Below are 230,686 nucleotides of genomic sequence, written 5' to 3' on the forward strand. Positions count from 1 at the left end.
TACAAAAAAATAGCTTTCAAATAGTCGGTTCGCCATCTACAGTTTTTTATGATGAAGAGTATATTCCAAATCACAGTGATATTGAATTAAGAATTCCGATTATGGATGAGGACAATACAGGCGTATTACAAGAATGCGAAATAAAAAAGCTAAATCAGCATCAAATCGTTACTACTATGCATTATGGTAGCTATGACTATATAGGTTATGCTTATATGGCGTTAGAAGAGTGGGTTGAAAGAAATGGTTATATAATAGATAGTCACCCATATGAAGTCTATATAAAGGGACCTGAATGTGATTGTTTAGTAGAGGAGTATGTGACACAAATTTGTTTTTTAGTTAAGAAAATAGGATGAGAATAAGGATTGACATTAACATTATGTCAATCCTTATTCTATGTACGAAAGCAATTTATCATAATAAAAAGGAGAGAGAATATGAGAAGAACAATCATGATTATTTGTCTGATTCTAAGTATGGTATGGATTTCGGCATGTACTTCTGGAGTAGGAGAAGGTGAGAGTGGTAGCGCTGTTCTACCTAATCAGTTGCCGAAGAATGTAGTGTTTAAAAATGGTACAATCTATACTTCTAATGAAAAGCAAGACATCGTAGAGGCTGTAGCCGTTAAAGAAGGGAAAATTACATTTGTTGGTTCAAACAAGGATGTAGAAGGATTTATAAATGAAGATACGAAAGTGGTGGATTTACAAGGACGTTTTATCCTCCCTGGTTTTGTGGACAATCATAATCATATATTTGAAGCGAAATCACCAGCAGCAGGGAATTGTAGTGTCTCACCAGATGCTTCTCTGCAAGAACAACGCTCGTATTTAAAGGTTTGTAAAAAAGATGTTAAAGATGGGGAATGGATAAGCGGAACTGGATTTAGTTTAGAAGAGCTGTTAAAAGATATGGACGAAAAATCAGAACAACAAACTCCATTACAAGTTCTTGATGAGTTATTTCCTAATAATCCAGTGTTAATTATGGAAAGAACCTCTCATTCTGTATGGGTTAATTCAAAGGCACTCAAGTTAGCTGGAATAAATAAAGATACGAAAGATCCGCAAGGCGGAAGAATCATTCGAGATCCTGAATCAGGAGAACCATTTGGTATTCTTTATGATACAGCTGGGGATATTGTGATGGAAAAAGCATGGAATTCTCAATCAAATCTGTTTGAAAAAAATTATGAAGGTTTGTTAGACGGTTTAGGTGAGGTTGCAAAGAATGGTATTACTACAGTCGGTGATGGACGTCTCTATTGGAAACGAGGCTGGTTAGATGTTTGGAATAAAGTATATGATGAGAAAAAGCTAACAACGCGAGTAGTACTTCGTCCATGGGTATATCCGAATTTAAATGAAGCAGAACAAATGGAGTATTTCAAAAAAATTAAACGTGATGATTTGTCATCCCGAATGCTTATAAATCAAGTGAAAATGTATAGTGATGGAATTAGTATTAATAGTACAGCTAAAATATTAGAAAAATATAAGTTTGAGTGGTTTAAAGGAACTCCATATGGTTTGAACTATATTCCAGAAGAAAAGATGAAGTGGTGGTTGACTGAACTCAATAAAATTGGTTACGGTGCACTCATTCACGCGATTGGAGACGGCGGGGTAAGAGAGAGTTTAAATGCAATTGAAGCTGCGAAAAAAGAAGGGGCAAACCAGCCTTATACGCTCACGCACGTGGAAATGGTAGAAGATAGTGATATAAATCGTTTTGCTAATTTAGGTATTAGCGCTGATTTTCAAGTAGGTCATGATTTTGCAGAAGATCCAAAACAAAGCTGGGCAAGTACGTATTTTTCAAATCAGCAAATGAAACGAATTATGCCGCTAGGACGAATTTGGAAAACAGGAGCAAATGTATCACTTAGTAGTGATTGGGATGTAAATGAACTGAACCCACTTGTGACGATTTCGAATGCATTAAGTATTGATGAAAAGGGTTTGTCTGATGTATACGCAGCTATTGATGCCTATACAATTAAGCCAGCTAAAGCGCTAGGTCTTGATAACACTACAGGTTCGATTGAAGTAGGGAAATCAGCTGATATGGTATTACTAAATGAAGATATTACTAAAATGAGTGCCGATAAGATTCCGAATGCGAAAGTTTTAGTGACGGTTTTACAAGGAGAAGTAGTGTATCACAAGGAGAAATAAAGAGTCACCTTATAAAGTTGCTACAAGTAAATGAATATATTCCTGTTGACCTTAACACGATGTCAAAGTATAGACTGGACGTACATTCAGAAAAGGGGTGAACATGTATGAGAAATATAGAAAATAGTTTGTTTTATATGCCTGCAGAATGGGAGAAACATGAGGGAACATGGCTCCAATGGCCTCATGACAGAACTCATAGAGGTGAAGGTTACAGAGCTAAGTTAGATGATATTTGGGTAACGATGGCAAAGGAGCTTCATTACGGAGAAAATGTGCATATTGTTGTATATGATGAAGAAGAAAAAGCACATGTCCAATCGAAGTTAATTGAAGCGAAAGTGAATATGGTTAAAATTGATTTCTTAATTCAAGAAACTAATGATATTTGGATCAGAGATAATGGACCGATATTTGTAAAAGATAAAGGGGGGAATCTCCGCCTAACACACTGGGTATTTAATGGTTGGGGGGATAAATATCCGTATGAAAACGATGCTGTTATACCAACTAAAATAAGTGAAATGTATAGCATTCCAAAAGTTGAATCTAGTGTCTGTCTAGAAGGTGGAGGAATTGAGATAAACGGAAACGGGACCTTAATGGCAGCGAAAACTTCTATTATAAATGAGAATCGAAATCCTACACTAAGTCAAGAAGAGATTGAAATGGAGTTAACGAAGTATTTTGGGGTAACGAATTTTATATGGATAACTGGTATTCGCGGTGAGGATAATTATGATGAAGATACGGATTACCATATTGATGGGGCAGCACGTTTTGTAAATGAAAATACGATTCTTTATGAATATGATCCTTTTGGGGAAGGAGAGTCGTACCTTTTGGAGGCGCAAGAAAAACATTATCAAGAATTGCGACAAGCAAGAAATATAGATGGAAATCCATTTCAGCTCATCCCAGTACCTGTAACAAGACAAGTGGTAAAAGAGGCAGACTGTAAAGGTTCGTATTTGAATTTTTATATTGGCAATGAAGTTGTATTGGTTCCTATATACGGTGATGAACATGATAAGTTAGGGCTTCAAATTATTGAAGGGCAATTTCCAGGTAGAAAAGTTGTTGGTGTTTATGTAAATGAATTGTATGCGTATGGTGGTATGATTCATTGTGTGACGCAGCAGCATTTAGAGTAAAGTGATTCAAATGAAAAAAGCATGCAGAGCATATACTCTGCATGCTTTTTTCTACAATGCTGAAAACTCTTCAATAAGTGCATTAAAACGATTTAGTGCACTTTCAATCGGTTCTGGCGTAGTTAAATCAACGCCAGCTTTTTTCAGTAGGTTTAATGGATAGTCAGAACTTCCACCTTTAAGGAATTCAATATAATTTTTCTGAGCATTTGGATCGCCGCTTAATAATTTATCGGCGATTTGGATTGCAGAGGCGAAGCCCGTTGCGTATTTGTACACGTAAAATGGACGGTAGAAATGAGGGATTCTAGACCAGCCATATTTTACTTCTTCGTCAAATACGAGGGAGTCGCCATTATATTCTCTAAATAACTTTTCATAAATTTCACTAAAGACTTGGGCATTTAATGGTTTACCTTGCTGAGCCATTTCATGTGTGATTTTTTCAAACTCAGCAAACATGATTTGTGTAAAGAAAGTACCTTTAAAGCTCTCGATAAAATGGTTAATTAAATGATTACGCACGTTCGTTTCTTTTGCTTCTTTTAATAAATAGTGAATTAATAATACTTCATTTACTGTAGAAGCGACTTCTGCAACAAAGATAGTATAGTGTGCAGAAATTCTTGGTTGGTATCCGTGTGAGTAATGCGTATGCATACCGTGGCCACATTCATGAGTTAGAGTGAAAAGGCTATTTAAATCATCGTGATGATTTAAAAGAATGAAAGGATGAACACCGTATACACCAAAGTTATAAGCGCCAGAACGTTTTCCAGGTGTTTCTCTCACGTCTATATAGCGTTTATCTTTAAAGCTTTTTAATGTTTCGATATATTCTTCACCTAAAGGAGCTAGTGACGCGATCATTATGTCAAACGCTTCGTCGTATGGAATGTCTTGCTTTACACCTTTTACTAAATCAACACTCAAGTCGTATTGTCTTAGTTCATCTACATTTAATTTTTCTTTTCTAAGTTCATTATATGTATGTAATGATTGAATGTTTTTTTTCGTCGTATCGATTAAATTTTCATATACTTCTTTCGGAACCATATCGCCAAATAATGATTTTTCTAAAGCTGATGGATATTTTCTTAGCTTTGAAACAGTAACATTATTTTTAATAGCAGCAGATAGAGTAGAAGCGATAGAGTTTTTTAACTGAACATATGGTTTGTAATAAGCTTTATAAGCTTCTTTACGTTTCTCACGATTCTCATCTTCTATTAACTTTGCATACATTCCACGCGTTAAATTTACTTTTTTTCCATCATCAGTAGTCACGTCGCCAAATAGTATATCTGCATTATTTAACATGCCAAATGTATGCTGCGGGGAGGAAAGTGCTTCACCCATTTGTGATAAAATCTCTTCTTGGTCCTTATTCAATACGTGTTTTTTATAACGGTATAGTTCAAATAAGTCTTCTTTATAATATTGTAAGCCTTCTGCTTCTTCTATGTAAGCATGTAATGTGTTTTCATCTACGCTAAGTAAGAATGGGGAAAAGAAAGATTTAGCTGCACTTACTTTCACGTGTAATTGTGATACTTTATCGACAAGGGATTGAGCGTCAGTATCGCGTGTATCAAGATCAGATTGTAATCGTGCATAAGCGAACATTAAAGATATTATGCTAGAAATTTCTTCACTCTTTGTTAAATAAGCTAATAAACTATTGCCATCGTGAATATTTCCATTAAACTTGTGTAATTCATTCGTTAATACTTCAATTTTATGAAAATCGCTTTCCCAATCTTCAATTGTATGGTAAATATCCGTTAAATCCCATTTTTCTTTATCAGCTACTTGTAGTCGATCTTTAAGTTCAGTCATAATCATTTCCTTTCTAAATATGTAGTTATATTCCTATATAACTATGAAATACAACAAATTGCAAAAAATCCCTGCTGAAAATTGAAAAGCCTTGCTGTAAATAGCAAGGCTTAAACAGTTATAGTGTAATTCCGAACTTCGAATGTAAAAGATTTGTATATTGCTCGTCTGTAACTTCTTCTTTAGATTTTTTACCGTCTTTTGTTATTGTAAGACTATCTTTTGTTAAAGAAGCGTGTCCGTCATGTGTAAGTTTTACAATAAGAGGTACTTTGTTAAATGGTGAGCCCTCATGTTCAACGATGATTTTTTGTGCTGCATTCACTTTCGTTTCATCCACTTCTTCTATATAAAATGCATAGCCTAACGTCCAATCATCAGCAGAAGATTGATCCAGAAACTCATTGTTTTTACGCATTTCTAAAATGTAATTTCCTTTTTCAGTTGTTTCTTTGCGAATACGATAATCTCCTGTTACTGAGTGAATGACTGCACCTGAGAAAGGAACAGGTGCAAGAGGTAAGTATGATCCGAATCCCACTTCAATTAAATACAGTTCATGATGATGTTTTAAAACAGTTGCGATATGTCCGGAATCGACAGCCCATATAGAGTTTGCAGCATTATAAACTGTCCCTGAAATTAAATAAACATCCAATCCAAAGTCTTTAAGAAAGTAATACATAGTAGGATTTAGTTCATAACAAAGACCGCCACGGTTGTTTACTAAAATTTTTTCTTTTAAATTCTCTTTTAATATTTCTTTAAAGTTATTTTCGAGAATATTTAAGTTTTCAAATGGAACAGTTTGGGCCATTCCATACATAATTTGAGATAAATCTTCAAATGATATGGTTTCTTTTTCTTCTATATGTAAACGTGCGAAAAATTGTTTTTGAAAGTCTGTCATAGAAATCCCTCCGTCATACTTTTATAGATAAATTGTATACAATTTTGAATCCGATGTGAATTTTAAACTATGTGGGGTACTTGTGGAATAGTTGAATTCATATTTTGAAAAATAATGTGAGAGATTAAAAGATTGTTACTTTACTAACTGTAGAACGAATATTATAATAACTTTAATGAATTATGCAAACGTTTTCTTGAAGGGGATGGTGTAAATATGTTGAAAAGGATTACGGTAGTCTGTTTATTGTTTATTTTGCTTTTTCCTAATATATATGAGGGAAATAAGGCAGAAGCAGCAACAGTGAACAATGGAACATTAATGCAGTATTTTGAGTGGTACGCTCCAAATGATGGGGATCATTGGAATCGTTTGCGTTCTGATGCTGAAAGTTTAGCTCATAAAGGAATCACATCTGTATGGATACCACCTGCATATAAAGGGACTTCGCAAAATGATGTAGGGTATGGGGCCTATGATTTATATGATTTGGGGGAGTTCAATCAAAAAGGAACGGTGCGGACGAAATATGGGACAAAAGCACAGTTGAAATCTGCAATTGACGCTTTACATAAGCAAAACATCGACGTATACGGTGATGTAGTTATGAATCATAAAGGTGGGGCTGATTATACTGAAACCGTAACTGCTGTTGAGGTAGACCGTAACAATCGAAATATTGAAGTATCAGGTGATTATCAAATTAGTGCATGGACGGGGTTTAATTTTCCAGGGCGCGGAGATGCTTATTCTAATTTCAAATGGAAATGGTATCATTTTGACGGAACGGATTGGGATGAAGGAAGGAAATTAAATCGAATTTATAAATTTAGGGGTATAGGTAAAGCGTGGGATTGGGAAGTGTCTAGCGAAAATGGAAATTATGATTATTTGATGTATGCAGATCTTGATTTTGATCATCCAGATGTTGCGAATGAGATGAAAAATTGGGGAACATGGTATGCGAATGAATTAAATTTAGATGGCTTTCGTTTGGACGCTGTTAAACATATTGATCATGAATATTTACGCGATTGGGTAAAGCATGCCAGACAGCAAACAGGGAAAGAAATGTTTACAGTAGCTGAATATTGGCAAAATGATGTTCAGGCTTTAAACAATTATTTAGCGAAAGTCAATTATAATCAATCTGTGTTTGATGCACCGCTTCATTACAATTTTCATTATGCTTCAACAGGAAATGGGAATTATGATATGAGAAATATTTTAAATGGAACAGTAATGAAAAATCACCCTGCACTCGCAGTTACTCTCGTTGAGAATCATGATTCTCAGCCTGGGCAGTCATTGGAATCTGTAGTAAGTCCGTGGTTTAAGCCGCTGGCATATGCATTTATTTTAACTCGTGCAGAGGGCTATCCTTCAGTTTTCTATGGTGATTACTATGGGACAAGCGGAAATAGTAGTTATGAAATTCCAGCGTTAAAAGATAAAATTGATCCAATTTTGACGGCACGAAAAAACTTTGCATATGGTACGCAGCGTGATTATTTAGACCATCCAGATGTGATTGGCTGGACAAGAGAAGGCGATGGTGTACATGCTAATTCTGGTTTAGCGACATTACTCTCGGACGGACCAGGAGGATCAAAGTGGATGGATGTTGGAAAGAATAACGCTGGGGAAGTATGGTACGATATGACGGGTAATCAAACAAATACTGTAACAATTAATAAGGATGGATGGGGGCAGTTCCATGTAAGTGGAGGCTCAGTTTCCATATATGTTCAACATTAAATTGGTGATGAAAAAGAAGAGGTAGACTGAAATATAAGTTTCCTCTTCTTTTTACATTGTTATCATGCTTGAATCTTTATTTTGATAAACGAATTAGTTGACCTTTAAAACAACAAGAGATGCGTTGGAATAAATAATGTCACCTATGGCTTCTCTTATTCGTACTCGAAGGACATCTCCTTGGTTTAAAGGTAATAGATCAGTTCTAGCGGATGTAGTTCTTACCCCAGAACCACCACCAACTCGTGTTTCAATGGCGAATTGAATGGAATCATTTATTGTAAGGTTTAATATACTAGACGAAATAGCTTGTATCACAAATACAATTGAAAAGGATACAGAGTACACACCAGTGGTATCAATTGTAATGGAGTTGTCTACTGGGGTTAGAGTAGTTCCACTAACAGGTCCTGGAATTGTCAAATTAACATTTGTATTAACTACTGCTGAAAAACCGATACCTACTTCAGAAGTTATTGTTCCAAATACCGGGAGAATTCCTAAACCGGTTGCTCCAGTGGGACCGGTTATTCCGATTCCTGTAGCGCCGGTAGGTCCAGTTATTCCGATTCCAGTAAGTCCTGTAACACCAGTAGGTCCGGTAGGGAATGTAAATGGTGGAATGGGTGGTAGTGTGGGGCCAATTAAATTTGGTTCAAGAGCAGGTCCATGTAAAATAATATTTTCTTTGCTCATATAGTAACCTCCTATGATTGCTTGTCATAATTATTAAATGTATTAGGATAAGTAAATGACATTCGCAATAGCGGAGGCGCGTATTTAATTTTTATACAACGAAATTAAAGTTGCTACTTTAAAATTGAATACAATCAATGTACATGTCGCAATATTGAGGTGTATAGTTACGTATTACTTAAGTATGACACCTTTACTTCTAAAACAACATGTAGTATGATGATTTCAATAAATTAGATTTCAATGAACATAAAATATAAATTAATGAGAGGTGCTTTTTGTGAGTGCGGTAGGTACTAAATAGGAAAAATTTAATGAAATAAATCGGATAAGACCAGGGGATTTTTATGTATATCATACCCCTAATTTTGTCATGCATTTATTTCGAAACCTATGAAGATACCTACAATACTTTATAAAGCGTGTAATAAGGGGATTGCCATCTGTTTTTATGGCTTATTTTCTCATATGTTATTACACATGCCTTGTAAATGTAAAAGCTGCGGTATCCCCGCAGCTTTTTTGTATATGTTTATAATGTGTAAACATGATAATTGAATAATGTAGAACTCATTGGAATCTAATGAGTAGGTATCTTCATTGATGATAAAAACCAATCATAGTGAGGAGAAACAAAATGAATACGATGACTTTTGAAAAGTTACAATATAACGAATTAATGGAAATAGTGAAATCTTATTGTGTAAGTGGATTAGGTAAGGAATTATTAAATAAATTAGAGCCGAGTACGAGTATAAAAGTAGTGAGAAATCGCTTAAATGAAACGACAGAAGCACGAGCTATAGTAGATGCAGAAGGGCATGTGCCTTTCTTCGGAATTTCTAATATCGCTAGTACAATTCAAAAATTAGAAAAAGGGATGATTTTAGATCCAGCAGAGTTAGTGAGTGTTTCAGACTTTTTACGTGGATGTAGAAAGATTAAAAAATTTATGTTAGATAAAGAATTTTTTGCGCCAATATTAGCTTCCTATGCAAATTCAATGACTGAATTTAAAAGTATTGAAGAGGAAATTAACTTTTCAATTAAAGGAAATAGCATTGATGCAGCGGCTAGTAAAGAGTTAAAACGAATTCGAAATAACATTGATTCTGTAGATGGAAAAATAAAAGAACGTTTAACGAAGTTTTTAAATAGTAGTGCAAATAAGAAGTATATTCAGGAATTCTTTATTAGTAAAAAGGATGATCGCTATACGATTCCGATTAAATCTACCTACAAAAATCAAGTTGCGGGAAGTATTGTTGAAGCATCTGCAAAAGGTTCTACTGTATTTATAGAACCGCATACGGTTACAAAGCTAAATGCGGAACTCGCGAGTTTGAAAGCAGAAGAAGCGATGGAAGAGTATCAAATTTTAGCGACGTTATCAGGCATGGTGCTAGAAAATATTTATCATATAAAAATAAATATGGAACTGATTAGTCAATATGACATGGTATTTGCGAAAGCGAAGTTTAGTAAAAGTATCGATGGAATAGAACCGAAGTTAAACGATCATGGTCACATTCATTTAGTGAATTGTAAGCATCCGCTTTTAACAGGGCAAGTTGTACCGTTAAATTTTGAAATCGGTCAAGAGTACCGTAGTTTAATTATTACAGGACCGAATGCGGGCGGGAAAACGATTGTGTTAAAAACAATTGGATTACTAACATTAGCGACAATGTCTGGCTTGCATATCGCTGGAGATAAAGAAACGGAAATTGCTATTTTCGAAAATGTGTTTGTAGATATAGGTGATAATCAAAGTATTGAAAATGCATTAAGTACATTTTCATCTCATATGAAAAATCTGTCTGAAATTATGAGGATATCAAATAATAATACGTTACTACTATTTGACGAAATAGGAAGCGGCACAGAACCAAATGAAGGTGCGGCGCTTGCGATATCTATTTTAGAAGAATTTTATCTAACGGGATGTATTACAATTGCGAGTACGCATTACGGAGAAATTAAACGATTTTCAGAAATGCACGGTGATTTTATGAACGCAGCAATGCAATTTAATAGTGAGACATTGGAGCCTCTTTATAAATTAGTGATCGGTAAATCTGGTGAAAGTAATGCACTTTGGATTGCAAATAAAATGAATGTAAAAGAACATGTACTGCAAAGAGCGAAAGAGTATATGGGAAATAAAGAATACGCTCTAGAAAAAGTGAATGAAAGTAAAATTAGAAAACCGAAATTCGTACAAGAAAAAAGAGAAAATGACTATGAATATAAAATCGGTGACCGTGTGAATTTATTGGATCATGATGATTTTGGTATCATCTATAAGGAAAAAGATAATTTCTATAATGTTGTTGTATATTATAACGGTGAATTTATTGAAGTGAATATAAAACGTATGAACTTAGAAGTAGCAGCGAAGGAATTATACCCAGAAGGATACGATTTAAACACACTATTTGTCGATTATAAAGAAAGAAAAATGCAACATGATATAGAGCGCGGATCGAAAAAAGCACTTCGTAAAATTGAAAAAGAAATAAGAAAGAATAGAGGATAATATAGAATGGTAACGATTAGAGAAGAACAACAAAATGATTATAGTAAGACTGAAGAAGTTGTAAAACAAGCATTTTTAAATGAAGAATTTAGTGATAAAAAAGAACATGAACTTGTAAAACGTATTAGAGAATGTGACGCATTTGTTCCAGCGTTATCAATCGTTGCGGTAGATGAGGAAATAGTTGGTCATATTATGTTATCAAAAATTACAATAGAACAAGACGGAACTTCTGTAGAATCATTAGCACTTGCACCAGTATCAGTTGCTAGGGGTCATCAGAAAAAAGGAATCGGCGGAAAACTAATCGCTTCTGCTTTAGAAAAGGCGGAAGAACTTGGATACGGATCAGTTGTTGTGTTAGGGCATCCAGAGTACTATCCGAAATTTGGTTTTAAGAAAGCAAGTGAGTGGAATATAAAAGCACCATTTGAAGTGCCAGATGAAGTATTTATGGTGATGGAGCTAAGAGAGAACACTCTTCAAGGTGTAGAAGGAATTGTACAATATTCGAGTGCTTTTACTGAGTAGGGGTATCGGTTAAGAAATATAATCATAAAAGATGCTATCTTTTTGTAGGAATATACAGAAAGGTAGCGTTTTTTATTAAGCGAATCTATTTACATATATTTTGCTCAATGAATAATTGAGATGATAAAATTGATATAGAAATGTAAAGGGAGAGAATAGAATGAAGAATCGAGAAACAAATAGCAATGAGAATGTAGTTACGTTATATGTTACAAGACATGGTAAAACAATATTAAATACGAACCATCGTGCGCAAGGTTGGGCAGACTCTCCGTTAGTAGAAAGAGGTGTTGAAGTTGCCTCAAATTTAGGGACAGGATTAAAAGATGTTCATTTTATGAATGTGTATAGTAGTGATAGCGGCCGAGCGATTGAAACTGCTAATTTAGTATTAAAATATAGTGAGCAATCAAAGTTAAAACTTGAGCAAAGGAAAGATTTACGAGAATTAAATTTCGGTATTTTTGAAGGTGAAAAACTTGAGAATATGTGGGATGTGGTTGGAAAAGCTGCAGGCGTTGCATCACCAGAAGAACTCATGAAGTTTTCTATTCAAGAAGTGATTAATCTTATTAGAGCAGCAGACCCTACGAAACAGGCGGAAGATTGGGAATTATTTTCTACTCGTATAAAAGCAGAGATTGATAAAATTAGTGAAGAAGCTGTTAGAAATGGTGGCGGTAACGTTTTAGTTGTCGTTCATGGGCTTTTGATTACTGCCTTAATAGAAATGTTAGACAGTAGCAAAACAAAACTTGGAGTGGAAAATGCAAGTGTAACGAAAGTTTTATATAAAGATGGGGAATACATCGTCGAGTCGGTTGGAGATATGAGTTATGTTGAAAAAGGAAGAGAAAGTGTGGAAATATAATCCTATCTCAAATAGATATAAGAAAAGGAAGTTAGTAAAATCTAGCTTCCTTTTTAAATTGGAACGATTATGGGATTAATAAAATCTTCCCTGTGCTTTTACGGCTCTCTAATAATTCATGTGCACGTGCACCATCTTGTAAAGAGAATGTAGTGGGACTCGCAATGTTTAATTTTCCAGTAGCGATCCAATCAAATAATTGAGTAGAGCGATTTTTACGTTCTTCATACGTAGTAAGCACGTTCCAAAGGTCTCCGCCAGTTAAAGTTTTTGAAGTATCCATAAGCATACGTGGATCTACAGGCGCAGGATTACCACCAGCCATTCCGTAAAATACGACAGTACCACCAATTTTAGTAGCGCTAAAGCTTTCATCTAATGTAGAACCTACTGATTCATACACAACATTTACTCCAGTACCATTAGTCACTTCAAGTACTTTCGTATACCATGCTTCAGTATATAAAAATACGTGATCAGCACCAGTTAATGTGGCTACTTTTGCTTTTTCGTTTGACGACGTGAGGCCGATTACTTTTCCGCCTTGTAGTTTAATCATTTGAGTAAGAAGTTGACCGACGCCACCAGCTGCAGCGTGTACTAGAGCTATATCATCGTGTTTTAGTTGATAGCTATCTTGCGTTAAATAATGTGCAGTTAATCCTTGTAATAAGACAGAAGCGGCTGTTTCAAAAGAAATAGAATCTGGTAGTGGGATTACTTTTTCTGATGGGACGGCAACTAGTTCTGCATTTGAGAATGGAACGTCAGCAAATGCAATGCGGTCTCCAGGGGTGATAGTGGTAACGTTAGTTCCTACTTCTTCAACAATTCCAGCTCCTTCATAACCTAATATGTAAGGCGGATTGCCAGCGAGATGATAATCGCCGCGGCGTCTATAAATATCAGCGAAGTTTAATCCGATTGCTTTCGTACGGACAAGAATTTCATTTGGATTTATGATTGGATCATGTATTTCTTTATATTGTAGTACATCTGGATTTCCAAACTGTTCGAAACAAAGTGCTTTCATATGGAATACCTCCATTTTATTGTTTGTCGATGCTCTTTATCATACAATATAAATATCAATAGACAAAGAGGATTATTTCGATGGAATCAATCGGAAATACCGATTGAAAAGAGGGATGATAAATGGAGATAAAACAATTAATTACATTTAAAGTAGCGGCAGATACTTTGAACTTTACACAAACTGCGAAGAAATTAAACTTTGCTCAATCGAGCGTGACAGCGCAAATTAAAACGTTAGAGGATGAGCTCGGTACACCACTATTTGAGAGATTAGGGAAACGTCTTTTCTTAACTGAAGCAGGAAGAAAGTTTCAACTATATGCGGACAAGATAATCGCACTTAGTAACGAAGCGAAGACGGCTGTGAAAGATGATGAGGAAATAGCAGGTACGTTAATAATAGGTGCACAAGAAAGTCAATGTACATACAGACTGCCTTCTATATTAAAGCGGTTTAAAGCGCAATTTCCCCAAATAAAACTTATATTTAAACCCGCACATTCCAATAAAGATGCGAAGGAACAATTGATGGAGGGAAAAGTAGATCTTGCATTTATTTTGGACGAATGTAAAACAGAAAATGTTCTGCATGTGGAGCCACTTATGAAAGAAGAATTAAAAGTAGTAGCTCCTCCTACGCATCGTTTACTTGAACAGGCTTCTGTTTCTATAAAAGATTTAGAGATTGAAACACTTTTACTAACAGAATTAGGCTGCTCATATAGGACTTTATTTGAAGAGCTATTTCGTGCTGAAGATGTATATCCAGCAAATAAAATTGAGTTTGTTAGTGTTGAAGCAATTAAACAATGTGTTATTGCAGATTTAGGTATAGCCGTTTTACCAGCGATAGTAGTAGAAAAAGATATACGGGAAGGGATGTTAAAGGAGTTAATGTTAAAAGAAACAATACCTCCGATTTATACACAAATTGCTTGGCATAAAGATAAATGGATGACAGCACCACTGCAACAATTTATTGATGTAACGAGGGAGTTTTTTGCAAGGGATTAAGTGGAGAAATATTTGTTTTAAATGAGAGGGAAAATGGCACCTTTGTATAGAGAGAACCGATGCTTGAATGAAACAAGTGTCGGTTCTTTTATGTTTTAAATAAAGAATGCTATAAAATGTGTATTTCTCAACTTTTTTCTTACAAGGATAAGTAAAATTCTTCATATATTCCAATAATCATAAGGGAATTTACAACGTGTATTCGTTTCTGTAAGATGCCTCTAGGAAGCATGAAAGGAGGGCTTACATAGCAGTATAGGTTGTCTTTAGTATACGTACTTATTTTGAGGGGGAATTTAAAATGTTTAAAAAGTTAATGAAAGTATGCGTGTTAAGTGCGGCAAGTATAGGTGTATTATTTAGTTTCCAAGGAAGTACATTTGCAGCTACTGATTTAAGTAGTTATTATGACGGGAAAAATCCAGCAACAACGAAAGTATACGGGGGAAGTACGACGTGTGATGCAGATGGATTTAATGCAAAGTCTACAGCGGTGTACGAAGGTAGTAAAAAAGTAGGGACAGTGTATTTACGTTACAGTAATAAATGTCACGCAGCATGGGCTAAGTTTGTGTTAGATCAACCAGCACCAGCTGTTTCGGGAGGAGTGTACGCGTACGCTGTTGTAAATAAATACAAAAATGGTGTATTCCAAAAATCAGTTACTTCTAATCAGGGGAACGGCACAATAAAAACAGGTCAAACGAGCACTTATACAGGAATGGTATTTGATTTAACTGCTGATTTCGGATACACAGCAGATGCTGAAGCAGTTACGTTTAATAACGGTTACGGGAAAACAGCACGTTATTAATAAAGGAGTGAAATTATATGAAACTTTTAAAAAAGACGAGTGCATGTTTATTGCTATCTTTACTCGTTGTAACTAGTATGTTTAGCACGACTAATAGCGATAAAGCATATGCAGAAGACCATTCATATGATGGGAAAAGCCCTTATTATAATAGCTGTGATCAATCTGCAGTAACGAAAGAGAAGAAATGGATAGATTCAAATTCTTATGTAGAATTAAAATTTAGCACCACTTGTAAGACGGCTTGGGCAAAAGTTACTGTAACTCGTCCAGCAGTTTATAATAATGAAGCTGATGCAAGGATTGTTAGAAAAACAGATGGAAAGGCATACACTTGCGGAAGTGCTGGAGGAAATGGTGTTGTAAATAAAGGGCAAACATCATGCTATACGCCAATGGTATATGATTTAGATCCAAGAAAGGCGCAAGCGCAAGGGAAACATGCAATTCCGAATAGTGATGCTTATAATTATGCGGAGACTATTTGGTATTGATGAGGATATGGAGATTGTAAGGTAGAATATTTTAAGAGCATGTTTTGGAAAATAAATAAAACATGCTCGATCTTTTTTGTAGTTTAGAACAATCGAATTAACTAAGGTCTGTATCAGGGGGAGTGTACCCAAGGTGACGAGCCATTGATACAATTTGTCCTTTATGATGAAACTCATGTGTTTCCGTATGAGTTAAAAGCCATAGCGGAGTTGTGCTCCAAGGTTCTTTTTGCCATTTCACTTCATTTGCTATATTTTCGAGCCAACGGTCATTGTATTCATCTAAAAAACGTATTACAACCGCATCTGCTAACTTAAACCTAGCACGAACTTTCTCGATATCTGCACGCTCAATTTCATAATCACTAGCAAATGAAAAATCTGCTCGTTTTTGCTTGAATGCGAATGATCCAAGCCAGTATCGATAGCAATCGGCTACATGAATATGTGTCTTTATAATGCTACCGCTCCCGAAATTCGGAACAGTGCTATGTAATTTTTCTAGTGGGATTTCTTCCAAAAACGAAAATAGAGTTTCTCTTGTAGAGCTAATAAGATTATATTGTTGTTTTAAAATATGTAACATGCAAGTACACTCCTCTTTTATTTACTAAACTATTTGTGTAGTAAGTAATTCTATATTTACGAGGAGTGAACCTTTTTATTATTTTTACTAAGCATATTAGATGTATTTCTTATTTGTTTCTGATAGATTAAACAAGGTGAAACTTTAATAAGTTGAACATTCTTAGTTCATAACAAATTGTACATCAAGAAGGGGAACGATAAAATGAATAGACTAGTGGGTTTAAAACAATTTGAAATAACGCGTGGGGCATTACTTAAATTTATGGAAACGTTAGATGATAAAACTGCAGATACGCAGCCAGAGGGCTTTAACAATACAATTCGTTGGCACATCGGTCACGTGTTAACAGCAGCAGAAACATTCATGTTTGGAAGAGAGTTTAAACAATTACCAACGGAATATCCAGGTATGTTTGGATATGGATCAAGACCATCTAAATGGAAAACAGAAGGGCCATCGTTAGAAGTGTTAATGGCTCAATTAAAAGAACAAGCAAAACGTATTAACGAAATGCCAGCAGAAGCATTTGAAAATAAACTGCCAGAGCCATTCCTAGGATTGGAAACAGTAGGGGAGCTTTACGGTATGATGCTTTATCATGAAGCGGATCATATTGGGCAAATGAAGGCGATGGAACGTATTATTAAAGCTCTTTAGTTTTGAGTAAAGTTCACTTGCATATAAAAAACAAAATTACAGATGTATTGTTAAATAATATAAAGACAAAAAAAGATAGATAATTTATTATCTATCTTTTTTTGTTGTTGAACTTCTTGAAGGACTATGAACGCTTACCATCGTGATGCTGATGAAGGGGGAATAATTATTATTTCTTTGTTTTACATAATAGAAAAATATTGAAGATGATACAGAAGAAAGTATAAAGTTACAAAATCTGTATGAAATAGAGTGTTCCTAAATATGGAATATACGTATAATAATAGAGAAGAACTAGAAATAGGGGTGAATACTATGATTACATTAGAACAAAAGTTGGAGCAATATAAACATACATATGTACAGTTAAAGGGAGAACTAAAATGGAAAACGAGTGATTCTCGAACAGGAATAATGATTGCTGCTATGTATGCAGGTAGTGATAAATTGTTTGATCTCGGACGTTTTTTAGAAATTAGTAGTTATATTAAGAATCAGGTAGGGATGTTTTCATACTTAAAGTCTTATCATCGTTTTGTAGTGGCCGCAACATTAGATATTCACTTTACAGATTACAAGAAAGCTTTTCGGAAGTTTTTAGATTTATATGAACAATTGGTCACTGGTGGCTTTAGCCGGAGTATATTTACTTATCTCGCAGCAGCTGTGCTTTTAACAGAAGAAAATGAACAGTATGGCACACACATTCAGCGTTCGATGCAAGTATATAAACGCATGAAAAAGGATCACCTCTTTCTTACAAGTACAAATGATTATCCGCTCGCGGTTTTATTAGCAGGACAATCAGAGAATGTAGAAACACTTATGGACCGAGTGGAACGTCTTTATCAGAAACTAGCGACAGCTGGCTTGCGTAAAGGGAATGATCTTCAATTTTTGAGTCATATTCTCTCACTAAAGAAGGATGTCAGGGAAGAAATATTAGTTGCAGAATGCACAAATATATGGAATTTGTTAAAGCAAGAAAAGGTAAAAGTAAAACAGATGCATTACCCAGCTATCGGGCTACTAGCGTTACTAGAGGACGGAGAAAAAGAGATTCATTCTATTCGAGCATTTATTGAAAAATTGCAGGGGGATAAATTATTCCGTTGGCATACAGATACAAATATTCTTATTGCTATTCAACTGTTCGTAAGTCAGAAAGGTGAGGAAAGTAAAGCTACCAACACAGGTTTACAAACAATGATAGAAGTCCTCATACAAGCACAACAGGCAGCCATGATGGCAACGATTGCCGCTTCATCTGCAGCAACATCTTCTGTTAGTAGTAGTTCATGATGTGCAACTGCTTATACTCTTGTAAATTATAACTCCTTTGATAAGGACGGTTTAAAAAATATTACTAAAAAAAGCCCATCACTCTCTAATGATTGATGGGCTAATTGTTTTTACATAATCAGCATTATCTTTTCGATTCCTTCAAATGTTTGAGTTGCGTAACAATCATAATGCTAATAACAACGAGTAAAAACCATGAGCTAATTTTGCTTAAGTGAACGAGATTCCAAGCTTCCCGTTGATTTGGATATTGCCATGCTCCGAAAAATGTTGCGATGTTCTCTGCAATCCAAATAAAGAAACCGATAAGGAAAAAGGAGAGAACGAGTGGCATTTTATATGTAATGCCTCGTAAGGAAAATTCCACAAATGTGCGAAAGAAAACAATGAATAAAATTAAAGTTAATACCCATCTAAAGTCATATAGAAAATGATGTGTAAAAAAATTAAAGTAAATCATTGCTCCTAGAGGTATTGCAAAAATAGCTTTCGGCCAATGATGCATTTGTAAATGCAATCTTCTCCACGCTTGGCATATGTAACTTGCAACACTTGCATACATAAAACCACTGTAAAGCGGAACTCCCAAAATCTTCGAATACGCCTCTTCGGGGTAACTCCATGAACCGAAATGTACTTTATATATTTCTAGCAAAAGGCCGATGAGGTGGAAGAAAGTAATTACTTTTAGTTCGTCTTTCGTTTCAAGACCCGTCTTATACATCACCCACTGCATAAGAAGACATACGATGAGTATGAAATCATAGCGATATAACCCTGGGATAGAAATGATTTTTGATAGGGCTAGTGTTAAAAAAATAAAGACTGGGAACAAACAGGATAACGCTTGTTCATAAGTAAAATGTAGTAGTTGTTTTACATAAAACATTGTTTCACCTTCAATATATTTATTTAAAAAATCAAAATAATAATTCAGTATACTATAAATTTTAAAATATAACATCGCAATACTTTGCATGTATTTGTAAGTTTTAGAAGGGAATTGTAATAAGTATTTTAATGTTGTAACAAAGTAAAAAAATAGTTTGCTATTTAAAAAAGGTGGGGATATAATATCTAAATGAAAATGATAATTATTATCAATAATTATTATAAATAAAAAATAATTATAAAAAACAACTGAATATAAAGGATGAAATGAAACATGTTACATAAGTCTACTGTACATGCTGGCAATAATCGCTGGATACATATTAAGTTCATTTCTTTCATGAGCTTAACAATTTTATGCTTAATGGGGTCTATATTTTTAGCTGTTGCATTCGGTGCAAAGGATATTCATTTGCAAACGGTGTGGGCAGCGGTTTTTGATTACAATCCGAAATTAACGCAGCATCAAATTATTTATGAGCTAAGACTTCCAAGGGTGATTGGAGCGGCAGTTGTAGGTGCTGCTTTTGCAGTCGCTGGGGCTGTGATGCAAGGGGTAACACGAAATCCTTTAGCTGATGCAGGTGTGCTCGGAATAAATGCGGGTGCGATGTTTGTAGTAGCACTTAGTTTTGCTTTTTTCCCGCATATGCCGTATTCCTACTTAATGATTGTTTCCTTTATTGGAGCAGTTTTAAGTACCGTACTCATTTTTATTATCGGATCGGCAACATCAGGAGGGTTAACACCGATGAGGTTAACGATTGCTGGAGCAGTTATGGCAGCGCTTTTACACTCATTAAGTTCAGGTATTGCAATTTATTATGATTTAAGCCAAGATTTAGCGTTTTGGTTTGCCGGTGGTGTTGCGGGGGTTAAGTGGGAACACTTGAAACTTTTAGTGCCTATTATTCTCATAACGGTTGTTTTTGCGACAGTGCTAGGGCGATCTATTTCACTCATATCAATGGGGGATGATGTTGCTACGAATTTAGGTGTGAAAACGAACCGAACGAGAATACTTGGGATGATTATAGTAGTTATTCTTGCGGGTGTCTCTGTTTCAGCTGTTGGTTCTATTGGATTTTTAGGACTAGTCATCCCACATATTGCTAGAAAATTAGTTGGTGTTAATTATCGCCTTATTATTCCTATGTCAGCATTATTAGGAGCTATGTTATTGGTGTTAGCTGATTTAGGAGCAAGAACAGTAAATCCTCCTAAAGAACTTGCGATAGGGATTATGGTAGCTCTTGTTGGAGTTCCGTTCTTCCTCTATATAGCACGTAAAGTTGGGAGGGAGTTATAAGTGAAGGGTCTTTTTAACACGGATAAAAAGAGAGCTATTACTGTAACTACAATTTTCGGTTGTATGGGTATCGCTGTAATTTTAATTAGTTTAAATACAGGTACGCTGAGTATCGCACCGCTCAAAGTAATTCAAACGCTTTTTGGTTATGGTGATTTTGAGAGTGCGACAGTGCTGTACGATTATCGTATGCCAAGAATAATTATTACAATGTTAGCAGGAATTGGCCTTGGGGTTTCCGGTGCGATTTTGCAAGGGCTATCTCGTAATGCACTCGCAGATCCCGGTATTCTCGGATTACATTCGGGTGCATCTTTCGGGCTTATTGTATTCGTTACGCTCTTTCATTCTATTAATGAGAGTGCATCGATTTTAATACCGTTATTTACATTTGGCGGAGGAGTGTTAGCTGCATTTCTTATTGTTTTGCTTGCGAGTGATCGGTCAAAAGGTTTACTTCCCATTAGACTTATTCTGGTTGGTATTGCAGTTTCAGCTGGTTTTAGTGCACTTTCATTATTTTTCTCGCTCAAGTTAAATGATGAGACGTATACATTCGCTTCTAGATGGTTAGTTGGTAACGTGTGGGGAAGAGATTGGATTCATGTCCTAGCATTATTACCTTGGATTTTGATACTAACTCCGTACGCATGGCTGAAATCTAAAACGTTAAATGCACTGTCCCTAGGTGATAGTGTAGCAGCAGGACTTGGTGTTTCTGTTCAAAAAGAACGATTACTACTTTTAGCTACGGCGGTCGGATTATCTTGTGCAAGTGTATCGATGGCAGGAGGGATTGGTTTTATCGGTCTAGTTTCTCCGCATATCGCAAGAAAGTTAGTAGGTACTACATATCAACATTTCCTTCCGTTAGCTGGCATTATTGGAATGATTATTTTAGTACTCGCAGATACGATAGGTCGTTCTGTATTCGAGCCAAACTCTATTCCAGCTGGTGTAGTAGTAGCGGCTTTAGGAGCGCCGTATTTTCTTTATTTACTTACAAAAACAAAATAAATACTTCAAAGAGGAGAACATATGAAAAAGAAACTTTCCATTTTATTTAGCATTATGTGTATTTTAGTATTAGCAGCATGTGGTCAATCGAAACCTAATGAAGAGGCAACTAAAAAAACGGAAAAAAGTAATGACCCAAAAATTGCTTCAATGTCTATTCACTTAACAAATGATTTACTTGCATTAGGAATTACACCAGTAGGTTCTGTTATTGGTGGAGATTTAAAAGATTTCTTACCACACGCAAAAGAGCAGTTGAAAGATACGAAGAAACTTGGCGTTGCAACAGATCCAAACATGGAAGCGTTACTTCAATTAAAGCCAACTGAAATTTATGTTGATGAAAAATATGCTGGCAAAGATTTAGCGAAATACGAAAAAATTGCAACAACACATTCTTTCAATTTAGATGAAGGTACGTGGAGAGATCATTTAAAAGAAGTAGGTAAACTTGTAAACCGTGAGAAAGAAGCGGAAAAGTATATTCAAGATTACGAAGAGCAGACAAAACGAGTGAAAAGTTTAATAGATAAAGAGTTAGGTAATAATGAAAAAGTAATGGCAATTCGCGTTACTGCAAAAGAATTACGTGTATTTAGTACGAAAAGACCGATGGGACCAATTTTATTCCAAGACTTAGGATTACAACCTGCAAATGGTGTGGAAAAAATTGATGGAAACCGTCCTTTCGAAGTCATTTCACAAGAAGTATTACCTGACTTTGATGCAGATGCGATTTTCGTTGTTGTAAACAGAGACGATAAAGCAAAAGCAGCATTTAAACAACTTCAAGAAACACCAATTTGGAAAGACTTAAAAGCTGTAAAAGATAAGCACGTATACATTATTAATGACCAACCATGGCTTGACTATTCTGCTTTAGGAAATAAAATGGCGATGGATGAAGCGGAGAAAATGTTTACGAAATAATACAGTTTTGCTATTAGGAAAGGCCCTCTAAATTTGGAGGGTCTTTTTATTGTTAGAATAAATAAAAAATTATACAATGAAGTTAATTTAATGAAGAGGAGATGTGCCGATGTCAGCGCTTATTGTAAGTATCCCGTTTATACAACAGTTCAAAGGACAAGGGGATAAATAGGCTAGAATAATTGTCCCCGCTATTTAATAAAGGGGGAGTTTGAAATGACGATGAATCTTTTTCAAAATAAAACTATTAAATTATCAGCTATTAGAGAAGCAGATGCTGAAGTAATGGCTATGTGGCAAGAGGATAGTGAATATTTAAGAAATGTAGATACAGACTTAGCATTCCCGCAATCGTTACATGAAATAGCGAGTGATGGGCTATTAAAGGGACGGAGATCCAATAGTGTTTCTTTCATGTTAAGAACAGTTCAAGATGATCGTTTAATTGGTTTTGTTGCAATTCACGGCATAGAGTGGAATAACAGAACAGGTTTATTAGCAATTGGTATAGGAGATGCAAATGATAGAGGAAAAGGATACGGGAGAGAAGCATTGCATCTTATATTAAAGTATGCTTTCTATGAAATGAATTTACACCGCATTGGCCTCGATGTTATTTCTTATAATAAAGCTGCCATTGCATTGTATAAAAAGATGGGTTTTCAGATGGAAGGGTGTATGAGAGAAGCAGTACAGCGAGATGGAAAGTGTTTTGATCGTATGATTATGGGGATATTGCGGGATGAATGGATAGAGCTGCAGAACTAGCAAAAACATACAGAATAATTGTGTAGTGCAGGAAGAAAAGTTGTAATATTCAAGTAATAACGAGCGAAGGAGTGTACTAATGGAAGGTTTATCTTCATTAAGAGAGTGTTTATACCAGCTAGAGGAACGATTACTTAAACCAGAGGTTCGCACATCTCAAAAGGAGCTTAAAAAGATACTTGCCGCTGATTTTTTTGAGTTTGGAAGTTCTGGTAAAGTTTTATATAAAAATGAGGATATCGATAAAAATGGAATTGGTGTGGTAAAAATGACTTTGAGTGATTTTGAAGTACATCCATTATCCAAAGATGTAGCATTAACTACTTATCGAATATTCAATGAAATAAATAATCAACACTCGTTACGTAGTTCGATATGGAAATTTAGAGAAGGAAGATGGCAAATGTATTTTCATCAAGGTACACCTGCTAAATTTTAGTGAAGCTTTTTGTATGAAAAAGAAACTATAAAGAATAGAATTGTTGAATACATTAGTCTTATAAATAAAGGACTAATGAAAGTTGTCTTTCTAAAATATCTAAATTTGTTCTTAAAAGGGTCTTGTTAATAAAAGTACATTCCATATTATATATGTAGTATGCAGGAGATATAATGGTAATTGGCGAAATTTTACAGTGAACTGATTGAATTTATCCCGCATTAACGGGCAGTAAAATTCCCACCTCAAAATTCAGGTGGAGCAAAGAAGTTAGGTGGGAGTCGGACTGCCCGTAAACGCCCGATTGGTTCAACTAATAATCAGTGGGGGATGAACAAAACCCCCACTGATTAAAGTTTCACTTTATAAGGAGTTATGCAAAATGAACTTAGAAAAAAGTAAGCCAGTAAACGAAGAGGTCGCTGAATTAAAAGAACTAATTAAAGAACTACACGGAAGTGTACATCAACTTCAAAGTGAAGTGCAGCAACTAAGGCACGAAAGACCAGTTGTTGAAGTGAGAAAAGGTGTTCAATTATCACCAACAATCATCGGACAAATTGGTGGTATGATTTTAGGTGGATTAGCAATTATAGGTATATTTTGGTGATGAAAAAAGGTTTGCAGCATAGTGCTGCAAACCTTTTGTATTTGACGATATAATTTCATGTAATACACCTTTTACATTAAATAACGTAAATAAATGTAAGCATGTGATAACAATAGCGCAATGATTGTTAATGGGAAACCGATTTTTAAGAAGTCCATATAAGAGAATCCGTGTCCTTCACGTTTTGCAATACCAGCAACGACTACGTTTGCTGATGCTCCAATTAATGTTCCGTTTCCTCCTAAGCAAGCTCCAAGAGATAACGCCCACCATAGTACTTCGATTTGCGGGGAATCGACAGATAGTCCGAGTCCTGTAGCTAAATCTTGAATAAGCGGGATCATCGTTGCGACAAATGGAATGTTGTCGATTGTCGCAGATGCGATGCCGGATACCCATAAGATAAGTATAGCAGCGAAACCGATGTCGCCATTTGTTACGTTAAGTACTTGTTGTGCAAGGGAAGAAATGAGTCCGATGTCAATTAACCCGCCAACGAGAACGAATAGTCCGGCGAAGAAGAAAATGGTTACCCATTCAACGTGAGCAAATATATCTTCTATCTCATGTTCTTTCACGCCGATTAACATAAGAAGTGTAGCACCTGTCATCGCAATTACTGCAGCATCTACATGAATAATAGAATGAAGTACGAAGCCTAAAATAGTTAGTCCTAAAATCGTAATCGATTTTAAAAGGAGAATTTGATCTTTAATATAATCTTTTTCATTTAATTCCATTAATATTTTAATTTGCTCAGTTGTTGTTTTTAGTTTGTTACGATACATGAAGTAAATAATGCCAAGTGTCACGATAGAAATAATAATTACGATTGGAGCTAAGTTAAGTAAAAAGGCATTAAAGTCTAAATGCTTATTTGCTGATCCAATCATAATGTTAGGTGGATCACCAATTAGTGTTGCTGTTCCACCTATATTTGAAAATAATACTTCTGAAATCAAATAAGGAACAGGGTTTACTTTTAAAATACGTGTAATGGATAGTGTAACAGGAACGATTAATAAAACGGTTGTTACGTTGTCCAAAAATGCAGAACCGACAGCGGTTAATAGGGATAGTAATAATAAAATGCGGATTGGTTTTCCGCCAGCTGCTTTTGCTGCTTTAATGGCTACAAATTCAAATACACCTGATTGACTCGTAATATGTACGAGAATCATCATACCAATTAAAAGGGTGATCGTTTCCCATTGAATATGTGATGTGAAAACAGTATGTAAATCTACAATTCCAAAAATAATCATAATAGCAGCGCCGAATAGTGCAATTACAGCACGATTCAATTTCTCAGAAATAATAAAACCGTATGTGACTAAAAATACGGCAATTGCAAAATAATATTGCCAATTTGCTACTTCATGTACTGATTGTTCCAATCGTGTCACCTTCTTTAAAGTATGTATTCAATTGTAAATATGCATCCCTCTGCATAATTTATATTGTAGCAAATTCAAAAAAGAAAGAAAACTATTTCACAAAGTGAAGGAAAAAATGTGTTTTTTACATATCATATAAAAAATATAAAAAACACAGTGCAAATTATTAGGAAAAGTGAGCGTTGTCCTCTAATATAGAGATAGCAATTTACATTATTTTTGCGTAAAATGGTTTAAAGAGGTGAATTCCGATGGAAATAGTAAAAGATAGTTCTCTTATTCAAAATGAAATTGAACGTTTTGTAAATAAAGATGTATATATTCATTTAGAAACGACGAACGGAGCGTATGCGTCACACTTTAATGAAAAGATGATGACAGTTGGAGCATTCATTCGAAATGCAATCATTCGATTTGAACGCGGGAAGATTACGGGAACAAACCCATACCGAGTTGGTCTAAAGATGGATCATGGCTGGGTATATGCAGAAGGTATTACGCACTGGGAAGTAGACGATAAAGAGCGTTTATTACTTGCAGGGCATGATAATCAGGGCCGCTTAGCGGTTGCACTTGAGTTAAGCTTAACGCCATTTAAGTAAGAAGGAGGGAAACTTATGGAGAGACATGTACTTGTTGTATTTCCGCATCCAGATGATGAAGCATTTGCTGCGGGAGGAACAATTCGCTTATTAACAGATCAAGGAGTACCTGTAACGTATGCGTGCGGTACTCTAGGACAAATGGGACGTAATATGGGGAAAAATGTATTCGCTAACCGTGAAACGATTCCAAATATCCGCGAAAAAGAATTGAAAGATGCATGTGAAGCAATGGGAATTCAAGATTTAAGAATGCTTGGTTTCCATGATAAAACGTTAGAATTTGAAGATGTTGATTTCGTTGCAGATAAAATTGAAGCGATCATTCAAGAAGTAAATCCATCTCGAATTATTACATTTTATCCAGAGCACGGCGTACATCCAGATCATGATGCATTTGGTCGCGCTGTAGTTCGCGCCGTATCACGTATGTCAAAAGAAGAACGTCCAGTCATTCATGCGGTTGCAATTACGAGAAATCGCGAAGCAGTACTCGGTGAACCGGATGTTGTAAATAATATTAGTGAAGTATTTGAACATAAATTAGCTGCGCTAGGCGCGCACCGTTCACAAACAGAAGCGATGCTTGAAGAAACGCATGCAAAAATAAAAAATAAAGATGCAGCAACATTAAAATGGCTACAACTTGAACAATTTTGGACTTATAAATGGGAGTAGGCTAGAAGGATATCTTCTAGTATCTCTTACATATAAAAAGCGCCGTCACTTGTGATGGCGCTTTTTTGTGCTATTGTTTCGTACTAGCCAAATACATGAGCATGTGGAATTTTTCGTCTCTTACATGATAATCGAAATAAGGTCCTGGATCTGTACAGTAACCGATATTTTCACTTTGCGTGATTTGAAATTCGTGGCCTGATAAATTTTCTTCTAAGTATTTTGGATATAAAATATGTTCGTGAGAATTTGGATATAAGGCTGAAATATTTTTCAAGGATTTGGCCGAACTATCATAATATGAGTATCCGCCGACAATTGTTGAACTGTTATGTAAATAGTTTTTTAGAACGTGAATTGGGAACTGCGGATTGAGCAGTGAAAAATCAGTTACTGAAAAACTATCCACAAAAACATCGATGCTAAGCGGTTTCAATGGCAGATTTAAATCGGAATTCAAAATATAAAGGACGCGCGGCTTCGGATTCATACGTTCAATTCTGTTTCTAACCTTCTTGAGCATCGCAAGCGAATAGCCACTGAATACATAGGACGCGCTTGTTTCAAGAACATCGATATATTTGGGTAGTGACACAAAAGCGTCAACGTTTGTTTCCACAATTAATTTGTTTTTCAAATCTATATTTTGTAGAACTTTTTGAAACTGAAAATTAATTTTTTCAAATAAGTTAATCATTTTGGGATTGATCTCTTTAATCGTTTCTTTATCGTAAAAATAAGATGGATAAGGAGACGTCTCGTACAAATTCGCGGTAATGATAATACCCTCTTCGATAGCTGCCTCGTATCCACAGGTACAAGTTAAACGCCCCGTGTGAATGTAAACTTTTTTAATCGTTACATCTTCCATTTCAAGTGGAATGCGGCACTTCGGACAATAGAGCAAATTTACAAAGTCAAGCGGGATTCCTGTAATATTCTCTTCTTTGGATGAAGGTGAGCTAGTTTGAGCTGCTTTTTCAATCAATTGGATAGCTTTTGATATGTCTTCTTTTTTCTTGGTTAGCTCGTCCTTTTTATCAATGAGCAAGTTGTTGTAGTAGTCGATATCCTCATGGTCTGAGAAGTTTGTGACACGCCGATATGATAAAATTCGTTGGATTTCTATCAATGAAAAATGAAATTTTTTCAGCTCAGTAATAAAAGCCATGTCGTCGAAACACAATTGGTTCATTTGATACTGGGTGTTTTTTTTGTCTGGTATTAATAATCCTAGTTCAATGTAATAACGAACGGTATCAGTCGTAACATGAAAAAGCTTCGCAAATGTACCAATTTTCATAGATGTCCCCCCAATGAAAAAAGTGGAGTTACTCCATTTTTTTCGCAAAATGACTTCAAAAAACTCTCAAATGGCTATTGACTTGGAGGAAACTCCAAGTCATATTATTAATTCAATAAGTGTGAATATTGTGAATATTTTTGACTGTATTGTAACATACATGTCACGAAAGGAGAAGGATTAGCTATGGATAAGATGGATCATATGGATACTCTCTCACTATGGACAGCGACTGCAAACAGCTATGACAAAGGAAAACCTCTTGAAGGAAATGAAGAGGCGGATGTTGTCATTATTGGCGCAGGTTTCACAGGTCTTTCTTCTGCATATCATTTGCAAAAGTTAGGGAAGAGTGTCATTGTCCTTGAGCAGGAAACAATCGGATATGGCGCAAGCGGTCGCAACGGTGGGATGGTATTGCCGGGCTATAAGTCAACGATGCAGGAGCTTGCCAAGAAGTATGGTGCCGAAGAGGCGAGGCAGCTTAACGATCTTTCTCTGCTTAGTGTTGAATTAGTTAAAAACATTATCGACGAGCATCAAATCAACTGTAATTTTAGAAAGACAGGTCACATTGTGGCAGCTTACAAAGCCAAGCATTTTGAAGGATTGAAACTTGAAAGTGAATACTTAAACAAAAATTTTGGATATGAATGTAGCGTGCTTAATCGAAGTCAGTTGCATCAAGAAATTGATTCCCCGCAATATTATGGTTGCTTAGTCGACGACTCGAGCTACTCGTTCCAACCACTGAACTATGCAATTGGTTTGGGAGAAGCAGCTAAATCGATCGGCGCAAAAATCTTTGAGCATTCGAAAGCACTATCTATTGAGTACGGCCGAAATAGTGTGAAAGTTGTAACAGAAAAAGGTGCTGTTACTGCGAAAGACATTATTGTGGCTACAGATGGTTACTCTGGAAAAATCATGACGGAACTGAATAAAGGCGTACTGCCAATTTCAGCACGTATTATTGCTACTGAACAGCTTCCAGAATCACTGGTGAATGCCATCATTCCTAAAAATCGCATGGTTTTTGATACAAGCAGTTTCCTTTACTATTTCAGGCGCACACCAGATAGTCGGATCATATTTGGCGGTGGCGATATTCGTCCAAACTTAGGTGATGCTGTTTATCAAAATGTTTACGATGCTATGGTTAAAATAATGCCAAAACTAGAAGGAAGCAAGATTGATTACAGGTGGGGTGGATTTATCGGGGTTACAATTGATACGTTCCCGGTTATCGGTAGATCCAAAGAAGGCGCATATTTCGCAACGGGTTATACGGGCCATGGTGCGTCTCTCTCGACATTGTTTGGTAAGTTATTGGCACAATGGATCGTTACGGGGAGTGCAGGTGGATACCGATTTGAAAAGGAACGCCTCAAATCATTTCCATTCTATAATCAGAAAACGATGCTGGTCAATATAGCACATATTGGTTTCAAACTGGTAGATATTATCGCGTAAAGGAGAGGTGTTTATGGAAATTAACATGTTCATTGACGGGAAATGGGTAGAAGCATTATCAGGTGCTAGAAGAAACATTATCAATCCTGCAACCGGAGAGGTTATCGCAACGTCTGCTCATGGATCAGCAGATGATGCGAAGATAGCAATTAAGGCGGCTCGTAACGCGTTTGACAGCGGAATCTGGTCGGATTTATCGGCTGATGAAAGAGCTGACTATCTATATAAGATTGCAGACCGTCTTGAAGAGAAGACAGCTGAAATTGCCCGTTTGGAAACTGCAAATAACGGTAAGGTTATTCGTGCAACAACCTATGTAGATATTCCTGTATCGATTCAATGTTTCCGCTATTATGCTGACTTGATCAAAGGTATGAAGAAGGAATCTTACACTCGTGCTGATTCTTCGGAAACAATTATTATCCATGAACCGATTGGTGTTTGTGGACTTATTGTACCTTGGAACTTCCCACTTATGCTAGCTGTTTGGCAAATTGCTCCTGCACTTGCCGCAGGAAATACAATTGTAATTAAGCCTGCCGACGTCACTCCTGTAAGCTTATTCAAATTATTTGAAATCATCGAAGAGGTTGGACTTCCCGACGGAGTAGCAAACCTAGTATTAGGACCTGGCTCAAAGGTTGGAAATGAGCTTGCAGAGAGTCACGATGTTGACAAAGTTGCCTTTACCGGTGGAACAAAAACAGGTCAAAGTATTATGCGCGCAGCTGCGGGCAATATGAAAAAAGTCACACTTGAATTAGGCGGGAAATCTCCACTTATGGTGTTTGACGATGTGGATTTTGAAACGGCAGTCGATAATGCGATGTTTGGTATTTTCCACAACGCTGGGCAAGTTTGTTCAGCTGCATCCCGTTTGCTTGTACAAGAGACCATTTACGATAAGTTTGTTGAAAGATTGGCCGAGCGTGCGAATAAAATTGTAGTTGGAAACGGAGAAAGCGAGAATATCGAAATGGGAGCTCTCACAACCGAGTCTCATATGAATGACGTTTTACATTATATAAAGAGCGGAATTGAAGAAGGTGCAAAATTAGTTTGTGGTGGTAAACGTTTAACAGAAAATGGGCTTGATCGAGGGTTTTTCATCGCACCAACAATCTTTGCTGATGTAAATGCGGATATGTGTATTGTTAAGGAAGAGATTTTTGGGCCAGTCCTTGTTGTACAGAAATTTAAAGATGAGGAAGATGCCATCAAAAAAGCGAATGATTCCATTTATGGATTAGCTGGTGCTGTATTTACTGAAGATATGGACCGAGCAAAACGTGTTATTAGTAAATTGCGTGCGGGAATTACTTGGATTAATAGTTATCATCTTGCTTATGTTGAAGGTCCTTGGGGCGGATATAAGCAAAGTGGAATCGGTAGGGCTTTAGGTGTTGCCGGACTGGAGCATTTTATGGAAACAAAGCAAATCAATATCCACCAGCATGCCAAGCCTGTAGGTTGGTATGTGAATTAATTGAGCTTAACTTGCTATATAAATTATTTGTAAGGGGATATGCTCATGAAAATAGTGGACAACCGTCCGTCATCGAACATAGAGAAGCCAGAAGGAATGAATAAGTCGGTGGATGATTCAGTGCTCGGAACCAAAAGTATTCCGTTACTATATTTACGGTTTGCTTTGGCAGGAATTATGGCTAATGTAATTCTAGGAGTTGTATCGGTTATCGATGGCTATTTCGTTAGTGGCTTTCAGGAGCTGGAAATCGAAGGGATAGGAATTGGATTTACCGTTATGGTTATTACCCGTATGATCGGTGTTCTTTTGGGGGTGGGAGCCGGAGCGGTCATTTCACTTCGACTGGGAAAAGGAAAGCTAGAAGAAGCTAGAAGTATTATGGGACAAACTTTATGGTTTACTCTTTTCCTTTCCTCTTTGTTAGCTATACTTGGATTGGCCTTTGAAACTGATATTATGATTCTATTCGGAGCAAGTGATGAAGCGCTTCCGTATGCGGTGCAATATAGCCGACTACTATGGATTTCGTTGCCATTAACGATATTGGCCGTTGTATTAAGTATTTTAGCCAATATCGATGAAAAACCTATATTATCAATGAACAGTTGGTTAGTCGCAGCGGTTGTTGCTGGGACTATGGAATGGATTATGGTAGTGAAGTATGACATGGGGATGATGGGTTCTTCATGGGCTAATACGATTTCGCAATCGATTCCTGTTCTCTTAATCTTTTATTTCTGGTTTGGTAAAACGAAACTTAAGCCAAAAATGAAAGATGTGATGATTAATCTCAAGAAGATTGGTGAAGTAGTTTGGACGGGTTTTGCATCTTTCTCTAGTCAGTTCATGATGTTTATTGCAATTATTTTCACCAACAATTTACTGCAAAGCTATGGAGGTGGTCTGCACGTTGCAGCTTTCACGATTCAAAATGGTTACATTACAAATCTCCTCGCTTTAGCGGCGCTCGGTGGGATGACAGGGCTTCAACCGATTATTAGTTATAATTACGGTGCAGGCAACCTTGATCGTGTGAAACAAGCAATTAAGATGGGACTCATTTTTACAGTTTCCTTCTTTGTGATCGTGACAGCCATACTAGTCATTTTTGCAGATCCAATTGTGTCATTTTTTTCCGGCGGTAATCCTGAATTACAAAAACTGGGCATTTGGACGACGGTTGTATTCAATAGTTTGTTTACACTTAGTGCAGTTAGCTTGCTTGTCTCTGGTTATTTTGAATCACAGGAGAGAAACTGGTCCGCAACGTTTATTAGTGTAAGCAAAATATTATTGTTCATGTTACCATTTTTATTTATTTTCCCGAAATTCTGGGGTGTAGAAGGTGTATGGTACGCTGCTCCTGCTGCAGAAATTCCAGGTGTTCTCATTGCCATATACTTTATGAGAAAAGAGTTCAAACGTTTAAAGGTTACCAATGTTAAAATAGTAGATTTATAGGAACGTATTCCGTCAAAATTACAAATAAGAGAGAGGGTTATCATCATGTTTTTTGCGAAAAAAATTACAGCAGAAGAAGCAGAGCAACTAGGTGCCAACACATGGGAACCATGGGTAGGCGAACCGAATAAAGGAACGTGGCATGTAGAAGAACAGGAAGTTTTCTATGTGACAGACGGTGAAGTATTTATTACTGTTGATGGAAAAAAATATCATATTACAAAGGACTGGATCGTTTCCTTGGATAAGGACCTTGTTTGTGAATGGGATTGTCCAGTGTTTTTGAAAAAGAATTATAAGATGAACCATGAGATTCATTTGAAATAATGTGAACTGAGGAATGGGAAAATGCTAATCAGATGACGGCTTTTGCATATGCAACGGATAAGAAATTCAGATTAGTAATGTTGAAGAAATGTAGTGGAGTTTATGCAAATACGTTTACATACCGTCTTGTGAATGCGCTTTCTTTTTGAGTGTCACAAATACATAGGACGGTTATCTTAAATTAGGAGGTTTCACCATGGCAGTAACGAAAGATGTACAAACGTTGAAAAATTACATTGGTGGACAATGGATAGAATCTACAAGTAAACAAGTGGAAGATGTACCAAATCCAGCAACAGGAGAGATTATTGCTCGTGTGCCGCTTTCTACTAAAGAAGATTTGGATAGAGCTGTAGCAACTGCGAAAGAAGCATTCCAAATATGGAAAAGGGTTGCTGTACCTCGGCGTGCTCGTATTCTATTTCGCTATCAACAGCTTTTGATTGAAAACTGGGAAGAGTTAGCTAAACTCGTTATCTTGGAAAATGGAAAAAGTTATAAAGAAGCTTACGGTGAAGTACAGCGAGGGATTGAATGTGTTGAATTTGCCGCAGGTGCACCTACTTTAATGATGGGAGAGCAACTTCCTGATATTGCGACTGGTGTTGAATCAGGGATGTATCGTTACCCGATCGGAGTAATCGCAGGAATAACGCCATTTAACTTTCCGATGATGGTGCCATGCTGGATGTTCCCACTCGCGATTGCATGCGGAAATACGTTTGTATTAAAACCATCTGAAAGAACACCATTGCTGGCGAATCGCATAGCTGAACTGTTTAAAGAAGCAGGTCTTCCAGATGGAGTACTAAATGTTGTACATGGTGCACATGACGTCGTGAATGGCATTCTTGACAATGAGGATGTGAAGGCTGTATCTTTCGTTGGTTCTCAACCTGTCGCTGAGTATATATATAAAACAGCAGCAGCTAACGGCAAACGTGTACAAGCTCTTGCAGGTGCAAAAAATCATTCGATCGTATTAAAAGATGCGGATCTTAGTTCTGCAGTGAAAGAAATTACAAGTGCTGCCTTCGGTTCAGCTGGTGAAAGATGCATGGCGGCGGCTGTTGTTGTTGTGGAAGAAGACGTTGCAGATGAACTTGTTAATAGACTGCTTCAAGAGGCGAATGCTATTACGATTGGTAATGGGCTGGAAGAAGGTGTGTTCCTTGGTCCCGTTATTCGTGACGGACATAAAGAGCGTACACTCGGATACATTCAATCTGGTATAGAGCAGGGAGCGACACTTATTCGTGACGGACGTGAAGATGATGCAGCAAACGGTAACGGTTATTTTGTTGGCCCAACAATTTTTGACAATGTGACACAGGAAATGAAAATCTGGCAAGATGAAATCTTCGCACCGGTTCTTTCTGTTGTACGTGTAAAAGACTTGGTGGAAGCGATTCATGTTGCTAATGCATCACCGTTCGCAAATGGTGCATGCCTATACACCGATAGCGCGAAAGCAATTCGTGAATTCCGTGAAGAAATTGATGCAGGTATGCTTGGGGTCAATCTTGGGGTTCCTGCTCCAATGGCATTCTTCCCATTCTCAGGTTATAAGAAATCCTTCTATGGTGATCTCCATGCAAATGGAAAAGATGGCGTAGAATTCTATACTCGCAAGAAAATGCTTACGGCTCGTTATTGAAAGATTGATGTGAAACCATAAAAGAATAGAATGGAGTTGGTGATTGTGCAAGCGACAGAACAAACACAAAGTTTGAAACAAGCAGATGAGAAGTACCTTTGGCATGCAATGAAAGGAGCATCCCCTAATCCAACGAATTTAATTATTACAAAAGCAGAAGGAGCATGGGTGACGGATATTGATGGAAACCGTTATTTAGACGGCATGTCCGGTCTTTGGTGCGTGAATGTTGGCTATGGCCGAAAAGAGCTTGCAAGAGCGGCTTTTGAACAACTGGAAGAAATGCCATATTTCCCTCTGACACAAAGTCATGTTCCTGCTATTAAATTAGCAGAGAAATTGAATGAATGGCTTGATGATGAATATGTCATTTTCTTTTCTAACAGTGGATCGGAAGCAAATGAAACGGCGTTTAAAATTGCTCGTCAATACCATCAACAAAAAGGTGATCATGCACGTTATAAGTTTATTTCACGCTATCGTGCTTATCACGGTAACTCAATGGGGGCTCTTGCAGCAACAGGTCAAGCTCAGCGAAAGTATAAATATGAACCGCTTGGGCAAGGGTTCTTGCATGTAGCACCGCCTGATACGTATCGCAATCCAGATGATGTTCGTACACTGGCAAGTGCTGATGAAATCGATCGTGTCATGACATGGGAGTTAAGTCAAACAGTAGCCGGCGTGATTATGGAGCCGATTATTACCGGGGGCGGAATTTTAATGCCTCCTGATGGATATATGGAAAAAGTAAAAGAAATTTGCGAGAAGCACGATGCGTTGCTCATTTGTGATGAAGTTATATGTGGATTTGGCCGGACAGGGAAACCGTTTGGATTTATGAATTATGGTGTTAAACCAGATATTATTACAATGGCAAAAGGTATTACAAGTGCATATCTTCCTTTGTCAGCAACAGCAGTTAGACGAGAAGTTTATGAGGCATTCGTAGGCAGTGATGATTATGATCGCTTCCGCCATGTAAATACGTTCGGAGGAAATCCTACAGCTTGCGCCTTAGCTTTGAAGAATTTAGAAATTATGGAGAATGAGAAACTCATTGAACGTTCCAAAGAATTGGGTGAACGACTGTTATATGAATTAGAAGACGTAAAAGAACATCCAAACGTAGGAGATGTTCGCGGAAAAGGTCTTCTTTTAGGTATTGAACTAGTGGAAGATAAGCAAACGAAAGAACCGGCTTCCATTGAAAAGATGAACAAAGTCATCAATGCTTGTAAAGAAAAAGGTCTAATTATTGGTAAAAATGGTGACACTGTTGCAGGTTACAATAATATTTTGCAACTTGCACCTCCATTAAGCATTACAGAGGAAGACTTTACTTTTATCGTTAAAACAATAAAAGAATGTTTATCCCGCATTAACGGGCAGTAAGACTCCCACCTCAAAATGCGGCTGGAGCAAAGAAGTTAGGTGGGAGATTAACTGCCCGTAAAAGCCCGATTGGTTCAACTAATAATCAGTGGGGGATGAACAAAAACCCCCCACTGATTAAAGTTTCACTTTAGCTCAACTTTAATTAATTATTGATAAATCTTGTTAAAAAGCGGAAGAGCCTATTGAGAGATACAACTTTAAATACTGAATGAATTATTCGAAAAGAGTAATTCCGAAAGGGTTGAGTTTATGAAAGCTGATGTTGTCTTGATAAATGGAGAAGTTATTACAGTAGACCAAAAGAATACAGTGGCCGAGGCTGTAGCAATAAAAGATAATCGTATCGTAGTTGTTGGTTCGAATCAGGAGGTTAAGAGTTTTATAGGAGAAAAAACGGATGTAATTGACCTGCAAGGAAAAACGCTTCTTCCTGGATTCATTGATTCCCATCTTCATCTCATTTCTTATGGGCAAAATCAGTTGGCTATCAGTTGTAAAGCTGAACATATTGATTCTATCGAGGCTTTGTTAGATGATCTGAAAAAGAAGGCATTAGAAACGCCAAAAGGTGAATGGATACGTGCTTGGGGATTTAATGAAACCGCTGTGAAGGAAAAGCGTTATCCAACAATTACTGAGCTGGATGAAGTTTCAGTTGAACATCCTATTATGATAACCCGTACTTGTCACCATATAAGCGTAGTGAACAGCAAAGCATTAGAAATTGCGCGAATTAACGAGAACACACCGAACACGAGTGGGGGAGTTATTGAAAAGGATCAGGCAGGAAAGCTTACAGGAAGGTTAATTGAAGCAGCAAATATGAGGATGAGTGAGGTTGCAAGTTATAAAGAAAGTGAAATGATGAAGGCAGTAAAAATTGCATCAGATCATTTCGTTGCAGCAGGCATAACAAGTATACATGACGCAGGTGGAGATGGACCTGAGAGTTTTCGTTTACTACAACAAGCTGTGAAGAGTAGGGATATTTGTGTCAGAATATATGCAATGATATGTCAAATAAATAACTCCCATGAATTTGTTAATAAAATGGTCGAAGCTGGTGTGGTAACTGGTACCGGAGATGAGAGATTTAAAGTTGGACCAGCTAAATTGTTTACAGATGGAAGCAGCACTGGGCCTACAATTGCAACCCGTGAACCGTACTCTAGTGACTCTAACAATAATGGCATTCTTTATTATAGTGAGGAAGAAATCTATCAAGTTTTAGGTGAAGCACATAAAAAAGGCTATCAAATCACTGTACATGCACAAGGTGATAAAGCTATTGAAATGTATTTAAATTGTGTAGAAAGGGCGCTAGAGGAATCACCAAGAAAAAATCATCGTCATCGGATTGAGCACGCGGGAATTTCTTCACCAGATTTACAAGAGAGAATGAAAAACCTCGAGATAGTTCCAATTCCGAATCCTCCATTTCCATATGAATTTGGAGAGATATATGCACGGCACTATGGTGAGCGTGTTAACCACATGTACGCTGCTCGTGATTTTATTGATCGTGGCATCATTGCAGCAGGTAGTTCGGACGCGCCAGTTACTGACTATAATCCTTTATTAGGAATTCATGTTGCTGTTAATAGAAAAAGTAAGTCTGGGATGGAGATTGGTGCGAATCAATCTATAAGCGTAATGGAAGCTATTAAACTATACACATGGAATGGCGCTTATGCGAGTTTTGAAGAAGAGATAAAAGGAAGTATAGAGGTCGGTAAGTTAGCGGATTTAGTTATATTAAATGACAGCATTTTAAATGTCAATCCAGACCAAATTAAAGATTTAAAAGTAGAAACAACTATTATTGATGGAGAAATTATCTATCAAGAAAAACAATCAGTGAAAATTTAGCAATAAAAAAACGCCCCTTCAATTGTTTAGTTGCGCTTTTTAAATCGCATTAATTTTCCGAGAGAATTGAAAGGACATTCGTGTACTAACAAAGATTCAGATCATGAACACTAGAAAACAAACACAACTTATCATATAATTGTAAGACTGTAATTTAAAATCAATGTTAATATTACCCTCCTATATGTATTAACATGCGTAATTGAGGTGTTTTCTTTGTTGTTTTATGATCGAATTTCTATAATGGCCCCTCCTGTTCCGTAGCTAAGGAAAGTCTATTCATTTCTGAGATTTTCAAAGTTATAGGAGGGTGTTAAAAATGAAAAAAGTCTCAGTACCATCCCTTTTGTTAATGATAATTCTTGTGGCATTTCCGCAAATTAGTGAAACGATTTACACACCGTCTTTACCTGACATTTCAAAGGCGTTGCACGTAAGTAATAATGAGGTGCAGTTAACACTTAGTGTTTATTTTGCTGGATTTGCTTTAGGTGTATTTTTTATTGGATGGTTATCAGATATAATTGGTCGTCGCCCAGCAATGTTATTTGGAATTGTAGTATATGGCGCTGGAAGTTTCTTATGCTATATTGCCAATTCTATTGAATTTTTATTGTTTAGTCGTTTTATTCAAGCATTTGGAGCAAGTGCTGGTTCAGTTGTGACACAAACGATTCTTCGTGAAAGTGTAGAGGGGCATAAACGTCATGTTATGTTCGCTCAAATTTCGGCAGTCATTGCTTTTACACCAGCGATAGGTCCGCTAATTGGAGGCTTTCTGGATCAAATGTTTGGATTTAAAATGGTATTTTTAAGTTTAGTAGTTATGAGTGTCGGGATTTTTCTGTATACTTTTGTTTCTCTTCCGGAAACAAAAACGGACTCAGTAACGAATAAAATAAATGTCTTTTCAGTGTTAAAAAGATTAATTACAAATCCGAAAGTAGTAACATACGGTCTATTAATTGGAGGAGCGAATGGTGTTTTATTTAGCTACTACGCAGAAGCGCCGTTTATCTTTATTGAATACTTTCAGCTATCACCTAGTATGTACGGATTTCTAGGAATTGTAGTTGCGTCTGCTTCTATTATTGGAGCGAAAGTTTCAAAACGGTTACTGCCTATTTATAAACCGGAGAAAATCATATATATAGGTTGTATTGTAATGACAGTGGGAGCAGTCATTTTATCTGTTATTACGTTTGTTGGATCAAATCCAAACGTAATATATATGATTGGATTTTTAGTAGCGATGTTTATATTGCTATTAGGAATTGGGGTAGCGTTACCGAATTGTCTTAGCTTAGCGTTAGTAAATTTTCAAGATGTCATTGGTACTGCGGGAGCATTGTTTAGCTTAGGGTACTATGTAGTAGTAACGATGACAATTTGGGGAATGAGTCAGCTTCATACAGGTTCGTTAATAGTGATGCCACTTTATTTTCTCATTATTGTAGTCATAATGACAGTGTTCACCAAGTTGTTTATTTTTAATAAGCAGGTTAAAAAAATAGTTTAATTATGTAGTAGAAAAAGAGTCTCATTAAAAAATGAGGCTCTTTTGTATTTGTTAAAATATAACAATAATGTATAGTATGTAAATGCGGGAAGGGAATTTTCTGAAATGAGAATGAAATAATTAAGTCCGAAAGAATGTATCGGGAATACTAGGTTAGGGAATTTTACTAATATATTAAATATCTCGATCGATATGTAAACAGATGGTTCGAAAAACGTGGAAATAAGATTGTTAAATAATAGTAGAAACAGAAATGGAATTTATTTAAATGGTGGACGAATGTATTACAAACAATAAAAATTAAAAGTGAATGTGATGTGAAGTCGTGGAGAATAATTTTTCGTCGGTTATTTATACTGTAATAATATTCATACTAGAATCATATTGAATAGATGTATTTTATTGTTAATTTAGTAAAAATTTAATCAGATTATGTATAATGATTTATTGAAAAAATAATTGAATTTTTCAGATAAATGAATTAATATGAAGGAAGCAATTTTAAGTTTTATAGAAAATAGGAAGATGAGAGGTTTTGAGGATATTATAAGAGGCAAGAAACGATTTTAGGATAGCTTTAAAGCTAGTGTAAAATGACGTTTGCTTCATCATTTTCAAGCCAAACAGGAATTAGGGGAAAGCATCTTGTTTTAAATGTGGCTATGAATCATCTAAGAGGGGGAAATGAAGTGGCAAACAAAGAATTGAAACGAGGTTTAGAAGCACGTCATATTCAAATGATTGCTTTAGGTGGAACAATTGGTGTTGGTTTGTTTATGGGGTCAGCCAGCACGATTAAATGGACAGGTCCGTCAGTAATGCTTGCATATGCAATCGCAGGTGTTTTCATCTTCTTCATTATGCGTGCCATGGGAGAAATGTTGTATATGGAGCCAAGCACAGGTTCATTTGCGACATTTGGTCACAAGTATATTCATCCGTTAGCTGGTTATATGACAGCGTGGAGTAACTGGTTCCAGTGGGTTATCGTTGGGATGTCAGAGATTATCGCAGTTGGAGCGTATATGAAATATTGGTTCCCGGATTTACCAGCTTGGATACCAGGTATTATCGCGATGGTTATTCTTGGTGCGGCTAACTTAATTTCGGTTAAGTCGTTTGGTGAATTTGAATTTTGGTTTGCAATGATTAAAATCGTTACGATTTTATTAATGATTATTGCCGGATTCGGTCTCATTTTCTTCGGAATTGGGAACGGAGGAGAAGCAATCGGTATATCTAATCTTTGGGCAAACGGCGGTTTCTTCACAGGTGGTTTTTCAGGATTCTTCTTTGCGCTATCACTTGTAGTTGGGGCATATCAAGGTGTGGAATTAATCGGGATTACTGCTGGTGAAGCGAAAGATCCGAAGAAGACACTTACTAGAGCAATTCAAAGTACAATTTGGCGTATTCTAATTTTCTATATTGGTGCTATTTTCGTTATTGTAACTGTTTATCCTTGGGATCAATTAAGTTCAATTGGTAGTCCGTTCGTAGCAACTTTTGCGAAGGTTGGTATTACGGCAGCTGCAGGACTTATTAACTTCGTTGTTATTACAGCGGCGATGTCTGGTTGTAACAGTGGTATTTATAGTGCTGGACGTATGCTTTATACACTAGGTGTAAATGGACAAGCACCGAAATACTTTACGAAGATTTCTAATAATGGTGTACCTTTATTCGGTACAGTTGGTGTAATTATCGGTTTAGCGGTTGGTGTTGTTTTAAGTTATATCGCGCCAAAAAACTTATTCGTATATGTATATAGTGCGAGTGTACTTCCTGGTATGGTGCCATGGTTTGTCATTTTAATTAGTCAAATTCGTTTTAGAAAAGAAAAGGGAGCAGAGATGAAAGATCATCCATTCAAAATGCCATTTGCTCCTGTAACAAACTATTTAACAATTGCCTTTTTAATGATGGTATTAATCGGAATGTGGTTTAACGATGATACTCGTATTTCACTAATTGTAGGTATTGTTTTCTTAGCTATCGTAACAATTAGTTTCTATGCTTTCGGAATAGGAAAGCGAGCTCCGTTAGACGTTCAAAATGATCAAGAGATTTCAAGTAAATAAAGATAGTAAAAAAGTCCGATTTCTTATTTAGAAATCGGACTTTTGTTATTAAAATTTCTCTAATACAATCTTCCCAATTGTACGTCCACTTTCAAGCAATGCATGTGCTTTTTTAAGGTTTTCTGCATTGATTGGTGTTAACGTATCGTTTAAAGTTGTTTGAAGAATACCTTCATCTAATAGCTCGCTTACTTTATTTAATAGTTCGTGCTGCGTACTCATATCACCAGTTTCATACATCGCTTTTGTAAACATAAATTCCCAAACGAATGTAGCACTTTTACTTTTTAAAATCCCCATCTCAAGAGGGTGTTCATTTTCTACGATAGAGCAAATTTTCCCTTGTGGTTTAATGATGTCACCCATCGCGTGCCAATGTTGATCAGTATTGTTTAAGCAGAAGATATAATCTACATCTTTTAGCCCAAATTCTAATATTTGATCTTTTAAAGGTTGGTGATGATTAACTATATAATCGGCACCGAATTTTTCAACCCAGTGTATGGTTTCGTTGCGGGATGCGGTTGCGATTACGTTTAGTCCAGCCCATTTAGCTAACTGAATAGCAATCGAGCCAACACCACCAGCTCCGCCGATAATTAAAATGTTTTTAAATGAATTTTCATCTTTCTTATTATAATCAATCCCTAAACGTTCAAACAAACCTTCCCATGCTGTGATGGCTGTTAAAGGAAGTGCTGCAGATTCAGCATCACTTAGCGTTTTTGGTTTCTTACCAACAATTCTTTCATCAACTAGATGGTATTCACTATATGTACCTTGCCTTGTAATGCTTCCAGCGTAAAACACTTCATCGCCTTCTTTAAATAACGTACAACCTTCGCCAGTTTGTAAAACTACACCACTAGCATCCCAGCCAAGTATTTTCGCTACATCTTCTTTTTTATCTTTCGGAGATCGAACTTTTGTATCAACTGGATTAACGGAAATTGCGTTAATTTTAACAAGTATATCCCTTCCTGTGGCAACAGGTCTTTCAACTTCAATATCAATTAAACTGTTTTCTTCTTCAATAGGTAAGTATTCATGTAAACCAATTGCTTTCATTTTTATTCCCTCCATTAAAGTAAGAGTCTTTTCTCTTTTATTATAGGGGGGAAAGATTGGTATGTAAAAAAGTATACTTTAATTATTTTTGTGAACTTGGGGATTATTTTAAATATTAAGTATATATGGTATATTTTTGATAGAAAACATTGCGAGGTGAATAGCTAATGACAATGCAGTTAAGAAGAAATGACTATTTTATAGTAACGGCAATTATTATCATGTACCTTTTCATCGGTCACTTATTGAATATTGATATTTTAAAACTTATGACTATTCATAAAGATGGTTTCAGCGTTAGTTTCTTAGGGATTGCTATATGTTACATCTCGATAGTTTTAGCACGTTTTACTATTCGGAAATTGAAAAAATAGGAAGTAAAGATGGAATGACAGTCTAGAAGGAGTTTGTTTCTAAAAAGCAGAACTTTTTACTGTGTTACTTTATCTCAAACTAAATGTAAAGGTGGATACATAATGACAGTAAAAAAGCTTTATTTCGTCCCAGCTGGTCGTTGTATGTTAGATCATTCTTCTGTTAATAGTACGCTCACACCGGGGAATTTATTAAACTTACCAGTATGGTGTTATTTATTGGAGACAGAAGAAGGGCCAATTATAGTAGATACAGGTATGCCAGAAAGTGCGGTTAATAATGAAAATTTATTTGACGGTACATTTGTTGAAGGGCAGATTTTACCGAAAATGACTGAAGAAGATAGAATCGTAAATATTTTAAAGCGTGCAGGGTATGAGCCAGAAGACCTTCTGTATATTATTAGTTCTCACTTACATTTTGATCATGCAGGAGGAAATGGTGCTTTTACAAATACACCGATTATTGTGCAGCGTGCTGAATATGAGGCGGCACAACATAGTGAAGAATATATGAAAGAATGTATATTGCCGTATTTAAACTACAAAATCATTGAAGGGGATTATGAAGTCGTACCAGGAGTTCAATTATTGTATACACCAGGACATACTCCGGGGCATCAGTCACTATTAATTGAGACAGAAAAATCCGGTCCTGTGTTATTAACAATTGATGCATCTTATACGAAAGAAAATTTTGAAGATGAAGTGCCGTTCGCTGGATTTGATTCGGAATTAGCTTTATCTTCAATTAAACGTTTAAAAGAAATTGTGATGAAAGAGAACCCGATTGTTTTCTTTGGACATGATATAGAACAGGAAAAGAGCTGTAAAGTGTTCCCTGAATATATATAAATAGAAAAAGTCATGGGCCTATTAGCTCATGACTTTTTCCATTAAATAACCTTTTTAAATAAGTTATATACTTTTTTCGAATTACCTTCATTTAATTGATAATAAGTAAGATCTACGTCATCAGGAGTGTTTTGATGGGCAATCATAATTTCACTACTGTTGTTATCTACTATCCAAATTAAATATTGTTTATAAGTCCCATCTTGGAAAGTAATCCACATGTTACAATCTACTAAATCAGAACCTTCTTCATCTAGCGTTAAATCGCCTTTTTTTGCTGTCTCCATACTGTTAATGAATGTTTTTAATTCATCTGTTTTTGTAAGGAAGATAGATTTTTTTGTCTTAAGCGACTCTACATGTATATCTTTTATTTCCTGTTTTCCTAAAAAAACAGGAGGTGCATTTGGGTCTCTTTGAGTTGAAATAATAGTAGCTTTCTTCTTTGGTTTACTTGCTGTATAGAAATCTTGAATAGATTTTCCAGAGTTTAAAAACCATACGATTCCAAAAATAATGAATGCGCTACCTAGCAGTAAAATGATTTTTTTAATAGAATATTCTCCTCTCTATTATTTCGTGTGAAGAGCTTTTCTATTAATATATGATAGGTAAGTGTAAAGTATTATAGCTGAACGTGGTTATTTTGCACAGTTTTAAAAGGGCGATCAATGAGTAAATTGTAAGTAAGCCCAATTAATACGAAAATCCCACCGACAATTTTGCCAATTGAGAGTTCGTTTGACAGGAAGAAATCAATGACAGTCCCGGTAAACAATTGTCCGATAAAGATGAGTAACGTTAAATAAAATGCTGGTATTTTAGGAGTAATATAGTTTGATAATGAGATGACGATAACGCCTACTAACCCGCCTAAGTATACAGCGACAGGAATGGACTGCAACGTATGACTAGAAATATACAATGAATCTGAACTGAAAATTAAAAATAACATAGAGAAAAATAATCCAGTAATATAATTGAAAAATGTACCTTCCCAATTTCCAATTTCCTTTGCTAAATTCGCGTTAATAATTCTAGCAATAACGATAGAAACACCAGCTAAAATAGCGATACAAATATATAACATTTTCTTACCCCCATTAATAAATTGTCATGATTATAATTCCAGAAGAGATGAATAATAATCCAATTAGTTTTTTCTGTTCAAACTTTGAAACCTTCATTCCTAATAAACCGAAATGGTCAATAACAATTGAAGCAATGGATTGACCGAGTAAGCTTAATGCGATCGTAATAGAGGCACCAAGGACAGAGAAACTTATATTATTAAAAAGAACAGTGAATACTCCGATCGCTCCAGCGCTATATAAAAAAAGTGGAATACTTTTATCGAAACGAATTTTATTTTTGTTTATGATTAAAACGAAAATAACTGCAATTAAACCGACAAGGTGAATGACAACGCTTGCTGTATACTTGCCAATTAACTCAGATAAAATCCCGTTCAATGGAAGCATAACGGCAATGAGCACACCAATAAAGACAGAAAGAAAGTTATACAATGTAATAGCCCCTTTATATTTCATATTTGTAATGACTGTATCATGCTGAAATTGTGTATTACTATGACATATGTCATAGTGGAAGAAGAAAATTTAAATTACAATGGGGATAGTTGTAAAGGCGGGGGAACTATGAAGAAAGTATGTAATTCTATTAAATTAGCAGAGTATATGAAACAAAATAATATTGACTCATTTTTTAGTAATGATATGAAGCCATATATGGAACTTTTATTTTTTAAAAAGAATGAGTTTATTTGTAGAGAAAATGAAGAGATAGATTATTTATATTTTTTTGTTGAAGGAAAAGCGAAAGCGTTTAACACATTAAGTAACGGGAAATCGGTATTATTATGTTTTTATGATAGTTTGCAGTTACTAGGAGATGTGGAGTTAATTCATTCTCAAAAGACTGCTTCAAACGTACAAGTAATGGCTGATTCGTATTGTATTGGTTTACCTTTAGGGAAAGTGAGAAACCAATTATTTCATGATGCGAAATTTTTACGATGTATTTGCGGATCGTTAGCGCATAAATTAAATCGTCTTTCAAAAAATAGTACAATTAATTTACTATATCCACTTGAAAATAGACTTGCGAGTTACATGTTAGCAGCAGGGGAACGAGCGGTTCAGCACGGAAATCGAATTGTGTTTAGTGGGAATTTAACAGAGACAGCTGAATTGTTAGGAACGAGTTATCGGCATCTATTACGCACATTAAATGTTTTTTGTGATAAAGAGATTATAAAGAAAAATAATGGATGCTTTGAAGTGATGAATGTGGATGTTTTGAGGGAATTGGCGGCGGATGTATATAAATAGGAGGGAATTATAAATGATCACACCTATATTTAGAGTTTTTGATGTTGAAAAGGCTCATTTGTTTTACATTAACTTTTTAGGGTTTAAGCTGGATTGGGAACATCGGTATGAGGACAATATGCCATTGTATATGCAAATTTCGTTACATAATGCTGTAATACATTTATCTGAACATCATGGGGATGCTTCACCAGGTGGTGCGATTCGGGTCAAAATAGATGATGTAAAGGGTTATCATTCTGTATTATTAAGTAAAGAGTATGCCTATTCAAAACCTAGTATAGAGAAAACACCATGGGATACAATCGAATTAACAGTAATAGATCCATTTTCAAATAGAATTACATTATATGAGGAAAAAGCGTAGAAATTGAAGTGTTTAATAAAAAAGTTTTCATAGATTGAATAGTGTAGTTAAGGATTAAATGATTGGAAAGAAGAGTAGTTCGTAAAGTAGTGAACTGCTCTTTTTAATTCTGTTAAACAGTTTGAATTATTGAGAAATAAATCATATATTTAAGGAGGAGGACAAAAGATGCTAGATGCAATTATCGTTGGAGCTGGTCAAGCTGGATTAACAATGGGATACTACTTGAAGCAGGCTGGGTATAGTTTCTTACTACTTGAGGCAGGAAAGCGAATTGGTGATTCATGGAGAAACCGATATGATTCTTTGCAGCTCTTCACACCAAGGGAATTTAGTAGTTTACCAGGTATGATATTAAAAGGAGAAGGGAATGGATTTCCATATAAAGATGAAATTGCAACATATTTAGAAGAATATACAAGGTTTTTTCAATTACCAGTACAAGTGCAAACTGAAGTTTTAAAGATAAGAAAAAAGAAAGAAATATATGAAATACACACTCCTAAAGAAATTTTACAATCGAAAAAAGTTATTATTGCAACAGGTGGTTTTCAGCAACCATACATTCCCTCATTTTCAAAACATCTTTCCTCACATATTTTTCAAATACATTCATCACAATATAAATCACCATCGCAAGTTCCAAAGGGAACAGTACTAGTAGTAGGCGGCGGGAATTCAGGAATGCAAATAGCAGTAGAGCTTGCAAAAACTCATGAAGTTACGATGTCTATCAGTCATTCTTTAACGTTTTTACCGTTACATCTATTTAGAAAAAGCATTTTTAATTGGCTAGAAAAAATAGGTTTATTGTATGCCGAGACAAATACAAAGAGAGGAAAGTGGTTTCAGAAGCGAAAGGATCCTATTTTTGGTTTTGAAGGTAAGGAACTCATTCATAATGGAGCAATAAAACTACAGGAAAAAGTGGTAAGTGCATCAGAAAATAACATTATGTTTCAGAATGGTAATACATATAGTGCAGAAAGTGTTATATGGTCAACGGGTTTTGTCCAAGGTTATAAATGGATTGAAATAGAAAAGGCAGTAAATGAGAATGGATTTCCTAATCATATAAAGGGGATTAGTCCGGTAAGAGGATTGTATTATATCGGATTGCCGTGGCAATCTCAAAGGGGTTCTGCGCTTATTTGTGGCGTAGGAAGAGACGCAGCTTATTTGCTTTCTGAAATCAAAAAAATAGATCAGTAGCAACAGCTACTGATCATCCATATGTACATGAATTAGGAGAGGTCAAACACTTATTAGCTTTATTATAATAGATTTTCATAGAATAAAAAACTGAAAATTCGTATTTTTATGTTGAGAAAGTTTTTTGTATCGAAATATATAAAAGAATGGGGATTTTTATTAACAGGAAATATGATATTTATATTTTCATAAATTATGATATAGTTTATAAAGAATAGATTTCCTAAAACTGTTATTTTTTACATAACGATCGCGTTTTGGATTAAGGAAGGAGGAAGTGGTTGTGAAGTTTGATGATCAACGCCTATTAGGAGTAAGATTAGGGTCGGTGCTCGTAACAGAAGAAAATCAATATTTAGTAATTAAGAAGAAAGATCATTATGCACTATTAAACATACATAATTTAGAATGCACACATGTTGAAGTGCAGTTAGAACATATTGAAGAACTGCTGCATGAAGATTTCCAAGAAAGTATAACGGAAATTATCGCACCAGAACATATAAAAATTGTTGCGAAAAATGTTATATAAAGAAAGAGGCTGGGAGAATCAGCTTCTTTCTTTATATCTGTTTCGTTCATTATATGGATAACATTTTTAAAACCTCACCAATAATCCCTTCTTTTTGATGAACACCTAAATCCGAGTTCGTCATAATAACAGCGCCATTACTTCGGTATGGATTACATACCATCATACATTGAAATCCAACACCCCATCCAAGTGAGTGAATTTGTAAGTCTTCATTAGAATACTCTAGAAAAATACCTAACCCAGTCCATTTTGAGCAGCCTTGAGGAGAAATCATATCTTGTACTGTTTTTTGAGAAAGTTCTAGTTTGCCATTTCCCTGTAAGGAATGAATGATTTCAATAATTAAAGTTGATAAGTCAGTTGGTGTTGTCCAAATGCCTGAAGCAGCTGCGAATGGATAAAATGGATATTTCTCATTTGTTACAGTTCCATCTTTATTATGTCCGCAAGCAAAAGCGTCGGTTTTATCTATGCACTTGGGAGGGAATAGTATACTATTTTTCATTTGTAATGGCTGAAAAATAAATTCTTCTAGTAAAAGGTTGAACGATTTTTCAGTAATATCTTCAAGTAGTTGTTCGATAATGCAAAAGTTTGCGTCAGAGTAGTGAAATTCACTTTCTGGTTCATAATTCATTTCTATAGGTACTGGGCAATATAATGTTTTACCAGCAAGGAGTTCAGAAATTTTAGGTATGCCTTTCTCTAGCTTATAATGTTCAAAACTATTAGGAGGATCAATGATTCCAGATTGATGACTTAATAAGTTTCGCAACGTGATTTTTTTCTGTGAAGTAAATAGATTGGTAGGGATGTTCCAAGATGTGAGTCTATCATTTACGTCTTCGTCTAAATGTACGATTTCTTGGTCTGATAATGTTAGTACGAGCATTGAGGTGATGAATTTGCTAATAGAACAAGAATTGAATATGGAATTCGTATTGACAGTTCTAGTTGTTCCAGATTCAAGTGTTCCGAAGGCAGTAGTTTCATCAAGTCTACCGTCACGTATAACGGCAAGGCTTAATCCTGCAACGGAATATTGGTTCATTTTCTCATATATATTGTTACTTTTTAAGTTCATAGTGACTTCCTTTCCTTCGAAAAAACAGAATATTAATTTTATTATACAGTAGCAAATAGAGAGAAGGAGAGAAAAAGAAAACACTTCATCGATTATCGATGAAGTGTTTTCTTATTTTAAGTTAATTCGAAGTAAATGCTTTAAAAAATTTATCTCGGTACATGTACATAAGCCATGAGGTTGTTATTAAGGAAATAATGATTTCTTTATTTTTAATTTGTGCATTGAAAACAAGCCAACCAACTATATCAAATGATAAATGTAGCACGATTGAAAGAACTATAAATTGCAATAACGTATTCAAAAATCTTTTCATAAAGTGTCCCCCTAAAATAATAGGTTTTATCAATAATGTTGTATATTACTATTATACATTAAATGTTTTTAATGGTAAAATTTACATAAGTCACTTAAATAAAACAATGCTAGTGAGGAGGAACAGTCTTGGAATTTTGGATTGTCATACCGATAGCGGCCTTTGGATTTATGTATCTCGCTGAAAAATTAAATAAAATCGAAAAGAAAACGGATGCGCGTTTAAAGAGGATGGAAGATAGATTACAATTAATTTCGAAAGAAATGGGAATTGTAGATAGAGAACCTGAAATTAATAAAGAATTACGCCAGCTTGTGGAAGAAGGAAAAACAGTTACAGCAATTAAGAGAGTAAGAGAGGCTTTTGGATTTTCATTGTTAGAAGCGAAGCAATATGTTGATAAGTTATAAAAAAGATCATCCAATTGGATGGTCTTTTTTTACTGAACCATACGTGTATTTACATAAGCAGCGATTATAACGTGGCCAATAATAATGATGGGAAATATAATTTTAACATTAGGAGTAATGAAGACACTACCAATTGTGGCAATAACACCAGCAGTTAAATTATAAAGACCAACTATTTTTGATAACTTCACTTTATCTGACACACGGCGTTCATTGAATCCTGATAAGAGCCAAGTGTACTGTTTTACCCCGATGAAATAAGCTAGTGCAAATGAAATGATTGCTAGTATGAATAATGATGGGGAAGCGAAGAGAGTCATTGAAAACACCTCCGTTAATGGGCTATAAATAAATTATAGTATGAATGTTATAATTTAACAAAATACAATTTTGATTTTAATTGTAATAGAAAAACGGAGTATTTGTGATGAAGGGAGATTAAGTATGAATATTGTGGAATTCCAGAGATATGTATCAAATTTCAGTAAAGAAAAAGGATTTCAAGATACAACAATTGAAGAGCGTACGATGTATGCGATGGCGGAATTAGGTGAATTAGCGGAAGTTATATTAAAGCGTGATAAAATACAGGATTCGAAAAGAGAGATTGGTTTAGAAATGTTTGATGTAATTTGGAATGTATGTGATTTAGCAAACAAGTTAGAAATTGATTTAGAGAAGGCGTTTGAAGAAAAAATGATGATTAATAAAAAACGTGAATGGTAAAAGGAAAGTTAAGTTAAAAAGCGCACAAAATTTTGTGCGCTTTTTATTAATGGTATGAAAAATATGTAAGAAAAGATGGAACAAACTGTTAAGGCGAATTGTCTAATATAGGTAATAACTATTTAGTTTGAAAGAAAGGATTGATAAAAATGAAAAAGAATACATTATTAAAAGTAGGATTATGTGTTAGTTTACTAGGAGTAATTCAATTTGTTAGTACAATTTCTTCTGTACAAGCAGAACAAAAGATAGAGCAAAAAGTAATTAAGAATGAGACAGGAACGATTTCACTTTCTCAGTTAAACAAAAATGTATGGGTTCATACGGAGTTAGGTTATTTTAACGGAGAAGCAGTTCCTTCGAGTGGTCTAGTTCTTACTACTTCTAAAGGGTTAGTACTTGTCGATTCTTCTTGGGATGATAAGTTAACGAAGGAACTAATAGAGATGGTAGAAAAGAAATTTCAGAAGCGCGTAACGGATGTCATTATTACACATGCGCACGCTGATCGAATTGGCGGAATTAAAACGTTGAAAGAAAGAGGCATTAAAGCGCATAGTACAGCATTAACTGCGGAACTAGCAAAGAAAAATGGATATGAGGAGCCGCTTGGAGACTTACAAACGATTACGAATATGAAGTTTGGAAATATGAAAGTAGAAACGTTCTATCCAGGTAAAGGACATACAGAAGATAATATTGTCGTATGGTTACCGCAATACAAAATTTTAGCTGGAGGCTGTTTAGTGAAATCTACGGAAGCAAAAGGTTTAGGGAATGTTGCTGATGCGTACGTAAATGAATGGTCCATATCAATTGAGAATGTGTTGAACCGATATGGCAATATGAACTTAGTAGTGCCTGGTCATGGAGAAGTAGGGGACAGAGAATTACTTTTACATACATTGGATTTGTTGAAATAAGAAACTGTGGGAAGAAAAAAGAGAGGAGAAACAATTTTCTCCTCTCTTTTTTCTAACTATATTTAAATGCGAAGCTATCGATTACGCCTGAATACGTTACTGAGATTTTAATTCCAAGTATACAAATACCAGTACCGTCATAATTGCTATAATAACGTAAGTAACATCAAGCATTATAAGTGTCTTTAAAGTTTCAGTCATCCTAATTCACCCCTGTTATAAAAATATAACATGATCTCTTATCAATTAAATAAGAGATCATAAAGATAAAAATGCATATGAAATTTCTTAAATAGTTTCTATATTAATATATCATAAATTAATGTAAACAATGTTAAAGTAGTGTAAATGTATTGTAAATAAAGAGATTTCCATAAGATCTTTAATCAAAAAATTGCTAGTTCTACAAAATGAAAAAACGCTCTTCTTTCTGTTGAATGATAGAAAAAATAGCGTTTTTGTATGCCTATTAGTTGCTAATAGTTCTCTAAATCAATTATTTAGCTATTTGAAAGCATCAACAAAGGTGGCCATTTTTTAGCGTCAATAAAATATTATGTCGACAATATGAACTGTCACAAATTTTCATATATTATTGTGATTGACATCACATCCCTTTTTCTCAATGGGTATTATGCTTAGTTTGTAAGGAATAATTGGGAGAGGGTGGGATGATAATGTTTTGTTATCAATGTGAACAAACACCAACAGGCGGATGTAAAGTGATGGGTGTTTGCGGTAAAAATGAAACAATTGCAAGTTTACAAGATACGATTGTGTTTGGGTTAAAAGGAATTGCGGCTTATCGTACGCATGCTGCTCAGCTAGGGTATACTGATGCATTTGTAGATGCTACAACGCAAGAAGCGTTATATATGACATTAACAAATTCTAACTTTAATGAACAAGAACATATTGATATGGCTATGAAAGTAGGGAAATCAGCTTTACGAGTAATGGAGTTGTTGGATGAGGCACATACGAATCATTTTGGTGTTCCAGAGCCTGTTCAAATTACACAAAATCATGTAGAAGGTAAGGCAATTGTAGTTACTGGTCATAATTTATTTGCATTAGAGGAATTATTAAAACAAACTGAAGGAAAAGAAATTAATATTTATACGCATTCTGAAATGCTACCAGCACACGGATATCCGCAGCTGAAAAAATATAAACATTTAAAAGGAAACATTGGTAAGGCGTGGTATGATCAAAGACGCCTTTTCGAAAAATTTACAGGTGCCATTTTAGCTACGACGAACTGTGTTATGCCAATTAAAGGATCATACTCTGATCGCTTCTTTTCATATGATATTGCAGGTCTAGAAGGTGTACGGAAAATTGAAAATGATGATTTTGCACCATTGATTCAAAAAGCGCTAGAACTTCCAGAAGTACATATGGAGTCGGATGAACAGTTAGTAACAGGGTTTCATCATAATACAGTATTATCATTAGCCCCAGAAATTATTGAGGCAGTAAAGGAAGGGAAAATAAAGCGTTTCTTTGTCATTGCAGGTTGTGATGCCCCAGGAAAAGGCGGGGAATATTATCGTGAATTAGCAACGTCACTTCCGCCAGAAACGGTTATTTTAACAACTTCTTGTGGGAAATTCCGCTTTAATGATGTAAGTTATGGTGTTGTTCCCGGTACGGAGATCCCGCGCTACATTGACTTAGGACAATGTAATAATTCAATTTCTACAGTGAAAATAGCCGCCGCTTTAGCAGATGCTTTTCAATGTGAAGTGAATGAATTGCCAGTGAGTATTGTCCTATCTTGGTTTGAACAAAAAGCGGTTGCCATTTTACTTGGGCTATTTAGTCTTGGTATTCAAGATATCCGCATTGGTCCAAAGGCACCTGAATTTATTTCGCCTGGTGTGCTTGATGTATTACAAGAGACATTCGGTTTAAAACTAATTACAACCGCAGCAGAAGACATAAATATGATGTTATCGTAACAAAAAGGATGTCCTATATGTAGAGTTGACTTTATAAAGAATTTGTATGTATTCGCAAGCTCATGTATTAGATGCACAGGTGCATTAGTAGAAGAACAAAAAAATGATCCGTCTTTTTAATAAGGAGAGCTAGCCACATTCATTAACTTCGGAATATTATAACGCCCCAAAACAAAAATGTGGAATTTTTGTTTTGGGATATTTCCTTTTCTTAGCTGGATAGGTATGTGGTGAGATTTCTTAAGAAGAAAATAGGCAGTATCCAATAGATAATAGCGGATTTAAGAAAAAATTTAAAAATCGAATTGACATTCTATCTACACAGTCATACAATGTAGTGGTAATGAGTAATACTTAATAGTATAGTTTTTAAAAATATATTCAGTATCCAATAGGCAAAAGCGGATTTAAGAAAAAATTTAAAAATCGAGTTGACATTCCATCTACTTAGTCATACAATGTACTTGTAATAAGTAATACTGAATAGTTTGGTTTTTCAAAAGCTATTCAGTAAAAATTAGCCTTAGTACTCTGTGATACTGAATATAAGTCAGACAGAATAGGGGGTAAAGGAGGATCAGAACATGGAAAATTTAACTGAAATGCTGAAGGGTTCGCTGGAAGGTTGTGTGCTGGAAATCATTAGCCGCCGTGAAACCTATGGCTATGAGATTACCCGCCACCTGAATGATCTTGGGTTTACTGAAGTCGTGGAAGGAACGGTCTATACCATCCTTGTGCGATTAGAGAAGAAAAAACTTGTGAATATTGAAAAGAAACCGTCAGACATGGGGCCGCCTCGCAAGTTTTATTCACTAAATGAGGATGGCCGTCAGGAGCTTGAATTGTTTTGGAGAAAATGGGATTTTGTATCATCAAAAATTAACGTCTTGAAGTCAAACTAGCCTCATAAGATAAACTGTTCGGCCGATATTTTGGGAGTTTCTTGTTCTGCTTTATAAAAAAGGAGGAAAAATAATATGATGGAAATGTTCAAAAAATTAATTGGTGATAAAAGAGAGTACAAAATGATGATGGCACGAGTTGGGGCTCTGCCAGAGGACTACCAGTTTGTGTTTAAGAAAATCCAAAACTACATGTGGAATTTCTCGGCGGGCAATGGGATGGATATGCTACACATACAGTATGAATTAATCGATTTGTTTGAAGCCGGTGCGGCGGAAGGCAGACAAGTGCTTGAAATCACTGGGGAGGACGTGGCATCCTTTGCTGACGAACTAGTGGCAAACGCTAAAACTTATGTTTCCAAGTATCGTGAAGATTTGAATGAAAGTATCATGAAGCAATTGAGAAAAAAATAAGTGCAACAGGTAATACCGACTGATTAGCTGGTTACAAATGTGAATTGCCGCCATCGCTATTCAGTTATATTTTTAAATCAGTACTAAGTAATACAGATTATCAGTAATACTAAATAGAGGAGTGTAGGCAGTCTAGCTTTACAAAACATCTTTAAGGAGGAAAAAAGTATGACCAATACAGCGATTTCTGTAAAAGGATTAAAAAAATCCTTTAAAGATAAGGAAGTGTTAAAAGGGGTAGATTTTGAAGTGCAGCGTGGCGAAATTTTCGCACTGCTGGGCTCAAATGGAGCAGGCAAGACGACGACGGTCAATATCCTCTCGACGCTGATGAAGCAAGATGGTGGTGAAGTAGGTATTTGCGGTTTTGACGTTCAGCGTCAATCGGATCATGTTCGTCAAAGTATCAGTTTGACAGGGCAGTTCGCAGCTTTAGACGGTATGCTCACGGGAAGAGAAAACTTGATAATGATTGCCAAGTTGCGTGGAGTTTCTAGTCCCGCTCAAGTCGCTGACAATTTGCTTGCAAGATTCAGCCTGACTGATGCAGCCAACCAGAGGGCAGACCAGTATTCGGGAGGGATGAAGCGCCGGCTTGATATCGCCATGAGCTTGCTCGGGACGCCAGCAGTCATTTTTCTCGACGAACCGACGACAGGGCTTGACCCTGAAGCACGGATTGAAGTATGGGATACTATCAAGGAACTTGCTGGCGGTGGCACGACTATCTTGCTCACGACTCAGTACTTGGAGGAAGCAGAACAATTGGCGGACCGTATCGCTATCTTGCATGGCGGAAAAATTATTACGACTGGTACTCTTACTGAACTTAAAGAAATGTTCCCACCAGCAAAAGTGGAGTATATCGAGAAACAGCCGACATTGGAAGAAATTTTCCTTGCGATCATCGGCAAAAAGGAGGAGATGTAAATGAAGAGCAAAACAGGGGTATTATTAGGGCGTTTAATGCGTAACATCATGCGCAGTCCAGATACGATTATTACGGTAGCAATTACACCGATTATGATGATGCTGTTGTTTGTCTACGTATTTGGCGGCGCCATAAAGACAGGAACGGACAACTACGTCAATTATTTATTGCCGGGGATCTTGTTGATGGCTATCGCATCCGGTGTCGCTTACACATCCGTGCGGTTGTTTACGGATGTAAAGAGTGGGCTAATGGCACGGTTCATTACTATGCCTATCAAGCGTTCGTCGGTATTATGGGCTCACGTATTAACCTCACTTGTTGCTAATGTGCTTACTATCGTGGTGGTTATCCTTGTTGCGCTCTTAATGGGCTTCCGTTCCAGCGCTAATATTCTGGATTGGCTTGCGGTAGCTGGAATACTCGGGATGTTTACACTGGCGCTGACATGGCTCGCTATCATTCCCGGGTTGACAGCGAAGTCTATGGAAGGGGCGACAGCCTACTCGTACCCGCTAATTTTTCTGCCCTTTATTAGTTCGGCCTTTGTTCCTACCGAAACTATGCCAAAAATTGTTCGTGCGTTCGCTGAGAACCAGCCTGTGACTTCAATTGTGAATGCGATTCGTGCCCTCTTATATGAAGGGACTGTTGGTAACGATATTTGGATTGCACTTGCTTGGTGCGTTGGCATTATGGTTATCGCTTACTTCTTCGCCGGTAAAGCATTTAAACGTCAGTTAGGGTAACACCACCAGTTCGGTGCACTATGGCAACTAAATCTTCTGGAATAACATATATGGGAAAATGGATTTAAATCACATTAATCATAGTTATTGCTATAATTGTTAGTATTCTTACTGGTTACGCAGTTGGTACGTAAGTAGGTTCAGACGTTGAGAAAAATCAGCCTGAGAGAGTTAAAGGGGAAGAGATAATATTTTGACCTCAATTCTAATTACCATATAATAAATGCAATTTTTATACATGAAAAGCCCACCTATTTTCGTAGGTGGGCCATATCTTTATTACACAATACGAAAGTAGACTCTCTTTTTCTAAATATGAAATTATGCATATTTAGAAAAAACTACACTTAATAAATATTACATATAGTAAATGGAAACTTATGGTGTTATTCTTTTAAAAGGTGTAACATGTCAAACGTTATAGAAGGTGCGCTGGTACTAAGTTAGAGAAGTTCTTTTTTTCTGAAAAATGAATATTAATTCGATATTAGTTATAATTATTCGATTAGATGATTTTATGTTTTCTTAATTTATTCCTTTATATCTACAGTGATTATTTATTATAACAGTTTTTACGTCTAAAATAAGATGTTTCAGCAAAGGGGAATATAACTATCTTTATAATGAGTTCCCAATATAATTAACGTGTTAACAAAAATGATATCTGTATTATTTTCCCCTTTTTGCTAACTAATACAGCTTCAAACAATGGACACAATTGCTACATAGCAATTGTAATTTATTATCTATTCATAATTCTGTTTATTCTGTCTTTCTAAAAATAAAAAAATATTAGACTCGTAAATATAAACGTTATAATGAGGGCGTCGAGAGGTAACCGATTACCTACGGAGAAAATATCAAACATTTTTAAATTGGACAGACTGAAACGATTAATTGCAGAAAGGTGTGTGACCAGAAGGGGAATTTCTTCAAAATAGTTTAGTAGTAGCGGACATCGTATTAGCTGGTGTAAACAATATCATCAATGCTGACGAAGTATAGGGTTGGAGGATAAATGCCTCGCACATTAAGAGAGACAGCTTTAGGTGGAATCGTTTACAATATGGTGCATCAAGTAAGCGGTTCATTTTTTAAGAATGATCTATATTCTTAAGCCTAAAAAGAGACGTAAGAATAGGATACAAGGGGGATTTATTATATGAATGGGAATACTGCAAAAAAAATAGAATTTCAAGCTGAAAATACTGCAGTGAAAAATGAGAAATATCTAGATCCTAAAAAGTGGCATAAACAAGATACTACCTGGGCATTGAGCCTTTTTGGAACAGCAATTGGAGCAGGGGTGCTCTTTTTACCTATTAATGCAGGTTCAGGTGGTTTATTATCATTACTACTAATTACATTGCTTGCATATCCAGTTATGTATTACTCACATAGGGCACTTGCTAAAATGATTTACACTTCTAATTCTGCTGATGAGGGGATTACAGGCACAATAAGAGAGTATTTCGGAAATAAGGCAAGTATCATTTTTAACATCGTATATTTCGGCTCAATTTATACAATCGTATTGATGTATTCGGTTGCGCTTACAAATACCGCAAGTAGTTTTATCGTGCATCAATTACACATGCCGGAGCCTCCAAGGGCCATTTTATCTCTTGTATTAGTGCTCGGCCTTATTGCTATACTAAATTTTGGTCAAGATATTACTGTGAAAATCATGAGTATGCTCGTATATCCTTTCATAGCTTCTCTACTTTTCATCGCAATATCTTTAATTCCACAGTGGAATACGTCAATGCTTAGCTTTTCAAGTGTTTCTACTGCTTCAACAGGAACAGGATATTTTGGAACGATATTAATGATTCTACCAATCATCGTATTCTCATTTAATCATTCACCTATGATTTCATCATTTGTTGTGAAACAGAAGGCTACGTATGGAATAGAAGCTACTGATGCTAAATGTGCACAAATACAAAAAGTTTGTTATATCATGACATTCGTTGTAGTTATGTTCTTCGTTTGGAGTAGTGCACTGAGTTTGACTCCAGAGGATTTAAAAATGGCAAAAGAGCAAAACTTATCAATCCTTTCATATCTTGCTAATGAGCTTAATTCGCCTGTAATCACGATTGCAGCTCCTATCATTGCTTTTGTGGCTATTACAAAGTCTTTCCTTGGCCATTATATAGGAGCATATGAAGTAATGCGTGACATGATTATTAAGTCCGGTAAAACACGTGGAAAAGTTATTGAAGAAAAGACAATTAAGACAATGATCCTTACTTTTGTTGTATTAACATGCTGGTTTGTCGCTTATACAAATCCAAGTATTCTTGGAATTATTGATTCTCTGAGCGGTCCATTAGTTGCTGCTATCTTATGTCTATTACCGATGTATGCGATTAGTAAAGTACCAGTACTAGCTAAATACAAAGGGAAAATGAGCAATGTATTTGTTATTATTGTAGGTGTACTTACTGTTTTAGCAAGTATTAAGTCATTATTCTAATTCGCTATTGTTAGTTCAAGTGCTAAAATAGTGGGATTTGAAAAAAAGAATGAAAGAGATTATGGATAAGATAAATCCACATTAGAATATTAAACAAGTAATTTAATGAGGGTTAAAATCTAATATAAAAAGACATGAACAAAGACTAGTTCATGTCTTTTTTTGTGTTGGCGTTATTTCTAGAAGAGCGTTTAAGGCAGCGGTAGTAAATAAAATGTTTTCTCTATTTGTTTGAAAATAGGGGTAACTGGCATCTAGTCAAACTCAATATTATTTTGGGTTTAACCGTTCACTGCTTATGGATAGTATAAACATAATCTCTCTTTTAAACCTTCTAAAAATTCTTCAGGCACTTCCCTAATTTTGATATCCTTACCTAGGAAAAGTAGCCAATTTGTTATTTCTGTTAATTCATCGAGATTGTTAACATTGATAAAAGTCTTTAGAATGGCTGTGGATTGGTAAGGATTTGTATAGGAAATAGAAATTTTTAAAGGATGATATTTTTTGAACTGGGCAATCGCTTTTGGACCGAGTTCAAGTACAAGGTTGATTGCTTCGTCTTTCTTACTGAGTTTTTCTAAAATCTTTTTCTTACTTAATCTCTTTTTTGTTGTATAGGGTTCGACATTGATGAGATGATCGACAGGAAACATCTTTTTCTTTTCTTCTTTTACGTCAAAGCCTTCAATTATCCAATGGCTTTTTTCTTGATAAAGGTGTAGTAGATAAATTGGATAAGACTTGATTTCCTCCTCTTCTTTTACAGTAATCAATAAATGGCTATCCAAAAGAAGGATTTGGATGAGTTTTTCTAACATAGGGTGTGGGAGGTCAGAAAGCTCAAGTAAGTCGGGATTGTGGGGATTAGTCCCTTCAAAAAGTAAGAGTTGATTTAAAAGAACAAGGTCATCTTGCTGGATTTCTGAGATGAGTCCTAGTAGTTTTTCGGCTAAAGACTGACGACTCTTTAGATAGGGAAGTTGTTGATTTCTTGTGGCCATAAAGGCAATAAAAAGAGCTTTGACCTCATTATCAGTAAAGCGAACAACGGGCAGGATAGAGTTATGCATGACAAAATAGCCACCATCCCTTCCAACTTCAGCGACGAGCGGCATCCCCATGGCTTCAATCTCTCTAATGTCTCTAATAGCTGTCGATCGTGAGATGTTAAATTCTCGTATGATTTCAGAAATTGTAAAGTGGGAGCGGTTGTTGATGTACCGCATGATGGTATTAATCCGTTCAACTTTTTTCATGTTGGTCTCCTAAACAGTATCATTTTTTGACATGATTTAAGGTTATTATAAACTCATCAAGAGAAAAGATAAATTACTTGATTAATTTAAAAGTGAGGAAGGTTTTGAATATGAAAAATTATACTTTAGAAGAAAAAGATAGCTTTATCGTGTTAGGTATTGGAACTGAAATTAAGAGTGAATACACAGATTTTGCTGGAATAAATAAAGAAAAGGAAGACTTTTGGTCAGCTGTTAAAGAAGATGGAAGGCTGGACACTTTAAAAGCTTTAGCCACAAATGATTACATTTTTTCTGTGAGTGAAGCGGTGAATAACAAGATGATGTATTATGCTGGTGTCATGACAGAGGCAACGATACAAGAAGAATCTAGAGTTATCCAGTTTCCTAAGGGAGAATATTTAGTAGTTAAAGGGGAAGGAAAGACCGCTGAGGAGCTAAGTAATAAGCTTACTGGCATTGCCTTTGGTCAAGTCTTACCAGAAGTAAATGATTTTGCCTATGTTGGTGGACCAAATACAACGGTTGAGATGGGACAGCGAAACGGTTTAGTATTTGGTGAAATGTGGATTCCAGTTGTTAGGAAGTAAAGAGATTAAAGGAGGGGTGGAATGGTCCTGTATTGTTGATTTTAAAAATGTAACTATAGCTGGCTTTGAGTCTTCGCCTGTAGCAGAAGCGCTTGCTGGTTTGCATGCCCATGAAGCCCGTTACTTTATGAACAAATACAAGCATGAATTTACGGTTGTACCAGCTAGTGAAAGCGAGGAGACTCTTGATTATGTGAACCGCATTTTGAAAGAAGAGCGCAATATTGAGTTTGCGGCCAAACCTTTAGAAACAGCGTGTTTTCAAGTGGAAAATATTAAATTTTCCTATGTCTTTTATGAGAATGGTCTTGCAGTCAACGTCATGTATACGTTGGATAACCCGAAGAAGCGGGCTGTAGGATTTAAGCTTTCTGAGGAAATGGAGATACCAAAGGAGTTAGAAGAGAAGTTTAAATTTGCTAGGCAAAAGTCTAAACTTGCTGGAACAATTCGAGGTTCGTTTTTTGTAATAAAAGGAGAATATAGTGTAAGTTGAAGAATCAGTCATTTGTTATATTGAGTTATTTTTTTAAAAGGCGCTATTAAGGCTAACAATCTTGAATTGGTAGCCTTTTTTTACATAAGTAAATAATATTTACAGTCTGCTACACACTACGTTCTTATAAAATGAAACAAAGGGAAATTACTGTAAGGGGGTGGTGAGGTGAGAAAAAAAAGGCTACTTGAGTTATTCTTAGTAACTTTTGCTTTACTATTTCTTCATGTAAGCACATTTACCAATGAAAAATTGAACGATAAATTTGGTAACTTTACCTTCTTTGTTGTATTTTTCATGTTTTATATCAACGTTGCATTTGTAGAACGGTATTTTGATGATATACAAAAGTGGATTCGAAATATTACATTTCTTTTTGCCTTGTTAGTAGTAATTTTATTATCACTATGGATAGGTTATTTTTAAAGCCTTGTGATCACGAAAGTCCCCCAGTGATTAAAGTTTCACTTTATCTCATTTCCCGTTCCATTACGCAGGGACGTATGGCTGGAGTCATTTCTCTTTTGGGTATCATGCTTGCAGTAGAAGCAATAAAAAAAGATAACAACAATTAAAGGTGTACATGATTAAACTTAGTTATAAAAAAATAATAAATATTACAAGAAAACCATCAATTTGATTAATCTTTTTTCAAATTGATGGTTTTTATTTTATAAATAAATTGTTTATCTATTTATAAAAAATATTTTTTTGACCCCCATAAAATTTTTTATTCCTTCGAATATATATAAGTAGAAGAAAGAAAATGGAAGAAAAAGAAGCAATGAAAGTAAAAGTACATAGTGGAAACAACATTGAAGTATTAGTAAATTTACTAGATTAAGTGGGGAAATCGAAAGAAAAGGCTGAAATTACCAACAATATATAGAAGAGTTATTCAAAGATTGTAGCTAAAATAGACAAAGAGCAAGAAAAATAAGCGGACGATATTGCGAAAGAAAATAAGAGAGTAGATTAAAATGCAGACTTAACTCTAGCACGAACAGAAAAGAACAATTATCAAGAAAACGCTAAAAAAAGTCGGCCTCGAAAAATATGAGCAACAGCAAGAAGACAAGTCCAAATAAAAGTACTAAGAAAATGTGCTTGAATGGTCACTTATTTAGTGACCATTTTGCTATTTAAAACAGAAGGAGGCAGGGAGATTACTAGTGTTGAGTTTAGTAATGAAGATCTTAAAAAAAACGAAAATAGAAGATATCGTATTTAACATACAAAACAACGCAGAAGATAAGGAAGCTTTTATCGTACAGTATCAACCTTTTATTAGAAAATCAATATCGTCTGTCTGCCGCCGATATATTACGGAACAGGATGATGAATATAGTATTGGATTGTTTGCGTTTAACGAAGCAATTGAACAGTATTCATATAAAAAAGGAAAATCTTTTCTAGCGTTTGCTGATCTTCTTATAAAAAGAGATGTAATTGACTATATACGCAAGGAGTCTAAACATAACCTTGTCTTTTTAAAAGAAGATAAGCAAGAGGAAATGTTAGAAATGCAAGTGTCGCTTACGGAGTATATGAAAGAGATGGAAAATAGTAACCGTAAGGAGGAAATTCTTCATTTTCAAAGTGTACTAGCTGAGTTTAAAATCACATTTTCAGAGCTTGCTAAAGAATCTCCTAAGCATCGTGATACGCGTGAGCACTTAATAGAAATTGTAAAGATTATTATAAAAGACGAGAAAATGATGGAAGAGCTGTTCCGAAAGAAAAAGTTACCCCTTAAACATATTGAACCACGTGTTAGGGTAAGTCGTAAAACGTTGGAGCGACATAGAAAATACATTATTGCGATGTGTATTATCTTTGCAAACAACTATACATATATTCTTGATTATATAAGAGGGGAGAAGCATGATGAATAAGGGAATTGTGATGGATATAAAAAAACATAGCGTAGTTGTTTTAACTCCAAATGGAGAGTTTATTACGTTTAAAAGAAAAGTAGACTCTTACATGATTGGAGAGGAAATCTCGTTTAACGAACAAGAGCAAAGAGCACCGCGTTTTTCAATCCCTTCTTTCTTAAAGCCTGCATCATTACTTGTTACTTGTTTTCTATGTGTGTTGCTGTTTTTCTACAACCAACCGGAAGAAAAAGTATTTGCTTATGTCTCGGTGGATATAAATCCAAGTTTAGAGGTGAGCGTAACAAAGGATCTTCGTGTTATAGATTTGCGAGCTTGTAATGATGATGGAAGGCGTATTTTAAAAGAAATGAAACGATGGGAAAATAAACACTTGCAAGACGTAATACGTACTATTATAAAGCAGAGTCAAGAGGATAAGTACTTAACGAATGATAAGCAAGTTATGCTAACGGCTGTTACAAAGGAAAAGTCGCTAGAACCACAGTTGGAAAAGGCTATGCAAGAATTAAAGAAAGAGTATGAGACAAAACATGTTTCAGTCGTATATCAAAGCAGTACGATACAAATGCGTGAGAATGCCATGAAAGCAGGAGTTGGCACAGGTGTTTATATAAAGCAAGAGAATGATAAGCAGAAATCGCTTACTCCACCTGCACTGCCGTCTAATCAAGAGGAGCGCGATGAGGAGATACATTCACAACCAAAGTCATCTCCTGATGTATCATCGGATTCGTCTCCTGTAAAAGAAGAAAGATACGAGAAGCAAGAGTATATAGAACAAAAGCAATCCAAGGAACAGCAACCGAAGCAAATAAAAGAAAATAATGGACACGAAAATAACGGTAGAGGGTCTCAGCAAGAAAACAATGGACATCAGCAAGAGAATAAAGGTAGAGGACCTCAGCAAGGAAAAAATGGACATCAGCAAGAGAATAACGGTAGGGGATCTCAGCAAGGAAAAAATGGACACCAGCAAGAGAATAACGGTAGAGGATCTCAGCAAGGAAGTAATGGACATCAGCAAGAGAACAACGGTAGAGGGCCTCAGCAAGGAAAAAATGGACATCAACAAGAGAACAATGGTAGAGGGCCTCAGCAAGGAAGTAATGGACATCAGCAAGAGAACAACGGTAGAGGGCCTCAGCAAGGAAAAAATGGGCATCAGCAAGAGAACAATGGTAGAGAGTCTCAAGGGAATAATGGACACCAGCAAGGAAATATAAACGAAAATAACGGGCTGAAAAATGAGGACAAAAACATTTCTGCTACACAACATCAAGGGAATGGAAAGAAGAATCTATAGAATATGGGAATTCGTTTTATGTTAATAAATCCCTCTAGTTTCAAACTGAAGGGATTTTTAATATTTAAATTTTTTAAATGACGGACATAAAATCATATATATTGTCGAATTATATATATGGATATCATTAATATTTATATAAAAGGGGAGAAAGAAATATGAAAGAAAACAAAGAAATGTATGAAGAGGTTACTGAAGTATTAAAGGTATTGGCGCATCCTGTCCGTTTATCCTTAGTAGAAATAATGATTACAAAAGGCCCTACTAATGTAACGACAATGTATGAAAAATTACAAATGCCTCAAAGTACAATTAGTCAACATTTATCTAAACTAAGAGCGGTTAAAATCATTACAGGTACTCGGAAAGGATTAGAAATTTATTATGAAGTAACGGACAATCGTACAAAAGCGATATTATTAAGTTTGTTTTAAATGCTGACTTTCTTGAATTCAACAGCAAGATGAGGATAAGAAAGCAATTCTGTGGCTATAATTTTTTAAGACTTCTACATATGAATTATATTTGTAAATATATGTAATTTTCTTATTAACATTAGTCGTATGCAGTGTTGTTTTTAATTTGTCTAATCCATTTCTGTGTTTGGGATTTGCCGCATCACTATCAAGCCAAGGTTTTAACGTACCACAAAAATGAAGATTTTCTTCTTAGGGGTCTTTTTGTTAGCTTGATAGTGATATGACGTTCCCACTAGTATGTAAGCTCATAAGGGATATCTAGATTGCTAAATATAAACGTAGAGCATTTAACAAAGTTGGTAGGGTTATTTTAGTCATTTAATCTTTTGATCTGATGATCTTTTCCCCATTCAAATAGTTCATCCATAATTTGCATTAAAGATTTTCCATGTTCGCTTATTGTATACTCAACCTTTGGTGGTACTTCTTGATATACAGTACGATGGATAATCCCATCAGCCTCAAGTTGCCGAAGTTGTTGTGTGAGAACTTTTTGTGTAATGTTTGGAATTTCTCGTTTTATTTCATTTGTTCGCATTTTTCCATCCGCCAAAACACATAAAATATGAACTTTCCATTTTCCGCCGATTACTTCGAGTGTCGTTGCGATTGGGCAATCATCATTTTGATTCATATAACACCTCCACAGGTACTTTAAGGTTCCTATAGTACCTGAAAGTACGTACTTTTCAATTATATGTAACTCATTCATACTAATACTAAAGCGTTTGAATTATTTATAAGGGGGAAGAAAATATATGAAAACACTTGTAATTGTAGCACATCCTGATATTGAGAAGTCTCGAATTAATAAAAGATGGGTAGAAGAACTTGAGAAATATCCAGATGAAATAACGGTGCATGAATTATATAAAGTGGCACCGAATTGGGAGTTTAATATTGAAGAAGAACAAAAGCTGTTAGTAGAGCACGACCGATATATATTTCAATTTCCACTCTACTGGTATAGCTCACCACCATTATTAAAAAAATGGTTCGATGATGTATTAACATATGGATTTGCCTACGGATCAAAAGGGGATAAAGTGAAGGGGAAAGAATTTGGTGTAGCTATTTCTATAGGTGGGTTAGAAAAAGACTATAAAAATAGCGGAATTACAATGGATGAATTAACGAAACCATTCCATGCTACAAGCTTATATACAGGAATGGAATTTATACCATCATTTTATTTATATGGAGCAGAATATGAAATCAGTGATGAAGAGATTAATAAAAGTGCACCTGAGTATGTGCAATATGTTATGAATAAGAAGTATTCTAGTATATAAGGAAAAATAGCCATTTACTTGATAAGTAGATGGCTATTTTTTATTTATTTTATATTCACTAAGTGTAATCTTTAGTAAATTAATAGTTAATCTGGTAAAATAAAAACCTAACATATATAAAGGGGAGTTTTACTTGAGAACGATGCGACAATTATTACCAAAAAGAGCAATGCAATCACCAAATTTGGAAGCGCTTGTTGGGGGAGAGAAAAGGTATTCGTTTCAACAATATAATGAACGAGTAAATCAGCTTGCACATTACTTGTTACATAGTGGTGTACAAAAAGGGGATCGCATAGGGATCTTATGCAAAAATAATCATCCGTTTCCAAGCGTTATGATGGCAAGTTTAAAAATTGGAGCGGTATTTATTCCGCTTAATCATCAGCTTACTGCTTATGAATTAGAATCGATTGTAAAAGAAGCGAAATTAAAAGTATTAGTTATTGATGATGAATTTAGTGAAGTTATATTAAAGATTGATGTAGTTAAAGAAATTCCTAATGTAATTAAAACAACAAAAGAAGGTTTCGATTCTTTTGAATTAAAACTAAAAGAACAATTAATAACAGAACCGAACGTGGCAGTTCATGAAGACGATGATGCTATTTTCTTATTTACTTCTGGAACGACTGGACAGGCAAAAGCATGTGTGATTGGTCATAAAAACTTACATCATTATTTTACCGAGATTGCAGGTCAAAGAGAAATTCCAGCAGGTGAACGCTTTTTATCAGCACATCCATTGTTTCATATGAGTGGCGTGCTTTCTATTTTAAATTGTATTTATCATGGCGTTACGATGGTCTTCTTAGCTGATTCGAATCCTACTCTTATTTGGGATAAGATTGAAGAAGAGAAAATTACTACGATGCTTGCATTCCCAGCTGTTTATAGTTATATGTTTGATGAATTAGATAATAAAGAGCGCAATATTTCGACCTTTAAAGTAGCACAAAGTGGTGGTACAAAAGTGCCAGAAACACTCATTCAAAAATATATGGAAAAAGGAATATATATGGTGCAAGGTTATGGTAGTACAGAAGGTTGGGTAGTAACTTCTTGGCATCCAAATATGGGAAAAGAAAAAATGTCTTCTGTAGGGAAAACACTTAAGCATGTTGAGTTAAAAATTGTTCATCCAGAAACAGGTGATGAACTAACAACAAATGAAGTTGGAGAGATTCACGTAAGAAGTCCGTACATGTTTAAAGGATATTGGAATAATGAAATGGCGACAAAGAAGGTACTAAAAGATAATTGGTTTAACATGGGTGATGCTGGCATGATAGATGACGATGGATTCCTACATATTATGGGAAGATATAAAGACGTTATCGTACGCGGTGGTGACAACGTATATCCAGATCAAGTAGAAGATGTTATTCATGAAATAAACGGTGTTTTAGAAGTTGCAGTAGTTGGAGTTCCAAATGATTTTTGGGGAGAGATTCCAACAGCTTACATTGTAAAAGACATTCAAACATTATTAACAGAAGAAGGAATTATTCAGCATTGTAAAGAAAAACTAGCAAATTATAAAATACCAGAAGTTGTATTTATGGATGACTTACCGAAAAACGCTTTAGGGAAAGTGTTGAAGAGGAAATTAAGGGAAGTTGTTCTTGTAAAATAAAAAAGTTATCAAACGATGAAAAATCCAGTTATGTACAAATCATAACTGGATTTTTGTTTATAAAAAAACATAATAATTTACTAGAATTTGTATTTTGTGTAAGATAATAAAGAATATTCAATCAATAATTAAAGGAAGAGATATAAATGAAGCTGCCACTATTACAAGTAGAGACAGAGAGACTTATTATCCGTCCATTTCAAAAAGAGGATTATGAAAGTTGGCTAGATGGATTCAATAAGAGGTTACCATCTCAATATAAATACGATGATGGCTATCATGACATGTCGTCTTCAACAAAAGAATGGTTCACGGAATGGATAAGAGGATTTGATGAGGCGGCACGACGGGATGAAATGTACGTTCTAGGTATTTTTCAGAAAGAAGATGGCGCTAATATTGGTAAGCTAGAACTTATAAAAATTTTACGTATGGACTATCAATGGGCGATGATGGGCTACTCTATTCATAATCAATATTGGAAAAATGGATACGGAGTAGAAAGTGTAATAGCTGCGCTGCCGTTATTTTTTAATAGCCTTCAATTTCATAGAATTGAATTACATATACATATCGATAATGAGCCATCCGTTCGTCTTGCAGAAAGAGCTGGTTTTTCATTTGAATGTACGAGAGAGGCATTTTCTATGGGGAATGGTAAGTGGGCAGATTTTCTTATTTATTATAAAAATAATGAAACGAACAAATAAGGGGATGAAAAATGAAGACTATAAACGTATTTCATTACGACGCATTTACGAATAAACCAAATATGGGAAATCCAGCAGGTGTTGTAATAGAGGCGGATGGATTAACGGAAGAGGACATGCAGCGTATTGCTGAAAAAGTTGGATTTAACGAAACATCTTTCGTTCTTTCTTCAGAAGTAGCAGATATAAGAATGCGCTATTTTACACCAGGGTTTGAAATGGATTTATGTGGTCATGGGACAGTTGGCACTATATATGCCTTGCGTGAAAGAGGTTTATTAGAAGAAAAAACAAACCTTACGATTGAAACGAAGGCAGGGATTTTACCGATACAAATAGGTGCAAATGAAAATAGAGAAACCTTTATTAAAATGAGGCAGGCAGCACCTCAGTTTAAAGATTTTGCAGGTTCAAAAGAAGAATTAGCTCATAGTATCGGGTTAGAAGTAACTGATTTAGATGCAAGTGTACCAATTGTATATGGAAGTACGGGGAACTGGACTGTAATTATACCGATTAAAAATCTAGATGCATGTGAAAGAATGAAACCTAAAAATGAGGCGTTTCCATCGGTATTAAAAGAAATACCTAAGGCTTCTATCCATCCAGTTTGTCTAGAAACTTATGATGAACAGGTGCAAATGCACGGTCGTCATTTTTCATCACCTTATTCTGGAACGATTGAAGATCCAGTGACAGGAACAGCTTCAGGTGTAATGGGAGCGTATTATGCGACGTATTTGGAGAAAGATTTTGACCATGAACTGGAGTTAATCGTTGAGCAAGGACAGGAAATAAATAAAGATGGTCGTGTAACGGTTTATGTAACGAAAGATGTAGAAAATGAGAAGTTACAAATAGATATTGCGGGAACAGCGGTGTATGTGAAGGAGTTTGAAGTTTTAATTTAAAAGAGAAAAGCCGGTCGTATAGCCGGCTTCCTTATCTGTTCAACACTTCAATATACGAAGCATCCCCAGCTGTTCTAATAGTAGAGCGGAAATTGTTATGTTCTAACGTTTCAGCAACTTGTTTTAATTGCTGTGCATCATCATGATGGATGAGTAAACTATCTGCGCCACTTTCTTCTATATGAATATGTTCAACATTTCCGATCGCTTCATGTATAGCCTTTAAAAATTCAGGTTTCATATTGTCCTCCTATATGTATGTAACGTCGTTAAATAGTATTTCCTTATTTTTGAAATATAAAAGTAGAAGAAAGGATAAATGAAAATGAATATAACGCAGTTTAAAGAACATATTACATCTCTTTTTGAAGAGCATCTTAATAAATACGGTGATGACGAGTATGGCTTCACTCACATTAGTAAAGAGGAATTTCACAAAATAGGTTACACGACAAATTTGACGCTAGAAACAATTGAAGAAGCATATCAAAATGGGGTTGATATGATACTTACACATCATGCGCCGTGGAGTTTTTTATTCGGTATGGAAGAGGCTTGTATTGGGAAATTAAAAGAATATGAAATGAATCATTTTTGGATTCATTTACCGTTAGATTTTGTAAAGTTTGGCACGTGTACGTCGTTGTTTAATGAAATTGAGATACATACAATACTGGAATATTCCACGTATGAGGAAGAAGAGCTACCGGGAATAGGAGAATATAAAGAAGCGATTCCCTTTTCAAACTTAGTTGAAAAACTTGAAGAGAGAATGGAAGAGAAAGTGAAGAGCTGGAAAAATCATGACAGACCAGTGAAACGGATTGCGATTTTAACGGGTGCAGGGAACAATACAAACCTTATTGAGCGTGCACTAGAAAAAGGTTGTGATACGTACATAACAGGAGAAAAAACATTATATACGGTGCAACATGCAAAATTTAAAAGGATAAATTTAATTGTAGGTAGTCACACATTTACAGAAGTGTTTGGTGTAGAAAGTTTGGCTCGTAAGTTAAAAGAAAGAGATAATTCAATAGAAATTACTAGATTAAATGAAGATCATTTGGAGTGAGGGAAATGGTAACTATATACGCAAATTATGGGGAATCAAAAGTGAGATTAACGTGGAAAAAAGATTGTATATTGCCAGAATACGAAAGAATCACGAGTGTTCACGGTTTTTGTTTTCAAAATAATAAGGTTTTACTAATAGACCATGAGCAGCGTGGTTGGGACTTTCCTGGTGGGCATATAGAAGAAGGGGAACTACCAGAAGAATGTTTTAAAAGAGAAGCGTGGGAAGAAGGTTATGTAAAAGGAGAATGTACTTTATTTGGTTATATTATCGTTGACCATAGTGATAATCCAAATTGGAATGAAAATAGTCCGTATCCAAAAGTAGGGTATCAGCCGTTCTACCGGATGGAGATTAATGAGGTGCATAAGTTTGACGGTGAGTATGAATCCGATAAAAGGATGTTTGTTAGAGTAGAAGAGAGTGCAGCGTATCATTATAAATGGAATGGATTATATGATGAAATCTTGAAGGAAGCCGTTTTGATAAAATGAAAATTAATTTCTGTTATATTAAGATATTGGAAGGGATTTTTCATTGATTTGTCAAATAATAGTAAAGTTGTCTCTTAAATTGAAGGAATCTTCAGATATAAGGGTGAGTGAATGGACATTTCAGTAATCGCTGAACAACTAGTTAATGAGAAGGTTATTTCGCATTATCCAAATAGCATGAAAGTGTTGAGTGGAGGAACGATAAGTACTGTATATTTGTTGGATGGAAGATATGTTGTGAAGTCGAATGAATCGGAAGTAATACGTGAAGAAGCGAATTTTCTTTCTTTTTATGAGGGGAATACTTTATTTTCGAAGCTGTTGTATATGGAGCCTTTAAATAGATATATTGTGTATTCTTTCCTTGAAGGGAGTACTTCGTGCGAACATGGATATAAACGGATTATGCTTAGTACACTTGTAAAAGAAGTTATCAATAAGTATGAAATAGTTCCAGAGGCAGATAGCTGGGGATGGAAAGGAAGTCCGGTTCAAACTTGGACTGAATTTTTAATGACAGATGTGATGGAAGCGCATGAAAATGTAAAACTGTACATAAGTGATGAAGAGTATAGACGTGTTCTTAAGTTAGTAAGTAGTCCGAGTAGGGGTCTGGGATAGATAAGCCATTTTTATTACATGGTGATTGCGGATTCCATAACTTTATATTTCAAGAAAATAAGTTATATGGCGTGATAGATCCTTTACCAGTGTTAGGGGATCCTCTATATGATTTAATTTATGCGTTCTGTTCAACTCTGGAAGATTTAACAAAAGAAGTGATTGGTTATGCGATAAAACCATGTATATTTCATAAAAAAGAACGAGGTTTATATGAGGAAATAGTCATAGGTTTATATTTGCGTATAGATACGTGTATAAGACACCACCCAAAAGATTTAGAAGATTACTTAGTAGCTTGGCGTTATTGGATGAATGAGATTATGTTCGATAGCGAAAATAAGACGACATTATAGCACTTATATTTTGGGGGAGATATAGAAATGAACATTTCAGAAGCAAAAAGAGATTTAGCACAAAAAACGAAGAAGGGATTTCCTGTTATAATAGCTGGTCTTTTATTTTGGATTGTAGCGAGCATAACTGGTGTTTTTCTTTCAGAAAAGCAAGTTGTGTGGGTATATTTAATTGGTATGGGCTGTGTGTTTCCTTTCGGCTTAATGATAGCTGCTATATTAAAAATTGACATGTTTGCGAAAGGAAATCCGCTAGGGACTTTAGCTGGAGTAATTGGTGGGATAAATGTATTGAATATTCCGTTTGTATTACTTGCATATTTTCAATTTCCGGAGTGGTTACCTTTTGTAGTAGCGATGTTAATAGGTGTTCATTTTTTACCATATGTATGGATTTATGAAAGTAAAAGTTATGGTTTTTTATCAGTAGGAACTGTATTAGTAACGTCAGTGTGTGGGATTCTTTTTGCAGAAAAAGGATTTATTGTAATTCCTATGGCGGTTACAGTTGTCTACTTTGTTACTCTTATAAGCTTATCACTTGAAAATAAAAAAGCAGAAAACGATCAACAAATATCGGCTTAATAAAAAATTAAAGGGATAGGGGAATAATTATGAACAAATTCGTTTGTACAACGTGTGGAGTTCAGTATGCAGCGAGTGTGGAAGAACTGGTAAGTTGTATTATTTGTGATGAGGAGAGACAATATATTAATCCGAAAGGGCAGTCATGGACAACTTTAGAAAACTTACAAACGAGTGATACGCATAAAAATGAAATTATAGAAGAAGAAAATGGGCTTTATAGTATTACGACAAAACCAGAATTTGCGATCGGTCAAACGGCATTTGTAGTAAAAACAGAGTCATATCGTTTACTATGGGATTGTATTACTTATTTAGATGAAACGACAATTGAGAAGATAAAAGAGTGGGGCGGATTAGATGCGATTGCACTATCCCATCCGCATTATTATTCAACGCAAGTAGAATGGGCAGAAACATTTGATGTACCAATTTATATACATGAAGACGATAAAGAGTGGGTGATGCGTCCAAGTAGTCGTATTATTTATTGGTCTGGTGAGTCTTTACAATTATCGGATGGAATTACTGTTCATCGTCTCGGAGGACATTTTAGTGGTGGTTCTGTATTACACTGGGAAGAAGGAAATGATGGGAAAGGTATTTTATTAACAGGTGATATTATTCAAGTTGTAGCGGATCAGCAGTGGGTGAGCTTCATGTATAGCTATCCGAACTTAATTCCATTACCCGTGAGAAAGGTTGAGGAAATGGCGAATCGAGTGAGGCCGTTACATTTTAATCGTCTATATAATGCTTTTCACCGAGTAGTAAAAGAAAATGCAAATGAGGCAGTTGAACGTTCTGCGGAAAGATATGTGAAAGCGATAGAAGGAAAGTTGTTTCATACGTAAAAGGAGTGCTAGATTAATGAAAACGTTAGTATGCTTTGGTGATAGTATTACAGCTGATGAAACATTTTTTGATGGAACGCCGAGATTAACGCCAAGGTTACAAGTGTTGTTTCCGACTTGGAAAGTGGTTAATGCGGGTGTTCCCGGTGATAATACGTTCGATGCGTTAAATAGGATTGAAGATGATGTATTATCACATAAACCAGACTTTGTAACAGTTTTTCTTGGTACGAATGATTCGGTGTTAATTGATCCAGTGCCGTTACAATCGTACAAAGAAAACTTAGAGAAGATTGTAAGCGCGATTTCATCAGAAAAAGTATTACTTATTAGTCCTGCACCAGTTGATGAAGCAAGGCAACATAATAGAACGAATGAAGTACTCGGCCAATATGCAGACGTGGTTGAGGCAGTGGCGAAAGAAACGGGTAGTCATTTTCTAAATTTGTATGCTGAAATGATTCAAGAAAAGGATTATAAGAGATTTGTAGAAGACGATGAAAAAGACGGTTTACACTTCGGACCACAAGGTTATGAATATTTAGCGAAGTTAATTTGTGAAAAGTTAAAAGGGATTTTGTAGGAAGCAAAGCGTGGGCGCTTTGCTTTTTTTTTGTATTCACCATAAGTAAAATATAGTATCTTTTCGCAAGAGCATTGTAGCACTGCAAAAATGCAACCAACTTAATATATTTTAATTAATCACAGAAGTAGACGATTCCTGTACTAAATGTTTAGTACCTATAGCACTTTAAAGAACATACATTTTTAAAGTGTTAAATATAATTCATAATAGCACCATTAAGAAGCAAACAAGAGTTACGGTACTATAGAGTCTGGTAATTCTAAAAAGTGCCAATGTGGTATAAGACAATTAGGGAGGTTAAAGATATGAGTACTTCAAATTTGAGTGAAATAAGTAAACAAATATTAATAGAGGAGGAAACACTTCAATTTTCCTCTTTTACAAATGAAGATGCCTTGCAATTAGGTTTATTTATCGTTGAAACAGCAAAGCGAGAGGGGAAATTGATTGCTGTTGATATAGCAAAAAATGGTGTGCAATTATTTCATTTTAAGATGACAGGGACAACTGAGGAAAATACGAAATGGATTGAGCGTAAAAAACGGGTCGTTTCCCTGCATAATCATAGCTCGTATTATATGCAGATAGAAAGTGAAATAAGCGGAGTTCCATATCATGAAAAATACCGTTTAGATGGCTCGGAATATGCTGCGTTTGGTGGATGCTTTCCTATCCAAATAAAAAACGTAGGAGTTATTGGGATGATAACAGTCTCAGGATTACCACCAGAAGTAGATCATGAATTGGTTATAAGAGCAGTTAAAAATCATTTAAATCAATAATAGAAGTGATTTTAAAGGTTAAATAAAAAGGCAAAAATGAACATATTCATGTTCGTTTTTGCCTTTTTATTATTTCTTTTTCGGCCTACGTACTAACTCTCCGCCGCAATTTGGGCAAACATTTTGTCTTTCCTCTGTACATGGTGCACAAAATGTACATTCATACACGCATATGTATGCTTCAGAATCAGGCTGAAGGGAATGGTCGCAAATTTGACAGTTTGTTTTCATTTCTAATGCCATCGTAATCCCCCCTTGTTATTTGAAAGTTCTTAATTTAATTATAATTAATATTGTAGTAAAAGTCTTTTTTAATTGAAAAGAAATAAAAGGATTATGTTGTTGTTTGAAATGAAATATAACCGTTTATTTTAAATTTGATAATTCACTATAGTTGGATTATTATGGAATAGTTGAAAGGGAGCAGGGGGTATATATTTTGACTAATAATATCGATTATTTTCATGTAGAAGAGGATGTAAATCACAATAGTTTAAAAGCAGATTGTGAAAAATGTTTTGGTTTATGCTGTGTAGCATTACCGTTCGCAGCGTCAGTAGATTTTGCGGTGAATAAAGATGGTGGTAAACCTTGTACAAATTTACAATCAGATTATAAATGTAGTATACATAGAGATCTTAGAGGAAAAGGGTATAAAGGTTGTACCGTATTTGAATGTTTCGGTGCTGGACAAAAGATTTCTCAAGTTACGTTTAAAGGAATTGATTGGCGGAAAGATGCCGAGCATGCGAGAGAAATGTATGATGCTTTTCCGGTTATGCATCAGCTTCATGAAATGCTTTGGTATTTGAATGAGGCTATTCTATTAAAGGCGACGCAGACAATTCATAAAGAGCTGAAGGAAGTAATTGAAGAGACTGAGCGTCTTTCTAATTTAAGTCCAGATGAGTTAATGGAAGTAAATGTGCCATTACACCGTGCAGAAGTGAACATTCTCCTTTTAGAGACGAGTGAATTAGTATGGAAGGAAATGAATGTTGCACGTAAAAAACGAATCAGTCACCGCGGAGCAGACCTTATGGGAGCTAACCTTAAAAAGAAAGATTTACAAGGAGCAAATTTAAGAGGGGCATATTTAATTGCAGCTAACCTAAATAGTGCAAACTTACGAGGAGCGGATCTCATCGGAGCAGATTTGCGAGATGCAGACATTCGCGGGACAGATTTTACAAATAGTATTTTTCTTACGCAAGTTCAAATTAACGCGGCGAAAGGGGACAAACATACGAAATTACCGAAAGTGTTGTCTCGTCCAGCTCATTGGACTGCGTAAAGAGTATGGAGTGAAATAGTTTGGATATTTATACGAACAGGCAGAGACTAAGTCTCTGCCTGTTTTTTATACTATTTTTGCTTTTCAAAAGTAGTAATTATAACACTGCATATAATAAGGATACCACCAATGAAAAAGTTACTGCTTAATGTCTCATTTAATAGGAGCCAGCCAAGTATTGAACCGACGATAGGTTGGAAGAAGAAAAATAATGAACCGATGCTAGCATCCATTAATTCTAATCCTTTATTCCAAAGAAAAAATGCACCTGCGGTTGAGACGATTCCTAAATAGAGCACGCCTAATAATACGTACATGTTTATATGTTCAATAGGACTTGATTGGAATTCCCATATCATAAAAGGTGTAATGAAAAAGAGTGAAAAGAATATTGCGTACGTTGTAATAATTAAAGATGAAAATCGAGCGGAAGCGATTTTCACATAAATGGACAGTAAAGCCCACGTAATAGCAGCTCCAACTAAAATGATTGTACCGATAAAATGGGAGCCAATTTCAATATCCCATCCGATAACGATAATGACACCGATTGTCGCTATTATAGTTGATAAAAGTCTACGAGCAGTTAGTTTCTCTTTTAAAATGAGCGCTGCAAATATAACCATAAATGCAGGTGTAGCTGATGTCACTAAGGAGCCTGTATGAGCATCGGATAATTTTGTTCCGATAAATTGACATGTAATCGAAATGAAATACCCGATGAATCCAATCCAAGCGAATAATAGCCAATCTTTTTTGTGTATGGTTACTTTTTTCTTTTGCTTTTTTTCAGTTGTTTTCAAAATCACATATAAAACAACAAAAGCGATAATAAATCGTAGCCAAACGAGTGTAAGTGGCGGGATAAAGTCGAGTACGTATTTACTAACGACGTACATACCGCCCCAAATACTTGCTGTTAGTGATAAACATATAGCTCCTAAAATTGTTTGTTTCATTTGAATGACCTCCGTCTATTTTTAGGGTTATGATTTATTCCCTAAGACGAGGCGTGGCGCACTTGTTATATGAATGCCCGTCTTAGATTATAGACGGCCTACAGGTTGATCGTTTTCGAATGAAGTGTTGTAGTACATGAGTACAGTCTCCTTTCTTCTTTCATAATGACATTATAACTTAATTTTCTGATTATTGCAGAGTGTTATGAAATTGTGTATAACAAACCGTCACGTTTGACTGTACAGTTTATGTATTGTATGATAGTAGTAATATAATCAAGGGGGGGAAGATCGTTGGGAAGGTGTATCGAATCGGACAGTTGGCTCTCATGGCTCACGTGTCGAAACGAACGATTGATTATTATACGAATCTAGGTATCTTAAAAGCGGAGCGATCTCAATCTAATTATCGCTATTACGACGAAACAGCATTTGAGACATTACAATTTATTGAGAAGTGCAAAGAAATGCATATGCCGCTTTGTGAGATTAAAGAGAAAATCGAGGAGAAGAAGAAGCTGCTCGGTATCAATGAACACGTTTCGAAACAAGTGAATGAAGTGACAGACCATATTCATCGATTGGAAGCAGAGTTAACGGAGTTAAAGCCGCTTTTAGATGAATTGACTGATTCACAACGTGAAAAAATATCGAAATCTTTATCTGGTCAAACGACAGCTTTAATACAGACACTTGCTCTATTATTATAGAATAAGTGAAATCCGACCTCTTTAATTTTTGTATCGGGCTATGTTTTCTAACGAACAAATAAGAAAACATTATAGTATACAGGAGGTGGACACCTTAGTTTTTTAACTAAGGGGATTCATTGGAAATATTTAATTTAGTCATGGTTGCGATTTTAATCGCATTTACTGGATTTTTCGTAGCAGCAGAGTTTGCGATTGTAAAAGTACGTTCAAGTCGTATTGATCAGCTTGTTGCGGAAGGGAAACGCGGTGCTTTAGCAGCGAAAAAGGTAACAACAAATTTAGATGAATATTTATCTGCTTGTCAATTAGGTATTACAGTTACAGCTATGGGATTAGGTTGGTTAGGTGAACCGACAATCGAAAAGTTATTACACCCGTTATTTGAGAAATGGAACATAAATCCTTCTATCTCATCAGTATTAACTTTTGGTCTTGCTTTTATGCTAATGACATATTTACACGTTGTAGTAGGGGAATTAGCTCCGAAAACGCTGGCAATTCAAAAGGCTGAAAAAGTAACGTTGTTATTGGCAACTCCGTTAATGATGTTCTATAAAATCATGTATCCATTTATTTGGGTATTGAACGGTTCAGCTCGTGTTATAACTGGTTTATTCGGTTTGAAACCAGCTTCTGAACATGAAGTAGCTCATACAGAAGAAGAATTACGTCTTATTCTTTCAGATAGCTATGAAAGTGGCGAAATTAATCAAGCTGAATACAAGTATGTAAATAATATCTTTGAATTTGATAATCGCATTGCGAAAGAAATCATGGTACCGCGTACGGAAATCGTTGGTTTCTATCTTGAAGATTCAGTAGAAGAACACATGAAAGTAATCCAAAATGAACGATATACACGTTATCCAATTTTTGGGGAAGATAAAGATGATATTATCGGTATGGTCAATGTAAAAGATTTCTTTATTCGATATATGAACAACGATCAAGAAGATTTATCATCGATTCGCACGTATATGCGTCCGATTATTGAAGTTATGGAAACAACTCCAATTCATGATTTATTACTGCAAATGCAGAAGAAGCGAATTCCAATGGCTGTTTTATATGATGAGTACGGAGGAACAGCTGGAATTGTAACGCTGGAAGATATATTGGAGGAAATCGTCGGCGAAATTCGTGATGAATATGATGAAGATGAAGCACCGCCAATTCAACATGTGAACGATTATCATAAAATTGTTGATGGAAAAGTGCTTATATCAGAAGTAAAAGATTTGTTTGGATTACACATTGAAGAAGACGATGTGGATACAATCGGTGGATGGATTATGATGCAAAATCATGAAATAGAAGAAGGACAATACGTTGAAGCAGAAGGTTATGAATTTAAAGTGTTAGAAAAAGATGCTTATCAAATTAAACGTGTTGAAATTCAAAAAATGGATTACGAACAAGAACAAGAGAAAGCAGCAACTGTGTAAGTTGCTGCTTTTCTTCTAAAGTATAAAAAATGAGGAATTAGGAGCGGATATTTTGATTCAAGTAGCCTTACGTGTATATCGATTACAATTGTATGCGATCTTTAGTGGTTTACTACTTATGTGGACGATTACTCCGTTTGGAAAACAAGTGACAGGGTTCGGTATTGGATTAGCTGTAAGTGCATACTGTCTTTGGTTATTAGCTCGTAGAGTGGAGAAACTAGGAAGAAGTATCGTATTGAAAGAAAAGGCTCCTGGATTAGGGGTTTTAAACCGATTTGCAGCTGCAATTTTAGGGGCTATCATTATGTATGAAATTGAGCATGAAATGGAAATGTGGGCATTTGGTACAGGTATTTTAGGTGGTCACTTTTTAATGATTGCGAATTTAGCTTATGCAAATATGCAGTTAGTGAAAGAAGAAGAGAAGCAAAGAGAAAAGGCTTCTAAAAACATAGAACTATGATAAAAGGGGCCTAATGGGGTTCCTTTTTTATTTAAGCGAGTGAATGACAGGAATCAAATTAACGACAAATATAATACGCTTCTTTTTTCGGTTTTTCAATAGTACGAAAAATAATTTTAAAAAATTTAAAAACCCATCGATTTCTAAAGCTTATGTATGTTATCATGACAAAAGACTTTTTGAAAGAGGTGGATACCAATGTTACAAGCGTTACTAATTTTTGTGCTTCAAATTATATATGTTCCAGTACTAACAATCCGAACGATTTTGCTTGTAAAGAATCAAACAAGATCCGCTGCTGGTGTAGGATTGTTAGAAGGAGCTATTTACATTGTCAGTTTAGGGATTGTGTTTCAAGATTTATCAAATTGGATGAACATCGTTGCCTATGTCATCGGCTTTAGTGCGGGACTATTATTAGGCGGTTATATAGAGAATAAATTAGCAATTGGATATATTACGTATCAAGTTAGTTTACTAGACCGTTGTAATGAATTAGTAGATGAATTACGTCACTGTGGATTTGGCGTTACAGTATTTGAAGGTGAAGGAATTAATTCTATACGTTATCGCTTAGATATCGTTGCAAAGCGCTCTAGAGAGAAAGAACTTTTAGAAATTATTAATGAAATTGCACCGAAAGCGTTTATGTCTTCGTATGAAATCCGTTCGTTTAAAGGCGGATATTTAACGAAGGCGATGAAGAAGAGAGCGTTGTTGAAGAAGAAGAAAGATGATCATGCATCGTAAGAAAAAAGGGAGTAGCTGAGAAGCTACTCTTTTTTTGTTAGCGAATATCATCAATCTAAAAGGAAAATGAGGCCATCACGTATAAAAAGTACTGGTGGAAGAGAACGAAGGGGGAATGCAAAGTATGGAACAAACAAAAATGTTACAAGTGAATAAAAAGTGTTGGGACGTAGTAGCACCTCATTTTTTTCAAATAGATTGTTTACCTAAATATGGACCGTATACGGCATCAGAAGATGAAATTCATTTGTTTGATTTAATTGAGAATAAAACGGTTCTAGATATCGGATGTGGTAGTGGACATTCTTTGGAATATATGGCGGAGCTTGGTGCGAAAGAGTTGTGGGGGCTCGATCTTTCAGAGACACAAATTGAAACAGCAAATGAAACGCTAAAAGATTGGAATCCAAAGTTAATATGTGGTGCGATGGAAGAGGAGCTAAATATTCCAGAAGAACATTTTGATATTGTATACTCCATCTATGCATTAGGATGGACTTCTAATTTAAGAAAAACATTGGAACTTATATATTCATATGTAAAACCAGGAGGAAGCTTTATTTTTAGCTGGGAGCATCCGGTATATTCAAATTTAATGTATGGAACAGAGGAGATTGTTTTAAGTTCGTCTTATCATGAGGAAACTCCTATTACGTTTGAAACATTTAAAGGGGAAGAAGTACAAGCGACATTATATAAGAGAAAAATGAGTACATATATAAATGAGTTAAATAGAGCTGGATTTATAATTGAGAGAATAGAAGAGCCTGAACCAGCTTGTATATTTGATGGAGAAGTAGCAGAGCCGTCTACGAAGTACTATTCTTTATATAAGGCTAGAATGGTGCCGACTACTTTTATTATTAAGGCGAGAAAATGAAAAATACAGCGTACACCGAAAAAGTGTACGCTGTATTTTGTTAAAGGTCAGTACTTATCTTTTTGGCTGGAAAATATGCTGAAAGAAGTATTTGTGATGTAAGTTATCTACAACCTTATTTGCTTGATATGTGCGATGTTGTTCGAGTCGAAGTCTTTGCTCCATCATTTTTATTGCGTGATCAGATAAACGTAACATAATACATCTCTCCTTTTCTATAAATATAGGTCTCTAAAATGATATCGATTCCACATTTTATAGTTAAGGAGGCATACTGTGTAACATAGGCAAAAAGCACCTTCCTCTCCCATTACGCTTACGAGGTTAGCTGTCGGACTCGGGAAGTGAGAGTTTCCCTACTTAAAAAAGATTCGCCCCAAGTAGCATTGCTACAAAAATGGTTCCCCCGCTCCAAAATTTGGATTCAGCAAAAGGTTTTATAAAGTAAAAAATAACATAAAGAGATAACTAAGTCAAATTATTTTGTGTTTTCTGATTTTTTAAGTTGTGTAAGAACCATACCATCAGGAAGTGTTGTATCTGCTACTTCAATGAATCCATGTTTTTTATATAATGCAATAGCAGGGGTATTCGCTTTACCTGTTTGTACAATGTATGTCATTGAAGAAGGAAACATGTTAAATATATAAAGTAGCAATTTCGTTGCGATTCCTTGTTTGAAAAAATCGGGCGATACAACTAATCTGTGGATATCGATTAGCTGTTCTTCTTGCATAAAAGAAATAAAGCCGACGAGTTTATTTTCAGAAAAATATCCATAGAATGTTTCGTCACAATTTCGAATATCGTTTACAGTATCATATAAACGAGGGATTGCAGTACTGTTTAAAAAAGCTGCTTCAATTTTATAAGCTGGAATTTGAACTTTTAAAATAGATGTTGCTACTTCATAGGAAGTGGGAAGTAATATATGAATCATAGATTATAACTCCTCCTTTGAATATGATATATTAATATAATTGGTTTATGGGTAAGTTTGACAATGTTTTTCTTTTTTGCATATAATAAATGTATCTCCATACATATATTATTCGTAGGTATATTTTTATAGTAGAATATGGTCAGCGTTGATAAATACGTAATCTTATATAAGAGTTTAGCTACTCTTGTATTTGATCATACAAACTATAATAGAAATGGAGGACTAAAGATGGGATGGATTATCACATTAATAGTTGGTGCTATTATAGGTATAATTGCTAGTTCTATAACGGGTAAAAATTTTCCAGCTGGTATGTTTGGAAATATAATTGCTGGTTTACTAGGAGCTTGGTTAGGTAGTAGATTATTTGGATCTTTTGGGCCATCATTTGGTGGGATTCATGTCGTGCCAGCATTATTAGGGGCAATTGTGTTAATTCTTATTGTATCATTTGTAGTAAAAGCTGCAAGGAAATAAAGGCTATTACTAATTATTTCATAAAGCCCTTTTTAGGGCTTTTCCTAATTAGAGAGGTGGTACACTTGGAGAAAGTAAATATAAGAAAAAGAGATAAGTTGAAAAAGTTTTTTAAAGAACAAAATTATTTAGCTGTACTACTTGGATTCGCGTTGCTGTTTGTAAATATATTATTACTTACAAAAATATCATTCGTCTTTACACCGTTCGTCGTATTTTTAAAAACAATCTTTTTCCCAGTATTATTAGCAGGAGTACTATTTTATATATTGCATCCATTTGTTTCTCTTTTAGAAAGAAAAGGTGTGTCGAGAATTGTGTCAATTGCCTCGATATATATAATTGTTCTTGGATTATTTGTTTTTCTTGCGGTCACGGTTATTCCAATTATTAAAGATCAAGTAAATGCTTTAATAGATAACTTGCCATATTTCGGACATGAAATCGAAAGGGCAGCACGTAAATTTGGAGAAAGTAATGTAATTGGTAGAATGCAGGAAAGTTTAAATATTGATGTTGCTAATATCGTAAAAGATTCTACAATGAATTTTACAAAATCATTATCATCAGTAACAGGAAATGTAACTGGATTTTTAAGTACACTTACTGAAGTTGTTTTAACATTTGTAATGGTTCCATTTATATTGTTCTATCTTTTAAAAGATGGTGAGCAATTACCGAATCATTTTTTAAAGTTTATATCTGAGCAAAGACAACCAGCTGCGAAGAGAATACTAGATGATATGCATTATGCGATTAGTTCGTATATTAGGGGACAGATTATCGTTAGTTTATTTATCGGTATTATGCTATTCATTGGTTATCTAATAATCGGCATTAAATACGCTGTATTACTTGCTATTTTGGCGATGATTGTAAACGTTGTTCCATATGTAGGACCAATTATCGCTATAACGCCAGCGTTAATTATCGCTTTTATTGATTCGCCAGCAATGATTTTAAAAGTAATTATTGTCATGATGGTTGTACAATTAGCAGAGGGGAAATTTATTTCACCACAAGTAATGGGGAAAAAGCTAGACATTCATCCAATTACTATCATTTTTATTATTTTAACTGCCGGAAATTTATTTGGAATTATGGGGGTTATTTTAGCAATTCCAGGATATGCGATATTAAAAGTGTTAGTTACGCATAGTTATAGATTTGTTAAGTTGAATACGTAAAGAAGAGCTAAAACAGATAAAACTGTTTTAGCTCTTCTTTATTAATAATTGATTTGCATATTGGTATGCCCATTAATCAGCTTCTAATATAGCGTCTAGAGAAGGGTTTTTTACTTTATGATGGGCATCAATTGTTTTTTTATATCGAAAAATGTAATTTCATTTGCTGCATTTAATAAGAAGTATGTTTAGGTTTTTGGTATATAGATATTAAAATGTATTTTCAAAGTTTGATAGCAATGTAGCGGTATCCCTATTAAAAATCAAGGTTATAGATAACTGGTATATCCATTCTAGGGAAACCGCCCATACCTGTTCCAGGGAAACCACCCATACCCATTCCAGGGAAACCACCCATACCTGTTCCAGGGAAACCGCCCATACCCATTCCAGGGAAACCACCCATACCTGTTCCAGGGAAACCGCCCATACCCATTCCAGGGAAACCACCCATACCTGTTCCAGGGAAACCGCCCATACCCATTCCAGGGAAACCACCCATACCTGTTCCAGGGAAACCGCCCATACCCATTCCAGGGAAACCGCCCATACCCATTCCAGGGAAACCACCCATACCTGTTCCAGGAAAACCACCCATACCCATTCCAGGGAAACCGCCCATACCTGTTCCAGGGAAACCGCCCATACCTGTTCCAGGGAAACCGCCCATACCCATTCCAGGGAAACCACCCATACCTGTTCCAGGGAAGCCACCCATACCCATTCCAGGAAAACCTATAATACGGTGAGAATCTAATGTCATGTTTCCACCTACTTTTTATAAATATTTCATACTCTTTTACATGCTATGCTTAAAGAAAATAAAGGAGCTTATTCTCATTTGAAATTAGGCAGACTAACTACTGATAAGTGGGGTTATGTGAACTTCATATGTATAGGATATAGATAAAAGGACTTTCAATCTTCGAATAAGAATTTAATAATTTATACAATGAATTGATAAACTGGGCAATCTGTTCATGTTAGAGTTTGTTATCATCAATCCTTTTAAACAAAAGATATAGTATTATCATTTCGAGAAGATTCTTTTATCTCCAGTTTTGGTAGCGATAAGGACTTTGGGGGAGGAGGAATCTATTACTCTTGTTTAGTTTATAGTAAACAAATTAGTCTCATGCGTAGGCTTTTAATTCAACAATAGGTAGATTGCTTTCTTTTAGTTTGTAATCAAATATTATATCGTCCATGCGAAAATTCGCCTCAACTTCAAGAGAAATGAAAGTACCCCCGATTTCTACTTGATTTCCGTTTTCAGTCTCAAAAGTGAGCGCACCGTCAAATGTTTCTATATACTCATCGCAGGTGTATAAATATATAGCAATAGGTGTGAAATGTATAATTACCCCTAAAGTATCATCGTTAGTCTGAATATTTCTCTTAAACTTATCGATTTTTTTAGTAAACCAACCCATAACTTCACCCCGTTTTTGTATTGTAAAGAAATTCTGTATATATTGATTATATATGGTAGGGAATAAATTGGTAATGGGTATTGTTAAAATTCCAAATATAAAAAACGGAAAATTCAGTTTTATGAGAAGGGAAAATGTGATAAACTGTAAAAAATAACGAAAAAGCAATGAAAGAGAAGAGTACATATTCAAAACTTTTCAGAGAGCTGATATGTGGTGGGAATCAGTAAGGGATGAATGTGGAATGGACTCTGGAGCTTCTCGCTGAAGTGAGTAGGCGAAGACGGTTACTTCACGTTAAGAAGTTGAAGTGAGCTATAATGATAGCTAATTAAGGTGGTACCGCGGGAGTCTCTCGTCCTTTTTGTAGGATGAGGGGCTCTTTTTATTTTTATTTTGAGGAAGGAGGAGTTAGTGTGAGTGAAAAAATAATGTTAACAGGAATTAAGCCGACAGGTTATCCGCATTTAGGAAATTATATTGGCGCAATTAAACCTGCATTACAAATGTCAAAGAATAATGAAGGAAAAGCATTGTATTTTATAGCTGACTATCATGCATTAAATGCTGTGCATGATCCAGAGAAGTTTAGTAGTTATACGAAAGAGGTAGCAGCTACGTGGTTATCACTAGGACTTGGAGAAGATGTTATTTTTTATCGACAAACAGAAGTACCAGAGATTCTAGAATTAGCTTGGATATTAGCTTGCCTAACTCCGAAAGGACTTATGAACCGTGCTCATGCGTATAAGGCGAAGGTAGAGCAAAATAAAGAAGCGGGTTTAGAGGTAGATACAGGAGTTAATATGGGATTATATACGTATCCGATTTTAATGGCGGCTGATATATTACTATTTCAAGCTACTCATGTACCAGTCGGGAAAGACCAAATTCAGCATATTGAAATTGCGCGTGATATTGCGACGTATTTTAATCATACATTTGGCATGACATTTACGCTTCCAGAGTATGTCATACAAGAAGAAGGAGCAATATTACCTGGTCTTGACGGAAGAAAGATGAGTAAAAGTTATGGGAATGTTATCCCATTATTTGCAGAGCAAGAAAAACTACGAAAGTTAATATTTAAAATAAAAACAGATTCTTCACTTCCAAATGAACCGAAAAAACTAGAAACGTTATTTACAATATATAAAGAATTTGCGAAAGAAGATGAAATTCAGTCGATGCGTGAAAAGTATGAGACTGGAATCGGATGGGGTGATGTAAAAAAAGAATTATTCCGAGTTGTTGACCGTGAATTAGCAAGTCCTCGGGAAAAATACACAACGTATATGAATGAGCCTCATTTGTTATATGAAGCGTTAGAAAGAGGTGCTGAGAGGGCACGGACTATCGCGAAGGTAAATTTAGCGGAAATTAAAAAACGGATTGGATTTGAGAGGGAACGTTAAGCGTTCCCTTGTTTTTTCTATGTGAATCTTAATTATTTATTCGTTGTATCTGCATGTAAAATGAGGGATTCGCATTTTCTTATTGAATTTATTAATTGCATATGTTAAAAAGTATGCTAATATAGGGTTACTTATTAAATATGTTTAATAAGTATAATTAAAGTGACTTATTAAAGGTGTTTAATAAGTGGGATTCATTCTATAACGAAGGAGATGATTGTATGAGAACAGAGAAAGAAAAGATGTTGGCAGGAGAAATGTATATTGCGGATGATGAAGAATTAGTGGCTGATAGGGCGGAGGCAAAACGTTTAACACGCCTTTATAACGAGGCGATGGAGACTGGTGATGAAAGCCGCTTTACTTTGTTAAATCAGCTTTTAGGTTCTTCAGCTGACGGGAAAGCCCAAATTAATCCTGATTTTCGTTGTGATTACGGCTACAATATCCATATTGGAAAGAGTTTTTTCGCAAATTTTAATTGTGTTATTTTAGACGTTTGTGAAGTTCGAATCGGTGATAATTGTATGTTTGCACCTGGTGTCCATATTTATACTGCCACTCATCCTTTGCATCCGGTAGAGCGGAATTCTGGCAAAGAATATGGGAAACCTGTAAAGATTGGTAACAATGTTTGGGTTGGCGGGGGAGCCATTATTAACCCTGGTATTTCAATTGGAAACAATGCTGTAATTGCTTCAGGGGCAGTTGTGACAAAAGATGTACCTAATAATGTAGTTGTTGGTGGTAACCCAGCCAAAGTTATTAAAACGATAGACTTATAGAAATCGTTTTTCACCAGTGCATGAATAAACTGGTGTCGTATCGTATAGACAATGTGAAAGGTGTTTCATATGAAGAAAGAAAGTACGGACAATTGTACAAAGACATTACTTGCCTCTCGAAACGCTCTATTTCTCTTATTTGCTTTGCCAGGAGCCGCGTTTGCTACATGGATTTCTAGAACAGCAGCGGCTCGAGATATTTTAGCAGTTTCAAATGCAGAAATGGACTGGATTTTGTTCGGTTTATCTGTCGGTTCAATAATTGGTTATACAGCGTTTTTAGTCGGACCACCATTTTTAGGTATACTAGGGGAATCATTCGGAATACGCAATGCCTTGCTAGCTGTTTTATTATTTGTTCTCTTATCTGGAATTATATCGTCTGTTACGAGAGAGAATAAATCGATCTAAACAAGGAGTGCATCGGGCGGAAATATATCATCTCTATTGCTTTAGAAAATGATGTATGATATATTGTCAACGCAACTTATTAAAAGTGTTTAATAAGTATGTTGATTAAGGTGGTGAGCGATTTGAGTGAACAATTTGTTACTCAAAAATCGATTAAAGAGACGATCCTTCGCGGCATTCGTACAGCTCTTCTAGAGCGAGGTAGTGCAACGAAAGTTGAACTTAGTAATACATTAGAAATCAGTTTTCCAACGATAAGTAAATTTATAGAAAATATGAAACAAGACGGTGAAGTCACTTTAGTCGGTCTAGATGATTCAAGTGGTGGAAGAAGAGCGAAACGATATGCTTATAATCCGGAATATATGTTAGGTTTAGCGATATTTTTAGAAAAAAATGAAACAAACTATACAATTTTTAACTGTTTAGGGGAAGTAAAAGAACAAGGAAGTACTTCAAGTGTATTAATTGATACTGGCGTAGACCTATTATCTAAACATATTGAAGGTCTTATAGCTACATTCCCAAAAATAAGCTCTATATCAATTGGTGTGCCCGGTTCGGTAGATAATGGTCGTATTTTTTATATACCTGGTTATGAAAAGTTCCAAAATTTTAATTTGAAAAGTCATTTAGAGGATCTGTTCTCTATACCTGTAGTAATAGAAAACGATATGAATGCCGCAGTGCTTGGTTATTATAAAAACACTGGAAACCATGACAATTCCTCTCTTGTATATTTGTATTCAGGTCAAAATGGTCCAGGTGCGGGTATTATGATAAATGGGGATGTAGTGCGAGGAAGTACATTTTTCTCAGGAGAGATATCTTTTGTTCCGCAGTATGATAATAAAAATTTCTTACAAGCTTTGAGAAGTGGAGATGAAGTGAGAGATTCGAATAATCCAGAGGAATATAATATAGATGCTATTACCCGATTGATTTCTACATTTATAGCTATTATTAATCCACATGCGTTTATTTTCTGTGATGATGAAGTGAATCAATTTGTAATAGATCAAATTGTAAAAAGTTGTCCGCAGTACATTCCGGCGGAACATATTCCGAAAATAACAGTGAGCGATTGGAAAGAAGATTATTTATATGGATTAAAAAGCCTTGGACTTGATCTTATGATTACAAGAACAAGCAAAGAAAATTAAATATCAAATTGTTGATTGTATAACATAAAAGAAAAGGTGTCGATTATGAAAATTGAACATGTAGCAATTTGGGTGAATGATTTAGAAGTTATGCGTGATTTCTATAAACAGTACTTTGGTGGTGAAGAAAATAGCTTATATCACAATCCGAAAAAGCAGTTTGAATCCTATTTCATAACTTTTGAAGGTGGTGCGCGTCTAGAACTTATGAGACAGGTAGGGATAGACGATGCAATAAAAAAACAAACAGTAGGATATGCGCATATGGCTTTTTCTGTAGGTAGCAAAGAAAAAGTGGACCAATTAACGGATAGGTTAAGAGAAGCTGGATACCCTCTGTTAAACGGTCCACGCACTACAGGAGATGGTTATTATGAGAGTGTAGTAAGTGATCCTGAAGGAAATCAGATTGAGATAACAATCTAACATTTTATTTACTAATAACTAATAAAAATATAAAACTTTGTTGTTCCCCAAAATGTTTACGAGAAAGCTATTATTTCTTCAGAAAGGGGGACATAACATTGATTGAGTCAATTTTTATTTTCTGTATATATCCATTGCTTATTTGTATTTTTTCAATAGCTGTGACATATAAAGTAGGTACATTTTACGTGATGCCAATTGTAACATTTCTTATTGTTCTTATGTTAAATATTACATTGTACGATCCATCATTTTTCTTTTGGGTGGGCATGTATACTATTTTTTCATTCATTATTTCTTATATAACTATTTTATTTGTAAAGGGATATAAAGCTGTAGAAAGAGAACGTTAAATCATCTAATTATTTTTTGGGGAAATAGGGATTTACGGTGAACGATAACAACCTCATTTCACGTTGTAATGACGAGAAATGAGGCTGTTGTATTTCTATATAAAATATAAGGAACTTATTATGTAATGTTTTTTAATTGGAGTGCTGAAACTCCCTAATAATTCGCTCAATGACTGGATGAAGAGTAATAGGCAACCTATCAAGCGGAAAGAAGCGTAATTCTTTTGACTCAGCTTGATCACATATAAGCTCACCGTGGAATTCTCGGCAAATATAAACAACGAGTACACCGTGTACTTGATCGCCGTTTGGATAGATTTGAAAAAAATCTGGTCCTGAGTATGTACGGAACAGTTCTGGATTTTTGATGATAAGCCCAGTTTCTTCAAATACTTCTCGTTTTAAAGCATCTTCTAACGTTTCGTTATATTCTAAGGCGCCACCAATAATACCCCAGCGGTTAAAGTCTGTCCGGAGCTGCAGTAATACTTCATTTTTCTCATTTAATATAATGGTGTGTGAGCCTATTAATATAAGTGGATGATTTCCTACTAGATTTCTTACGTCTTCAATATAACCCATAATTTTTCTCCTTGTATTTAATAATAGTTTGGAAGTTCTTTTAACATTTTTTCTGTTTTACGTGCTGTATAGGCTAAGTTATGATCATCTTTTGTTCTAAAGAATAATGTGCGTAAAAAGGTTTTAATGTTGGCACATAAAATACAATACTCATTAAGCGAAAGGCGTTTTCTAATTTGAGGAAGCCTTTTTATTTTTTTATAAATAATTGAAATTAACTCATCTTGCGGGAAGTCATGATACAGCATGGATATTAATGGCGTAACAATACGCTCATCTTCGTTATTATGAAAAATATCAGATGGAATGAAGATTTTATTTAATAAACAATGAATGAGCTCTTCATACCATTTAAAAGTCGTATGTGAATTATGAACAATTTCAGTAAAAGCATCAGATACGTGGGCGATAGAATGAGCCCATCCTTTATTTTCAATATATCCTCGAAAGTCCATTTCTAAGTTTGTATATGTAATGAGTTTATTTTTTATCTCCTCGATATCCTCTTCTGTAAAAAAGTAGTGAGAGTTCGCGAATTGGAGTATTAACGCAATTAAAGAAACAGTGTAAGAACGTGTGAAAACCCCATCTGTATGTGGGGAGTAAATGTCACAATATAAATATTCATCACTTAAACAAGTTTGCAACAGTAATTTCAGTTGATCGTCCATAAGGAATTCATGATGAATGAAATGCGCAAAACATTTATATACAAGTTGGTAACGAACGTAACTATCAGTCGTTCCGATAAACTGTAGCATATTCAAAGTTAACTCATTTATATCTATATGTTGCAGTTGCGTATAGTCATTTTGTTGTATAAGCTCTAACTGTTGTTGCAATGCTGTAATATCCAATGGAGAACCTCCTCCGCACTTTAAAGATGCGATCTTTTCTAGTATTCTATATATTCAAGGACAATCCTGCTCATGCAAGGAGAACCATTAGAAATTCGAGTATGACATAGATGAGGGAAGAATATGACGACAATAGAACAGTTAAAAAAACATTTTAAAATAAGAAGAAGTGCTTCTTCTATCATGATAAAAGAAAATAATGCAGAGGTTTTTACAGAAGAGCAATTAGAAGAGATAATGAAATATTGCGTTGCTGAGGCTGAAAAAGAGGGATTAGAAAACTTACATTTTGAGATTTCTTCAAAAAGTCCAAATTATGATCTGTATAAAAAATGTTTTGAAATGTATTCATTTGAATATGTTACTGAAAACATGATTGTGTTTAAGGATATATATGAAGTGGAAGATGTAGAAAGTGAAATTGATTTTAAGCTTATTGAAGAAGTAGGAGAAGATACTTTTTATTCTCTTTGGATCGAAATGACGGAAGAAAAAGTCACTTACGATCAATTTGTAAATATGATGGAACAAGAAATTGGTGAGCAATGGAAAGAACATTGTTTAACAGCGGTTGCAAATGAAGAGCTGATAGGAACTGTAATCCCATATATTGAAAGAAGTACGTTAGAAGAAGGGAAACTTATGTATTTCGCAATGGTTCCAAATATGCGAAATAAAGGGTACGAAGCAGCATTCTTTACAGGTGCAATGTTTGTCTTAAAGGAAATAGGAGCTACTTATTATATTGGTGAGGCAAATGTACAAAATGAGTGGATGAAGGATGTTTTTGAAAAGAATGGATGTCAGCTGCTGAGTTGTAGTGAGCGATATGTGAAAAGGGTTTAGGAGGATGAATGACGTACTCTCTCGAACTCATTTAGCGGGAATCCATGTACAAATTTTGAACAAGTAAAAGAACTTTTTACATGTTTGTAAGATAAAAAGAAAAATCGAAACGACAAAGTAAGCTTTCCTATAATACAATAGAGAAGGATTAGACTATACAAAGAAAGCGTTGGTGAAAGTATGAAGCAACAAAGAAATTGGTTACAAGCAACTGTAGAACGAAATGAAGATAACATGTTACATATAGAGTGGGAAAATAATATAGAAGAAGTTCGCATTTATTGGAGTACTTCACCAGATCATATTGAAGAAAATGGAGAATTACTTGTAACAGTAAATGGGGAATCATCATGCACTATTGAAAACCCGAGTGAAAATGAACGCCCATATTTTAAACTAGTAGGAAGTAATGGACAAGCCGTAACAGTAGCTGAGCGTAGATTGCCACTACAAGGAGCGTTTAACTTCCGTGATATGGGAGGGTATGAAACGACAGAAGGCCGTAAAGTAAAATGGGGTAAATTGTATCGTTCTGAAGAATTAGCAGGATTAACAGAATGGGATATCGAGTATTTACAGAAGTCGGGCTTAAAGTTAATTTGTGATTACCGTACAGATTTTGAAGTAAAGCATAAGCCGAATCCAAGCATTACAGGTGCTCGTCAAGTGTGTTTACCAGTTATGCAAGACTTAGCGAAAGATTTAAATATAAATGAGTTTTTCCAAGTTGGTGACCTTTCTATGTTAGGGAAACCAGGCGAGTATCTTGTGAAAATGAATCAAGATTTCGTAAGTGGTAATGAAGCATTCGTGAGCTTCTTAAACCTAGCGCAAAACCCGGAAAACTTACCGTTAGTAAACCACTGTACAGCTGGAAAAGACCGTACAGGATTTGGATCAGCGTTATTATTACTTTTACTAGGTGTACCGGAAAAAACAGTAATGGAAGACTACTTATTAAGTAACGGTTTCCGTGAAAAGTTAAATGGAAAAATGATGGCCTTTTTAGGTGCAAAACTACAAAACGATGAAAGTAGAGCAATATTAGGTGCAATGTTTGAAGCACGCGCTGAATATTTACAAGCTGCGATTGATGAAGTTAAAAAGCAGTACGGATCAGTTGAAGCGTATGCTGAAAAAGCTCTAGGCTTTACGAAAGAGTCGTTAGAGGAAATGAAAGAGTTATTGCTAGAAGATAAATAAGAAGATGGGAGGCTGATTAGATTAGCCTCCTTTTCTTATTGTTGCTATAATTAAGCTATGAGAAAATAGGAATTGAGGAGAACATCATGAAATACAAAGTAATACTATTTGACGTAGACGATACATTATTAGATTTCCCTGAAACGGAAAGAAACGCATTGCATAACGCGTTTGTACAATTTGGCATGCCTACAGGGTATAATGATTATCTTGCAAGTTATAAAGAGATTAGTAATGGATTATGGAGAGATTTAGAGAATAAAATGATTACGCTAAGTGAATTAGCGGTAGATCGATTTAGACAATTATTTGCTCTTCATAATATAGAAGTAGACGCGCAGCAATTTAGTGACGTATACCTTGAAAACTTAGGGAAAGAAGTACATCTTATAGAAGGTGCAGTGCAATTATGTGAGGGTCTTCAAGATTGCAAGTTAGGTATAATTACGAATGGATACACTAAGGTACAACAATCGAGAATTGGAAACTCGCCTTTATGTAACTTCTTTGAGCATATTGTTATTTCTGAAGAAGTGGGTCATCAGAAACCAGCACGTGAGATTTTTGATTATGCATTTGAAAAGCTTGGGATTACGGATAAATCAAGCGTACTCATGGTTGGAGATTCCTTAACTTCTGATATGAAAGGCGGAGAAGATTACGGTATTGATACGTGTTGGTATAACCCGAGTTTGAAAGAAAATACGACAGGCGTTAAGCCGACTTATGAAGTGGAGAGTCTGCTTCGTATTATGGAAATTGTAGAAGGAAAAGTAGTTTCCTTCTCATAAGATTTCCACATTGTCGATTGGTGCCGGTAAATCGATATATTGAAAAAATCGCTGATATAATTTGAGTTATGGTCGATATATTAGGGAAATCGCTGATATAATTTGAGTTATGGTCGATATATTAGGGAAATCGCTGATATAATTTGAGTTATGGTCGATATATTAGGGAAATCGCTGATATATCTTGAGTTGTGGTCGATATATTGAGAGTATATTGTTTTGAGGGAGTTCGCGAAGAAAAAATAGCGCTACTATACTAATGTCATTCACGTGTTATAAGGCGTTAATTAAATATGTGTATATACATAGTTTCTCAGAGTGATGCGATGTTAGGTATGAGCTGTGTAACAACTAGAGGTGAGTGAAGGATGTTAACGTTTTTATTTGAGTTAGACAAGGCTATTCCGCAGAAGGATGAGCCACGGTATGTTGCTTATGCAAATGGCTTTATCGAAGGGGATTTAACGATTTGTGTGGGTGACAGAGTACTTTTTCAGAAGTCATGCATGAAGGTCGCAGAGCTCGGCATTTATTTAGGACAGTGGATGGAACAAGTTCAACACGGGCAGAACGTACATATGAATTATGAAACGGCTGACCGTGATGAGGTAATTCTCGGATTCTTCTATGAAGAGGACGATCAGTGGAGAGTTTCTTCCAGTTGGCAACAATTTGAACTTCAGGAGTGTGTATCTACTACAACATTAGTAGAGAGCGCTCAACGCTATTTGTATGAGCTAAATAAGGAACTGCGCGTGATAGAATATCCTGTGACGTTTGATCAGTACTTAAGAGGAGAGCGAATTATGCAGCTTTCTTACAAACGACTGTGTGAAAGTAAAGCGGACATGACGCCGATAGAGATTTACAATGGAAGCAAACAAGTAGGCGGAGTACGGGGTTATTATAAAAATACGTTGATGAAAGTGCTAGACTTCATTCCGAAAGTTGGTAGTAATATCAATTACGAAATAAAGGATAGTAAGGACAATATTCGCGTCATTGCAAAGGATATAAGTAGGCGGCGTCAAAGAAAGATTTTAGTAACGTACATCGATAATGATGAAGTAGAGCATGAAATAATTGTATGTGACGGAAAGCTATTGGATGCAAATTTCTTATTTACCTTTACATTTAAGAGAGAAGAATATGTTGTTCACAAAACTTCACTTGGGCTTGGAAAGTTATTAAGAAAAGGTTATGTAATCGCAGATTGGAATATTCGTTTTGAGGAAGATATGTATCACATTGAGATGAATGTATATGATGATAATCATATACAAGATCAATACTTACTATTAGGCGTATTCCATGCAGTTTTGTATGGGTGATAAAGTGAAACTTTAATCAGTGGGAGTCTTACTGCCTGCAAATAGCGAGATAAATGAGAAGTACCGGTATTCTTCATGGGAAGAATGCCGGTATTTTTTATGTGATTCTGGTGATTTTGTGTCCTTAATTAATCCTCAAAAATAAAAACCTCATCAATCGTACTATGAAGTGCCCTCGCTATATCATGAGCAAGTTGTAAGGAAGGATTATATTTTCCTTTTTCGAGGTGGCTAATCGTTTCACGACGTACACCAACCTTTTTCGCTAAATCTTCCTGCGTCATATGCACTCTGGCACGGTATTCTTTTATCTTCGTTACGAACGCCATGGTGCATCTTCCATTTCATCAACTGGTTTATCGTAAAAGAACATAGAGAAACCAAACGTAAGAATGAGTGTGCTGAAAATAATAGCAATATCAATTTCTTGTAAGGTCGGGTTTGGAAATAGCATTTCAATAAACATAATGATGGCGGTAGTAAGTAAAGTAACGATAAAAGCATTACGGCAAGATTTATTGACGATTTGTTCGAAAAGCTCATCGTGATGAACTTTTCTATATGTCGTGAAAAAGGAGAAGAAACAGAACATAGTAAACAAGCCTTTTTCATAAAAAAATCCGAGAAACCCAAAGAAACCGAGAAATCCTAAATATTTAATCCAAGTCGTTTTCACGATAGATTCTCCTTTAGATGTTATAAATAAATCACTATATGTTATAAATATATCACATATGGAAATTCATAGTAATAATAGTTTTGCGATTTATTTCATAATAATAGTAAAAAAGGTTAAATATTCTGTAAAATAAAAAGGGAAATATCGTAAAATGGTTGTAAGGAGGGGGAGGAAGAAATGTTAACTGGGATAATGATTGTTATAGTACTTGTAGTTATTACTGTAATTGGAACGGTGTTAATTGGGCGAAATGGTGATGCGAATTATAGTAAAGCGACAAAAGGAAATATTAAACGACTTACGATGATTTATATTATACTAGCCGTTGTTTTAATTATTGGATTAGGGGTGTACATTTATTTTAAAGGTTAAATAAACTGAAAAATGTAAAAATCTTAAAATAGAAGTATGCTATAATATCAATATAGTTATTTGGTAATTAAGGAAAGGATTGGATGTAATGATTGAAATTGTGAATGTGTCAAAAAGTTATAATGGATCTAACTACGCAGTAAAAGATTTAAGTTTATCTGTACCTAGCGGAGAAATCTTTGGGTTTTTAGGACCGAATGGTGCAGGTAAATCAACGACAATTAAGATGATTACTGGTATTCATGGGGTGGACAAAGGGACCATTACAATCAATGGTAAAGATATTATGAAAAATCCGATGGAAGCGAAGAAAACATTTGGCTATGTTCCAGATAGCCCGGATATGTTTTTACGATTAAAAGGGATCGAATATTTAAACTTTATGGCTGATATGTATGAAGTACCAAAGGAAGTAAGACAAGAACGAATAGAGTCTTTAGCGAAGAAATTTGATCTTTATAATGCTTTATCAGATCAAATTCAAAGTTATTCACACGGTATGAGACAAAAGATTGTTATTATCGGTGTGCTTTTACACGAACCGGATGTGTGGATTTTAGATGAGCCATTAACGGGGCTTGATCCGAAATCTGCCTATATTTTAAAAGAAATGATGAGAGAACATGCAGATAAAGGGAAGATTGTATTTTTCTCTACACACGTATTAGAAGTGGCGGAAAAAATATGTGACCGCGTCGCTATTATTAATAAGGGGAATTTGCAGTTTAAAGGAAATTTAAATGAAATGAGAGATCATTTTAAATCCAATGAATCACTTGAAAAAATGTTCTTGGAGATGACGGGCAATGAGTAAAATTTGGACGTTAACAAAGGTATTATTGAAATTAAATTATGCGGATTTTATAACAGATAAGAAGAAGCGATGGGCGTATTTATTTTCATTTGCAGCCATTTTATTTGTAGGATTTTTAATATTCGGTTCGATGACTCATGGAGTATATGAAGGAATGATACACCTCGGACAGAATCCAGGAATTGTTATTGCGATGGGATTAGCAGTTGCTAGTATATGGGTATTTTTGATGAGTATTATGAACATTTTAACAGTGTTTTACTATAGTAATGATGTTGAAATGTTACTACCGTTACCGTTAAAACCAGCGCAAATTATTTCTGCAAAGTTCTTTACAGTGTTAATTACACAATACGTAATGAGCTCGTTTATTTTATTGCCTATCTTTATTACTTACGGTTTAAAGAGTGGTGCTTTCATTACATATTACATTTATATGATTGTCATTTACTTATTCTTCCCGATCATTCCGCTAGTTTTAGCTTCGTTAATTATGACAATTATTATGAGGTATACGAATATAGCGAAAAATAAAGATCGAGGAAATATATTCATTGGAATTGTAAGTATACTATTTATCGTAGGAATTAATGTATTTATGCAATGGAGAAATAAAAGTGCAGTATCTGGAGCTGGAGATTCGGTTGCGAATTATCTTGCAAATAATGAATCCTCACTTTTCATACAAATGACAAATTATTTTCCAACTACATATTTTGGAGCGATGGGATTAGTAGAAAGTGCATCGTGGAAAGGCCTATTATACGTTCTTATTTACATGCTTATTTCTATCGCGTTTTTCGGGCTGTTTTATTACATTGCAGGGCGTACGTATTTGAAAGGGGTTATTGGGCTTTCAACGAGTACAGCAAAGAAAGAGGTAATGTCAGCAGAAGGTTTACAGAAATCAACGGTACAAAGTTCTCATTTAAAAGCATATGTGAAAAAAGAATTTAAAACGTTATTCCGCACGCCACAATTTTTCTTAAATTGTATTGTGCAAACTTTCGTTATGCCAATTATGCTGTTCTTTGTTTTATTTGTACAAGATGGAAATTTAAAATGGATTACGGAATATATTGATAATCCAGAATCAGCAGGTTTCGCAATTGGTGTTGGCCTTTGTGCATCCTTATTCTTAATGGGGAGTAACGTCATTGCAACGACGTCATTTTCACGAGATGGAAGCTCATGGTTTGTGAATCGTTATTTACCAGTAAAGGCTTCGGACATCTTTTTTGCGAAAGCAATAACTGCTTGGTTAATTAATGTGGTCATTTTAGCAGTATTCGGTATTACGATGGCAGTTGTAGCAGGTATTTCTCCAGTCTTTATGATACTTTGGTTCTTGCTAAGTGCGAACGGGTTATTGTTAATTAATTTAATTGGTACGCGCTGGGATGCACAAACTGCAGATATACATTGGGATACAGAACAAAAATTATTTAAGAGCCGATACACAACTTTGTGGAATTTTTTAGCTAATATTTTAATAGCTTTAATTATTGTAGCGGGAGTAAGTGTATTATACTTCTTCCTTCAAGTAGGACTATGGATTATGTTTATTGTTTTATTTGTAATGTTTACGATTGTAAATTATATCTTTATTAAAATTTTAAAATTAGGTGCAGAGCGTATATTGTCAAATATTCAATAAGAAGGTAGATCCTCTGTATTCGTGCAGAGGATCTACGTATAGATGGAGGAGAAAAGGTGAAGAAAATAGCAATTGTAACAGGGGCAACTCGTCTGAATGGAATTGGTGCAGCTGTATGCAAGGTGCTTGCTCAAAAGGGGATAGACGTCTTTTTCACGTACTGGCCTCGGTATGATAAAGCAATGCCGTGGGGAATGAATGATCAAGAACCCTTTTTGTTGAAAAAGGAAATTGAAAGTTACGGCGTTCGATGTGAAATGGCAGAAATCAACTTATCGCAGTCTTATTCGCCTAATCGTGTATTGTATATGGTATCAGAACGTTTAGGTGAGCCATCTATTCTTATTAATAATGCGGCGTATTCTACTCATACGAAAATTGAAGAGTTAGATGTAGAACAGTTAGATAAACATTATACGGTCAATGTTCGTGCTCCTATGTTATTAAGTTCATTATTTATGAAACATTTTTCACTTAAAATGAGTGGAAGTATTATCAATCTTACTTCTGGGCAGTCATTGGGACCAATGCCAGATGAACTGGCATATGCAGCAACAAAGGGAGCAATAGAAGCATTTACAAAGTCAGTTGCACCAGTTGCTATGGAGAAGGGGATTACAGTCAATGCTGTTGATCCAGGACCGACGAATACAGGATGGATTACAGAGGAATTACAGCATCATTTAGTATGGAAATTCCCGCAAGGTAGAGTCGGAGAATCGGTGGATGCTGCACGTTTAATTGCTTTTTTAGTAAGTGAAGAGGCGAAGTGGGTTACTGGGCAAGTCATTCATTCAAACGGTGGTTATTCATAAAAATATTATGTTAACAGGTGTTGAGAAACAAAAAAATTAGGAATTATTTTGTTTTTTTGTTTAAATAAAATGTCAAGAAAGATAAAAAATTGATAGGAGAGTATGTTGTCATTTGTAGATTGTAAATCTTCAAGTGACAATATACTCTTTTTCTTTTGCTACAGAGGAGAAAAATAAAGTAGAAGAAACTCGAATATTAAAATAAATTTATCGTTTTTTGTACGTATTATTATGAAGATTACTGTCGGAAAGATGGTGATTCGTATGAAAAGGGATTTTTTAAGGGGAAATCGAATCGTAAAGGGGAGGATAAATTATATAAACATAGGGGGATTTATATGAAAATGAAAAAGGTCGCTATCGCATCAGTAGCAATTGGTACAATGCTTACAATGGCAGCTTGTAGTACCTTCACAGATAAAGATGAAGCTAAGAAGGATCAAGCAACTACACAGAATGAAGAGCAATCAAAAACGACAAGTGCAGATGAAGCGTCAAAAACAACGAAAGATACTGAAAAAGACACAAATACTTCTTCAAACGAAAAAACAGATAAGGATGCAAAAAATACAAAGGAATCGTCAGGAACAGAAAGTAACGGCAAAACGTCAACTCAAAACGAGAATGTGAAAACAAAAGAAAAAGAGACGACAGGAAAAACAAATGATCAAACTACTAGCGGGAAAACAACAGATCAAAGCACAAGTACAAATAATAACGGAAAAACAACGAAAGATCCGAAGAAAAGTGTTGCTGTGAAAACAAGTGTAAAAGAAGTTGTTGCGTTAGTTGACAGCTTAGACAAGCAATTAGCTGCAAATCCTAAATTAGAAACAGTAAATAAACTTGGAAAACAAATTAATGAGAAGTGGGATGTAATTGAAAAAGATATAGAGGCATCACATCCAACTGAATACAAAACAATTGAACAAAGTTTGTATCCATTAATTATAAGAGCGGAAAAAGAAAAGATAGATGTTAATAAAATGAAGTCATTAACGACGAAAACGAAAAAAGATTTAAATCAGTTATTAACGAAACTTTCTTAGTTTCAAAAGCCTACTCGTGTGAGTAGGCCTTTTTAGTTTGTTGTACATTCTCGTTGGTTGTTAAGAAATAAAGAATTCATTTGGAAGGAACATCACAATGATAAAAAAGAATGCTAGCTATTAAAGATATTCTTTGATAGGAAGTCATATAAAACACTCTCTTGCATTTATATTTGCAATTTAGTAGTTTTTAAAGTTCATTGTTTTCTACAAAAATTTCATTTTGTAGTGAACTGAGAAACTAAAGTAAAGCAAGTATAATAAGAACTTTGATGAATTAGGGGGATATAAAGATGTTCGAAGATATATACGTGAAATTTCCACCAGTTGGTGAAGAGCATATTGAATTTCAATTCTTTTTAGAGGTAGAGGGAAAAGAATTTTATGAGTTTTATAAAAAAGAATACTTATCTGAGTATTTTCCTGAATATCAGGATACATACGAGGATTATTTAGAAAAGTTTTTATTACCGCATTTAAAAGAATTTAAGGAAATACGCTTGGGTCATGACTTATGGAATGGTGAAGGTGTGTGGATCGGTGTTGATTATAAGAATCAGAGTGGTGTTGCCAAAAGTTGATTTCCACTTTTATAAAGGTGCACTCTCTTATCGAAACTGGAATAAAAGAGCAGCTAGCAAAAGCTAACTGCTCAAATCTGTAATATCATTCCAAAAGTACTATTTATTCTTTTTCGTCTATTGCTCTTGCTGCAATTTTGACTTTAGAAAATGCACCACTGTTATTTTTAAATACAATCTGGTATCTACCATCAGGAAGCCAATCAGACCACTCAATGCTAAATTCATTAATAGTTTGTTGTCCAGGCTTTAACTTTCCGTTTGATAACCATCCACCTTTAGAATTGTATAAATCATAACTGAAAGTTTCATCACCAATATTTTTTATGAAAACTCTTAGATCCTTTCCGCCCTCATGATAAAACTTGAAAATTCCTGAACCATAAAAAGCATATTCTTCATTAGCTTCTAAAGCATATTGAATTGGCGGAAGTTGCGTTTTGTTAGACTCAGTAATTTTAGGACTTACATTTGTTTCTTCAGTTGCCGCGAATGTTGAAGTTTGACCTAAGCCGATAAGAGAAACAGCAATTACAGGGATAACTAAGAATTTTTTCAAGATAAACACTCCTTATGTTTTTTTAATTGAGAACTAATATCAAATAAATAATAACCAATTAAGATGAATAAATTAATAAATAAATGTTATGTTTTATAAAAGTAATCAATAATTTACAGATAACCAAACATATTGACAAAAGGTAATATAGAATTTTTGCATAGAAACTTAATAAAATAATCCTTTTACTCAAAAAAAGATTGCCTGTATACTAAGAGGCAATCTTTTTTGAGTTGTTTGTAATGGTTAAGTACAGGTTTTAAATATTATTTAGTGTTATTTCTACTCTCCAAAACCTGCTCCATATTATTAGTCGCCCATTCCATCATTAAAAGGATAATTGGACGTAATGACTCGCCAAGTTCAGTTAACGAATATTCTACTTTAGGGGGCACTTCACGATATACCTCCCGATGTACGATGCCATCTGCTTCAAGTTCTCTAAGTTGAAGTGTTAACATTCTCTGGGTGATATTAGGTTTTAATCTTTTTAATTCATTAAATCGTTTTTTACCATCTAACAAATGATAAAGAATAACCCCTTTCCATTTCCCACCAATAACCTCGACGATAGCTTCTACGGGACAAGAATATTTATTTAAAAATGGATAATTTATATCATCTTCTTTTGAACTAATCATAAAAATACTCTCCCTTAACAATAGTATCTTTTTTGATACTATAGCACATAAATGTGCGTACTTGTAATGTTGATACTTAAAAAATATAATTTAGTTGAATAATAAATTAATGAAAAGAGGATTTTTTATGACTAACACAAAACAAAAAATTATGGAAGCTTTTAACTTTAGACATGCGTGTAAAGAGTTTGACCCTATGAAGAAAATTTCAGAAGATGATTTTGAGTTTATTTTAGAAACAGGAAGATTATCTCCTTCTTCTTTTGGATATGAGCCTTGGAAATTTATTGTGGTACAAAATAAAGAATTGAGAGAAAAACTATTACCATATTCATGGGGAGCAGGTGGGCAGCTTTCAACAGCAAGTCATTTTGTCATTGTTCTTTCAAGAAACATCAAAGATATGCACTATGATGCAGAGTATATTCAGCACATGATGAAAGATATTATTGGATTGCCTGAAGAAGCTCAACAGATGAGATATGAATTCTTCAAAAAATTCCAAGAATCGGATTTTAAATTGTTAGACTCCGAACGTGCTGTATTTGATTGGTCATCAAAGCAATCTTATATTGCTTTAGCTAATATGATGACTAGTGCAGCTCAAATCGGTATTGATTCTTGTCCAATGGAAGGGTTCGATAAAGAAAAAGTAGATTCTTTACTTCGTCAAGAAGGAATTTTAAAAGATGATAATCTTGAGGTATCAGTTATGGTTGCATTCGGATACCGTAAAGGAGAACCAAAATTTAATAAAACAAGACAAACTATGGATACTATTGTTGAATGGATTTAATAAGATAAATTTGTATCCGTATAACGAAAAAAAACGCTATCCTTTCTATAGAAAGGATAGCGTTTTTTTATGTCTCTTTTTAAATTTAACGAGTTACAATTATTTGCACAGGAAATTCAATGTTTTTTGTCCCATATCGCTAAAGATATTGGGTTTGTACAGCGAATGAGCATGTAGCAGGTCCTTTGGATTCTTTTTTATTTTAGCGAGAATACTTAGTGAATAGTTGAATTGCTTTTTCAGGTACATAGAATTTCCCGTTGCTTTCTACAACAACACTTCCTAATTCATAATCTTTTCCACCGATATAGATAATGTTTTTATTAACAAACAATTTTGCCGATGTATTATTGCGTTTTACTACAAGCACCGGGTTTCGTGCATCTTTTTTGTCAATCGTTACAGTTGCACCAATTTGTTTAAAGGCTGTTTCAGCATCTAAGAATAATTTCTTAGTTATTTCTCCTAATTGAAAGCCCATTGCTTTGGCCATTATTTTCGCAATGTCTGTATTTTGGACTAAACCGTATGGCTTTTGAGGACCGTAAGAGTATAAGAATACATCTTCACCCGTATGACCACCAGTTGTAAAACCGATGTTCGCACGGTTGGCCAATAATTTAGTAAGGATTGGACCTACATCAGTTTTCTTTTGTGCGGCTTTTAACTTTTCTCTTTCATCATTAGTTAGGTTGTCTAAACCGTAAAGAGCAGCTACTTCTTTTATATTAGATAAATCATCTTTTAGTTTATTTGTAGCACCTTCAAGTGTCATTTTTGCCTTTTTCAGTGGGCCTATGTAAGCTGATACTGGTGTAGTATCATAGCTTTTTGTGGTATTGCTGTTGCCAATGGAAATACCGCTATTACCATGATCTGCTAAAGCAATGACCATAGTGTTACCATCTTTCTTCGCAAATTCTAATGCTTCGGTAACCGCATCATCAAACGCCAATACATCGCTAATCATCCCGATTGGATCATTTGCATGTGCTGCCCAATCTGCCTTACTGCCTTCTACGAATAAGAAGAAACCATCTTTATTTTTTGATAATGTTTGAATTGCTTTTCTCGTCATCTGGGAAAGAGTTGGCTGCTCAGGATTGGTTATTCTACGATCCATATCGAACGCAAGGGCAGTATTAGAGAAAGAACCCCAGATTTTATTTGCTTTGGAGTTTAATAACGCATATTTTGTTTCGACAAAGTCGTACCCTTTGTCTTGAATTACTTTTACTAAATCTTCGTTGTCTTTACGAGTTCCATTGCTTGTTGTAGGCTGAAGTGCTGCCTTTCCACCACCTAATACAACTTCTATATTTTGATAAATTTGCTGTTCACCAAGTACTTCGAAATTTTTACGGTTAGCATGGTGGGCAGAGAAACTAGCCGGAGTAGCATGTTGAATTTCTGATGTAGCAATGATTCCTGTCGCGCGGCCGGAACGTTCTGCGCCTTCTAAGACGTTGGCAACTGGACGAAACTTGCATTCTTCTTTCACTGGTTCTAAGCCAGGTGAATTCACAACAGAAGGTAATACGCCCACGTAGCCTGAATTAGATTTATTTCCAGTCGCTAAAGCTGTGGCTGCCGGTGCAGAGTCCGTAATAGCGGATTCTGCCGAATACGTACGAACACCTCCGGATACAATTTGATCTAGTGCAAGAGGTGAACCTTTGTACCACCGGGCTAATGTTGTAGCAGAAGAGCTTGTCCCATCTATAACCATGAAAATTACATTTTTAGGTTGCTTTCCTACTTTTTTCACCTCAGCTTTTACCTCGTTATCGTTCATTATGCTTCCTGCTGCTAATGAACCTAGTGCTACCGTTCCCGCTAATGTTAGTCCCATTATTTTTTTTCGAAGAGTAGTCATTGTGGTTCCTCCATAGGTCGTTTTAGATATCCCAATCTAACGTTCGTATGTAAACAAGATTTATTATTAGTAGTACCCTATTGCAACGAAACTAACAATAACTATGGGGTCAAAAAGTTAAATTTAAGCTACTTACTCAGCAATCGCTTCTCCTCATATAAAACCTTTGTGCACCCTTAGTTGTACGGTATTTCTTATAAAAAGAATCTTCTTTTTATTTTAGGGGAAACATTTAAAAAAGGACGGTGGGAAAATGACAATTGATCGAGTTTGTACAATTGGGCCGGCAAGTAATAATGAAGAAACATTAGCGCAGTTAATAAACAATGGTATGAAAATTGTTAGGTTGAATTTATCACATGGCACGCATGAAAGTCATAAAGACATCATTCGTTTAGTGAAATCGTTAGACGATTCTATTAAAATTCTAGGGGATGTACAAGGTCCTAAAATAAGATTGGGTGAAATGAAAGAGGAACAAATTACACTTGAAGCAGGGGAGTTATTTATTTTACATACCCATCCAGTACAAGGGGATAAAGAAGAAGCAAGTGTTGATTATGTAGGGATCGCGAATGACGTGAAAGTTGGAAGTAGAATTCTTATTAATGATGGAGAAGTTGAGTTAATCGTTGAAAAGATAAGTACGGAAAAAATAGAAACGAGAATAAAAACAGGTGGAAATATTGCCTCTCATAAAGGGGTAAACTTACCAGGTGCAATTGTTAGTTTACCAGCTATTACAGAGAAAGATAAAAAAGATATTCAGTTTCTTTTAGAAGAGAATGTTGATTTTATTGCTTGTTCCTTTGTGCGAAAACCTAGTCATATAAAGGAAATACGAGATTTTATACAAGAGCATAAAGAAAATTCACCTAATTTAATTGCAAAAATAGAAACGATGGAAGCTATCGAGAATTTTCAAGACATATGCAAAGAAGCGGATGGAATTATGATCGCAAGGGGAGATTTAGGTGTGGAATTGCCGTATCAATTTATTCCACTGTTACAAAAAATGATGATTCGTGAGTGCAATCGAACGAATACATATGTAATTACAGCGACACAAATGCTTCAATCTATGGTAGATCACTCTATTCCTACAAGAGCAGAGGTGACTGATGTATTTCAGGCTGTATTGGACGGAACGAATGCTGTTATGCTTTCTGCTGAAAGTGCGTCAGGGGATCATCCAATCGAAAGTGTGAAAACATTACGTCTCGTTTCCGAATTCGCGGAGCATGTGAAAAAAGATGGGACTTTTGCGATGAAAGATGTACTGGAATTGCTGCATAAGTCACTTTAGTTTATATAGAAAAATTTATATCTCGTCCTAAAAACGTATGGAAATGAACCAGGATAGGAGGTGCCATTTTAGTATTTACTTACAGATTGAAAGGTGGCATATCTGCTTCCTATATGAAAGAATCATTATGGAACATGGAGGTCTTTCGAAAAGCAAAAGGAGGATTTTAAATTAGTTAATCCAATTATCTAATTTAAAATATGTTCATTCCTATTCATAAATGATATCCTTATAGTTGAATACTTTTGCTGAATCAGCAAGAATTTGTTGTTCTTTCTGTATGAATTCAACTTTTTTATGGAAAGATATGTTAGTAAGTGTGTAATTTGAACGTTTTATTTTTTAGAGTATGATAGGAGGAGAATGAATATGGAAGCAATTGAAGTAGGCGAAATTTTTAGTCTTACCGATGAGAATAATGAAGAACAGGAAGTTGAAGTGCTTGGAGCGATGGATGTCGAAGGAGCAGAATACATTGCGGTTGCCTTTGTAGCAGACATTCAAACAGAAACTGAGGAAGACATTGATATCTTCTTTTTAAAAGTAGAAGAAGATAATGAATTCTCATACATAGAGAATGACGAGGAATTTGAAAAAGTATCTGCGGCGTTCGAGAAGATTATGGACGAGCAAGAACAAGAATAATAATAAAAAGAGTTAGAAAAAAGAGGGAGATGCATATCTGCCCTCTTTTTTTGTATATGGTTGAAAATCACATTTATAGCAATCGATAATTCTATTATGTAAACTGAATGACTCTTTATTTATGCACTAGAAAAACCACCCAAATGAGGGTGGCGCTTATTATATATAGTTATTAAATGTGTTATTTTCTAAGGAAGAGAGGGGAATCTTCACTTCACTACCTTCTTTCATATTTCGCAGTACTACTGTTTCTGTAACAATTTCCTCTTCGCCAATTATAAGCACATACGGGATATTTTCTTTATTTGCATAGTTTAGGGCACGTTTCAATTTACGTCCAGCTAGTTCAATTTCGACTTTTAAGGAAGTAGTAGAGCGCAATTGCTGGGCGATCTGTAAACATTGTAATTCTGTCCCGAGTGGAATGATAAAAAGATCCGCTGTAGATGATGTGGTTTCTTTCTGTGATAGAGCGGTATAAATAACATCTAAACCGAATGAAATACCGACTGTTGGATAATTCATATTATCACCACGGAAGGCTCCGATAATATTATCGTAACGACCGCCGCTACCGATGCTAGATGTGATCGTGCCATCTTTTAGAAAGATTTCATACACAGTGCCTGTATACATTGTGAGTCCTCTTGCTAAAAACGGATTGAATATCGTATTTTCATTTATTCCGAGAGCGAGTAAGTATCGCTGTAATTGTTGCAATTCGTTTACTCCATCGGTAACAAGTGTATTATTGAAAGTTTCTTTAAAGTCGGCAATAGTAAGCTTTAGGCAAGATAAAACGGTATTACATATTGTATCGGTCATTTCTACAGAAATTCCACGCTCCAATACATCTTTTCGTACACCATCAATCCCAATCTTTTCGATTTTGTCTAATGATAAAATTACGTCACTCGTTAATTCGGTAGGGATGTTAATAGACTGGAGAATACCATTTAATAATTTTCGATTATTATATTGAATCGTTACTTCTAAGTTTAACGTTCGGAACAGTTCAAATGCCATGCTCATGAGTTCAGCTTCGGCCATGACTGATTCTACACCGACTATATCAACGTCGCATTGTATAAACTCACGAAATCTTCCTTGTTTAATCGGACCATCTCGAAATACTTTCCCGATTTCATAACGTTTAAAAGGGAGGCGAATATTCGGATTCATCGCCACGACTTTTGCGAATGGGATTGTTAAATCGTAACGTAAGGCAAGATCGCGTTTTCCTTGATCCTTAAGTGTATATATTTCTTTTAAAATTTCATCGCCACCACCGTACTTGTAAGACATAAGCTCATACATATTTAACGTTGGTGTCTCTAACGGTTTACAGCCATAACGTTCAAACGTATCCTCACAAGCTCTTTTAATTTTATTTCGTAGTACTTGTTCCTCTGGTAAATAGTCTTTTGTCCCTTTTACATTTTTCATTTCCATCATAATCACTCCTCTTTTAAATTAAAAAAAGCTATGCAGGTATAAAAATACCCACATAGCTTTATGAACGCTTCATGGGTCAACAGGAAAAGCCCTGTACCCACGAAGAAAAATTTTTCTTCGGATACACGGCGTTACGTATGATGATGAAGTTGGAAAGAAGTATTAAAATTTGGCATTACAAATCTCTCCTTAACATAAGTTTTTCCAAATTATATCAGATGATTTTTGAATTATCAATATTTTTAGTTTTGAAATATACGTGAAGTTAGGTAGGAGGAATGGAAAAGGGTGTATAATATAATAAAACTTAATAATATGAAATAACCTTTTAAGGAGACCGCTATGAAAAAAGATAAAACTAATGCGATGCGAATATTAGATAAAGAAAAAATTGAATATTCGATGATGTCATATGATCCGGACGATGGGAAAATTGATGGCGTATCAGTGGCCGAGAAAATTGGCCGAGAAGTGAGGGAAGTATATAAAACGTTAATCGCTCAAGGGAATAGTAAAAATTATCACGTTTTTATCATTCCAGTAGATGAGGAACTAAATTTAAAAGCTGCCGCAAAAGCAGTAAGTGAAAAGAAAATTGAAATGATTCCAGTAAAAGATATTACGAAAGTGTCAGGATATATTCGCGGCGGTTGTTCACCAGTAGGAATGAAGAAGTTACTTTCTACATGTATTGATGAAAGCGCCCAATTGCTTGATACGATGATAGTAAGTGGCGGAAAAATCGGTATACAAGTTGAGTTGAAAGTGGATGACTTGGCGAAAGTGACGAGAGCGCAGTTTGGTGAGATAACGAAGTTCTAGTTTTATTAAATTCAGATAATAATTTATAGGATAGTTAGTCCATTATGAGGGCTGATTATCCTTATTTATTTACATAATGAATGAAATAAATAAGGATTGAATATTTAGTTTAATCAGAATGAATACAACATCTAAAGAAATATGATAAAAGGTTGGTGGTCCTCCATGCCCATCAACCTTTTATTATGAAGTAACACCAGAACGTATTATATTATTGTTTTTTATTAACAGACATAAAAAAGATTTATTTTTATTGATAATTAACAAACACTATTATAAAATGTTAGCATATATATAAACAAAATTAATATTTGTTTGATTCTATCGAAGAGATAGGAAGGGTTAATAATAATAAAATAATGGGTATATCACCTACAAAGAGCCGCGAAAAGAATGGGGACAGTACGGAAAAGATGCTTTCGTAAAAAAACAAAAAATAAAAACTATTTGTTCTTGAAGAAAAGTGACTAGAAAAGTTACAACCATATGGAGAATAAGGTTATACGAAAAAAAGTCTTAAAAGGGGGACGAAATTATGGAACAAAGAAAGTTTTCAGTAACACCTCAAGATCGAATGAATTATATATTAGGTCTTTATTCTGCAGATCAACAAATTAATGCAGTTCTTTATTTTCCTGTAGGTATATCAAAGGAAATACTTGAACAATCAGTAAGGATAACGTTACAATTGCAGCCCGTTTTGAACAGCCGGTTTGTAGAAAATGATATTCCTTACTGGGAGGAACATTCATCTGCCACTAACTCACCTATTTGCCTTTTTACAGAAGGAAATGATCAAGAATTTGAAATAATGGCAATAGATTTTATTAAGGAACCTGGTGATCGTATTCAGGGGCCTATGGTTCAAACAAAATTATTACGAGGCACTACAACAGACATGTTAGTTGTGAAATTATCTCATCTATGTTCAGATGGTGCAGGGGTCAAGGAATATATTAATTTGCTTGGAGCAATTTACACTCAACTTTCCTTGGGACAATCTAAGAATCAAATTATAAAGGAGTTTGGTGAGGGAAATGAGAGTTTTCGAGATCAATCACATGTATTCAAATATGCTGGAATATCGGACATAAAAAGTGCGTATCGTCCTAACCAAGAACAACAGGCATCGTTATGGTCTTTTCCATCTCAACCCAACAAAAATAAATCCCCCCAAATGTCCGTACGGCGGTTGAGCCATGAGCAATCTCTACGTCTAACCCAATGGACAAAAGCACAACAGGCTACCTTGAATGATGTAATCATGACTGCATACTTCCGAGCTTTATCACATTTCACTGTGTATGCAGAACCTCGCACCGCAGAAAGAATGATCGGTTTAACAATTGATTTACGTCGATATCTGCCTAATTATACAACTGGTGCTATTTGTAACTTATCTGGCATAGAAATGCCAGTGATTAAAATGGAGGATGATGAATCATTTAATCAGACTCTCCTTCGAATTAAACAATCAATGGATAAAATAAAGTCTCAAAATCCAGGTCTTTCTTCAGCAGCAGGAATGGAGTTACTGGCAGGTATGAAGCTATCTGTGGTGAAGGAAATGTATAGTCAGCAATACGAACAGGCTTTACAGATGGGGATGGCATTGCCATTACTGACAAATTTCGGGGTGATCGCTGATGAACCTATTCAGTTTGGCGAAGTTCAAGCTGAGGACGGGTATATGACATCACCCATTATGTATGCGCCATTCTTTTCAATGGGTGCAAGCATTTATAATGGAAGGCTTACATTTACGATTGGTTATCATACACCGGATACATCAAAAGAAAAGGTAGACAAATTTTTAGAAAGTGTTGTTAATCAACTACCATAAATAAAAGAGAATATAGCGCAAAAATTTCTAGCAGGATTGTATTTTAAGGACTCGTCCCATGTACGGCTAGTCTCTTTTATAAACTATACATTTACCAGACAGGCCTTACTCCTGATAAAAATTTATCTTCGCTTACTTCATAAAATATTTTTGTTAGATCTACTCTGATAATTTGCATTTGTTCAGCACCTATCTTTATGTTTCATATTTATGGAAAATCGTAGTGAAAAACAATTTGCACCGCGAGAAAAACAAGATATATCGACATAAAAGTACTAAAAAAGAGCTGATTTAAACTAAACTTTGAATCAGCTCTTTTTATTATTTTTTGAAATGTTTCATACCTATTATTCATAATAGGTGTACCCTCCATGCCAATCAACCTAGGTTTTTAATATATCCTCAAAACGAAAATTTTATATCGCTACAGTTATTTATGAGAATTCAGCTCGTTTTTTTCGTTTTTGGGAAGAGCATATTTCTTAAGTTGATGGGTATTTGGCGATACCCCTATAAAATCTATGACCTAAATATAAGCTCATTGGAGCTTCTTTTTATTTTGGACGGATGTTTCCTAACGGTTGTTGTGGGCTAATATAGTTTAGTATATATATATTTTTTTTTAATAAAATTCATTATAAAATGGTTTTTTTTATTGAATACCCTTTTAAAAGCGAACATTCTTTGAGTGTTAAAGGGTAATGTTCATATTTTTATTGCGTATTCACTAATAGTTTGTTATATTACCAATATAATAATTTTAAATATCATCACTCGTATATACTCGGTAATATGGTCCGAGCGTTTCTACCTAGTTCCCAATGAAAGAACTGGACTACGGGTTAAAGTATTCGGTCGTTCTGTGTAATGAGCGCTACCGATCTATAATTTAGCATTCTCCTTACCTTTTGCTGAATTCACTTTGACTACCGTAGTTCTAGAAAGTAGAGATTCTTCTACAATTTCTAGAACTTTTTTCTTTGGACCAAAACCTCGAGTATATAAAACAACAAGAGAAAGAGGAGAGATTATTTATGAAGAACAATATGTTGAAAAAATGTGCGGCTCTAGCAACTACTATTACATTGTCATTCTCAATACTTGCGGGGTGTAATGCGAGTCCAAAACAAGCTGTTGAGGCAAAAAGCGATCAAAAACCTATCTTAATTCAAGGTCCAATGCCGATAGAAGCTGAAAAATTTGCAAAAAGGTTAAAAAATGTGAAAGAAGAAAAGTCTGGAACTTTCGTATTTTATAAAGGAACTGTCGATAATTATCCTGTAATCGTAGCGAAAACAGGTAAAGGAATGGAAAATACAGCAGCCGCTACAGCAGTGGCTATTGAAAAATATAAGCCTATAGCGATTATTAACCAAGGAACTTCAGGTGGACACGATCCAAACTTAAACGTATTTGATATTGTTTTAGGAAAAAAAGTGGCAAACATAGGTTCATTAAAAACAACAAATATGGATGAGAACCAAGGAATTGAGCCGACAAAATGGATATCTATGGACTTAATGGCCTCTGAAGGGAGTGCGGGAGAAGATCCAAATGCTGAGAAAGTCCGATACTACGAGGGAGATAAGGATTTACTTGCAGCGGCGAATGCGGTAAAAGATAAATACACAAAAGGTAAAGTGGTGGAAGGTACGATTGGTTCAGCAGACGTTTGGAATAATGAAGTTGATAGAATTAAGTGGTTCCATACAAAATACGGTACGTCTGTAGAAGAAATGGAAGGTGCTGCAGCAGCACAAATCGCAAAAGCTTATGACGTACCATTCTTAGGGATTCGAGTATTATCTAACAATAAAACAAACGGCGGAAAATACAACCCAAATACAGCAGCGGCCAATCAAGAATATGTATATGAAGTAGTTAAAAAGTATATAGATTCGATGCCAAATAAATAAGTAAATAAAGGTAGTTCTATTCTCAACATAAACATTAAGTAACTACAAAATTTTTCGAGACAGATAGATCTATATTAGGATTAGTAGTTGGAAAAGAAAAGCTTGTTTCTTATTTGAAAAAGATAAGAAACAAGCTTTTTTATGTAATTTTTTTTATGAACTATTCAATAAATATGTATAATTGCATAAAAAAATTGAAGTTTATAAGTTATCATTAAACTACTTTTTACTGTAAGAGAATATTTTAATAGTCTTTACTAGAGAAGAATATTCTTTGTGAAAATAAAAATTGTTTATGTAATTGAAGAAACTGAAATTTAGGAGAACAGTATGAAAAAGAAACTATGTACATAGGCTTTTTTGATTAATGAATTCAAATTATATTTTAAAGGGGAAATGGGTATATGAAGTTCCGAAACACAAAACTTGCTATGGTTACACTATCTTCATTTTTTATTTTAGGTTCTGCATCTCTATCATTCACAGATATCATACATGGTGAAGTAGTTTCTGCATCTCCACAAGTAGATACGTTTTCAGCACAAGAGATTACTGTAAAAAACTATGACGATACATATTATAATAACGCTATAGGAAAAACGGGTTTAGAATTAAAGAAGGAACTTCATAATGTTATTGATAATCATACAAAGATATCATACAGTGCGGTTTGGGAAGCGCTAAGAGATACTGATGAAGATCCAAATAATAAAAATAATGTGTTGCTCTTATATACTGGGCGTTCGCAAGGGAAATTTACGAATGGTTCAGGAGTTGATAACTGGAACCGAGAGCATGTTTGGGCAAAATCTCACGGTGATTTTGGAACGGCTGCAGGACCTGGAACAGATCTACATCATTTAAGAGCGACGGATGTATCTGTAAATAGTTCACGTGGAAATCTGGATTTTGATAATGGTGGTATGAATCATTCGGAAGCGACAGAATGTAAATATGATAGTGATTCTTGGGAACCTCGTGATAGTGTAAAAGGGGATATCGCTAGAATGCTGTTTTACATGGCTGTTCGTTACGAAGGAGACAACGGTGAAATAGATTTAGAACTAAATGAAAAGGTGAATAACAACAAAGATCCATACATGGGGAAACTATCTGTTTTATTAAAATGGAATGAACAAGACCCTGTCGATGATTTAGAGCGAAAGCGTAATGAAGTGATTTTTACAAAATATCAACATAATCGCAATCCTTTTATTGATCATCCTGAATGGGTAAATAAAATTTGGGACTAAGATTTTTAAAGAATTTTTAGTGACATTATACTTTGACAGAAGGGATTGATCATTATGATCAATCCCTTCTTATATCTATGCTAGAATAAATGGTTTTCATAGGAGTGGAATAGATTATAATAAAGCTTTTTACTTAAAGCAATAGTTTCAAGTGGTAAGCTTTATTTTCCTTCATTTGTATATGACTTTCACCGCACATACAAATTATTGCAACATTAGACAGGGAAACGAAAAAAATCCAAGAATATGTAATATAAAAAGAAAAGAGGGAAAGAGATGTGGAAAACTACGGATCTATGTGATGAATTTGAAAAGGAATTACAAATATGTCGCCAGTCTTTTCAATCTTATGGAAAGAAAGAACAATTCTATGGGAAAATCGCAACGGTAAAAGTGAAGGATGATAATGTACTAGTAAAAGAGGGATTACAAACACTGCCGGAAGGTACAGTATTAGTTGTTGATGGCGGAGCTTCTAAAAATTGTGCGTTACTCGGTGATAATTTGGCAGCTATTGCAGAAGAAAGAAACTTAGCAGGGATTATTGTAAATGGGTATGTTCGTGATGCTAGTGAATTAAAAAATATTAATATTGGTATTGTAGCGTTAGGGACAATGCCAAATAGAAGTGTAAAAGAAGGAAAAGGAGAAAGAAATATTCCGGTGCAATTTGGTGAAGTTAAATGGAAGCCGAATGAATATGTTTATGTAGATGAAGATGGGATTATTGTTAGTGATAAAAGCTTATATAGTGAGGGATGACTTCTATTAATGGAAGCTTATTAAACTATTATTCTTAGAAAATAAATCTGATAAAGCATGGACAAAATTCTTTGTCAATAGTAAAATAATACAGAAAATCAAAATTTGCAGAATGTATAGGTTTATCGTTTTACGATAAAGTGAAACTTTAATCAGTGGGGATTTTGTTCATCCCCACTCATTATTAGCCTTCACCAATCGGGCATTTACGGGCAGCCCGACCCCGACCTAACTTCTTTGCTTTCGCTGAATTTGAGGTGGGGGTCTTACTGCTCGGCGAATAGCGGGATAACTTGAAAAGGGAGTAAATTTTGCCTAGAAAAGTGAATGTTATCACAATGGTGCGTTCATAATCGAAATTATTTTTCCTATACAAATATAGCCGCGAATAATGCGGGTAGGAGGTGTTGTGCATTTTGTTCGACACTTACAAAAAGAGAGTGTCAATCACACGCCCTTAAAGGGTCTTTTTTTGTGTAAATGTTAGTAAAGGGAGGGAATTTTGGAATGGCAATGTTAAAGAAATGGCTGCTTACATCATTAATGGCAGTGGCACTTGTATTTGTTTCTTTTGCGAATACAGTACATATTACGTTTGCTGAAGGAAAGACAGCGAAACTTGCAATTATTGGTGAATCACAAAAAGGAATTATGTTATGTCCGAAAGAAGTTTCCATTGAAGATGGAGAAACAGCTTTTAGTTTGCTACAAAAAGTTATGGGTGACAAAGTAGCATCTGAAAGTATGTCATTTGGAACGTATATAAAGGGCATCGATGGATTAATGGCCGGAGCAACGAGCGGTTGGTTGTATGATGTAAATGACAAATCTGCAGAAGTTGGGGCGGATAGTTATAAATTAGAGTCTGGGGATGTTGTTGCATTTCGTTACGTCGCAGACTGGAGCAATATGAGTCAAGAAACGTTGCAACAAACGTTGGATAAATTTGGCACTTGTAAAACTGTAGAAGAGCCAAAGACAGAGGAACCGAAAACAGAAAAACCAGATGGTAAAACAGAGGAACCAAAACCAGAAGAACCAGATGGTAAAACAGAAGAACCAAAACTAGAAGATAAAACAACAGAACAACCAAAGCAAGAGAAAGTCGAAATTTCAGCTACACAATTAAACGAAGCGATTTCTAAAACGTCAGAAAAGATGTTACAAGATGGAATTGGTAGTGATTGGGTTGCGATTGGACTTGCTCGTTCAGGTGTAAATGTTCCACTTGAAACGAAAATAAACTATGTTCAGCCAGTAGCTGAAAAGGTTAAGAAGCGTTTAAATCGTTTTTCAGCAACAGATTTAGCTAGAACGATTATTATGATGAATGCAATGAATGTAGATCCTACAAAGGTAGAGGGACAAAATTTAGTACAAAATTTATTTGAATCAGATAAAGTGAATTCTGTTACAGGATACGCATTTACATTACTTGCATTAGATACAAAGAAATATGAGGTTCCGGCCGAAGCGAAATGGAATCGAGCTAATTTAGTACAAGCACTTTTAAACTCGCAGCATACAGACGGTGGCTGGACGTATGATAGTTCAAGTAGTAAAGAAAGTGCTAGTAGCGTTGATGTAACAAGTATGGTATTAGCAGCATTAGCTCCTTATCAAGATCAAGCAGATGTAAAGCCATCTATCCAAAAAGCTGTTGATTATTTATACAAGCAGCAGCTAGGTAATGGTGGTTTTGCCGCTGATGGACAAGAGAATTCTAATAGTACTGCACAAGCGATTATTGGACTATCGCTAGTTAAAGATGTAGATCACGATCGTCTTAATAAAGCGGTACAAAATTTAATGTCATACCAGCTTCCAAATGGTGAGTTCAAATGGTTACCGAGTGATCAAAAAGGTAGCGGAATGGCTACAGAGCAAGCATTTTTAGCGTTACTTCAGTTTAAAGATTTTGGGAAATCGATTTATGATTGGTCAAATGTAGTAGAGAATGAAATCGATACGAAACCAATTGTAGAGCCAGAGACAACTGTAGAAGAAAAAGAAGTTGTAGAACAGCCAAAACAACAAGAAGAGTTACAAAAACAACCAAAAGATGAAAATCTAAAAGTTGTTGTAGATAACGAACGAGTTAATAAAGAAACAAACAAGAATAAGAATCAATTACCACAAACAGGAGCATCTTCTCATAGTGCAGCAACAGAAGTAGGTATGGGTGTATTATGTATTGCTTCTGCATATGTATTATGGAGACGTAAAGCAGCTTAACAAAAATTAGGAGCAATCATTTGCTCCTAATTTTATTATAAAAGTGAGAGCCAATAATGAGTGGGGATGAACAAAATCTCCACTCATTAAAGTTTCACTTTAATATGAAAGGTGAGGACAGCATGAGTAAGATGAAATGGTTCATTTCTTTAATTCTTTCATTGGGATTATTAGCCGGATGTGAAGAAACGGCTGTAAAGCCTGAGAAGAAGGCAGAACCGAAGCAAGAAGAGCAAAAAGAAGTAGCGAAACAGGAAGAACAAAAAGATATACCGAAACAGGAAGAGAAACAAGCTGAACCGGAGCAGAAACCACAAGAAGAGCAGAAAGATAAACAAGAACAAAAAGTAGAAGAGAAACAAAAAGAAGAAAAAGCGCAGGCACAACCGGAAGTAAAAAAAGAAGAGCAACCAAAGGAACAGCCTGCTGCAAATAAACAACCAGAACAACAAAAAGTACAAGAAGAGAAACCTCAGCAACCGAAAGCACCAGAAGTAAAAGAAGAAGCAAAGGTTGTTAATCAGCCGAAAGAAACACCAAAGCAGGAGCAAAAGGAAGATCCGAATAAAGAGGAGAAAACGGTACCGACTCCGGCAGTAACAACTCCTGAACCACCAAAACCAGATCCAGTACCAGTACCGAAACCGCAACCGAAACAAGTTACTATCTCCGTAAAAGGAAATGAAGGATACTTATTAGGTGCGAAAAAGGTTGATGTACAAGAAGGCGACACTGTTTATAGTGTGCTAACGGGCACAGGATTAGAGATTGATGCAATGGGCTCTAAAGGTGATATTTATGTAAAAGGTATTAATAATTTATATGAAAAAGATGTTACTGCTACTAGTGGATGGAAATATCGTGTGAACGGTGCTTTTCCAAACTATAGTGCTGGTGTAGTAAAAGTAAAACCAGGAGATACAATCGAGTGGGTGTTTGTATTAAAATAGGAAAGGATCTTCGGTAAAGGACTATGAAAATAAGCTTTTCTTCTTTACATCCTTTTGTGAATTTTTTCTATTATATTGGGGTGATGATACTATGTATGATGTGTCTTCATCCTCTTTTTTTAATTGGAGCGATTGTACTAATAGTAATCTTAAATATAGTACAAGGGAATGGCGAGAAAATAAGAAAGATGCTGCCTAGTACTTTTATATTCTTTTTGATGGTAATTTTATTCAATTCTTTGTTAACGCATAGAGGAGCGACTACTTTATTTTATTTAGGAGATAGCCGGATTAAGCTTGAGGCTTGTATGTATGGACTTGTAATGGGTTTATTATTAGTTGCGATTATGTTTACGTTTGCTTCTTATAACGATATTATTTCGAGTCATAAATTTTTATATTTATTTTCAAGGATTTCACCGAAAGTAGCATTGTTAACGATGATTACAGTGAGGTTTGTTCCTTTGTTTATTAGGCGGTTAAAGAAAATTACACTCGTCCAAAAAACGAAAGGTGTACAATTAGATTCAGGTTCACTCATTGAGCGTATAAGAAATGGAATGCAATTACTGCAAGTGTTATTAGTTTGTTCGTTAGAAGATGCACTACAAACAGCAGATTCTATGCAAGCTCGTGGGTTTGGTGTAACGAAGCGTACGACTTATATTCGGTATAGAATGGAAAGACGCGATTGGTACACGCTAAGTTATTTAAGTATTCTATTTATAGCCTCATTCATATTTAGTTATTACGGCGGAGGGAAATTGATCATCTATCCGAAAGTGGAATCAATACTATTCCAGCAACACGATGGAATTATGTTTTTCCTATTTATGATGTTTGTTAGTTTACCAATTATGATGGAAGGAAGGGAGTGGATATGGTGGCGCATGCAGAAATAAAAAATTTATCATTTATATATGCTGATGAAAATGAATACGCGTTACAGCATATTTCTCTTTCTGTTCAAAAAGGAGAATTTATAGTACTTGCTGGTGGCTCCGGCTCTGGGAAGACAACTTTATTGAAACATTTTAAAAAGGAGTTACTTCCAATTGGCACGCGTTCGGGGCATATATATTATGATGGTGCTTTATTAGAAGATGTACCAGATTTATTATCTGCACAAGAAATTGGTATGGTATTTCAAAATCCAGAAAATCAGCTCGTAATGGATACAGTTATTCAAGAATTAGCATTCTCTTTAGAAAATATCGGGCTACCATCACATATTATTCAAAAAAGAATAGCGGAACTCATTAGCTTTTTAGGATTTCAAGATTTGTTACATCAATCTGTTCATACTTTATCTGGTGGTCAAAAACAACTAGTAAATTTAGCAGCAGTATTAGTCATGCAGCCGAAGCTACTATTACTGGATGAACCGACAGCGCAGCTAGATCCGATTGCTGCAAAAGAGTTTTTAGGATTGTTAAAACGTATTAATGAAGAACTCGGAATTACGATAGTTTTAAGTGAACATCGTTTAGATGAAGTTATACCGCTCGCAACACGCGTTGTTTGTATGGATAATGGCAGAATCGTTTATGATGGTACTTCTAAAAGTGTGATAGCGAACATGTGGGAAGTAGAAAAGTTCCATCCATTCATTCCCCAAATTCCAAGATTGTTTTTAGAGTGGAATGTAGAAGATATTCCGTTTACAGTACGAGAAGCGCAAATGAAAATGAATGATTTTTCAGCGATATCATATAGGAATGAGCAAGTAGAACAATGTGAAAAGCAAGAAGTAATTTTAAGTGCAGAACATATATCTTTTCAATATGAAAAAAATAGTCCACTTATTTTACGAGATTTAACAGTGAACATCGAAAAAGGAAAATGGACAGCTCTAGTTGGGAAAAACGGAACTGGGAAGTCTACACTGTTAACGATTTTAGCAGGATTGCAAAAAGCTAGAAGAGGTAAGGTAAAGTGGAATGGAAAAGTGATACATAAAATTGATTCGAAAGAACGATTTAAAAGTATAGGGTATGTATCACAGCATCCGTATTATCATTTTACATTTGATACAGTATGGGAAGAGGTTTATGAGCGTGCTCGTGAATTATATGGCGAAGAGGGAAAAGGAATAGCAGAAGAAATGTTGGAAAAGTTCTGGTTAGATTCGCTTAAAGATCGCCATCCGCATGATTGTAGCGGCGGGGAGCAACAACTACTTGCATTATGTACAACGTTATTATCAAAGCCGACTTTATTATTACTGGATGAGCCGACAAAGGGACTAGATCCATGGAAAAAGGAAAGAGTAGGAGAGCTGTTTAAACAATTGCAAAAAGAAGGTGCAACAATTGTAATGACAACGCACGATATTGAGTTTGCAGCGAAATACGTTGATCAATGTATGATGTTATTTGACGGGAAAGTCATTATGAATGATGCACCGAAAGAGTTCTTTAGTGGTAACTTCTTTTATACAACATCTATTAACCGATTCATCCGTAGAGAGTTGCCATTTGCATTAACGTGGGAGGATGTGTACGAAGCGTGTCCAAACGATATGTTGCGTTTATAATATTTATTTTTGTCGTTGTAATATGTACACTACTCTTTACGACTCTTATTATGGACGGGTATTACATGGTAAGTAGTTTGTTTTTATTAGCTGTCATTATGTTACCTTTCTACTTCCGTTTTGAAAGGAGGGCGTTTGTTTCACGTGAAATTGTTATCGTTGCTGTGTTAGCGGCTATTGCAGCGGTTAGCAGGGTACCATTTTCGATATTACCGAGTGTACAACCGACTTCTTTTGTTATTATCGTTTCTGCAATTGTTTTTGGAAGTGAAACTGGCTTTATGATTGGGGCAACGGCGGCCATTGTATCTAATATTTTTTTAGGACAAGGTCCGTGGACTCCGTGGCAAATGTTCTCTTGGGGCATGATCGGTTTTATAGCAGGATTACTCCGAAATACATTTTTGATGAAAAAACTATGGGGACGACTCATATATGGATTTGCCGTTGGATTTCTATTTGGCTGGATTATGAATTTCTGGGGTCTTCTTGGTTTTATACAGGAAGCAACGTGGGAAACAGTTATTGCTTACTATGTCGCAAGTTTTTACTTTGATCTGAGTCACGCGATATCGAATGTTATTTTCCTTCTGTTATTTAGCACGTCATGGATTACGATCCTCACAAGATTTAAAAAGAAATACGGTATATTAGATGAGCATAACGTGACATAGAAAAGCATACTCATATAAGGTAGGGTCGCGACTTACATATTCGTTTGCCTCTTTCATGCTTCTTACATATTGTAAGAAGCATTTTTTATTGTCAAAAAATAGATTCAATATATATCCGTTATTATATGAAATTATTTGTATAATAGTAGGTGAGAACTATTTTCAAGAGGGAGGTGTATAGTTAATGAAGTTAGTTATTCCGAAGCAACATGGAGCATGGGCGATGCTTGTCATACCATTTCTATTAAGTGTATTACTTGGTAAACCTACTTTTTATCATATCCCATTGTTTTTAGCCTGGTTCTTTATCTATCTAGCTACTTATCCATTTCTCATGTACATAAGGCAAAGACGAAAAAAAGAATTTCTACACGCTGCCATTGTTTATTTTATCATTGCATTTGTATTTGGGATGATTTCTTTATTATATGAATGGCGAATTCTTTTATTCGCAGTATTAATGATTCCATTGTTTATTATAAATATGTATTACGCTCGTCAAAAAAATGAACGAGCATTACTAAATGACATTTGCGCGATTATAGTGTTTTGTATAGGTGGTTTAATCAGTTATTATTTCTCAATGAAATTCATAGATAAAACAGCATTATTCATTGCGCTTATTTCATTTCTATATTTTTTAGGAAGTACGTTTTATGTGAAAACGATGATTCGTGAAAAAAATAATCCGAAGTATCGTTTTATATCTTGGGGATATCATATTGTATTAACGGTAATTGTATTTGCTATAAATCCATGGTGTTCACTCATATTTGTACCAAGTGTAATTCGGGCCATTATGTTGTATGGCAAAAAGATTTCTATATTAAAAGTAGGGATTCTAGAAATTGTTAATTCTGTATATTTTTTAATCATAACGGCAATAATGATGAAGTATGCCATTTGAAAAAACTTCCCATCTTTTGATGGGAAGTTTTCATTCTTGTTCTAAGATGTGAACGGTATAATCACATCTTTGTAATGCTTGCTCTACAGCGTAAAGGGATTGTTCAATACGTGCACGATTAAAATCTTCTTCAACAGTTTGTAATGCATCTTCTAAACAATGTTTCGCTTCTTGTAATGAATGAAAAGAATCTTGTACGTATCCACGAGCATTCTTTTGCAACGTAGTAGCCTCCTTTTGTACATCTTTTTGTAGTATGAACAATAAAGAAGAAAATATAATTTATTATATTTATTTGACAATTATAATCAAATTACGTATAGTTAAATTTAAAGTGAATATTTTCTTATCCAGAGAGGTGGAGGGACTGGCCCGATGAAACCCAGCAACCGCGATGCAGGTGCTAATTCCAGCAGAACATATTTGTTCTGGGAGATAAGACGAAGATATACGTAACTTCTTCTTATCGGAGAGGTTTTTTTGTTGCAAAAAAACCGATTACGAAAACATATAATAAGAAGAAAGGGGTTGCGAAGTACTGTGACACTCGAAAAATACGTAAAACTGCGTAGTACAGTTTATGAATATATGATAGAGCAAGATAAGCCAATATCATTGTTAGATATTCAAGAACATATCGTTTCGCATCATGAAGGAAAATTCACTAAAAAAATGTTACATCAATTTTATTTATCAAGATTATTAGATGAACTCAAACTGGATGGGAAAATTACTTTAGCTGATGATGAATATCGCTATGCTGAAAAAGGGGTATTTTATAAAGCGGGAAAAGGGAGCTGAGCTCTCTTTTTTTTGAAGTATGTAGCGTAAAAGACTGCTAAAGCAGCCTGATACAAGGGAATGGTGTTGAGTGTGTAGTGTCAAAGATTGAATGTGCCTGAAAGAGGCACTTCATATCGGCTGCAAATGAAAAGAGACACCTTCGCCGAATAGGTGTCAGTCGTTTTGCCATGTAGACTCGCTACTTGACAGTAATTAGAATAACATGCAGGGTTTTTGAAGTCAAAAGGGAATTAAAGGAAGGGGTGTTGTTATGTACGCTTACTTATTAAAAGATATAACGAAATGGATTCCAAAGTACATTATGGATAAAGGTTATGAATATTATGAAGAGGGACATGTAGAAGATGTTGAAATACAAGACAAGAAAGTATTTGCTTTCGTTACTGGAAATGCAGGGAACTATGAAGTGATTATTGACCTTACTGATTTTACAAAAAGTAGCTGCGAGTGTCCGTATGAAAATTATTGTAAGCATATGGCTGCAGTTGTGTATGATATTCAAGGTGCTGGTGAGAGTACAGTTAAAGAACAACTGAAAGGTTTAGAAAAAGAAGAGTTACTAACAGTGCTAAATCGTTTGTTACAAAGTTCGAAAAATGTCCAAATCGTAGAGAAGATGTTAAAGAAAGGGAAGATTTAACTGTAGAGGGGAGTTGCTTTGTAGTGAACGTACTAATTATATACGCTCACCCTAGTCCTTCAAGCTTTAACGCAGCAATATTAAAGCATGTGCAAAAAGGACTTGGGGAAACAAATCATTCTGTTACGTTACTTGATTTATATAAAGAACAATTTGATCCAGTGCTTGTATTTAATGAAGAGAAAAAAAGACGGGATTTACTAAATGAAGAAGAGACGAAGCGATATAGAGAATTAGTGCAGGAGGCGGATATTCTTCTTTTCATATATCCAATATGGTGGTGGGGCATGCCTGCTATTTTAAAAGGATTTATTGATCGTATTTTTGTAGCGGGATTTGCTTATAAATATGAAGGAGCTTTACCAACAGGGTTATTGAAGGGTAAGAAGGCATGGGTTATTAATACGTTAGACTCACCGTTATGGTATGTGGCCCTATTATATCGATCAGCAGATTGGATTATGATGAAACGAGGGGTTTTACGTTTTTGCGGCATTCGCGATATAAAACGGTCAGTTTTTCAATCTGTGAAAACGAGTAAACTAGAGAAGCGTGAAAAATGGCTATTACAAATAGAAGAAAAGGCTCGTACATTATGAATGAAATCGATCGTATTATAAAGTGTTGCAATTGTGATGACGAACTTTTTCGTACGTATATTAATTGTTTAGTCCAATTGAAGAAGTGTAGTGAAACGTTTCAACAAATTCAAATACAATTAAGAAATGATTATTTAATAAGAGGGATTTGTGAAAGAGAAGTTGATGAGGTAGTACGGGGAAGTAAAGAATATGAAACGTATTGTCTTCCTAAAGCGTTACAGTGGAATTTCTTGGGGAAAAATCCACATCTGATTGAAAAAGTATGTGAGGATTTTTTTGCATTTGCGGCATTAAATCTTACGGAGATAGAGTGGAAGACGATTATAAATTGCATGGGAAATAAATGAATTATTATGTAAAAAAGCTAGTATAAAACTAGCTTTTCGTTTAAATAAATAAGAAACACAGACTAATGATAAATCCTGCATAAAGTAAATTAACAACACAAAATCCCATAATATCACGAGCGCCTAAACCAGCTATTGCTAATGCCGGTAATGCCCAGAAAGGTTGAATTAAATTTGTCCAAGCATCGCCCCATGCAATTGCCATCGCTGTTTTCGCAGCAGGTACACCAAGTTCAGCGCCAGCTGGAATCATAATTGGTGCTTGTACAGCCCATTGTCCGCCTCCAGATGGAACGAAAATATTAACAATTCCAGCACTTAAAAATGTAAAGAGCGGGAATGTGGTTTCATTTGAAATGCTAATAAAGAAAGTAGAAATAGCTCCTCCAAGCGAAAGCCCTTCACTATTTACTCCAATCATCATCCCCATAATTCCTGCGTAGAACGGAAACTGAAGTAAAATACCTGAAGCACTCTTTGTTGAGTCAGAGAAAGCACGAATATATTGAATAGGAGTACGGTGAAAAATTAGTCCGGCAATTAATAACATAAAAATAACGATATCAAGTGTAAGGTTAAAGCCTTTCGTACTAAAATAGTTGAAAATATAAATAAGACCTAATAATCCAATGCAAAGTGTAATAATCATACTATTTTCCATTTTTTCAGCGAATGTTTTTTGCTCTACTTCTTGAGCTGCAGCTTCTTCACGGAACACACTTGGATCTACTGTAATCGTATGTTTTTCATCGGGATGCATTGCTTTATTAATGAGAGGCATCGTAATTAAAAAGATAATGACTGGAACGAGAGCGTATGGTGAGAATAACGTTTCTGTTATTGGAATCGCTTCTTTAATACTTCCAGCTGTCGTTTTAATTAACGTTTCACCGCCTGTTGCTAACGTAAGAGGGATAGAAGCAGAAAGGCCTGCATGCCAAATGAGAAATCCGGAGTAAGAAGAAGCAATTGCTAACCTATAATCTAATCCTTCTAACTGTCTTGCCACTTCTTTTGCGTATAAAACAGATACAACAATACCGAAGCCCCAGTTTATGTATGCTCCTAGTAAACTTACAATTGAAATTGCGATAATACCTTGTCCATTTGTTTTCGGTAGTTTCGCTGCTTTCGTTAATCCTTTTTTAATAAGAGGAGCGTTTGCTAATGCAGATCCTGTCACGAGTACAAGAGCCATTTGCATAGAAAAAGCAAGAAGGCCCCAAATGCCATTGCCCCAATGCGTAATCATTTCTACCGGTGTTTGGTGTGTTGCAAACATGCCGAAGAAGATAACGAAAACAGTTAATAAACATGATAAAATAAACGGTTCTGGTAAGAAACGCTGCACAAGGGCAACACATCCATTTGTAAATGAACGAAACAAAATAGATCAACCTCCTTATGTTATGTATGTTTATTACAATATTCGAGGTTGTTTGAGTAACACCCTTTAATATAATGAAAATTCAAATTTATAAGATTATTTTCGTAATGTATAGATAGATTGATATTTTATGTCGAAATGTTATTTCATTTTGAAATGAAATATTTCAAAGAGGGGTAGTACCTATGCGAATCAACTTAAGCAAAGCAAATAGCCCAAAACGTTAAAATTATAGTTTGTGTATATAAATCGAAATAGTGTAAAAATATGTATTTTTGTTTATGTCTCTGTTAATGAGATTTGACGAAAACAGAAATTGAAAAGAATGCTCTATATACAAGGGAAAGAGGTGGTCATAGACGAATATGTTCATCAAATGACAGTTTATCCCGCTATTTGCGGGCAGTAAAACTCCCACCTCGAAATTCGGCGAATGCTAGGAAGTTAGGTGGGAGACAACTGCCCGTAAACGCCCGATTGGTGCGGGCTAATAATCAGTTGGGGATGGACAAAACCCCCACTGATTAAAGTTTCACTGTATGTAAGATCCAGATTATTGAAGAAGGATATTAGCTATTATTAACGAATTTTGAATTACAAACAAACTTTATCAAAAGTGGTGAGATAATATAGAGAATAAAACAGATTTCTTTTTGGATATGAAAATGGAAAAATGTATAGTTAGCAAGCTTCGGAGCGCTGGTTGTGTTTTCGCAGAAGATGAGACCCGGTTACTTATGTCAGAGGCACTAACTCCAGAGGACCTTATGAAAATGGTAGAAATGCGAGTCAACGGTCTACCTCTGGAATACGTTGTTGGATACACGGAGTTTTGTGGTCTACGAATAGAAGTGGATCGAGGCGTTTTTGTGCCACGTAAACGTACCGAGTTCCTTGTTCATCAAACAGAGGTCCTGTCGCGTTCTAGCGATATCATTGTTGATCTATGTTGTGGATCAGGTGCTGTGGGTGCCGCACTGGCATCAGCTTTGGGACGAGTTGAATTGTATTCTGTTGACATTGACCCCATGGCAGTACAATGCGCTAGCCGTAATGTAACGAATTTTGGCGGTCATGCTTTTGAAGGTGACTTGTATAAAGCTCTACCAGACTCACTTAAGGGCCATGTAAATATCCTAGTTGCGAACGTACCTTACGTTCCTACCGAAATAATAAAGTTTCTCCCCCGGGAGGCACGCCTATATGAACCAAATGTAACGCTTGACGGAGGTGACGATGGTCTTAACATTCTGCGAAGAGTAGCAGAAGAAGCTTTACTCTGGTTAGCTTTGGATGGACATCTTTTGATAGAGACGAGCGAAGTTCAGGCACCCCAGGCTTTTGAAATCTTTACTGCTGCTGGGCTTAGCACAAAAGTCGCTAGAAACAAGGAACTGGATGCTACTGTCATTATCGGTTCTAATTCTAGCTGTTAGAGTAAATAGACATTATTCAATGAATATAATCAATCCCTACAAGGGGGCGAATCCGTAAAAAGTGCACCTCCGATTGTTAGACTGTGTCTAATAATCGGAGGTGCACTTTTTTTATTTACCTTATTGAACTAAAGTATCTGTTAGCTTAATAGCAAATGATTAAAATCCACTATTTCTCCCAAAGTTCGATCAATCGACCTTCAGGATCTTTAATCCAAATAAACTTTCCAAATTCACTAATCTCTTCTTTCTTTTCAAGAGGTACACCAATATGTTCAAGATGCTGAATAGTCTCGTTTAGATTATGTACTTGGAAATTTAACATCACTTGTTGTTCTGTTGGAAAATAACTGTCATTCTCGGTAAAGAAAGAAAAGATAGTCTCAGTTCCTAATTCGGGTTTAATCACAGTCCCATTCCAATTTTCTATTTCAATTTTCAACACTTCACTGTACCATTTTTTTATAACATCAAGATTTTTAGTTCTCCAAAATATTCCTCCGAAACCTTTTATCATTGTATTTAACTCCTGTCTGTCTTTTAATTTTTAATGTGACTATGTATTCAATATATCAAAACAAAAGAGTAATAGTAAGTGGGAAATAGGCGGTCTGGAAAAATGAATAAAGCAATGATAAAAGACCGCACATGAGGTAAAAGCAATGTGCGGTCTTTTAAATATGGTACAGGATTACGAAGTTTCGCTAATTTTAGTCTCTGTATGAGTGTTAGTAGCAATTCTTTTCTTAACCTTAAAGTGATAGTAAGTATAGCAAAAGATAATAAATGGTACAGTACAATAGATTCCTAGTCTTTGATCTGGGATAAAGATAAGACTTAATAATATAATGCCATACAATCCAAAGCCAAGAATTGGTACAAGAGGATAAAGTGGAGTTTTGAATTTTAAGTCTTCTAATTTTCCACCTTCGGCTAAATAATGTTTACGGAAAAAGAATTGAGAAACACAAATTGACATCCAAACAATGATTGTAATGACTCCAGAAATTGAAATTAACCATAAGTAAACCGTTTCAGCAGCTACAACGCTTGTCAAAAGAGAAAAAGCAGAAATAGCGATCGTCAAGATTAAAGCGTTTAAAGGTATTCCTCGTGATGATAATTTCTTTAAAAAGGCTGGGGCCATTTCATTTTTTGATAATGACCAAAGCATTCGAGTTGCAGCGTACAGTCCTGAGTTTGCGACAGAAAGAACAGCAGTAAGAATAACAAAGTTCATAATATCAGCTGCATATGGAATACCGATATTATCAAAAACAGCAACAAATGGGCTCTTCGTTAATCCTGCTTCTTCCCAAGGAATTAAAGCTACAAGAACAAAGATTGCTAAGACGAAGAAAAACATCGTGCGCCATATTATATTTCTAATAGAACGAGGTAAAGTCTTTGCTGGATCTTCACTTTCACCTGCTGCAATTCCAACAAGTTCTGTACCTTGGAAGGAATAATTGACTGTAACCATTGTTAATAAGATAGCGGCAAGTCCATTTGGGAATAAACCACCATGATTTACGAAATTTGAAAGAAGCGGAGCGGGTTCGTTTCCTTTTAAATCAATAAAACCGAACATAGCAGCGCCGCCAAGAATAATGAAAGCGATAATGGCAGATACTTTTATACTTGAAAACCAAAATTCTGTTTCTGCATAACTACGAGCGGATAATGCGTTAATAGTGAATATTGTAACACCAAATATTAAACACCAAACCCAGACAGGAATATCTGGAAACCAGCGCTGCATTGTAATACCAGCAGTTGTAAATTCAAGACCGGTCGTATTCGCCCAGCTTAACCAATACAACCAGCCGATTGTAAACCCAGTTGCAGGGTTAATGAATTTGGTAGCATATTCCTGGAAAGATCCTGAAACAGGCATTGCTACAGCAAGCTCACCAAGACATAGCATAACAAGATACATTAATAATCCACCGGCCATAAAGGCAAGTACGGATCCACCAGGTCCAGCTTGACTTATAATAAAACCAGATCCGTTAAATAACCCCGTTCCAATCACACCACCGAGTGCAATCATGAATAAATGTCTACTTTTCATCGTGCGCTTTAATTCATTGTTTGAATTGTTTACTTGCGTCATTGTTTTCCTCACTTTCAAAATTGGTAGTATGAAAATCGATGTTTTTCCGTATTATGGAATGTATTCCGTGATGTGAAATCTTGTTATAATTTTCAGATAATTAAGAGGAAAAGTCAATATTTTTTTGTTTGCGTTTTCAAAACGTTGATGGTGTATCTTTTGTTTATTTCGAAAATTAAATAAATTAATTGATTTCAATTTGAATTTTTGTTAAATTGATAGTTAATTAGGCTAAACATACTACAAGTAAAGTTGAGGCGAGTTATGGTACAGTCCATTGATCGAGCGATAGGTATTATTAAGTTGTTGAATTCTACAAATGAAAAAGAGTATTGGGCTATTTCTGATATAGCTGATAGAACACATCTCCCGGTTAGTACAGTACATAGGTTACTGAACTCTCTAATGGAGCATGGATTAGTTACGCAAATTTCAGAAACAAAACAGTACAAGATTGGACCAATGTGGATGGAAGTAGGATTACGTCAATTGGAGAAGGTAGACTACAGATCTGTTGCAAGAGAAGTGATGAAGCGTTTGGCCTCTGAAGTTGAAGAAAGTGTTTATTTGAACATTCCAAATGGAACACATTCTATTATCATTGAAAGAATTGATAGTCCTTTAAAAATTCGGGTTATCGATAACTTAGGGGAACAGATTCCACTTTCGATTGGAGCCGCAAATAAAACGATGCTTGCCAATATGGACACGAATGAAATGGAACACATTGTAGAACATTTACTTTCTTCTTTACCAGAACAAAAGCAAATTCTTTTCGATCAAATAAAACAAATAAGAAACGAAGGATATGCTGTGAGTTATGGTGAAAAAACAGAAGGGACAGCTTCAGTAGCTGCACCTATTATAGGATTTAATCATAAAGTAGTAGGAGCATTAAGTGTTGGGTTAATTAGTCATCGAATTAATGATGATCGACTATCTTTTCTTATTAGTAAGGTAAAACAAGCAGCTCATGAAATATCAATAAAAATCGGCAGTACATCAGAATTATAATTTTGATAACTGTCGTCATTTTTTATTCATATATTGGAATTGATTTTCATAATGCGGAAAAAATAGGGGGATTTATATGTCAAAGTGGCAATCTAAAGAACAAATGGTGCAATTATTAAGCGATCTTGTTGAAATTCCTAGTATTACAGGTTCAGAAGCTGAAGTTATATTGCCAGACTTTGTTGTAGAACAATTATCTGACTTACAGTATTTCAAACAAAATCCGCATCATTTGCAAAAAAATCCGACGGGGGATGGAAGATATTTTGTTACAGCCCTAGTAAAGAAAAGTGATAGTACGAAAAATACTGTAATTCTTGTTAGTCACTTTGATGTTGTAGATGTACAAGATTATGGAATATGGAAAGAAGATGCATTTAACCCTAAAAAATTAACATCTATGTTTTATTCTCATAAAGATGAGCTACCAGATCATGTACGTGAAGATATTGAACAAGGAGATTGGCTCTTTGGTAGAGGAACAATGGATATGAAATGTGGTCTAGCTTTACAAATGGCGATGGTTGAGCAAGCTTGTGAAGGAAGATTTGATGGGAATGTTCTTTTATTGGCTGTTCCAGATGAAGAAGTAAACTCTGTAGGGATGAGAGCTGCTGTTCCAAGATTATTAGACTTAGCAAGAGAGCATGACTTAGAGTATAAAACGGTCTTAAATTCAGAGCCTATGTTTTCAAGACATCCTGGTGACCAAAATAAGTATATTTATACTGGTTCTATTGGTAAAGTGTTACCTGGTTTCCTTTGCTATGGAAAAGAGACACATGTAGGCGAACCTTTTGCAGGATTAAATGGGAGCTATATGGCTGCATTATTAACAGCTGAATTAGAGTTGAATACTGACCTTTGTGATATTGTGGATGGTGAGGCGAGTCCTCCACCAACTAACTTGCTTCAAAGAGACTTAAAGGAGGATTATTCTGTACAAATTCCTCATCGTGCTGTCACGTTATTTAATTTGTTTTTACTAGAAAAAAAGATGACAGATGTAGTTTCGTTGTTACGCCAAAAAGTAACGAAAGTAGCAGAGAAAATCGAAGAATCGTATGAGGAGCGCGCGTATCATTTTTCTAAGTATAATCCGTTCATACCGCCGAGTCTCAAAGTAAATGTATTAACGTATGAAGAGCTTATCGCTTATGCAATTGAACAACATGGAAGAGAAAAAATAAATGAAATTCAATCCGATATTATAAAAAATAGAGAAGATAAAGATGATCGTGCGGTAACTATTGATTTAGTAGACAAATTAACTATCTTATGTAAAGAAAAGGCTCCAATGATTGTACTTTTCTTTGCTCCGCCATACTATCCAGCTGTGAGTTCACGCAACAATCCTTTAATTAAAGAGGTAGTTGTAGAAATGGAAAAGTATGCCCACTATAATCATAGCATTACATTTGAAAATCAAAATTATTTTGGGGGAATTTCAGATTTGAGCTATGTGGGCTTACAGAACCCATTGGATTCAATGAGTTCTCTTGTAGACAATATGCCATTATGGGATAAAGGATATTCGATTCCACTTCAGGAATTAGAAGAGTTTGACGTTCCAGTATTAAATATGGGACCGGTAGGAAAAGATGCACATCAATGGACGGAGCGTCTGGACGTAAATTACGCATTTGAAACGTTATTAGATATGTTACCTATATGTATTGAAAAACTACTTGTTTCTAATAAAGTTACACAGTCATAGTTTCTGTGTAAGGGGGATAAAAAAAGACCGTAATAATACGGTCTTTTTTTGCTTAATAAACGGTGTGAAGCCTTAGCTTTATGAGAATGTGACGGTACCTCATTTATTAATGTTGCTTGAAAATCAGTTGTTTCACCATTCTGAACAATCGGTACATACGAAGTGCACCCAGTGCTTTCTCTATCTGCTAATCTATTTCCTCCGACAAAAAATAAACCAATCCATTTGTTAACTCCTTGAGTATATGGGAGTAAATGGTTTGGAGTTTCTGGTTTAAAACAGTCAATTTTATCTGCGAAATATTCTTCATTGAACAACTTGTATAAGTTGTATATTATTAATAAATGTAGCTTGTACACTTTTTGTAACGGTATTTGCAGAGTTTTTGTATAATATAATCATGTGAAGTTAGCATAACTTATTAATAGTATATATTTGCGTAGAATATCCATTTTAAGATTTTGAAGTACCCCCCTAAATGAAAATTTTATTTCTCTAAAGTTAGTTACTTAGTGAAGTCTGCTCATTTTTTTCGTATTAGGGAAGAATGTACTTTTTAACTTGATGGGTATGGGGTAGTATCCCTTTTAGCAAAGCCGGAGTGGAAATGATGAGTATAAATAGTTTTGTGGGATTGATAAAGGACGAATTATTAAAAGAGATAAGCATAAGAAGTGAGGATGAATTCGAGCCTGTAGTAGTTAAAGATATTCCTAGACTTTGGAAGTGTTTAGGGACAGGTAATTATGCCGCAGTATTTATGCACAAAGAATACAAAGATTGGGTAGTGAAAGTTTACGCGCGAGAAGGAGAAGGAATTGAAAAAGAGTCAGAAGTATACCGAAGAATCGGAAATCATCCTTCTTATTCGAAGCTTATATATAAAGGGGGAAATTTCATAGTATTGAAACGTTTAAAAGAAATTACCTTATACGATGCTATTCATAAGGGGATTAAAATTCCGAAGCAGGTAATCTTTGATATCAATGAAGCTATAGAGTATGCAAGGGAACAAGGATTAACTCCTTGTGATGTTCACGGGAAAAATGTGATGATGGAAAACGGAAGGGGATATGTAGTCGATGTATCTGATTTCTTAAAAACAAAAGAAGATAGTAAGTGGAGAGACTTAGAAAAGGCATATTTTACATTTTACTTGCCTTTCATTTATAAATTGCCTTTCCCTGTTAAAATACCTTATTTCATGTTAGACATTGTTAGACGTTCATATAGAAAATATAAGAAGCTTAAAAAGAAATTCAAATTGTAAAAGGACCACATACTTATCTTTAGGTTAGATAAGTGAACCACTAGTAAACAAAAGGACCGTACATTTTAGATATGTCTAATATGTACGGTCCTAATTTTATAACTTCATGAAGTAATTTATTTATAAACTGATTGTAACATTTGTATATAATACTGATATTATTACTATGAGAAGTAAATCTTCTTGTTTTAATAGAATATACTATTTTAGTACATTTCATTTTAAACATATTGATGTACTATATTTCTAAACAAATCACAATAACGGATTAGAAGGGGAATAAACTATGTACACAGACTCAATTGATTATTAAAATTTTAATCTAATTTACCTTTGCATAGATACAGGTATCAGTTAGTTTTTTACCGTCAGCTGAAAGATCTTCATTACGTAATATCCCTTCAAGCTCAAAACCTAGTTTTTCAGGGATCGTACGACTTTTAGTGTTATTAGATTCACATCGTATTTCAATCCTTCTAAATTTGAGTAACTGAAATCCAAGGTTTGCTAACTCACTTACTGCTTCTGTCATATATCCATTGCCACTAAATTGCGTGTTAATCCAGTATCCAATTTCACATTTAGAAACCTCCCAATTAATTCCGTGAAGGCTAGCAGTTCCAATAAAATCATTAGTATCCTTATGATAGATAAGATAGCGAAAGCTTTCTCTTTTCAAAAAATCTATATGGGCATTTCTCAGGATAATTTCCGTTTCTTCAACAGTAGGAATTGACTGGAATAAAAGCAACCATTGTTTTAACTCGTTAATTGAATCCTTAATAGCTTGGTATACTACATTCCCGTCACCAGCTTGAAGTGGTGCTCGAAGAATTAGTCTGTCTGTTTCTATTTGTAACGGAACATCTAATAAAATAGGATGCATATCATTTCTCCTCTCGAAAACTTTAAATTATGACAGAATGAAACTTATATAATAAAAAAACTTTCACCCCAAAGAAATAATTCTTGAGGACGAGAGTTGCAATTTCGTGGTACCACCTCAGTTTGTTGATATGTCACTATATCAACCTCTTCGGTTACATTACTATAATAAATAAATAAATTAAAAAATATCCTATCTCACTAACAGGAGATCCCGTCAAAGCATCACTATAAGTTATTATAGAACCGTGCGAAGCTCCTAGTCTTTCTTCATTAAGAACTTGATAAATAGCAAAGCTTATCTCCCATAAAGGGACCTCCCAAAAATTAGTAAACAATAAATATATATATTCAATTAATCACTTAGAAATCCCTTTTCACATATTGCAAACTAAACTGCCAGTTGGTACAAAAAATGGCTACTGAAGCAGCCTTAGGTTGTTTAACTAATGCATGCGTTAGTTGAATAAGGAATTATTATTTTTCATCTATCAGATTCCAACTTTTTTCTTTTGCATAATGGGGTAGCACCACATCGCTATCAAGCTAAGATTGCCAAGAGAGTATATGTGAGTGTGTTTCTTTGAAATTTCTACGACTCCATTAAAGATGTGCATAACAAATAAACCTATCAATTAGGTGTAAAAAAACATTATGCAACCTTGTAACTTTTTGACATCGTATAATCATACACAACACCTAAGATATCAAAGACGGTTTTCTTCTCATACCTATGGGATTTTCGTCCGTTTTTCTGTAAGAGATCAAACAGACGAAACAATATCTTTGTTAATTCTTTGGTGTCTTTTTGTAGAGATTCATAAATAAGTAGAAAATAATTTTTTATGATATAAATCGCTTTATATTCGCTTAATTCTCGTTTCTTCTTGATGAGAATTAATTGGCACATTTGAGACACAGAAGCTATTTTGAACGTAAGGGATTTGTAAGGAATAGGTAAGGAAAAAGAGATTTTCATTGTGTATGATGAAAATATAAAGAAGCATGAAAGGAGGAACAGATATAACTTATATATGAAAAACAAACTAGTTAATAAGAGTGTTTCATGGAAAAGAAATAATTTCTGAGGTTAACATACATGCAAAAAGAGGGATTTACCGTTTGTTAGGACAGAATGTAGCTTGTAAAAATAATCATTATGAAGATGATTACGAATTCAATGTTGACTTTTTATCATCGGTAGAGATGATAGCTGTGTGGTGAGTATGAAATATCAAGCAACCACCTATACAATATGAATAGAGGAGAGGAATACCTTATGAAAACACGTAGTCAAATTACATTTGCAAGTCTGGCTCTTTTAATAGCTGGAAGTTCCCTGTTATACACAACGCCAACCTCAATTGTAAAAGCGGAGCCCACTCAAAATGTATCTAGTTCGTTACAAACAAGCACTCAAAGAGATCGTAATTCCGTCAAGCAAGCAATGCGGGATACATTGCAACTTGGATACCCGGGGATACTTGCTAAAACTTCTGAGGGTGGAAAAACGTGGAGTTATGCCGCTGGGATAGCGGATCTGAGAACCAAGAAACCAATGAAAACAGATTTTCGCTTTCGCATTGGCAGCGTGACGAAGACGTTCACGGCAACGGTTGTACTTCAATTAGTCGGAGAGAACCGCTTGAATCTAGACGACTACATCGAAAAATGGTTGCCTGGTGTCATTCAAGGAAACGGATATGATGGTAACCAGATTACTATCCGGCAGATATTGAACCATACAAGTGGTATCGCTGAATACTCAAGGTCAAAAGACGCTGACTTTACGGATACAAAAAAGTCGTATACGGCTGAAGAGTTAGTGAAGATGGGGATTTCTCTGCCCCCAGACTTTGCCCCAGGAAAGGGCTGGTCTTATTCAAACACAGGATACGTATTACTGGGTATTCTTATTGAAAAAGTAACCGGAAACAGCTATGCGGAAGAGATTGAAAGTCGGATTATTGAACCGCTTGAATTGTCGAATACATTCCTACCTGGCAATTCAAGCGTTATTCCAGGCACCAAGCATGCCCGTGGATATGTCCAACCAGACGGAGTAAGTGAGCTAAAAGACGTTACTTATTATAACCCAAGTGCAGGTAGCTCAGCTGGAGATATGATTTCTACTGCTGACGACTTAAATAAATTCTTCTCTTACTTGCTCGGGGGTAAATTACTGAAAGAACAGCAACTAAAACAAATGCTTACTACAGTTCCTACAGGAAAAGAAGGAATCGATGGATATGGTCTTGGAATCTATGAAACTAAGCTTCCAAACGATGTCTCGATATGGGGACACACAGGTGGCGTTCTAGGGTTTACTACTCTTGTTGGGGGTAAACTTGGAGGCAAGCATACGTTGGTCGTCAATTGGAATAGTTTGGGTAGAACTGACAGTCCTAATCCTTTTAAAAATATTTTACTTGCTGAATTTAGCAAGTAGGCAAAAAAGAAAAACGGATAAATTTTGTCATATTTTTTATAGTTAAACAAATAAGTGATGAATTTGATTACTTATCTAAGGAGGCAATTCTCTCATGAAAAATAAACTATCTGGGGTGTTAGCCGCTACATTAGCGCTAACGATGATCCTACCAACAGGGGCGATAGCATCTTCAAGCAGTAAGACTCCGGTTGTAGCTAACCAAGAAGTTGCTAACCAAGAACTGGAGAAGATTGCGGCAGAGAAGGCTGCGCTACTCACGAAGTCCTATGGGACGACTAGCGTGCAGTATGCGCTAATTGATAATGGTAAACTTATTTTGTCGGGTCAGACAGGCAAGAACGATATGGAAGGAAAACAGCGGCTGAACAAAGATACTCTATATGGGATTGGTTCAGTCAGTAAAATGTATGCAACAGCGGCTGTAATGAAATTGGTCGATGAAGGAAAAGTCGATTTGGATGCTCCTGTCGTCCACTATGTTCCTGATTTCAAGATGAAAGACGAGCGGTACAAACGCATTACGCCACGTATGCTGTTAAACCACTCCTCCGGCTTGCAAGGTTCCACGTTAAGTAATGCATTTTTATTTAACGATAATGATACCTATGCCCATGATGTCTTGATGCGGCAATTGTCCAATCAAAGCTTGAAGGCGGATCCTGGCGCGTTCTCGGTATACTGCAACGACGGCTTTACGCTGGCCGAGATTTTGGTGGAAAGAGTCAGCGGTATGAGCTTTACCGAATTTATACATCAACGGTTTATAGAACCCTTACAGCTGAATCATACGAAAACGCCGCAGGACAAATGGGAAGACGATAAGCGGGCTGGACTCTATTTTCCGGCGTACCAAGGGCAGCTTCCCATTGAATCGGTGAATGTGATTGGTTCGGGAGGGATATCTTCCACGGCAGAAGATATGGTACGATTCTCACAATTATTTATGGGACAGGGAAAAGGGATCCTCTCTGATAAGGCAGTCAAGGCGATGGAGCAAGAGGAATATAAAAAAGGAATGTGGCCGGGGGATGGAGGTAATATTTTCAACTATGGTCTTGGCTGGGATAGTGTGAAACTATACCCATTCAGTGAATATGGGATAAAAGGCTTGGCTAAGGGCGGCGACACGTCACTGCAACATGCTATACTGGTTGTGCTTCCGGAACAGAAGATGGCAGTGGCTGTGTTGTCATCCGGCGGGCAAAGCTCTACAAATCAACTACTGGCAACTGAATTACTGCTCGCCGCGCTTAAAGAGAAGGGCACAATTAAGGACATCAAGCCAAACAAATCCTTTGGCAAGCCGGTCAAGGCCAAGATGCCTCAAGACGTGGTGAAGAAAGCGGGCTTTTACGGCAATAGCGACAGTCATTTCAAAATAGAAATTACGAAGAATGGAGAACTGTTCTTACCATCTAATCGAGAAGAAAAATATGTATATACTGCGAATGGAAGCTTTATTAATGAGAAGGGTACTTCCAAGCTCAGCTTCGTTACTGAGAAGAATGGAAGAACTTATTTGAAGGAGAGCACATATAAATCGACGCCAGGCTTAGGCCAAAATGTGATGACTCACTATTTAGCCGAGAAACTAGAAGACTACGTGCTATCGAAGAAAACCGCTGCCGCATGGGCGAAGCGGGAAGGCGTCAAGTTCTATCTCGTGAACGAGAAATTTAGTTCTATTGAATATCTCGTTCAACCGAAACTTATTACCACACAAATTACTCGCAAGGAAGGCCTGGCGGGCTATTGGGACGGCAGAAAAATTACAGGTCCGAACACCGCGGCGCATCAGCTCCAGATTCCCGTGATGAATGGCCGTGATACGACGGAAACTCATTTCTATACAGAAGGCGGCAGTGAATATATGGAGATGGCCGGATTGTTATACGTAAGTGGATCCAACGTAAAACCGCTTGATGCAGGCCAATCATCCAAAGTTACGCTACAAGCAAATGGGCATGCGAAATGGTTTACGATCCCACAAGCGACAGCAGGGAAAACGATGAGCGTGACGTTGTCATCGAAGAGTTCATTCGCGGTGTATGATGAGAAGGGAGTATGCGTCAATTTTACCGTTGTGAGCGGCAATAACAAAGTAAAACTGCCGAAAAACGGATCGGTTGTATTTGCTGGCGCGCCGAACTCGGAATTTGCAATCACGTTGAACTAGCTACAATTCAAGATGGACTTCAACTTGAAGTAGAAGATGTTGATAAGACTTATAACCGTTTAAGAGAAAATGGGATTGAATTTATTACTAAACCACACGATCGTAAAGAATGGAAATCACGTATTGCACATTTTCGAGACCCAGATAGGAATCTTATTGAAATATATAAAATGCTGTAATTGATTAGGAATTTTTCAACACAAATAACTCCGTTTCAAATTATTCGAACGGAGTTATTTGTGTTGCTACCGATTACTGATAACAACGAATTATGTTAACTGAAAATGCACCTTATACAAAACTTTTTTTCGCAGGAATTAAATTATTTTATAACGAACTACTAGAATAATTTTATACAAGAAAAAGGAGGAATTAACGTGAGAATAAAAATTGAAGAATTTGAACTTCCTCATATGGATTCAGGTCCTTATGGAATTACAAGTGGAAAAGATGGAGCCCTATGGTTTACACAACATAAAGCGAATCAAATAGGTCGAATGACTGTTGATGGTAAAGTGACTCATATTGATCTTCCTACTATCAATGCAGGTGTGCTATCTATAACTTCTACAGATCAGGGTGATATATGGTTTACTGAAAATAGGACAAATAAAATTGGAAAACTAGCAGTAACAGGTGGAATCACTGAATATACGCTACCGAACAGCGATTCTGGACCTTTTGGAATCACGCAAGGACATAATGAAGACATTTGGTTTACAGAAATGAACGGAAATAGAATAGGAAGAATCTTATCATCAGGTGACATTATTGAGTATAGTTTGCCAGTTCCTGATTCTTATCCCTCTTTTATTGTGGCTGGATCTGATCATGCTCTATGGTTTACTCAGAATCAGAGTAATCAAATAGGTCGGATTACGATAGGCGGGGAAGTGACTACATATAAGTTACCCACAAAACAGGCTGGTCCTGTGGGTATTACAAATGGACCGGATGGTGCACTTTGGTTTGTAGAAATTAACGGAAATAAAATTGGCAGAATTACTACTTCTGGAATAATAAGTGAGTTTACCATTCCTACTCCGAATGCTCGTCCACACGCAATTGTAACCGGCCCTGATTGTGCTTTATGGTTCACTGAATGGGGAAGTAATCAAATAGGTCGGATTACAATAAACGGTGAAATTACGGAATATCCTATTCCTACGAAAAATGCGGAGCCACATGGTATGGTAGTAGGACCTGACAAGGCCTTGTGGTTCGCTGAGGAATGCAATAAGTTAGGCCGGTTAAGCTTTGTATAAAAGCCTTGAAAGGTAGTGAATATCTATGGAATCAAATAAGTAGCATGGATCTAGCTTTTTCTTTTTTGATCACGGATGTTCTAATATCTTTATTCATCATGTTTTAAATGTATACTTTTGCTAGTGTTTTTGAAGAAAATAGATGAAGTGAAATAAAGTCAATGAAATCAACAAAATGAATGTAAACTAATATCTATTTATTTACTTTCAAACTATTGATTTCATTGGATTGCAAGAGATTTTTACATTCCAACTTCACAAAGTAATTTTATCTCTTTTATTTGTTCTATGTGACGCTGTTCATGCAAATATATCAGTTCTATCCATTGATCAAGAAGTAATTCTCCCAGAGCAGGATGCTTCACTGACTTTCTCGCTAATATGGATACATCTTCTACTGTACTAAGGAAACTCATCAATTTTTTTCTCGAATCGTTTAACAAATCAATCATTTGCTGAACTTCAAACGGTTCTAAGCTTGGTTCAAGAATTTCTGGAGCTATAAACTTTTTCGTTCTATCTAATAATATAGAGTGAATTTCTTGACGTTCTATTTGGGTACTATCAATCTCTTTTAATCCAAATGAAATAACTTTTATAGCTCTCTCATCTAATAAAACTAAGTGATGACAAACTTGTGCAATACTCCATTTATTCATATCTGGCTTACTATTGAACCCAGTATCACTCAATAAAGTAATTTCCTCTAATAGGTTATTTCTCGTTTCATAAAACTTGTCATTTACAAATTTATTCATAAGATTTCTCCCCTAACCTAAAAATACATACTTAGATTCCTATTCTGTATATATTCTCTATGATAAAAAGGTTTTCCTTCACTACTCTACGCTAAGGGGCAGTATCAGCTATCCTGTCACCACCCCCTATTTATCAGTTCAATATGTTGTATCTGGGAGTAAAAGTAAGACTATGACCTATTTTTACACGTATCTCGGGCTGTATCCCATGCCCATCAAGCTAAAATTTTATAGTACCCCGAGAACGAAATTTTGTACTAACTTGTAACAAAATGCTCATTTTTTCGGTTTGAGGTATTTGCATTTCTTAGCTTGATGGCGATGTGGGGCGACCCCTAAATGGATCATGTATTGTTTGTTTTGAAGAGATTTCTTGCAAAATATGTCCCTAAAGCAGTATTTCAATTTAAATGTGATACGATAGTTATATATTCGTTTTGCTAGTAAAAGGAGATGGGTGTCGATGAAAAATCATATAAAAGTAAATGGCAAAACCCTTCAAACAAAAAGAACATATTTCTAATTGGTTACGTAGAGAATATATACAGTTTGTAAAAACATATCATAGGTTAGCTCGACTGTCTTAGGACTAATTCGTTAGTGTTCAAAAGAAACGAATAACCGAGAAGCTCCCACTTAAATTAAGCTTGTAAGAGCTACTAAGTGGTGGGGAGTGCACTTACTACTACATTTGATTTAAAGACTTTTTCGTATAAACACAAAGATGACATGCCTGTGGTAGTAATAAAGAAGGGTATAAAACAGTATTTAAAAAGGACTGTTGTAAGAGATGGACAGTTATATGGCTTATATGAACCTGAATCCTGTAAAAAAAAGACACTCAATTGAGTGCCCTTTCTCGATTTAATAAATATCTTAAACGTATTGGAATTCCATCTAATATGTTTAAGGTATTCTGATTTATAGTATTTACTCGTTCACATGATTGAAATATAGATAGAGATAATTTTATGATCGTCCCAGGTAAATGGGAGATTTTAATCTAAAATCAATGCTTGATGAATTCCTGATAATGTTTTAATTTCCCCAATTAATTCTGGAACTAATGATTTCTCAGTTTCAATTATTAATATAGATAATTTCCCGGTTTCTCTTCGTGAAATTCTTACTTTATTAATATTGATTTTACATCTTGATAAGATAGCGATTACAGAGGAAATCGTGCTAAAGTGATTATTATTCATAATAAGAAGAGCAGGGTTTGTCTCGCGTAATTTTAGTTCAAAACCATTAACTTCAATGATTTTTACTCTTCCCCCTCTGAGAGAGCAAGCAATCATTTCAATTTTATCTTTACCTTTATATAAGCAAATTTTTGCTGTATGAGAATGTACTGGTTTTGCAACCTCTTCTATACAATTAATTGTAATTCCTCGTTCTTTTGCGATTGTAAGTGCATTAATAATTAGTGAATCATCTATTTTGTAACCTAAAATTCCACCAATAATTGCTACATGTGCACCAAAATGATGATTCGTCTTTTTAAATCCTCCATATAAAGAAATGTCAATTCTGTCTGGTTCATGTGAAAATAGCTTCCGGATAATGTATCCTATTTTTACAGCGTCTGTCCCAAAAGTATTGGATGTTCCAATTGTGATAGGATCGATGATATCAAATACAGATCTATAGTTCATAAAAGTTGGTTCCCCTTAACATTGTTAATGAAAGTTATAGACGATCAGATTTCTTTTTCGAAATATTATTAAATAAAACAAGAATTATTGAGATGTTTAACATATGTTCATAATAGAAGAATTAGTTAATGTACATCCCACTTGATAATTCGGGAAATTCTGTTTAAAAAGTTAAGAAAACATACATTATGTGAACTACAGTTATAAAATGCTTCCTTCAAATATGTGTAAAGTATAGATAGACTTTACTATGAATAAAGCCCACAGGAATTTTTAATTCCCTGGGCTTTCATTTTTCATGGTAATTCGGTTTCTATATGGTAAACGGAATCCTAGTGCGATTGCGGCTCCGACACAACTAAATAAACAGCCAAATAATAAGTAGAGCGTGGGTGATGATTCTCCAATTGCAACAGAAGCAACGCCTCCAATTGCAGGGAAAAGTGCAACCATATAACTACTTACTGATGCACCAATACGCTCTACTAACTTAAGGTAAAACATCCATGCACCAAAGGAAGCAAATACAGTTAAAAATGCTAAAGCTCCTAGGTAAGAAACGGATGTTGGTATTGTAAAGGTTTGTTGCTGGAAAACACAAACAGCAAGTAAAAGTATAGAAGCTACAATAAAACCAACACTATTTGAATAAACAGCATTAATACCACGTCGTGCATTTCGGGCAGAAGCGGCATCCCCAATAGCTGTAAGGACTGTTCCTAACAATGCAAGTCCTATCCCTTTTAAATCACTTGTATTAGAAAATCCAGTCGTTAGTAATGGATAAACTAATATAGAAACTCCTGCAATACCAACTATTCCACCAACTAGAATTCGGGGATGAAGACGCTCACCTAAAAATACACGAAGTGCAATCGGTGTCAAAACTGTTTTCAGCGAAAACAGTAGCGTTACTAATGCAGCAGAAATCCAAATCGTAGCATAGTATAAACACAAATAACTAATAGCTAAGTTGCATACCCCAAAAGTAATGAGAGGTAAAGCGTCTTCACGAGAAGGCTTACCGTTTGGACGTAACACGCATGCAAGAACAATAAACATGAGTGCAGCCCCCACCAAGCGATAAGTTAATGATAGTTCAAGACTTACTGGTGTACCTTGGATTTTCACTACAATAAAGTTCAAACCCCATACTATTAAGCAAAATATGTACATTAAAACTGTCATGCAAATGCTACCTCAGTAACCTGTGCAAAAGGAATATCAAAATAATTAAATACTTCTGTTAGTGCACCAGCTAGTTGCATGATTTGTTCCTCGGTATGATTTGGTGTGACGTTAACTCTGAAACGTTCCGTACCCACAGCAACAGTTGGTGAGTTAATAGGTTGTAAATAGACATGATGTTGTTCAAGTAAACGTTGAGCAGCAGCTTTACATTTTTTGGCATCACCAATCAGTACAGGAAGAATATGTGTCTCACTTGAATCCATGATAGGAATATTTGCTTGAGCCAGCGATTCTCTTAACATACTAGTCTTTTGATGTAGAGCATTTCGTTCAATGTCTGAAGATTTTAAGTGTTCAACACTAGCATGACAAGCTGCGACAATTGCTGGTGGTAATGAAGTCGTAAAAATGAAACCAGATGCAAAAGAACGTACAGCATCAATTAATAATGATGAGGCTGCAATATATCCTCCTATTACTCCAATCCCCTTTGCCATCGTTCCTTGAATAAAGTCTAAACGATCCACAAGACCTAGTTCAGCAGCTATTCCTGCACCACGTGGGCCATACATTCCGATTGCATGCACTTCATCAATAAAAGTTAAAGCATTATATTGTTCAGCAAGATCTATAATTTTTTCAATTGGTGAAATATCGCCATCCATTGAGTAAACAGATTCAAAAACAATAATTTTAGCTCGATCATGTGGTTGAGCTGCAAGCAATTCCTCCAAGTGTTCGACATCATTATGTCTGAATACCGCTCGTTCGACTTTTGTACTACGTATCCCATTAATAATTGAAGCGTGATTGCGTTCGTCAGAGAATACCATACAATTTGGAAATAAACGAAGTAAACATTGTAATGTCGCATCATTAGAACCATATCCTGTAGGGAAAACTAAAGCCGCTTCCTTACCATGCCATTCAGCAAGTGATGATTCAAGTGCAGCATAATGATAATGTGTACCACCTATGTTACGGGATCCACCTGAACCCGCACCAAATGCTCGAATAGCATCGTGCATTGCTTCAGTAACTACTGGGTGTTGTGACATTCCTAAATAGTCATTACTGCACCAAACGACAACAGGTTCTGTATCTTTCTGACCATTTAAGTGTGCCAATGGATATTGACCTCGAATTCGATTAATTGTAACAAACTCGCGATATTGTCCACTTTCTTTTAAAGATTGTAGCTTATTGCTAATAATTTCTGTATACATAGCCTTACCTCCAAGAAAATTTCACGGTCTGAACCGTTTTGTCATTATATTCTTTTTATAAAAAAAATATAAATATGTAAAAAAATTCTAAAAATTACTTTTTCATTATAGCAATAAATTACAAAAATAGTTAATGATATGTATAGTTGCATATTTTTATTTCTATCAGACTGATATTATACAAGAGGTAGCGCGACATGCCCATCAACTTAAGATTTTGAATTCCCCCCATAACGAAAATTTTCTGCATCGTTGACTGTTGATAATGAGACGTTATGTCTACCTGACATGAATTAAATATACACTATTCAGGTCCAGCGAACGGGGGCAGATTTGATTTATTGAACAAGAACTAATCTAAAAGCCGTATAATCAGGGTAATATACTGTGCTTAGGAGAGATAAAAATGGAAATAAGACAATTAAACCCAACTGATGCTGAAGAGTATCTTTCTATAAGACTTGAAGCACTCCAAGATAGCCCATATGCTTTTGCATCAAGCTATGAAGAGGAAAAAAATCAAACAGCAGAAAAGTACAAAATTAGATTTACTACACCAGTAAACACATTTACTTTTGGTGCTTTCGAAGAGTCTCAAGTTGTTGGGGTTGTTACATTAATCAGGGAGTAAATATTAAAGTTAAGCCATAGAGCAAATATTGTGGCGATGTATATTAAACCAGAAAAACGCGGAATTGGATTAGGGAAAGCTCTAATCTCTAAAGCAGTTGAAAAAGCAGATAACCTAGAAGGCATTGAGCAAATCTATTTAAGTGTTGTAACAACTAATATTCCTGCTAAAAAATTGTATGCCTCTTGTGAATTTGAGGTATTTGGAAAAGATAAAAAGGCATTGAAATTTGATAATACATATTATGACGAGGAGCATATGGTTTTATTTCTTTAAACATTTTGTTCTTGAACCAGTGCTTTAATTGAGCAAAAAACTAAGAAATTTCAACTTCTGCTTTCGATAATTATGTAAATGAGCTGTCCATATGGGCGGCTTATTTTTTTGCTTAGCGTGTTTTTCTTCAAGAATGCTAGCGGTACCCACATATTACTTAGAGTGGTAAAATAATATGTGGATGGGAGTCCAATACATATTATTAAAATTAAAGTGGTTCAAGTCGGAGGAAGGCACCTTAGGGTGTCTTTTTTTACGACAATAGATGAGCTTGATGGACGTCAATAAGGACGTTTTGCTAAGCAGGTTTCATTATATGTGAAAATGCTGCAAAACAACAAAGACATACTGTGAAATGACTTTACCGGATATAAGAAGAGAGCCAATTGGCCCTCTTTTTTACTATTCATCTTCTTATTAAAATTATTTTTTTAATGTGCGATATTAGTCTGCAATTCTTGTTACAATTAAAGACGGATTTCCATAAGAAGAAATTTCTCCTTGTGCAATATCAATAATAATACTTAGTGAATCATTTGCATTTAATCTAATTAATACTGTTTTCCCAATGGTATACGCATTCAAAACGGATGCAGGGACATCTGTGCTTATGGCTGTCGTACCTTCTAATTCACTTTCTTGAACAGGTGTAACGTCATTAATATATAACCTAAATTTTAAAACTGTATTTACAGGGGTTAAATCACGATTAAAGACTCTTGCTGTTAAATTCATATTAATTTCATATATTCCACCATTCAATACTTGGATACTATTATTTAATAGATTAAGATTTGTCCCCAAAGATGGACCTAAATCCTGGAAAACTACTTTTTGGCCTATATTTGCTGTACGAAGTGTATTGGATCTATCATACAATGCTCCATAAACTATAATACTTCCTCCTGTCACACCTGTCGGTCCTGTGGCTCCCGTTGGACCAGTGACTCCTGTAATCCCCGTCGGTCCTGTGGCTCCCGTCGGTCCAGTGACTCCTGTAATCCCCATCGGTCCTGTGGCTCCCGTCGGTCCTGTTGGTCCTGTTGGTAAAATGAATGGCGGGATAGGTGGCAATGTCGGACCAAGTAAATTCGGATCAAATGCTGATCCACTCAAAAACTCAATTTTTTCATTCATGTACACACCTCCTTACAATGCTTGTACTTATCATAATTATTAAATGCTCCATACTAGATAAATGATCTTTACAAAAGCGGAATCGCTCTTTTCTTATATTCATTCGACAAAATAGTTGTAATCCGTCAGACACAGAAACAGACATAAAAAACGCCATCCTTTCCTATGATTCTACAGAAAGAATAGCGTATTTTTTCATTTTAGGGGGCATTTCTTTTTGTTAACTTGGTAGCGATATGATGATACCCCCTGTAAGTGAGAATTAAAGCTGTGTTTATGCTTGATGTTTGAATGTAAACAATTCATTTTCAGGTACCTGCAAAACACTCTTATTAGTATTTTTAACAGAGATACTGGCAGTTCTGTTTCTTTCTAAAGAATCTTGAATACTATCAGTTATTTTATTCGCAGCTAGAACAGTCAAACTAAAGAAGGTTATCGGAACCATTGGAATCCAAGTATCAGCAGATAGAGAAGGATAATACATCCCAATTAAACCAGTCCACTCATGTGTTACAGAATCAGCCTCATCACCATAAAGAACTGTTCCACCAAAAAACAAATTTATTAAACCTAAATGAAGCAACAATGTTAGTGTTTGTACGAATTGTTGCATAAGCATTATTATAAACGTTGGAACCAGGTGAGGAAGAATGTGCTTAACAACAATGTATAATTTTCCGCCACCGAGGATCTTTGCAGCTTCAACAAACTCTTCAGTTTGCAATTTCCTTACTTCATTTGCAACATATAATGATAGAGTGGGAACACTTAAAAGAACAATCACAGCCAATTGGAATAGAAGTCTTTGGTAAAATGGAGCCGGTATCGTCCCATTTGTATAAATAAGTACTTCTGATAATATGAAATAACAAATCATAACCATTGGTACGATTGTAAAACTATCAAAAAATGCTTCAATTTTTTTAAACCCTCTTTTAACATATGCACCAAGTAAAAAACCGATTATAACGCCTAACACCATGCGTAATATGGCTACTACGATTGCAAACCCAATAGTCCATTTTGCCCCTTCAATTATCAGATTGAGTAAGTCGTACCCCGCTCTATCGGTACCAAATAAAAATTGCATTGAAGGTGGAAATGGAGGAACTTCAGGATAACCAGTTTTATCATATTGAAGGATTACCTTATGTATATTTCCGTCATTAAAAACAGTATTTCCTATACTTAGGACCATTAATATTGTTAAAAATAAACCACCTAACCAGAACCGTTTATCACGTTTTAAATAATTCCACATATTATATTTTCTCCTTCATCGCAGTAGGTACCAACCAATGGAAACATTTAAAAAATAAGAATATAGGTAAGTAAATTAATATTAATCCAACCGTGAATACCTCAACACTTTGGTATTCTTTAATAAAAACAAAGAATCCGAGAGTATTGAAAATCGATTCTATTATGTATAAGTTAGAGAGCATAAACCATATATTAGCTTTTACAAAGAACACAGTACTTAATAGAACGTTTCTTAGTACATGGTGGTTTAAAATATGAAGACGATCCATACCCTTTGAAGCAGCGAACAACACATAATCCTTTCTCAACTCATCCTCAAATCTTAGAAGTAAGAACTTAACAAACATGATAACGGTAGGTATACAAAAACAGATAATCGGTAAGAGTCGAACCTTCTGGTCTCCAATTCCTGCTACTTGTGCTGCCATAACACCAGTTTTCTGGAATATCCATACCACCAACAATTGGGAACCAACAATAAACAATATGTCAGGTAAAGATTGAAGAAATAACATGAATTCTTTAATCCTATTCTGCCATTTTTCGTTAACCCTTAAGATTATGTGTACTAGTATAAATGACACTATTAATGAAACAATCAGTGAAATTGAGAGTATAACCATCGTCTCTTTATAGTGAAAAAATATTTGTGGGAACAAATCCTTTTTAATCTTCATACCATACTGCATAGATGAAGCATGTAGTATTATCTTCTCGCAAATTTTATAAATACTACTAAAATACCCTGGAATATCTATTGAAAGCCCTTTGAATAGAATTGGTAGAGAGCCAACCGCTAGTATACCGACAAACGACAACAATAGATGAATAATTAGCTCCCAGCCTGATAGAATGATTTTCTTCGACACAGAACCACATCCTTCTTACTTAATTTTCCACTCTCAATAATAGATTTAATTTTCAGAAATGTAAACCCTTATATCGGTATAGGTAAACTTTCAACGGGGCATTTACAAAAATATGGTTTAATTCAAAATTGAATTAATCCATATTTTTGTAAACACTAAACTTATAAACTTGGAGCTCTATTATAGAATTGGCTAAAATCTAACATCATTTAGAGCATCGTTATTTTAAAGTCCTTGATAGTTTTGTATTTCCTATGATAAGGGAAGTCCGTGAAAAAACGGATGATCTTTAGCCTATTCTATTACCGTTGAGGAGTTTGAAAAGGCCGTAATGGAATTTCTTACAGGGGTACCGTCACATTGCTATCAGGTAAAAAAAATACAACTACCCACAATGAGATTTTGTGCTAACTTTTAATAAAAAGCTTATTTTTTCGTTTTGGGGGTATTTGCTTTTCTTAGCTTGATGGTGATGGGGTACCGTCAGAAAAATGCGGATTTACAACGTTAAGGAAATTTCAATATTAAGAAGCCTAATTTCTCAATTTAATGTGAAGAAATTAGGCTTTTTTCATTTAGTGATGAAATCCATTATCACATTTCGTATCATGTGGCATAGGCCCGTCCAGGGAATCCAGAAAGGCAACGGTCTGTTTGAGATTCCTCAAAAATAAATGCGCGAGATCCATGGAAAATCCATTTCGAACCACAACGCGCATAATCGTCACCGCTTCCATATCTGGAGGCAATGGATAGGCGGGTACTTGCCAGCCGAACACGCGCAATTGTCGAGATAAATCATAAAGATTCCAGTTTAATGTGTAACCATCTTTCAATCGCCAAGCGAAAACCGGAATATCCGAACCATCGGACAAAAGTTCGAACGGTTCCATCTTCTGAATCGCCTTGCTAAGAAAAAGAGCGACTTTCTGAGAAGCCCTTTGGACATCAAAGTACCCACTTTTCCCCAAACGCAGGTAATTGTAATATTGCAGGAGCACTTGTGCGCCAGGACGAGAGAAATTCAGGGCAAAAGTCGGCATGTTCCCGCCCAAATAGGAGACGCGGAAGATTAGATCCTCAGGGAGATCTTCAGCTTCCCGCCAAATTATCCAACCCAACCCAGGGTAGACTAATCCATATTTATGTCCGGATACATTGATGGACTTCACCCTCGGTAATTGAAAATCCCAGACTAAATCTGGTTGAAGAAACGGTGCTATAAATCCCCCCGAAGCCGCATCCACATGCATGGGAATGTCGAGGCCCGTCCTCTCCTGTAAATCGTCCAACGCTTTCGCGATGGCGGCAACCGGTTCGTAAAGCCCGGTATAAGTCTCACCGAGAATCGGTACCACACCAATCGTATTTTCATCCACGGCAGCGAGGACCCCCTGAGGATCCAATCGGGGATGCTCTGGGCTAACCTTCACATAGCGTGGTTCAACCTCCCAATAGTTCGCGAATTTTTCCCAAACGACTTGAACAGCAGAACTAAACACAATATTGGGCCGATCCACCGGTTTCCCTTCGCTTTTGCGTGCATTTTGCCAGCGTCTCTTTAACGCAAGCCCCCCGAGCATACATGCTTCCGACGATCCAGTCGTTGAAACGCCCATAGTCGTAAGGGGGGTGGGCGAATGCCAGAGGTTGGCTAAAATGCGGACACACCGCTCCTCAATTTCGGCTGTCTGTGGATATTCATCCTTGTCAATCATGTTCTTGTCGAATGATTTGGCATATAATTGCTCTGCGGCAGGCTCCATCCATGTGCTAACGAATGTTGCAAGATTCAAGCGGGCATTGCCATCAAGAGCAATTTCATCATGGACGATTTGATACGCTGTTTCTGGTAACATGCCTTCATCAGGTATGTGAAAGCGTGGAACGACTGATTCTCCTTCGCGGGCAAACAGAGGATTTACAGAAAATTCGTGAGGCAGCTCCATTTGCACGTGACGCGGTAGATATTGTGGATTATCCGGTATGATCTCTTTTCCTTCGTATGCATCGTTTTGAACTTCTGCTTTTCGATCCTGTGGCATACAAGTCCCCCTTAATTAATTGTTTAACAAACATATTATTTACAAAAAAGAATTTGTTAAACAAAGGGGACAATTCTAATAAAAGGTGCTGCCACCATTCGAATTAAAGGAGAAGCCATGAATGGACTTGCAAGAGCTATTTTCTTCGGAAAATAAGGTGAGCTTAGGGAACAAACCATACAGCATCAATTGCAAAGGGCCAGTGCCTTAAACATAATTATCAATGCCATCAGTATCTGGAATACTTTATATCTAACCACCATATCATACGAAGCTTTTCTGAAATGTACTTGTGTTAATTAGTATTTGTAAAAATAGCAGCTAGCAAAAGCTAACTGCTCGGTTCTCCAAGGGGGAAACAAGGAGAAAGTAACTTAATCGGTTGTCTACATTATTGACGGAATATTGAATTTTATTCAGGGGACTATGTTATATGATTGATAAAAAATTCCTTTATTAGCAGTAAAACGCCGAGGAGAGACAAGACTTCAATTGAGAACTAAAACATGCTTTTTTGAGGTTTTTTAAACTCCATTATTATGGAAGAAAATAAAAAGGTTGCAATCATCATGATAATTAAGAGACGGATTATATCAGACATTAATAGCACTCCTAATATTTAATCAGTTTCATTATATAGTTAGTTCCAATGAGACGGAATTTAAGAATTGTTTTATTGAAATTCGAACAAAAAAGGTCCTGTTGTCTCCAACAGAACCTTTTCTAAAATGGCAAAGAGTAACTCTTACCTTACTCTTCTGCTATATAATACACAAAACGCGTATAGATGTGTAGAACAAGAAATTCCAATATAATTATTCGAATAAAGTGTTTAAAAGTATCTTGTCGGGATTTAATATAAGGAATTAAATTACAAACGTTGATTTATCAATGGATATTAATGATGAACTAAGAAAGGATAGTTAATAAAAAGATATTACAATAATAAAATATGAAATATTGCATATTCAATTGAAATGGAAATTTACAAGTAGAAAGCGAGGAATAACAATGGGGCTAAGAAACCATAGAACAGAAAATAGTTTGAGTGTAAATGACATTTCCAAAATGACAGGTGTCCCACGTTCTACTATTTATGCGAAAGTGAAAGAATTAAAAGAGGGAGATTTATAATGGAGGAATACGAACAGCCTCGACAGGAATTTCGTAATATAAGTAAGCAATACTGGAAACAGACTGAAAAACCCAAAATGTTTTTCAAAAACAGATGTTCATTTGCATCATAAAATTCCATTAAAAACAGGCGGAACGAATGATTATGAAAATCTTGTTCCTCTATGCGAAGAATGTCATTGGGAATTCCATAGACACTTCGAAACAGTTAAATCACACGAGTATTTTATGAAGACACCTAAATATACAGAATTGATAGGATTATGGGAAGTATTGACTGATCCATTATCTATGAAAGAGTTCAAGGAACTTGTTTATAAAGGATTGGATTTAAAAAGAAATGTACAAAAATCATTTAATGAAGAAGAAATAGAAGCGAATAAGAAAGAATTAAAGTAGCGAATCCGCTGCTTTTTTATTTTGTCACCATTTAAGAAGGACTAGAATATATTAGGAGTAAATAAAAGCATAGGAGTGATAAATATGTTCTTCGCAAAGTTACGTGGTAGAAATGAAGTTCCACCAGTAGAAACCGATGCTAGAGGACAAGCTTTCTTTAAATTAAGCCAGGACGAGCTTAGTTTAAAATTCAAGTTAGATTTATTCGATATAGAAAATGTAGTAGTTGCCCATCTGCATCTAGGAGCCAAAGGAACGAACGGTCCTGTTGTAGCTTTTTTATTTGGGCCTATAACAAATCCGGTTTCAATAGAGTGTGCAACTTTTACAGGAATGATCACTCAAGAGGATTTGGTTGGACCGTTGGCTGGTCAAACATTAGATGCTCTTGTAAATGAAATCATCTCTGGAAACATTTATATTAATGTTCATACAGTACAACATCCTAATGGCGAAATTCGTGGCCAATTGTATCATTGCTAATTAAGTATAGTAGTGAAAAAGTTTAGTGTAAGACATAAATCATCCGTTGAGGGGGCTTTTATTTGGAAGAGGGTGACTGAAAAAATACAGATAGCCAATATAATCTTAATTACTTTTAAAATTCATTTTCATTGTTTTGAAAGTAATCAAATTTAATTAAAAAACAATATGAAGTTACAATTAATTAGAAGTAGCGAATCCGCTGCTTTTTTATTTTGCATAGAAAAAAGGAAACCGCAAAGGATCCCTTTTATATTAAGCTGCTTTATAATTTTTATTTTTAATCCTATTTCTAGTATCCATAAATGCGGCGAATGTCGCTATAGCACCACCTAAATCATAAACTTGGAATTTGTGGACAAAAGCAAGTCCTACAATGAAATTGTAGCTGTATATAAAGCATGTAATACCGAACAGCCATAACATGAACTTCAAATCTTTTAAGCTCAATCTATAATTCTTAATTTTTTTCCACATATGTATCAACTCCTATTGTTCTGAGGTTCTATAGTTTTTCTTGTTGATCTCTCGCATGTTTACGATAAAGAATAGAAAGAAGATAACAGCTGCGATGCCATTAACCCAGTAGTACGTATGTCCCATTGTGAATCCATTATAGAAGGAATAGGCATTCCAAATTATAAGGATTATTGAGCAGATAGTAGAGGTCATTAATGAGCCAAAACTTCTCATGCTTTTCACCTCGATTCATAGTTTTAGAATTTTTATATAATTATACATTTAAATAAAAAGATTTACAAAAGGAATTACCATAAGGAGGAGTTATGACTAGTTACTTCCTACGTATACGCTCTAACGGGGCAAACGGTTGGGAATGCTGGATATTAATACGTTAAGTCAGGTGGATTCGGTACTAACTCCTTAGATGAAGCTATTCAAGCTATGGCAGAACGAGGAATAAAAGGTAGCGTTAATGTTGATCTACTTTCTGGACTATGTTATATCCGAATCGATGTTCTACTTAATGCAGAGTTAGATAAGATTACTTGGTGGATGGATACTAGACCAGGTGGTAAATGGTGGTATGAATATATCAAAGTTAGATAATAGTTGAAGCCGTCCTTAATCGGGCGTCTTCAACTATTATCTAAATGCTTCCTTAGCTTTCTCTATTGAGTTCTTTTCCTCTTTTGTATTTGTAAATTTGATAACTATAACAGACAATCAAAAACATAAACAAACAGCCTTTATCTTGCTAACTCTCACAAGAACCTACACTTTTTCCCTATCTTAACTTAACCTAGAATACAAGATTCTTTCATTTTTATTCCCGGATATATTTGAAACACTGTATGTTTTTTATCTTAAATCAATTATATCTATAAATTTCAGAAAAATTCTGTTATAAGATGCATCAGTGCAAGCTATTAAATTCTTTATTGGATTTATGTCAGTTACAGTCACATATCTAGTAAGCAAATGACCATCTCTATAATAAGTAATCAATATCTTCTCTTCAGAAAGAAATGAACATAATAACTTATTTTCAATAATTTCTTGTTCGTCTTGGGTTAATGTAGGGCGCTCCACTTTTATTTGTTTTTTAACAATCTTACCAATACCGATGAATTTCTTCGGTATCGAAGCGAATGGAGTCCGCTTAACCATTCCTATTTCTTTTGGCATATGTGTATAGTTCATCCTGTATATCTCCCTAATTGCTATTAATAACTGTATCATTATATCAATTTTTGGAGATGTTAGGATTATTTATGTAATTATAAAATAAATATTTTGAGGTTTTTGGCTCCTTATAAAATCAACCCAATTTAACTAAGCATGATTTATATATATAATAGGAAAAATTTTATAAGAGTCAGTTTATTTTTTCTCAATACCCCACTCAACCAGTAAATATTTATGCCAGATTAAATCTCTACGTTTTCATTGACAAAAAGCTGACTATACTTAGTCAGCTTTTTGTATACTATAATCTAGTATTTATCAGTCCCAAAGACATGTTCTTTGCCTTTAAGTTGAGACTGAAAATCTTACCAATGTTTTCTTTTGCAATGACAACAAATAAAGAAACATTTACAACGACACTTATTTCTCTTAAACTTCCAATCATCATCACAATGGTGCTTTTCTTTAGATTTCCACCAATCATCATCACAATGGTGCTTTTCTTTAGATTTCCACCAATCATCATCACAATGGTGTTTTTCTTTAGATTTCCACCAATCATCATCACAATGGTGCTTTTCTTTAGATTTCCACCAATCATCATCACAATGGTGTTTTTTCTTAGAACTCCAGCAATCATTATTCCAGGACATTCTTTTATACCTCCCTTCAATTACGGTTCATATTATTCTATGTTTTAGTAAAAAAAATGCTTGTTTATTAACCTATCATCATACTTTTATATGATAGAGTGCTTTCTACTAGATAATGTAGTGAACATAAACGGTGAATGGAAAAGATACAGTGAAATGGTCAATAAAGGAGAAGCACCATTTTCCAAATGAGATGATTTAGTGTTTATTGGGACGGCTAAACAAGGTACAACTGAAGGGAAACAATTTACGAAAGAAGAAATGATGAAATTTGCAGTATATATGCGAGAAAAGAGAGAGAAATCATCATTACATTAATGAAAAGGAGTGTACGAATTGGGATATTTCAACCCTGAATTGATGAGAAATGATCTAGACCAGGAAGAAGCAATACAAATTATAAAAAACTATATAAAGAGATTAGCAGAAACACATGAAGATAAAGAGTATGCAGCTGAAGTTATTGAACGTATTTACAATGAGGATACTACTTGTGAGGATATTGACTTTATTTTAAATTGTAAAAAGCTATCATAGGGGTACCATATCAAAAAAGAGATTTCTATTGTAAAAAGACAATAAAGCTATTAAATTTTAAAACCTAAAACAAGCATAACCCCGTTCTAAATTTAGGACGGGGTTAAAATATAGTTGTTTAATTTTCGATATAAGATACTTAACTGTACTCAAAAATATAACAATAAAGTCGTTTGAAAATCTAAGGTTTCTTCAACAATAGCGCCCGATTGTTGAAGAAGATTCATTCTATCCCCTTAAGTCCCCAATATTTTTTAGGGAAAATAATTACTTCGTCTATATGGTGACCCCTCTTAGTAAGATAGGTGAATGTCTCATGAGATATAAAAAATTCAAAAAATCGTAATCAGATTTTCATGAGTGAATTTTTTATATTGTATTTGTTACTTGGAGTTATTGAGCCTGTCACTATAAAAATAAAGAGCGCTTTTTAAGGCGCCCTATGACCAAGACTCATATCGAAAAGCCTACCATGATTAATGTATGTGCAGTTTTTTAATAATATCCTTATTTGAACGTAAAAAGCCCTAGAGGGGACTAGGGTCTTTTACATAATAAATCTTTCTGTTTTTAAAAGGACTTACTGAAGATAACACATGAATGTTTCATAAATGTATCAAAAAAATGAACGAAATCTTTATTTCATAACAAGCGAAAAAGAGCACACTAATAAGTATGCTCCTTGAAAGGTAGATTGCTATGCTTGGAAGGTCTCCATACAATAACATATGCTTGTCTAGTTTAAGTGTGAAAGGCTTTTAACCAAAAAGCTATTTAAATAAAAGAAACCCCGTTTGTCTGCGGGGATTCTAAGGATAATCGTCAAGTAATGACGTACTCGACTAATTAACGATATCATGAATTTTTTGGTAAAAATAGTGGTAAATGTGTCCAAATGAATGGGGCATCATTTTGAACAAAAACACTATTTGATTTCAAATGAAAAACAGCTAGCAAAAGCTAACTGCTCAGTCTTGAAGGAAGTCTCGATTAGTAAGGTTACACACAAGAGATTTCCGGCTGTTTAACAGCCTATCCATAGTATTGACGGAATGTTAAGTTTTATTCAAGGGAGATTATATTTTACAAATTAGATTATGATAGTCGATATTCTCCATATTGACCAGAAAAGAACCAAAAATTCGATTGAAATTCCAAGTGTTCTTTTCCTAGTTTTTTGAAATTCTTTTATTAAATAGCCAACAGCACTAATTGCTATAAGAATGAAAAGAATAAGTTCTAGTGTAACTGGCATTTGATCTACTCCTAATCTATTAATTTAATTTAGTATATAACGATTATAAGATATTTCTTATGGTTAGTGGTGAAAAATTAAACAAAACCATCTCTTTACGAAAAAAGGTCCTGTTGTTTCCAACAGAACCTCTCCTAAAATGGCAAAGAGTAACTCTTACCTTACTCTTTGTTCATATACTACAGGAGTTTTAATAAAAATCCAAGGCTCCTTATATTGAGAAATAAAGAAGAATCATTCTAAAGAATCTTATCTTTGTTATAAATATAAGAGCAATTAGCAAAAACTAACTGCTCCTCTCCAAGGGGGAACAAGGAGAAAAATCTATATAGAAAATATATATAATGCTTCTATATTATTAATGTTTTTATCTACTTTTAGTTTTTATCTGTATTTGCGAAAAATAAAAAGACAAAGAAAGCTCACTGGTTTCGAACTTACAATGTTTATAATAATACAAGTTGGTTACATTCTTTGGGGAATCTATATTATTTATATAAATTTTGCATGATGTGTACTTAGAAATAATATGTTTAAAAATGAAGGGGTATCATCCGATATATATTTTGGATGATACTTTTTTGTTTTATGAACAAAAAGGCTATTGAAAAAGGGTCTGATATGAATATCAAACCCTTTTCAATATATGTAATTATTTCACTGCCTCTTTTAATTCTTTTCCAGCCTTAAAAGCAGGTGCTTTTGAAGCAGCGATTTGCATTTCTTCACCTGTTTGTGGGTTACGTCCTGTACGTGCAGATCTTTCACGTACTTCAAATGTACCAAATCCAAGAATCTGTACTTTCTCTTCATTTGCTAGCGCAGTTGTTATTGTATCTAATACAGCTTGTATTGCTGCAGATGCATCTTTTTGTGTAAGTTCTGCTTTTTCTGCTACTACTTTTGTTAATTCTGTCTTATTCATTTCCTGCACCTCTTTATATGTAATTAGCTGACTATTATAACGTGCTTATAATCTTGATGCAATTAATAATATGGATAGAAAAAGCCCTAGAAAGTGCTAGGGAACAATTCCTGTGTGATAGTAGCGGTACCCCATGCCCAACAAGCTAAAATTTTATAGTACCCCCAGAATGAAATTTTGTACTAACTTGTAACAAAATGCTCATTTTTTCGTTTTGAGGTATTTGCATTTCTTAGCTTGATGGTGATGGGGTACCGCCAACATTTTGGAAAAAACCCACGCTAAGAGCATGCAAGATTTTATACAGTTTTTCGGCTAATCCAATAACAAACAAGAACCCTAAAACCGCACCAGGATAGGAATATATAAAAAAATGCATAGATCCATAGAACAAAAAAGGAGGTTCCCTTATGAGAGTAGGAATTCGCCTTATCTTTGCTACCGATAATAAGACGTTATGTTCACTTTACATGAATACATTATACAAAGGGATTTCACTACTTATAAAAGAATTTAATACTTGATAAGCAATTTAAGGAGGAAAAACATGAAGGTTCAATTTCACCATGTTGCAAGAGGCGTACTTATAAAAGACGGGAAATTGTTAGTAGCACACTATAAAGGACATCATTGTTTTTGCCAGGAGGACATATTGAATTAGGAGAATCAGTACAACATGTACTTATACGGGCGTGGGAGGAAGAGATAGGAACTCTTTGTTCTATTGAAAAGTTCCTTGGTGTAATTGAAAATCAATGGAAAGATGAGAATACATAACATTACGAAATTAATCATGTCTTTAAAGTTAATAGTAATACATTAGAAGTTGAAACAAATCCTACATCCAAAGAATCTCATCTAGAATTCTACTGGATTGTATCAGACAAAGAAAATTTAAGAAGACATAAAGTTATGCCAGATACTGCCGTACAAACACTAATGAAAAAAGTACAAGAAAAAAATATAGAATTGTACTGGGTTAGTACACTTTAATCTCCTATTTCGGGAGTTATGTGAAGTAGTGTAAGGGGTGTTTTTATGTTAGATATTATTTTATCTATTTTAGCTGGAACGTTGGGTATGTATATATTTCTAAGGATTTTTAAAATAGATTATCCTTGGTTTTCTTTAGTAATATATAGTTTTTGGTTAATCACAGAACAAATCATTGCTTATACATTGGATATTGACCTATTTAAAATTTCTATTTTACAAGATAATGGTGGTTCCAAATATTATTTTTCCAGTACAGCTATTTGTCGTCATGGGGAGTACATCTTCATTGGTTAAGGTTTCATTACAGGCACATGAAGGAAGGCAAACAAACAAACAGATCAGGACAGGAGAAGATGACAGTGATACAACAAGAGGAAAAGAAAAAGCTGAGTGGAATGAAAATAAAGAAAGTGCGAAACATCTTACTTAAAATCATAGGAGCAATCGTTCTAGCCATTGTACTTTTTTTAGGTATTGTTTATATCGCAAATGTGATGAGTAGTCATTCGGAGCAAAAACGAATAGTGCCCTACGGGCAGCACGTATCTGTAGACGGGAAAAACATGAATGTGTTAATTCAAGGCGAGGGCGAGGAAACAATCGTGCTCCTGCCTGGTTATGGAACAGCTACTCCAGGGCTTGATTTTAAGCTTCTTATCGATGAATTATCTCCATTTTACAAAGTTGTTGCGGTAGAGCCTTTCGGTTATGGATTAAGTGATGAAACTGTAAAAGAGCGAACCACGGAGAATATGGTAAGTGAAGTTCATGAAGCTTTACAGCAGCTTAATATTAACAGATACATGCTCATGGGCCACTCCATTACAGGCATTTATGGAATTGATTATGTGAACAAATATCCAAACGAGGTGACTGCATTTGTCGGAATCGATAGCAGTGTTGCAACACAACCGGGTATGGATATCAATTTCCCATTAAAAACGTTTGCATATCTCAAAAAATCAGGTCTCTTAAGATTGACTATGAAAATCAGTGCTGACCCCTATGCTGGACTGGCATTTGATGAAAAAACCGTAGAGCAAATGAAAATGATTTCGAATAAAAACATGTATAATGACACAACCTTGAATGAGATGAACCATATTTCGTCTAATTTTAAAGGGGCTCAAGGTTTAAACTTCCCTAAATATCTTCCACTTCTTCTCTTTGTACAAGCGAATAATGAAGGTGTAGCAGGATGGATACCTCTGCATGAAGGGCAGATCAAAGACTCGGTACATGGAAAAGTAGTAACCATGGATGGATCACATTATTTACACCATACCAAATTCAAAGAAATCGCTGAAAACGTTAGACTATTTATGAAAGAAGTAAAGTAAGTGTTCAGAGAAAGATTCATCCGTAATTTTATGCATTTGTCTACAGTCTGCAAGACCATCATTTCGATGGTCTTTTTTATGTCAAACAGTTGTATATTTCCAAACCAAGATTATACTTTCGCCTGAAAGACATTGGGTTTCATTTGCATATTAACTAACGAGGCAGGTGTGCGGCGGTTCTGGTGCAAAGATTGCATGTATTTGAAAGAGGTATATAGATTCCTAATGAAATCTATTCTTATGCAGCCATTCCGAATAGTTGATGAATAAACTTTATTTCATTTTGGACAGACTTGTCTCGTAAAATAAGTTGGCCTTTTTTAATGATATGCATGGCTTCTATTCCAGAAAGAATGGATGTAGCTGTGGAGAAAGATTTAAGACCTAGCATAGAACGGATTCGCTTCTTTATAAAGCGATGATCTTGTTCTACAATGTTATTAAGGTATTTCACCTGCCTTATTTGGATGCCCACAGGCATCTTTTTCTCTTTCTTCAACTCTTCAATCGCTATAGGATAGGCCTGGTTTTTGTCCACTGTAATCACACGGGGCTTTGAAACATGAAAAGACTGCAAAGCTTTCTTGAAAAAAAGCTTTGCAGCCCTATGATCTCTTGTTTTGCTTAAATGAAAATCAATTGTATTTCCTTTTGAATCAACAGCACGATATAAGTACATCCATTGACCTTTGACTTTCACATACGTCTCATCGACTCGCCAAGAATCATTGGTTGACTTAAGATGACGTCGTACGCGCTTATCTAATTCGGGACCATATTGATGAACCCACCGCATGATAGCTGTATGAGCAAGGGATAGCCCGCGTTCTTCCATCATTTCGACTAAATCACGAAAACTGAGGTTGTACCGTAGGTACCATCTCACGGTTAATAAAATAATATCCGGTTGATAATGTTTCCACTTAAATAGATTTTGCTTTTCCATACCAATCACATCCTTTTTTAGAGTACTAGTATCAGTATGTCCAAGTTTAGGAGGTTACTTACAAGCGTTTTGGAGTGTTTGCACCAGAGCCAAAAAAAGTTCCTTTTTTCTGAAAATGTATATAAATGCAAAAAGTATCATGAATATCCGAAAAAGATTTTATATTTCATTAATTTATTCCTTTTCATCTACATTAATCATTTATTGCAACAGCTTTCACGTCTAAAATAAGATGTTTCAACAAAGGAAAGTATAAGTATCTTTATAATGATTTTCCAATATAATCAATGTGTTAATAAAAGGAACTCTGTGTTATTTTTGCTTTTCTACTAACTAATACAGCTTCAAACAATGGACACAATTGCTACATGCCAAGTGTAATTTATTATCCATTCAAGATTCTGTTTATTCAATCTTTCTAAAAATAAAAAAATATTAAACTCATAAATATACAAGTTATAATGAGGGCGTCGAGAGATAATCTATTACCTCTAGAGAAAATATCAAACCTAGTTCTGGTGCGAAAATTCTAAAGACCTTGCAAGTAACCTTCTAAAATTGGACATACTGATACGATTACTCTAAGAAAGGTGTGTGGTCAGAAGGGAAATTTATTAACACGAAAAATGAAAGCGTTATCAACTTGATTTTATTTTGAATTGGTCATTCTAATAACTTAGATTCAACTGCAATTAAAAATAATAAATTATGGGGGTGCTTATATGAACATGAATGTAGCATCTATTAAAGAAAAAAAGGTTGTTAAATACAAAAGTTGTTTTGATGTGATTGGGCCGGTAATGATAGGTCCTTCAAGTTCACATACTGCAGGTGCTTTGGCTATTGGGACAGTTGCCAATAAATTATTTCAAGGTCTTCCAAAAAAAGTCGTGGTAAGGTATTATGAATCATTTGCTGAAACCCATAAAGGACACGGAACTGATTTTGCAATTATTGCTGGGATATTAGGATTTGCTGCCGATGACAGCAAAGTGCCAGATGCTATTAAAATAGCAGAATCTAAAGGAATTGACATTACCTTTATTGAAAAAGCGGGTGATAGTCCTGCTGGTCATCCAAATACGGCAGATGTATATTTAGAGGATGAAAGCCGAAGTATTAGAACGATGGGTATTTCGGTCGGCGGTGGATTAATTGAAGTCAAACATGTTGAAATTGACGGATTTAGCTTAGATCTGCAGGGGCCATTGCCAGTTATTATTGCGATTTCCGAAAGAGCTGACTTTGAATTTGTCTTACGCAGGATCTTTAAACAATATGATGTGGAAATTAACAATTTTCATAGTTTAGAAGAAAACAGAAAATATTTATATGCATTCGCTTTGGATTCGCTATTGCCTGGTTATGTTCAGAAGGAATTAGGAAATTTAAGCAATATAGCTAATATCATTATTCTTTAGTTACTTTAAGGGGTGAAAAAATATGTATATGACCATAAAAGAAATTGTGGATGCAGCTAATAAAAGCCAAAAGCCAATTTATGAATTAGCAATCGAACAGGAAATCGAACAAACTAAAACTTCTTATGAAGAAGCTTGGAGTAAAATGGAAAGAAATTTAACGACTATGGAAAATGCCATAAATAAAAGTATCGAGGGCGACGGGGTATTTTCTCCGACCGGTTTAACCGGAGGTGATGCTGTTAAAATTAAAAACTATCGAGAAAATAGGAAAACTCTTTCTGGAGATTTGATGGTGTTAGGGATTCAAAGTGCTATCGGTGTTAATGAAGTAAATGCTGCATTAGGGGCTATTTGTGCAACCCCAACAGCAGGTGCGAGTGGGACGATCCCGGGAGTCCTATATAGTATTACAGATACGTTGCAGTTAACTCATGAAGATATGATCCATTTTCTATTCACTTCAGCGTTATTTGGAACGATAGTCGCAAATAACGCTTGTATTTCAGGAGCGTACGGAGGATGTCAAGCTGAAGTAGGCAGTGCCTCAGCAATGGCGGCTGCAGCAGCGGTAGAAGCTGCCGGAGGAACGCCACAGCAATCTTCTGAAGCTTTCTCAACCGCATTACAAAATTTACTTGGTCTAGTTTGTGATCCAGTCGCTGGTTTGGTAGAAATTCCTTGTGTAAAGAGAAACGCCATTGGAACGGCAAATGCTTTGGCAGCAGCGGACATCGCATTAGCCGGCGTAAACAATATCATCAATGCAGACGAAGTTATTGAAGCGATGTATAGAGTTGGAAGACAGATGCCTCGCGAATTAAGAGAGACAGGTTTAGGCGGAATTGCGGCCACACCTACAGGGATTGCCATTAAAAATAAAATCTTTGGGGAGAAACAATCAAATTAATAAACAGTTATCGGAAATATTGTGAAATAGTTAACAATCCTATTCTCTATTGTTCTCCAAAGGATGTCTGTATATTGAGAGCCATTATCACTAAAATATACTACTATATAATTAAAGTGTTTTGTACGAGCTAACAAACCCATCAGGTAGATGACTAGCGAATTTTTCGATTTTGATCAACTTAGAAGAAGGACACACGATGTGGTGCACTTTGTAAGCAATTCATTTTTCAAGAACGGTCTATATTCCTAATGCCTTAAAAAGAGACGGAAGAATAGGACACAAGGAGGAATTATTATATGAATGGGAATACTGCAAAAAAAATAGAATTTCAGGCTGAAAATACTGCAGTAAAAAATGAGAAATATCCAGACCCTACAAAGTGGCATAAACAGGATACTACCTGGGCATTGAGCCTTTTTGGAACAGCAATTGGAGCAGGAGTACTCTTTTTACCGATTAATGCAGGTTCAGGGGGGGTATTATCATTACTACTAATTACATTACTTGCATATCCAGTTATGTATTACTCACATAGGGCGCTTGCTAAAATGATATACGCTTCAAATTCTGCTGATGAGGGGATTACAGGTACAATAAGAGAGTATTTCGGAAATAAGGCAAGTATCATTTTTAACATCGTATATTTCGTCTCAATTTATACTATCGTGCTGATGTATTCGGTTGCACTTACAAATACTGCAAGTAGTTTTATCGTGCATCAATTGCACATGCCGGAGCCTCCAAGGGCCATTTTATCGCTTGTATTAGTACTCGGTCTTATCGCTATACTAAATTTTGGTCAAGATATCACTGTAAAGATAATGAGCATGCTAGTATATCCTTTCATAGCTTCTCTACTTTTTATCTCAATATCTTTGATTCCACAGTGGAATACTTCAATGCTTAGTTTTTCAAGTGTTACTACTGCTTCAACAGGAACAGGATATTTGGGAACGATATGGATGATACTACCAATCGTAGTATTCTCGTTTAATCATTCTCCTATGATTTCGTCATTTGTTATGAAACAGAGAGCTACGTATGGAATAGAAGCTACTGATGCCAAATGTGCTCAAATACAAAAAGTTTGTTATATCATGACATTCGCTGTTGTTATGTTCTTTGTTTGGAGCAGTACCTTGAGTTTGACTCCAAATGATCTTATGATGGCAAAAGAACAGAATTTGTCAATCCTATCATATCTTGCTAATGAGCTTAATTCGCCTGTAATCACTATTGCAGCTCCAATCATTGCTTTTGTGGCTATTACAAAGTCTTTCCTTGGCCATTATATAGGAGCATATGAAGTAATGCGTGACATGATTATTAAGTCCGGTAAAACACGCGGGAAAGATATAGGAGAAAAAACAGTTAAGACAATGATTCTTACTTTTGTCGTATTAACATGCTGGTATGTTGCTTATGCAAATCCAAGTATTCTTGGAATCATTGATGCCCTTAGCGGTCCATTAGTTGCTGCGATCTTATGTTTATTACCAATGTATGCAATTCGTAAAGTGCCTGTACTAGCTAAATATAGAGGGAAAATGAGCAATGTATTTGTCATTATTATAGGTATCCTTACTGTCCTAGCAAGTATTAAGTCATTATTCTAATTCACTATTGTTAGTTCTGATGCAAAAATAGTGAGATATGAAAAAAGAACGAAAAATTCCTAGCGGAACTGAATTTTATATTGTTGAACCAAAGAGATCATGGTTTTGGACAAACTTTTCATCTTGGAGAGTTTGTCCTTTTTTGATTATATGCATAACTTCTATTCTTGCAATCACCTTTTTAGCTGTTTGCAATGATTTTAATCCAAGCATATTAGGGTGTCGTCCCATGTCCATCAAGCTAATAATTTGAAGTATTCCTTAAGGTTCTGATGAGATGTGGATTCAGTGTTAAAGGTGAAGACAACGGTTTTTCCAATGCACGTAGATATGATTTAGAAGAATTTGTTCTCACCCTAAGCTATGCAATTAGTATGAGGAGAGCTTCTTCTGTTTTAGAGGGCTATTCTACAATGTAAGTGCCGCATGACTTCTGCATAACGATCTTCCATTATCGGGCGCATTTCTTAAAAAAGAATTGCATCTTTATTAAGAATCGAAAACCATGAGTGATTTCAATAGTAGCTGTCTCCATGGGAGGAAAGACCTCGATAACAATGTGTGAAACGAAGACATCAATGTTGTAGTCAGTATATTTAGGTAAAAACAAGTCTAAAGTTCCCTTTTTTCTAGGAATCTCGAGCATTCAACCTACTGATAAAGGGAAACCTAAGGGCATACTAAGATTATATTTAAAATGGGAGGTTATAAATTTGAGTACAATAGAGAATGCATTATCTATCTTCGCCTTAGGCGGCTTGAATGAAATCGGAAAAAATATGTATGCAATTGAATATTCAAACGATATTGTGATTATCGACTGTGGCAATAAGTTTCCAGATGAAAGTTTATTAGGAATTGATTTGATTATCCCTGATATAGCTTATTTAGTAGAAAATAAAGATAAAGTCAGGGCTTTAATTGTCACACATGGACATGAAGATCATATCGGGGGGATCCCGTTCTTCTTAAAAAAATTGAATGTACCAGTTTATGCCACACGCTTCACACTAGGATTAATTGAAATCAAATTAAAAGAACATAAACTCCTAAGAGAAAGTGAACTTATTGAAATCAACTCAAACTCAAACTTGACAATTGGAGAAATAAGGGTAAGTTTTTTCAAAGTGACCCATAGTATTCCTGATTGCTTGGGAATAGTCTTTCACACACCAGAGGGGAATATTGTACATACAGGGGACTTCAAGTTCGATTTAACCCCTGCGAATAATGAGAATTCGGATATTCATAAAATGGCTGCAATCGGCAAAGAAGGGGTCTTGCTTCTATTATCTGAGAGTACCAATGCAGAGCGTCCTGGTTTGACCCCATCGGAACAGATAGTAGGTGAACATGTGGAAGCAACTTTCATGAAAGCCGAACGCAAAGTTATTCTTTCTACCTTTGCTTCAAATATTAGTCGCGTTCAACAAGTCGTGAATGCAGCACAAAAAACAAATCGAAAAATTGCGTTACTTGGACGAAGTATGGTTAATGTCATATCGGTCGCTATGGAACGTGGTTATTTAACAGTTCCAGATGGAATGTTAATTGCCCCACATGAAATCAATGAAATGGCTCCTGAAAGGGTGGCCATTTTATGCACGGGGAGTCAAGGAGAACCATTGGCTGCTCTTGCTCGCCTGTCCACAGGAAACTTTCGCGGTGTCGACATTTTACCTGAAGATACGGTTATCTTTGCAGCAGGTCCAATACCCGGGAATGAACGAAATATCACGAGTATCGTAGACAACTTATTTGCCCTTGGAGCCAAGGTGATTTATGGATCAGGAAGTACATCCGGAATGCATGTTTCTGGCCATGGTTATCAAGAAGATTTAAAACTAATGCTTACATTAATGAAACCAAAATATTTTATTCCCATTCACGGTGAATTTAGAATGCTGCACCATCACCGTTTGTTAGGGGAATCTGTTGGAGTAGAGCAAGGAAACACGTTTATCATCAATAATGGGGATGTCGTCGATATTGAACATACCATTGCCCGTCAGACCCGGAAAATACCGGTGGGGAATACCTACATAGACGGGGGGGATGTCGATAATATTGGGGAAATTGTGTTACGAGACCGCAAACAACTTTCAGAAGATGGGATGCTCATGATTATTTTAACTATGAGCAAAGCGGAAGGAACGTTGATTTCTGACCCCGATACCATTTCTCGTGGATTTGTGGATAGAGATTTCTCGGAACTCCGAAGAGACGTTAATCGACTTACTATAAAAACTGTTAACGAGCTACAAGAAGCAAATAGAAACTCATGGAATGTAATGAAAAAACAAATAAAAAAATCAATACGACAATATGTATATACACATACTAAGAAAAAACCAATGATTGTACCTATACTTATTGAAATTTAATAGGGGAAAGTTTAAAAAAAAATGTAAAAAACAAATTAGATTAATAAGAAAATACAGCAACAAAAAAGGAGGACACCCTCACAAGTGTCTTCCTTCATGTTACTGAAGTCCTTTCATAAAGCCTTGAATTTTTGTTGATAGCATAAATAAGGCCATACTTACTAAGATAGATACAGCTCCAATAACTCCAAAGTAAATTATTTCTGTAGAAGGATCGTATAATTTCACAACCTGTGCATTTATGGTTTGTGCAGATGCAGTAGATAAAAACCATAAACTTATTGTTTGTGCTGAAAAAAAGCAGCCGGAGCTAATTTTGTTGTTATTGATAACCCAGCAGGCGATAAACAAACTTCACCAATTACTATTAGTAAAAAACTAAGAACTAACCAGATAGGACTCACTAGAGAGTCTGTACCACTCATACAGGCAGGTAAAATCATAATTAAAAATGATAATCCAGCAAACAGTAGTCCAATAGCGAATTTTTTAGTTGTTGAAGGTTGGTTTGTATTAAGTTTTACCCAAATCCATGCAAACATTGGGGCAAGTATCACTATAAATATAGGACTTAATGATTGGAACCATGTGGAATGTATCTTAAATCCAGCAAATTGTAATTGGGTCCGTTGATCCGCATATGTTGCTAAAATAATTGCACCTTGTTCTTGTATAGCCCAAAATATTGTGGCTGCAACAAATAGTGGAATATAAGCAAGAAGACGAGAACGTTCGACTTTAGTAGTCTTTGGGCTACGATACATATAAATGAAGTAACAAGTAGGAATAATAATTCCTAAGATACTAATTAAAAAAGTAAAACGGTTAATAGTTAATAACCCAGTGGGTATAGTAATAGCACATAAAATTATAATTACGGTTATACTTATGCTGAAGTGTTTAACAGTTTTTTTCTTTTGATATCTGTTAAAGGATTTGGTATTTGGGTACCAGCTAAACCAAGTGTCTTTTTTTTCGTGAAAACAAATAATGTTAAACCTATTATCATACCAATTGCTGCGACTCCAAAACCAAGATGAAAATTATATTCCTGTCCTAATGTACCAACAACCAAAGGAGCCAGAAGAGCACCTAATTTAATGCCCATATAGAAAAGACTAAACCCAGAGTCTCGACGCGTATCTGATACACTGTATAAATTCCCAACAATGCTGGAGATATTTGGTTTTAATAAACCTGTTCCGAGTATTAAAAACACCATAGAAATAAATAGAGTAATAATACTCCCTGGTAATGCTAGAATAAGGTGACCAATCATAATTAAAACTCCACCCACAAATATGGAAAGAAGACGACAATAGAGAGCTATCTAGAAGAGTAACAAAATATTTAATTGAGAAAATCTTAGAGTGGAATGAAGAAGATATTAAACAAAAATGGAATACGCCTTTAATTGTAAAATATCGATTACTTGGTGTACTCAAACATAGTTATGATAATAGTCCCTATAAAATGATTGAATACGTATATCCTAATAGATTTAAAGAATGGGAACTTGGTATGACACCTTTAAATTTTTGGACTAAAGAAAAAGCTCTTGAAGTATTAAAATGGACTATTGAAGAAAAAGAAAAGCTAAGCGAAGAACAATTACTAAAGGTATACGGAAAAAAATGGTTAAAAGAAAATAAACTCAGTGCGCCATTAGTTAAGTACTGGAAGGGTAGCCCTTATGCAATGATAAACTCTTTATACCCTAATAAATTTAAAGAGTGGGAATTTATTATGACTCCTAATAAGTTTTGGACCAAAGATAGGGCATTGGCAGTACTAAGATGGGCTATTCAAGAGAAAGAAAAATTAACTCCTACCCAATTACTACAAGTTTACAGCGTAAAATGGCTAACTAATCATAAACTGATCTCTCCATGTCAGATATTATGGGAAAGCAGTCCGTACTCCATGCTAAATGATTTATATCCTGGTTAATATAAAGAATGGGAATTAAAATTTACACCTACTGGCTTTTGGACTGAAAAAAAAGCATTAGAGGCACTGAAATGGACTATTGAAGAAAAGGAAAAACTGACAGAGGATCAATTGCCATCTATCTATACACAAAGGTGGTTAATAAAACATAAATTATGGACACCATTAAGAAGATATTGGAATGGTAGTCCATACGGGATGTTAAATGCTTTATATCCGAATCGCTATTCAAAAAATATGTTAAAAGGTTATAAAAATAAATAATAGTTTTAAAGGTTCTGTCGCAAATTTTTCTAAAGTAAGCTAAACTCTGTAAAAAACAAACAAAGAGCATACAAATGGGATATTTTAAAGGAAAACAATTCAAATTGGACTAATAAAACAAAGACGTTAATTAAATCAACGATGTTCAGTCTAAAACATTTTTCTAATTGAACAACAATCCCCTTAGGTATTAATCAAAAAGAAACCTATACCAATTAGGTTTCTTTTTTCTATGGATACTAATTAGGGATACCGCCACATCACCATCAAGTTAAGAAATTTATTGTTATCCCAACGAAAAAAAGATTTAAACTCTTATAAGTAGCTAATTGTAACGAAAGAAAATTTCGTTTAGGGGGGGGAACTTCAAAATATTAGCTTGATGGGCTTGGGGTAGCACCAACAAAACACAAATTTCGTACGCTACGACAACGTAACGATTTTATGCTGCACGTAAAAAACTGATTAGTGAGAGCTTATAATCTGCGGGGGATGGGCACCCCCGCGAATTTAAGTTTCACATTATAAAAAAGTAAGGGTCGGTACTGCTTGTTATTTGACTATTACTTTTCCAACCATTCCTTTCAAGTAGTGGAACCGACATATTAGTTCATATGTACCGGGAGTTTCAGGTTTTACGGTAATTGTTTTTTCTTTTCTTGACGGGACCTCGGCGTCAATTCCGAGTTTTTTTACCGTAAAGGTGTGATCTCTATTTCCTTGGTTTTTCAATAGTAACGTTGTCGTTTTCCCAGCCGGAACAGTGATGACATTCGGATTAAAGTAATCATCATTCAATTCAACCTCAATAGGCTGTCTCACAACGTCGGATTCGGCAAATATATTGAGTGATCCTAGAGCTGTCATAACTATAATCATCGCAAGTGGAATGATCAATCCAGTTAATTTCTTTTTCACAGACATTCACAATCCCTCCTTTCCTAAGCACTAGTGTTTTCAAATTTATAAAATATTATCACTATGAATAGGATTTGTGTAAAGTGAAACTTTAATCAGTGGGGGGGCATCCCACACTGATTATCAGCCCGCACCAATCGGGCGTTTACGGGCAGTTGATCTCCCACCTAACTTCTTTGCTCCACCTGAATTTTGAGGTGGGAGTTTTACTGCCAGTTAATGCGGGGTAAATAAAAAAAGCCTCCACTACCGTGGAAGCTTCTCCAAATGATGTGCAATATCAACATACATATTTGAGTAAGTCGAATGTATTTCATTACTAGGCGCAGCGTTAGAAGAGAAGTGGACGATAACCATATTTGCTTTCGGATCGATGTAAAGAGTTTGTCCGTAACTGCCTAACACTTCGAAAGCGCCTTGTTCATTATGCGGAATCCACCATTGATTATGATAAGAAATTGAAGCGCCGCTGCCAATTGCGAGTTCGCCTTCTTGTATATTTTTTACACTTTCTGTAATAGAAGAAGGGACGATTTGTTTTCCATTATATTGACCATTATTTAAAAGTAATTGCCCGAATCTCGCCATATCTCTAGCAGTTGCATTTAAACCGGCGCTTGCTTGTTCTACTTTTGTTTCATCTGTAACATAATAAGCGTCTTCTTCCATACCAATTTGAGACCAAATTTGCTCGCTTACATTTTCAGCTAATGATTTGTCAGTGATTGTTCGGATAATCCAGGCGAGTGTTTCAGTTGAGCCGTTATTGTAAGAAAAAGCGGAGCCAGGTGGTGCAGTTTCTTCTGCTTCTAGTAACATATCATAAATTTTCATAGGCCCCTCGTAATTTTTACCTCGGGGTAAAATATTACTAGCTAAATATAGTTGAGCATCTTGATTTTCTAGTCCTAGTTGCATATATCCGTGAGTAGGGTATTCAGCGGAAACTTGCATGTCCAGTAATTGCTGAAGTGTAGCTTTACCAAACGGTGTATTTTTTAATTCTTTTATGTAAGTGTTAGCTGTTTTCTCTACATTAATAAGATTTTCTTCAGCGAGAGATTGTATGATTGCACCAGTAAACACCTTTGCTAACGATGCCATTCCATGAGGATTACTCTCGTTATATCCATTGAAATATCGTTCATAAACAAGTTGACCATTATGTACAACGACAAAAGCGTCTGTTTTGTTTTCGTCTAAAAGCTTTTTTAGAGGAATTGTATTTCCAAATCTACGCTCCACAGCAAAATCGTCTAAGTTTTGTAACGCGGTAGGGAAGGCAGCAACTTGGTCAGGGTTGTTTTTTACTTCATTTATTAAAGTGAATTCTTTCATATGTGTATACGACCAGCGTAAGTAAGGATCGTCTAACCAGTTTTCTTTTGTGACATTAGCTTTAGTGGGGGTCGTTTTATTATGTTTAAAAAAAGTAAACCCAAGCCCTGTAACTACGAATAGTAATACTAGTAACAGTAATAGCAGGGGAGATTTCTTTACATTCATGTAGGTACCTCCTTTAGTTTCTATTATAAGTATACGCTCGTCTTAAAAGAAATACAAAATAAGGAAAGTAAACGGGTAAGTTTACTTTCCTTATGAACGTTAAGCAGATATTTGTCCATCTGTACTTTGCTTTTTGAATTTTTGTTTTCGTCCGTGTAATCCATAATAAAGTAGTAAAGTGAACGCAACTATAATAGCTGCGATAAAATACATATTATGATAACTTGATTTGGCAGCGACTATACCTAAAATGAAAGAACCAAAGCCAATGCCACTATCAAAGAACGAGTAGTAAGTAGCTGTCGCAGAACCACGTCGATGGTTTGGAGCGGCAGAAATTGCAATCGTTTGGAAACTTGGAATTAATGTTCCGTATCCTAAACCGATTAACATACCTGCGCCAAGGAACCAAAATGAAGTTTGCGCTTGGCTTAAAATGAACATCCCAATTGTGAAGATAATAATAGCGGGATAAATAAGTACATTTTCACCGAAGCGATCAAATATTTTCCCTGTAAATGGACGAGAAATGACCACAACAAGTGCGTATAAAATAAAGAAGTAACTAGCAACTTCTCCTAAACCAAGCTCTTTCGCATAAATAGGAATAAAGGATAAAATACCACTATAAGAAAAGGCTAAAACAAATCCTGTTAGAGCGATTGGAATAGAAGATGGTTCAATTAAGTCTTTCCATTTCATTTTTTCTCGTGCTTGTTTACTTACTGGTTTTTCATGAGGAATATTCACTACTAATCCTAATAAAAATGCGAGTAATGAAAATACCGAACAAACGATAAATAATGCAGTAAATGAAAAATGAGAAATAATTGTTAAACCTAAAAAAGGACCAATTACCATCGGTAGACTCATAAATACGCCGTAATAAGCAAGTGCTTCACCGCGTCTATGAGCTGGTGCTACATCAGTTACAATTGTTCCAGTTGCTGTCGTTGCCATTCCGAATCCAATACCATGTAAGAAGCGAAGGGCAAGTAATAAAAATAAACTTTGCGTACCGAAATACATAACAGTAGCGGCTAAAAATAGTGAAAGTGAAATAAATAATATTTTCTTTCTTCCTAAATCATCGAGCCATTTTCCTGTGAATGGTCTACATAAAACAGATGAAATAAGAAAAACAGTTGCAACTAAACCAATTTCCTCAGGTTTTCCTTTTAGGCTGTCTATAACATAGACAGGCAGAGTAGTCATAAGCATGTAAAATGTTAAAAAGAGAAACAGACTACTAAAACAAGTTCCGAGGAAATCCTTCGTCCAAAGTTTTTCACTTTGCATCGTCATCCCTCCATATTAATGATCTAAATTTTTGATGATTTGTTGTAACAATTGAAAAGCTTCATGTAAGTCTTCTTCTTTAATACCTTCTAGCGTCTTTTCTTCAAAGGCATCAACTTCTTCTTGCCATACTGGAATCATTTTTATTGCTGTTTCCGATAAGGAAATGAGCTTCTCACGGCGATCTTTTCCTTCAGTACGAATAATCCAGCCCATCGTTTCCATACGTGTTAACGTACGAGTCATCGTTGGTGATTCAACATTTAAATATTGACATAATTCTGTTTGGGTACAAGATCCAGTTTGATTAATGCGGAAAATAACAGCCCATTGCGCACTAAATAATCCCGTTGGAGATACACGTTCATTAAATTTCTTCGTAAACTTACGAGAAGTTTGACTAACAATGTGGAAAAAATGTTGTTTTTCGTCCATATATTTTGATCCTTTCAAATTAGTTACCTAGCTAACTATATACCTTTTTATTTTAATTGTCTAGTAATAGACATGTTGTTTTATGTGGAAATTTCGTATAGATTTTATATTGAGAACATACATTCTACGTGGTATTCTTTAATTAAGTAAAGAATTTTCTTTCTATTAAAAGAATGGGGGAACTTGTAATGATTAAGCCTGCAACAATGGAGTTTGTTTCACTATCGAACGGAGAAACAATTGCATATCAAGAAGTTGGAAGGCAAAATGAAGAAATGCTCGTACTCATTCATGGGAATATGACATCGTCACAACACTTTGATTTAGTTATTGAGAAACTGCAAAATCAATATCATATTTACGCAATTGATTTAAGAGGATTTGGACAATCAACGTATAATAAGCCGATAGATTCTTTACAAGACTTTGCAGAAGATGTGAAACTTTTTATAGATGAATTAAAACTAAAGAAATTTTCATTAGTGGGATGGTCAATGGGCGGCGGTGTTGCGATGGAGTTTACAGCGAGCCACCCAACTTTTGTAGAAAAGCTAATATTAGTAGAATCGGTAGGGATGAAAGGATACCCGATATTTAAAAAAGATATTAACGGGCAACCAATCGTATCGAGTTTATTAAAAACGAAAGAAGAAATTGCGCAAGACCCAGTGCAAATTGCACCAGTACTAGATGCAATAAAAAATATGAATAAAGTATATTATCGTACAGTATGGAATCTATTAATATACACACATAATCAACCTAAACCGGATCGTTATGAAAAGTATTTAGATGATATGTTAACGCAGCGCAATTTCGTTGATGTGAATTATTCATTAGTTACATTTAATATTTCAGATGAACATAATGGTGTTGTACGAGGAAATGGACACATTCATCGTATTCAAGCCCCAACACTCGTCATACAAGGTGACCGCGATTATGTTGTACCACAAGTAGTTGGCGAAGAATTAGCGAAACATTTGCCAAATGCGGAGTTGAAGGTGTTAGAAGATTGCGGGCATTCACCGTTTATTGATTGTTTAGATGTATTTATTGGGCATGTAGAGGATTGGTTAGACAATAAATAATTCCCGAAATATAAACCTTGCATATACTATAGCATTTGTATGTATAAGGGGAGACAGTCAATGCATAATCCATTTTTAATATATCATTCTCCGTATAATGATCACCAATATGTAAAATTTATTATTGATCCGATGTATATGCAAGTTTCACCAGCTGTAGTTCCTTTACAAATGCAGCAACCAATGGTCCATACACATCCGATTTTATTTGGGCCTTCATTTTATGAAAATCCATATTTTAAACATTTTCATTACTATGTGAAAGCACAAGTTTGGGAAGGATAAGAAGCTGAAAGGTTCATTCTTTTAGCTTCTTTTTTTATTATGAATAATTCGCACACGCTTTTACAGATACAGTTTATAATGAAAAGTGGAAAGCGGGAGAAAGAGAGGGAAAAGGATGTCAATGCGTTTTACTTTTTGGATTATGGTTGGGATTGTGGCAATTTCAGGTTTGTCACAAGGTATGCTCTTACCTGCCATCGCAATGATTTTTGAACAAGAAGGGGTTAGTTCAAGTATTAACGGTATTCATGCGACGGCATTATACATCGGGATATTATTTATTTCACCGTTTCTTGAAAAACCGATGCAAAAGTTTGGAATGAAACCAATTATCGTAATTGGTGGGTTTCTCGTTATTATTTCATTATTCTTTTTTACACAAACATTTTCATTCTGGGTATGGTTTATTCTTAGGTTTCTAGTTGGTGTTGGAGATCATATGCTCCATGTCGGAACGCAAACGTGGATTACGACAACGTCAGACCCTAGTAAAATAGGTAGACAAGTATCGATATACGGTGTATTCTTCGGAATTGGTTTCGCAGTTGGCCCGTATTTAGCAAGCACTGTTCAGTACGGTCTTTCAACACCATTTATCGTATCTACTATACTTTGTTTAATTGGCTGGCTTTTACTACTACCAACGAAAAATGCATTTCCAGCACAAGATGAGGCGAAAACTGAAAGTGAATCATCCTTTTCTCGTTATAAACAAGTCGTTGGATTAGCTTGGATTGCACTTATTGGTCCGCTTGCATACGGTGTACTTGAAGCGATGTTAAATAGTAATTTGCCAGTATACGCACTGCGCAAAGGATGGTCTGTATCGGAAGTTTCATTCTTATTACCCGCATTCGCAGTTGGCGGTATTATTACACAAATTCCGCTCGGTATGTTAAGTGATAAATACGGAAGAGATCGTATTTTAACGTGGATGTTCAGTATAAGCACTGGTATTTTCTTACTTGCAGCAGTATTTGATCAATATTACTGGATTGTCTTTACCTGTATGCTTATAGCAGGTATGGTCATTGGCTCGTGCTTCTCATTAGGACTTGGATTTATGACAGATTTATTACCGAGACACTTACTACCAGCAGGTAATATATTATCCGGAATCGCCTTTAGTATAGGAAGTATTATGGGCCCTGTATTAGGAGGCGTATTTATAGAAAAAATACAGTATACAAGCTTTTTTATTGCGGTTATGATTATAATGGGTATTCTCGCAATGTTATATATTATTTACATGAAAAATCAATTCGCATCAAGAAAAATAGAAAGTAGGTTAGGGCATGACAAAACAACCTAATAAGAAAAAATTTGAAGTACTCGAAAATGAAACAATTACAGATTGCTTAGCACGTATGGAACAAGAAGGCTACGCACCGTCTCGTCGCATGGAAGAGCCAATCTTTCATGAAGTGAAGAAAGACGGGAAAACAGAAGTTGAACCGTGTGGTAGGAAGATTGTTTTTGAAGGGAAGTTGAAATAAAAAGAGGCTATATAAATGAAAAAGGATTCCGTTTTGAGGTGCAAGCAAGATAAAATACATCTTGCTTTTCACAGAAAACCTTAAAGTAATTCACATATATAACCACATAAGAAAACGCTGTTGATTCCAACATCAACAGCGTTTTTATTTTGACTAAATATATAAATCAAAATGAATTTCTGCTTGAATTAAACTAGCAAAATCAATAATATCTTTTTGTAAATACATTGCGGGTGATTCGTTATTCTCCACTTGAATCACTACCATAAAAAGAAACTCTAAACCATATTTCTCCTTAAGATGTTTTAATTGTTCTGTTTTCCCTTCAAGGGATTTTAGAATTACATTCAACTGATTATTTATATTGTATGATTCTTGGTATCCAGTGCTTAAAGTCCAATCAGTCTCTTTTCTATATATGATTTTGGTGGATACAAGATTCGGATTACTAGGTCTTGCAACAACATCTCCTTTTTTACAAGTTTTTGTAGGCTCGATACTTAGGGCATCGGTAACTGCCTCAATAGGGAATGCATCACCCGTTGCACTAAAATAAGCCATAACCTTTGTTTTATCCAGAACAGTTCCTCCTCTATTATTAAGATGTTACCTTTATTACATTATAAAAATTTATGAATGTAAATGAAATTTTTATCCCGCTATTTATGGGCATTAAAACTTCTATCTCAAAATCGGCGAATGCGAGGAAATTAGGCGAGAGCTAACTGTTCATAAAAGCAAGATTAGTGCCGGGTAATAATCAGTGGTGATGAACAAATCACATTGATTAAAGTTTCACTTTATTGAATTCCGGCGCCGGGACATGAATGAGAAAGCTGGAAGGTGTATACTTATACCTTTGTAGGAAAGAACAATTAGACAAAAGTAGGATGATTTAAAATATATTTATTTGTATTATAAAAACAAAATATACTTTTAAAAATCAGAATGTAGGGGAGGGAGAAATATATAATGATAAAAAGCATATATGAAACTCATTTACATGTAAGAAATTTAGAAAAGGCGATAGATTTCTATCAAAATAAGTTAGGTTTATCATTAGCAAAAAGACTATCGAAAAGAAGAGTTGCGTTCTTTTGGATAGGAGAAAATAAAAAACAAATGCTCGGATTATGGGAAGTACATACTAATGAAGAGTTTGAGACGAAACACTTCGCTTTTCGTGTAGATTTAGAGTTTTTAAGGACTTCTAAATTGTGGTTAGAGCAGCGTGGAATAGAGGTAGTAGGGAGTCTGGGGAAAGGAAATCGAGAACCAATTGTCCAAAGGTGGATGCCAGCTGCAAGCGTATATTTTCTAGATTGTGATGGAAATAAATTAGAGTTTATTTCTATGTTATATGATGATCCAGATGAATTAGAATATGCAACGTATTTAAGTGAATGGAATGCGGAGCACTAAGAAAAATAAAGTGAAACTTTAATCAGTAGGAGTTTTACAGCTTTGTATTATGTGAAATAGATAGGAACAAAATAAAATCCCTCAAGAAAAGGCACGTTCTTGAAGGATTTTTTTATACTTTATATATTTTATATTGCTTGTAACGTATTAATGATGTTCAATTTTAGCGATCTTAGCGCGTTGAATATAACCATCAGAGAAGCTGAAATAAAGAGAATAGCTTCCTCGATTATATATAAATCCTTCACTAGTCATATCCTCTCCGATTCCATCTGGTTCACCAAACCACTCTTTTAATTCGTTGATAGAGATATCCATTTTCACCCATATATATCTAGCGTCTGAAGGGTACATATCAATATTATAATCTCCGTATACCGCTGTATTAGGGGCATCACATTCTGTACATGGTGCTTGCTTCCAAACATCAGGCGCTCCAAATTCTTTTTTCACCTCAGATATATCTTTACCTAGTGCATCTAATTTAAATGGACCAAACGTCCCATTCTGTAAAGCTGTTGTTAACATTTGTTTCAGTTCTTCTTTTGAATTGATGTTGAAATTATAAGATCTGTTCTTTGCTATTGCATTATAGAAAAATTGTGCATATTGCTCACGCTTCACAATCATGTTGCCATTAAAATTACCTGATTCGTCACCTTGTGCTATACGGTTACTACGCACTGCATTTACAGATTCATAGGCCCAATGACCTTTTGGTACATCTTTAAAGCTCCCTTGTCCTTTTGATTCTAAATGAAATGCTTTTTGTAACACTACTGCCATTTCATATCGAGTTAATACATCATCTGGACGAAATGTACCTGATCCATCACCTGTCATAATTCCAGCTTGCGCAATGGCGTTAATATCCTTTTCAAACATATGATTTGTAATGTCACTAAACATATTCGCCTGTTTATCGTCTGCTATTAAACCTAAATGTCGATTGACTAAAGAAGCTACCTGTCCTCTAGTAACATTGTCCCCAAAACCAAATTTTCCATTTCCATATCCCTTAAAAATCCCCGCTGCCGCTAAGTAGTCAATAGCAATTTTTGACCAGTGGTCCTTTGGTACATCTGTAAATACAGTGTCACTATTGCTAACTACCTTATAGCTATTTGCATTACCGTTTGTTTTCGTAGTTGTTTCTGCACTTACTGTGCCTACCATCGTTGTAGTTGCTAGTGTTGCGGTTAGTACGAATCCAAAAAACTTTTTAACTTTACTTGTTTTTCTGCTCATTTGTGAACCCCCTGTTATTTTAAATGTCTGGAATAACCTTATTAAACATCTAATAAAACTAAATAATTATAACGTAATTATAACAGGTAAATAATAATTGTTTACCATAAATTTCTAGAATATGGATACCTATTTTAATAATCTGTGTGAAACTTAATCATAATATCTATTATTTTAAGTGTTAAATTCTATTTAATATGGTAGATACAGTGACATGTACACGTAAAGAAACTCCAAAATATACAATAAAAGTTGATTTTGAAGTTATTTTTTGTTTAATTCACTTTTATGAATCCATTCAACAAAATCATCCAAATGCCTTTTTCATATATGATTTTTATAGAATGGTTTTCGTATGTACAACTTGATGACCTTGTTTTTTTGAAAAGCAAATCCATCAAGAAGCCATCTCAATTGTCGTCTTGATATAGTAAGTGGCACACTTGGATGACCAGATGGCCAGTAAAACGTGCCCTTTTCCAATCTACGATAGAAGATAGAACGTATATTTGGTATAATCAAACCATACTATATGAAACGATGTACATGAGTTTGACATTTATGTAATAAGGTAAGTACTACATAACAATAACTACTCTTTATAGGATTCAGTTCATGTTATACAAATCCATTGTCAGAAAGGAAAAGATGTAATGAATCAAATTTCATTTGAAGATTTATTTGAAGAAGAAAAAGAAAAGGTAGAGGTGGCTGAGATACCAGTACCTTTATCGCCATTGCAAAAAGATATATTGGAATTAATGGATGCTGAAGAAATAAGTGCACTTGAGCTGTGCGAACAATTAATACGAGCTGGTAAAATACCAGATGAAAGATTCACAACGAATAAGCCTAAAGTATATGGAAAAGTATGCTTAATATTAGAAGGTTTTGTTGCGGAAGGGAAGCTTACTTTTATTAAAAGTGATGAGAAAAGAGATAGGGTATATAAAGTGAAATTTTAATCAGTGGGGGCATCCCCCACTGATTATTAGCCCGCACCAATCGGGCATTAACGGGCGGTTATTCCCCCACCTAACTTCTTTGCTCCAGCCGAATTTTGAGGTGGGAGTCTTACTGCCCGTTAATGCGTATTTGACTTAAAATGCGATACAAAAATGAACTGTACAAGGATGACAATTCATTTAATAGGTAGGTATTATTTCACATTCTTTAGAGGGGAAATTACCTTGTTATAAAAAAATCTTTCCCATTTAGCTAACAAACCGTTCCCATTTTCACCACGCTGAATTTCAATTTCGTGGTTTTTATGAAATTCTGCTATTCGTGTATTATGCTCTTTGTGCAATTGATGGAGAGCTACTTGTTTCATTATTATCCCTCCTTTCGATTAACCATAATTATATATCCTGGGTTGATTATAGCAAAGTATTCTACACGTTTTGTAGATTAAATCTGCCTTTTATTTTTAGCAGCAACAATCTTTGAGAAAACAGCCTTTATTTATGATGATCGTCGTAAGGTCATTGCCCAGAATAAAAGAGCGCAAGCACTAACGGATGTACCTAATATACAAACTCCGTTCCATCCGTAGCTTGCATAAATGTTTGTGGAAAGAATTGCACCTGTAGCACTGCCGATAGAATAAAAAATCATATAACTAGCAGTGAGCCGACTTCTCGCTTCAGGACGCACTGTGAAAAGTATACTCTGGTTCGTGACATGTACAGCTTGCACAGCTAAATCTAAAAGGATAACACCGGTAACTAGTAGGAATAGAGAATGGTTCATTAATTTAATGAGGAGCCATGAAAGTAATAATAAGGATAAGGCTATGCCAGTAGTTCTTTCTCCAAATCCGCGATCAGCGAGTTGTCCGGCCTTAGTGGCAGCTAATGCACCAGCAACTCCAGCAAGACCAAATGCTCCGATAGCTGTATGTGATAGATTATATGGTGCAGCACTTAGAGGTAAAACTAATGAAGTCCATAAAATACTGAAGGAAGTAAAAATAAGCAATGCTAATATTCCGCGAATACGTAAGATCCTTTCTTCTACAAATAATAAGAGAACAGAACGTAATAATTTACGATAGGTCATAGCTGTTTTTTTATGTTCAAGATTAGGTAAATTACGATATAACAAGCCAATTACGAAGAGCATAAGTACAGCAGAGGTAAGATAAACGGAACGCCATCCCGCTAAATCTGTTAATGTTCCGGCAAATGTACGTGCAAGTAGAATTCCTATTACGACACCACTCGTGACGAAACCTACTATTCGCCCACGGTCTTTTGGGTTAGCTAAAATGGATGCGTATGCGACAAGTGTCTGCGTAACAGTCGCAAGAATTCCGACTAAGGCCATACCTATAAAAAGTACGGTACTTGAAGGAGCGACTCCGACCACAATTAAAGCGAAAACGGATAAAAGCATTTGAACAATAATAAGTTTTTTTTGGTTTAACAAATCCCCAAGTGGAACTAATAAAAGTAATCCGAGTGCATAACAAACTTGAGTAATCGTAATAACGACACCAATAGTTGAATGGTTGATCTTAAACTCATTTGATAAAGAATCAAGTAGAGGATGAGCGAAGTATATATTCGCCACAGCCATCCCACAAGCTATTGAAAATAATAGAGTTATATAGCGGGGCATGATTGTATTGGTAGGTAATTGGAACTGATCATTATTCTGAGTAAGAGCAGTTGTCATTTTTTCTTTAGTATCCATATTATCATCTCCTTTTATTTTTAAAATAATATACCGAACGGTATGTTATTTCGTAAGTAAAATATAATCAGGGATAAGTTACTATGTCAAGTTAATTGTAAAGTTATTTCAGTTTCTTTTGACATATCATTTATAATTTAATACGATATATAACATACTGATTAGTACATAAAATGATGATTTGTAATTTAAAAAACAGATGAAGAAAGAGGAGGGGTTAAATGGCTCGACTACGCGAATTTGATGAAGAAAAAGCTTTGGACGCTGCTATGCAACTTTTTTGGGAGAAAGGATACACTGCTACTTCATTAAGTGATCTAACTGCTAAAATGGACATACAAAGACCGAGTTTATATGCAGCATTTGGTGATAAAGAAGGGCTGTTTGAAGCTGCATTACGGAGATACACGAATTTACACGCGACTAGCATTCGAACAGAACTTCAAAAAGAACAATCTGTCAAAGAATCAATTCGTATGTTTTTTGAAAATATGGTGGAAGAGGAATATAAAAGAGAATCAAATAAAGGCTGTTTTTGTATTAACACAATGGTTGAGATTGCCCCTCATAATGAAAAATTTGAAGTGTTGACTAGAGAACATCAAATGTATCTTTCAGTTATATTTCAAGAATTAATCGCCAAAGGTATTCAGTCTGGAGAACTGCAAAGTGATGTGAACGCTAAAGCATTGGCACAAACGCTAGTCACTTTATTAATTGGATTAACAGTGTTAATGAAATCACGCCCAGAACGTTCAGTTATAGATAATTCGGTATGTATCATATTATCGTTACTAAAATAAATGTAACAGAATTGTATTTCAATCAACTATGTCGATTATAGACACTTTTATTTATAAACTTTCAACCTTAAAGCACTGAATTGTCTACGAAGGCAACAAGTGCTTTTTGTTTTCCAGTAAATATAAGTAGGTGAATCATAATGGTTGTCTGCAATGTATGAAGATTGTTGGAGACATTTGTAATTAGACATCAGATAAGAGGGGAATGAAAATACTATATAACCCCCTTCAAAGCCCCTCATAAGCACCTACCAAGTAATAAATCACTAAGAAAAAACAAAACAAAAACAACTACAAGAACAAAAAAGCGCGAAAAAATAAAAACGTTGTAGTAGTAGTAAAAAAATTTGAAATTCGAATGCCAAAACCGTTCCCTCATTCTTATATTTATATTGAAGGATTGGAACTTTCCTATTTGCTAGTAAAGAGCGGGAGGGAAACTGATGGCGGTGTACCGTAATGTGCAGGTGAACTTTTGGCAAGATGAATTCATTTTAGATTTAACGCCAGAAGAGCGTTATTTTTATATATATTTGTTAACTGGTACGAAAACGAAGCAATGTGGTATTTACATATTACCGAAGCGTTTGGCAGAGCTTGAAACTGGTTACAGTATGGAAACTGTTGAGAAGTTATTGAACCGGTTTGTGGAATACGGGAAGATTTTATATGATGCGGAAACGAAAGAGTTATTCATTATAAATTGGTTACACTATAATCCTATTTTTAATACGAACATAGAGAAATGTGTATTACGTGAGCTGAAACTGGTGAAAAGTAAAGAGTTCCTACATAAGTTTTTGCGTAAATGTCTTGAAGAAGAATGCAAGATTCCATTATTACTTCAGTATTTTGGTATGCCAGAGGAAGAGGTTAGTAGTAATTCACAACAAGCAATTATTCAAGAGAAGGAAGAGAAGGAAGAGAAGGAAGAGGTAGAAAGAGTAGAGGATGCCACTCCGCATAGTGAAGTTTATAAATTTTACGAACAAAACATTAGTAGTCTATCTCCATATATCGCGAAGGAATTAAAGGAATGGATGCAAAGAGTTTCAGGAGATAAAGTACTAGAGGCACTTAAAATTGCGTTTGAAAATAATAAGGGGACGTTCGCTTATGTGCAGGGGATTTTGAGGAATTGGTGTAAGAAAGGACAAGTAAGCTTCAGTAAAGGAAAGGAAATAGTGCGTAAGAGAGCGGTATTCAGTTTGTATGATCCATAGCATGAGCAAGTAATGATTTCTTCTTTTCTAAAAGGTTCTTTTACAATAGAAGCGAATAGATTGAGAGAGGAGGGATTGTATGGAAGTCGTCATAAAAAAGAAACGAAATAGGGGAAAAAGAATTTTTATTTGGTCTAGTAGTATCGTTCTTTTATTAGTTATTTGTACAGCGATTTTTTTGAACATATATACGCTTAGTTCTATGCCAAAGATAGATGGAACGATAAAACTTGAGGATTTACAACATGCTGTTGCGGTGAAACGAGATAGTAAAGGTGTACCACATATTAAAGCGGAAAATGCGCATGATTTATATTTTTCGCAAGGATACGTACAAGCGCAAGATCGTTTGTTTCAAATGGATTTAAGTAGAAGACAAGCTTCTGGTATGTTAAGTGAAGTTGTAGGGGAAGCAGCTGTTGATCGAGATAAATTGTTTCGAACGCTCGGTTTACGGCGAGCGGCAGAAGCATCTGTTAGTCAATATGATGGGGAAACGAAATATGCCCTGCAGTCATTTGCTGATGGAGTGAACGCTTTTATACGTGAGGCGAAAGAGGAAAAGAAATTGCCGGTTGAGTTTACTTTACTAGGCTATGAGCCTGCTGAATGGTCAATTGTGGACTCTTTAACAATCGGAAAGTATATGGCGTTTGATTTAGGAGGACATTGGCATGGACAGGCGTTTCGATATTGGGCGTTGAAAAATCTTCCGAAAGAGCAAGCAAATGAGCTATTTCCTACATATCCAAAAGATGCACCTAGATTGCTAGCTGAACTGAAAAATACAAATGTGGATGTAGCACAAAGTTTTGCAAAAACGGTCATTCCACCAGAGTTTAATGGTAGTAATAACTGGGTGATAAGCGGCGAGAAGAGTGCGTCTGGTAAGCCGATTTTAGCGGATGATCCTCATTTATCTCTTGCGACACCTTCAATATGGTATCAATCGAAACTTGAAATGAAAGACTTAAATGTGAGTGGCGTTATTTTCGCGGGAGTGCCAGGTGTTATATTAGGTCACAATGATAAAATAGCGTGGGGCGTTACGAATACAGGTCCTGATGTGCAAGATTTATATATTGAAAAGAGAAATCCTAATAATGAAAATGAATTTTTGTATAACGATAAGTGGGAAAAAGCTACTGTTGTGGATGAATCTATTAAAGTAAAAGGTGGGAAAACAATTCCGTATAACGTTACGGTTACAAGGCATGGTCCAGTCATTTCGGAGTTTGCGGATAAAGGGAAAGAGAAAACGAAAACAGTATTCGCTTTGAAATGGACTGCTTTGGAGCCTTCCGCTGAATTAAAGGCTGTATTAAATATGAATAAAGCGAAAGATTGGAATGAGTTTGAAACTGCACTTCAAGACTTTCATACACCAACTCAAAACTTTGTGTTTGCATCAAACGACGGCACAATTGCTTACAAAGCGAATGGAAATATACCAGTGCGTAAAAAAGGTGATGGTAGTTTGCCAGTGCCAGGATGGACAGATGAATATGAATGGGAAGGGTATATTCCGTTTGATCAGCTTCCAAAAGTAATAAATCCAAAACAAGGGTTTATTTCAACTGCAAATAATAAAATTGTTGATGATAATTATCCGTACCATATTAGTAATACGTGGGCACAGCCATATAGACAAATGCGTATTCAAGAGTTTTTACAAGAGAAGGAAAAGTATACGGTGAAAGATTTAGAAGATTTACAGATGGATCAAAAAAATTTATATGGGAAAGAGTTTGCTCCTATATTTTTAAAAGAGTTAAATAAAACATCTTTAAATGAAGTAGAGAAAGAAGGAGTAAAACAATTATCGAAGTGGAATTTTTACGATAGTAAAGATGAGGCAGCACCATTAATTTTTCACTTAGTAATGAAAGAGATTTCTAATACAGTATTTTCAAAAGAAATACCGAAAGATGTGATGGAGTTATTTGAAGGGAAGTCACAAGTTGTTGATGAATTGATTCGAAAAGAAGTAGCAGGAGAAAATAGCGCTTGGTTTACGAAGTATGGAGGCTTCACGAAAGTTGTGCATACATCGTACGAGAATGTAATGAAAAAATTACAGAAGGAATATGGGCCAGATGTTGCGGAGTGGAAGTGGGGCGATTACCATCAACTTGCTTTTACCCATCCAATCTCAAAATCATCTAGTATGTTAGCACTCCTTGCATTTAATCGTGAGAAACCAGTTCCAATTGGCGGAAGCCAAGTTACCGTTCAAGCAGCGAGTTACGGAGATAACGGTATTGTCAATCACGGAGCTTCTTGGCGATTCGTAATTGATACGAAAGATATGTCAAACGGTTATCACATCGTAGGGCCGGGACAATCAGGACATTTTAGAAGCGATTGGTATCATGATCAAATAGATGATTGGGTGAACGGTGAGTATCATACGACTACATTGAATATGGATGGAATAGAGGGGAAGGTGTTAACTTTAGAGCCGAAGTGATAATATTTCCACTGATGAAAACTGTTAAATTAGAACATAACCAAGTTCTTAAATAATTTTAAAAGCCTACTATCAGTTAAATTGATAGTAGGCTATTGTATTTTAGAGAATAAGATTCAATGATTTTATTATGACAAAACAGTAAGTGTTTTAACATTTACTTATACGATAACGGACCTTATTTACTCTGTTACAAAAGAAACCACACAAAGCGTTCTGTTTTTTTTGTTACTCATTGGTATGTACCGCAAAACATTTTGTTATTCAATAATTCCAATTTCTAGAGCCTTCTGAACAGCTTCTTCTTTGTTACGGACTCCTAGCTTTGTATAAGCTGTGGAAGCATAATTTCTGACCGTACCATTCGATAAATATAACCTTGATGCTATGGTAGTGTATCGAAGTCCTTTTGCTACTAGCTGTAATATTTCTATCTCTCTAGCTGTTAGCTCATAAGCAGTTGCTTTTGATTGTGGTGTCTCGATTTGCTCATCAAACTTCTCAAATATTTTGTGAGACATTCCCTGATCAATCAGTGTCCCACCTTTGTGAATAAGTCGGATCGTATTAGCTAGCTCCAATGTTTCAATAGATTTGAGTAAAAAACCATCCGCACCGTTGCGAAGTGATTCCAACGCCTGTTCGGTATCCTGAAAAGTTGTAAAAATCAATACGCGGATATGTGGCCATTGTTGCTTAATCTTTTTGGTTGCTTCGACTCCATCCATGTGCTGCATATCTAAATCCATAAGTATAACGTGGGGTTGAAGGCGCCCACACAAATCGATGGCTTGATTGCCATCCTCAGCCAAACCGACTACATTTAAATCTTCATATCTATCGAGTAGTGTCCTCAAACTTTCCCGAACAAATGGCTGGTCGTCTACAATTAACAAACGAATAAGTCCATCTTTTATTTCAGTTTGTCGCGGTATGGTACATGTAACAAGCATTCCTTCCTCTGGCTTTGTATATACAGACAATTGACCTTGCAAATTCATTGCCCGTTCTTTCATCGCATTCATACCGAAGCCTTCCTGCCATTCTACATTTCCTTTTCCGTTATCTTGAACTTCTAACCTCGTATATTGTTGTTCAAACTGCAATGAAACTATAATTTCAGTCCCCTGACCATGACGTACTGCATTTGTAAGAGATTCTTGTAAGCAACGAACGAACGCTATCTTCGCTTGCCGAGACAATTGATATTCCTCTCCGTATGCCCGAAAACTTACAGTAACCTGAGCGTGCTCCTGAAATTCGGCTCCAAGATTTTGTAGAGATTGAATTAAGGAGGGCGATTGACACGGAGACTCCATTTGATGTAGGTAACCTCTCACGTCCTCGATGCTTTTACGTCCCATTTCAAGCAGAGAATCTAGCCTCTGTATACCCATTTCAGTAGCAAGTTCGGTGCGCAACGTTTCCATCCCCATAATAATAGAAGTATAAGCGTGACCAACGGTATCATGAAGCTCACCCGACAGTCTGTTTCGTTCCTCTGCCAGTGTTATGCGTTCAATCTGAGACATATATTGCTCAAGTACTGCGTTTTGTTTACGAATTGCTTCATTTTGCTTATGATTGACGATTAATAAATGAAAGGCGAATCCCATTACATAAGCGAATCCATAATAGGTGACCATAACCCAATAGCTATTACTTGGCGCAACCGCATAGAAAATTCCAGTTGTTATAAAAACTGTTGTTGGAGCTGTCCAATAATAGGACAAATGCTTACTATTTGCTGCGATAAGAAATACCGATATAAGAAAGATATTGTAAGCTTCTGGAAATAAAGAGGTTAAGAATATACATAGTCCACCATATAGCAATATTTCTGTGAATAAGTAATATTTATAATTGAATAGTAAGGCTACCCATGGAATAGAGAAGGCAATAATTTCCCAAATAATAATAATCCAAAGTGGTAATGTTAAACCATCCTGGAAATTTAATGTTGCTAGGAGGGTAGACACACTAACAAGTAGACGGATTCCTAACATAATCCAATCATACCAAAACCAATATTTAACCATATCAAACAATTTATTTACCCCCTAAGTAGCCTTCTTTCTCATTTCCTATATTATAGAATAATCCTTCTTACATTGTTATATTTTTAAGTTTAAACTGCCTACTATTCGTAGACTACAAACTTCTATCGATTTAGTTGCTGAATCATACTGCGTGTATAACCTCCAAATTTTTTCGTTAAACCATCTACTATTTTAATACTTATGGCGGTAAACACTATACCGATAGACATTGCAAGGAGTGACTTGGGAAAAGTATCTATCTGTATGAAAATAATATTCATATCGATGTATCGATACAATAGTGGTGCTAACAGGAACATAAGTGGCATTACATAAAAAATGATTGCACTAATGAGACTGAAAATGCCAATCACAAATTTCTGCATTAACCAAAAGACAGCAGACCAGGTGTGGCGATCCGTAAGTCCTAATTTTACTTGCGCCCAGTCCGATGTATCCGTTGTTACACTTCTATCGTAAGATTCTGTCGAAATATCAGTATAAATTTTCGTTTGTATGCGCTCGAATTGGATAAAGGGTGTGGTAGTTTGTAGTACGCGTATAACTAATGGAATCCCAACTACCGTAAATGAAAGGGTGAAACTGAATAGCAGAGCTATTAGATAAAAACAAAAATAAAACAAACCTGTAATGAAAGTTAGTAATAAAAAATAACCATTCTGGATGAATCTTGATTTCATAAAGCTCATCGCTCCTATCTATGTAATAAACGAATTATATTGCTTTTTTTGTCATTCTCACTAGTGTAAAAGTGTCATATGACATCTCTAAATGATGCTAAAAAGGGGAGAGTAACCTACTTCTGGTTAAAAAAGATGCTTATATTAATCTCCATAAAACAATCCCGTTCTTGCAGATGCAAGAACGGGATTGTTTTGTACTTTTATTTAATATGAGATGGACTTGTTTTTCGAATGTGAAAAATAATATCAAATTGCTCAAGCAATGATTTATCAAAGTATGCCGATTCGTTTGGGAATATTTGTCCCCCTAAACTTAGTAATGGTCTTTTTGTTTTAACCCATTTCTCTGCTTGTCCTTTAAGGTGACGGTTATCCAATAAAAACATGTTATATGGTACTTTTCCGAGGGTATAGTTAAAACTATTTACATTTTGTGGAATCGTACCCGTTGTAATCTTACCTCCAGTAGAAGGATCATATTCGCTGTATAAGGTGAAATTCCCCTCCGTAGTTGTACTACCAATTGTGACATAATTAATGTCTAAACGTTCCTTCAAAAATTGCCCCGCAACATAAGGGTATAATTTCTCATCGATAATTCCTTTAGCAATATGAATATTGTGTCCCCATACCATCGTTTTACCACCCAATGTCTCTTGTGCCCACATTGCATGATCGGCCAAGTATTGCTCATGTAGCTTTAACATACTTGGATAGTCGTTAGGAATTAGCATTGTGGTAAATTTCTCTATTGCACTTGCCGTTGCTTTCGCCCAGATGTACTCGGGTGAAACTATTTCTGTGTTGGTTTGTTTATTCTCATCTTTTAGTAATCGAGCTACTCTCTCAGCGTTTGCTTTGAACTTTTCTTTTATTTCAGGAGCAAGGTCCATATATTCCTGTGTACTTCCATTAAAAGCCGACAATTCTTTATAATTTTCTTCTACTTCTGCCAGCAAATCTGGTCGATGCAGCCTTACATAATCAATTACTTTATTAAAGCAACCTTGGTCCAATTCCTTTAAGTCGAGCCCAATAAATTGGATCTTTTTTTTATTGGATGGATCAGCATTATAATCTTTCATCCACTCAATCATGGCTATAATTTCATCAGTAGGATATAACAAGTTTAAAAATTCCCTAGGGTTTCCTTTTCCTGTTTGGATATATTCATTTAGCTTTAAGCCGTTTCCCCAATCTTCTTCCATTGTGAAATTTGTAAAACCCATCTCAGTAACTAAATATTTCACAAGTCGAAACTTCATAGTGAAAATTTCAGAGCTTCCATGAGTATTCTCTCCTAATCCTACATATTGTGCACTCCCAATCATTTTCTTAAGTGGTTTTAAATCCTCAAATGATTTTGACGGTTCTATCGTTTTTAATGGGTAAGCCTGTGATTGTATTGATTTAACTATATTTTTTTGGATTGATTGACCTGAATTTTCGACTGCTACTGTTTGAGCGTTTCCTACTTCTCCACATCCTGTGACTAATAAAGCTGTACTAACCATTGCAATTATTCTTTTCTTATTCATTTTTTTCCACCTCAATTGAATTGTTTTTAAAAGCGAGATTGATTCATGTACTTGCACGAATCAATTGCCTTAATTCAATTGTTATCTATCCCATATCATATTTTCTAGTTACATATTGTCATAAGGTTAATTGACACAGGTCATAGACTAATCATTACACTTTTGTACTATCGGCTATGACAACTTATAAATAATAATTACATTGATGAGTCGCAAGTAAGACTAGATTATAAATTTGGGAGGGATTTTAAAGATGAATTAATCTGTATGCCAAAATATTTTTATTCTAAGTTGTGTCTGTGGAAATGACAAGAAGTAAATTCGATAAACAAGTGAATTAAAGGGGAAGGGCGAATTACAATGATATTACACGCAAAATCGTTCCACAATAAAGATAAAATCCAACGTGCTAAAATAGGACTGCAACTCTTTCTGAGTATCTTAATCATTACTTCTATTATCCTAAATGTAGTAGTAATAATTACTAAAAGTATGCCGCTTATTGTGGTATATATGTTTACCCCAGCATTTTCTTCTATTTTGACTCGCATAATACTGAAAGAAGGGTTTAAAGATGTATCTTTTAGTCTCGGTAACTTAAAGATATGGAAGGGGATTGGTTTTGCTCTGCTAATACCTATGATTATTTGTGGAATTACTTATTCTATCGCCTGGTTGAGCGGAATTGCGGGGTTTCAGCATCCCGAAGGTGGTATGTTAGAACCGATCTACAATATACTTGGACTTCAGTATCTACCGGAACCATTCAGTTTCATTTATCTAGTAGTATTGAGCGGAGTTTTAGGAAGTTTGCTTAACTTAATCCCAGTTTTGGGAGAAGAAATGGGTTGGCGAGGTTATATGCTCACAAGGCTAGTCGATGCAGAGTTTTCACGGCCTATCCTTATTAGTGGATTGATTTGGGCAACGTGGCATGTTCCAATTGTTATTGCTGGTCTATATGTAGAGGGATCATCTATCCTACTTTCAGTACTTGGCATCTATTTTTGTATTGTGCCCTTCAGTTATATTACAGCTTATTTACGACTTATCACAGGTAGCGTTTGGCCTTCGGTTATCATCCATACCACTTGGAATGCCATTATACAAGGACCTTTCGCACGTGCAAGTACAGGATATCAAACTGAGATTTGGATTGGAGAATCTGGCTTGATAACCGCTAGTATTATCTTAATTACTGCAATAATTACGTCTCGAATAGTAAATCTTACTAAATAGCATACGGATGTGTTTTAAATTCAATTAGTGAAATATAACGAGGCACAATTATGAATGCTCAAAGACATGAAAGTAATACAAATGAGATTCTTATTTCTGCTGAGAACTATTGAGCAGATGAAGTACGTGATTGCTCGTGAATTAGGAGTCACATTAGGACCGGATACATCAGCACGTGCAAATGGTTCTGTCGGTGGAGAAATTACAAAACGCTTAGTTCGAATGACAGAAGAACAATTAACAGGACAATATAGGTTACAGTAAGTTAAGGTGATAAATAAAAAAACATATATGGATTCTTTTCAGACTGTGGAGAAAATCTTCTCCACAGTCTGTTTTTGTGTAAAAAGAGGAGTAAGGACTTCTGGAAGAAATACAACGGATACTGAAAGCATTGATTCAATCCTTTTGATTTCATCAGTACTCCAGTTGAAAGTTTTTACAATAAGTATAGCGTTTTTTTATTTTGAGGATATAATTTTAACTTCGCTTGATGAGCATGTGGCGTTACCCTAGTATGTTTTTCTTATGACTATCAATCGAATATCAAAAATTATGTAATGACCGAAATATATTTTTCGGAAATTTGTTTTTTTATTAATTATATATCTGAATATATAATTTCATTGAATAGATAAATTATTGACAAAGAGAGGGGTCTATAAAATGAATTTCATTGCAAAATTAATAAACCGCTTATTTTATAATACTATCAGTATAAAAACGTGATGTCTTTTATAACAACGAGGGTTATTTAAGGGGGCAGTTCATTTTTCTAATGAGGAATTGGAGCTGTTTTTATGATGGAATATACTTTCACTTTTAGGAACGGATATTTTCAAATGCTAACCCTTAATGAAATAATGATATGTTATAATTTTCATAATATATACGCAAATAAGGGATGGAATGAGCACACAAATAAAGGTAACACCGGAACAATTAGAACAAGCTGCTAAAACCGTAAGCAATACGAGATCATCATTAGAATATATACATAAAGATTTATACTCTCAAATTGAATATATAGCTTCTCAGTGGAGCGGAGCAAGCAGTGATCGTTTCTATCAGATGTTTAATGAAGCAAAACCAATGATGTTTAACATTTTGCAAGAATTAGATAAAATCGCAGTAGAATTAGAACGTGCAGCTGTTAAATTCCGAGAAGCGGATGAATCGTATGATGGAAATTTAGTTGACTCTGATATTCAAGAAGGAGCCATGTGTGGAAAACTCCCTCCAAAATCAGAAGAGTCATTTTTCAATAAAAAGGATTTAAATGCTGCGTGGACTGGTATTTCTACTGGTTTTGTAGATGGTGTTGTAGATGCATGGAAAGGATTCGTAGCTTTAGGAGATAAAGAAACTTGGTTAAATATGCGAGATGCGATTGTAAACTATAGAGAGACTATTCCTGCTGCATGGAACACTGTATCAGATACATTTATGAATAATTTTTGGAATGGAGATCTGGAAAGCAGAGAACATTATGCAGCTTACGCAGTCACTACGCTATTCACAGGCTTTGTTGGTAGCAAAGGTCTAGATAAAGTAGGACAAGCAGGTAAGGTGGCTGCTATTACAGGGTTTACTAAAGGGAAATCACTTGTGACTAATTCTCCGGCATACAGAAATGCATTACACATATTAAATAACTATGAATTTAAAGCTGGTAATCATCTTTCATATGCAGGTGTCGGTAGTACACAACCATATTTACAGAAAGCAGCTACGTATACTTATGAAGGTGCAAATGGACGAAAAACGATTCGTTTGCGTAAAGGAGACTTAGCAGGAGATAAGCACCCTGTTACAGGTATTCCGTATGATGCTGAAGGATTTCCTATTTTTGAATCAAAAGGCGAGGTAATGTTAAAAGAGGCAGATTTCAAAAAGTCTAGAACAACACAGTCTAGAAAGTGTAGTAAGGCATTATATGAACAAATAATGGAAAGTCCTGAATTAGCTTTAAAATTTACGGATGAAGAAATTCAATTATTTAAAATGGGAAAAACTCCAGAGCATTATACATGGCATCATCATCAAGACACTGGAAGGATGCAACTTGTAGATTATCAGACTCATCATGATACTGGTCATACAGGTGGATATAAAATTTGGGGAAAAGATAGCGATAAATAGGGAGGTATTTAGCCATGAGTCACATTACATGGATTAATGTAAATGAAAAAAGAGTAACAGATGACCAAATTAAACAATTAGAACAATACTTAAATATTAAATTTCCTAATGATTTTATTGATTGTGTACAAAAATATGATGGTGGATATCCAACGCCAGATACATTTAACATTCCAAATCAAGATGAAAATTCACTTAATAATCTTTTAACCTTAGATTCTGATAGAAAATATTCAATTCTAGAAACATATAATAGTACGAAAGATAGATTACCTGACAAAATATATCCTTTTGCTAGAGATCCATTCGGCAATCTTCTATGCTTTGATTATCGAAACAACACTGATTCACCAATAATCGTATTCTGGGATCATGAGGAAGAAGACATAGAGGAAGCAATATATCCTGTTTGTTCAACATTTACAGAATTACTTGCTAGTCTACGTGATTTCGAAGAAGAAGATTGAGGGAACTAAAAAAACGTCCTAGAATTCTAGGACGTTTTTTTATGATTTACTAATTTTCTAACCATCATCCGCTTTCTCAAGTTTAATTACGATTACTTTTTTGGATTACCTTTATATTACAGCATCAACAGTTATTGTAGCTGAACGAGCTTTAAACAAGATTACTGGAGATACGGAAACAATATGGATTCAAGAAAGTCAATAACTGTGATGTAGAAAGACATGAAAGTAGGAACTAATTATACAGTGTAGAATGCTGAATTAACTATAGACACCTTTCATTTGGTACCCATTTTCTTGTCCATATATTGAGACAAGAAAATGGGTACTTCTTAAAGAAGTAATTATTACTTTGTACACAGTTAAGCATTTATTTGTATGATGGTGTGATTTTTGAAAGAAGAACAAAGGAATTCTTAACTGCAAAAGTAAATAATGAAGTAAATATAAAAGTAATACAAATAAAAAGCGAATATGGATAAAATTTTTTTGATACATTTATGAGTATAAAAATTTATTTATACGAAAAATATAATTTAATTAGGCCGTTAGAAGGAAGGCGACAATTTCAATTGTATAAGGACAAAAAAGGAGCGGAAATAAGCTCCTTTTTATTTACCTTACTATTTTTAGGAGGTTAGTATGAATAAGATATGAATAAAGGATGAATAGCATTTTTATGGATGAAAATTCCACTCTTTTTTTAATGGAATATATGTGAAACGTTGTATAGAATAAGCAAGAATGCCAAAAATTATAGGAGGAAAGTTGTGAAGAAAAATAAGAGTTTAGTAAGTTCTTTAGGAGTGTGTATGATGTTGTTTTCTTTTTGTTTCCAAGGAAATGTACAGGCAGATGTGAATACTGTTCAATCAGGAAAGATAAAGTCAGGAAACGTAACGGTGTGGGAAGTTGGAAATGTATCGAAAGTGTTAGCGGATGTAGAGCGCTTAAATTTAAATACAGTAAATGTACCGATTCAGGTAGATATTCCGAACGTGACTTCTACGAACATGGTAATTAATCAAGCGCAAAAGCAACAGGCTATTATTTTAATTCGAGAATTATTAAAGCGTAATATTCAAGTTATTGTGGAACCGTTCCCATATATTCAGCAAGGAAATGTTGGGGAAACGGAATGGAATCCGAGTAATATTAATGATTTCTTCTGGAATTGGAAAACGGTTATTCTGCAAGACATCTTTCATTCGATTACGAGTAAATACAATGTGTACGGACTTAAGATTGCCTCTAATTTCGTGAACATGGAATATGCAGAAGGATACTGGAACGATACGATTGATTTTGTTCGTAAGCAGTATAAAGGAAATGTTTTGTATCAAATGAATTGGTGGTTAACAGCAAGCTTTGATCTTTCGTATGAAGCAAAGTTTAAGGAGAAAATCAATCGTCCGTATTTAAAAAAGGTTGATATTGTAAGTATTGATAGTTGGTTTGAAGTTTCAGGGAAAAGAAATCCATCATACGAAGAAGTAAAACAAAGTTTATTTGCGACGACAGTATATAATCGTGGCCAAAATGTCGTTCAGCAACTTGAGACATTACATAACACAACAGGAAAGCCAGTATATTTTGGTGGATTTAATGTGCCAGCACGTGAACTTGGACTGCAAAATCCGTGGAACCCAGATGTTACGAATGTGTTTTCAAAAGATGTACAACTTAACGGGTGGCGTGCTTACCGAGATGTATTAGAACCGAAGCCGTATTTTAAAGGTTTTTCAATTTGGTTTATCGGCTCTAATGATAGTAATCATTCATATCAAATACATAGTAAAGAAGCAGAGGCAGTTATTAATGGATGGTATCGAAAATAAATTTTATAAAATAGGTAAGTTTTAGAATCCATTACATATATTTTAGTGAAAGGCCTTTCACCATCTTATCACCTAGGGGGCAATCATAATGAAATTTTTGTCATACCTTACAGTAATTTTGGTGATTCTTGGCGGTTTGAATTGGTTGTTTGTAGCGTTAGATTATAATGTAGTTGAGAAATGGTTTGGTTCTATGCCAGCGCTTGTGGATACTATTTATTGGCTCTTTGGTCTTTCAGCTATTTATCAAATTTTTGATCGGTTCTTTACGGGTAAGTAGCTATTATACTTTATTACTAGAGTGTTAAGTACGATTATGTACTTAACACTTTTTTGTATGTTTATAAAAAATAGGTTGCACATGCAAGCGATTCCATTGCGTCTTGCACCGTAATAACGGAAAACAAATTGACCGTGTATTGTATATAGGTTATAATTCAGAAAGTTTAAAAAATAATAAAAATGAGAAATAGGGAGGTTATCTGGGTGATGGAGAGAGTGTATAATTTTTCAGCAGGACCATCTATACTCCCTTTGCCAGTTTTAGAGAAAGTGCAAAAGGAGCTTGTAAATTATAACGGGACAGGCATGTCAGTTATGGAAATGAGCCATAGATCTTCTTATTTCCAAAGTATTATTGATGAAGCCAGTAGCTTACTTCGTGAATTAATGAACATTCCTGATGAGTATGAAGTTTTATTTTTACAAGGCGGTGCGTCATTACAATTTTCTATGATACCGTTAAATTTAATGAGTACGTATAAAAAAGCTGGGTACGTACTGACAGGTTCATGGTCTAAAAAGGCGCTGCAAGAAGCCGGAAAAGTAGGGGAAGTGCAAGTGATTGCTTCTTCTGAAAAAGAGAAGTTTACTTCGATTCCTAAAATGGATGATTTACCAAATGATGAAGAACTAGATTATGTACATATTACAACGAATAATACAATTGAGGGGACAAAATATGTGGATATTCCACATTTAGAAAGAGTGCCGCTCGTTGCGGATATGTCCTCAAATATTTTATCAGAACAATATGATGTTACGAAGTTTGGTCTCATATATGCGGGTGCGCAAAAGAATTTAGGGCCAGCGGGCTTAACGATTGCTATTATAAAAAGGGATTTAATTGGGGGAGCAGAACGCTCTTGTCCTACAATGTTAAACTATGAAACTTACAGCAAAAATAACTCCTTATATAATACACCGCCGTCCTTTAGTATTTACGTAACGAAACTTGTACTAGAGTGGTTGAAAGAGCAAGGCGGGGTATCTGCGATTGAAGAACAGAATAGAATGAAATCTTCACTTCTTTACAATTTCTTAGATGAATCAAAATTGTTTACTTCACCAGTTGATCCTACGTATCGATCACTTATGAATATTCCGTTTACAACACCGTCAGAAGAGCTGAACAATCAGTTTTTACAAAAAGCGAAAGAAAACGGCCTTGTTACGTTAAAAGGACATCGCTCAGTCGGTGGTATGCGTGCAAGTATTTACAATGCGATGCCAGTACACGGTGTACAGCAATTAGTAAATTATATGAAGGAATTTGAGCTTGAGAATAGATAGGGAGATGGGGATATGTTTCGTGTTCAAACGTTAAATCAAATTGCGGAAAAGGGTTTGCAAGTTCTTGACGGAGAGCGTTATGAAGTAGGGGATAGAATGGACCACCCAGACGGTATTTTACTTCGCAGCTATTCTTTACACCAAGAAGAATTTTCAAAAGACTTAAAGGCGATTGCAAGAGCTGGTGCTGGTGTAAATAATATTCCTGTCGAGAGATGTACAGAAAAAGGGATTGTAGTATTTAATACACCAGGAGCGAATGCCAATGCAGTAAAGGAACTTATTATCGCTAGTCTTATTATGTCTTCACGTAACATTATTAACGGTGTAAGCTGGACGAAAAATTTAGAGGGTGAAGAAGTACCGCAGCTTGTTGAATCAGGGAAAAAACAATTCGTTGGATCAGAAATTGCAGGGAAACGTCTAGGTGTAATCGGCCTTGGTGCAATCGGTGCTTTAGTTGCGAACGATGCGTTAGCTTTAGGAATGGACGTTGTCGGATATGATCCTTACATTTCAGTTGAAACTGCATGGCGCCTTTCAACACATGTGCAAAGAGCATTTAGTTTAGATGAAATTTTTGCAACATGTGATTATATTACACTTCATATTCCTCTTACGAATCAAACGAAGGGAATTATTGGTGAACACGCTGTAGAGAAGATGAAAAAAGGTATGCGTTTATTCAATTTCTCTAGAGGAGAACTTGTAGATGAAAATGTTCTTCAAAAAGCGTTAGAAGAAGATGTTATTACGCATTACGTAACAGACTTCCCGAATGAAAATGTGATAAAGATGAAAAATGTAACAGCGACGCCTCATCTTGGTGCATCTACGTCTGAATCGGAAGAAAATTGTGCGATCATGGCAGCGCGCCAATTACGTGAATATTTAGAGACAGGAAATATTCGTAATTCAGTAAACTATCCAAACGTCGAACTGCCGTATATCGGAAAAAAACGAATTACGATTATGCATCAAAACGTTCCGAACATGGTAGGACAAATTACAGGATGTTTAGCAGAGCATCATATTAATATTGCCGATATGATTAATCGTAGTAAACATTCTTGGGCGTACACAATGATTGATATTGATAACGGAATTGATGATATAATAAAAGAGAATATAGTGGAAAATATAAGCAAAATTACAGGTGTTGTAGCCGTTCGAATGATTGTGTAAAGGAGAGAGGAACTTGGCAAAAATCCGACCGTTTCGGGCCATTCGTCCAGTAGAAGAAAAAGCAGCGGAAGTTGCAGCTTTACCGTATGACGTATTAAATAGTGAAGAAGCAAGAGAGGTTGTAAAAGGGAATCCGTATTCTTTCTTACACGTTGATAAAGCAGAAATTGATTTAGACCCGGCACTTTCACCGTACGATGATCGTGTATATGAAAAAGCGGGTGAAAATTTAAATCGATTTATACGAGAAGAAGTGTTCACTCAAGACGAAGAGCCAGCGTTATACATTTATGAACTGACGATGCAAGGAAGAACGCAGTCAGGCCTTGTCGTTTGTACATCGATTGATGAGTATGAAGATGATACAATTAAAAAACATGAAAGAACACGTCATGAAAAAGAACTAGATCGCATTCGCCACGTAGATGTGTGTGACGCAAATACAGGTCCTATCTTTTTAACATATCGTACAAAAGAAGAGATAAAGCGTTTCATTGCCAGTTGGAAAGAAGAACATGCGCCAATCTATACATTTACAGCAGAAGACGGCGTTAGGCACGTTGCTTGGAAAATAGCTGATGAAGAAGTAATTGCAAGTTTAGTAAACTTATTTGAAGATATTCCTAACTTGTATATTGCAGACGGACATCACCGCTCTGCATCAGCGGCAAAAGTAGGACTAATGCGAAGAGAACAATATCCGAATTATACAGGAGAAGAGGAATTTAATTTCTTCTTATCTGTTTTATTCCCTCATGATGAACTATCTATTTGGGACTATAACCGAGTTGTAAAAGACTTAAACGGATTATCAGAAGAACAGTTTTTAAAGCAAATTGCACAATACTTTTATGTAGAAGAAGCAACTGTTTCTCCGTATAAACCAAATGAGCCGAAATCATTTGGAATGTATGTAAACGAGAAGTGGTATAAGCTCAATGTGAAAGAGGAAACGTTTGATGCGAATGATCTCGTGAAAGGTTTAGATGTATCTATTCTGCAAGATCATTTATTAAGTCAAGTACTTGAAATACATGATCCGCGATCTGATTCACGCATCGATTTTGTAGGAGGAATCCGCGGATTAGAAGAACTAGAACGCCTTGTAAAGAGCGGTGCATATAAAGCAGCATTCTCATTATATCCGACATCAATGGAAGCTTTATTAGCAATTGCAGACGCTGGAGAAGTTATGCCGCCAAAATCAACGTGGTTTGAACCGAAACTGCGCAGCGGGTTGTTTGTACATTCGTTAAAATAAATATAGACTTCTTTAGATTGAAAAACCGAAATGATTTTTAGTTTCGGTTTTTCTTATTATAAAAGTTCCTTTGAGGAGGGGTATAGATGAAATTACAAGTAGGCGAAAAAATCACCTTTGAACGAACTTTTACGAAAGAAGATGTTGTGTTATTTACGGAAGTATCGAAAGATGAAGGGGTTCATCATGTTACACCAGATGAGCAGGGGAGATTTGTTGTACAAGGGCTGTTAACATCAACACTACCTACAAAAATTGGCGGTGACTATAACGTACTAGCTCGCAAGATGGATTTTGAATTTATGCGTCCTGTGTTGAGCGGTGATACAATTCGTTGTGACGTAACTATTGAACAATTTGAGCTCGATGAAAAAAATCGCACAAAAATTATTGCGATGTTTATATGTAGGAATCAACTTGAAAAGGAAGTGTTGAAGGGAAGTTTTTCGGGGATTATTCTTTAATTGATAGGAAAAGTAATGAATAGGTGAGGGCACGATGTCTCTCGATCTTAGATTTTTAATTCCACCATAACGAAAATTTTATGCATCGTTGAATACTGATAATAAGACGTTATGTAATATACTCTGTTCTTTTCTTAACTAATAGAAGAATAGTTGAATAAGCTCGTCAACAAAAAAAGGACATTCCTAGTATTACAAGAAATGTCCTTTCCACTAAATTATAGGATATTTTGCTGAAATTCAAACTCTAAAATCAGTTTACTAGTTTGACCTGTAAACTGATAATGATAGGACCCTCTCAGATTTTCTAAGTTACCAGTAGCTTTAATAATTGTTCCTGGGGAATCTAGATTTCCTTTATCAAATTTTCCTTGCTCTATAGCTGTAAGTGTCCCTTGTTGTCCCTTGTAAACTCCTTCAAAGTGTAAAAAGCCAGAAATTTTAGCAGTAGCTAAGTGACCATCATTTATATTTGAGTCTAAATAATATAATAAGTATTCAACAAAAGCCTTTCCTTTTAATTCACCATCAATATCATATTCGACATGGGCAATATTAATAGGGAAATCTTTTTTAGTATCATCGATTGGTTTTTCATCCCATTTACTTACTGTAAATGTTACTTCCATACACGTAAATCCCCCTTTATCATTAGATAAGTAATATCCCTAAAATGAAAAAATACGCTATTCTTCCTCTAGGATCAGGAAAACATAATTATAAAACTTATGGCTATACTTATTTAAAGTTTTCCTTTATTCCACGCCACTCTCTAAAATAGAGAAAGATCCATTTTCACAATCAATTTCTGCCATCGCGCCGTAAGGTAAAATAAACTTCGGCTCGGTATGGCCAAAATTCAAATTATAAAGAATCGGCAAATCTAATAAATTATGCTCCTTCATTACTTGCAGTATTTCATGTTTATATTCTTCATAATACATTTCGTCTTTTGGTTTACCAAAAATGATGCCCCTTGCTTTTTGCAGAATGCCTTGTGCTGCATAATTTCGTAACCAATACTTTATATAGCTTGGTTCTGGATGGTCTTCAGAAGTTTCAAAGAAAAGGATACAATTCTCCCAATGTTTTTTCTCAGGCCAAAGCTCCGTTCCTTTTGCAAATTCCAATACTTCTATACAACCACCAATTAAGCGTCCTTGTACGGTAGTAAAGCCTTGAAGTAGTTCATAGCCATTGTTTTGTTGCATCGTACGCCTTGTATCTTTATTTATCTCTATCCATTCTAAACGCTCGCTCGTCCATTCATGAGCTGGTTGAATTTCGCCAATAACTTCATTTGAAAATAGAGTTCGATTTACCATTTCAATTGTATAAGGATCCATCTCTATATTTTCGGCAAAATCAGTTAAAATGGCTGGACCGTAAAAAGAGGAGATTCCTGCTTTATGGCAAAACAAATGTGAAACGGTAACGTCAGAGTACCCCATAAAAATTTTCGGATTTTCACGTATCACATTAAAATCTATATAAGGAAGTAAGCGGATGCTATCTTCACCGCCAATATTGGCAATAATTGCTTTCACGCGTGTATCTTTAAATGCTGTCATTAAATCTTCCGCACGAGCCTTTGGGTTGTTATAAATGAATTCGCTACCTTTTAAACTATTAGGCATTGGGATAACCGTAAGACCGAAAACTTCTTCTAATCTTTTCACTCCTTGTTCATAACGCCATCTTATCTCAGAATCACCTGCACCTCCCCATGAAGGACTTACTGTTGCCACAATATCACCTGGCTGTAATCTGTTTGGTTTTATTAACATGTTAACTCCGCTCCTACATAATGTAATGGACTACGATTATACAAACTGTAGCATTGAAAAATATGATGCATCACATTATTTTCTTCATCATCAATCCGTTTACCTGCCAGTATTCAAGAATTCAGTCTTAGTGTTGAGTATATTTAAAAGTTACAGTATGCAACATTGCATAAGAAAGATAGTTGCTATTTTGCACAACGTGTAACTATAATGGTTACAGGTTGGTCGTATCCAATCAAAAAATATAATCATCATGAATGGAGAGGTTACATATGGGTATGAAAAAATTAATTTTAGCAGGTGCTTTAGGGATCGCAGCATTATCAGGAACGAATTTACCAGGATTAGAACTGTCAAAAGCGAGTGCCGCTTCTATGGAATCCAATTTCTCGACGTTAGAAGGACGAGTAATAGAAGTAGATAAAGGTGTAATTGTTGTAAAATCTAAGCAATATGAGGAGCCTGTTAGTATATACATGGATTCCTTTTCAAATGTGAAAGTAGGAGATGAAGTAAAAGCTACTGGATCTATGATGCGTAATTTTACAGAATATATGGTTGCAACTGCAATTGAAAATACAACAAACAAGTTAGGCATGCACATGAAAGAAGACGGTTCTCCTGATTATGTGATTGGAGAAGTATCAAAAATAGGGACGATGGAAGATGAGGGAGACGGTGCTACTAAATATGTCGTAGTTGAGTATCCATCGCTAAATGGGAAGAAAGATATTATTGACGTTTTCTTAACAAAGGGACAAGTATTTAATACGGGTGAGAAAGTGAAAATTGATATGAAGTATGTGGGCTGGGGTGGAAGTTCTATTAACTGGAACACAACGGACAACATTGAAAAAGTTCATGAGGTAAAGAGCAACGTTGAAAATAATGATGATGTTTGGATTTGGTCTTAATTAGACGCTTGTAAATAACAAATGTATCATGCAGTACCCATCGAATCATCATATGTATGATAATTCGATGGGTACTTTTTTGTTTTATGTTTTTTTGAGAATAACGGATTTTCGATTAGAATATGATGTTAATACTGGAGCGAAGGTGAAAAAAAAACAATATGGAAAGAGGTGTTTAAGGGTGGAGCGAGATGAGGTTTATTTACGAGCTAAAAAAAGGGTAGAGAATTTACAAGCGTTTTATATTCATTTAACGGTCTATATACTAGTGAACTTAATGCTTTTTATTATAAATATAAGCTCTGATTCAAGTAAATTATGGTTTTTATATCCACTGGCAGGTTGGGGGATCGGTATCGTTATACACGGTTTGACAACTTTTCCAGTTGGGATATTCGGAAAAGAGTGGGAAGAACGAAAGATTAAAGAATATATGGAGAAAGATAAGTAAATTTATTTCTGGAATGTATGAATATAAATCTCTGGGATCAAATGTTTGATGCGAAGTCTATTCTATAGCTTCGCCTATTTGTTTTGTATTCGAAGTTTGTGCGAGTGAGTGTTCATATTCATTTTTTTAGCATCAACTGCATGTGAAATCAAAACTTTACTTGTAGTACATAATAAATACAGTTGTTTTACTTTTTAAATTACATGTGGATATAGGATAAAGTTGTTTTATCATCCTATATTAAAATAAAAATAAACCACTGTTCGATTTGAATATTCCACGATATAATGGTGAGAGTTTATGACAGAATAAATATTTACATAAGAAGTGAGGTACTGTATGAAAAAAAGAACGACAGACATTATTTTTATTATTATTGGTGCATTTCTTTTTGCGTTAGGTGTCAATTTGTTTGTTATCCCGAACGAGTTTGGTGAGGGTGGAGTAACAGGTATCACGATTATTACGTACTATTTATTTGAGTGGTCACCAGGTTTAGTTAACTTAATTTTAAATGCGATTTTGTTAATAGCTGGTTATAAATTTTTAAATAAGATTACAACAATTTATACGATTATCGCTGTAGTTACGAACTCGCTATTCCTTCATTTGACAGAAGGTTGGACGATTGCTTCGGATGAAATGCTTGTAAATGCCATTTTCGGAGGAATATTTATTGGGTGCGGGATTGGTCTAATCATTCGCGTTGGCGGAACAACAGCAGGTACTACCATCTTAGCAAGGATGACACATAAGTACTTAGGCTGGAGCATTAGTTATGGTCTATTGTTCTTCGATCTAATTGTTGCGTTTTCATCTTATTTCATCATTGGTGCAGAAAAACTGATGCTGACAATTATTATGCTATATGTAGGAACGAAAGTGATGGAATTTGTAATTGAAGGTTTAAATCCGAAAAAGGCTATTACGATTATTTCTGATAACCCGAATGAAATTGCCGGGAAGGTGACTACCTTAATGGGCAGAGGGGTTACCGTGTACTCAGGTCATGGCTATTACACAAAAACTCCGAAGGAAATTCTTTATATTGTTATTAATAAGCAAGAAGTAGTGAAGCTAAAACGGATTGTTCAAACTACGGATCCGGCTGCGTTTATCGCTATACATGATGTTCGTGACGTATTTGGAGAAGGATTTGTTGATATTTCTAAAGCTTAGAACTTATTTTTCATTAAAATAATCTTAATACTAAAACGTGAGAATCTATTTTGAATAATCTTTTTTCAAAATAGATTCTTTTTATTTATCTTAAAATGTTGGCTTGTAGATTATTATTTATCAACTCTTATTCAAAAAAACTAATAGCAGTTTGTTTTTCTTTTTCTTGCAAAAAGTACAATTGTTTCTTAATGTAAGAATGTAGAAGGATGAACAAGAGAGGGTTTAATGAAGATGATACATATTTTATTAGCTGATGATGATAAGCATATTAGAGAGTTATTACATTACCATGTACAAAAAGAGGGGTTTAAAGTTTTTGAGGCTGAAGATGGAAAGGTAGCTCAAGGCATATTAGAGAAAGAAAATATTCATCTTGCGATAGTGGATATTATGATGCCGTTTATTGATGGCTATACGTTATGTGAAGAAATCAGGAAGTATCATGATATACCTGTAATTTTATTAACTGCAAAAGATCAGTTAGTTGATAAAGAAAAAGGGTTCATTTCTGGCACAGACGATTATATTGTAAAGCCATTTGAACCAGCTGAAGTAATTTTCCGCATGAAAGCATTGTTGCGTCGTTATCAAATGCTTAGTGCTGATATTATTACACTCCACGGAACGACAATTGACCGAAAAGGGTTTGAGGTGAAGTGTAACGGTCAAACGATTTTACTACCGCTGAAGGAATTTGAGTTATTATCACAACTTGCTAGTTATCCTGGAAGAACATTCTCGAGAGAAGAATTAATTGAATTAGTATGGGGAATGGATTTTGAAGGGGACGAACGGACAGTTGATGTTCATGTAAAACGTCTTAGAGATCGTTTTTCAAAACGAACAGATGATTTTCAAATTACGACAGTGCGCGGGCTCGGTTATAAGTTGGAGTTGAAATAAGATGAAATCATTGTATTCTAGATTTGTTTTTATGACGGTTGGGATTATGCTACTTAGTAGTATAATTGGCTTTTTATTAACAAATGTATATTATCAGGTGAAGTTAAAACCGTACAATAGTGAAAAGATTTTAATGTATGCTGAGGAAGTAAAATCATTATACGAAAAACAAAGTGAAGAAAATAAAGAGGCATACTTACAGTCAATTGCGAAATTAGGATATGAAATTTATATTGTAGATGACCAAAAGAATGGAAAGCGCATCGGGAATGCGTTTCGTAAGATAACAATTAGTGATGCTACAGTTCATAAAGTACTGCAAGGTGAAACGTATAATGGTGTTTCCACATATCCAACCCGCCTCTTTATTACAGGATTTTTCGATAATGAATTAATTAATAGTGTAGGTGTCCCGTTAAAACATGGTGATAAACAATACGCTTTATTCATTCGTCCTGACATTCAGCAACAATTTGGTGAGATGAGAATTTTTCTAGCGGTGTTACTTGGTTTCATCGTTGTATTAAGTATCATTTTTATAGCGATTGCAGCAGGGTATATTGTGCGTCCTATTCGAACATTTACGAAAGCTACCAAAAAGATTGCAAGTGGTGAATATGATATTGAATTAGATGAAAACCGAAAAGATGAAATTGGTACACTAGCGACTAATTTTCAAAAGATGACAAAGAGTATTAAAGAATTAGATCAAATGAGACAAGAGTTCGTTTCTAACGTTTCTCATGAATTTCAATCACCGCTTTCTTCGATACAAGGTTTTTCGAAAACATTACAGTCGGAGAATATGAGTGAAGAGGAAAGAAAACGTTACTTGAAAATTATTGAGGGTGAAAGTAAGCGGATGTCTAGTTTATGTAAACAGTTACTTACGCTCGCTTCATTAGATAAAGAAGAGAAAGTTCTACAAATTAAAGAGTTTCACTTACAAAAGCAAATTAAAGACGTCATTTTTATGCTTGAATGGAAATGGCGTGAAAAAGATATAGCCGTCGAATTTGATGTGCCAGACATCGTCATAAAAGGTGACGAAAACTTACTTCATCAAGTATGGAGTAATATTTTCACGAATAGCATTAAGTTTTCGAACGATGGCGGAACGATTGAATTTGCTGTAGAAGAATTAGAGTCTAGCGTTATAATCTCTATATCAGATAACGGAATTGGTATGGAAAAAGAAGAAATGGATCGTATTTTTGATCGTTTTTACAAAGTAGACACAGCAAGGGCAAGAAACGTAGAAGGTAGCGGCTTAGGATTATCGATTGTACAGAAAATTGTTGAACTGCATCAAGGAACCGTTTCGGTATATAGTACGAAAGGGGAAGGGACGACTGTTCGGGTTGAGTTTCCGAAATAGATGGAAAGGAAGAGGCTGTTTTTGGAACAGCCTCTTTTTTATTTTTATCGATTGGTCGATATATTATCACTTACGTGCAAAGTGACAAAAAGTTATTAAAAAAAAGCGAGTCCTTCTATTCCACAATTGGATCAGTTTGTGGAATAAGATTAGCAGGAAGTTTATTTGAAAATGTAGAATCTCTACAGAGTTATAAGGATTTTATTGAAACTTTAACTATTTAGGGGGATATTACTTTGAAACGAATTGACTTGTTTTTAAACGGACTAGATTCCACATTCGATAAAGAGAGTTGGTATGCACCGTTTAAACATGCTATAGAAGGACTTACAGCCGAACAGGCTATCTGGAAACCAGATGGAGAGGCAATTAAAACCATTTGGGAGAACGTTAATCATCTCATTTATTACAAAGAGAGACTTGCAGCAAACTTGGAAGGCCGTGAATGGATACATAATCTCGACGGTGATGAAACCTTTTATCTTACCAATCAATCTAATGATGATAAGGAATGGAAGAAAGTCGTTGAACGTTCTGAAAATGCCCAACGTAATTTAAGACAGGCATTGAGTGCAATTTCCGAAAAAGAGCTTGAGCAAAGTTCACTTGAGGGTAAATTACTAGACATCATGCTTCATGATGCTTATCATACAGGCCAAATTATGCAATTAAGAAAAATGCAGGGATCATGGCCATCAAATCGTTGAATGAACGTTTTAGTTATTCCATTAAAGGGTGCTATTTTTGAATAAAACTTAGGTTTTTAAACGATTTTATTGCTATATTTTTAGTGTTGTGAAGTATCTTGCATCTAAAATAAAACAGGCATAACCCCGTCCTAAATTTAGAACGGGGGTTAGTTATGGAGGAGAAAGCATTAAATAATACACCATTTTTCGGTAGTGAAAAATAAAATGGATTTGGTGGACTGTTGAACAAGTCCGAAACTTATATAATGTTAAATTCGTCTAATCTTATAAAGATAAGGTGTGTAGCTAATGAAAAGAAAATTTTTCATTGCATTTACAGTTATATTGTTAAGTATTTCACTCGCAGGGTGTGGCAAGGCTGATATGGAAGGTATTATTTTAGAAGTAACAGAAAATGAGATATTACTTTCAGAGAATCTTTCTCTGGACAAGTATGAAGATATAAAAAATAAATCAATTTCAGAGATACAGGAAGAGGAAAAGGGTATTCCTTTAATTTATTTAGCATATGACAATACAGAGGAATGGTCAAAAGGTGATGAAGTAAAAGATTGATGGAGATGTATTTGCATCCTATCCTGAGCAAGCTAAGGCTAAAAGAATTCAATTTAAAAAATAAGTTCTCAACAATCGAGAGTAATTGTGAAACAGAATAAAATATTTAGAAAGCTCAGGATCCAAATCTGAGCTTTTTTGTGATGGTTATCTATACTGTTAATTCATACTCTCTTAATTATATCAGACAATTTAACCGTTAAAAGTTAACCAATAGCAACAATTTTTACGAAAACAGCCTAAAATTAAATAACTTATTATCTCTACACATTACGGATTACATGATATTTTCTATAAAGCCGCACCTTTCCCGCGCTCTTCCTTAAACCGAACCCCAAAAGTATCCGCTGTAATTTCATCAGCTTTCGGTAATGATCGTAATTTCGGATGAAGTAGCCATACGAGAGAAATGAATAAAATCCCGATGCTAGCGAGCGCGAAAATGAGTTGACTACTATATACATTTGCAGTGTATCCTCCAATTAAAGAGCCAAATGGCATAGCGATTGTGCCCATACTTCGCATGACTGAATTGATGCGTCCGAGATATTGATTTGGAATAGCCATTTGACTGATCGTCGCAAATAATATGTTGGTAGCACCAATTGGAATCCAAGCTAAGCCGAATAAGAAAATAGACAGCCATTGAAACGGTACAATCGTAGAGAGAAACCAAAAGACAGCGCCAGCCGCAAAGCTAATAATGGAGACACGGCCAACATTACGTTTGCCAACCCATGAACTGAATAGTGCTCCGATTAAACTGCCGGCTGATATAGCGGCTAAAAAGAAGCCATATAATTTCACGCCTCCTAAAGAATCAGCGAAAGAAGGAAGTATCGCCATCGTCATACCAATTGAAAAATTAGCGACAACTGAACCGATTAAGAAGACGCCCATTAATGAACGAAAGACGATTGAAAAGCCTTCTTTTAATTCAGAGAAATATTGTTTAGTGGAAAGCGATGTATTGGCTTCTGCTTGTTTTGGCATTTTTAATGAAAAGAACAAAAGGGCAGTAATCGCGAATGTAAAGGAGTCAATTACATATAAAGTGATTGCGCCAAGTAGTGCTACTAATATTCCAGAAAGAGTCGTACAAATTAAATCAATGCCTTGATATGCAAATGAAAAGAGTGAGTTTCCTTTTAATAATTGTGTTTTATTCAGTAGAAGTGGTAAAGCTTTTGATTGTGCGGGATAGGCGAATTGTTCGATAAAGGCTACGATGGGCATAATGATGAGTAGTAGTTGAACTGTTAATAGATCGAAGTAGTGTGTAATAGGAATGATTAATATAAGAATGCATTGCAGAACTTGTGTGATGACGAGGGTGTTTTTGATTGACCATCTATCAACGAATGGACCAGTAAGAAATTGTAATGCAGAAGGTAATAATGTAAGGAAACCAGCCAATCCAGAATAAAAAGGATTACCACTAAGTTCATATACGAGCCACATCGCTGCTACATAATACAAACTATCTCCTATGTTTGTAAAAATTCTCCCTAAAAATAATAAGAGGAAATTCCGTTTTTTTAATATGTCCACTTTATCTACTCCTTTATAATAAATTTATTCGGTAAAATAAATTTGACCGTTTATGTAAAAAAAATTGTATTACGATTTTTCTTCTTTTTTAACGAATCGTTGCATTGCTCGCTCATCGATTTGCAGTGCAGTAGTAGAAATGTAATAAGCTTTACTATTTGGATCTTTATCCGCATCTTTTGTGATCTCATTTAATTCAGCCATCACTTCATAAAACTTTTTCACCCACACTTGAAATTGTTCTGGCGTGGCATCAAACTCCCAGCAGGATGAAACGTAATTCCATTCAGCTGGGTCTTCGCTTACTTTTCGTAATGTAAAAGCTTCTTCTGGTGCAGCGAGAATATGGCTTTTCGTTCTTTCCGTCATTTGTAAAAAGATTTGGCGACCTGATTCGCTTAATATTTCTAAATGAGGTAATAGATCTGCGGCAGGGGTGAAGCCTTTAGCGACAGATTGATAAAACTTTTGAACGATGCCATTCTTTTCTTCTGTATAAACGATCTCTATAAAACCATTCTTTTCTAATTCTTTTAAATGATAATGAATTTTCGCCCTTGAAATGCCGAATTTCTCAGATAGTAGTTGTCCTGTATAAGGACGTTCGCATAGACGCATCATCATTTCGACACGTAGTGGATCGCTCATTGCTTTTAGTTGGCTATAAGTAGTTAGTGTTAACATGGGCTTCAAAATGATCAACTCCTCAAATTAAATTACTCGGTCAATATTATTTGACTGAATTGTATCAAGGATTTTAGTTATTTTCAATACTTTCTGAAAATTTATCCCGCATTAACGTGCAGTAAGACTCCCACCTCAAAACTCAGCTGGAGCGAAGAAGTTAGGTGGGAGTTCGACTGCACGTAAAATCCCGATTGGTTCAACTAGTAATCAGTGGGGATGAACCTCCCACTGATTAAAGTTTCACTTTAATCTTTCTTCTGTAATCTTCTGTTCATATTCCGTTCATAATTCTTTTTTATGATAAGTGCATAGAAAGTAAGAGGAAGGAGCGAGCGAAATGTTTTTAGCTCTGCGTGAATTAAAACAATCAAAATTAAGATATGGATTAATCGGACTTATTATGGTGTTATTATCATTTTTAGTCCTTGTCATTTCAGGATTAGCAAATGGATTATCATATGATAATGCTTCATCGATTCAAAATATGGAGGCAAATAAGTTCGTTTTAGCGGATGATGCGGAAAATAAATTACTTCGTTCACAAATTAAGAAAGAAGATGTAGATAACGTAGTAAATCAAGTGGACGCGAAAGAGGCAGTTCCGTTTCGTGTGAAAGTTTCAACTTATGAAAAGAAAGATAGTTCGAAAAAAGTTGATGTCGCTATTTTCTCAAGTGAACGTGATTCATTTTTAGAACCGAAAATTGTAGAAGGTGAGAAATTAGGTACAGCAAACAACGAAATGGTTGCTGATGAATCAATTAAAGAAAAAGGAATCGATATTGGGGATACAATTATTGATCCTGTTTCAAAGAAAGAATTTAAAATCGTTGGATTTACGAAAGATCAAATGTTTAGCCATACACCAGTCGTTTATGTAAATGAAGACGTATGGGGCGCTATCTCACAACCAAACCAAAAAGATTATAGTGCAATTGCGCTTAATACAGATAAAGAAATTAAAAATGCACATGTTATCGACAAAAAAGAAGTATTACAAAGTATTCCAGGATTTAAAGAAGAGCAAGGAACATTAACGATGATCATTGCGTTCTTACTTGTTATCGCTGCGTTACTAATCGGTGTATTCTTCTACGTAATTACGTTGCAAAAAACACAGCAATTAGGTGTACTAAAAGCAATTGGTACGAAAAATTCTTATTTAGCAAATAGCTTAGTCGTGCAGGCGTTATTCTTATCAGTCGTTGCGATGGTAATCAGTATTGTTCTTGTACAAGGATTAGAACAGATTTTACCAGCGGGTATGCCGTTCTTATTAACAGCGCCGATGATTGCACAATATGCCGCAATCTTTATCGTAATTAGTATTTTAGGAACACTTATTTCGTTATATCAAGTATTAAAAGTTGATGCATTAGAAGCAATTGGAGGCGGGATGTAATGACTTCATTATTAAAATTAGACAAAGTAAGTAAAGTGTACGGAGAAGGGAATACAGAAGTAACAGCCCTTCATCCGATGTCGCTTGATGTGAAAGCTGGAGAGTTTATCGGAATCGTTGGTCCTTCTGGATCAGGGAAAAGTACGTTATTATCAATCGCGGGTGCTTTACTATCACCGTCAAAAGGGGATATTTACATTGGTGAGCAAAATATTACGAAGTTATCAGAAAAGGAAATGACAGACATTCGTTTGAAAAAAATCGGCTTCATTTTCCAGTTCGCAAATCTTGTTCCATATTTAAATGTAAAAGAACAATTGCTTTACATTGCTAAGCTAAAAAAAGAAAACAAACAAGAATCTGAAAAACGTGCGGATCACTTATTAGCGGCATTTGGATTAGGAGAAAGAAAAACTCATTATCCAAATCAACTATCTGGTGGGGAAAAGCAAAGGGTAGCAATCGCTCGTGCGTTCATGAACAATCCAGATTTAATATTAGCTGATGAACCAACTGCAAGCTTAGATTCAAAACGCGCACGTGAAGTCGTTGAAATGATGAAACGTGAAGTGAAAGAAAGTCAAAAAGCAGCAATTATGATTACACATGATGAAAGAATGCTCGATGTATGTGATCGTATATTGACGCTTAGAGATGGGAAGTTAATATAAAGAAAAAAGACAACCGTACATATATGTGCGGTTGTCTTTTATATGATTATTTTATAATAGTTATAATTGCTTTATTTTGAGAATAACGTTTTAATTTTATTACGTGTTACTAATAAAACGCCGCCTAAGACAGATAACATGCCTAAAGGTACGTTACTTGACTGCTCACTACCAGCGTTAGGAAGTTCTCTAGCATTGTTGTTCGTTTTGGCATTTGTAGTACTATTATTAGTTGGCGTTTGTTTATTAGGTTGCGATAATTCGTTAATCTGATTATCTACATTTTGCTTCGTTGTATGTAACTCAGCTAATTTATCGTCAATTTTTTTCTCAGTATGTTTAAAATCGTTTATTTTAATATCTAAGTCTTGTTTTTTCTTTGTTAAATCGTCTGAAACAGTTTGTTTAGATTGCTTAATTTCATTTAATTTATTTTCTAAGTCTTGTCTAGCTTCTTGTAATTCAGCTAGTTTGTTTTTTACATCTTGTTTAGCTAGTTCTAAGTTAGAGGAAAGACTATCTAAATTTTGTTTAATTTTTTTAAGTTCTTCTAACGTATTACCGGTATTCGGCTTATGTTCTTTAATTTCAGCAAGTTTGTCCTCAGCAGTTTGTTTCGCTTTCTTTAACTCAGCTAATTTTTCATCTACCTGTTTTTTTACTTCCTTAAGTTCATTAACCTTTTGATCGATGTTCTCTTTATGTTGCTTAATTTCATTCACTTTTTCATCGACAGTTTGTTTATGTTCTTTAATCTCAGTAACCTTATTATCGATATTTTGCTTATGTTCTTTAATTTCAGCAACTTTATCATCTACTTGTTTTTTATGCTCTTTAATTTCAGCGATTTTATCCTCGGCGATTTGTTTGTCTTGCTGAAGTTTCGCATCTAATTCTTGCTTATGTTGTTTAATCTCGCCGATTTTTTCATCAGCAACTTGTTTACGTTGATGTAGTTCATTCGCTTTTGCATCGACATTTTCCTTAACTTGGTTAAGTTCATTCAACGTTTGATCCACATTTTCTTTGTGCTGCTGCAATTTCGCATCTAACTCTTGTTTATGTTGCTTAATTTCAGTTAATCGATCTCCAGTACTTTGTCCAGCAGGAGCATCATTTACTTCTGCATGAGTAGGGGTAGATCCCGCAATCATTGCTAAAGCTAGTGTAGACGCAGCGATTGTTTGTTTTGTTTTCATATTTTTGTACCTCTTTCCTATGAGTGAACTCTATTGTGTAAAATTGAGCATATAGAAGTAGATTATTTTATCATTATATACCATGTTCGGCGCTTAGAGGAAGTATTTGCATAATAATCTATGATTATGTAATTCTTATAGTCTCTTATTTTTGGATAGGAGACAAATCTTCAGCAAGATGAACAATTTCTTCTATAGTAGAGTTTACATCCTTATTATTGCGAATAACAAACAAATAATCAGCCTCGTTTTCTACAGGATCTACTACATCTTCCTTTAGTGATTCAGCTTGTTGTCGATTGAGTACTTCTTTAAAACTAGAATAACCACCTCTAAAAATATTTGTACTTCGCTTGCTACGAGTCACTCTTTCATAAAGTACATCATCTGGAATGTCAAAATGAACGAGTATGCGTGCATATTCCCCTTTCTGAAACAATTCATTTAGCAAATAAATTCGTCCGTTTCGGCTTCTATTTGAGTTGCAAATGATAAGGTGTAAATTTGTATGTTCTTTTGCATAATCAACAATGAATTTCGAAAGACCGTGCTTAAATGTATTAGGGCCCTTAGTTGGCTGTAATTTTTCATAATGCGTGTTAATAAATTCAGCTTGGTTATCTTGATCCATAACGAAAGAGTTGGGTAACTCTTTTTCTAACACTCTTGCAAATGTAGTTTTTCCGCTGTGGGTTTTTCCTACTGTGATGATGACTAATCTTTTCATGACAGAACCTCCGTTAATATTGCTATTAATAGGCATATTCTGTGTGAGATGGAATCTTCCTTCTAAAAATCACATAAATTGTCGAAGTGATAGGTATATGAAAACTTGACAAAAAAACTTATTTATGCTATAATTTACCAATATAAAAATAGAGTGTATAATAGGGTTCTCCTGGCCAGGGGAACCCTATTTTTGTTGTGAAAATGAAGGAGAGTGTATGTGCGTGAAACAAGGTGAAGCAAGTGTAACGTCGTTAGTATCAGCTTTCGGAAGGGCGTATCATAGTGAATTTGATAGTCCTAAAATCTTTAATGATTATGTAGCTAAAGATTTAATTTCACAAAAAGAGCGTAACAATATTGAAATGAACATGGTTCAAGGGATACATTTTTTCAATAAAGACATTGCACAGCAGTTTCAAGATAATCCAAAAGAAATATTAAAGTGGATTACACAAGTTCAGTTATCACCAACACCTTTAGCACGTGCAGCCTATTGTGAACGAATATTACTACATGAAGTTACTTTAGGAGCAAAACAATACGTCATACTCGGTGCAGGCTTAGACACGTTCAGTTTTAGACACCGAGAATTAGAGAATAAAATAGAAATATTTGAAGTTGATCATCCTTCTACGCAAGAGTTTAAAATACAAAGAGTGAAAGAAGCAGAGCTAGAAATTCCAAAAAATCTTCATTTTGTTTCGATGGATTTTACTAAGGATTTCTCTAAGCAAAAATTAGTAAATGAAGGATTTGAAAATAAAAAGACTTTCTTTAGTCTTTTAGGTGTTACGTACTATTTAACGAAAGAGGAACTTTCCAGTTTAATAGAATGTTTATTTGAGTTGGTTCCAGCGGGAAGTTCTATCGTTTTCGATTACCCTGATGAAAACTTATTTACGGAAAAAGGTTTATCTAATCGGGTTGAAAACATGGTGAAAATGGCTACGGTAGGCGGAGAACCGATGAAATCATGTTTTTCTTATGCCGAAATGGAAGCACTATTAGAAAAGGCGGGTTTACTTATTTATGAGCACTTATCACCAGAGGATATTAATAAACTATATTTTGAGGGACGAAACGATTATTTAGAAGCCTTTGAAACAGTCCATTATGTACATGCGGTGAAGAAGTAGAGGATTAGTAGGCATGGGGAGAAATCTCTGTGTCTTTTTTTTATGCGTATTTTTAATTTTAAAAACAATTTGTAAAAAATATTTTACAAATTGTAAGAAATAAATTACAATTATCTCAAGAGGTGTTACTATTGTTACATAATAAAATTGTAGTTTGTCGAGCAGAAAAAGGTTGGACTCAAGAAGAACTGGCAACAAGGGTGGGAGTTAGTCGTCAAACCATCGCTACTCTTGAAAAGAATAAATATAACCCTTCTCTAATTCTTGCCTTTAAAATCGCAAATGCATTTGAAAAGCCGTTAACCGACGTATTTGATTATCTAGAGGAGTGATACATATGTTGTGGTTAAAAATTTTATTATTTGTTTTATTAGTCATCAGTCAGATGTATGTAATAAAATTTCAATCAAGTGATGAAGCAAACGACGAAAGAGGAAGAGAGATTCAATATAAAACAAATAATGTTTTGTACAACATCCTATATTTAGGTATCATTGCCATTATTGTTTTTCAATCAATTGATATTATTCCTTTAGAATTTCTACCTGATTTGTTGTTATATTTTGCGCTTTCATTAAGTGTGTTAGGCAGTATTTTTATATTTATCAATAGAAACAGGAAAAATTACTAATATGTGTTAAGTATTTTATCTTGTTCTGTTAGGAAATTGAACAACATGTTTCTTTTAAAAAGTGAAATTTCTATGTTAAACATGAAGGAATATAGTTAAACTAATAGTTGCGTTTATTTAAGTAGGCTACATAAAATAATTAATCTTCTTCATAAAAACTTAAGGAATCCAAAATAAAACCCACACATTTTGATCAAAATGTGTGGGTTTCTTCTTTTAATAAAATAAATATTTGCAGCAATACTTTGGTCAAATTTTAATTAAAACTAAAATTCACCTTTTCTATTATAAATTTTTGTAGTGTGGAAATATAGCTATTAGATCAACCAAACAAGTATTTTAGGAGCATTAACTTAAACAATAAATAACCTCATGTCTATCTTGTTGATGAAATTCATTGCCCTTGGATAAAGAACAGTAAAACCCCTAAGTATTTAGCTCTTTGATTTTTATTACAATTTTGTAAGGTTAAGTAATAAAAATCGATAGAACTAGATATGTGAATGGGATACTCTAAGTAACGGAGGGAATATTCTGAAAAAGGGGTCAGGCAAATGAAGAATAGACAAAAAGCATCGATAATATGCAAAAGTATTTTATGTTTAATTATTTGTATATTAATTACAAATGAAGTGCGGTTTACGAAAGCTGTGAGGGCAGAATCGGGCACGTTGACCGATAGGAGTATAGAGAACTTCAAGAAAAAGATGGATGAACAGGTACCAAAATGGCAGGAAAATTATAATGTACCAGGAGTTGCAATAGGCATCGTACATGAGGGGCGTATTGCTTATACACTTAACTACGGTTATGTAGATAAAAAGACAAAAAAAGCGGTGAGTGATGATACTTTGTTTCAGGCTGGTTCCATATCTAAAAGCCTTACAGCGTGGGGAATTCTACATCTTGTAGATGAAGGTCGTTTATCACTAGATGATCCCGTTGGAAAATTTCTAACCAAATGGAAATTACCTAATTCAGAGTTCAATAATAATGAAGTCACGATAAGAAGATTGTTAAGTCATACAGCAGGGCTGTCTGCACATAAAGGATACCTTGGGGTTGCACCAGGGAAACATCTTGATTCTATCGAGGAGTCTCTGTCTGGAAAAGGATGGCTTAATGAACCAGTGGAGGTTACCAACAAACCCGGTTCAGAAACAATTTACTCTGGTGGTGGGTATACAATTTTGCAACTTGTGATTGAAGAGGTTACCGGAATACCTTTTGATCGTTATATGGAAGAACAAATTATGAAACCTGTAGGAATGAAATCTAGTTCATTCCTACAACGTCCTGAAAAATCTAATCTTTCGAAAGCTTATGGATATTTTGGAGAGAAACTCCCTAGTTACCAATTTACCGAACAGGCTGCAGCAGGTCTTAAGACAAACGTTACCGATATGATGACATTGATACTTGCAAGCATGGATGCAAATAATAAAGGTGATGGTGTCATCAAAAGTGAACGTGTTGAGGAAATGCAAAAGCCAGTATTAGGGGAGAATGGTTTAGGTATATTTGAAAAAAAGCTATCTAATCACTGGAAATTAATTTATCATTCTGGTGACAATCGAGGCTGGCATTCTTTTTATGGTTTCATTCCTAATACAAAGGATGGATTGGTAATTCTTACGAATAGTGAAGGTGGTATAGACTTACGACAGGATATTTACCACGCATGGATTGAATATGAAACTGGAAAATTACCTGAAAGTTACTTTTCTCTCGCTGAGCAGAGAAAAAATAACTCAATTACATCAATTGTTATTGGAGCCACACTTGGTATATATTTGCTACTGTTTGTGATTAGATTGTATAAAGGTAGAAGAACCTTCATTATTAAGCAAGAGAAGAAATCTTACATCGGATTAGTAGTTAGGACATCTTTACTTATTACTACTGCTATTCTCGTATTTTGTGCGGCCTATTTGTGGAGGGTTTTCAGTTTAAATTCCGGTAATACAATAAATTTTATTCTAATCATGGCGTGGATTATAACATTATTAATTAGTGGATTTTTCCCGAAAATTAGAAGGAATAAAAAACAATAATCAGACAATAATATAATATAATTAAAATTTTATATTTAGATATAAATACATAAGGGTTGTAAGTAGTACCACCCCACATGTCCATCGAGCTAGTAAAATAAATACCCTAAAATAGTGAAATTGACATCCCCAGATTAAACTTTGTATTTAGCAACAGTAGAAATTTAATTATGTATAGAATTGATAAAACGCTCTTGTTGGAATTTTCTTAAAATCATTTTGACGTATTACTTTTTTCATTATAAAATAACATTCTGACAACCAAATTTAACCAAAAGTATGTAAAAGGATATATCTTTCTGGCAGTTATATGCTTAGGTATGTCCTTTTTTGTAGTTATAAGGGGGAAGGGTTAACATGAAAGCAAAGAAACTAGTTACTTTAGCAGTACCATTTTTACTATTAGTAGGTTGTGGAACTGATAGGACAGAAGCAACGCCAAAAGAGAAAGTGGAATCTAAGGCAGTTACAAAAGAGAAGTTATCGAAAGACAAGTATCCTGAGCGTATAACGGTTATATCTTCAGAATTCTTACAGAAAGTCACTGATATGTCTGAAACAGCAAAGGATAGAACGAAAAGCGATAAAGAGGCATCTAAGACGTTATTAGCACAAGTAAACGATATACAGAAAACTATAAAGAAGTTTGATACAATTGAACCGCCAATAGAGTATCAGGACACCCATAAAGACATATTAAAAGCAGTAGATTGTTATAAAGAAGCATATTCGATTCAAGAAGAAATTTTAACATCAGACAAGAAAACAGACGAGAAAGCAGTTAAGGCTAAAGCAGAAAAATCAAAAGACTTACTTAAACAAGGTTCAGAACTATGGGCAACTGGTTTCAAACCGATTCAAGACGTAATAGTAGGTAAAACAGATAGTTCTTCAACTTCTGAAACCTCTTCTAGTAATGAAAACGTACAAATAACATTGGGTGGTAAAGAATTAATTGGAGAATGGGGTAGTTACAAAGGGGCTGACTTCCATAAAGGGTTAGAATTCCGTGAAGATGAAACGTTTACTCTTTATGATGATTCAGGTAAAACATCGTATGAAGAAAACCACATGGAAGGAACATGGTTTTATAGTCAAGACAAAAAACAAGTCACAATGATGCCGAAAGAGTTTGTAAAAGACGGTAAGAAGATAGATGAGAAACAAATGGAAGTAGCAGTAGATTACAAGATTGAGTATTTCAAAGACGGTTCTTTAAAGATGGTAGATACTAAGAAAGGTAATCGTATCACAGCGGAAAGACGCAAATAAACATGAATAGAAGGATATATGAAAACTAAGAATTAAGTTGATGGGATGTGTGACGCAATCCCATCACCATCAAGTTGTCTAATTTTGTTTCTTTTTTGTTAGATTCTGTTATTTACATACGGTAAATACAATTATAATGTTGGAGATTTCACCCCAGCTGAAGTGAGATTAACGGTTGGACTGGTTATTGTACAAAGGGCTCTCTTTATTAGTGCAGGGGTAATATGGGAGGAAGCTAAAATGGGAAAGAGTGAGATGTTTCAGGATTTTAATTTTAAATTAGTGGTAATTGAAGCTTTGTTAGATAAAGAGCCACTATTTCTAAAAGAATTAAAAGACTTAATAGATAAGTATACGAATAATTTTGAATGGTATTCAGGAGCTGGACCAATTGTTGAAATCAGAGGTTTTTTAGAAGAGTTAACTTTGGAAATAAGTGATTTGGAAAAGATTGAATCCATTTGCTTTGATGGTGGGAATGAAATTTATCATATCTTAAAGCCAGATTGGGATGGTGAAGACAGTTTATTTGATGTAATATCTGTTGAAGGATTTCAAAATCTAAAAAATTTAAAAACAGTGGAATATATTTCACTGTGTTACCCAAAAGTATTAGAACTATTTAAACAAGCTGGAATTGAAATTGAGGATTAATGAGGGAGCAAGTTATGTACTAATGGAAGTGATTCTTCTTATGGAAGAGTCGCTTTTTCTTATGCAACTAACAGAGCAGAATGGAGGATATTATGATAAAAATCGATAGAGATGGTGAAGCCTACTGGAGTAAAACTGTTGATTTAGGTGTTTTAGGTAAATTCAATAGCATTTTTATAGATATAGATGGATGAGATATAACAGGGGCGACGGATAATATGCCCCAAGAAGAGAAGGTAGAAAAAGCTACAAAATATTATGGTAATAGATTCAAGGAGTTAGAAACAAATGTGGGGTTTATAAATGAGTAATTTCTAATGTGGATTATAACGCACTTATGTGATATGGAATATCCATTTTGGGAATTTGGTGATGAAGATGAAAGTAGTGAAGAGTATCCAGATTATATAGTAAAAGAAGAAATAAAAAAATTCAAAGATGAAAACGGACAATTGCAACATGATCCGTATAGTCCAAGTCCGATTTATAGAGAAATTCAGAAATATAATGCATATAATAATGAAGATAATTTATCAAGCTATGAAATTATAACGAAATATTTACCGGTTCTTGATTTCAAAAAACTTGTAGATACAATTAGAAATAATAGTATAGATTTATATGAAGATAATATAAACTTTCGGGTGAGTAGTGAGGTTTGTGGTGGAATGTTACTTTGTGCTACTTACGGAACAATCTATGCTAATAATGAGTTAGAAGTTACGCATAACTGTTAATATAAAGATTACTGATAGGGATATCGCTACACATCCATCAACTTAAAAATATTGACTATCCCAAAATAGTGTTTTTTCATTATTTAAATATGATTTCATCCGAATTTAATGGAGAGTTCACCTACAAAAGTAGTAGAAATTTTATTTAAATTTACTACCTCAGTTGGATTTATCATATTTCAATTTCGATAGAATAGTAAATGGGTATATCAGATATGGGGATACATTACAAGGATTATACATACGTCAGATTTTAAATTACAGTAACTACTTAACCCGCTGTTATCAATAAAGAAAGGAACAAGTAGAATGATACAGAACATATATGAAACTCATTTACATGTAAGAGATTTAGAAAAGGCGATAGATTTCTATCAAAATAAGTTAGGGTTAGCATTAGCAAGAAAACTATCGAAAAGAAAAGTGGCTTTCTTTTGGGTAGGAGAAAGTAAAAAGCAAATGCTTGGGCTATGGGAAGTACATAATATTGAGGATTTTGAGATGAAACACTTTGCTTTTGGTGTAGATTTAGAATTTCTAAAGACTTCTAAATTATGGTTAGAGAATCGTGGAATAGAAGTGGTAGGAAGCCAAGGAAAAGGAAATCAAGAGCCAATTGTCCAAAGATGGATGCCAGCTGCAAGTGTATACTTTCTGGATTGTGATGGAAATAAATTAGAGTTTATTTCTATGTTACATGATAATCCAGATGAATTAGAATATGCATCCTATTTAAGTGAATAGGATGCGGAACATCAAGAAAAATAAATGAGATTGTATCTAAACGGAAAAACTTTGTTTTTTTTGGGAATATACAGAAAAGATGGGAGTTTTATTGTACTAGAGTTGTATGAATTAAATGAAGAGAACTTAAAAAGGTAGCGTATGTTGTTGTTGTTGTTGTTATGTAACGGAAATTAAAAGACAACGTATTAAACTAAAAGATTTATCATCTAAATTTACATTTATGTAATGTTAAAGGCTAGAAAGCTAGATTGGCGCGAATCGCGAATTGTGGAGTGCAATGAAAAGACAAAAGCTCTTAAAAAACACTTAATTTTTTAACCAATCAACATTTACAATCTCCCCCTATAATGTGAATTGGACAAGCACCTAAGAGAAGGCAGAACATGTCAGTTTATACATTCTATTATTAGGGGGAAAATTTGTATGAAAAAGGCAGTTGCTTCATTAGCTGTTATGGCGGCGTTATTACCGACATTTTCAGCACATGCGGAAGGGAAAGAGCAAGTCCGAAAATCAGCTACAACTTTTAACGTTATTAGTGACATTCAAGGAGATTTAGGGGACTTTGATCACGTGTTAAAAGATATGAATAAAGTAACGCCACTTTCTAGAGCGCTTATTATGAATGGGGATATAACGCCAACTGGACAGCAGTCACAATATGATGATGTAAAGCGTGTGCTAAACAAAAATAAGCATCCGGAGAATGTATGGTCGGCTATTGGGAATCATGAGTTTTATGCTGGGAAATGGACAGCTGATGGAAAGTTATCTCAAAGCACATGGCCGAACGGTGTAGCGGAAGAAACGTTATTTAACCGCTATTTAAAATTTAGCGGACAAGAAAAGGTATATCATAAAAAAGAATTAGACGGTTATCCGCTTTTATTTTTAGGAACTGAAAAATATATGAAATATCACGATTCAAAAATGTGGGACGAAGTATATATGAGTGATGAGCAACTAGGTTGGTTAAAACAAAATTTAGAAGAGTACAGCCAGAAAGATAAAAATAAGCCAATTTTCATTTTCTCTCATCACGTTTTACCTGATACGGTATCTGGATCAAGACAAAATCCATATTTACAAGATTATTTAAATATTGATAAGTTGTACGTTATATTAAAAGACTATCCGCAGGTCGTTTTCTTTACGAGTCATACGCATTGGGATTTAAACTTACCGGACTGGGCTGGTAAAAAGAAAATTGCAGGCGGAGATGAAAAGGGATTTACGGTTGTCAATACGGGCGGAATTGAAACAGGGTGGATGTCAGCCGGACCAAATGGCGGAGAGAAGACTGCTCCGGATGGATCTTCTTTCAAACAAGGATTGCAAGTGAAAGCATACGGTAACGATGTTGTCGTAACGGCTTACGATTATAAACGGGATAAGGGCATAAAGAACTTATTAATTAGTGACGCAAAAATTGCACAAATGGCACCAGATGTAACAGCAGATGATAGAAATAATGTAATCGTTGGTGCTACTGAATATATGGAGTACTCTATAGAAGGAACGAATGAGTGGCATACGTATTATACAGCAAACCCGCCAAAATTTGATGGGGACAAGATTGTATATGTACGCCATAAAGGAGAAATGAATTTAGAGGCAGGATTAACACAGCTTCTTCGTTTTTCGGCAAATAAGTGATTGGAGAGGGCCCACATTTAAATGTGTGGGCTCTTTTTGATTGATGAGAAACGGGCCTCTATTTGTATATTTTTGTCGTTGAATCGATATATTGAAAAAATCGTTGATATATTTCAAGTTATGAACGATATATTAAGAAAATCGTTCATATAATTTCATTTACCGAACTGGATTTAAAAATCATTGATATAAATTGCATTTACCGAATTCTAATACATTTTTAATCCAGAAAGGTGACTTCATCATTTTTCCATGTAATAATAGTATGGTTACATTTACTGTGAAAGAGTATAAAAGGAGCGTTATTGATGAATTTAGCTAAATTCCCGAGAAAAAAATATACAGAATCATATACACCAATTGAAAAATTAAACAATTTTTCTGAAGCACTTGGTGGGCCGACTATTTATTTTAAACGAGATGATTTACTTGGTTTAACAGCTGGTGGTAATAAGACGAGAAAGTTAGAGTTTCTAGTTGCAGATGCACAGGCAAAAGGTGCAGATACATTAATTACAGCTGGTGGTATTCAGTCAAACCATTGTCGTCTAACACTTGCAGCTGCGGTAAAAGAAAAAATGAAATGTATTCTTGTGTTAGAGGAAGGGCTTGAGCCAGAAGAAAAGCCAGACTTTAACGGAAACTATTTCTTATATCATTTATTAGGTGCTGAAAACGTAATTGTTGTGCCAAACGGAACAGACCTTATGGAAGAGATGCATAAAGTAGCGAAAGAAGTAAGTGAAAAAGGAAATACACCATATGTCATTCCAGTTGGTGGATCGAACCCTACTGGCGCAATGGGATATATTGCTTGTGCGCAAGAAATTATGGCTCAGTCATTTGAGCAAGGAATTGATTTCAGTTCAGTTGTTTGTGTAAGTGGTAGCGCTGGTATGCATGCTGGTTTAATTACTGGTTTTTCCGGAACGCAAAGCAAAATTCCTGTAATCGGAATAAATGTAAGTAGAGGAAAAGCGGAGCAAGAAGAGAAAGTAGCAAAACTTGTAGATGAAACTTCAGCTCACGTAGGTATTCCAAACTCTATTTCACGCGAAGCGGTTACATGCTTTGATGAATATGTAGGACCAGGATACGCTTTACCAACACCAGAAATGGTTGAAGCAGTACAGTTACTTGCGAAAACTGAAGGTATTTTACTTGACCCAGTTTATACAGGTAAAGCAGTAGCTGGACTAATCGATCTAATTAGAAAAGGTAAATTTAATAAAGAGGACAACATTTTATTCGTACATTCAGGTGGCTCACCAGCTTTATATGCGAATACGTCTTTATTTGCGTAAGTGTGAAAAAGCATTGGATATCCAATGCTTTTTGTTTTGAATTAATGTTGAAGTTTGATACAATTTCGTGAATATGCGATGATTTTTCAACATTCAACGGTAAACAACGATATATAAAGGAGATTGATGTATGACAGAATTTTGGGAAGCAAGTTTTATAGAAAATCAAATGATGTGGGGATTTGAACCTTCAGACTCTGCAATTTTGACGAAGGACTTTTTCCTTGAAAAGAAAGTGAAGGATATATTGATTCCTGGTATTGGGTACGGTAGAAATGCGAAGGTTTTTATTGATAACGGAATACATGTAACAGGTATTGAAATTTCAAAAACAGCGATTGAATTGGCGAGGGAGAATGAACTTAATGTTGATTTCTTCCATGGTTCAGTAACGGATATGCCTTTTGATAACAAACTTTATGATGGTATATTTTGTTATGCACTTATTCATTTATTGAATAAGGATGAGAGAGAGAAGTTTATTAAAGATTGTTATAGTCAGTTAAAACCAAACGGGTATATGATTTTTACTACTATTTCTAAAGATGCCCCAATGTTTGGGAAGGGTAAACAACTGGGTAAAGACTACTTCGAGATAATGGAAGGGGTAAAAATGTACTTTTATGATATGGACTCGTTAAAACAAGACTTTGAAAAATATGGACTGATAGAAACTACGGAAATTTTGGAGCCGCATAAAAATATGGAGAGTAAACCTCCATTTAAATTTATAATGATCAAATGTCAAAAAACACTATAATTACAATAGTGTAAAAAATAGGGAGCTATTCACTAATTATTTTTTAAAGGCGAAGTAAGGGAAGTCAAAGGACTTTCTTTACTTCGCCTAATTTTTATCCCGCTATTTGTGGGCTAATAATCAGTGGGTGATGATCTCCCACACTGATTAAAGTTTCACTTTATCTACCATCTTTATGTGTCTTTCTATTAAAAGTCTAAATTTGATCAATTAAATGCAATTAAATTTAGTCAAAAATAATGAAATTTCAGGAAAAATAAGGTACACTAGTCAATGGTTTTGGTTTAAAATCGATGGACGTTAATGTATACGGGGGAAAGATTGATGAACAACAATACAGTAAATGAATCAGTTGAAGAAGTTAATAGAAAACGAGTAAGATCAAGCAAACGTTTTACAAATTGGAAGTTTATCGCAGCGGGTGTTGGTATAATTGCACTTCTCATTGGGGGAATGAGTTATTATCAGGCAACTCACTTCAATTCGAATGTTACGATTAATGACACCAATGTTGGTGGTTTGAGTGCTGATCAGGCAATACAGAAATTAAAAACATCTGGACTAGCAAACAAAGTCTATGTCGATCAACAACAAATTTTAGATGAAAAAGATACAAAAACGGAACTTACGGAAAAAGATTTGCCTCAAGTTAAGAAACTATTAAAAAGCCAGTGGACATTTTTCCCTTCTTCACAGGAAAAAAATTATTCATTGCTACCGGATGAGGCGGATCAGTATCGTAGTGAAACGATGAAAAAACTTGTAGAAGAAAAGCTCATCTCTATGAATGAAAAATTAAAAGCGCCTCAAGATGCTATGGCGAAGCTTGAACAAGGAAAAGTTGTTATTTCGAAGAGCGTTGATGGAAAACAGTATGACGTTACTAGTCTACTGAAAGATTACGACAAGCAGAAGTATAAAAGTGAAATTCATCTGAAGTCTACATACATAAAGCCTATTAAAGAAGACGATCCGATTGTCAAAAAAGAGGAGGAAGCACTACAAAATCTTCTTCAACAGTCCGTTGAGTATAAAGTGCAGAATGAAGTTTATCCTTTAAAAGCAAAAGATTTAATTCAAAATGCCTCTATGTCAAAGGATATGAAAGTTACAATCGATGCGAGCGACATTAAGAATAAGATTGCTGAGATTAATAATGCTAAATCTACATTAAATAAAGACTTCGCTTTTAAAACACATTCTGGTTCGGTCATATCAGTAAAAGGGCAAGGCTATGGCTGGGCACTAGATGTTGAAAAAGAAACAAAACAAGTTCAACAAGCCTTTGAGAAAGGCGAAAAATCACTTTCTGCTTCTAATATTCACGGAAATGGTTGGAAGAAGGAAGGGATCGGTTATGAAACAACATCGAATAATGGCATCGGAGACACGTATGCTGAAGTTTCAATTGCAGAGCAACAAATTTGGATTTACAAAGATGGAAATTTAGTAGTTACAACAAATGTAGTAACTGGTAAACATAGCACGAGTGAAGATACATCACCAGGTGTGTGGTACGTTCTATATAAACGAACACCATACACACTCAAAGGTAGCGCAGTAGGTAAAGCTGATTATGCAGTTAAAGTAGATTACTGGGTTCCATTCACAAATAGTGGTCAAGGATTCCATGATGCAGGTTGGCGAAAAGACTGGGCAAATAATGCTTATTTAACAGGGGGATCAGGCGGGTGTGTTAACCTTCTTCCTAATGTAGCAAAAACTGTGTATGATAGTTTGAACACTAATGATCCAGTTATCGTGTACTAGAAAATAGAAATGCATGTATCAAGAACTTAAATTAATAAAAAAAGCAGGAAATCGTGATTGAAGTGAACCTGAATAGTGATACATGAAAAAACACCTCTTGAATTCGCATACTAAGTGTGCAATTTCAATGGAGGTGTTTTTTGTTTGAAGACCAGATTTCATTGCCTATAAGAAACAAAGTGGAAAGAGATTGAGATGAAAAATAGGTATTCAAATAGTCAATAAAATTGACACTGAATATCATTTTCATTTATTATGAAGTCGTCACATGTAATTGGACATGATTTTTGTGAAAAAGTTTACTTTTTTATTAATATAATAGATTTCTATTAAGGTGTCCCATTTAAGAATTTAAATGTAAGAAAGGGTAAAATAAAAATGAACTGGAAAAAAGGCGGATTATGGATTATTATTTTTTTCATTGTAAAAGGTACGATTTCTACACTTTTACTTGTTACAGGTGCTAAATATTTTAATTTATCATATATGCAACTTTTCGTACTAGTACTGATCTTATTACTGATTTCTCTCATAAGTCGAAAATTGCTGCATAGACATAAACAAAACAAAAAACAAAAAGAGCTAAATATATAATGAAGCCCCAGAGATCTTTGGATTTCTGGGGTTTTACTATATATTTAGCTTCTTACTATTTGTGGAAAGTAAAACTCCCACCTCAAAATTTAGGTGGGGTACAGAAGTTTGTTGCGAGCTGATTAAAGTTTCACTTTATTTCATAGTTTGTGATCTATTTTAATTAACTGTCAGGTTTTTATGTATCCTCTAATGACAAGGTTGAATCCTTTCAAATCGGTCAATCGCCGTTTTTTTGAATTCACTAAAAGTTGCTGAACCCAAGCCAAATAACGATACCATCTCTAGCAAAATAATTAACAATCCTATGTAAGAAAGTTTAGGTAGCTAATAGCATATGTTTTATTGAAAGGATGTGATTGAATTATGGAACGATTGAATTGGGGAATTGGAGGATTAGTATTCGTTGGCTGCATGTTTCTTGGCGGAGGAGTGGGATCTATATTAGGTGATACTCATGCTGGATGGCTAATAGGAATGGGCGCTGGATTTCTTGGGATGGCTTTAACAAGACTGATCAGAAAGTAATATAACGGGATTCTTCTTCGGGTAAATAAGGAAATATGTATGTAAGTCATTCATGGCATAAAAGCTCTATAAATTATAGTTAGAAGCTTCTCTTTTGTATTTGTCTTGTCTAAAATTTCTCCATACATAGATATGATTCTCAAGTCAGCGGATGGCACCTTAGGGTGTTTTTTTTATGCTCTCTAAAAATGTCTTAACATTATAATAGCCGAGTTTTGCCTTCAGTCCCCGATGCCCATCAAGCATAAAAGGAAAAACACCTCATAAAACAAAAAATCTGCCCATTTAAACT

General features: G+C 35.1%; 228 protein-coding genes, 19 pseudogenes, 3 riboswitches and 1 other annotated feature (1 of these 251 running past the window's edge). Of the genes and pseudogenes, 174 read left to right on the plus strand and 73 right to left on the minus strand.

The annotated features are described in order from the left end of the window. From QCI75_RS10260 to QCI75_RS10270, 3 genes are all read left to right on the plus strand, one after another. Positions 1–359, plus strand: partial view of a MerR family transcriptional regulator gene (locus QCI75_RS10260; protein WP_144503678.1) — the 3' portion only. Its footprint begins 463 nt before the window's first position; only the last 359 of its 822 coding nucleotides appear in the window; its start codon lies off the left edge, out of view; its stop codon occupies positions 357–359. Between the two features lie 81 nt (positions 360–440). Then, entirely contained in the window at positions 441–2,183 is a 1,743-nt protein-coding gene (locus QCI75_RS10265; protein WP_353760387.1) for an amidohydrolase, read from the plus strand. Between the two features lie 107 nt (positions 2,184–2,290). Further along, positions 2,291–3,337 carry an agmatine deiminase family protein gene (locus QCI75_RS10270; protein ID WP_353760388.1) on the plus strand — a complete coding sequence of 349 codons (1,047 nt, stop codon included), beginning with the start codon at positions 2,291–2,293 and terminating at the stop codon, positions 3,335–3,337. 51 nt (positions 3,338–3,388) lie between these two features. Here QCI75_RS10270 and pepF read toward each other — a convergent pair whose 3' ends face one another. Both pepF and QCI75_RS10280 read right to left on the minus strand, forming a co-directional pair. Further along, the gene (pepF, locus tag QCI75_RS10275; RefSeq protein ID WP_353760389.1) at positions 3,389–5,176 is read right to left on the minus strand and encodes an oligoendopeptidase F; all 1,788 of its coding nucleotides are present in this window, start codon (positions 5,174–5,176) and stop codon (positions 3,389–3,391) included. A 118-nt stretch (positions 5,177–5,294) separates the two neighbouring features. Further along, entirely contained in the window at positions 5,295–6,086 is a 792-nt protein-coding gene (locus QCI75_RS10280) for an arylamine N-acetyltransferase family protein (protein ID WP_353760390.1), read from the minus strand. Between the two features lie 216 nt (positions 6,087–6,302). Between QCI75_RS10280 and amyS the strand changes: the two genes are divergently transcribed. Next, entirely contained in the window at positions 6,303–7,844 is a 1,542-nt protein-coding gene (gene amyS, locus QCI75_RS10285; protein ID WP_353760391.1) for an alpha-amylase, read from the plus strand. A 93-nt stretch (positions 7,845–7,937) separates the two neighbouring features. Here amyS and betA read toward each other — a convergent pair whose 3' ends face one another. Next, complete coding sequence (betA, locus tag QCI75_RS10290; protein WP_353760392.1) at positions 7,938–8,540, minus strand: collagen-like exosporium glycoprotein BetA; 603 nt, start codon at positions 8,538–8,540, stop codon at positions 7,938–7,940. A gap of 637 nt (positions 8,541–9,177) precedes the next feature. Between betA and QCI75_RS10295 the strand changes: the two genes are divergently transcribed. From QCI75_RS10295 to QCI75_RS10305, 3 genes are all read left to right on the plus strand, one after another. After that, the gene (locus QCI75_RS10295) at positions 9,178–11,079 is read left to right on the plus strand and encodes an endonuclease MutS2 (RefSeq protein WP_353760393.1); all 1,902 of its coding nucleotides are present in this window, start codon (positions 9,178–9,180) and stop codon (positions 11,077–11,079) included. A gap of 6 nt (positions 11,080–11,085) precedes the next feature. Further along, on the plus strand, positions 11,086–11,610 hold the full coding sequence (locus tag QCI75_RS10300) for a GNAT family N-acetyltransferase (protein ID WP_144503664.1): 525 nt from the start codon (positions 11,086–11,088) through the stop codon (positions 11,608–11,610). Positions 11,611–11,770: 160 nt separating this feature from the next. Then, positions 11,771–12,481: a histidine phosphatase family protein gene (locus QCI75_RS10305; RefSeq protein WP_144503662.1), complete on the plus strand. Its 711-nt coding sequence runs from the start codon at positions 11,771–11,773 to the stop codon at positions 12,479–12,481. 67 nt (positions 12,482–12,548) lie between these two features. On the opposite strand, the gene QCI75_RS10310 is transcribed toward QCI75_RS10305, so the two are convergent. Beyond that, on the minus strand, positions 12,549–13,514 hold the full coding sequence (locus QCI75_RS10310) for a quinone oxidoreductase family protein (RefSeq protein ID WP_353760394.1): 966 nt from the start codon (positions 13,512–13,514) through the stop codon (positions 12,549–12,551). Positions 13,515–13,636: 122 nt separating this feature from the next. On the opposite strand from QCI75_RS10310, the gene QCI75_RS10315 reads away from it, so the two are divergent. The 3 genes from QCI75_RS10315 to QCI75_RS10325 all read left to right on the plus strand — a co-directional run bounded on the left by QCI75_RS10315 (position 13,637) and on the right by QCI75_RS10325 (position 15,838). Then, on the plus strand, positions 13,637–14,530 hold the full coding sequence (locus QCI75_RS10315) for a LysR family transcriptional regulator (RefSeq protein ID WP_353760395.1): 894 nt from the start codon (positions 13,637–13,639) through the stop codon (positions 14,528–14,530). A gap of 301 nt (positions 14,531–14,831) precedes the next feature. Further along, positions 14,832–15,344: a YjfA family protein gene (locus QCI75_RS10320; RefSeq protein WP_000473732.1), complete on the plus strand. Its 513-nt coding sequence runs from the start codon at positions 14,832–14,834 to the stop codon at positions 15,342–15,344. A gap of 17 nt (positions 15,345–15,361) precedes the next feature. Continuing rightward, a complete protein-coding gene (locus QCI75_RS10325) occupies positions 15,362–15,838 on the plus strand; it encodes a DUF2690 domain-containing protein (RefSeq protein ID WP_063548184.1) in 477 nt (158 codons plus the stop codon). A gap of 97 nt (positions 15,839–15,935) precedes the next feature. Here QCI75_RS10325 and QCI75_RS10330 read toward each other — a convergent pair whose 3' ends face one another. Then, positions 15,936–16,424 carry a DinB family protein gene (locus QCI75_RS10330; RefSeq protein WP_144503656.1) on the minus strand — a complete coding sequence of 163 codons (489 nt, stop codon included), beginning with the start codon at positions 16,422–16,424 and terminating at the stop codon, positions 15,936–15,938. Positions 16,425–16,628: 204 nt separating this feature from the next. On the opposite strand from QCI75_RS10330, the gene QCI75_RS10335 reads away from it, so the two are divergent. Further along, entirely contained in the window at positions 16,629–17,084 is a 456-nt protein-coding gene (locus tag QCI75_RS10335; protein WP_144503654.1) for a DinB family protein, read from the plus strand. Positions 17,085–17,348: 264 nt separating this feature from the next. Next, positions 17,349–18,386, plus strand: coding sequence for a DUF4003 domain-containing protein (locus tag QCI75_RS10340; RefSeq protein WP_353760396.1), 1,038 nt, complete (start codon positions 17,349–17,351; stop codon positions 18,384–18,386). Between the two features lie 124 nt (positions 18,387–18,510). Here the strand turns inward: QCI75_RS10340 and QCI75_RS10345 are convergent, their stop codons facing one another. Beyond that, complete coding sequence (locus tag QCI75_RS10345; protein ID WP_353761514.1) at positions 18,511–19,275, minus strand: DUF817 domain-containing protein; 765 nt, start codon at positions 19,273–19,275, stop codon at positions 18,511–18,513. A 276-nt stretch (positions 19,276–19,551) separates the two neighbouring features. On the opposite strand from QCI75_RS10345, the gene QCI75_RS10350 reads away from it, so the two are divergent. The 6 genes from QCI75_RS10350 (at position 19,552) to QCI75_RS10375 (ending at position 24,350) form a co-directional block, all read left to right on the plus strand. Next, on the plus strand, positions 19,552–20,586 hold the full coding sequence (locus tag QCI75_RS10350; RefSeq protein ID WP_353760397.1) for a FecCD family ABC transporter permease: 1,035 nt from the start codon (positions 19,552–19,554) through the stop codon (positions 20,584–20,586). Next, positions 20,587–21,603 carry a FecCD family ABC transporter permease gene (locus QCI75_RS10355; RefSeq protein ID WP_144503646.1) on the plus strand — a complete coding sequence of 339 codons (1,017 nt, stop codon included), beginning with the start codon at positions 20,587–20,589 and terminating at the stop codon, positions 21,601–21,603. A gap of 21 nt (positions 21,604–21,624) precedes the next feature. Continuing rightward, complete coding sequence (locus tag QCI75_RS10360; RefSeq protein WP_144503643.1) at positions 21,625–22,533, plus strand: iron-hydroxamate ABC transporter substrate-binding protein; 909 nt, start codon at positions 21,625–21,627, stop codon at positions 22,531–22,533. A gap of 216 nt (positions 22,534–22,749) precedes the next feature. After that, entirely contained in the window at positions 22,750–23,301 is a 552-nt protein-coding gene (locus tag QCI75_RS10365; RefSeq protein ID WP_353760399.1) for a GNAT family N-acetyltransferase, read from the plus strand. A gap of 79 nt (positions 23,302–23,380) precedes the next feature. Beyond that, positions 23,381–23,740, plus strand: a complete 360-nt coding sequence (locus QCI75_RS10370) for a nuclear transport factor 2 family protein (protein ID WP_353760400.1) — start codon at positions 23,381–23,383, stop codon at positions 23,738–23,740. A 382-nt stretch (positions 23,741–24,122) separates the two neighbouring features. Further along, positions 24,123–24,350, plus strand: coding sequence for a coiled-coil domain-containing protein (locus QCI75_RS10375; RefSeq protein ID WP_002033458.1), 228 nt, complete (start codon positions 24,123–24,125; stop codon positions 24,348–24,350). A 71-nt stretch (positions 24,351–24,421) separates the two neighbouring features. On the opposite strand, the gene QCI75_RS10380 is transcribed toward QCI75_RS10375, so the two are convergent. Continuing rightward, positions 24,422–25,747, minus strand: a complete 1,326-nt coding sequence (locus tag QCI75_RS10380) for an ArsB/NhaD family transporter (RefSeq protein ID WP_353760401.1) — start codon at positions 25,745–25,747, stop codon at positions 24,422–24,424. Between the two features lie 251 nt (positions 25,748–25,998). Between QCI75_RS10380 and QCI75_RS10385 the strand changes: the two genes are divergently transcribed. Together QCI75_RS10385 and bshB2 are read left to right on the plus strand one after the other, a co-directional pair. Then, on the plus strand, positions 25,999–26,349 hold the full coding sequence (locus QCI75_RS10385; RefSeq protein ID WP_000407039.1) for a YojF family protein: 351 nt from the start codon (positions 25,999–26,001) through the stop codon (positions 26,347–26,349). Between the two features lie 15 nt (positions 26,350–26,364). Beyond that, complete coding sequence (bshB2, locus tag QCI75_RS10390) at positions 26,365–27,027, plus strand: bacillithiol biosynthesis deacetylase BshB2 (protein WP_046957847.1); 663 nt, start codon at positions 26,365–26,367, stop codon at positions 27,025–27,027. 70 nt (positions 27,028–27,097) lie between these two features. Here bshB2 and QCI75_RS10395 read toward each other — a convergent pair whose 3' ends face one another. After that, the gene (locus QCI75_RS10395; RefSeq protein WP_144503637.1) at positions 27,098–28,330 is read right to left on the minus strand and encodes a MerR family transcriptional regulator; all 1,233 of its coding nucleotides are present in this window, start codon (positions 28,328–28,330) and stop codon (positions 27,098–27,100) included. A gap of 186 nt (positions 28,331–28,516) precedes the next feature. Between QCI75_RS10395 and QCI75_RS10400 the strand changes: the two genes are divergently transcribed. The 9 genes from QCI75_RS10400 to QCI75_RS10440 all read left to right on the plus strand — a co-directional run bounded on the left by QCI75_RS10400 (position 28,517) and on the right by QCI75_RS10440 (position 41,604). Next, a complete protein-coding gene (locus QCI75_RS10400; RefSeq protein ID WP_353760402.1) occupies positions 28,517–29,803 on the plus strand; it encodes an NAD(P)/FAD-dependent oxidoreductase in 1,287 nt (428 codons plus the stop codon). 13 nt (positions 29,804–29,816) lie between these two features. Next, positions 29,817–31,289 carry an aldehyde dehydrogenase family protein gene (locus QCI75_RS10405; protein WP_353760403.1) on the plus strand — a complete coding sequence of 491 codons (1,473 nt, stop codon included), beginning with the start codon at positions 29,817–29,819 and terminating at the stop codon, positions 31,287–31,289. A 45-nt stretch (positions 31,290–31,334) separates the two neighbouring features. Beyond that, a complete protein-coding gene (locus QCI75_RS10410; RefSeq protein ID WP_144503631.1) occupies positions 31,335–32,753 on the plus strand; it encodes an MATE family efflux transporter in 1,419 nt (472 codons plus the stop codon). A 45-nt stretch (positions 32,754–32,798) separates the two neighbouring features. Then, the gene (locus tag QCI75_RS10415) at positions 32,799–33,080 is read left to right on the plus strand and encodes a cupin domain-containing protein (RefSeq protein ID WP_353760404.1); all 282 of its coding nucleotides are present in this window, start codon (positions 32,799–32,801) and stop codon (positions 33,078–33,080) included. 196 nt (positions 33,081–33,276) lie between these two features. After that, positions 33,277–34,737: a CoA-acylating methylmalonate-semialdehyde dehydrogenase gene (locus tag QCI75_RS10420; RefSeq protein WP_353760405.1), complete on the plus strand. Its 1,461-nt coding sequence runs from the start codon at positions 33,277–33,279 to the stop codon at positions 34,735–34,737. A 30-nt stretch (positions 34,738–34,767) separates the two neighbouring features. Beyond that, a complete protein-coding gene (locus QCI75_RS10425; RefSeq protein WP_353760406.1) occupies positions 34,768–36,132 on the plus strand; it encodes an aspartate aminotransferase family protein in 1,365 nt (454 codons plus the stop codon). A gap of 252 nt (positions 36,133–36,384) precedes the next feature. Further along, complete coding sequence (locus QCI75_RS10430) at positions 36,385–38,004, plus strand: amidohydrolase (RefSeq protein ID WP_353760407.1); 1,620 nt, start codon at positions 36,385–36,387, stop codon at positions 38,002–38,004. A gap of 319 nt (positions 38,005–38,323) precedes the next feature. Continuing rightward, entirely contained in the window at positions 38,324–39,523 is a 1,200-nt protein-coding gene (locus QCI75_RS10435; protein ID WP_353760408.1) for a multidrug effflux MFS transporter, read from the plus strand. 689 nt (positions 39,524–40,212) lie between these two features. Beyond that, positions 40,213–41,604 (plus strand): amino acid permease, encoded by a 1,392-nt coding sequence (locus QCI75_RS10440; RefSeq protein ID WP_353760409.1) that lies wholly within the window; start codon positions 40,213–40,215, stop codon positions 41,602–41,604. 48 nt (positions 41,605–41,652) lie between these two features. On the opposite strand, the gene QCI75_RS10445 is transcribed toward QCI75_RS10440, so the two are convergent. Then, positions 41,653–42,672, minus strand: a complete 1,020-nt coding sequence (locus tag QCI75_RS10445; protein WP_353760410.1) for a zinc-binding alcohol dehydrogenase family protein — start codon at positions 42,670–42,672, stop codon at positions 41,653–41,655. A 167-nt stretch (positions 42,673–42,839) separates the two neighbouring features. On the opposite strand from QCI75_RS10445, the gene QCI75_RS10450 reads away from it, so the two are divergent. Both QCI75_RS10450 and aiiA read left to right on the plus strand, forming a co-directional pair. Then, positions 42,840–43,046, plus strand: a complete 207-nt coding sequence (locus QCI75_RS10450; RefSeq protein WP_353760411.1) for a hypothetical protein — start codon at positions 42,840–42,842, stop codon at positions 43,044–43,046. A 102-nt stretch (positions 43,047–43,148) separates the two neighbouring features. Further along, positions 43,149–43,901 carry a quorum-quenching N-acyl homoserine lactonase AiiA gene (gene aiiA, locus QCI75_RS10455; RefSeq protein ID WP_144507147.1) on the plus strand — a complete coding sequence of 251 codons (753 nt, stop codon included), beginning with the start codon at positions 43,149–43,151 and terminating at the stop codon, positions 43,899–43,901. 41 nt (positions 43,902–43,942) lie between these two features. Here the strand turns inward: aiiA and QCI75_RS10460 are convergent, their stop codons facing one another. From QCI75_RS10460 to QCI75_RS10470, 3 genes are all read right to left on the minus strand, one after another. Beyond that, positions 43,943–44,437: a hypothetical protein gene (locus QCI75_RS10460; RefSeq protein WP_144507148.1), complete on the minus strand. Its 495-nt coding sequence runs from the start codon at positions 44,435–44,437 to the stop codon at positions 43,943–43,945. 89 nt (positions 44,438–44,526) lie between these two features. Further along, positions 44,527–44,991 carry a DMT family transporter gene (locus tag QCI75_RS10465; protein ID WP_353760412.1) on the minus strand — a complete coding sequence of 155 codons (465 nt, stop codon included), beginning with the start codon at positions 44,989–44,991 and terminating at the stop codon, positions 44,527–44,529. A 13-nt stretch (positions 44,992–45,004) separates the two neighbouring features. Beyond that, positions 45,005–45,451: a DMT family transporter gene (locus QCI75_RS10470; protein ID WP_144507150.1), complete on the minus strand. Its 447-nt coding sequence runs from the start codon at positions 45,449–45,451 to the stop codon at positions 45,005–45,007. 108 nt (positions 45,452–45,559) lie between these two features. On the opposite strand from QCI75_RS10470, the gene yeiL reads away from it, so the two are divergent. The 4 genes from yeiL (at position 45,560) to QCI75_RS10490 (ending at position 48,363) form a co-directional block, all read left to right on the plus strand. After that, entirely contained in the window at positions 45,560–46,252 is a 693-nt protein-coding gene (gene yeiL / locus QCI75_RS10475; RefSeq protein WP_144507151.1) for a transcriptional regulator YeiL, read from the plus strand. A gap of 13 nt (positions 46,253–46,265) precedes the next feature. Then, a complete protein-coding gene (locus QCI75_RS10480) occupies positions 46,266–46,619 on the plus strand; it encodes a glyoxalase superfamily protein (RefSeq protein ID WP_144507152.1) in 354 nt (117 codons plus the stop codon). 168 nt (positions 46,620–46,787) lie between these two features. Further along, on the plus strand, positions 46,788–47,831 hold the full coding sequence (locus tag QCI75_RS10485; RefSeq protein WP_353760413.1) for a flavin-containing monooxygenase: 1,044 nt from the start codon (positions 46,788–46,790) through the stop codon (positions 47,829–47,831). A 283-nt stretch (positions 47,832–48,114) separates the two neighbouring features. Continuing rightward, a complete protein-coding gene (locus QCI75_RS10490; protein ID WP_025150487.1) occupies positions 48,115–48,363 on the plus strand; it encodes a hypothetical protein in 249 nt (82 codons plus the stop codon). Positions 48,364–48,412: 49 nt separating this feature from the next. Here QCI75_RS10490 and QCI75_RS10495 read toward each other — a convergent pair whose 3' ends face one another. Next, positions 48,413–49,450, minus strand: a complete 1,038-nt coding sequence (locus tag QCI75_RS10495) for a serine hydrolase domain-containing protein (protein WP_353760414.1) — start codon at positions 49,448–49,450, stop codon at positions 48,413–48,415. Between the two features lie 121 nt (positions 49,451–49,571). Continuing rightward, entirely contained in the window at positions 49,572–49,766 is a 195-nt protein-coding gene (locus QCI75_RS10500; protein ID WP_144507155.1) for a hypothetical protein, read from the minus strand. 128 nt (positions 49,767–49,894) lie between these two features. Here QCI75_RS10500 and QCI75_RS10505 point away from each other — a divergent pair, with 128 nt between their 5' ends. After that, complete coding sequence (locus tag QCI75_RS10505; protein ID WP_353760416.1) at positions 49,895–50,176, plus strand: hypothetical protein; 282 nt, start codon at positions 49,895–49,897, stop codon at positions 50,174–50,176. Positions 50,177–50,205: 29 nt separating this feature from the next. Here QCI75_RS10505 and QCI75_RS10510 read toward each other — a convergent pair whose 3' ends face one another. Further along, a complete protein-coding gene (locus QCI75_RS10510) occupies positions 50,206–50,496 on the minus strand; it encodes a DUF3784 domain-containing protein (protein WP_002137548.1) in 291 nt (96 codons plus the stop codon). 124 nt (positions 50,497–50,620) lie between these two features. Here QCI75_RS10510 and QCI75_RS10515 point away from each other — a divergent pair, with 124 nt between their 5' ends. The 9 genes and pseudogenes from QCI75_RS10515 to QCI75_RS10555 all read left to right on the plus strand — a co-directional run bounded on the left by QCI75_RS10515 (position 50,621) and on the right by QCI75_RS10555 (position 59,273). After that, positions 50,621–50,902 (plus strand): MazG nucleotide pyrophosphohydrolase domain-containing protein, encoded by a 282-nt coding sequence (locus QCI75_RS10515; protein ID WP_002199805.1) that lies wholly within the window; start codon positions 50,621–50,623, stop codon positions 50,900–50,902. Between the two features lie 149 nt (positions 50,903–51,051). Beyond that, positions 51,052–51,825 (plus strand): BcII family subclass B1 metallo-beta-lactamase, encoded by a 774-nt coding sequence (gene bla2, locus QCI75_RS10520; RefSeq protein WP_353760417.1) that lies wholly within the window; start codon positions 51,052–51,054, stop codon positions 51,823–51,825. Between the two features lie 677 nt (positions 51,826–52,502). Next, positions 52,503–53,789 (plus strand): hydroxylamine reductase, encoded by a 1,287-nt coding sequence (gene hcp / locus QCI75_RS10525; RefSeq protein ID WP_353760418.1) that lies wholly within the window; start codon positions 52,503–52,505, stop codon positions 53,787–53,789. Positions 53,790–54,373: 584 nt separating this feature from the next. Next, the gene (locus tag QCI75_RS10530) at positions 54,374–54,694 is read left to right on the plus strand and encodes a PadR family transcriptional regulator (protein WP_002087595.1); all 321 of its coding nucleotides are present in this window, start codon (positions 54,374–54,376) and stop codon (positions 54,692–54,694) included. Positions 54,695–54,769: 75 nt separating this feature from the next. After that, positions 54,770–55,111 carry a DUF1048 domain-containing protein gene (locus QCI75_RS10535; protein ID WP_193648986.1) on the plus strand — a complete coding sequence of 114 codons (342 nt, stop codon included), beginning with the start codon at positions 54,770–54,772 and terminating at the stop codon, positions 55,109–55,111. A gap of 168 nt (positions 55,112–55,279) precedes the next feature. Next, entirely contained in the window at positions 55,280–56,041 is a 762-nt protein-coding gene (locus QCI75_RS10540) for an ABC transporter ATP-binding protein (RefSeq protein WP_098775697.1), read from the plus strand. After that, positions 56,042–56,791: an ABC transporter permease gene (locus QCI75_RS10545; RefSeq protein WP_002014105.1), complete on the plus strand. Its 750-nt coding sequence runs from the start codon at positions 56,042–56,044 to the stop codon at positions 56,789–56,791. Positions 56,792–57,669: 878 nt separating this feature from the next. Then, positions 57,670–57,806, plus strand: a pseudogene (locus tag QCI75_RS10550) (L-serine ammonia-lyase, iron-sulfur-dependent, subunit alpha); the annotation flags it as partial. A gap of 147 nt (positions 57,807–57,953) precedes the next feature. Further along, positions 57,954–59,273, plus strand: coding sequence for an aromatic amino acid transport family protein (locus QCI75_RS10555; protein WP_353760419.1), 1,320 nt, complete (start codon positions 57,954–57,956; stop codon positions 59,271–59,273). Between the two features lie 296 nt (positions 59,274–59,569). On the opposite strand, the gene QCI75_RS10560 is transcribed toward QCI75_RS10555, so the two are convergent. Next, on the minus strand, positions 59,570–60,532 hold the full coding sequence (locus QCI75_RS10560) for a helix-turn-helix transcriptional regulator (RefSeq protein ID WP_353760420.1): 963 nt from the start codon (positions 60,530–60,532) through the stop codon (positions 59,570–59,572). A gap of 110 nt (positions 60,533–60,642) precedes the next feature. Here QCI75_RS10560 and QCI75_RS10565 point away from each other — a divergent pair, with 110 nt between their 5' ends. The 7 genes and pseudogenes from QCI75_RS10565 (at position 60,643) to QCI75_RS10595 (ending at position 65,256) form a co-directional block, all read left to right on the plus strand. Then, positions 60,643–61,122: a GyrI-like domain-containing protein gene (locus QCI75_RS10565; RefSeq protein WP_144508832.1), complete on the plus strand. Its 480-nt coding sequence runs from the start codon at positions 60,643–60,645 to the stop codon at positions 61,120–61,122. Further along, positions 61,109–61,618 carry a phage tail protein gene (locus tag QCI75_RS10570; RefSeq protein WP_353760421.1) on the plus strand — a complete coding sequence of 170 codons (510 nt, stop codon included), beginning with the start codon at positions 61,109–61,111 and terminating at the stop codon, positions 61,616–61,618. The genes QCI75_RS10565 and QCI75_RS10570 overlap by 14 nt, the downstream gene beginning before the upstream one ends. Before the next feature lie 168 nt (positions 61,619–61,786). Further along, positions 61,787–62,044 carry a DUF3963 domain-containing protein gene (locus QCI75_RS10575; RefSeq protein WP_144508834.1) on the plus strand — a complete coding sequence of 86 codons (258 nt, stop codon included), beginning with the start codon at positions 61,787–61,789 and terminating at the stop codon, positions 62,042–62,044. A 41-nt stretch (positions 62,045–62,085) separates the two neighbouring features. Then, positions 62,086–62,157: pseudogene (locus tag QCI75_RS10580) on the plus strand (LysE family translocator); the annotation flags it as partial. Positions 62,158–62,790: 633 nt separating this feature from the next. Further along, positions 62,791–63,513, plus strand: coding sequence for an RNA polymerase sigma factor SigI (gene sigI, locus QCI75_RS10585; RefSeq protein ID WP_144508835.1), 723 nt, complete (start codon positions 62,791–62,793; stop codon positions 63,511–63,513). Continuing rightward, positions 63,506–64,822, plus strand: a complete 1,317-nt coding sequence (locus QCI75_RS10590; RefSeq protein ID WP_353760422.1) for an anti-sigma-I factor RsgI family protein — start codon at positions 63,506–63,508, stop codon at positions 64,820–64,822. Before sigI ends, QCI75_RS10590 begins: the two co-directional genes overlap by 8 nt. 158 nt (positions 64,823–64,980) lie before the next feature. After that, entirely contained in the window at positions 64,981–65,256 is a 276-nt protein-coding gene (locus QCI75_RS10595) for an ArsR/SmtB family transcription factor (protein ID WP_144508837.1), read from the plus strand. Positions 65,257–65,611: 355 nt separating this feature from the next. Here QCI75_RS10595 and QCI75_RS10600 read toward each other — a convergent pair whose 3' ends face one another. Further along, on the minus strand, positions 65,612–65,935 hold the full coding sequence (locus QCI75_RS10600; protein WP_144508901.1) for a winged helix-turn-helix transcriptional regulator: 324 nt from the start codon (positions 65,933–65,935) through the stop codon (positions 65,612–65,614). A 124-nt stretch (positions 65,936–66,059) separates the two neighbouring features. Between QCI75_RS10600 and QCI75_RS10605 the strand changes: the two genes are divergently transcribed. The 4 genes from QCI75_RS10605 to QCI75_RS10620 all read left to right on the plus strand — a co-directional run bounded on the left by QCI75_RS10605 (position 66,060) and on the right by QCI75_RS10620 (position 69,850). After that, positions 66,060–66,593 carry an NAD(P)H-dependent oxidoreductase gene (locus QCI75_RS10605; protein WP_144508900.1) on the plus strand — a complete coding sequence of 178 codons (534 nt, stop codon included), beginning with the start codon at positions 66,060–66,062 and terminating at the stop codon, positions 66,591–66,593. A 133-nt stretch (positions 66,594–66,726) separates the two neighbouring features. Beyond that, a complete protein-coding gene (locus tag QCI75_RS10610) occupies positions 66,727–68,229 on the plus strand; it encodes a class I adenylate-forming enzyme family protein (protein WP_144508899.1) in 1,503 nt (500 codons plus the stop codon). A gap of 146 nt (positions 68,230–68,375) precedes the next feature. Continuing rightward, positions 68,376–68,939: a GNAT family N-acetyltransferase gene (locus QCI75_RS10615; RefSeq protein ID WP_353760423.1), complete on the plus strand. Its 564-nt coding sequence runs from the start codon at positions 68,376–68,378 to the stop codon at positions 68,937–68,939. A gap of 11 nt (positions 68,940–68,950) precedes the next feature. Next, positions 68,951–69,850, plus strand: coding sequence for a PhzF family phenazine biosynthesis protein (locus tag QCI75_RS10620; RefSeq protein ID WP_353760424.1), 900 nt, complete (start codon positions 68,951–68,953; stop codon positions 69,848–69,850). A gap of 31 nt (positions 69,851–69,881) precedes the next feature. Here the strand turns inward: QCI75_RS10620 and QCI75_RS10625 are convergent, their stop codons facing one another. After that, complete coding sequence (locus QCI75_RS10625; protein WP_002066340.1) at positions 69,882–70,091, minus strand: hypothetical protein; 210 nt, start codon at positions 70,089–70,091, stop codon at positions 69,882–69,884. 84 nt (positions 70,092–70,175) lie between these two features. Between QCI75_RS10625 and QCI75_RS10630 the strand changes: the two genes are divergently transcribed. From QCI75_RS10630 to QCI75_RS10660, 7 genes and pseudogenes are all read left to right on the plus strand, one after another. Next, a complete protein-coding gene (locus QCI75_RS10630; protein WP_353761515.1) occupies positions 70,176–70,925 on the plus strand; it encodes a Nif3-like dinuclear metal center hexameric protein in 750 nt (249 codons plus the stop codon). A gap of 5 nt (positions 70,926–70,930) precedes the next feature. Further along, entirely contained in the window at positions 70,931–71,422 is a 492-nt protein-coding gene (locus QCI75_RS10635; RefSeq protein ID WP_144508778.1) for an NUDIX hydrolase, read from the plus strand. 111 nt (positions 71,423–71,533) lie between these two features. Further along, positions 71,534–72,399 (plus strand): annotated as a pseudogene (locus QCI75_RS10640) (aminoglycoside phosphotransferase family protein). A 27-nt stretch (positions 72,400–72,426) separates the two neighbouring features. Then, the gene (locus QCI75_RS10645; RefSeq protein WP_144508776.1) at positions 72,427–72,984 is read left to right on the plus strand and encodes a DUF7010 family protein; all 558 of its coding nucleotides are present in this window, start codon (positions 72,427–72,429) and stop codon (positions 72,982–72,984) included. A 29-nt stretch (positions 72,985–73,013) separates the two neighbouring features. Next, entirely contained in the window at positions 73,014–73,838 is an 825-nt protein-coding gene (locus QCI75_RS10650) for an MBL fold metallo-hydrolase (protein WP_353760425.1), read from the plus strand. A 16-nt stretch (positions 73,839–73,854) separates the two neighbouring features. Further along, positions 73,855–74,421, plus strand: a complete 567-nt coding sequence (locus QCI75_RS10655; protein WP_144508774.1) for an SGNH/GDSL hydrolase family protein — start codon at positions 73,855–73,857, stop codon at positions 74,419–74,421. A gap of 308 nt (positions 74,422–74,729) precedes the next feature. Continuing rightward, positions 74,730–75,206 carry a heme-degrading domain-containing protein gene (locus QCI75_RS10660; protein ID WP_002199830.1) on the plus strand — a complete coding sequence of 159 codons (477 nt, stop codon included), beginning with the start codon at positions 74,730–74,732 and terminating at the stop codon, positions 75,204–75,206. A gap of 69 nt (positions 75,207–75,275) precedes the next feature. Here QCI75_RS10660 and QCI75_RS10665 read toward each other — a convergent pair whose 3' ends face one another. After that, positions 75,276–75,449, minus strand: a complete 174-nt coding sequence (locus tag QCI75_RS10665) for a DUF1272 domain-containing protein (RefSeq protein ID WP_001162783.1) — start codon at positions 75,447–75,449, stop codon at positions 75,276–75,278. Between the two features lie 196 nt (positions 75,450–75,645). Between QCI75_RS10665 and QCI75_RS10670 the strand changes: the two genes are divergently transcribed. Further along, positions 75,646–76,500: a pentapeptide repeat-containing protein gene (locus QCI75_RS10670; RefSeq protein WP_353760426.1), complete on the plus strand. Its 855-nt coding sequence runs from the start codon at positions 75,646–75,648 to the stop codon at positions 76,498–76,500. A 71-nt stretch (positions 76,501–76,571) separates the two neighbouring features. Here the strand turns inward: QCI75_RS10670 and QCI75_RS10675 are convergent, their stop codons facing one another. Continuing rightward, the gene (locus QCI75_RS10675; RefSeq protein ID WP_144506651.1) at positions 76,572–77,459 is read right to left on the minus strand and encodes a DMT family transporter; all 888 of its coding nucleotides are present in this window, start codon (positions 77,457–77,459) and stop codon (positions 76,572–76,574) included. A gap of 302 nt (positions 77,460–77,761) precedes the next feature. Here QCI75_RS10675 and QCI75_RS10680 point away from each other — a divergent pair, with 302 nt between their 5' ends. The 5 genes from QCI75_RS10680 to QCI75_RS10700 all read left to right on the plus strand — a co-directional run bounded on the left by QCI75_RS10680 (position 77,762) and on the right by QCI75_RS10700 (position 81,713). After that, positions 77,762–78,169, plus strand: a complete 408-nt coding sequence (locus QCI75_RS10680; protein ID WP_025149265.1) for a MerR family transcriptional regulator — start codon at positions 77,762–77,764, stop codon at positions 78,167–78,169. Between the two features lie 119 nt (positions 78,170–78,288). After that, complete coding sequence (locus QCI75_RS10685) at positions 78,289–79,617, plus strand: hemolysin family protein (protein WP_144506650.1); 1,329 nt, start codon at positions 78,289–78,291, stop codon at positions 79,615–79,617. A 52-nt stretch (positions 79,618–79,669) separates the two neighbouring features. Continuing rightward, a complete protein-coding gene (locus QCI75_RS10690; RefSeq protein ID WP_144506649.1) occupies positions 79,670–80,083 on the plus strand; it encodes an ATP synthase subunit I in 414 nt (137 codons plus the stop codon). 198 nt (positions 80,084–80,281) lie between these two features. Then, positions 80,282–80,833: a DUF2179 domain-containing protein gene (locus QCI75_RS10695; protein WP_000938448.1), complete on the plus strand. Its 552-nt coding sequence runs from the start codon at positions 80,282–80,284 to the stop codon at positions 80,831–80,833. Positions 80,834–80,957: 124 nt separating this feature from the next. Next, the gene (locus QCI75_RS10700) at positions 80,958–81,713 is read left to right on the plus strand and encodes a class I SAM-dependent methyltransferase (RefSeq protein WP_353760427.1); all 756 of its coding nucleotides are present in this window, start codon (positions 80,958–80,960) and stop codon (positions 81,711–81,713) included. 54 nt (positions 81,714–81,767) lie between these two features. Here the strand turns inward: QCI75_RS10700 and QCI75_RS10705 are convergent, their stop codons facing one another. Together QCI75_RS10705 and QCI75_RS10710 are read right to left on the minus strand one after the other, a co-directional pair. Next, positions 81,768–81,911, minus strand: a complete 144-nt coding sequence (locus QCI75_RS10705; protein WP_000945246.1) for a hypothetical protein — start codon at positions 81,909–81,911, stop codon at positions 81,768–81,770. A 99-nt stretch (positions 81,912–82,010) separates the two neighbouring features. After that, positions 82,011–82,153, minus strand: a riboswitch (cyclic di-AMP (ydaO/yuaA leader). Positions 82,154–82,191: 38 nt separating this feature from the next. Next, positions 82,192–82,653, minus strand: coding sequence for a GNAT family N-acetyltransferase (locus QCI75_RS10710; RefSeq protein WP_144506647.1), 462 nt, complete (start codon positions 82,651–82,653; stop codon positions 82,192–82,194). 231 nt (positions 82,654–82,884) lie between these two features. Here QCI75_RS10710 and QCI75_RS10715 point away from each other — a divergent pair, with 231 nt between their 5' ends. Both QCI75_RS10715 and QCI75_RS10720 read left to right on the plus strand, forming a co-directional pair. After that, entirely contained in the window at positions 82,885–83,133 is a 249-nt protein-coding gene (locus QCI75_RS10715; RefSeq protein ID WP_002033357.1) for a GlsB/YeaQ/YmgE family stress response membrane protein, read from the plus strand. 65 nt (positions 83,134–83,198) lie between these two features. Then, positions 83,199–84,320, plus strand: a complete 1,122-nt coding sequence (locus tag QCI75_RS10720; RefSeq protein ID WP_142344718.1) for an AI-2E family transporter — start codon at positions 83,199–83,201, stop codon at positions 84,318–84,320. A gap of 72 nt (positions 84,321–84,392) precedes the next feature. Here QCI75_RS10720 and QCI75_RS10725 read toward each other — a convergent pair. The 3 genes and pseudogenes from QCI75_RS10725 to QCI75_RS10735 form a co-directional block, all read right to left on the minus strand. Continuing rightward, positions 84,393–84,484: pseudogene (locus tag QCI75_RS10725) on the minus strand (1-deoxy-D-xylulose 5-phosphate reductoisomerase); the annotation flags it as partial. Between the two features lie 92 nt (positions 84,485–84,576). Next, complete coding sequence (locus QCI75_RS10730; protein WP_353760428.1) at positions 84,577–85,083, minus strand: hypothetical protein; 507 nt, start codon at positions 85,081–85,083, stop codon at positions 84,577–84,579. A 370-nt stretch (positions 85,084–85,453) separates the two neighbouring features. Further along, positions 85,454–85,753, minus strand: coding sequence for a hypothetical protein (locus tag QCI75_RS10735; protein WP_144506645.1), 300 nt, complete (start codon positions 85,751–85,753; stop codon positions 85,454–85,456). A 158-nt stretch (positions 85,754–85,911) separates the two neighbouring features. Further along, positions 85,912–86,119 (plus strand) — a binding site (T-box leader). 5 nt (positions 86,120–86,124) lie between these two features. Here QCI75_RS10735 and QCI75_RS10740 point away from each other — a divergent pair. The 6 genes and pseudogenes from QCI75_RS10740 (at position 86,125) to QCI75_RS10765 (ending at position 90,306) form a co-directional block, all read left to right on the plus strand. Further along, the gene (locus QCI75_RS10740) at positions 86,125–87,168 is read left to right on the plus strand and encodes a tryptophan--tRNA ligase (protein WP_144506644.1); all 1,044 of its coding nucleotides are present in this window, start codon (positions 86,125–86,127) and stop codon (positions 87,166–87,168) included. Positions 87,169–87,389: 221 nt separating this feature from the next. Continuing rightward, positions 87,390–87,953 carry a maltose O-acetyltransferase gene (locus tag QCI75_RS10745; RefSeq protein ID WP_144506643.1) on the plus strand — a complete coding sequence of 188 codons (564 nt, stop codon included), beginning with the start codon at positions 87,390–87,392 and terminating at the stop codon, positions 87,951–87,953. Positions 87,954–88,022: 69 nt separating this feature from the next. Continuing rightward, positions 88,023–88,220 (plus strand): annotated as a pseudogene (locus QCI75_RS10750) (hypothetical protein); the annotation flags it as partial. A gap of 266 nt (positions 88,221–88,486) precedes the next feature. Continuing rightward, positions 88,487–89,527: an ROK family transcriptional regulator gene (locus tag QCI75_RS10755; RefSeq protein WP_353760429.1), complete on the plus strand. Its 1,041-nt coding sequence runs from the start codon at positions 88,487–88,489 to the stop codon at positions 89,525–89,527. Between the two features lie 45 nt (positions 89,528–89,572). After that, on the plus strand, positions 89,573–89,953 hold the full coding sequence (locus tag QCI75_RS10760) for a VOC family protein (RefSeq protein WP_144506641.1): 381 nt from the start codon (positions 89,573–89,575) through the stop codon (positions 89,951–89,953). Between the two features lie 98 nt (positions 89,954–90,051). Beyond that, positions 90,052–90,306 carry a YbeF family protein gene (locus tag QCI75_RS10765; RefSeq protein ID WP_144506640.1) on the plus strand — a complete coding sequence of 85 codons (255 nt, stop codon included), beginning with the start codon at positions 90,052–90,054 and terminating at the stop codon, positions 90,304–90,306. 132 nt (positions 90,307–90,438) lie between these two features. On the opposite strand, the gene QCI75_RS10770 is transcribed toward QCI75_RS10765, so the two are convergent. Further along, positions 90,439–90,888, minus strand: a complete 450-nt coding sequence (locus tag QCI75_RS10770; RefSeq protein WP_353760430.1) for an NUDIX hydrolase — start codon at positions 90,886–90,888, stop codon at positions 90,439–90,441. Between the two features lie 17 nt (positions 90,889–90,905). After that, positions 90,906–91,745 carry a DUF2785 domain-containing protein gene (locus QCI75_RS10775; protein ID WP_144506638.1) on the minus strand — a complete coding sequence of 280 codons (840 nt, stop codon included), beginning with the start codon at positions 91,743–91,745 and terminating at the stop codon, positions 90,906–90,908. A 123-nt stretch (positions 91,746–91,868) separates the two neighbouring features. On the opposite strand from QCI75_RS10775, the gene QCI75_RS10780 reads away from it, so the two are divergent. The 4 genes from QCI75_RS10780 to QCI75_RS10795 all read left to right on the plus strand — a co-directional run bounded on the left by QCI75_RS10780 (position 91,869) and on the right by QCI75_RS10795 (position 95,916). Beyond that, a complete protein-coding gene (locus QCI75_RS10780; RefSeq protein ID WP_144506637.1) occupies positions 91,869–92,591 on the plus strand; it encodes a GNAT family N-acetyltransferase in 723 nt (240 codons plus the stop codon). A 180-nt stretch (positions 92,592–92,771) separates the two neighbouring features. Further along, on the plus strand, positions 92,772–93,794 hold the full coding sequence (locus QCI75_RS10785) for a tyrosine-protein phosphatase (protein WP_144506636.1): 1,023 nt from the start codon (positions 92,772–92,774) through the stop codon (positions 93,792–93,794). A gap of 86 nt (positions 93,795–93,880) precedes the next feature. Beyond that, positions 93,881–94,585 (plus strand): YjjG family noncanonical pyrimidine nucleotidase, encoded by a 705-nt coding sequence (locus tag QCI75_RS10790; RefSeq protein ID WP_353760431.1) that lies wholly within the window; start codon positions 93,881–93,883, stop codon positions 94,583–94,585. A 368-nt stretch (positions 94,586–94,953) separates the two neighbouring features. After that, entirely contained in the window at positions 94,954–95,916 is a 963-nt protein-coding gene (locus QCI75_RS10795; RefSeq protein ID WP_353760432.1) for a tubby C-terminal domain-like protein, read from the plus strand. Between the two features lie 128 nt (positions 95,917–96,044). Here the strand turns inward: QCI75_RS10795 and QCI75_RS10800 are convergent, their stop codons facing one another. Next, complete coding sequence (locus tag QCI75_RS10800; RefSeq protein WP_144506633.1) at positions 96,045–96,245, minus strand: helix-turn-helix transcriptional regulator; 201 nt, start codon at positions 96,243–96,245, stop codon at positions 96,045–96,047. After that, positions 96,233–96,592 carry a DUF3796 domain-containing protein gene (locus QCI75_RS10805; RefSeq protein WP_144506632.1) on the minus strand — a complete coding sequence of 120 codons (360 nt, stop codon included), beginning with the start codon at positions 96,590–96,592 and terminating at the stop codon, positions 96,233–96,235. Before QCI75_RS10805 ends, QCI75_RS10800 begins: the two co-directional genes overlap by 13 nt. 180 nt (positions 96,593–96,772) lie before the next feature. Here QCI75_RS10805 and QCI75_RS10810 point away from each other — a divergent pair, with 180 nt between their 5' ends. From QCI75_RS10810 to QCI75_RS10835, 6 genes are all read left to right on the plus strand, one after another. Further along, positions 96,773–96,967 (plus strand): hypothetical protein, encoded by a 195-nt coding sequence (locus QCI75_RS10810; protein WP_144506631.1) that lies wholly within the window; start codon positions 96,773–96,775, stop codon positions 96,965–96,967. Between the two features lie 88 nt (positions 96,968–97,055). After that, complete coding sequence (locus tag QCI75_RS10815; RefSeq protein ID WP_144506630.1) at positions 97,056–97,781, plus strand: ABC transporter ATP-binding protein; 726 nt, start codon at positions 97,056–97,058, stop codon at positions 97,779–97,781. Continuing rightward, positions 97,774–99,438 carry a putative ABC transporter permease subunit gene (locus QCI75_RS10820; protein ID WP_144506629.1) on the plus strand — a complete coding sequence of 555 codons (1,665 nt, stop codon included), beginning with the start codon at positions 97,774–97,776 and terminating at the stop codon, positions 99,436–99,438. The genes QCI75_RS10815 and QCI75_RS10820 overlap by 8 nt, the downstream gene beginning before the upstream one ends. 56 nt (positions 99,439–99,494) lie before the next feature. Next, a complete protein-coding gene (locus tag QCI75_RS10825) occupies positions 99,495–100,253 on the plus strand; it encodes an SDR family oxidoreductase (RefSeq protein ID WP_144506628.1) in 759 nt (252 codons plus the stop codon). Positions 100,254–100,591: 338 nt separating this feature from the next. Next, positions 100,592–101,302 (plus strand): hypothetical protein, encoded by a 711-nt coding sequence (locus QCI75_RS10830; protein ID WP_144506627.1) that lies wholly within the window; start codon positions 100,592–100,594, stop codon positions 101,300–101,302. 293 nt (positions 101,303–101,595) lie between these two features. Next, positions 101,596–101,883 carry a hypothetical protein gene (locus tag QCI75_RS10835; protein WP_353760433.1) on the plus strand — a complete coding sequence of 96 codons (288 nt, stop codon included), beginning with the start codon at positions 101,596–101,598 and terminating at the stop codon, positions 101,881–101,883. A 103-nt stretch (positions 101,884–101,986) separates the two neighbouring features. On the opposite strand, the gene QCI75_RS10840 is transcribed toward QCI75_RS10835, so the two are convergent. Both QCI75_RS10840 and QCI75_RS10845 read right to left on the minus strand, forming a co-directional pair. Beyond that, the gene (locus QCI75_RS10840; RefSeq protein ID WP_144506626.1) at positions 101,987–102,442 is read right to left on the minus strand and encodes a hypothetical protein; all 456 of its coding nucleotides are present in this window, start codon (positions 102,440–102,442) and stop codon (positions 101,987–101,989) included. 266 nt (positions 102,443–102,708) lie between these two features. After that, the gene (locus tag QCI75_RS10845; RefSeq protein WP_000625800.1) at positions 102,709–103,083 is read right to left on the minus strand and encodes a winged helix-turn-helix transcriptional regulator; all 375 of its coding nucleotides are present in this window, start codon (positions 103,081–103,083) and stop codon (positions 102,709–102,711) included. Positions 103,084–103,192: 109 nt separating this feature from the next. Between QCI75_RS10845 and QCI75_RS10850 the strand changes: the two genes are divergently transcribed. Further along, positions 103,193–103,879 carry an NAD(P)H-dependent oxidoreductase gene (locus QCI75_RS10850; protein WP_425290586.1) on the plus strand — a complete coding sequence of 229 codons (687 nt, stop codon included), beginning with the start codon at positions 103,193–103,195 and terminating at the stop codon, positions 103,877–103,879. 202 nt (positions 103,880–104,081) lie between these two features. On the opposite strand, the gene QCI75_RS10855 is transcribed toward QCI75_RS10850, so the two are convergent. After that, positions 104,082–105,755, minus strand: coding sequence for an alkaline phosphatase (locus QCI75_RS10855; protein WP_353760434.1), 1,674 nt, complete (start codon positions 105,753–105,755; stop codon positions 104,082–104,084). A gap of 253 nt (positions 105,756–106,008) precedes the next feature. Here QCI75_RS10855 and QCI75_RS10860 point away from each other — a divergent pair, with 253 nt between their 5' ends. Both QCI75_RS10860 and QCI75_RS10865 read left to right on the plus strand, forming a co-directional pair. Beyond that, entirely contained in the window at positions 106,009–107,061 is a 1,053-nt protein-coding gene (locus QCI75_RS10860) for a pyruvate kinase (protein WP_144508618.1), read from the plus strand. 363 nt (positions 107,062–107,424) lie between these two features. Further along, complete coding sequence (locus QCI75_RS10865; protein ID WP_186320988.1) at positions 107,425–107,706, plus strand: DUF1292 domain-containing protein; 282 nt, start codon at positions 107,425–107,427, stop codon at positions 107,704–107,706. A 159-nt stretch (positions 107,707–107,865) separates the two neighbouring features. Here QCI75_RS10865 and QCI75_RS10870 read toward each other — a convergent pair whose 3' ends face one another. Continuing rightward, positions 107,866–109,161: a histidine--tRNA ligase gene (locus QCI75_RS10870; protein WP_353760435.1), complete on the minus strand. Its 1,296-nt coding sequence runs from the start codon at positions 109,159–109,161 to the stop codon at positions 107,866–107,868. 342 nt (positions 109,162–109,503) lie between these two features. On the opposite strand from QCI75_RS10870, the gene ybaK reads away from it, so the two are divergent. From ybaK to QCI75_RS10925, 11 genes are all read left to right on the plus strand, one after another. Then, positions 109,504–109,983 (plus strand): Cys-tRNA(Pro) deacylase, encoded by a 480-nt coding sequence (ybaK, locus tag QCI75_RS10875; RefSeq protein ID WP_144508615.1) that lies wholly within the window; start codon positions 109,504–109,506, stop codon positions 109,981–109,983. 535 nt (positions 109,984–110,518) lie between these two features. Continuing rightward, positions 110,519–111,826: a condensation domain-containing protein gene (locus QCI75_RS10880; protein ID WP_353760436.1), complete on the plus strand. Its 1,308-nt coding sequence runs from the start codon at positions 110,519–110,521 to the stop codon at positions 111,824–111,826. Positions 111,827–112,580: 754 nt separating this feature from the next. Beyond that, a riboswitch (purine riboswitch) is annotated at positions 112,581–112,684 on the plus strand. A gap of 176 nt (positions 112,685–112,860) precedes the next feature. Continuing rightward, entirely contained in the window at positions 112,861–113,742 is an 882-nt protein-coding gene (locus QCI75_RS10885) for a 5'-methylthioadenosine/S-adenosylhomocysteine nucleosidase (RefSeq protein WP_144509076.1), read from the plus strand. A gap of 404 nt (positions 113,743–114,146) precedes the next feature. Further along, positions 114,147–114,995 (plus strand): endonuclease I family protein, encoded by an 849-nt coding sequence (locus QCI75_RS10890; RefSeq protein WP_144509075.1) that lies wholly within the window; start codon positions 114,147–114,149, stop codon positions 114,993–114,995. A gap of 276 nt (positions 114,996–115,271) precedes the next feature. After that, on the plus strand, positions 115,272–115,757 hold the full coding sequence (rraA, locus tag QCI75_RS10895; protein WP_353760437.1) for a ribonuclease E activity regulator RraA: 486 nt from the start codon (positions 115,272–115,274) through the stop codon (positions 115,755–115,757). Positions 115,758–116,237: 480 nt separating this feature from the next. Next, a complete protein-coding gene (locus QCI75_RS10900; RefSeq protein ID WP_353760438.1) occupies positions 116,238–117,992 on the plus strand; it encodes a DUF4430 domain-containing protein in 1,755 nt (584 codons plus the stop codon). 122 nt (positions 117,993–118,114) lie between these two features. Further along, entirely contained in the window at positions 118,115–118,942 is an 828-nt protein-coding gene (locus tag QCI75_RS10905) for a DUF4430 domain-containing protein (protein WP_353760439.1), read from the plus strand. Between the two features lie 23 nt (positions 118,943–118,965). Beyond that, positions 118,966–119,844, plus strand: coding sequence for an energy-coupling factor transporter transmembrane component T (locus tag QCI75_RS10910; RefSeq protein ID WP_353760440.1), 879 nt, complete (start codon positions 118,966–118,968; stop codon positions 119,842–119,844). Next, positions 119,823–121,478, plus strand: coding sequence for an ABC transporter ATP-binding protein (locus QCI75_RS10915; RefSeq protein ID WP_483299473.1), 1,656 nt, complete (start codon positions 119,823–119,825; stop codon positions 121,476–121,478). Before QCI75_RS10910 ends, QCI75_RS10915 begins: the two co-directional genes overlap by 22 nt. Further along, positions 121,451–122,152: an ECF transporter S component gene (locus QCI75_RS10920; RefSeq protein WP_353760442.1), complete on the plus strand. Its 702-nt coding sequence runs from the start codon at positions 121,451–121,453 to the stop codon at positions 122,150–122,152. The genes QCI75_RS10915 and QCI75_RS10920 overlap by 28 nt, the downstream gene beginning before the upstream one ends. Positions 122,153–122,336: 184 nt before the next feature. Next, a complete protein-coding gene (locus QCI75_RS10925) occupies positions 122,337–123,059 on the plus strand; it encodes a YwiC-like family protein (protein ID WP_353760443.1) in 723 nt (240 codons plus the stop codon). Between the two features lie 30 nt (positions 123,060–123,089). On the opposite strand, the gene QCI75_RS10930 is transcribed toward QCI75_RS10925, so the two are convergent. Then, complete coding sequence (locus QCI75_RS10930) at positions 123,090–123,281, minus strand: hypothetical protein (RefSeq protein WP_002137285.1); 192 nt, start codon at positions 123,279–123,281, stop codon at positions 123,090–123,092. Between the two features lie 121 nt (positions 123,282–123,402). After that, a riboswitch (SAM riboswitch) is annotated at positions 123,403–123,501 on the plus strand. Between the two features lie 38 nt (positions 123,502–123,539). On the opposite strand from QCI75_RS10930, the gene QCI75_RS10935 reads away from it, so the two are divergent. The 4 genes from QCI75_RS10935 to QCI75_RS10950 all read left to right on the plus strand — a co-directional run bounded on the left by QCI75_RS10935 (position 123,540) and on the right by QCI75_RS10950 (position 125,452). Next, on the plus strand, positions 123,540–123,860 hold the full coding sequence (locus QCI75_RS10935; RefSeq protein WP_002110869.1) for a hypothetical protein: 321 nt from the start codon (positions 123,540–123,542) through the stop codon (positions 123,858–123,860). Between the two features lie 253 nt (positions 123,861–124,113). After that, positions 124,114–124,503 (plus strand): SWIM zinc finger family protein, encoded by a 390-nt coding sequence (locus QCI75_RS10940; RefSeq protein ID WP_144507220.1) that lies wholly within the window; start codon positions 124,114–124,116, stop codon positions 124,501–124,503. A gap of 23 nt (positions 124,504–124,526) precedes the next feature. Then, positions 124,527–125,102: an NAD(P)H-dependent oxidoreductase gene (locus QCI75_RS10945; protein WP_144507219.1), complete on the plus strand. Its 576-nt coding sequence runs from the start codon at positions 124,527–124,529 to the stop codon at positions 125,100–125,102. Further along, the gene (locus QCI75_RS10950) at positions 125,099–125,452 is read left to right on the plus strand and encodes a group-specific protein (RefSeq protein ID WP_144507228.1); all 354 of its coding nucleotides are present in this window, start codon (positions 125,099–125,101) and stop codon (positions 125,450–125,452) included. The genes QCI75_RS10945 and QCI75_RS10950 overlap by 4 nt, the downstream gene beginning before the upstream one ends. A 40-nt stretch (positions 125,453–125,492) precedes the next feature. Here QCI75_RS10950 and QCI75_RS10955 read toward each other — a convergent pair whose 3' ends face one another. After that, a complete protein-coding gene (locus QCI75_RS10955) occupies positions 125,493–126,839 on the minus strand; it encodes a short-chain fatty acid transporter (RefSeq protein WP_144507218.1) in 1,347 nt (448 codons plus the stop codon). 665 nt (positions 126,840–127,504) lie between these two features. On the opposite strand from QCI75_RS10955, the gene QCI75_RS10960 reads away from it, so the two are divergent. Beyond that, a complete protein-coding gene (locus QCI75_RS10960) occupies positions 127,505–128,275 on the plus strand; it encodes a putative protein N(5)-glutamine methyltransferase (RefSeq protein ID WP_353761516.1) in 771 nt (256 codons plus the stop codon). Positions 128,276–128,444: 169 nt separating this feature from the next. Here QCI75_RS10960 and QCI75_RS10965 read toward each other — a convergent pair whose 3' ends face one another. Both QCI75_RS10965 and QCI75_RS10970 read right to left on the minus strand, forming a co-directional pair. Further along, the gene (locus QCI75_RS10965; RefSeq protein WP_000589586.1) at positions 128,445–128,792 is read right to left on the minus strand and encodes a VOC family protein; all 348 of its coding nucleotides are present in this window, start codon (positions 128,790–128,792) and stop codon (positions 128,445–128,447) included. A gap of 174 nt (positions 128,793–128,966) precedes the next feature. After that, entirely contained in the window at positions 128,967–130,391 is a 1,425-nt protein-coding gene (locus QCI75_RS10970; RefSeq protein WP_353760444.1) for an amino acid permease, read from the minus strand. Positions 130,392–130,655: 264 nt separating this feature from the next. On the opposite strand from QCI75_RS10970, the gene QCI75_RS10975 reads away from it, so the two are divergent. The 3 genes from QCI75_RS10975 to QCI75_RS10985 all read left to right on the plus strand — a co-directional run bounded on the left by QCI75_RS10975 (position 130,656) and on the right by QCI75_RS10985 (position 134,392). Further along, the gene (locus tag QCI75_RS10975; protein WP_144507216.1) at positions 130,656–131,405 is read left to right on the plus strand and encodes an IclR family transcriptional regulator; all 750 of its coding nucleotides are present in this window, start codon (positions 130,656–130,658) and stop codon (positions 131,403–131,405) included. A gap of 76 nt (positions 131,406–131,481) precedes the next feature. Further along, complete coding sequence (locus tag QCI75_RS10980) at positions 131,482–133,122, plus strand: M20/M25/M40 family metallo-hydrolase (RefSeq protein ID WP_353760445.1); 1,641 nt, start codon at positions 131,482–131,484, stop codon at positions 133,120–133,122. Positions 133,123–133,732: 610 nt separating this feature from the next. Next, positions 133,733–134,392 carry a protein kinase family protein gene (locus tag QCI75_RS10985; RefSeq protein ID WP_353760446.1) on the plus strand — a complete coding sequence of 220 codons (660 nt, stop codon included), beginning with the start codon at positions 133,733–133,735 and terminating at the stop codon, positions 134,390–134,392. A 322-nt stretch (positions 134,393–134,714) separates the two neighbouring features. Here QCI75_RS10985 and QCI75_RS10990 read toward each other — a convergent pair whose 3' ends face one another. Beyond that, entirely contained in the window at positions 134,715–135,278 is a 564-nt protein-coding gene (locus QCI75_RS10990) for a GNAT family N-acetyltransferase (RefSeq protein ID WP_353760447.1), read from the minus strand. Positions 135,279–135,929: 651 nt separating this feature from the next. Next, positions 135,930–136,190 (minus strand): annotated as a pseudogene (locus tag QCI75_RS10995) (IS4 family transposase); the annotation flags it as partial. A 366-nt stretch (positions 136,191–136,556) separates the two neighbouring features. Here QCI75_RS10995 and QCI75_RS11005 point away from each other — a divergent pair. The 4 genes and pseudogenes from QCI75_RS11005 (at position 136,557) to QCI75_RS11020 (ending at position 141,170) form a co-directional block, all read left to right on the plus strand. After that, positions 136,557–137,726 carry a serine hydrolase domain-containing protein gene (locus QCI75_RS11005; RefSeq protein ID WP_353760448.1) on the plus strand — a complete coding sequence of 390 codons (1,170 nt, stop codon included), beginning with the start codon at positions 136,557–136,559 and terminating at the stop codon, positions 137,724–137,726. A gap of 94 nt (positions 137,727–137,820) precedes the next feature. Continuing rightward, positions 137,821–139,905: a serine hydrolase domain-containing protein gene (locus tag QCI75_RS11010; RefSeq protein WP_353760449.1), complete on the plus strand. Its 2,085-nt coding sequence runs from the start codon at positions 137,821–137,823 to the stop codon at positions 139,903–139,905. Positions 139,906–139,922: 17 nt separating this feature from the next. Further along, positions 139,923–140,084, plus strand: a pseudogene (locus QCI75_RS11015) (VOC family protein); the annotation flags it as partial. 198 nt (positions 140,085–140,282) lie between these two features. Next, complete coding sequence (locus tag QCI75_RS11020) at positions 140,283–141,170, plus strand: Vgb family protein (RefSeq protein WP_144509025.1); 888 nt, start codon at positions 140,283–140,285, stop codon at positions 141,168–141,170. Between the two features lie 242 nt (positions 141,171–141,412). Here QCI75_RS11020 and QCI75_RS11025 read toward each other — a convergent pair whose 3' ends face one another. Then, entirely contained in the window at positions 141,413–141,928 is a 516-nt protein-coding gene (locus tag QCI75_RS11025) for a DinB family protein (RefSeq protein ID WP_144509026.1), read from the minus strand. 463 nt (positions 141,929–142,391) lie between these two features. Between QCI75_RS11025 and QCI75_RS11030 the strand changes: the two are divergent. Next, a pseudogene (locus tag QCI75_RS11030) lies at positions 142,392–142,506 on the plus strand (transposase); the annotation flags it as partial. Positions 142,507–142,926: 420 nt separating this feature from the next. Here QCI75_RS11030 and sdaAB (QCI75_RS11035) read toward each other — a convergent pair. From sdaAB (QCI75_RS11035) to hemA, 3 genes are all read right to left on the minus strand, one after another. After that, a complete protein-coding gene (sdaAB, locus tag QCI75_RS11035; RefSeq protein WP_353760450.1) occupies positions 142,927–143,586 on the minus strand; it encodes an L-serine ammonia-lyase, iron-sulfur-dependent subunit beta in 660 nt (219 codons plus the stop codon). A gap of 273 nt (positions 143,587–143,859) precedes the next feature. Beyond that, the gene (locus QCI75_RS11040) at positions 143,860–144,774 is read right to left on the minus strand and encodes a DMT family transporter (RefSeq protein WP_353760451.1); all 915 of its coding nucleotides are present in this window, start codon (positions 144,772–144,774) and stop codon (positions 143,860–143,862) included. Beyond that, a complete protein-coding gene (hemA, locus tag QCI75_RS11045) occupies positions 144,771–146,003 on the minus strand; it encodes a 5-aminolevulinate synthase (protein ID WP_353760452.1) in 1,233 nt (410 codons plus the stop codon). The genes QCI75_RS11040 and hemA overlap by 4 nt, the downstream gene beginning before the upstream one ends. Before the next feature lie 406 nt (positions 146,004–146,409). On the opposite strand from hemA, the gene QCI75_RS11050 reads away from it, so the two are divergent. The 3 genes and pseudogenes from QCI75_RS11050 to QCI75_RS11060 form a co-directional block, all read left to right on the plus strand. Beyond that, complete coding sequence (locus tag QCI75_RS11050) at positions 146,410–146,634, plus strand: hypothetical protein (protein WP_353760453.1); 225 nt, start codon at positions 146,410–146,412, stop codon at positions 146,632–146,634. Continuing rightward, positions 146,635–146,910, plus strand: a complete 276-nt coding sequence (locus QCI75_RS11055) for a GNAT family N-acetyltransferase (protein ID WP_353761517.1) — start codon at positions 146,635–146,637, stop codon at positions 146,908–146,910. It begins immediately after the preceding gene. A gap of 264 nt (positions 146,911–147,174) precedes the next feature. Further along, positions 147,175–147,264: pseudogene (locus QCI75_RS11060) on the plus strand (XRE family transcriptional regulator); the annotation flags it as partial. Between the two features lie 90 nt (positions 147,265–147,354). Here QCI75_RS11060 and QCI75_RS11065 read toward each other — a convergent pair. From QCI75_RS11065 to gad, 4 genes are all read right to left on the minus strand, one after another. After that, entirely contained in the window at positions 147,355–148,047 is a 693-nt protein-coding gene (locus QCI75_RS11065) for an exosporium leader peptide-containing protein (RefSeq protein ID WP_353760454.1), read from the minus strand. Between the two features lie 274 nt (positions 148,048–148,321). After that, positions 148,322–149,311 carry an ABC transporter permease gene (locus tag QCI75_RS11070; RefSeq protein ID WP_353760455.1) on the minus strand — a complete coding sequence of 330 codons (990 nt, stop codon included), beginning with the start codon at positions 149,309–149,311 and terminating at the stop codon, positions 148,322–148,324. Between the two features lies 1 nt (position 149,312). Beyond that, positions 149,313–150,182 carry an ABC transporter permease subunit gene (locus QCI75_RS11075; RefSeq protein ID WP_353760456.1) on the minus strand — a complete coding sequence of 290 codons (870 nt, stop codon included), beginning with the start codon at positions 150,180–150,182 and terminating at the stop codon, positions 149,313–149,315. Between the two features lie 575 nt (positions 150,183–150,757). Further along, complete coding sequence (gene gad / locus QCI75_RS11080) at positions 150,758–152,227, minus strand: glutamate decarboxylase (protein ID WP_353760457.1); 1,470 nt, start codon at positions 152,225–152,227, stop codon at positions 150,758–150,760. A 105-nt stretch (positions 152,228–152,332) separates the two neighbouring features. Here gad and QCI75_RS11085 point away from each other — a divergent pair. From QCI75_RS11085 to QCI75_RS11100, 4 genes and pseudogenes are all read left to right on the plus strand, one after another. Beyond that, positions 152,333–152,485: pseudogene (locus tag QCI75_RS11085) on the plus strand (Tn3 family transposase); the annotation flags it as partial. Between the two features lie 768 nt (positions 152,486–153,253). Continuing rightward, positions 153,254–153,361: pseudogene (locus tag QCI75_RS11090) on the plus strand (recombinase family protein); the annotation flags it as partial. Positions 153,362–153,463: 102 nt separating this feature from the next. Next, on the plus strand, positions 153,464–153,760 hold the full coding sequence (locus QCI75_RS11095; RefSeq protein WP_353760458.1) for an HNH endonuclease: 297 nt from the start codon (positions 153,464–153,466) through the stop codon (positions 153,758–153,760). An 84-nt stretch (positions 153,761–153,844) separates the two neighbouring features. Next, complete coding sequence (locus QCI75_RS11100) at positions 153,845–154,243, plus strand: CHRD domain-containing protein (RefSeq protein ID WP_070170406.1); 399 nt, start codon at positions 153,845–153,847, stop codon at positions 154,241–154,243. Positions 154,244–154,498: 255 nt separating this feature from the next. On the opposite strand, the gene QCI75_RS11105 is transcribed toward QCI75_RS11100, so the two are convergent. Next, a complete protein-coding gene (locus QCI75_RS11105) occupies positions 154,499–154,720 on the minus strand; it encodes a hypothetical protein (RefSeq protein ID WP_002125677.1) in 222 nt (73 codons plus the stop codon). Between the two features lie 12 nt (positions 154,721–154,732). Further along, a complete protein-coding gene (locus tag QCI75_RS11110; protein ID WP_353760459.1) occupies positions 154,733–154,936 on the minus strand; it encodes a hypothetical protein in 204 nt (67 codons plus the stop codon). A 96-nt stretch (positions 154,937–155,032) separates the two neighbouring features. Here QCI75_RS11110 and QCI75_RS11115 point away from each other — a divergent pair. After that, positions 155,033–155,311: pseudogene (locus QCI75_RS11115) on the plus strand (N-acetylmuramoyl-L-alanine amidase C-terminal domain-containing protein); the annotation flags it as partial. Between the two features lie 252 nt (positions 155,312–155,563). Here QCI75_RS11115 and QCI75_RS11120 read toward each other — a convergent pair. Together QCI75_RS11120 and QCI75_RS11125 are read right to left on the minus strand one after the other, a co-directional pair. Continuing rightward, entirely contained in the window at positions 155,564–155,905 is a 342-nt protein-coding gene (locus QCI75_RS11120) for a YolD-like family protein (protein ID WP_353760460.1), read from the minus strand. Between the two features lie 286 nt (positions 155,906–156,191). Further along, the gene (locus QCI75_RS11125; protein ID WP_353760461.1) at positions 156,192–156,530 is read right to left on the minus strand and encodes a hypothetical protein; all 339 of its coding nucleotides are present in this window, start codon (positions 156,528–156,530) and stop codon (positions 156,192–156,194) included. A gap of 127 nt (positions 156,531–156,657) precedes the next feature. Between QCI75_RS11125 and QCI75_RS11130 the strand changes: the two are divergent. Continuing rightward, positions 156,658–156,861 (plus strand): annotated as a pseudogene (locus QCI75_RS11130) (hypothetical protein); the annotation flags it as partial. A gap of 18 nt (positions 156,862–156,879) precedes the next feature. Further along, complete coding sequence (locus QCI75_RS11135; RefSeq protein WP_353760462.1) at positions 156,880–157,080, plus strand: hypothetical protein; 201 nt, start codon at positions 156,880–156,882, stop codon at positions 157,078–157,080. A gap of 1,907 nt (positions 157,081–158,987) precedes the next feature. On the opposite strand, the gene QCI75_RS11140 is transcribed toward QCI75_RS11135, so the two are convergent. After that, on the minus strand, positions 158,988–159,260 hold the full coding sequence (locus QCI75_RS11140) for an HU family DNA-binding protein (RefSeq protein ID WP_353760463.1): 273 nt from the start codon (positions 159,258–159,260) through the stop codon (positions 158,988–158,990). Between the two features lie 547 nt (positions 159,261–159,807). Here QCI75_RS11140 and QCI75_RS11145 point away from each other — a divergent pair. From QCI75_RS11145 to QCI75_RS11155, 3 genes and pseudogenes are all read left to right on the plus strand, one after another. Then, positions 159,808–160,253: pseudogene (locus tag QCI75_RS11145) on the plus strand (NUDIX domain-containing protein). A 45-nt stretch (positions 160,254–160,298) separates the two neighbouring features. Next, positions 160,299–160,550 (plus strand): hypothetical protein, encoded by a 252-nt coding sequence (locus QCI75_RS11150; RefSeq protein ID WP_353760464.1) that lies wholly within the window; start codon positions 160,299–160,301, stop codon positions 160,548–160,550. A 65-nt stretch (positions 160,551–160,615) separates the two neighbouring features. Next, positions 160,616–161,596 (plus strand): alpha/beta hydrolase, encoded by a 981-nt coding sequence (locus tag QCI75_RS11155; RefSeq protein WP_353760465.1) that lies wholly within the window; start codon positions 160,616–160,618, stop codon positions 161,594–161,596. Between the two features lie 238 nt (positions 161,597–161,834). On the opposite strand, the gene QCI75_RS11160 is transcribed toward QCI75_RS11155, so the two are convergent. Next, positions 161,835–162,542: an IS6 family transposase gene (locus QCI75_RS11160; protein WP_353760466.1), complete on the minus strand. Its 708-nt coding sequence runs from the start codon at positions 162,540–162,542 to the stop codon at positions 161,835–161,837. Between the two features lie 722 nt (positions 162,543–163,264). Between QCI75_RS11160 and sdaAB (QCI75_RS11165) the strand changes: the two genes are divergently transcribed. The 3 genes from sdaAB (QCI75_RS11165) to QCI75_RS11175 all read left to right on the plus strand — a co-directional run bounded on the left by sdaAB (QCI75_RS11165) (position 163,265) and on the right by QCI75_RS11175 (position 166,492). Then, a complete protein-coding gene (gene sdaAB, locus QCI75_RS11165; protein WP_002120784.1) occupies positions 163,265–163,963 on the plus strand; it encodes an L-serine ammonia-lyase, iron-sulfur-dependent subunit beta in 699 nt (232 codons plus the stop codon). A gap of 22 nt (positions 163,964–163,985) precedes the next feature. Continuing rightward, complete coding sequence (sdaAA, locus tag QCI75_RS11170; protein ID WP_353760467.1) at positions 163,986–164,873, plus strand: L-serine ammonia-lyase, iron-sulfur-dependent, subunit alpha; 888 nt, start codon at positions 163,986–163,988, stop codon at positions 164,871–164,873. Between the two features lie 299 nt (positions 164,874–165,172). Beyond that, positions 165,173–166,492: an aromatic amino acid transport family protein gene (locus QCI75_RS11175; RefSeq protein ID WP_353760468.1), complete on the plus strand. Its 1,320-nt coding sequence runs from the start codon at positions 165,173–165,175 to the stop codon at positions 166,490–166,492. A 75-nt stretch (positions 166,493–166,567) separates the two neighbouring features. Here QCI75_RS11175 and QCI75_RS11180 read toward each other — a convergent pair. Beyond that, positions 166,568–166,708, minus strand: a pseudogene (locus QCI75_RS11180) (IS6 family transposase); the annotation flags it as partial. A gap of 497 nt (positions 166,709–167,205) precedes the next feature. On the opposite strand from QCI75_RS11180, the gene QCI75_RS11185 reads away from it, so the two are divergent. Then, on the plus strand, positions 167,206–168,876 hold the full coding sequence (locus QCI75_RS11185; RefSeq protein WP_353760469.1) for a ribonuclease J: 1,671 nt from the start codon (positions 167,206–167,208) through the stop codon (positions 168,874–168,876). Positions 168,877–168,975: 99 nt separating this feature from the next. Here the strand turns inward: QCI75_RS11185 and QCI75_RS11190 are convergent. Then, a pseudogene (locus QCI75_RS11190) lies at positions 168,976–170,182 on the minus strand (peptide MFS transporter); the annotation flags it as partial. Here QCI75_RS11190 and QCI75_RS11195 point away from each other — a divergent pair. Beyond that, a pseudogene (locus QCI75_RS11195) lies at positions 170,170–171,090 on the plus strand (DUF4046 domain-containing protein); the annotation flags it as partial. The pseudogenes QCI75_RS11190 and QCI75_RS11195 sit on opposite strands and share 13 nt — an antisense overlap. A gap of 552 nt (positions 171,091–171,642) precedes the next feature. On the opposite strand, the gene QCI75_RS11200 reads toward QCI75_RS11195, so the two are convergent. From QCI75_RS11200 to QCI75_RS11215, 4 genes are all read right to left on the minus strand, one after another. After that, positions 171,643–172,014, minus strand: a complete 372-nt coding sequence (locus QCI75_RS11200) for a cupredoxin domain-containing protein (protein WP_353760470.1) — start codon at positions 172,012–172,014, stop codon at positions 171,643–171,645. A 240-nt stretch (positions 172,015–172,254) separates the two neighbouring features. Beyond that, positions 172,255–173,514, minus strand: coding sequence for a serine hydrolase domain-containing protein (locus QCI75_RS11205; RefSeq protein ID WP_353760471.1), 1,260 nt, complete (start codon positions 173,512–173,514; stop codon positions 172,255–172,257). 99 nt (positions 173,515–173,613) lie between these two features. Further along, a complete protein-coding gene (locus QCI75_RS11210; protein WP_353760472.1) occupies positions 173,614–174,813 on the minus strand; it encodes an MFS transporter in 1,200 nt (399 codons plus the stop codon). A gap of 15 nt (positions 174,814–174,828) precedes the next feature. After that, a complete protein-coding gene (locus QCI75_RS11215; protein ID WP_142344887.1) occupies positions 174,829–175,248 on the minus strand; it encodes a MarR family winged helix-turn-helix transcriptional regulator in 420 nt (139 codons plus the stop codon). A gap of 188 nt (positions 175,249–175,436) precedes the next feature. Between QCI75_RS11215 and phaZ the strand changes: the two genes are divergently transcribed. From phaZ to QCI75_RS11235, 4 genes are all read left to right on the plus strand, one after another. Further along, positions 175,437–176,339, plus strand: a complete 903-nt coding sequence (gene phaZ, locus QCI75_RS11220) for an intracellular short-chain-length polyhydroxyalkanoate depolymerase (RefSeq protein ID WP_353760473.1) — start codon at positions 175,437–175,439, stop codon at positions 176,337–176,339. Positions 176,340–176,399: 60 nt separating this feature from the next. Then, positions 176,400–176,624 carry a hypothetical protein gene (locus tag QCI75_RS11225; RefSeq protein ID WP_353760474.1) on the plus strand — a complete coding sequence of 75 codons (225 nt, stop codon included), beginning with the start codon at positions 176,400–176,402 and terminating at the stop codon, positions 176,622–176,624. A gap of 115 nt (positions 176,625–176,739) precedes the next feature. Further along, positions 176,740–177,936 carry an MFS transporter gene (locus tag QCI75_RS11230; protein ID WP_353760475.1) on the plus strand — a complete coding sequence of 399 codons (1,197 nt, stop codon included), beginning with the start codon at positions 176,740–176,742 and terminating at the stop codon, positions 177,934–177,936. Beyond that, entirely contained in the window at positions 177,920–178,120 is a 201-nt protein-coding gene (locus QCI75_RS11235; RefSeq protein ID WP_000166302.1) for an NETI motif-containing protein, read from the plus strand. Before QCI75_RS11230 ends, QCI75_RS11235 begins: the two co-directional genes overlap by 17 nt. A 153-nt stretch (positions 178,121–178,273) precedes the next feature. Here QCI75_RS11235 and QCI75_RS11240 read toward each other — a convergent pair whose 3' ends face one another. Continuing rightward, entirely contained in the window at positions 178,274–178,681 is a 408-nt protein-coding gene (locus tag QCI75_RS11240; protein ID WP_353760476.1) for a DUF4279 domain-containing protein, read from the minus strand. A gap of 411 nt (positions 178,682–179,092) precedes the next feature. Between QCI75_RS11240 and QCI75_RS11245 the strand changes: the two genes are divergently transcribed. Beyond that, a complete protein-coding gene (locus tag QCI75_RS11245; RefSeq protein ID WP_353760477.1) occupies positions 179,093–179,542 on the plus strand; it encodes a VOC family protein in 450 nt (149 codons plus the stop codon). A gap of 147 nt (positions 179,543–179,689) precedes the next feature. Here the strand turns inward: QCI75_RS11245 and QCI75_RS11250 are convergent, their stop codons facing one another. Continuing rightward, complete coding sequence (locus tag QCI75_RS11250) at positions 179,690–180,790, minus strand: S-layer homology domain-containing protein (RefSeq protein WP_353760478.1); 1,101 nt, start codon at positions 180,788–180,790, stop codon at positions 179,690–179,692. Positions 180,791–181,114: 324 nt separating this feature from the next. Beyond that, a complete protein-coding gene (locus QCI75_RS11255; protein WP_353761518.1) occupies positions 181,115–181,231 on the minus strand; it encodes a hypothetical protein in 117 nt (38 codons plus the stop codon). Positions 181,232–181,443: 212 nt separating this feature from the next. Between QCI75_RS11255 and QCI75_RS11260 the strand changes: the two genes are divergently transcribed. Further along, entirely contained in the window at positions 181,444–181,755 is a 312-nt protein-coding gene (locus QCI75_RS11260; protein ID WP_144509005.1) for a DUF3895 domain-containing protein, read from the plus strand. A 194-nt stretch (positions 181,756–181,949) separates the two neighbouring features. Here the strand turns inward: QCI75_RS11260 and QCI75_RS11265 are convergent, their stop codons facing one another. Both QCI75_RS11265 and QCI75_RS11270 read right to left on the minus strand, forming a co-directional pair. Beyond that, positions 181,950–182,123 carry a hypothetical protein gene (locus QCI75_RS11265; RefSeq protein ID WP_186321016.1) on the minus strand — a complete coding sequence of 58 codons (174 nt, stop codon included), beginning with the start codon at positions 182,121–182,123 and terminating at the stop codon, positions 181,950–181,952. 131 nt (positions 182,124–182,254) lie between these two features. Further along, the gene (locus tag QCI75_RS11270) at positions 182,255–183,487 is read right to left on the minus strand and encodes an MFS transporter (RefSeq protein ID WP_353760479.1); all 1,233 of its coding nucleotides are present in this window, start codon (positions 183,485–183,487) and stop codon (positions 182,255–182,257) included. A 221-nt stretch (positions 183,488–183,708) separates the two neighbouring features. On the opposite strand from QCI75_RS11270, the gene QCI75_RS11275 reads away from it, so the two are divergent. The 3 genes from QCI75_RS11275 (at position 183,709) to QCI75_RS11285 (ending at position 187,983) form a co-directional block, all read left to right on the plus strand. Then, complete coding sequence (locus tag QCI75_RS11275) at positions 183,709–184,290, plus strand: TetR/AcrR family transcriptional regulator (RefSeq protein ID WP_353760480.1); 582 nt, start codon at positions 183,709–183,711, stop codon at positions 184,288–184,290. A 443-nt stretch (positions 184,291–184,733) separates the two neighbouring features. Then, a complete protein-coding gene (locus QCI75_RS11280) occupies positions 184,734–185,513 on the plus strand; it encodes a DnaD domain-containing protein (RefSeq protein WP_353760481.1) in 780 nt (259 codons plus the stop codon). A gap of 79 nt (positions 185,514–185,592) precedes the next feature. Continuing rightward, positions 185,593–187,983, plus strand: coding sequence for a penicillin acylase family protein (locus QCI75_RS11285; protein WP_144506089.1), 2,391 nt, complete (start codon positions 185,593–185,595; stop codon positions 187,981–187,983). A gap of 260 nt (positions 187,984–188,243) precedes the next feature. Here QCI75_RS11285 and QCI75_RS11290 read toward each other — a convergent pair whose 3' ends face one another. From QCI75_RS11290 to QCI75_RS11300, 3 genes are all read right to left on the minus strand, one after another. After that, on the minus strand, positions 188,244–190,031 hold the full coding sequence (locus QCI75_RS11290) for a helix-turn-helix transcriptional regulator (RefSeq protein ID WP_002084561.1): 1,788 nt from the start codon (positions 190,029–190,031) through the stop codon (positions 188,244–188,246). Between the two features lie 113 nt (positions 190,032–190,144). After that, complete coding sequence (locus QCI75_RS11295) at positions 190,145–190,723, minus strand: sensor domain-containing protein (protein WP_353760482.1); 579 nt, start codon at positions 190,721–190,723, stop codon at positions 190,145–190,147. Positions 190,724–190,926: 203 nt separating this feature from the next. Beyond that, positions 190,927–192,264 (minus strand): erythromycin esterase family protein, encoded by a 1,338-nt coding sequence (locus tag QCI75_RS11300; protein ID WP_353760483.1) that lies wholly within the window; start codon positions 192,262–192,264, stop codon positions 190,927–190,929. A 360-nt stretch (positions 192,265–192,624) separates the two neighbouring features. On the opposite strand from QCI75_RS11300, the gene QCI75_RS11305 reads away from it, so the two are divergent. From QCI75_RS11305 to QCI75_RS11350, 10 genes and pseudogenes are all read left to right on the plus strand, one after another. Beyond that, positions 192,625–193,503, plus strand: coding sequence for a CPBP family intramembrane glutamic endopeptidase (locus QCI75_RS11305; RefSeq protein ID WP_144506086.1), 879 nt, complete (start codon positions 192,625–192,627; stop codon positions 193,501–193,503). 50 nt (positions 193,504–193,553) lie between these two features. Then, a pseudogene (locus QCI75_RS11310) lies at positions 193,554–193,767 on the plus strand (alpha/beta-type small acid-soluble spore protein). Between the two features lie 645 nt (positions 193,768–194,412). Then, positions 194,413–195,645, plus strand: coding sequence for a WXG100 family type VII secretion target (locus QCI75_RS11315; protein ID WP_353760484.1), 1,233 nt, complete (start codon positions 194,413–194,415; stop codon positions 195,643–195,645). 14 nt (positions 195,646–195,659) lie between these two features. After that, the gene (locus QCI75_RS11320) at positions 195,660–196,112 is read left to right on the plus strand and encodes an SMI1/KNR4 family protein (RefSeq protein ID WP_000018399.1); all 453 of its coding nucleotides are present in this window, start codon (positions 195,660–195,662) and stop codon (positions 196,110–196,112) included. Positions 196,113–196,882: 770 nt separating this feature from the next. Then, positions 196,883–197,950, plus strand: a complete 1,068-nt coding sequence (locus QCI75_RS11325) for a glycoside hydrolase family 113 (RefSeq protein ID WP_353760485.1) — start codon at positions 196,883–196,885, stop codon at positions 197,948–197,950. Positions 197,951–198,038: 88 nt separating this feature from the next. Further along, entirely contained in the window at positions 198,039–198,230 is a 192-nt protein-coding gene (locus QCI75_RS11330; RefSeq protein WP_353760486.1) for a DUF378 domain-containing protein, read from the plus strand. Positions 198,231–198,439: 209 nt separating this feature from the next. Further along, positions 198,440–199,522: a 3-phosphoserine/phosphohydroxythreonine transaminase gene (gene serC, locus QCI75_RS11335; protein WP_144506084.1), complete on the plus strand. Its 1,083-nt coding sequence runs from the start codon at positions 198,440–198,442 to the stop codon at positions 199,520–199,522. 12 nt (positions 199,523–199,534) lie between these two features. Continuing rightward, entirely contained in the window at positions 199,535–200,707 is a 1,173-nt protein-coding gene (locus tag QCI75_RS11340; RefSeq protein WP_064057466.1) for a 3-phosphoglycerate dehydrogenase family protein, read from the plus strand. Between the two features lie 13 nt (positions 200,708–200,720). Continuing rightward, positions 200,721–201,968 (plus strand): DUF1015 domain-containing protein, encoded by a 1,248-nt coding sequence (locus QCI75_RS11345; protein ID WP_353760487.1) that lies wholly within the window; start codon positions 200,721–200,723, stop codon positions 201,966–201,968. 86 nt (positions 201,969–202,054) lie between these two features. Then, positions 202,055–202,432: a hotdog family protein gene (locus QCI75_RS11350; RefSeq protein ID WP_144506081.1), complete on the plus strand. Its 378-nt coding sequence runs from the start codon at positions 202,055–202,057 to the stop codon at positions 202,430–202,432. Between the two features lie 218 nt (positions 202,433–202,650). On the opposite strand, the gene QCI75_RS11355 is transcribed toward QCI75_RS11350, so the two are convergent. Further along, positions 202,651–203,061: a DUF3224 domain-containing protein gene (locus QCI75_RS11355; RefSeq protein ID WP_353760488.1), complete on the minus strand. Its 411-nt coding sequence runs from the start codon at positions 203,059–203,061 to the stop codon at positions 202,651–202,653. 126 nt (positions 203,062–203,187) lie between these two features. After that, positions 203,188–204,219, minus strand: a complete 1,032-nt coding sequence (locus tag QCI75_RS11360; RefSeq protein ID WP_144506079.1) for a S66 family peptidase — start codon at positions 204,217–204,219, stop codon at positions 203,188–203,190. Positions 204,220–204,491: 272 nt separating this feature from the next. Between QCI75_RS11360 and QCI75_RS11365 the strand changes: the two genes are divergently transcribed. The 7 genes from QCI75_RS11365 (at position 204,492) to QCI75_RS11395 (ending at position 210,312) form a co-directional block, all read left to right on the plus strand. After that, complete coding sequence (locus QCI75_RS11365) at positions 204,492–205,133, plus strand: hypothetical protein (protein ID WP_144506078.1); 642 nt, start codon at positions 204,492–204,494, stop codon at positions 205,131–205,133. Positions 205,134–205,314: 181 nt separating this feature from the next. Then, a complete protein-coding gene (locus QCI75_RS11370; protein WP_048559934.1) occupies positions 205,315–205,584 on the plus strand; it encodes a 2TM domain-containing protein in 270 nt (89 codons plus the stop codon). Positions 205,585–205,923: 339 nt separating this feature from the next. Further along, positions 205,924–206,763, plus strand: a complete 840-nt coding sequence (locus tag QCI75_RS11375) for a YitT family protein (protein WP_070143987.1) — start codon at positions 205,924–205,926, stop codon at positions 206,761–206,763. 228 nt (positions 206,764–206,991) lie between these two features. After that, a complete protein-coding gene (locus tag QCI75_RS11380) occupies positions 206,992–207,669 on the plus strand; it encodes a response regulator transcription factor (RefSeq protein ID WP_186320882.1) in 678 nt (225 codons plus the stop codon). Position 207,670: 1 nt separating this feature from the next. Continuing rightward, complete coding sequence (locus QCI75_RS11385) at positions 207,671–209,047, plus strand: sensor histidine kinase (protein ID WP_353760489.1); 1,377 nt, start codon at positions 207,671–207,673, stop codon at positions 209,045–209,047. 236 nt (positions 209,048–209,283) lie between these two features. Beyond that, on the plus strand, positions 209,284–209,754 hold the full coding sequence (locus QCI75_RS11390) for a DinB family protein (RefSeq protein ID WP_353760490.1): 471 nt from the start codon (positions 209,284–209,286) through the stop codon (positions 209,752–209,754). Positions 209,755–210,045: 291 nt separating this feature from the next. Continuing rightward, entirely contained in the window at positions 210,046–210,312 is a 267-nt protein-coding gene (locus QCI75_RS11395) for a hypothetical protein (protein ID WP_353760491.1), read from the plus strand. Between the two features lie 291 nt (positions 210,313–210,603). On the opposite strand, the gene QCI75_RS11400 is transcribed toward QCI75_RS11395, so the two are convergent. Together QCI75_RS11400 and QCI75_RS11405 are read right to left on the minus strand one after the other, a co-directional pair. After that, positions 210,604–211,863 (minus strand): MFS transporter, encoded by a 1,260-nt coding sequence (locus tag QCI75_RS11400; RefSeq protein ID WP_144506074.1) that lies wholly within the window; start codon positions 211,861–211,863, stop codon positions 210,604–210,606. A gap of 69 nt (positions 211,864–211,932) precedes the next feature. Then, positions 211,933–212,556, minus strand: a complete 624-nt coding sequence (locus QCI75_RS11405) for an ArsR/SmtB family transcription factor (RefSeq protein ID WP_199675356.1) — start codon at positions 212,554–212,556, stop codon at positions 211,933–211,935. A gap of 331 nt (positions 212,557–212,887) precedes the next feature. Between QCI75_RS11405 and QCI75_RS11410 the strand changes: the two genes are divergently transcribed. Both QCI75_RS11410 and QCI75_RS11415 read left to right on the plus strand, forming a co-directional pair. After that, complete coding sequence (locus tag QCI75_RS11410; RefSeq protein ID WP_144506072.1) at positions 212,888–213,952, plus strand: ABC transporter permease; 1,065 nt, start codon at positions 212,888–212,890, stop codon at positions 213,950–213,952. Then, on the plus strand, positions 213,952–214,623 hold the full coding sequence (locus QCI75_RS11415) for an ABC transporter ATP-binding protein (protein ID WP_353760492.1): 672 nt from the start codon (positions 213,952–213,954) through the stop codon (positions 214,621–214,623). The genes QCI75_RS11410 and QCI75_RS11415 overlap by 1 nt, the downstream gene beginning before the upstream one ends. A 71-nt stretch (positions 214,624–214,694) precedes the next feature. Here the strand turns inward: QCI75_RS11415 and QCI75_RS11420 are convergent, their stop codons facing one another. Further along, complete coding sequence (locus QCI75_RS11420; RefSeq protein ID WP_353760493.1) at positions 214,695–215,822, minus strand: LPXTG cell wall anchor domain-containing protein; 1,128 nt, start codon at positions 215,820–215,822, stop codon at positions 214,695–214,697. Positions 215,823–215,967: 145 nt separating this feature from the next. Continuing rightward, on the minus strand, positions 215,968–216,549 hold the full coding sequence (locus QCI75_RS11425) for an AAA family ATPase (protein WP_144506069.1): 582 nt from the start codon (positions 216,547–216,549) through the stop codon (positions 215,968–215,970). A gap of 217 nt (positions 216,550–216,766) precedes the next feature. On the opposite strand from QCI75_RS11425, the gene QCI75_RS11430 reads away from it, so the two are divergent. The 14 genes and pseudogenes from QCI75_RS11430 to QCI75_RS11495 all read left to right on the plus strand — a co-directional run bounded on the left by QCI75_RS11430 (position 216,767) and on the right by QCI75_RS11495 (position 230,394). Beyond that, entirely contained in the window at positions 216,767–217,687 is a 921-nt protein-coding gene (locus tag QCI75_RS11430) for a class I SAM-dependent methyltransferase (RefSeq protein ID WP_353760494.1), read from the plus strand. A 131-nt stretch (positions 217,688–217,818) separates the two neighbouring features. After that, positions 217,819–218,019: a helix-turn-helix transcriptional regulator gene (locus QCI75_RS11435; RefSeq protein WP_000903048.1), complete on the plus strand. Its 201-nt coding sequence runs from the start codon at positions 217,819–217,821 to the stop codon at positions 218,017–218,019. Positions 218,020–218,024: 5 nt separating this feature from the next. Beyond that, positions 218,025–218,318: a hypothetical protein gene (locus tag QCI75_RS11440; protein WP_144506067.1), complete on the plus strand. Its 294-nt coding sequence runs from the start codon at positions 218,025–218,027 to the stop codon at positions 218,316–218,318. Positions 218,319–218,872: 554 nt separating this feature from the next. Next, on the plus strand, positions 218,873–220,372 hold the full coding sequence (locus tag QCI75_RS11445) for a serine hydrolase domain-containing protein (RefSeq protein WP_144506066.1): 1,500 nt from the start codon (positions 218,873–218,875) through the stop codon (positions 220,370–220,372). Between the two features lie 357 nt (positions 220,373–220,729). After that, positions 220,730–221,644 carry a DUF7018 domain-containing (lipo)protein gene (locus QCI75_RS11450; protein WP_353760495.1) on the plus strand — a complete coding sequence of 305 codons (915 nt, stop codon included), beginning with the start codon at positions 220,730–220,732 and terminating at the stop codon, positions 221,642–221,644. A gap of 240 nt (positions 221,645–221,884) precedes the next feature. Beyond that, complete coding sequence (locus tag QCI75_RS11455; RefSeq protein WP_353760496.1) at positions 221,885–222,298, plus strand: DUF6892 domain-containing protein; 414 nt, start codon at positions 221,885–221,887, stop codon at positions 222,296–222,298. 92 nt (positions 222,299–222,390) lie between these two features. Next, a pseudogene (locus tag QCI75_RS11460) lies at positions 222,391–223,035 on the plus strand (hypothetical protein). A 309-nt stretch (positions 223,036–223,344) separates the two neighbouring features. Then, entirely contained in the window at positions 223,345–223,779 is a 435-nt protein-coding gene (locus tag QCI75_RS11465; RefSeq protein ID WP_144506283.1) for a VOC family protein, read from the plus strand. 426 nt (positions 223,780–224,205) lie between these two features. Continuing rightward, the gene (locus QCI75_RS11470) at positions 224,206–225,438 is read left to right on the plus strand and encodes a DUF4073 domain-containing protein (protein WP_353760498.1); all 1,233 of its coding nucleotides are present in this window, start codon (positions 224,206–224,208) and stop codon (positions 225,436–225,438) included. 308 nt (positions 225,439–225,746) lie between these two features. Beyond that, positions 225,747–226,742 carry a D-cysteate sulfo-lyase gene (gene cuyA, locus QCI75_RS11475; RefSeq protein ID WP_002013704.1) on the plus strand — a complete coding sequence of 332 codons (996 nt, stop codon included), beginning with the start codon at positions 225,747–225,749 and terminating at the stop codon, positions 226,740–226,742. 130 nt (positions 226,743–226,872) lie between these two features. Then, positions 226,873–227,502, plus strand: a complete 630-nt coding sequence (locus QCI75_RS11480) for a class I SAM-dependent methyltransferase (RefSeq protein WP_353760499.1) — start codon at positions 226,873–226,875, stop codon at positions 227,500–227,502. A 324-nt stretch (positions 227,503–227,826) separates the two neighbouring features. Then, entirely contained in the window at positions 227,827–229,272 is a 1,446-nt protein-coding gene (locus tag QCI75_RS11485) for a L,D-transpeptidase family protein (protein ID WP_144506280.1), read from the plus strand. A 378-nt stretch (positions 229,273–229,650) separates the two neighbouring features. Then, entirely contained in the window at positions 229,651–229,866 is a 216-nt protein-coding gene (locus tag QCI75_RS11490; protein ID WP_144506279.1) for a hypothetical protein, read from the plus strand. Between the two features lie 366 nt (positions 229,867–230,232). Beyond that, the gene (locus QCI75_RS11495; protein ID WP_180235485.1) at positions 230,233–230,394 is read left to right on the plus strand and encodes a hypothetical protein; all 162 of its coding nucleotides are present in this window, start codon (positions 230,233–230,235) and stop codon (positions 230,392–230,394) included. The last annotated feature ends 292 nt before the right edge of the window (positions 230,395–230,686 follow it).

This window comes from Bacillus cereus group sp. RP43 (assembly GCF_040459645.1).
Classification (GTDB): Bacteria; Bacillota; Bacilli; order Bacillales; family Bacillaceae_G; genus Bacillus_A; species Bacillus_A mycoides_C.

Excerpts from the sequence above, each read along its gene's own strand:
- QCI75_RS10265 (WP_353760387.1), top strand. The coding sequence starts at position 441 with ATGAGAAGAACAATCATGATTATTTGTCTGATTCTAAGTATGGTATGG.
- QCI75_RS10270 (WP_353760388.1), top strand. The coding sequence starts at position 2,291 with ATGAGAAATATAGAAAATAGTTTGTTTTATATGCCTGCAGAATGGGAG.
- pepF (WP_353760389.1), bottom strand. The coding sequence starts at position 5,176 with ATGACTGAACTTAAAGATCGACTACAAGTAGCTGATAAAGAAAAATGG.
- QCI75_RS10280 (WP_353760390.1), bottom strand. The coding sequence starts at position 6,086 with ATGACAGACTTTCAAAAACAATTTTTCGCACGTTTACATATAGAAGAA.
- amyS (WP_353760391.1), top strand. The coding sequence starts at position 6,303 with ATGTTGAAAAGGATTACGGTAGTCTGTTTATTGTTTATTTTGCTTTTT.
- betA (WP_353760392.1), bottom strand. The coding sequence starts at position 8,540 with ATGAGCAAAGAAAATATTATTTTACATGGACCTGCTCTTGAACCAAAT.
- QCI75_RS10295 (WP_353760393.1), top strand. The coding sequence starts at position 9,178 with ATGAATACGATGACTTTTGAAAAGTTACAATATAACGAATTAATGGAA.
- QCI75_RS10300 (WP_144503664.1), top strand. The coding sequence starts at position 11,086 with ATGGTAACGATTAGAGAAGAACAACAAAATGATTATAGTAAGACTGAA.
- QCI75_RS10305 (WP_144503662.1), top strand. The coding sequence starts at position 11,771 with ATGAAGAATCGAGAAACAAATAGCAATGAGAATGTAGTTACGTTATAT.
- QCI75_RS10310 (WP_353760394.1), bottom strand. The coding sequence starts at position 13,514 with ATGAAAGCACTTTGTTTCGAACAGTTTGGAAATCCAGATGTACTACAA.
- QCI75_RS10315 (WP_353760395.1), top strand. The coding sequence starts at position 13,637 with ATGGAGATAAAACAATTAATTACATTTAAAGTAGCGGCAGATACTTTG.
- QCI75_RS10320 (WP_000473732.1), top strand. The coding sequence starts at position 14,832 with ATGTTTAAAAAGTTAATGAAAGTATGCGTGTTAAGTGCGGCAAGTATA.
- QCI75_RS10325 (WP_063548184.1), top strand. The coding sequence starts at position 15,362 with ATGAAACTTTTAAAAAAGACGAGTGCATGTTTATTGCTATCTTTACTC.
- QCI75_RS10330 (WP_144503656.1), bottom strand. The coding sequence starts at position 16,424 with ATGTTACATATTTTAAAACAACAATATAATCTTATTAGCTCTACAAGA.
- QCI75_RS10335 (WP_144503654.1), top strand. The coding sequence starts at position 16,629 with ATGAATAGACTAGTGGGTTTAAAACAATTTGAAATAACGCGTGGGGCA.
- QCI75_RS10340 (WP_353760396.1), top strand. The coding sequence starts at position 17,349 with ATGGAATATACGTATAATAATAGAGAAGAACTAGAAATAGGGGTGAAT.
- QCI75_RS10345 (WP_353761514.1), bottom strand. The coding sequence starts at position 19,275 with ATGTTTTATGTAAAACAACTACTACATTTTACTTATGAACAAGCGTTA.
- QCI75_RS10350 (WP_353760397.1), top strand. The coding sequence starts at position 19,552 with ATGTTACATAAGTCTACTGTACATGCTGGCAATAATCGCTGGATACAT.
- QCI75_RS10360 (WP_144503643.1), top strand. The coding sequence starts at position 21,625 with ATGAAAAAGAAACTTTCCATTTTATTTAGCATTATGTGTATTTTAGTA.
- QCI75_RS10365 (WP_353760399.1), top strand. The coding sequence starts at position 22,750 with ATGACGATGAATCTTTTTCAAAATAAAACTATTAAATTATCAGCTATT.
- QCI75_RS10370 (WP_353760400.1), top strand. The coding sequence starts at position 23,381 with ATGGAAGGTTTATCTTCATTAAGAGAGTGTTTATACCAGCTAGAGGAA.
- QCI75_RS10375 (WP_002033458.1), top strand. The coding sequence starts at position 24,123 with ATGAACTTAGAAAAAAGTAAGCCAGTAAACGAAGAGGTCGCTGAATTA.
- QCI75_RS10385 (WP_000407039.1), top strand. The coding sequence starts at position 25,999 with ATGGAAATAGTAAAAGATAGTTCTCTTATTCAAAATGAAATTGAACGT.
- bshB2 (WP_046957847.1), top strand. The coding sequence starts at position 26,365 with ATGGAGAGACATGTACTTGTTGTATTTCCGCATCCAGATGATGAAGCA.
- QCI75_RS10395 (WP_144503637.1), bottom strand. The coding sequence starts at position 28,330 with ATGAAAATTGGTACATTTGCGAAGCTTTTTCATGTTACGACTGATACC.
- QCI75_RS10400 (WP_353760402.1), top strand. The coding sequence starts at position 28,517 with ATGGATAAGATGGATCATATGGATACTCTCTCACTATGGACAGCGACT.
- QCI75_RS10405 (WP_353760403.1), top strand. The coding sequence starts at position 29,817 with ATGGAAATTAACATGTTCATTGACGGGAAATGGGTAGAAGCATTATCA.
- QCI75_RS10410 (WP_144503631.1), top strand. The coding sequence starts at position 31,335 with ATGAAAATAGTGGACAACCGTCCGTCATCGAACATAGAGAAGCCAGAA.
- QCI75_RS10415 (WP_353760404.1), top strand. The coding sequence starts at position 32,799 with ATGTTTTTTGCGAAAAAAATTACAGCAGAAGAAGCAGAGCAACTAGGT.
- QCI75_RS10420 (WP_353760405.1), top strand. The coding sequence starts at position 33,277 with ATGGCAGTAACGAAAGATGTACAAACGTTGAAAAATTACATTGGTGGA.
- QCI75_RS10425 (WP_353760406.1), top strand. The coding sequence starts at position 34,768 with ATGGAGTTGGTGATTGTGCAAGCGACAGAACAAACACAAAGTTTGAAA.
- QCI75_RS10430 (WP_353760407.1), top strand. The coding sequence starts at position 36,385 with ATGAAAGCTGATGTTGTCTTGATAAATGGAGAAGTTATTACAGTAGAC.
- QCI75_RS10435 (WP_353760408.1), top strand. The coding sequence starts at position 38,324 with ATGAAAAAAGTCTCAGTACCATCCCTTTTGTTAATGATAATTCTTGTG.
- QCI75_RS10445 (WP_353760410.1), bottom strand. The coding sequence starts at position 42,672 with ATGAAAGCAATTGGTTTACATGAATACTTACCTATTGAAGAAGAAAAC.
- QCI75_RS10450 (WP_353760411.1), top strand. The coding sequence starts at position 42,840 with ATGACAATGCAGTTAAGAAGAAATGACTATTTTATAGTAACGGCAATT.
- aiiA (WP_144507147.1), top strand. The coding sequence starts at position 43,149 with ATGACAGTAAAAAAGCTTTATTTCGTCCCAGCTGGTCGTTGTATGTTA.
- QCI75_RS10465 (WP_353760412.1), bottom strand. The coding sequence starts at position 44,991 with ATGTTATATATTTGTATCGCTATTTTAGCTGGTGTTTCTATCGTTATT.
- QCI75_RS10470 (WP_144507150.1), bottom strand. The coding sequence starts at position 45,451 with ATGAAATATAAAGGGGCTATTACATTGTATAACTTTCTTTCTGTCTTT.
- yeiL (WP_144507151.1), top strand. The coding sequence starts at position 45,560 with ATGAAGAAAGTATGTAATTCTATTAAATTAGCAGAGTATATGAAACAA.
- QCI75_RS10480 (WP_144507152.1), top strand. The coding sequence starts at position 46,266 with ATGATCACACCTATATTTAGAGTTTTTGATGTTGAAAAGGCTCATTTG.
- QCI75_RS10485 (WP_353760413.1), top strand. The coding sequence starts at position 46,788 with ATGCTAGATGCAATTATCGTTGGAGCTGGTCAAGCTGGATTAACAATG.
- QCI75_RS10495 (WP_353760414.1), bottom strand. The coding sequence starts at position 49,450 with ATGAACTTAAAAAGTAACAATATATATGAGAAAATGAACCAATATTCC.
- QCI75_RS10500 (WP_144507155.1), bottom strand. The coding sequence starts at position 49,766 with ATGAAAAGATTTTTGAATACGTTATTGCAATTTATAGTTCTTTCAATC.
- QCI75_RS10510 (WP_002137548.1), bottom strand. The coding sequence starts at position 50,496 with ATGACTCTCTTCGCTTCCCCATCATTATTCATACTAGCAATCATTTCA.
- QCI75_RS10515 (WP_002199805.1), top strand. The coding sequence starts at position 50,621 with ATGAATATTGTGGAATTCCAGAGATATGTATCAAATTTCAGTAAAGAA.
- bla2 (WP_353760417.1), top strand. The coding sequence starts at position 51,052 with ATGAAAAAGAATACATTATTAAAAGTAGGATTATGTGTTAGTTTACTA.
- hcp (WP_353760418.1), top strand. The coding sequence starts at position 52,503 with ATGTTTTGTTATCAATGTGAACAAACACCAACAGGCGGATGTAAAGTG.
- QCI75_RS10530 (WP_002087595.1), top strand. The coding sequence starts at position 54,374 with ATGGAAAATTTAACTGAAATGCTGAAGGGTTCGCTGGAAGGTTGTGTG.
- QCI75_RS10535 (WP_193648986.1), top strand. The coding sequence starts at position 54,770 with ATGATGGAAATGTTCAAAAAATTAATTGGTGATAAAAGAGAGTACAAA.
- QCI75_RS10540 (WP_098775697.1), top strand. The coding sequence starts at position 55,280 with ATGACCAATACAGCGATTTCTGTAAAAGGATTAAAAAAATCCTTTAAA.
- QCI75_RS10545 (WP_002014105.1), top strand. The coding sequence starts at position 56,042 with ATGAAGAGCAAAACAGGGGTATTATTAGGGCGTTTAATGCGTAACATC.
- QCI75_RS10555 (WP_353760419.1), top strand. The coding sequence starts at position 57,954 with ATGAATGGGAATACTGCAAAAAAAATAGAATTTCAAGCTGAAAATACT.
- QCI75_RS10560 (WP_353760420.1), bottom strand. The coding sequence starts at position 60,532 with ATGAAAAAAGTTGAACGGATTAATACCATCATGCGGTACATCAACAAC.
- QCI75_RS10565 (WP_144508832.1), top strand. The coding sequence starts at position 60,643 with ATGAAAAATTATACTTTAGAAGAAAAAGATAGCTTTATCGTGTTAGGT.
- QCI75_RS10590 (WP_353760422.1), top strand. The coding sequence starts at position 63,506 with ATGAATAAGGGAATTGTGATGGATATAAAAAAACATAGCGTAGTTGTT.
- QCI75_RS10595 (WP_144508837.1), top strand. The coding sequence starts at position 64,981 with ATGAAAGAAAACAAAGAAATGTATGAAGAGGTTACTGAAGTATTAAAG.
- QCI75_RS10600 (WP_144508901.1), bottom strand. The coding sequence starts at position 65,935 with ATGAATCAAAATGATGATTGCCCAATCGCAACGACACTCGAAGTAATC.
- QCI75_RS10605 (WP_144508900.1), top strand. The coding sequence starts at position 66,060 with ATGAAAACACTTGTAATTGTAGCACATCCTGATATTGAGAAGTCTCGA.
- QCI75_RS10615 (WP_353760423.1), top strand. The coding sequence starts at position 68,376 with ATGAAGCTGCCACTATTACAAGTAGAGACAGAGAGACTTATTATCCGT.
- QCI75_RS10620 (WP_353760424.1), top strand. The coding sequence starts at position 68,951 with ATGAAGACTATAAACGTATTTCATTACGACGCATTTACGAATAAACCA.
- QCI75_RS10625 (WP_002066340.1), bottom strand. The coding sequence starts at position 70,091 with ATGAAACCTGAATTTTTAAAGGCTATACATGAAGCGATCGGAAATGTT.
- QCI75_RS10630 (WP_353761515.1), top strand. The coding sequence starts at position 70,176 with ATGAATATAACGCAGTTTAAAGAACATATTACATCTCTTTTTGAAGAG.
- QCI75_RS10635 (WP_144508778.1), top strand. The coding sequence starts at position 70,931 with ATGGTAACTATATACGCAAATTATGGGGAATCAAAAGTGAGATTAACG.
- QCI75_RS10645 (WP_144508776.1), top strand. The coding sequence starts at position 72,427 with ATGAACATTTCAGAAGCAAAAAGAGATTTAGCACAAAAAACGAAGAAG.
- QCI75_RS10650 (WP_353760425.1), top strand. The coding sequence starts at position 73,014 with ATGAACAAATTCGTTTGTACAACGTGTGGAGTTCAGTATGCAGCGAGT.
- QCI75_RS10655 (WP_144508774.1), top strand. The coding sequence starts at position 73,855 with ATGAAAACGTTAGTATGCTTTGGTGATAGTATTACAGCTGATGAAACA.
- QCI75_RS10660 (WP_002199830.1), top strand. The coding sequence starts at position 74,730 with ATGAGTACTTCAAATTTGAGTGAAATAAGTAAACAAATATTAATAGAG.
- QCI75_RS10665 (WP_001162783.1), bottom strand. The coding sequence starts at position 75,449 with ATGGCATTAGAAATGAAAACAAACTGTCAAATTTGCGACCATTCCCTT.
- QCI75_RS10675 (WP_144506651.1), bottom strand. The coding sequence starts at position 77,459 with ATGAAACAAACAATTTTAGGAGCTATATGTTTATCACTAACAGCAAGT.
- QCI75_RS10695 (WP_000938448.1), top strand. The coding sequence starts at position 80,282 with ATGTTACAAGCGTTACTAATTTTTGTGCTTCAAATTATATATGTTCCA.
- QCI75_RS10700 (WP_353760427.1), top strand. The coding sequence starts at position 80,958 with ATGGAACAAACAAAAATGTTACAAGTGAATAAAAAGTGTTGGGACGTA.
- QCI75_RS10705 (WP_000945246.1), bottom strand. The coding sequence starts at position 81,911 with ATGTTACGTTTATCTGATCACGCAATAAAAATGATGGAGCAAAGACTT.
- QCI75_RS10710 (WP_144506647.1), bottom strand. The coding sequence starts at position 82,653 with ATGATTCATATATTACTTCCCACTTCCTATGAAGTAGCAACATCTATT.
- QCI75_RS10715 (WP_002033357.1), top strand. The coding sequence starts at position 82,885 with ATGGGATGGATTATCACATTAATAGTTGGTGCTATTATAGGTATAATT.
- QCI75_RS10730 (WP_353760428.1), bottom strand. The coding sequence starts at position 85,083 with ATGACATTAGATTCTCACCGTATTATAGGTTTTCCTGGAATGGGTATG.
- QCI75_RS10735 (WP_144506645.1), bottom strand. The coding sequence starts at position 85,753 with ATGGGTTGGTTTACTAAAAAAATCGATAAGTTTAAGAGAAATATTCAG.
- QCI75_RS10740 (WP_144506644.1), top strand. The coding sequence starts at position 86,125 with ATGAGGGGCTCTTTTTATTTTTATTTTGAGGAAGGAGGAGTTAGTGTG.
- QCI75_RS10745 (WP_144506643.1), top strand. The coding sequence starts at position 87,390 with ATGAGAACAGAGAAAGAAAAGATGTTGGCAGGAGAAATGTATATTGCG.
- QCI75_RS10760 (WP_144506641.1), top strand. The coding sequence starts at position 89,573 with ATGAAAATTGAACATGTAGCAATTTGGGTGAATGATTTAGAAGTTATG.
- QCI75_RS10770 (WP_353760430.1), bottom strand. The coding sequence starts at position 90,888 with ATGGGTTATATTGAAGACGTAAGAAATCTAGTAGGAAATCATCCACTT.
- QCI75_RS10780 (WP_144506637.1), top strand. The coding sequence starts at position 91,869 with ATGACGACAATAGAACAGTTAAAAAAACATTTTAAAATAAGAAGAAGT.
- QCI75_RS10785 (WP_144506636.1), top strand. The coding sequence starts at position 92,772 with ATGAAGCAACAAAGAAATTGGTTACAAGCAACTGTAGAACGAAATGAA.
- QCI75_RS10790 (WP_353760431.1), top strand. The coding sequence starts at position 93,881 with ATGAAATACAAAGTAATACTATTTGACGTAGACGATACATTATTAGAT.
- QCI75_RS10795 (WP_353760432.1), top strand. The coding sequence starts at position 94,954 with ATGTTAACGTTTTTATTTGAGTTAGACAAGGCTATTCCGCAGAAGGAT.
- QCI75_RS10800 (WP_144506633.1), bottom strand. The coding sequence starts at position 96,245 with ATGGCGTTCGTAACGAAGATAAAAGAATACCGTGCCAGAGTGCATATG.
- QCI75_RS10810 (WP_144506631.1), top strand. The coding sequence starts at position 96,773 with ATGTTAACTGGGATAATGATTGTTATAGTACTTGTAGTTATTACTGTA.
- QCI75_RS10815 (WP_144506630.1), top strand. The coding sequence starts at position 97,056 with ATGATTGAAATTGTGAATGTGTCAAAAAGTTATAATGGATCTAACTAC.
- QCI75_RS10820 (WP_144506629.1), top strand. The coding sequence starts at position 97,774 with ATGAGTAAAATTTGGACGTTAACAAAGGTATTATTGAAATTAAATTAT.
- QCI75_RS10830 (WP_144506627.1), top strand. The coding sequence starts at position 100,592 with ATGAAAATGAAAAAGGTCGCTATCGCATCAGTAGCAATTGGTACAATG.
- QCI75_RS10835 (WP_353760433.1), top strand. The coding sequence starts at position 101,596 with ATGTTCGAAGATATATACGTGAAATTTCCACCAGTTGGTGAAGAGCAT.
- QCI75_RS10845 (WP_000625800.1), bottom strand. The coding sequence starts at position 103,083 with ATGATTAGTTCAAAAGAAGATGATATAAATTATCCATTTTTAAATAAA.
- QCI75_RS10850 (WP_425290586.1), top strand. The coding sequence starts at position 103,193 with ATGAAAAGAGGATTTTTTATGACTAACACAAAACAAAAAATTATGGAA.
- QCI75_RS10855 (WP_353760434.1), bottom strand. The coding sequence starts at position 105,755 with ATGACTACTCTTCGAAAAAAAATAATGGGACTAACATTAGCGGGAACG.
- QCI75_RS10860 (WP_144508618.1), top strand. The coding sequence starts at position 106,009 with ATGACAATTGATCGAGTTTGTACAATTGGGCCGGCAAGTAATAATGAA.
- QCI75_RS10865 (WP_186320988.1), top strand. The coding sequence starts at position 107,425 with ATGAATATGGAAGCAATTGAAGTAGGCGAAATTTTTAGTCTTACCGAT.
- QCI75_RS10870 (WP_353760435.1), bottom strand. The coding sequence starts at position 109,161 with ATGATGGAAATGAAAAATGTAAAAGGGACAAAAGACTATTTACCAGAG.
- ybaK (WP_144508615.1), top strand. The coding sequence starts at position 109,504 with ATGAAAAAAGATAAAACTAATGCGATGCGAATATTAGATAAAGAAAAA.
- QCI75_RS10880 (WP_353760436.1), top strand. The coding sequence starts at position 110,519 with ATGGAACAAAGAAAGTTTTCAGTAACACCTCAAGATCGAATGAATTAT.
- QCI75_RS10885 (WP_144509076.1), top strand. The coding sequence starts at position 112,861 with ATGAAGAACAATATGTTGAAAAAATGTGCGGCTCTAGCAACTACTATT.
- QCI75_RS10890 (WP_144509075.1), top strand. The coding sequence starts at position 114,147 with ATGAAGTTCCGAAACACAAAACTTGCTATGGTTACACTATCTTCATTT.
- rraA (WP_353760437.1), top strand. The coding sequence starts at position 115,272 with ATGTGGAAAACTACGGATCTATGTGATGAATTTGAAAAGGAATTACAA.
- QCI75_RS10900 (WP_353760438.1), top strand. The coding sequence starts at position 116,238 with ATGTTAGTAAAGGGAGGGAATTTTGGAATGGCAATGTTAAAGAAATGG.
- QCI75_RS10905 (WP_353760439.1), top strand. The coding sequence starts at position 118,115 with ATGAGTAAGATGAAATGGTTCATTTCTTTAATTCTTTCATTGGGATTA.
- QCI75_RS10910 (WP_353760440.1), top strand. The coding sequence starts at position 118,966 with ATGAAAATAAGCTTTTCTTCTTTACATCCTTTTGTGAATTTTTTCTAT.
- QCI75_RS10915 (WP_483299473.1), top strand. The coding sequence starts at position 119,823 with ATGGTGGCGCATGCAGAAATAAAAAATTTATCATTTATATATGCTGAT.
- QCI75_RS10925 (WP_353760443.1), top strand. The coding sequence starts at position 122,337 with ATGAAGTTAGTTATTCCGAAGCAACATGGAGCATGGGCGATGCTTGTC.
- QCI75_RS10940 (WP_144507220.1), top strand. The coding sequence starts at position 124,114 with ATGTACGCTTACTTATTAAAAGATATAACGAAATGGATTCCAAAGTAC.
- QCI75_RS10950 (WP_144507228.1), top strand. The coding sequence starts at position 125,099 with ATGAATGAAATCGATCGTATTATAAAGTGTTGCAATTGTGATGACGAA.
- QCI75_RS10960 (WP_353761516.1), top strand. The coding sequence starts at position 127,505 with ATGGAAAAATGTATAGTTAGCAAGCTTCGGAGCGCTGGTTGTGTTTTC.
- QCI75_RS10965 (WP_000589586.1), bottom strand. The coding sequence starts at position 128,792 with ATGATAAAAGGTTTCGGAGGAATATTTTGGAGAACTAAAAATCTTGAT.
- QCI75_RS10970 (WP_353760444.1), bottom strand. The coding sequence starts at position 130,391 with ATGACGCAAGTAAACAATTCAAACAATGAATTAAAGCGCACGATGAAA.
- QCI75_RS10975 (WP_144507216.1), top strand. The coding sequence starts at position 130,656 with ATGGTACAGTCCATTGATCGAGCGATAGGTATTATTAAGTTGTTGAAT.
- QCI75_RS10980 (WP_353760445.1), top strand. The coding sequence starts at position 131,482 with ATGTCAAAGTGGCAATCTAAAGAACAAATGGTGCAATTATTAAGCGAT.
- QCI75_RS10985 (WP_353760446.1), top strand. The coding sequence starts at position 133,733 with ATGAGTATAAATAGTTTTGTGGGATTGATAAAGGACGAATTATTAAAA.
- QCI75_RS10990 (WP_353760447.1), bottom strand. The coding sequence starts at position 135,278 with ATGCATCCTATTTTATTAGATGTTCCGTTACAAATAGAAACAGACAGA.
- QCI75_RS11005 (WP_353760448.1), top strand. The coding sequence starts at position 136,557 with ATGAAAACACGTAGTCAAATTACATTTGCAAGTCTGGCTCTTTTAATA.
- QCI75_RS11010 (WP_353760449.1), top strand. The coding sequence starts at position 137,821 with ATGAAAAATAAACTATCTGGGGTGTTAGCCGCTACATTAGCGCTAACG.
- QCI75_RS11025 (WP_144509026.1), bottom strand. The coding sequence starts at position 141,928 with ATGAATAAATTTGTAAATGACAAGTTTTATGAAACGAGAAATAACCTA.
- sdaAB (WP_353760450.1), bottom strand. The coding sequence starts at position 143,586 with ATGAACTATAGATCTGTATTTGATATCATCGATCCTATCACAATTGGA.
- QCI75_RS11040 (WP_353760451.1), bottom strand. The coding sequence starts at position 144,774 with ATGACAGTTTTAATGTACATATTTTGCTTAATAGTATGGGGTTTGAAC.
- hemA (WP_353760452.1), bottom strand. The coding sequence starts at position 146,003 with ATGTATACAGAAATTATTAGCAATAAGCTACAATCTTTAAAAGAAAGT.
- QCI75_RS11050 (WP_353760453.1), top strand. The coding sequence starts at position 146,410 with ATGGAAATAAGACAATTAAACCCAACTGATGCTGAAGAGTATCTTTCT.
- QCI75_RS11065 (WP_353760454.1), bottom strand. The coding sequence starts at position 148,047 with ATGAATGAAAAAATTGAGTTTTTGAGTGGATCAGCATTTGATCCGAAT.
- QCI75_RS11070 (WP_353760455.1), bottom strand. The coding sequence starts at position 149,311 with ATGTGGAATTATTTAAAACGTGATAAACGGTTCTGGTTAGGTGGTTTA.
- gad (WP_353760457.1), bottom strand. The coding sequence starts at position 152,227 with ATGCCACAGGATCGAAAAGCAGAAGTTCAAAACGATGCATACGAAGGA.
- QCI75_RS11100 (WP_070170406.1), top strand. The coding sequence starts at position 153,845 with ATGTTCTTCGCAAAGTTACGTGGTAGAAATGAAGTTCCACCAGTAGAA.
- QCI75_RS11105 (WP_002125677.1), bottom strand. The coding sequence starts at position 154,720 with ATGTGGAAAAAAATTAAGAATTATAGATTGAGCTTAAAAGATTTGAAG.
- QCI75_RS11110 (WP_353760459.1), bottom strand. The coding sequence starts at position 154,936 with ATGAGAAGTTTTGGCTCATTAATGACCTCTACTATCTGCTCAATAATC.
- QCI75_RS11120 (WP_353760460.1), bottom strand. The coding sequence starts at position 155,905 with ATGAACTATACACATATGCCAAAAGAAATAGGAATGGTTAAGCGGACT.
- QCI75_RS11125 (WP_353760461.1), bottom strand. The coding sequence starts at position 156,530 with ATGATTGCTGGAGTTCTAAGAAAAAACACCATTGTGATGATGATTGGT.
- QCI75_RS11140 (WP_353760463.1), bottom strand. The coding sequence starts at position 159,260 with ATGAATAAGACAGAATTAACAAAAGTAGTAGCAGAAAAAGCAGAACTT.
- QCI75_RS11150 (WP_353760464.1), top strand. The coding sequence starts at position 160,299 with ATGTTAGATATTATTTTATCTATTTTAGCTGGAACGTTGGGTATGTAT.
- QCI75_RS11160 (WP_353760466.1), bottom strand. The coding sequence starts at position 162,542 with ATGGAAAAGCAAAATCTATTTAAGTGGAAACATTATCAACCGGATATT.
- sdaAB (WP_002120784.1), top strand. The coding sequence starts at position 163,265 with ATGAACATGAATGTAGCATCTATTAAAGAAAAAAAGGTTGTTAAATAC.
- sdaAA (WP_353760467.1), top strand. The coding sequence starts at position 163,986 with ATGTATATGACCATAAAAGAAATTGTGGATGCAGCTAATAAAAGCCAA.
- QCI75_RS11175 (WP_353760468.1), top strand. The coding sequence starts at position 165,173 with ATGAATGGGAATACTGCAAAAAAAATAGAATTTCAGGCTGAAAATACT.
- QCI75_RS11200 (WP_353760470.1), bottom strand. The coding sequence starts at position 172,014 with ATGTCTGTGAAAAAGAAATTAACTGGATTGATCATTCCACTTGCGATG.
- QCI75_RS11205 (WP_353760471.1), bottom strand. The coding sequence starts at position 173,514 with ATGAATGTAAAGAAATCTCCCCTGCTATTACTGTTACTAGTATTACTA.
- QCI75_RS11210 (WP_353760472.1), bottom strand. The coding sequence starts at position 174,813 with ATGCAAAGTGAAAAACTTTGGACGAAGGATTTCCTCGGAACTTGTTTT.
- QCI75_RS11215 (WP_142344887.1), bottom strand. The coding sequence starts at position 175,248 with ATGGACGAAAAACAACATTTTTTCCACATTGTTAGTCAAACTTCTCGT.
- phaZ (WP_353760473.1), top strand. The coding sequence starts at position 175,437 with ATGATTAAGCCTGCAACAATGGAGTTTGTTTCACTATCGAACGGAGAA.
- QCI75_RS11225 (WP_353760474.1), top strand. The coding sequence starts at position 176,400 with ATGCATAATCCATTTTTAATATATCATTCTCCGTATAATGATCACCAA.
- QCI75_RS11230 (WP_353760475.1), top strand. The coding sequence starts at position 176,740 with ATGTCAATGCGTTTTACTTTTTGGATTATGGTTGGGATTGTGGCAATT.
- QCI75_RS11235 (WP_000166302.1), top strand. The coding sequence starts at position 177,920 with ATGACAAAACAACCTAATAAGAAAAAATTTGAAGTACTCGAAAATGAA.
- QCI75_RS11240 (WP_353760476.1), bottom strand. The coding sequence starts at position 178,681 with ATGGCTTATTTTAGTGCAACGGGTGATGCATTCCCTATTGAGGCAGTT.
- QCI75_RS11245 (WP_353760477.1), top strand. The coding sequence starts at position 179,093 with ATGATAAAAAGCATATATGAAACTCATTTACATGTAAGAAATTTAGAA.
- QCI75_RS11250 (WP_353760478.1), bottom strand. The coding sequence starts at position 180,790 with ATGAGCAGAAAAACAAGTAAAGTTAAAAAGTTTTTTGGATTCGTACTA.
- QCI75_RS11260 (WP_144509005.1), top strand. The coding sequence starts at position 181,444 with ATGAATCAAATTTCATTTGAAGATTTATTTGAAGAAGAAAAAGAAAAG.
- QCI75_RS11265 (WP_186321016.1), bottom strand. The coding sequence starts at position 182,123 with ATGAAACAAGTAGCTCTCCATCAATTGCACAAAGAGCATAATACACGA.
- QCI75_RS11270 (WP_353760479.1), bottom strand. The coding sequence starts at position 183,487 with ATGGATACTAAAGAAAAAATGACAACTGCTCTTACTCAGAATAATGAT.
- QCI75_RS11275 (WP_353760480.1), top strand. The coding sequence starts at position 183,709 with ATGGCTCGACTACGCGAATTTGATGAAGAAAAAGCTTTGGACGCTGCT.
- QCI75_RS11280 (WP_353760481.1), top strand. The coding sequence starts at position 184,734 with ATGGCGGTGTACCGTAATGTGCAGGTGAACTTTTGGCAAGATGAATTC.
- QCI75_RS11285 (WP_144506089.1), top strand. The coding sequence starts at position 185,593 with ATGGAAGTCGTCATAAAAAAGAAACGAAATAGGGGAAAAAGAATTTTT.
- QCI75_RS11295 (WP_353760482.1), bottom strand. The coding sequence starts at position 190,723 with ATGAAATCAAGATTCATCCAGAATGGTTATTTTTTATTACTAACTTTC.
- QCI75_RS11300 (WP_353760483.1), bottom strand. The coding sequence starts at position 192,264 with ATGAATAAGAAAAGAATAATTGCAATGGTTAGTACAGCTTTATTAGTC.
- QCI75_RS11305 (WP_144506086.1), top strand. The coding sequence starts at position 192,625 with ATGATATTACACGCAAAATCGTTCCACAATAAAGATAAAATCCAACGT.
- QCI75_RS11315 (WP_353760484.1), top strand. The coding sequence starts at position 194,413 with ATGAGCACACAAATAAAGGTAACACCGGAACAATTAGAACAAGCTGCT.
- QCI75_RS11320 (WP_000018399.1), top strand. The coding sequence starts at position 195,660 with ATGAGTCACATTACATGGATTAATGTAAATGAAAAAAGAGTAACAGAT.
- QCI75_RS11330 (WP_353760486.1), top strand. The coding sequence starts at position 198,039 with ATGAAATTTTTGTCATACCTTACAGTAATTTTGGTGATTCTTGGCGGT.
- serC (WP_144506084.1), top strand. The coding sequence starts at position 198,440 with ATGGAGAGAGTGTATAATTTTTCAGCAGGACCATCTATACTCCCTTTG.
- QCI75_RS11340 (WP_064057466.1), top strand. The coding sequence starts at position 199,535 with ATGTTTCGTGTTCAAACGTTAAATCAAATTGCGGAAAAGGGTTTGCAA.
- QCI75_RS11350 (WP_144506081.1), top strand. The coding sequence starts at position 202,055 with ATGAAATTACAAGTAGGCGAAAAAATCACCTTTGAACGAACTTTTACG.
- QCI75_RS11355 (WP_353760488.1), bottom strand. The coding sequence starts at position 203,061 with ATGGAAGTAACATTTACAGTAAGTAAATGGGATGAAAAACCAATCGAT.
- QCI75_RS11360 (WP_144506079.1), bottom strand. The coding sequence starts at position 204,219 with ATGTTAATAAAACCAAACAGATTACAGCCAGGTGATATTGTGGCAACA.
- QCI75_RS11365 (WP_144506078.1), top strand. The coding sequence starts at position 204,492 with ATGGGTATGAAAAAATTAATTTTAGCAGGTGCTTTAGGGATCGCAGCA.
- QCI75_RS11375 (WP_070143987.1), top strand. The coding sequence starts at position 205,924 with ATGAAAAAAAGAACGACAGACATTATTTTTATTATTATTGGTGCATTT.
- QCI75_RS11380 (WP_186320882.1), top strand. The coding sequence starts at position 206,992 with ATGAAGATGATACATATTTTATTAGCTGATGATGATAAGCATATTAGA.
- QCI75_RS11385 (WP_353760489.1), top strand. The coding sequence starts at position 207,671 with ATGAAATCATTGTATTCTAGATTTGTTTTTATGACGGTTGGGATTATG.
- QCI75_RS11395 (WP_353760491.1), top strand. The coding sequence starts at position 210,046 with ATGAAAAGAAAATTTTTCATTGCATTTACAGTTATATTGTTAAGTATT.
- QCI75_RS11410 (WP_144506072.1), top strand. The coding sequence starts at position 212,888 with ATGTTTTTAGCTCTGCGTGAATTAAAACAATCAAAATTAAGATATGGA.
- QCI75_RS11415 (WP_353760492.1), top strand. The coding sequence starts at position 213,952 with ATGACTTCATTATTAAAATTAGACAAAGTAAGTAAAGTGTACGGAGAA.
- QCI75_RS11420 (WP_353760493.1), bottom strand. The coding sequence starts at position 215,822 with ATGAAAACAAAACAAACAATCGCTGCGTCTACACTAGCTTTAGCAATG.
- QCI75_RS11425 (WP_144506069.1), bottom strand. The coding sequence starts at position 216,549 with ATGAAAAGATTAGTCATCATCACAGTAGGAAAAACCCACAGCGGAAAA.
- QCI75_RS11430 (WP_353760494.1), top strand. The coding sequence starts at position 216,767 with ATGTGCGTGAAACAAGGTGAAGCAAGTGTAACGTCGTTAGTATCAGCT.
- QCI75_RS11440 (WP_144506067.1), top strand. The coding sequence starts at position 218,025 with ATGTTGTGGTTAAAAATTTTATTATTTGTTTTATTAGTCATCAGTCAG.
- QCI75_RS11445 (WP_144506066.1), top strand. The coding sequence starts at position 218,873 with ATGAAGAATAGACAAAAAGCATCGATAATATGCAAAAGTATTTTATGT.
- QCI75_RS11450 (WP_353760495.1), top strand. The coding sequence starts at position 220,730 with ATGAAAGCAAAGAAACTAGTTACTTTAGCAGTACCATTTTTACTATTA.
- QCI75_RS11455 (WP_353760496.1), top strand. The coding sequence starts at position 221,885 with ATGGGAAAGAGTGAGATGTTTCAGGATTTTAATTTTAAATTAGTGGTA.
- QCI75_RS11465 (WP_144506283.1), top strand. The coding sequence starts at position 223,345 with ATGATACAGAACATATATGAAACTCATTTACATGTAAGAGATTTAGAA.
- QCI75_RS11470 (WP_353760498.1), top strand. The coding sequence starts at position 224,206 with ATGAAAAAGGCAGTTGCTTCATTAGCTGTTATGGCGGCGTTATTACCG.
- cuyA (WP_002013704.1), top strand. The coding sequence starts at position 225,747 with ATGAATTTAGCTAAATTCCCGAGAAAAAAATATACAGAATCATATACA.
- QCI75_RS11480 (WP_353760499.1), top strand. The coding sequence starts at position 226,873 with ATGACAGAATTTTGGGAAGCAAGTTTTATAGAAAATCAAATGATGTGG.
- QCI75_RS11485 (WP_144506280.1), top strand. The coding sequence starts at position 227,827 with ATGAACAACAATACAGTAAATGAATCAGTTGAAGAAGTTAATAGAAAA.
- QCI75_RS11490 (WP_144506279.1), top strand. The coding sequence starts at position 229,651 with ATGAACTGGAAAAAAGGCGGATTATGGATTATTATTTTTTTCATTGTA.
- QCI75_RS11495 (WP_180235485.1), top strand. The coding sequence starts at position 230,233 with ATGGAACGATTGAATTGGGGAATTGGAGGATTAGTATTCGTTGGCTGC.